At 67.0% G+C, this 229,872-nt stretch carries 192 protein-coding genes, 1 other RNA gene, 1 pseudogene and 3 riboswitches (1 of these 197 running past the window's edge); of the genes and pseudogenes, 122 read left to right on the forward strand and 72 right to left on the reverse strand.

Annotation, left to right across the window (positions count from 1 at the left end):
- A protein-coding gene (dinB, locus tag ACZK4H_RS02325) for a DNA polymerase IV (protein WP_099552600.1) crosses the window boundary here: on the forward strand, positions 1–890 show its 3' portion. Its footprint begins 199 nt before the window's first position; only the last 890 of its 1,089 coding nucleotides appear in the window; its start codon lies off the left edge, out of view; the stop codon is at positions 888–890.
- Between the two features lie 238 nt (positions 891–1,128).
- On the opposite strand, the gene ACZK4H_RS02330 is transcribed toward dinB, so the two are convergent.
- Together ACZK4H_RS02330 and ACZK4H_RS02335 are read right to left on the reverse strand one after the other, a co-directional pair.
- Positions 1,129–2,040 carry an MBL fold metallo-hydrolase gene (locus ACZK4H_RS02330; protein ID WP_478473045.1) on the reverse strand — a complete coding sequence of 304 codons (912 nt, stop codon included), beginning with the start codon at positions 2,038–2,040 and terminating at the stop codon, positions 1,129–1,131.
- 161 nt (positions 2,041–2,201) lie between these two features.
- Positions 2,202–2,840, reverse strand: a complete 639-nt coding sequence (locus ACZK4H_RS02335) for an NAD(P)-dependent oxidoreductase (RefSeq protein ID WP_012479034.1) — start codon at positions 2,838–2,840, stop codon at positions 2,202–2,204.
- Positions 2,841–2,948: 108 nt separating this feature from the next.
- Here ACZK4H_RS02335 and ACZK4H_RS02340 point away from each other — a divergent pair, with 108 nt between their 5' ends.
- The 3 genes from ACZK4H_RS02340 to gph all read left to right on the forward strand — a co-directional run bounded on the left by ACZK4H_RS02340 (position 2,949) and on the right by gph (position 5,399).
- The gene (locus ACZK4H_RS02340) at positions 2,949–3,878 is read left to right on the forward strand and encodes a LysR family transcriptional regulator (protein WP_099552580.1); all 930 of its coding nucleotides are present in this window, start codon (positions 2,949–2,951) and stop codon (positions 3,876–3,878) included.
- Complete coding sequence (locus tag ACZK4H_RS02345) at positions 3,875–4,666, forward strand: class I SAM-dependent methyltransferase (RefSeq protein ID WP_099552581.1); 792 nt, start codon at positions 3,875–3,877, stop codon at positions 4,664–4,666. The genes ACZK4H_RS02340 and ACZK4H_RS02345 overlap by 4 nt, the downstream gene beginning before the upstream one ends.
- Positions 4,667–4,730: 64 nt before the next feature.
- Positions 4,731–5,399, forward strand: coding sequence for a phosphoglycolate phosphatase (gph, locus tag ACZK4H_RS02350; protein ID WP_099552582.1), 669 nt, complete (start codon positions 4,731–4,733; stop codon positions 5,397–5,399).
- Between the two features lie 114 nt (positions 5,400–5,513).
- Here gph and btuB read toward each other — a convergent pair whose 3' ends face one another.
- The gene (gene btuB, locus ACZK4H_RS02355; protein ID WP_099552583.1) at positions 5,514–7,355 is read right to left on the reverse strand and encodes a TonB-dependent vitamin B12 receptor; all 1,842 of its coding nucleotides are present in this window, start codon (positions 7,353–7,355) and stop codon (positions 5,514–5,516) included.
- Positions 7,356–7,470: 115 nt separating this feature from the next.
- Positions 7,471–7,693: riboswitch (cobalamin riboswitch) on the reverse strand.
- Between the two features lie 143 nt (positions 7,694–7,836).
- Between btuB and ACZK4H_RS02360 the strand changes: the two genes are divergently transcribed.
- Positions 7,837–8,415 carry a histidine phosphatase family protein gene (locus tag ACZK4H_RS02360; RefSeq protein ID WP_099552584.1) on the forward strand — a complete coding sequence of 193 codons (579 nt, stop codon included), beginning with the start codon at positions 7,837–7,839 and terminating at the stop codon, positions 8,413–8,415.
- Positions 8,416–8,453: 38 nt separating this feature from the next.
- Here ACZK4H_RS02360 and ACZK4H_RS02365 read toward each other — a convergent pair whose 3' ends face one another.
- A complete protein-coding gene (locus ACZK4H_RS02365; protein ID WP_099552585.1) occupies positions 8,454–8,816 on the reverse strand; it encodes a TfoX/Sxy family protein in 363 nt (120 codons plus the stop codon).
- Positions 8,813–9,295, reverse strand: a complete 483-nt coding sequence (locus ACZK4H_RS02370) for a GAF domain-containing protein (protein ID WP_099552586.1) — start codon at positions 9,293–9,295, stop codon at positions 8,813–8,815. Before ACZK4H_RS02370 ends, ACZK4H_RS02365 begins: the two co-directional genes overlap by 4 nt.
- Positions 9,296–9,362: 67 nt before the next feature.
- Here ACZK4H_RS02370 and bioD point away from each other — a divergent pair, with 67 nt between their 5' ends.
- Positions 9,363–10,049 (forward strand): dethiobiotin synthase, encoded by a 687-nt coding sequence (bioD, locus tag ACZK4H_RS02375; RefSeq protein WP_099552587.1) that lies wholly within the window; start codon positions 9,363–9,365, stop codon positions 10,047–10,049.
- A 71-nt stretch (positions 10,050–10,120) separates the two neighbouring features.
- Here bioD and ACZK4H_RS02380 read toward each other — a convergent pair whose 3' ends face one another.
- The 4 genes from ACZK4H_RS02380 to msrB all read right to left on the reverse strand — a co-directional run bounded on the left by ACZK4H_RS02380 (position 10,121) and on the right by msrB (position 14,874).
- Entirely contained in the window at positions 10,121–11,569 is a 1,449-nt protein-coding gene (locus ACZK4H_RS02380) for an aminotransferase-like domain-containing protein (protein WP_099552588.1), read from the reverse strand.
- A 205-nt stretch (positions 11,570–11,774) separates the two neighbouring features.
- The gene (gene msrA / locus ACZK4H_RS02385; protein ID WP_099552601.1) at positions 11,775–12,512 is read right to left on the reverse strand and encodes a peptide-methionine (S)-S-oxide reductase MsrA; all 738 of its coding nucleotides are present in this window, start codon (positions 12,510–12,512) and stop codon (positions 11,775–11,777) included.
- A 14-nt stretch (positions 12,513–12,526) separates the two neighbouring features.
- Positions 12,527–14,296 carry a cytochrome c biogenesis protein DipZ gene (locus ACZK4H_RS02390; RefSeq protein ID WP_099552589.1) on the reverse strand — a complete coding sequence of 590 codons (1,770 nt, stop codon included), beginning with the start codon at positions 14,294–14,296 and terminating at the stop codon, positions 12,527–12,529.
- Positions 14,297–14,298: 2 nt separating this feature from the next.
- Positions 14,299–14,874: a peptide-methionine (R)-S-oxide reductase MsrB gene (msrB, locus tag ACZK4H_RS02395; RefSeq protein WP_099552590.1), complete on the reverse strand. Its 576-nt coding sequence runs from the start codon at positions 14,872–14,874 to the stop codon at positions 14,299–14,301.
- A gap of 144 nt (positions 14,875–15,018) precedes the next feature.
- On the opposite strand from msrB, the gene ACZK4H_RS02400 reads away from it, so the two are divergent.
- The gene (locus ACZK4H_RS02400) at positions 15,019–15,738 is read left to right on the forward strand and encodes a response regulator transcription factor (RefSeq protein ID WP_065186281.1); all 720 of its coding nucleotides are present in this window, start codon (positions 15,019–15,021) and stop codon (positions 15,736–15,738) included.
- Positions 15,735–17,204: a sensor histidine kinase gene (locus tag ACZK4H_RS02405; protein ID WP_099552591.1), complete on the forward strand. Its 1,470-nt coding sequence runs from the start codon at positions 15,735–15,737 to the stop codon at positions 17,202–17,204. Before ACZK4H_RS02400 ends, ACZK4H_RS02405 begins: the two co-directional genes overlap by 4 nt.
- Here ACZK4H_RS02405 and ACZK4H_RS02410 read toward each other — a convergent pair.
- The gene (locus ACZK4H_RS02410) at positions 17,201–18,547 is read right to left on the reverse strand and encodes an ATP-binding protein (RefSeq protein WP_099552592.1); all 1,347 of its coding nucleotides are present in this window, start codon (positions 18,545–18,547) and stop codon (positions 17,201–17,203) included. The genes ACZK4H_RS02405 and ACZK4H_RS02410 overlap by 4 nt on opposite strands.
- The gene (locus ACZK4H_RS02415; protein ID WP_478473047.1) at positions 18,544–19,233 is read right to left on the reverse strand and encodes a winged helix-turn-helix domain-containing protein; all 690 of its coding nucleotides are present in this window, start codon (positions 19,231–19,233) and stop codon (positions 18,544–18,546) included. Before ACZK4H_RS02415 ends, ACZK4H_RS02410 begins: the two co-directional genes overlap by 4 nt.
- A 350-nt stretch (positions 19,234–19,583) precedes the next feature.
- On the opposite strand from ACZK4H_RS02415, the gene asnB reads away from it, so the two are divergent.
- On the forward strand, positions 19,584–21,485 hold the full coding sequence (gene asnB / locus ACZK4H_RS02420) for an asparagine synthase (glutamine-hydrolyzing) (RefSeq protein ID WP_099552594.1): 1,902 nt from the start codon (positions 19,584–19,586) through the stop codon (positions 21,483–21,485).
- A 431-nt stretch (positions 21,486–21,916) separates the two neighbouring features.
- Here the strand turns inward: asnB and ACZK4H_RS02425 are convergent, their stop codons facing one another.
- Entirely contained in the window at positions 21,917–22,264 is a 348-nt protein-coding gene (locus tag ACZK4H_RS02425) for a phasin family protein (protein WP_099552595.1), read from the reverse strand.
- Between the two features lie 115 nt (positions 22,265–22,379).
- Complete coding sequence (gene queD, locus ACZK4H_RS02430) at positions 22,380–22,742, reverse strand: 6-carboxytetrahydropterin synthase QueD (RefSeq protein ID WP_049444904.1); 363 nt, start codon at positions 22,740–22,742, stop codon at positions 22,380–22,382.
- A 192-nt stretch (positions 22,743–22,934) separates the two neighbouring features.
- On the opposite strand from queD, the gene ACZK4H_RS02435 reads away from it, so the two are divergent.
- Both ACZK4H_RS02435 and ACZK4H_RS02440 read left to right on the forward strand, forming a co-directional pair.
- The gene (locus tag ACZK4H_RS02435; protein WP_099603978.1) at positions 22,935–25,574 is read left to right on the forward strand and encodes a TonB-dependent receptor; all 2,640 of its coding nucleotides are present in this window, start codon (positions 22,935–22,937) and stop codon (positions 25,572–25,574) included.
- Positions 25,575–25,648: 74 nt separating this feature from the next.
- Entirely contained in the window at positions 25,649–28,243 is a 2,595-nt protein-coding gene (locus ACZK4H_RS02440) for a M14 family zinc carboxypeptidase (protein WP_099552597.1), read from the forward strand.
- Positions 28,244–28,786: 543 nt separating this feature from the next.
- Here the strand turns inward: ACZK4H_RS02440 and ACZK4H_RS02445 are convergent.
- Entirely contained in the window at positions 28,787–30,208 is a 1,422-nt protein-coding gene (locus ACZK4H_RS02445) for a DEAD/DEAH box helicase (protein WP_099552598.1), read from the reverse strand.
- A gap of 861 nt (positions 30,209–31,069) precedes the next feature.
- Here ACZK4H_RS02445 and ACZK4H_RS02450 point away from each other — a divergent pair.
- Entirely contained in the window at positions 31,070–32,059 is a 990-nt protein-coding gene (locus ACZK4H_RS02450; protein ID WP_099490736.1) for a fumarylacetoacetate hydrolase family protein, read from the forward strand.
- Positions 32,060–32,073: 14 nt separating this feature from the next.
- On the forward strand, positions 32,074–32,757 hold the full coding sequence (gene maiA, locus ACZK4H_RS02455) for a maleylacetoacetate isomerase (RefSeq protein ID WP_099551438.1): 684 nt from the start codon (positions 32,074–32,076) through the stop codon (positions 32,755–32,757).
- A 76-nt stretch (positions 32,758–32,833) separates the two neighbouring features.
- On the opposite strand, the gene ACZK4H_RS02460 is transcribed toward maiA, so the two are convergent.
- Positions 32,834–33,961: a PilT/PilU family type 4a pilus ATPase gene (locus ACZK4H_RS02460; protein ID WP_099551436.1), complete on the reverse strand. Its 1,128-nt coding sequence runs from the start codon at positions 33,959–33,961 to the stop codon at positions 32,834–32,836.
- 121 nt (positions 33,962–34,082) lie between these two features.
- Here ACZK4H_RS02460 and ACZK4H_RS02465 point away from each other — a divergent pair, with 121 nt between their 5' ends.
- From ACZK4H_RS02465 to galE, 9 genes are all read left to right on the forward strand, one after another.
- Positions 34,083–34,448 (forward strand): DUF4398 domain-containing protein, encoded by a 366-nt coding sequence (locus ACZK4H_RS02465; protein WP_005407961.1) that lies wholly within the window; start codon positions 34,083–34,085, stop codon positions 34,446–34,448.
- Positions 34,445–35,329 carry an OmpA family protein gene (locus ACZK4H_RS02470; protein ID WP_005407962.1) on the forward strand — a complete coding sequence of 295 codons (885 nt, stop codon included), beginning with the start codon at positions 34,445–34,447 and terminating at the stop codon, positions 35,327–35,329. Before ACZK4H_RS02465 ends, ACZK4H_RS02470 begins: the two co-directional genes overlap by 4 nt.
- Before the next feature lie 324 nt (positions 35,330–35,653).
- The gene (locus ACZK4H_RS02475; RefSeq protein WP_005407964.1) at positions 35,654–35,890 is read left to right on the forward strand and encodes an HP1242/YdcH family protein; all 237 of its coding nucleotides are present in this window, start codon (positions 35,654–35,656) and stop codon (positions 35,888–35,890) included.
- A gap of 300 nt (positions 35,891–36,190) precedes the next feature.
- A complete protein-coding gene (locus ACZK4H_RS02480; RefSeq protein ID WP_099551435.1) occupies positions 36,191–37,561 on the forward strand; it encodes a pyridoxal-phosphate dependent enzyme in 1,371 nt (456 codons plus the stop codon).
- Between the two features lie 123 nt (positions 37,562–37,684).
- The gene (locus ACZK4H_RS02485) at positions 37,685–38,860 is read left to right on the forward strand and encodes a cystathionine gamma-synthase (RefSeq protein ID WP_099551434.1); all 1,176 of its coding nucleotides are present in this window, start codon (positions 37,685–37,687) and stop codon (positions 38,858–38,860) included.
- 31 nt (positions 38,861–38,891) lie between these two features.
- Complete coding sequence (locus tag ACZK4H_RS02490) at positions 38,892–39,755, forward strand: ABC transporter permease (protein WP_097048414.1); 864 nt, start codon at positions 38,892–38,894, stop codon at positions 39,753–39,755.
- A complete protein-coding gene (locus tag ACZK4H_RS02495; RefSeq protein WP_099551433.1) occupies positions 39,745–41,172 on the forward strand; it encodes an ABC transporter ATP-binding protein in 1,428 nt (475 codons plus the stop codon). Before ACZK4H_RS02490 ends, ACZK4H_RS02495 begins: the two co-directional genes overlap by 11 nt.
- Before the next feature lie 16 nt (positions 41,173–41,188).
- Positions 41,189–43,537 (forward strand): class I SAM-dependent methyltransferase, encoded by a 2,349-nt coding sequence (locus ACZK4H_RS02500; RefSeq protein WP_478473049.1) that lies wholly within the window; start codon positions 41,189–41,191, stop codon positions 43,535–43,537.
- Between the two features lie 42 nt (positions 43,538–43,579).
- Positions 43,580–44,593 (forward strand): UDP-glucose 4-epimerase GalE, encoded by a 1,014-nt coding sequence (gene galE / locus ACZK4H_RS02505; protein WP_099551431.1) that lies wholly within the window; start codon positions 43,580–43,582, stop codon positions 44,591–44,593.
- 25 nt (positions 44,594–44,618) lie between these two features.
- Here the strand turns inward: galE and ACZK4H_RS02510 are convergent, their stop codons facing one another.
- Both ACZK4H_RS02510 and ACZK4H_RS02515 read right to left on the reverse strand, forming a co-directional pair.
- Entirely contained in the window at positions 44,619–45,818 is a 1,200-nt protein-coding gene (locus ACZK4H_RS02510) for a glycosyltransferase family 4 protein (protein WP_099551430.1), read from the reverse strand.
- 16 nt (positions 45,819–45,834) lie between these two features.
- Complete coding sequence (locus tag ACZK4H_RS02515; protein ID WP_158230199.1) at positions 45,835–47,820, reverse strand: HAD family hydrolase; 1,986 nt, start codon at positions 47,818–47,820, stop codon at positions 45,835–45,837.
- Between the two features lie 295 nt (positions 47,821–48,115).
- Here ACZK4H_RS02515 and ACZK4H_RS02520 point away from each other — a divergent pair, with 295 nt between their 5' ends.
- The 4 genes from ACZK4H_RS02520 to ACZK4H_RS02535 are packed head-to-tail and all read left to right on the forward strand — an operon-like array spanning position 48,116 to position 52,982.
- Positions 48,116–49,039 carry a glycosyltransferase family 2 protein gene (locus ACZK4H_RS02520; RefSeq protein ID WP_241896736.1) on the forward strand — a complete coding sequence of 308 codons (924 nt, stop codon included), beginning with the start codon at positions 48,116–48,118 and terminating at the stop codon, positions 49,037–49,039.
- A complete protein-coding gene (locus ACZK4H_RS02525; protein WP_099551427.1) occupies positions 49,036–50,028 on the forward strand; it encodes a lysylphosphatidylglycerol synthase transmembrane domain-containing protein in 993 nt (330 codons plus the stop codon). Before ACZK4H_RS02520 ends, ACZK4H_RS02525 begins: the two co-directional genes overlap by 4 nt.
- On the forward strand, positions 50,025–51,329 hold the full coding sequence (locus tag ACZK4H_RS02530) for an NAD(P)/FAD-dependent oxidoreductase (RefSeq protein WP_099551426.1): 1,305 nt from the start codon (positions 50,025–50,027) through the stop codon (positions 51,327–51,329). The genes ACZK4H_RS02525 and ACZK4H_RS02530 overlap by 4 nt, the downstream gene beginning before the upstream one ends.
- Before the next feature lie 3 nt (positions 51,330–51,332).
- Entirely contained in the window at positions 51,333–52,982 is a 1,650-nt protein-coding gene (locus ACZK4H_RS02535; protein ID WP_099551425.1) for a hypothetical protein, read from the forward strand.
- A 53-nt stretch (positions 52,983–53,035) separates the two neighbouring features.
- Here ACZK4H_RS02535 and ACZK4H_RS02540 read toward each other — a convergent pair whose 3' ends face one another.
- Together ACZK4H_RS02540 and ACZK4H_RS02545 are read right to left on the reverse strand one after the other, a co-directional pair.
- Positions 53,036–53,974 carry an electron transfer flavoprotein subunit alpha/FixB family protein gene (locus ACZK4H_RS02540; protein ID WP_099551424.1) on the reverse strand — a complete coding sequence of 313 codons (939 nt, stop codon included), beginning with the start codon at positions 53,972–53,974 and terminating at the stop codon, positions 53,036–53,038.
- On the reverse strand, positions 53,974–54,720 hold the full coding sequence (locus ACZK4H_RS02545; RefSeq protein ID WP_057496707.1) for an electron transfer flavoprotein subunit beta/FixA family protein: 747 nt from the start codon (positions 54,718–54,720) through the stop codon (positions 53,974–53,976). The genes ACZK4H_RS02540 and ACZK4H_RS02545 overlap by 1 nt, the downstream gene beginning before the upstream one ends.
- A gap of 259 nt (positions 54,721–54,979) precedes the next feature.
- Between ACZK4H_RS02545 and rfbB the strand changes: the two genes are divergently transcribed.
- The 4 genes from rfbB to rfbD are packed head-to-tail and all read left to right on the forward strand — an operon-like array spanning position 54,980 to position 58,393.
- Complete coding sequence (gene rfbB, locus ACZK4H_RS02550; RefSeq protein ID WP_099551423.1) at positions 54,980–56,035, forward strand: dTDP-glucose 4,6-dehydratase; 1,056 nt, start codon at positions 54,980–54,982, stop codon at positions 56,033–56,035.
- A 14-nt stretch (positions 56,036–56,049) separates the two neighbouring features.
- Positions 56,050–56,937, forward strand: a complete 888-nt coding sequence (gene rfbA / locus ACZK4H_RS02555) for a glucose-1-phosphate thymidylyltransferase RfbA (RefSeq protein ID WP_099551422.1) — start codon at positions 56,050–56,052, stop codon at positions 56,935–56,937.
- On the forward strand, positions 56,934–57,491 hold the full coding sequence (rfbC, locus tag ACZK4H_RS02560; RefSeq protein WP_099551421.1) for a dTDP-4-dehydrorhamnose 3,5-epimerase: 558 nt from the start codon (positions 56,934–56,936) through the stop codon (positions 57,489–57,491). The genes rfbA and rfbC overlap by 4 nt, the downstream gene beginning before the upstream one ends.
- Entirely contained in the window at positions 57,488–58,393 is a 906-nt protein-coding gene (gene rfbD / locus ACZK4H_RS02565) for a dTDP-4-dehydrorhamnose reductase (protein WP_099551420.1), read from the forward strand. The genes rfbC and rfbD overlap by 4 nt, the downstream gene beginning before the upstream one ends.
- A gap of 3 nt (positions 58,394–58,396) precedes the next feature.
- On the opposite strand, the gene ACZK4H_RS02570 is transcribed toward rfbD, so the two are convergent.
- The 10 genes from ACZK4H_RS02570 to ACZK4H_RS02615 all read right to left on the reverse strand — a co-directional run bounded on the left by ACZK4H_RS02570 (position 58,397) and on the right by ACZK4H_RS02615 (position 68,833).
- Positions 58,397–59,836, reverse strand: a complete 1,440-nt coding sequence (locus tag ACZK4H_RS02570; RefSeq protein WP_143567567.1) for a hypothetical protein — start codon at positions 59,834–59,836, stop codon at positions 58,397–58,399.
- Positions 59,837–59,961: 125 nt separating this feature from the next.
- Positions 59,962–60,225: a hypothetical protein gene (locus ACZK4H_RS02575; RefSeq protein ID WP_143567565.1), complete on the reverse strand. Its 264-nt coding sequence runs from the start codon at positions 60,223–60,225 to the stop codon at positions 59,962–59,964.
- A 52-nt stretch (positions 60,226–60,277) separates the two neighbouring features.
- Complete coding sequence (locus tag ACZK4H_RS02580; RefSeq protein ID WP_099551417.1) at positions 60,278–60,655, reverse strand: DMT family transporter; 378 nt, start codon at positions 60,653–60,655, stop codon at positions 60,278–60,280.
- Positions 60,652–61,395, reverse strand: coding sequence for a class I SAM-dependent methyltransferase (locus ACZK4H_RS02585; RefSeq protein WP_099551416.1), 744 nt, complete (start codon positions 61,393–61,395; stop codon positions 60,652–60,654). Before ACZK4H_RS02585 ends, ACZK4H_RS02580 begins: the two co-directional genes overlap by 4 nt.
- Entirely contained in the window at positions 61,392–62,327 is a 936-nt protein-coding gene (locus tag ACZK4H_RS02590) for a class I SAM-dependent methyltransferase (RefSeq protein ID WP_099551415.1), read from the reverse strand. Before ACZK4H_RS02590 ends, ACZK4H_RS02585 begins: the two co-directional genes overlap by 4 nt.
- A complete protein-coding gene (locus tag ACZK4H_RS02595; protein WP_099551414.1) occupies positions 62,324–64,288 on the reverse strand; it encodes an NAD-dependent epimerase/dehydratase family protein in 1,965 nt (654 codons plus the stop codon). The genes ACZK4H_RS02590 and ACZK4H_RS02595 overlap by 4 nt, the downstream gene beginning before the upstream one ends.
- Positions 64,285–65,178: a transketolase family protein gene (locus ACZK4H_RS02600; RefSeq protein WP_099551413.1), complete on the reverse strand. Its 894-nt coding sequence runs from the start codon at positions 65,176–65,178 to the stop codon at positions 64,285–64,287. The genes ACZK4H_RS02595 and ACZK4H_RS02600 overlap by 4 nt, the downstream gene beginning before the upstream one ends.
- Positions 65,175–66,053 (reverse strand): 1-deoxy-D-xylulose-5-phosphate synthase N-terminal domain-containing protein, encoded by an 879-nt coding sequence (locus tag ACZK4H_RS02605; protein WP_099551412.1) that lies wholly within the window; start codon positions 66,051–66,053, stop codon positions 65,175–65,177. The genes ACZK4H_RS02600 and ACZK4H_RS02605 overlap by 4 nt, the downstream gene beginning before the upstream one ends.
- Before the next feature lie 12 nt (positions 66,054–66,065).
- Positions 66,066–67,475, reverse strand: a complete 1,410-nt coding sequence (locus ACZK4H_RS02610; protein WP_099551411.1) for a mannose-1-phosphate guanylyltransferase/mannose-6-phosphate isomerase — start codon at positions 67,473–67,475, stop codon at positions 66,066–66,068.
- An 11-nt stretch (positions 67,476–67,486) separates the two neighbouring features.
- Positions 67,487–68,833 (reverse strand): phosphohexomutase domain-containing protein, encoded by a 1,347-nt coding sequence (locus ACZK4H_RS02615; protein ID WP_099551410.1) that lies wholly within the window; start codon positions 68,831–68,833, stop codon positions 67,487–67,489.
- Between the two features lie 234 nt (positions 68,834–69,067).
- Between ACZK4H_RS02615 and ACZK4H_RS02620 the strand changes: the two genes are divergently transcribed.
- The 8 genes from ACZK4H_RS02620 to ACZK4H_RS02655 all read left to right on the forward strand — a co-directional run bounded on the left by ACZK4H_RS02620 (position 69,068) and on the right by ACZK4H_RS02655 (position 75,076).
- Positions 69,068–70,024: a UDP-glucuronic acid decarboxylase family protein gene (locus ACZK4H_RS02620; RefSeq protein ID WP_099527084.1), complete on the forward strand. Its 957-nt coding sequence runs from the start codon at positions 69,068–69,070 to the stop codon at positions 70,022–70,024.
- Positions 70,025–70,034: 10 nt separating this feature from the next.
- The gene (locus tag ACZK4H_RS02625) at positions 70,035–70,979 is read left to right on the forward strand and encodes a glycosyltransferase (protein ID WP_099551409.1); all 945 of its coding nucleotides are present in this window, start codon (positions 70,035–70,037) and stop codon (positions 70,977–70,979) included.
- Positions 70,957–71,361 carry a GtrA family protein gene (locus ACZK4H_RS02630; RefSeq protein WP_099551408.1) on the forward strand — a complete coding sequence of 135 codons (405 nt, stop codon included), beginning with the start codon at positions 70,957–70,959 and terminating at the stop codon, positions 71,359–71,361. Before ACZK4H_RS02625 ends, ACZK4H_RS02630 begins: the two co-directional genes overlap by 23 nt.
- On the forward strand, positions 71,358–71,957 hold the full coding sequence (locus ACZK4H_RS02635) for a hypothetical protein (RefSeq protein ID WP_099551407.1): 600 nt from the start codon (positions 71,358–71,360) through the stop codon (positions 71,955–71,957). The genes ACZK4H_RS02630 and ACZK4H_RS02635 overlap by 4 nt, the downstream gene beginning before the upstream one ends.
- A 51-nt stretch (positions 71,958–72,008) precedes the next feature.
- Positions 72,009–72,434: a hypothetical protein gene (locus ACZK4H_RS02640; RefSeq protein ID WP_099551406.1), complete on the forward strand. Its 426-nt coding sequence runs from the start codon at positions 72,009–72,011 to the stop codon at positions 72,432–72,434.
- Positions 72,409–73,614: a hypothetical protein gene (locus ACZK4H_RS02645; protein WP_099551405.1), complete on the forward strand. Its 1,206-nt coding sequence runs from the start codon at positions 72,409–72,411 to the stop codon at positions 73,612–73,614. The genes ACZK4H_RS02640 and ACZK4H_RS02645 overlap by 26 nt, the downstream gene beginning before the upstream one ends.
- Positions 73,615–73,710: 96 nt before the next feature.
- Positions 73,711–74,442: a CoA transferase subunit A gene (locus ACZK4H_RS02650; protein ID WP_099551404.1), complete on the forward strand. Its 732-nt coding sequence runs from the start codon at positions 73,711–73,713 to the stop codon at positions 74,440–74,442.
- 1 nt (position 74,443) lies between these two features.
- Positions 74,444–75,076: a CoA transferase subunit B gene (locus ACZK4H_RS02655; protein ID WP_099551403.1), complete on the forward strand. Its 633-nt coding sequence runs from the start codon at positions 74,444–74,446 to the stop codon at positions 75,074–75,076.
- Between the two features lie 10 nt (positions 75,077–75,086).
- On the opposite strand, the gene ACZK4H_RS02660 is transcribed toward ACZK4H_RS02655, so the two are convergent.
- Entirely contained in the window at positions 75,087–77,147 is a 2,061-nt protein-coding gene (locus tag ACZK4H_RS02660; RefSeq protein ID WP_099551402.1) for a glycoside hydrolase family 99-like domain-containing protein, read from the reverse strand.
- 116 nt (positions 77,148–77,263) lie between these two features.
- On the opposite strand from ACZK4H_RS02660, the gene ACZK4H_RS02665 reads away from it, so the two are divergent.
- Positions 77,264–77,851: an alpha-ketoglutarate-dependent dioxygenase AlkB family protein gene (locus tag ACZK4H_RS02665; RefSeq protein ID WP_099551401.1), complete on the forward strand. Its 588-nt coding sequence runs from the start codon at positions 77,264–77,266 to the stop codon at positions 77,849–77,851.
- 12 nt (positions 77,852–77,863) lie between these two features.
- Here ACZK4H_RS02665 and ACZK4H_RS02670 read toward each other — a convergent pair whose 3' ends face one another.
- The 4 genes from ACZK4H_RS02670 to ACZK4H_RS02685 are packed head-to-tail and all read right to left on the reverse strand — an operon-like array spanning position 77,864 to position 81,382.
- Positions 77,864–78,505 carry an ABC-type transport auxiliary lipoprotein family protein gene (locus ACZK4H_RS02670; protein WP_099551400.1) on the reverse strand — a complete coding sequence of 214 codons (642 nt, stop codon included), beginning with the start codon at positions 78,503–78,505 and terminating at the stop codon, positions 77,864–77,866.
- Entirely contained in the window at positions 78,502–79,428 is a 927-nt protein-coding gene (locus ACZK4H_RS02675; protein WP_033835489.1) for an MlaD family protein, read from the reverse strand. The genes ACZK4H_RS02670 and ACZK4H_RS02675 overlap by 4 nt, the downstream gene beginning before the upstream one ends.
- Before the next feature lie 3 nt (positions 79,429–79,431).
- Complete coding sequence (locus ACZK4H_RS02680) at positions 79,432–80,259, reverse strand: ABC transporter ATP-binding protein (protein WP_099551399.1); 828 nt, start codon at positions 80,257–80,259, stop codon at positions 79,432–79,434.
- A gap of 1 nt (position 80,260) precedes the next feature.
- Positions 80,261–81,382, reverse strand: a complete 1,122-nt coding sequence (locus ACZK4H_RS02685) for an ABC transporter permease (RefSeq protein WP_049427915.1) — start codon at positions 81,380–81,382, stop codon at positions 80,261–80,263.
- A 92-nt stretch (positions 81,383–81,474) separates the two neighbouring features.
- Here ACZK4H_RS02685 and ACZK4H_RS02690 point away from each other — a divergent pair, with 92 nt between their 5' ends.
- Positions 81,475–82,734: a threonine/serine exporter family protein gene (locus tag ACZK4H_RS02690; protein WP_005408003.1), complete on the forward strand. Its 1,260-nt coding sequence runs from the start codon at positions 81,475–81,477 to the stop codon at positions 82,732–82,734.
- A gap of 133 nt (positions 82,735–82,867) precedes the next feature.
- Here ACZK4H_RS02690 and ACZK4H_RS02695 read toward each other — a convergent pair whose 3' ends face one another.
- The 3 genes from ACZK4H_RS02695 to ACZK4H_RS02705 all read right to left on the reverse strand — a co-directional run bounded on the left by ACZK4H_RS02695 (position 82,868) and on the right by ACZK4H_RS02705 (position 86,114).
- Positions 82,868–83,251, reverse strand: coding sequence for an H-NS histone family protein (locus ACZK4H_RS02695; RefSeq protein ID WP_099551398.1), 384 nt, complete (start codon positions 83,249–83,251; stop codon positions 82,868–82,870).
- Positions 83,252–83,473: 222 nt separating this feature from the next.
- Positions 83,474–85,177: a proline--tRNA ligase gene (locus ACZK4H_RS02700; RefSeq protein ID WP_099551397.1), complete on the reverse strand. Its 1,704-nt coding sequence runs from the start codon at positions 85,175–85,177 to the stop codon at positions 83,474–83,476.
- A gap of 562 nt (positions 85,178–85,739) precedes the next feature.
- Complete coding sequence (locus ACZK4H_RS02705; protein ID WP_099551437.1) at positions 85,740–86,114, reverse strand: DUF4124 domain-containing protein; 375 nt, start codon at positions 86,112–86,114, stop codon at positions 85,740–85,742.
- Between the two features lie 80 nt (positions 86,115–86,194).
- Between ACZK4H_RS02705 and pssA the strand changes: the two genes are divergently transcribed.
- The 3 genes from pssA to rimI are packed head-to-tail and all read left to right on the forward strand — an operon-like array spanning position 86,195 to position 87,971.
- The gene (gene pssA, locus ACZK4H_RS02710; protein ID WP_099551396.1) at positions 86,195–86,971 is read left to right on the forward strand and encodes a CDP-diacylglycerol--serine O-phosphatidyltransferase; all 777 of its coding nucleotides are present in this window, start codon (positions 86,195–86,197) and stop codon (positions 86,969–86,971) included.
- Positions 86,968–87,477, forward strand: coding sequence for a hypothetical protein (locus ACZK4H_RS02715; protein ID WP_099551395.1), 510 nt, complete (start codon positions 86,968–86,970; stop codon positions 87,475–87,477). The genes pssA and ACZK4H_RS02715 overlap by 4 nt, the downstream gene beginning before the upstream one ends.
- On the forward strand, positions 87,474–87,971 hold the full coding sequence (rimI, locus tag ACZK4H_RS02720; protein ID WP_099551394.1) for a ribosomal protein S18-alanine N-acetyltransferase: 498 nt from the start codon (positions 87,474–87,476) through the stop codon (positions 87,969–87,971). Before ACZK4H_RS02715 ends, rimI begins: the two co-directional genes overlap by 4 nt.
- A 36-nt stretch (positions 87,972–88,007) precedes the next feature.
- Here the strand turns inward: rimI and ACZK4H_RS02725 are convergent, their stop codons facing one another.
- The 5 genes from ACZK4H_RS02725 to ACZK4H_RS02745 all read right to left on the reverse strand — a co-directional run bounded on the left by ACZK4H_RS02725 (position 88,008) and on the right by ACZK4H_RS02745 (position 94,022).
- A complete protein-coding gene (locus ACZK4H_RS02725) occupies positions 88,008–88,829 on the reverse strand; it encodes an EamA family transporter (protein ID WP_099551393.1) in 822 nt (273 codons plus the stop codon).
- A gap of 133 nt (positions 88,830–88,962) precedes the next feature.
- Positions 88,963–91,791, reverse strand: coding sequence for a valine--tRNA ligase (locus ACZK4H_RS02730; RefSeq protein ID WP_099551392.1), 2,829 nt, complete (start codon positions 91,789–91,791; stop codon positions 88,963–88,965).
- Positions 91,792–91,824: 33 nt separating this feature from the next.
- A complete protein-coding gene (locus ACZK4H_RS02735) occupies positions 91,825–92,016 on the reverse strand; it encodes a YqaE/Pmp3 family membrane protein (protein WP_014035920.1) in 192 nt (63 codons plus the stop codon).
- Positions 92,017–92,035: 19 nt separating this feature from the next.
- The gene (locus ACZK4H_RS02740) at positions 92,036–92,461 is read right to left on the reverse strand and encodes a DNA polymerase III subunit chi (protein ID WP_005415211.1); all 426 of its coding nucleotides are present in this window, start codon (positions 92,459–92,461) and stop codon (positions 92,036–92,038) included.
- Positions 92,462–92,543: 82 nt separating this feature from the next.
- Positions 92,544–94,022 (reverse strand): leucyl aminopeptidase, encoded by a 1,479-nt coding sequence (locus ACZK4H_RS02745; protein ID WP_099551391.1) that lies wholly within the window; start codon positions 94,020–94,022, stop codon positions 92,544–92,546.
- 104 nt (positions 94,023–94,126) lie between these two features.
- Here ACZK4H_RS02745 and lptF point away from each other — a divergent pair, with 104 nt between their 5' ends.
- Positions 94,127–95,209, forward strand: coding sequence for an LPS export ABC transporter permease LptF (gene lptF / locus ACZK4H_RS02750; protein ID WP_099551390.1), 1,083 nt, complete (start codon positions 94,127–94,129; stop codon positions 95,207–95,209).
- Positions 95,206–96,312: an LPS export ABC transporter permease LptG gene (lptG, locus tag ACZK4H_RS02755; protein WP_099551389.1), complete on the forward strand. Its 1,107-nt coding sequence runs from the start codon at positions 95,206–95,208 to the stop codon at positions 96,310–96,312. The genes lptF and lptG overlap by 4 nt, the downstream gene beginning before the upstream one ends.
- Before the next feature lie 88 nt (positions 96,313–96,400).
- Here the strand turns inward: lptG and ACZK4H_RS02760 are convergent, their stop codons facing one another.
- A complete protein-coding gene (locus ACZK4H_RS02760) occupies positions 96,401–96,892 on the reverse strand; it encodes an RDD family protein (protein ID WP_099551388.1) in 492 nt (163 codons plus the stop codon).
- Positions 96,893–96,948: 56 nt separating this feature from the next.
- On the opposite strand from ACZK4H_RS02760, the gene xerD reads away from it, so the two are divergent.
- Positions 96,949–97,926: a site-specific tyrosine recombinase XerD gene (gene xerD, locus ACZK4H_RS02765; RefSeq protein ID WP_099551387.1), complete on the forward strand. Its 978-nt coding sequence runs from the start codon at positions 96,949–96,951 to the stop codon at positions 97,924–97,926.
- A gap of 100 nt (positions 97,927–98,026) precedes the next feature.
- Complete coding sequence (locus tag ACZK4H_RS02770) at positions 98,027–98,812, forward strand: thioredoxin fold domain-containing protein (RefSeq protein WP_099551386.1); 786 nt, start codon at positions 98,027–98,029, stop codon at positions 98,810–98,812.
- Between the two features lie 114 nt (positions 98,813–98,926).
- On the opposite strand, the gene ACZK4H_RS02775 is transcribed toward ACZK4H_RS02770, so the two are convergent.
- A complete protein-coding gene (locus tag ACZK4H_RS02775) occupies positions 98,927–101,026 on the reverse strand; it encodes a glycosyl hydrolase family 18 protein (protein ID WP_099551385.1) in 2,100 nt (699 codons plus the stop codon).
- A gap of 822 nt (positions 101,027–101,848) precedes the next feature.
- Here ACZK4H_RS02775 and purL point away from each other — a divergent pair.
- The 17 genes from purL (at position 101,849) to pncB (ending at position 129,806) form a co-directional block, all read left to right on the forward strand.
- Positions 101,849–105,733 (forward strand): phosphoribosylformylglycinamidine synthase, encoded by a 3,885-nt coding sequence (gene purL / locus ACZK4H_RS02780; RefSeq protein WP_099553801.1) that lies wholly within the window; start codon positions 101,849–101,851, stop codon positions 105,731–105,733.
- 439 nt (positions 105,734–106,172) lie between these two features.
- Entirely contained in the window at positions 106,173–113,354 is a 7,182-nt protein-coding gene (locus ACZK4H_RS02785) for an ESPR-type extended signal peptide-containing protein (RefSeq protein ID WP_099553799.1), read from the forward strand.
- 157 nt (positions 113,355–113,511) lie between these two features.
- On the forward strand, positions 113,512–115,404 hold the full coding sequence (locus ACZK4H_RS02790) for a S8 family serine peptidase (RefSeq protein WP_099553797.1): 1,893 nt from the start codon (positions 113,512–113,514) through the stop codon (positions 115,402–115,404).
- Positions 115,405–115,540: 136 nt separating this feature from the next.
- On the forward strand, positions 115,541–117,262 hold the full coding sequence (gene gspE, locus ACZK4H_RS02795; protein WP_005408024.1) for a type II secretion system ATPase GspE: 1,722 nt from the start codon (positions 115,541–115,543) through the stop codon (positions 117,260–117,262).
- 24 nt (positions 117,263–117,286) lie between these two features.
- A complete protein-coding gene (gene xpsF / locus ACZK4H_RS02800) occupies positions 117,287–118,507 on the forward strand; it encodes a type II secretion system protein XpsF (protein WP_099553795.1) in 1,221 nt (406 codons plus the stop codon).
- Between the two features lie 49 nt (positions 118,508–118,556).
- Complete coding sequence (gene gspG, locus ACZK4H_RS02805; RefSeq protein ID WP_004142831.1) at positions 118,557–119,000, forward strand: type II secretion system major pseudopilin GspG; 444 nt, start codon at positions 118,557–118,559, stop codon at positions 118,998–119,000.
- Positions 119,001–119,006: 6 nt separating this feature from the next.
- A complete protein-coding gene (gene xpsH, locus ACZK4H_RS02810; RefSeq protein WP_099553793.1) occupies positions 119,007–119,501 on the forward strand; it encodes a type II secretion system protein XpsH in 495 nt (164 codons plus the stop codon).
- The gene (gene xpsI / locus ACZK4H_RS02815) at positions 119,498–119,923 is read left to right on the forward strand and encodes a type II secretion system protein XpsI (protein ID WP_099553791.1); all 426 of its coding nucleotides are present in this window, start codon (positions 119,498–119,500) and stop codon (positions 119,921–119,923) included. The genes xpsH and xpsI overlap by 4 nt, the downstream gene beginning before the upstream one ends.
- Entirely contained in the window at positions 119,920–120,552 is a 633-nt protein-coding gene (locus ACZK4H_RS02820; protein WP_099553789.1) for a type II secretion system protein J, read from the forward strand. Before xpsI ends, ACZK4H_RS02820 begins: the two co-directional genes overlap by 4 nt.
- Positions 120,549–121,412 (forward strand): type II secretion system minor pseudopilin, encoded by an 864-nt coding sequence (locus tag ACZK4H_RS02825; RefSeq protein ID WP_099553787.1) that lies wholly within the window; start codon positions 120,549–120,551, stop codon positions 121,410–121,412. The genes ACZK4H_RS02820 and ACZK4H_RS02825 overlap by 4 nt, the downstream gene beginning before the upstream one ends.
- On the forward strand, positions 121,409–122,554 hold the full coding sequence (locus ACZK4H_RS02830; protein ID WP_099553785.1) for a PilN domain-containing protein: 1,146 nt from the start codon (positions 121,409–121,411) through the stop codon (positions 122,552–122,554). Before ACZK4H_RS02825 ends, ACZK4H_RS02830 begins: the two co-directional genes overlap by 4 nt.
- Complete coding sequence (gene gspM / locus ACZK4H_RS02835; RefSeq protein ID WP_099553783.1) at positions 122,529–123,242, forward strand: type II secretion system protein GspM; 714 nt, start codon at positions 122,529–122,531, stop codon at positions 123,240–123,242. Before ACZK4H_RS02830 ends, gspM begins: the two co-directional genes overlap by 26 nt.
- Complete coding sequence (locus ACZK4H_RS02840; protein ID WP_099603986.1) at positions 123,232–124,026, forward strand: general secretion pathway protein GspN; 795 nt, start codon at positions 123,232–123,234, stop codon at positions 124,024–124,026. Before gspM ends, ACZK4H_RS02840 begins: the two co-directional genes overlap by 11 nt.
- A gap of 9 nt (positions 124,027–124,035) precedes the next feature.
- Positions 124,036–126,237, forward strand: a complete 2,202-nt coding sequence (gene gspD, locus ACZK4H_RS02845; protein WP_099553779.1) for a type II secretion system secretin GspD — start codon at positions 124,036–124,038, stop codon at positions 126,235–126,237.
- Positions 126,238–126,832: 595 nt separating this feature from the next.
- Positions 126,833–127,684 carry a glycosyltransferase family 2 protein gene (locus tag ACZK4H_RS02850; RefSeq protein ID WP_099553524.1) on the forward strand — a complete coding sequence of 284 codons (852 nt, stop codon included), beginning with the start codon at positions 126,833–126,835 and terminating at the stop codon, positions 127,682–127,684.
- Positions 127,681–128,520 carry a glycosyltransferase family 2 protein gene (locus tag ACZK4H_RS02855; protein ID WP_099553526.1) on the forward strand — a complete coding sequence of 280 codons (840 nt, stop codon included), beginning with the start codon at positions 127,681–127,683 and terminating at the stop codon, positions 128,518–128,520. The genes ACZK4H_RS02850 and ACZK4H_RS02855 overlap by 4 nt, the downstream gene beginning before the upstream one ends.
- A 104-nt stretch (positions 128,521–128,624) precedes the next feature.
- Positions 128,625–129,806 (forward strand): nicotinate phosphoribosyltransferase, encoded by a 1,182-nt coding sequence (gene pncB, locus ACZK4H_RS02860; protein WP_049402409.1) that lies wholly within the window; start codon positions 128,625–128,627, stop codon positions 129,804–129,806.
- A gap of 21 nt (positions 129,807–129,827) precedes the next feature.
- Here pncB and ACZK4H_RS02865 read toward each other — a convergent pair whose 3' ends face one another.
- Positions 129,828–130,193 (reverse strand): hypothetical protein, encoded by a 366-nt coding sequence (locus tag ACZK4H_RS02865; RefSeq protein WP_099553528.1) that lies wholly within the window; start codon positions 130,191–130,193, stop codon positions 129,828–129,830.
- A gap of 457 nt (positions 130,194–130,650) precedes the next feature.
- Between ACZK4H_RS02865 and ACZK4H_RS02870 the strand changes: the two genes are divergently transcribed.
- From ACZK4H_RS02870 to bcsZ, 13 genes are all read left to right on the forward strand, one after another.
- Positions 130,651–131,190 carry a fimbrial protein gene (locus ACZK4H_RS02870; RefSeq protein ID WP_099553529.1) on the forward strand — a complete coding sequence of 180 codons (540 nt, stop codon included), beginning with the start codon at positions 130,651–130,653 and terminating at the stop codon, positions 131,188–131,190.
- 85 nt (positions 131,191–131,275) lie between these two features.
- Positions 131,276–132,004: a fimbrial biogenesis chaperone gene (locus ACZK4H_RS02875; RefSeq protein ID WP_099553531.1), complete on the forward strand. Its 729-nt coding sequence runs from the start codon at positions 131,276–131,278 to the stop codon at positions 132,002–132,004.
- Positions 132,005–132,096: 92 nt separating this feature from the next.
- On the forward strand, positions 132,097–134,661 hold the full coding sequence (locus ACZK4H_RS02880) for a fimbria/pilus outer membrane usher protein (RefSeq protein ID WP_099553533.1): 2,565 nt from the start codon (positions 132,097–132,099) through the stop codon (positions 134,659–134,661).
- Positions 134,652–135,689 (forward strand): fimbrial protein, encoded by a 1,038-nt coding sequence (locus ACZK4H_RS02885; RefSeq protein WP_099553536.1) that lies wholly within the window; start codon positions 134,652–134,654, stop codon positions 135,687–135,689. Before ACZK4H_RS02880 ends, ACZK4H_RS02885 begins: the two co-directional genes overlap by 10 nt.
- Positions 135,690–135,887: 198 nt before the next feature.
- Positions 135,888–137,441 (forward strand): BcsE family c-di-GMP-binding protein, encoded by a 1,554-nt coding sequence (locus ACZK4H_RS02890; protein ID WP_099553538.1) that lies wholly within the window; start codon positions 135,888–135,890, stop codon positions 137,439–137,441.
- On the forward strand, positions 137,438–137,617 hold the full coding sequence (bcsF, locus tag ACZK4H_RS02895) for a cellulose biosynthesis protein BcsF (RefSeq protein WP_099553540.1): 180 nt from the start codon (positions 137,438–137,440) through the stop codon (positions 137,615–137,617). The genes ACZK4H_RS02890 and bcsF overlap by 4 nt, the downstream gene beginning before the upstream one ends.
- Entirely contained in the window at positions 137,614–139,245 is a 1,632-nt protein-coding gene (bcsG, locus tag ACZK4H_RS02900; RefSeq protein ID WP_099553542.1) for a cellulose biosynthesis protein BcsG, read from the forward strand. Before bcsF ends, bcsG begins: the two co-directional genes overlap by 4 nt.
- Positions 139,245–139,424 (forward strand): cellulose biosynthesis protein BcsR, encoded by a 180-nt coding sequence (gene bcsR, locus ACZK4H_RS02905; RefSeq protein WP_049451376.1) that lies wholly within the window; start codon positions 139,245–139,247, stop codon positions 139,422–139,424. The genes bcsG and bcsR overlap by 1 nt, the downstream gene beginning before the upstream one ends.
- The gene (gene bcsQ / locus ACZK4H_RS02910) at positions 139,421–140,176 is read left to right on the forward strand and encodes a cellulose biosynthesis protein BcsQ (protein ID WP_099553544.1); all 756 of its coding nucleotides are present in this window, start codon (positions 139,421–139,423) and stop codon (positions 140,174–140,176) included. Before bcsR ends, bcsQ begins: the two co-directional genes overlap by 4 nt.
- Complete coding sequence (gene bcsA / locus ACZK4H_RS02915) at positions 140,176–142,542, forward strand: UDP-forming cellulose synthase catalytic subunit (protein WP_478473051.1); 2,367 nt, start codon at positions 140,176–140,178, stop codon at positions 142,540–142,542. The genes bcsQ and bcsA overlap by 1 nt, the downstream gene beginning before the upstream one ends.
- A gap of 254 nt (positions 142,543–142,796) precedes the next feature.
- Positions 142,797–145,160 (forward strand): cellulose biosynthesis cyclic di-GMP-binding regulatory protein BcsB, encoded by a 2,364-nt coding sequence (gene bcsB, locus ACZK4H_RS02920; RefSeq protein WP_241896748.1) that lies wholly within the window; start codon positions 142,797–142,799, stop codon positions 145,158–145,160.
- Positions 145,160–148,741 (forward strand): cellulose synthase complex outer membrane protein BcsC, encoded by a 3,582-nt coding sequence (gene bcsC / locus ACZK4H_RS02925; RefSeq protein WP_099553546.1) that lies wholly within the window; start codon positions 145,160–145,162, stop codon positions 148,739–148,741. The genes bcsB and bcsC overlap by 1 nt, the downstream gene beginning before the upstream one ends.
- Entirely contained in the window at positions 148,725–149,858 is a 1,134-nt protein-coding gene (gene bcsZ, locus ACZK4H_RS02930) for a cellulose synthase complex periplasmic endoglucanase BcsZ (RefSeq protein WP_099553548.1), read from the forward strand. The genes bcsC and bcsZ overlap by 17 nt, the downstream gene beginning before the upstream one ends.
- Positions 149,859–149,944: 86 nt before the next feature.
- Here bcsZ and ACZK4H_RS02935 read toward each other — a convergent pair whose 3' ends face one another.
- Together ACZK4H_RS02935 and ettA are read right to left on the reverse strand one after the other, a co-directional pair.
- Positions 149,945–151,261 (reverse strand): NCS2 family permease, encoded by a 1,317-nt coding sequence (locus ACZK4H_RS02935; RefSeq protein ID WP_099553550.1) that lies wholly within the window; start codon positions 151,259–151,261, stop codon positions 149,945–149,947.
- A 144-nt stretch (positions 151,262–151,405) separates the two neighbouring features.
- Complete coding sequence (gene ettA, locus ACZK4H_RS02940; RefSeq protein ID WP_005412220.1) at positions 151,406–153,070, reverse strand: energy-dependent translational throttle protein EttA; 1,665 nt, start codon at positions 153,068–153,070, stop codon at positions 151,406–151,408.
- Positions 153,071–153,323: 253 nt separating this feature from the next.
- Here ettA and ACZK4H_RS02945 point away from each other — a divergent pair, with 253 nt between their 5' ends.
- From ACZK4H_RS02945 to ribD, 7 genes are all read left to right on the forward strand, one after another.
- Complete coding sequence (locus ACZK4H_RS02945) at positions 153,324–153,800, forward strand: RcnB family protein (RefSeq protein ID WP_099553552.1); 477 nt, start codon at positions 153,324–153,326, stop codon at positions 153,798–153,800.
- Between the two features lie 141 nt (positions 153,801–153,941).
- A complete protein-coding gene (gene glyA / locus ACZK4H_RS02950) occupies positions 153,942–155,195 on the forward strand; it encodes a serine hydroxymethyltransferase (RefSeq protein ID WP_099553554.1) in 1,254 nt (417 codons plus the stop codon).
- 66 nt (positions 155,196–155,261) lie between these two features.
- On the forward strand, positions 155,262–155,735 hold the full coding sequence (locus tag ACZK4H_RS02955; protein WP_099553557.1) for a hypothetical protein: 474 nt from the start codon (positions 155,262–155,264) through the stop codon (positions 155,733–155,735).
- A 6-nt stretch (positions 155,736–155,741) separates the two neighbouring features.
- Positions 155,742–156,158 (forward strand): hypothetical protein, encoded by a 417-nt coding sequence (locus ACZK4H_RS02960; protein ID WP_099553559.1) that lies wholly within the window; start codon positions 155,742–155,744, stop codon positions 156,156–156,158.
- 27 nt (positions 156,159–156,185) lie between these two features.
- Positions 156,186–156,635: a hypothetical protein gene (locus ACZK4H_RS02965; RefSeq protein WP_099553692.1), complete on the forward strand. Its 450-nt coding sequence runs from the start codon at positions 156,186–156,188 to the stop codon at positions 156,633–156,635.
- A 150-nt stretch (positions 156,636–156,785) separates the two neighbouring features.
- Positions 156,786–157,307 (forward strand): transcriptional regulator NrdR, encoded by a 522-nt coding sequence (nrdR, locus tag ACZK4H_RS02970; protein WP_004143350.1) that lies wholly within the window; start codon positions 156,786–156,788, stop codon positions 157,305–157,307.
- A 78-nt stretch (positions 157,308–157,385) separates the two neighbouring features.
- Positions 157,386–158,471 carry a bifunctional diaminohydroxyphosphoribosylaminopyrimidine deaminase/5-amino-6-(5-phosphoribosylamino)uracil reductase RibD gene (gene ribD, locus ACZK4H_RS02975; protein WP_099553561.1) on the forward strand — a complete coding sequence of 362 codons (1,086 nt, stop codon included), beginning with the start codon at positions 157,386–157,388 and terminating at the stop codon, positions 158,469–158,471.
- A gap of 39 nt (positions 158,472–158,510) precedes the next feature.
- On the opposite strand, the gene ACZK4H_RS02980 is transcribed toward ribD, so the two are convergent.
- The 4 genes from ACZK4H_RS02980 to ACZK4H_RS02995 form a co-directional block, all read right to left on the reverse strand.
- Positions 158,511–159,206, reverse strand: coding sequence for a hypothetical protein (locus ACZK4H_RS02980; protein ID WP_143567677.1), 696 nt, complete (start codon positions 159,204–159,206; stop codon positions 158,511–158,513).
- A gap of 435 nt (positions 159,207–159,641) precedes the next feature.
- Positions 159,642–160,535: a hypothetical protein gene (locus ACZK4H_RS02985; RefSeq protein ID WP_143567679.1), complete on the reverse strand. Its 894-nt coding sequence runs from the start codon at positions 160,533–160,535 to the stop codon at positions 159,642–159,644.
- A gap of 127 nt (positions 160,536–160,662) precedes the next feature.
- The gene (locus tag ACZK4H_RS02990) at positions 160,663–161,547 is read right to left on the reverse strand and encodes a hypothetical protein (RefSeq protein WP_099553567.1); all 885 of its coding nucleotides are present in this window, start codon (positions 161,545–161,547) and stop codon (positions 160,663–160,665) included.
- A gap of 152 nt (positions 161,548–161,699) precedes the next feature.
- Positions 161,700–162,320 carry an outer membrane beta-barrel protein gene (locus ACZK4H_RS02995; protein ID WP_099553569.1) on the reverse strand — a complete coding sequence of 207 codons (621 nt, stop codon included), beginning with the start codon at positions 162,318–162,320 and terminating at the stop codon, positions 161,700–161,702.
- 187 nt (positions 162,321–162,507) lie between these two features.
- A riboswitch (FMN riboswitch) is annotated at positions 162,508–162,653 on the forward strand.
- A 74-nt stretch (positions 162,654–162,727) separates the two neighbouring features.
- Between ACZK4H_RS02995 and ACZK4H_RS03000 the strand changes: the two genes are divergently transcribed.
- The 6 genes from ACZK4H_RS03000 (at position 162,728) to ACZK4H_RS03025 (ending at position 167,779) form a co-directional block, all read left to right on the forward strand.
- Positions 162,728–163,354, forward strand: a complete 627-nt coding sequence (locus ACZK4H_RS03000; protein WP_099553694.1) for a riboflavin synthase — start codon at positions 162,728–162,730, stop codon at positions 163,352–163,354.
- A complete protein-coding gene (gene ribB / locus ACZK4H_RS03005; protein WP_099553571.1) occupies positions 163,351–164,451 on the forward strand; it encodes a 3,4-dihydroxy-2-butanone-4-phosphate synthase in 1,101 nt (366 codons plus the stop codon). Before ACZK4H_RS03000 ends, ribB begins: the two co-directional genes overlap by 4 nt.
- A 182-nt stretch (positions 164,452–164,633) precedes the next feature.
- On the forward strand, positions 164,634–165,101 hold the full coding sequence (ribH, locus tag ACZK4H_RS03010) for a 6,7-dimethyl-8-ribityllumazine synthase (protein WP_010481977.1): 468 nt from the start codon (positions 164,634–164,636) through the stop codon (positions 165,099–165,101).
- Entirely contained in the window at positions 165,098–165,577 is a 480-nt protein-coding gene (nusB, locus tag ACZK4H_RS03015; protein WP_005408062.1) for a transcription antitermination factor NusB, read from the forward strand. The genes ribH and nusB overlap by 4 nt, the downstream gene beginning before the upstream one ends.
- Positions 165,578–165,703: 126 nt before the next feature.
- On the forward strand, positions 165,704–166,666 hold the full coding sequence (gene thiL / locus ACZK4H_RS03020) for a thiamine-phosphate kinase (RefSeq protein WP_099553574.1): 963 nt from the start codon (positions 165,704–165,706) through the stop codon (positions 166,664–166,666).
- Between the two features lie 111 nt (positions 166,667–166,777).
- A complete protein-coding gene (locus tag ACZK4H_RS03025) occupies positions 166,778–167,779 on the forward strand; it encodes a fimbrial protein (RefSeq protein WP_241898539.1) in 1,002 nt (333 codons plus the stop codon).
- Positions 167,780–167,826: 47 nt separating this feature from the next.
- Here the strand turns inward: ACZK4H_RS03025 and ACZK4H_RS03030 are convergent, their stop codons facing one another.
- Together ACZK4H_RS03030 and ACZK4H_RS03035 are read right to left on the reverse strand one after the other, a co-directional pair.
- Positions 167,827–168,549 carry a fimbrial biogenesis chaperone gene (locus ACZK4H_RS03030; protein WP_099553576.1) on the reverse strand — a complete coding sequence of 241 codons (723 nt, stop codon included), beginning with the start codon at positions 168,547–168,549 and terminating at the stop codon, positions 167,827–167,829.
- Positions 168,550–168,605: 56 nt separating this feature from the next.
- A complete protein-coding gene (locus ACZK4H_RS03035; RefSeq protein ID WP_099553578.1) occupies positions 168,606–169,121 on the reverse strand; it encodes a fimbrial protein in 516 nt (171 codons plus the stop codon).
- 277 nt (positions 169,122–169,398) lie between these two features.
- Here ACZK4H_RS03035 and ACZK4H_RS03040 point away from each other — a divergent pair, with 277 nt between their 5' ends.
- Positions 169,399–171,915 (forward strand): fimbria/pilus outer membrane usher protein, encoded by a 2,517-nt coding sequence (locus tag ACZK4H_RS03040; protein ID WP_239503805.1) that lies wholly within the window; start codon positions 169,399–169,401, stop codon positions 171,913–171,915.
- Positions 171,916–171,926: 11 nt separating this feature from the next.
- Positions 171,927–172,424: a fimbrial protein gene (locus ACZK4H_RS03045; protein ID WP_099553582.1), complete on the forward strand. Its 498-nt coding sequence runs from the start codon at positions 171,927–171,929 to the stop codon at positions 172,422–172,424.
- 8 nt (positions 172,425–172,432) lie between these two features.
- Here the strand turns inward: ACZK4H_RS03045 and ACZK4H_RS03050 are convergent, their stop codons facing one another.
- A complete protein-coding gene (locus tag ACZK4H_RS03050; RefSeq protein ID WP_099553584.1) occupies positions 172,433–175,351 on the reverse strand; it encodes an ATP-binding protein in 2,919 nt (972 codons plus the stop codon).
- 98 nt (positions 175,352–175,449) lie between these two features.
- Between ACZK4H_RS03050 and ACZK4H_RS03055 the strand changes: the two genes are divergently transcribed.
- Positions 175,450–175,692 carry a hypothetical protein gene (locus ACZK4H_RS03055; protein ID WP_143567681.1) on the forward strand — a complete coding sequence of 81 codons (243 nt, stop codon included), beginning with the start codon at positions 175,450–175,452 and terminating at the stop codon, positions 175,690–175,692.
- Positions 175,693–175,925: 233 nt separating this feature from the next.
- Here the strand turns inward: ACZK4H_RS03055 and ACZK4H_RS03060 are convergent, their stop codons facing one another.
- The 4 genes from ACZK4H_RS03060 to ACZK4H_RS03075 form a co-directional block, all read right to left on the reverse strand.
- Positions 175,926–177,311, reverse strand: a complete 1,386-nt coding sequence (locus tag ACZK4H_RS03060; RefSeq protein WP_099553586.1) for an FAD-binding oxidoreductase — start codon at positions 177,309–177,311, stop codon at positions 175,926–175,928.
- Positions 177,308–177,952, reverse strand: coding sequence for a metal-dependent hydrolase (locus ACZK4H_RS03065; protein ID WP_099553588.1), 645 nt, complete (start codon positions 177,950–177,952; stop codon positions 177,308–177,310). Before ACZK4H_RS03065 ends, ACZK4H_RS03060 begins: the two co-directional genes overlap by 4 nt.
- Before the next feature lie 110 nt (positions 177,953–178,062).
- Positions 178,063–178,431, reverse strand: coding sequence for a YraN family protein (locus tag ACZK4H_RS03070; RefSeq protein ID WP_185959181.1), 369 nt, complete (start codon positions 178,429–178,431; stop codon positions 178,063–178,065).
- A complete protein-coding gene (locus ACZK4H_RS03075) occupies positions 178,421–180,142 on the reverse strand; it encodes a penicillin-binding protein activator (protein WP_099553593.1) in 1,722 nt (573 codons plus the stop codon). Before ACZK4H_RS03075 ends, ACZK4H_RS03070 begins: the two co-directional genes overlap by 11 nt.
- 81 nt (positions 180,143–180,223) lie before the next feature.
- Here ACZK4H_RS03075 and rsmI point away from each other — a divergent pair, with 81 nt between their 5' ends.
- The gene (gene rsmI, locus ACZK4H_RS03080) at positions 180,224–181,042 is read left to right on the forward strand and encodes a 16S rRNA (cytidine(1402)-2'-O)-methyltransferase (RefSeq protein ID WP_099553595.1); all 819 of its coding nucleotides are present in this window, start codon (positions 180,224–180,226) and stop codon (positions 181,040–181,042) included.
- 171 nt (positions 181,043–181,213) lie between these two features.
- Positions 181,214–181,565: RNase P RNA component class A (gene rnpB, locus ACZK4H_RS03085), an RNA gene on the forward strand.
- Between the two features lie 123 nt (positions 181,566–181,688).
- Here rnpB and ACZK4H_RS03090 read toward each other — a convergent pair.
- Positions 181,689–182,168, reverse strand: a complete 480-nt coding sequence (locus ACZK4H_RS03090; protein WP_099553596.1) for a DM13 domain-containing protein — start codon at positions 182,166–182,168, stop codon at positions 181,689–181,691.
- A gap of 306 nt (positions 182,169–182,474) precedes the next feature.
- The gene (locus ACZK4H_RS03095) at positions 182,475–183,263 is read right to left on the reverse strand and encodes an NRDE family protein (protein ID WP_099553698.1); all 789 of its coding nucleotides are present in this window, start codon (positions 183,261–183,263) and stop codon (positions 182,475–182,477) included.
- 368 nt (positions 183,264–183,631) lie between these two features.
- Between ACZK4H_RS03095 and ACZK4H_RS03100 the strand changes: the two genes are divergently transcribed.
- The 15 genes and pseudogenes from ACZK4H_RS03100 to lpxC all read left to right on the forward strand — a co-directional run bounded on the left by ACZK4H_RS03100 (position 183,632) and on the right by lpxC (position 200,418).
- Positions 183,632–184,033, forward strand: coding sequence for a division/cell wall cluster transcriptional repressor MraZ (locus ACZK4H_RS03100; protein WP_008266948.1), 402 nt, complete (start codon positions 183,632–183,634; stop codon positions 184,031–184,033).
- A gap of 14 nt (positions 184,034–184,047) precedes the next feature.
- The gene (rsmH, locus tag ACZK4H_RS03105) at positions 184,048–185,016 is read left to right on the forward strand and encodes a 16S rRNA (cytosine(1402)-N(4))-methyltransferase RsmH (RefSeq protein ID WP_010481940.1); all 969 of its coding nucleotides are present in this window, start codon (positions 184,048–184,050) and stop codon (positions 185,014–185,016) included.
- A complete protein-coding gene (gene ftsL / locus ACZK4H_RS03110) occupies positions 185,013–185,276 on the forward strand; it encodes a cell division protein FtsL (protein ID WP_005412242.1) in 264 nt (87 codons plus the stop codon). The genes rsmH and ftsL overlap by 4 nt, the downstream gene beginning before the upstream one ends.
- On the forward strand, positions 185,273–187,117 hold the full coding sequence (locus tag ACZK4H_RS03115; RefSeq protein ID WP_099553598.1) for a peptidoglycan D,D-transpeptidase FtsI family protein: 1,845 nt from the start codon (positions 185,273–185,275) through the stop codon (positions 187,115–187,117). Before ftsL ends, ACZK4H_RS03115 begins: the two co-directional genes overlap by 4 nt.
- Positions 187,114–188,622 carry a UDP-N-acetylmuramoyl-L-alanyl-D-glutamate--2,6-diaminopimelate ligase gene (locus tag ACZK4H_RS03120; protein ID WP_099553600.1) on the forward strand — a complete coding sequence of 503 codons (1,509 nt, stop codon included), beginning with the start codon at positions 187,114–187,116 and terminating at the stop codon, positions 188,620–188,622. Before ACZK4H_RS03115 ends, ACZK4H_RS03120 begins: the two co-directional genes overlap by 4 nt.
- Positions 188,619–190,013 (forward strand): UDP-N-acetylmuramoyl-tripeptide--D-alanyl-D-alanine ligase, encoded by a 1,395-nt coding sequence (locus tag ACZK4H_RS03125; protein ID WP_099553602.1) that lies wholly within the window; start codon positions 188,619–188,621, stop codon positions 190,011–190,013. The genes ACZK4H_RS03120 and ACZK4H_RS03125 overlap by 4 nt, the downstream gene beginning before the upstream one ends.
- A complete protein-coding gene (gene mraY / locus ACZK4H_RS03130) occupies positions 190,003–191,088 on the forward strand; it encodes a phospho-N-acetylmuramoyl-pentapeptide-transferase (RefSeq protein WP_010481929.1) in 1,086 nt (361 codons plus the stop codon). Before ACZK4H_RS03125 ends, mraY begins: the two co-directional genes overlap by 11 nt.
- A gap of 1 nt (position 191,089) precedes the next feature.
- Positions 191,090–192,409, forward strand: coding sequence for a putative lipid II flippase FtsW (ftsW, locus tag ACZK4H_RS03135; protein ID WP_099553605.1), 1,320 nt, complete (start codon positions 191,090–191,092; stop codon positions 192,407–192,409).
- Complete coding sequence (gene murG, locus ACZK4H_RS03140) at positions 192,406–193,494, forward strand: undecaprenyldiphospho-muramoylpentapeptide beta-N-acetylglucosaminyltransferase (protein ID WP_099553607.1); 1,089 nt, start codon at positions 192,406–192,408, stop codon at positions 193,492–193,494. The genes ftsW and murG overlap by 4 nt, the downstream gene beginning before the upstream one ends.
- Positions 193,495–193,534: 40 nt before the next feature.
- The gene (murC, locus tag ACZK4H_RS03145; RefSeq protein ID WP_099553609.1) at positions 193,535–194,971 is read left to right on the forward strand and encodes a UDP-N-acetylmuramate--L-alanine ligase; all 1,437 of its coding nucleotides are present in this window, start codon (positions 193,535–193,537) and stop codon (positions 194,969–194,971) included.
- Complete coding sequence (locus ACZK4H_RS03150) at positions 194,968–195,930, forward strand: D-alanine--D-alanine ligase (RefSeq protein ID WP_099553611.1); 963 nt, start codon at positions 194,968–194,970, stop codon at positions 195,928–195,930. Before murC ends, ACZK4H_RS03150 begins: the two co-directional genes overlap by 4 nt.
- A pseudogene (locus ACZK4H_RS03155) lies at positions 195,927–196,604 on the forward strand (cell division protein FtsQ/DivIB); the annotation flags it as partial. The gene ACZK4H_RS03150 and the pseudogene ACZK4H_RS03155, both read left to right, overlap by 4 nt.
- 68 nt (positions 196,605–196,672) lie before the next feature.
- A complete protein-coding gene (gene ftsA / locus ACZK4H_RS03160) occupies positions 196,673–197,908 on the forward strand; it encodes a cell division protein FtsA (RefSeq protein WP_005408083.1) in 1,236 nt (411 codons plus the stop codon).
- A gap of 170 nt (positions 197,909–198,078) precedes the next feature.
- Positions 198,079–199,314 (forward strand): cell division protein FtsZ, encoded by a 1,236-nt coding sequence (gene ftsZ, locus ACZK4H_RS03165; protein WP_049428898.1) that lies wholly within the window; start codon positions 198,079–198,081, stop codon positions 199,312–199,314.
- A gap of 192 nt (positions 199,315–199,506) precedes the next feature.
- Positions 199,507–200,418 carry a UDP-3-O-acyl-N-acetylglucosamine deacetylase gene (gene lpxC, locus ACZK4H_RS03170; protein ID WP_004143722.1) on the forward strand — a complete coding sequence of 304 codons (912 nt, stop codon included), beginning with the start codon at positions 199,507–199,509 and terminating at the stop codon, positions 200,416–200,418.
- A 282-nt stretch (positions 200,419–200,700) separates the two neighbouring features.
- Here the strand turns inward: lpxC and ACZK4H_RS03175 are convergent, their stop codons facing one another.
- Positions 200,701–201,150, reverse strand: a complete 450-nt coding sequence (locus tag ACZK4H_RS03175) for a DciA family protein (RefSeq protein WP_005408086.1) — start codon at positions 201,148–201,150, stop codon at positions 200,701–200,703.
- A 12-nt stretch (positions 201,151–201,162) separates the two neighbouring features.
- On the opposite strand from ACZK4H_RS03175, the gene ACZK4H_RS03180 reads away from it, so the two are divergent.
- The 3 genes from ACZK4H_RS03180 to ACZK4H_RS03190 all read left to right on the forward strand — a co-directional run bounded on the left by ACZK4H_RS03180 (position 201,163) and on the right by ACZK4H_RS03190 (position 206,210).
- Entirely contained in the window at positions 201,163–202,119 is a 957-nt protein-coding gene (locus ACZK4H_RS03180) for a M23 family metallopeptidase (RefSeq protein WP_099553613.1), read from the forward strand.
- A gap of 300 nt (positions 202,120–202,419) precedes the next feature.
- Complete coding sequence (gene secA / locus ACZK4H_RS03185; protein ID WP_099553615.1) at positions 202,420–205,152, forward strand: preprotein translocase subunit SecA; 2,733 nt, start codon at positions 202,420–202,422, stop codon at positions 205,150–205,152.
- Between the two features lie 101 nt (positions 205,153–205,253).
- The gene (locus ACZK4H_RS03190; RefSeq protein ID WP_099553617.1) at positions 205,254–206,210 is read left to right on the forward strand and encodes a Nudix family hydrolase; all 957 of its coding nucleotides are present in this window, start codon (positions 205,254–205,256) and stop codon (positions 206,208–206,210) included.
- 51 nt (positions 206,211–206,261) lie between these two features.
- Here the strand turns inward: ACZK4H_RS03190 and ACZK4H_RS03195 are convergent, their stop codons facing one another.
- Both ACZK4H_RS03195 and metF read right to left on the reverse strand, forming a co-directional pair.
- The gene (locus ACZK4H_RS03195) at positions 206,262–206,846 is read right to left on the reverse strand and encodes a DUF4124 domain-containing protein (RefSeq protein ID WP_099553619.1); all 585 of its coding nucleotides are present in this window, start codon (positions 206,844–206,846) and stop codon (positions 206,262–206,264) included.
- A 40-nt stretch (positions 206,847–206,886) separates the two neighbouring features.
- Positions 206,887–207,714, reverse strand: coding sequence for a methylenetetrahydrofolate reductase [NAD(P)H] (metF, locus tag ACZK4H_RS03200; RefSeq protein ID WP_099553622.1), 828 nt, complete (start codon positions 207,712–207,714; stop codon positions 206,887–206,889).
- A 201-nt stretch (positions 207,715–207,915) separates the two neighbouring features.
- Between metF and ACZK4H_RS03205 the strand changes: the two genes are divergently transcribed.
- From ACZK4H_RS03205 to ACZK4H_RS03215, 3 genes are read left to right on the forward strand one after another with little or no spacing between them, the layout of a single operon-like run.
- The gene (locus tag ACZK4H_RS03205) at positions 207,916–208,842 is read left to right on the forward strand and encodes an alpha/beta fold hydrolase (protein WP_099553624.1); all 927 of its coding nucleotides are present in this window, start codon (positions 207,916–207,918) and stop codon (positions 208,840–208,842) included.
- Positions 208,843–208,878: 36 nt separating this feature from the next.
- Positions 208,879–209,928: a sensor histidine kinase gene (locus ACZK4H_RS03210; protein ID WP_099553626.1), complete on the forward strand. Its 1,050-nt coding sequence runs from the start codon at positions 208,879–208,881 to the stop codon at positions 209,926–209,928.
- Complete coding sequence (locus tag ACZK4H_RS03215; RefSeq protein WP_099553628.1) at positions 209,925–210,656, forward strand: LytR/AlgR family response regulator transcription factor; 732 nt, start codon at positions 209,925–209,927, stop codon at positions 210,654–210,656. Before ACZK4H_RS03210 ends, ACZK4H_RS03215 begins: the two co-directional genes overlap by 4 nt.
- A 6-nt stretch (positions 210,657–210,662) precedes the next feature.
- On the opposite strand, the gene ACZK4H_RS03220 is transcribed toward ACZK4H_RS03215, so the two are convergent.
- The 4 genes from ACZK4H_RS03220 to ACZK4H_RS03235 are packed head-to-tail and all read right to left on the reverse strand — an operon-like array spanning position 210,663 to position 215,252.
- Positions 210,663–212,144, reverse strand: coding sequence for an amidohydrolase family protein (locus ACZK4H_RS03220; RefSeq protein ID WP_099553630.1), 1,482 nt, complete (start codon positions 212,142–212,144; stop codon positions 210,663–210,665).
- Complete coding sequence (locus tag ACZK4H_RS03225) at positions 212,141–213,433, reverse strand: sensor histidine kinase (protein WP_099553632.1); 1,293 nt, start codon at positions 213,431–213,433, stop codon at positions 212,141–212,143. Before ACZK4H_RS03225 ends, ACZK4H_RS03220 begins: the two co-directional genes overlap by 4 nt.
- Positions 213,430–214,119, reverse strand: a complete 690-nt coding sequence (locus ACZK4H_RS03230; protein ID WP_099553635.1) for a response regulator transcription factor — start codon at positions 214,117–214,119, stop codon at positions 213,430–213,432. The genes ACZK4H_RS03225 and ACZK4H_RS03230 overlap by 4 nt, the downstream gene beginning before the upstream one ends.
- Before the next feature lie 2 nt (positions 214,120–214,121).
- Positions 214,122–215,252, reverse strand: a complete 1,131-nt coding sequence (locus ACZK4H_RS03235) for a type 1 glutamine amidotransferase domain-containing protein (protein ID WP_099553636.1) — start codon at positions 215,250–215,252, stop codon at positions 214,122–214,124.
- Between the two features lie 106 nt (positions 215,253–215,358).
- Here ACZK4H_RS03235 and ACZK4H_RS03240 point away from each other — a divergent pair, with 106 nt between their 5' ends.
- Positions 215,359–215,916: a DUF3228 family protein gene (locus ACZK4H_RS03240; RefSeq protein WP_099553638.1), complete on the forward strand. Its 558-nt coding sequence runs from the start codon at positions 215,359–215,361 to the stop codon at positions 215,914–215,916.
- A 120-nt stretch (positions 215,917–216,036) separates the two neighbouring features.
- Positions 216,037–216,654 carry an energy transducer TonB gene (locus ACZK4H_RS03245; RefSeq protein ID WP_099553640.1) on the forward strand — a complete coding sequence of 206 codons (618 nt, stop codon included), beginning with the start codon at positions 216,037–216,039 and terminating at the stop codon, positions 216,652–216,654.
- Positions 216,655–216,758: 104 nt separating this feature from the next.
- On the opposite strand, the gene ACZK4H_RS03250 is transcribed toward ACZK4H_RS03245, so the two are convergent.
- From ACZK4H_RS03250 to ahcY, 3 genes are all read right to left on the reverse strand, one after another.
- Entirely contained in the window at positions 216,759–217,244 is a 486-nt protein-coding gene (locus ACZK4H_RS03250) for a hypothetical protein (RefSeq protein ID WP_099553642.1), read from the reverse strand.
- The gene (gene ybaK / locus ACZK4H_RS03255; protein WP_099553644.1) at positions 217,244–217,717 is read right to left on the reverse strand and encodes a Cys-tRNA(Pro) deacylase; all 474 of its coding nucleotides are present in this window, start codon (positions 217,715–217,717) and stop codon (positions 217,244–217,246) included. The genes ACZK4H_RS03250 and ybaK overlap by 1 nt, the downstream gene beginning before the upstream one ends.
- 215 nt (positions 217,718–217,932) lie before the next feature.
- Positions 217,933–219,378: an adenosylhomocysteinase gene (gene ahcY, locus ACZK4H_RS03260; RefSeq protein ID WP_004154241.1), complete on the reverse strand. Its 1,446-nt coding sequence runs from the start codon at positions 219,376–219,378 to the stop codon at positions 217,933–217,935.
- 36 nt (positions 219,379–219,414) lie between these two features.
- Positions 219,415–219,498: riboswitch (S-adenosyl-L-homocysteine riboswitch) on the reverse strand.
- Between the two features lie 120 nt (positions 219,499–219,618).
- Between ahcY and ACZK4H_RS03265 the strand changes: the two genes are divergently transcribed.
- Both ACZK4H_RS03265 and ppc read left to right on the forward strand, forming a co-directional pair.
- Entirely contained in the window at positions 219,619–222,135 is a 2,517-nt protein-coding gene (locus ACZK4H_RS03265) for a S9 family peptidase (protein ID WP_099553646.1), read from the forward strand.
- A gap of 172 nt (positions 222,136–222,307) precedes the next feature.
- The gene (gene ppc / locus ACZK4H_RS03270) at positions 222,308–225,019 is read left to right on the forward strand and encodes a phosphoenolpyruvate carboxylase (protein ID WP_099553648.1); all 2,712 of its coding nucleotides are present in this window, start codon (positions 222,308–222,310) and stop codon (positions 225,017–225,019) included.
- A 116-nt stretch (positions 225,020–225,135) separates the two neighbouring features.
- Here the strand turns inward: ppc and ACZK4H_RS03275 are convergent, their stop codons facing one another.
- Positions 225,136–225,642 (reverse strand): acyl-CoA thioesterase, encoded by a 507-nt coding sequence (locus ACZK4H_RS03275; protein ID WP_099553699.1) that lies wholly within the window; start codon positions 225,640–225,642, stop codon positions 225,136–225,138.
- A gap of 145 nt (positions 225,643–225,787) precedes the next feature.
- Positions 225,788–226,999, reverse strand: coding sequence for a methionine adenosyltransferase (gene metK / locus ACZK4H_RS03280; protein WP_099553650.1), 1,212 nt, complete (start codon positions 226,997–226,999; stop codon positions 225,788–225,790).
- Between the two features lie 324 nt (positions 227,000–227,323).
- On the opposite strand from metK, the gene olsF reads away from it, so the two are divergent.
- Both olsF and ACZK4H_RS03290 read left to right on the forward strand, forming a co-directional pair.
- Positions 227,324–229,039, forward strand: coding sequence for a bifunctional ornithine lipid synthase OlsF (gene olsF, locus ACZK4H_RS03285; protein WP_099553651.1), 1,716 nt, complete (start codon positions 227,324–227,326; stop codon positions 229,037–229,039).
- Positions 229,036–229,836, forward strand: coding sequence for a UDP-2,3-diacylglucosamine diphosphatase (locus ACZK4H_RS03290; protein ID WP_099553653.1), 801 nt, complete (start codon positions 229,036–229,038; stop codon positions 229,834–229,836). Before olsF ends, ACZK4H_RS03290 begins: the two co-directional genes overlap by 4 nt.
- Positions 229,837–229,872: the final 36 nt, after the last annotated feature.

A 229,872-nucleotide genomic window follows, 5' to 3' on the forward strand; every position in this document is an offset into this window, starting at 1 on the left:
TGTGCCCGGACGCGGTCTTCGTGCCGCCGGACTTCGCGCGTTACAAGGCGGTGTCACAGCAGGTACGCGCGATCTTCCTGCGCCATACCGACCTGGTCGAGCCGCTGTCGCTGGACGAGGCCTACCTGGACGTGACCGAGCCGAAGAGTGGCATCGAACTGGCCACCGACATCGCCCGCACCATCCGCGCGCAGATCCGCGAAGAAACGAACCTGACCGCTTCAGCCGGGATCGCGCCGAACAAGTTCCTGGCCAAGATCGCCTCGGACTGGCGCAAGCCCGACGGCCAGTTCGTGATTCCGCCGCAGCGCGTGGATGCGTTCCTGGCGCCGCTGCCGGTCAACAGGGTGCCCGGCGTCGGCAAGGTCATGGAAGGCAAGCTGGCCGCGCGCGGCATCGTCACCTGCGGTGATCTGCGGCAGTGGGCGCTGATCGATCTGGAAGAAGCATTCGGCAGCTTCGGCCGCAGCCTGTACAACCGCGCACGTGGCATCGACGAGCGGCCGGTGGAACCGGACCAGCAGGTGCAGTCGATTTCCTCGGAGGACACCTTCGCCGAGGACCTGCTGCTGGAAGATCTGACCGAGGCCATCGTGCAGCTGGCTGGGAAGACCTGGAATGCCACGCGCAAGACCGAACGCGTTGGTCACACCGTGGTGCTGAAACTGAAGACCGCGCAGTTCCGCATTCTCACCCGCAGCTTCACCCCGGAGCGCCCGCCGGAATCGATGGAAGAACTGCGTGACATCGCACTGGCCCTGCGCGCCCGCGTCGACCTGCCGGCGGAGACCCGCTACCGCCTGGTCGGCGTCGGCCTTGGTGGCTTCCGCGAGAAGGAACCGGTGGTGCAGGGCGAATTGTTCGAGCACACCCAGACCGATCGCTCCTGATCGTTCATCCACGCACGGCGTGGATCTACGTGTCGACCAAGGTCGACACCCACCAAGAGCAGGGCATTCCATCCCGACAGGTTGCGCAGACATGCCATCCAGGCAGATCGCAGAGAGCTGTCGAAGGCGGGGTGGGTCCGGTTGCGGGGGCGTGAGCGCCATGGATGTTGCTGTTGCTTCGGCTGTTGCCGTGCATTGAGCAGGTGCAGGGCGCAGCCCTGCAAAAGCCCCCCCTACCTCATGGCCACTGCATCTCGCCCTTGGCCACCTTCGCACTCAGCTCCAGCGATGCCACGCCGTCCAGCTTCGGGTAGCGCGCCTGCATCGCTTTCACCAGCGCCGCACCGTCCTTGGCCTTGGCTGCCTCGGAATCGAACGCGCGGATGTAGTCCGCCGTGAACGCCAGTGCACTGGCATCCAGCGCCGCACCCGGCGCGTAGTGCCCCGGTACCACCACCTTCGGCTTCAGTGCCTGCAGCCGCTGCAGGGTCTGCAGCCAGTCGGTGTGCGACTTCGGCGTCTGCGTGTCGGCCATCCACACGTGTTCACCGGCCATCACCGTAATACCGCCGACGATCGCGCGCAGCGACGGCACCCACAGCACCGTGCGGTCCGGGGTCGGGCCATCGAGGCCGATCAGCGGCAGGCGCTGGCCTTCCAGCTGCAGGGCATCACCGTCCAGCACCTGCGGCACCACGATGCGTGCCGGCACGTCGGCGCCCATCTTCGGCCCCCAGTAGGCCAGCTTGCCGGCCTGGCTCTGCTGGATATGGGCGACGGTCTGCGCGGTGGCGACGATGCGTGCCCGCGGGAACGCGTCCTGCAGGGTAGCCAGGCCGAAGTAATAGTCCGGATCACCGTGGCTGATGTAGATCGTGGTCAGCTGCTTGCCGCTGGCACGGATCAGCTCGACCAGCTTGCGCGCGTCGCTGGCGCCGAACTGCGCATCGACCAGGATCGCGTCATGGCGGCCTTCGATCAGCACCGAAGACACCGAGAACATCGCCTGCGGGCCCGGATGGAAGGTCTGCAGGTGCAGCTGGGATGTGGTCGCCGTGGCCGGCGCCGGCGTGGCCGAAGCGGCCATCAGCGGAGCACTGGCGAAGGCGGCGGCCAGCGCGAGGGGAAGCAGCAGGGTAGCGGTGCGCATTGGGAATTCCTCGTGTCGGATGGGGAGCGGAGCGCGGGCTATGCCGGGCGTCCTTGCTCGGCCCGCTGCGGGCCGTCGCAAGCGACGTTGGCAACGGCTCCTGCCGTTGCCTTCGGCTCTACAGCTGGGTAGCGCCGGGCCATGCCCGGCGGACGCCATGATCAGTACGCGGCCGTGATGATCTGCTTCGGGTACTGCTGCGCTTCCAGCTCGGCGACGAACGCGGCGCCGTAGTCGGCGTAGCTGATGCGGCTGTGGCCGCTGGCATCAGCGAGGAAGGCCTTGGGCTGCACGCGGTACTGGCCGCGCTCTTCGCCCGGGCCGATTTCGGCGGCCGGCGAGAAGAAGGTCCAGTCCAGGTCGTCCACCGCCTGCAGGCGATTGAAGGCTTCACGATGGGCCAGCGCGTACGGCTTGTAGGCCTCCGGGAAGTTGGGGGTATCGACCAGCTGCACGCCCGGCGCGACTTCCAGGCTGCCGGCGCCACCGACCACCACCAGGCGCGGTACACCGGCCTTGCGCGCGGCGGCGGCCAGCTGCGCGGCCACTTCGCCGACGCGGCCGATGTCATCGCCCGGACGCGGGCCATAGGCGCTGGCCAGCACGTCGTGGCCGGCGATGGCGGCGACCAGGGCATCCTGGTCATCCAGCGAGGCGATCACCGGATGGGCACCGGCCAGTTCGGCCGGAAGATCCTGCGCGCTGCGCACGATGACGGTGAGTTCGTGGCCGTTGGCCAGCGCGTGGCGGGCGATCTGGCGGCCGATGTTGCCGGTGGAACCAACGAGGGCGATCTTCATGGCAGGACTCCGTGGGGTGGTATGGGGTGGGAATGGGGCCACTCTAGGCCGCTGCAGTCGCTCGAAAAACAGCGTATAACGCGCTTGTTTGTTGCATGGATCGAGCATATGGACCGATTGACCGCCATGACCGTGTTCGTCGAGGTGGCCGAGCGCGGCAGCCTCACCGCCGCCGCCGAGGTGCTGGACATGTCACGGGCGATGGTCACCCGCTACCTGGCCGAGGTCGAGGGTTGGCTGGGCGCGCGCCTGCTGCACCGGACCACGCGCCGGGTCAGCCTGACCGGCCCCGGCGAGGCGGCGCTGGTGCGCTTCCGGCAGATGCTGGCCATCGGCGAGGAACTGCACGGTGAGCTGGCCAGCGACGATCCCGAACCGCACGGCACGTTGCGGGTGACCGCCAGCGTGTCGTTCGGGCAGAGCCACCTGGCGCGGGCGGTGGCCGCTTTCGTCGCACGCCACCCGGCGGCGCGCATCGAACTGCTGCTGGTCGACCGCACCGTGAACCTGGTGGAGGAGCGCGTGGACCTTGCGGTGCGCATCGCCCGCCAGATCGATCCCAGCCTGATTGCACGACGGTTGGCCACCTGCCGCTCGGTGTTGTGCGCGACGCCGTCCTACCTGCAGGCACGCGGTACGCCTACCGCACCGGAACACCTGGCCGCGCACAACTGCCTGACCCATCACTACGTGGGCAAGAGCTTGTGGCAGCTGCACCGCGCTGGCCGTTCACTGTCGGTGGCGGTGGGCGGCAACATCAGCGCCAACGAAGCCTCGCTGTTGCTGGAAGCGGTGCGTGCCGGCGCCGGCATCGCCATGCTGCCGACCTACCAGGTGGCGCCGCTGCTGCGCAGTGGCGAGCTGATCGAACTGCTGCCCGAATTCAGTCTGGACGAACTCGGCATTCATGCCGTGTACGCATCACGGCGCCAGCAGCCCGCTATCATGCGGCGATTCCTGGATTTCCTGGGCGAGTGTTTCGCCAGCCCGGCCTTCCAGGATCTGGATTGGCGCCCACCGGGCAAGGAGAACACATGAACCATGGACAGGCCTTGATCGACCACAACCGTGCTGCCTGGGACCGCCAGGCCAGCGAAGTGCGCGAATGGTCGCGCCCGGTGGAAAGCTCAACGATTGCCGCCGCGCGCGATGGCCGCTGGCAGGTGCACCTGACCCCGCGCGCGCTGCCGCTGGACTGGCTGGGTGATGTGCGCGGCCGCCGCATCCTCTGCCTGGCCTCGGGCGGTGGCCAGCAGGCCCCGGTGCTGGCGGCGGCCGGGGCGGAGGTGACCGTGTTCGATCTGTCCGATGGCCAGCTCGAGCAGGATCGTCAGGTGGCGGCGCGTGATGGCCTGCAACTGCGCACGGTGCAGGGCGACATGCGCGATCTGCACGCCTTCGCCAACGACAGCTTCGATGTGGTGTTCCACCCGATCTCCAACCTGTACGTGCCCGACGTCCGGCCGGTGTGGACCGAATGCCGCCGCGTGCTGGCGCGCGATGGCATGCTGATGGCCAGCTTCTACAACCCGGTGCTGTTCGTCGGTGCGCGCGATCCGCAGCTGGATGCACAGGGCCTGATCCGGCCGCAGTACGCCATTCCCTATTCGGATCTGGAAGACCTGCCACCGGCCGAGCGCGAGGCGAAACTGGCACGGGGCGACGCACTGACCTTCGGCCACAGCCTGACCGAACTGATCGGTGGCCAGCTCGATGCCGGCTTCATCATCGATCGCTTCATGGAAGACTGGCAGCCGCAGCCGCGTTTCCTGATCGACCGTTACCTGCCCACCTTCCTGGCTACCCGCGCGCGCCGGATCGGCTGAGGCGGATCGGCGCAAAAAACAGCGGCGTACAATGGACGGCCCCACGTCATGCAGGTGCCGTCCCTTGTCGTATCCGTATCCGCTGGTCGTGTTCGACCTCGATGGCACGCTGGTCGACAGCGCTGCCGATATTGCCGAAGCGCTGAACCGCACGCTGGAGGACATCGGCGTGGCGCGTGTGCCGGAAGCCACCGTGCTGGGCTGGATCGGTGACGGTGTGCGTCGTCTGGTCGAACAGGCGGTGCAGGCCGCCGGCCGCGAGGTGGACCTGGCCGAGGTGATGCCGGTGTTCATGGTGCACTACCGTGAGTGCCTGCTGCGCAGCCCGCGGCTGTTCGATGGCGTGGGCGAAGCGCTGGCGCAACTGCGTGCGCGCAACGTGCCACTGGCGATCTGCACCAACAAGCCTGAAGCACTGGTGCCGCCGCTGCTGCAGCACCTGGGTATCGGTGATGTATTCGCGCTGGTACTGGGGGGAGATTCGCTGCCGCAGCGCAAGCCCAGCGGTGAGCCATTGCGGTACATCGCCGCGCACTTCGGGCTGTCGGTGGAGTCCTGCCTGATGGTGGGTGATTCGTTGACCGATTACCGCGCCGCCGAAGATGCCGGCATGCCGATCGCACTGGTGCGCTACGGCTATCCGCGCGGCCTGGACCTGGCCACCGCGCATGCGGTGGCGGTGATCGATGACCTGCGTGAACTGCCGGGGTTGGTCGCCGGTATCCCGGTGTAGAGCCGAGCCCGTGCTCGGCTGCTTGAATGCATGAGCCGAGCATGGCTCGGCTCTACAGTAGACGCCATGCGTCGATGGCATCAGGAGGCGCCGGGAGATGCCCGGCGCGCTCCTTCATTTCGGCTGGTAACGCACGCTCAACTGGTACTCACGGCCGGGCTGGTTGAACCACGCCACGGTCTCATACCTGCGGTCGAACACATTGGCGGCACGTGCCAGCAGCGACCACGACGGCGTCAGCGCGTACTCGGCGCGCAGATCCAGCGTGCCGTAACCTCCCACCTTCACCATGTTGGCGGCATCGTCGTAGCGCTTGCCGGCACCCTGTACGGTCAGGCCGGCGCGGAAGTTGCCGAAGCGACGGTCGATGTCCAGGCGCGCGGTCTGCTGCGCGCGGCGTGGCAGCCAGTTGTCGAACTGGGTGCTGCCGCCGGTGCGGTTGCGCGGGTCGGTGTAGCTGAGCTGTGCGTTGATGTCGAAGCCGGCCAGCAGCACGCCGCCGGTCAGTTCGGCACCGCGGATGCGGGACTTCTCCACCTGCTGCATCTTGAAGGTCGCCGCATCGTAGGTGATCAGATCATCGATGCGGGTTTCATACACATCCAGGCCCCAGTGCCAGCCCTGGCCCTGCTGCGAAACGCCCAGGTTGGCACTCTTGGATTTCTCCGGGTTCAACGTAGGCACGCCGCTCCACGGGTCGTACAGATCGCTGAAGGTCGGTGCCTTGAACGCTGTGCCATAGCTGGCGTTGACGCGCAGGCCGTGGCCCAGTTCCATGGCCCAGCCAACGCTGCCGGTAGCGTGGTTGCCGAACTGCTGGTTGTCGTCGTTGCGTGCGCTGGCCTGCAGCTGGTGGCGTCCGAAGCGGCCCTGGTACTGCACGAACACGCCGGTGTTGCGGCGACTGTCGACGAGGTAACCCGCGCTGCTGCCATCCAGGTTGTCTTCGCTCCAGTCCACGCCTGCGCTCAGCAGCTGGCCCTCGGCCACGCCGAAATCGCCCTGCAGCGAGGCGCTGTCGCGATGGGTCTGTGCGCTGCCACGTGCACCGAAGTCGCCGAAGTTGTCCGACTCGTTGTCACTGCGGCCGACGTTGGCGGTGAATGCCAAGCGCTCGGACGGGGTGTAGCGCACCTTGCCGGCCAGCACCTGCTGGCGGGTTTCCGAATGGTTGTAGTAACCGTCGTAGTGGTTCTTGCCGTCGGCGCGCAATGCGCTGCCTTCCACGTTCCACTGGTCGTTGAATGTGTAGCCACCGCGCAGGCTCTTGGACAGGTTGCGGTAGCCGTCGCGATCGGGCTCGTCGGCGAAACAGCCGGTGAACAGCGTGGCCGAGCCGCGGCAGGCATCGATGCCATCGGAATGCTGGTAGGCGATGTCGGCACCGAACCAGCCGCGTTCGCTGCCACCACCAATGCCGCCGCTGGCTTCGCGCAGCCCGTTGCTGCCGCCGCCGAGCTGGAAGTGCGGGGCGAAATCGCCCTGGTTGCGGCGGGTGAAGATCTGGATCACGCCACCGATGGCGTCGGCGCCGTACAGGCTCGACTGCGGGCCACGCACGATTTCCACGCGCTCGATCTGCGCCAGCGGCAGGTCCTGGTACATGGCCAGGCCGAGGTCGGCGCTGTTGATGCGCACGCCATCCACCAGCACCACGGTGTGGCCGGAATTGGTACCGCGCAGGAACAGCGAGCTCTGCTTGCCGAGGCCACCGGAGTTGGTCAGGTTGATGCCGGCGCGGCCACGCAGCAGTTCCTGCAGCGAAGTGGCCTGGCTGGATTCGATCTGCGCGCGGTCGATCACCTGTGCCGGCGCGATGCTGTCCTGCAGGGCGATCGGGGTGCGGGTGGCGGTGACCAGGATCTGGTCGAGCGCGGTGGTGGCCTCGCTGGCCTGGGCCAGCGCGGGCAGGGCGGCCAGCACGGCCAGGGACAGCATTCGGGACTGCAGCTTCATGGGGGACTCCAGGTGCCACGCACGCCCGCGTGGCGAAGGGGAGGAGCCGCGAAGGCAGGCACGCGCCGACGCCGCAGCGCGCGCCACGGTCATCCAGCGCCATGCCCACCGCATCGCGACCTGAGGCTTCCGGGCCGGTCTCCGGGCTCGCCGCCGGGTGGCGCGAGGCCACCGTCCAGGCGCCTTCCCATGCCTGTGGCACAGTGGCGTTGTTGCCTGGAACTGACGTGCTTACCGTTGCGGGGGCAGCGCCGGCCTGGCGTGGAATCACGCGTCACCGGCTTCCCGTTTCAACCTGCCGGCCGGGGCCGCAGGTCACCTGGAAGTGCGCGCAGTCTACGGCATCGCAGGCAGTGCCGTTGCGTCGCGCCTGCACGACTGCCTTTGCTGTGCCTTTAGAATGGTTGCTCGATCCCGTGGTGCCGTTGCCGATGTCCGCCCGTTTTCCGCTGTACCTGCGTTGCCCGTCCGGGACGCGCGCATGATCCTCGACCTGGTCCGCCATGCCGGCAACGGCCGTGATGAATACCTCGATGGCCGCAGCGACCCACCGCAGCTGGCCGGCCTGCCGAAGGAGCTGGTCGAGGCCTATGCCGGGCAGCGCTGGGAGCGGGTGGTCAGTTCGCCGCGGCTGCGTTCGCTGCATACGGCCATGGCGCTGGCCACCCCGCGCGGGCTGGACGTCGAAGCGGACGAGGAATGGGAAGAGCTGGATTTTGGCGACTGGGACGGGCAATCGCTGTTCGACCTGCCGGAAGATGCGCTGGCCGCCTTCCACGCCGATCCGCATGCGTTCCCACCGCCGAACGGCGAGAGCTGGGGGCATTTCGAGCGGCGCATCGCGCGCGCGCTGGATCGCCTGCTGGATGACGATGACCCGGTGCCGACGCTGGTAGTCAGCCACGGTGGCCCGTTGCGCATGGTGCTGTCGCAGGTCTGCGGCCTGCCGATGTCGCTCTGCTGGGCCCTGCGTATCGACCACGGCACGCGCCTGCGGGTGTGGCTGGAGCGTGGCGAGGTCGGGCTGGTGGGTGAGCTGCTGGAGCTGCAGCAGCCTTGATTGCACTCGCCGGGCATGGCCCGGCGCTACCGGTGCAGTCAATCCTCGTCCGCGTCCTCGGTCACGCTGTCCTCAGCGTCATCGTCGGCATCGAAGCGCTGCTCATGCACCGGGCCCGAGGCCGGGCCGGCTGCCTTCAGCGGATGCGCAGCGATGCGCGCTTCGTAATCCTGCACCAGTGCTTCACGCTGTGGCTCGCTCAGCTCCTGCCAATGGCAGTCCAGCAACGCGCCTTCCAGCGAGTACAGCAGGTTCAGGCTGGGCTTGAAGCCGGCGCGCTTGACCTTGACGAAAGCGCCGACGGCTCCGATCGCGACCAGGTCGTCGCGGCTGCGCAGGCCGACCTGGCGCAGCCACGCCGCACTCTTCGGGCCGATGTTGCGCAGCTTCGGTGCGCTCATCCCAACGCCTCGACGAACACGCGGGCGATGGCTTCCAGGCCGGCCTGATCTTCTGCGTCGAAGCGGCCGACCTTCGGGCTGTCGATATCGAACACGCCGATCAGTTCATCGCCGCGCAGCAGCGGCACCACCAGTTCCGAGCGCGAGGCCGAATCGCAGGCGATATGGCCGGGGAAGGCGTCGACGTCCTCCACGCGCTGGGTCACGCGCTGGCTGGCGGCGGCTCCGCACACGCCCTTGTCCAGCGGGATGCGCACGCAGGCCGGCAGGCCCTGGAACGGGCCGACCACCAGTTCCTTGCCGTCGTACAGATAGAAGCCCACCCAGTTCAGGTCGGGCAGGGCATGGTAGACCAGCGCAGAGAGGTTGGCCGCGTTGGCGATGCGGTCGGACTCGCCGTAGACCAGGCCACGGGCCTGTTCCAGCAGCTGGGCGTATTGTTCCGGCTTGCTGCCGGTGAGCGAGGCATTGGCGAACATGCCAGCAGTCTAGCAAGCGCGCCGGGCCGGTGATAATGCACGCACTGTTGCCCTGCTGGAGCCCTTGATGCCGTTGCCCACCCCGCTGCCGCCAGCCCTCTTCGTTACCGGCACCGATACCGAGATCGGCAAGACCGCGGCAAGCACCGCGCTGCTGCATGCGCTGCGCCGGCGTGGCCTGCGCGCGGTCGGCATGAAGCCGGTGGCCAGCGGCAGCGAGGATCTGGGACAGGGCCTGCGCAACGAGGACGCGCTGGCGCTGCAGGCAGCCAGCTGGCCGGTGCCGGACTACGCCGATCTGAATCCGTATGCACTGCGGCAGCCGCTGGCACCGGAGCTGGCCGCTGCCGAGGACGGCGTGCAGGTGGAGCTGGCGCCGATCGTGGCCGCGTTCGAACGCCTGCGCGCGCAGGCCGACATCGTGGTAGTGGAGGGCGTCGGTGGTTGGCTGGCGCCGGTCTCGGCCACGCTGGACCAGCTCGACCTGGTGCGCGCACTGCGGTTGCCGGTGCTGCTGGTGGTGGGCATGCGGCTGGGCTGCGTCAACCATGCGCGGCTGACCGCGCAGTCGCTGCAGGCCAGTGGCGTGGAGTGCCTGGGCTGGATCGGCAACCACATCGACCCGGCCATGCAGCGCCAGGACGAGAACTTCGCCACGCTGCAGCAGCGCCTGCCGATGCCGTGCCGGGGCCGGCTGCCACATCTGCCGGGTGCGGACGGTGCACAGCTCGCAGTGCACCTTGGCGATGGCTGAGGGTAGTGCCGGCCGCTGGCCGGCAACTGCTTCGATCCGGTGATCCCGATGTTGCCGGCCAGCGGCCGGCACTACCGTGCTGCAGACGCCAGCTCCCGCGCGATCGCGCCCAGCCGCTCCACCGCCCCAATGAAGCGCGCATCCAGCGTCTGGCAGCACGACAGCCGCAGGCAATGGCGATACCGCGCGCCACGTGAATACACCTGGCCGGGCATGAACACGATGTCCTCCTGCAGCGCACGCTCAAACAGTTCGCGCGTATCGATGCCCGGCAGTTCCAGCCACAGCAGGAAGCCGCCCTGCGGTTCAGTGGCGCGGGTGCCCGCCGGGAAGTGCTCGGCCACCAGCTGGCGCAGCCGTCCGACCTGTTCGCGATACAGGCGACGCATGCGATGCAGGTGGTGCTCGTAGCTGCCCGCTTCCAGATAGGCCGCCACCGCGTCACCCAGCAGCTGCGGCTCACCACCGGTGGACTGGAACTTCAGCAGTGCGATGCGTTCGGCGAAGCGGCCACCATCGAGCCAGCCGATGCGATAGTCCGGCGCCAGCGTCTTGGAAAAGCCGCCGACCACCATCACCCAGCCGTCGCGATCAAACGCCTTCAGCAGCGGCGCCGGCGGCTCGCAGAACTGCAGCTCGGCGTACACCGCATCCTCGATCAACGGCAGTTGGCGTGCATTGACCAGCTCGGCGAGGCGTTGCTTGGCGTCCATCGGCATGGTGCAGCCCAGCGGGTTGTGCACGGTCGGCATCACCACCAGCGCGGCCAGCGATGTGTGCTCCAGCAGCGTGTCCAGCGCATCGACATCCAGGCCCTGCTGCGGATGGGTGGGCAGTTCGATGGCCTGCAGGCCGAGGTTGGCCAGCAACGGGTACAGATTGAAGTAGGACGGTGCCTCGATGCCGACCGCGTCGCCGGGTTGGGTCACCGCACGCAATGCCAGCTGCAGCGCTTCCATTGCACCGTGGGTCAGCAGCAGGCGCCCGGCGTGGGTGTGCAGGCCCATGCGCGGACCGCGGCGCACGATCTGCGCCAGCAGCCGCGGCGAACCATTCGGGCGCGCGTAGGTTTCCACCGTCTGCTGGCCATGGCGTAGTACCTGCGCGGTGTGCTTGGCCAGCTGCGCGCCGGGATAGAACTGGCGACCGCGCGGGCCGGCGAAGGCCAGATCGATCACGCCCGGGCGGCGCTGCGCCTCAAGCACGCGCGCCATCAACACCTGCTGCAGCGGTGCAGTGGGTGCCGAGGGCACATCGCGCAACGAGCGTTCCGGCACCGACAGTCGTGGCGCGACCTCGAAGCCGGCCTTGGGCCGGGGAATCACCAGACCAGCGTCTTCCAGCTGGCGATAGGCGGCAATCACCGTGTTGAGGCTGAGCCTGCGTTGTGAGGCCATCTGCCGCAGCGAGGGCAGGCGGCTGCCAACCGGAAGGCGACCGCCGTGAATGGCCTCGGCCAGTTCGTCGGACAGCCGTTGGTAGCGGGGCGGGATCATCGCGCTCTGGTCATCTGTATCCATCGAATTTCCCGCCATCTGGTGCTGTACCCATGATGATGGCGAGCCTAGCATGTCGTTGTCGGCCGGGCCTGATCGGGGCGTGGCCGGTACTTTCCAAGCGCACGGCTGGATGGCCGTGCGTCTTTTTTGTGTAGAGCCGAGCCCACGCTCGGCTGCTGTTGGCGGAAGAGCAGCCGAGCGTGGGCTCGGCTCTACATGAGCGTCGTTACCGCATCGGCACCAGCGCCGCATCGCGCCGGTACAACGCCGGGAACTGCCTGCCCAGCGCGGCCAGCTTCGGTGCGTCGTAGTAGCGGATGTAGGCCGCCTGCGGGTAGTTCGTCATGTAGTTCTGGTGGTAGCTCTCGGCCGGGTAGAAGCGCTGGCCGCTGACCAGCTGGGTGACGATCGGCGCGCGGTAGCTGCCGGCCTGGCCGAGCTGGGCGATGTAGGCGCGGCTGGCCGCCTGCTGGCGGGCGTCGTCAGTGAAGATCGCCGACCGGTACTGGCTGCCGTGGTCCGGCCCCTGGCGGTTGAGCTGGGTCGGGTCGTGTGCCACCGAGAAGAACACCTGCAGCAACTGCCCGTAGCTGACCTGGCGCGGGTCATAGTCGATCTTCACCGCCTCGGCATGGCCGGTCTGGCCGCTGCTGACCCGTTCGTAACGCGCGTTGGCGGCGCTGCCGCCGATATAACCGGAGACGGCATTGCTCACGCCCTTGACGTGCTGGAACACGCCCTGCACCCCCCAGAAGCAGCCACCGGCAAACACCACGCTGGCGTGGGTGGCGTCATCGCGGAACGCGGCATCGCCGCTGGGGGCTGGCAGCGCGCCGGTCTGTGCGCTGGCTTCGACCGGTGCCGCGATGGCGCCGTGGTCAACCAGCAGCACACCGGCGATCAATGCCGTGGCCACCAGGCCTGCAACACCGGCAGCAACGCCCTGTTCAAAGGAGAGTTTCATCATGTCCTCCCGTTTCAACCAAAGGTGAAGGCATAGGCCTGCACGCCCGCATCGAGGAACTCGATCTCGAAGCGGTGGGGGCCGACCGTGCCGCGCTGGCGGATCAGCTGGTACAGGCGGTGCTCGTCGACCACGCCGCTGCCATCGGCTCCGACATCGCTGCCGGCATCGGCGGCGGGCAGCGGCTTGCCGTCCAGCCAGACCCGGAAACGCACCGGCGTGCCGTCGTGGGCCGGTGCCAGCACCAGGTGCAGGTCGCGCGCATGGAACTGGAAGGCGATGCGGCCACCGGCCTGCTGCAGTTGTGCCGCTTCATCGGTGACGGTCCAGTGCCCGGACAGCCCCCACTGGTTCAACGCCAGGGTGGCTGGCAACGTGTAGTCGAACGCAGCGTCGCTGCGCTGCCCGCCGGGCGAGGCGAACTGCTCGGCGCGGGCGTGGCCCAGATAGGTTTCCGGCGAGCGCAGATTGCCCATGTCGGCCTGCGCGGCCACGCCCTTCAGGTCGGCGGCAGCGGGATCGGCCGGTGGCGGCAGATGGGTCTGGCCGGCTTCGGTCAGCAGGCGGCGGATCATCTGTTCCGAGCGCGCATAGTTGCCTTCGCCGAACTGGTGGCCGCGGATGTTGCCCTGTGCATCGACGAAGTACTGCGCCGGCCAGTAGCGGTTGTTGAACGCTCGCCAGATCGTGTACTGGTTGTCGAGCGCCACCGGGTACTCGACCTTCAGCTGCTGCACCGCCTTCATGACGTTGCGCGGGTCACGCTCGAAGGCGAATTCCGGGGTGTGCACGCCGACCACCACCAGGCCGTGGTCGCGGTAGCGGCGTTCCCATTCGTGCACGAACGGCATCGCGCGCAGGCAGTTGATGCACGAGTACGTCCAGAAATCGACCAGTACCACCTTGCCGCGCAGCTGCTGGGCCGTCAGCGGCGGGCTGTTGAGCCAGCCGGTGGCGCCGTCCAGCGCGGGCAGGGTGCCTTCCACCGGCAGCGGTGCATCGGCAGCGGCGTTGGCACCGGCCATCATCATCATCGGCGGTGCCGCCGGCTGCGCGCCGGGCACCGCATCCAGCAGGCCCTGCTCGATGCGCGCGGTGCTGACCGTTGAAAGGCGGGTGAGCAGGCCGGTATCCCAGCCCATGCCGATCGCCACCACCGCCAGCAGCGCGGCCACGCCCAGCACCTTGCGCAGCACATCGCCGAGGCCAAGCCGCGCCCGCAGTGCACGGAACACGCGGCCGCCCACCCACACCGCCAGCGCCAGTGCGGTGATTGCACCCAGCGCATAGGCCAGCAGCAGCGCACTGGTACCGACGCTGGCGCCATGCAGGGCAGCACCGGTCAGCACCAGGCCGAGGATCGGCCCGGCGCAGGGTGCCCACAGCAGGCCGGTGGCGATGCCGATCAGCAGCGAGGTCCACGCACCTCCACGCCCCGCTGCGTCGGCGGCATCGGCGCGCGCACTCAATCGGGCGCCTACGCGCTGGAACGGCGCCAGCAGATGGTCGGCCAGTCGTGGCCATAGCAGTGCCACCGCGAACAGCGCCATCAGCAGCAGGGCGATCCAGCGTCCGACCTGGTTGGCCTGCGCCACCCATTGGCTGCCCACCGCGGCCAGGCTGGCGACCACGGTGAAAGTGAGCGCCATGCCCAGCAGCAGCGGCAGCGTGCTGCGCAGGAACGGACGGTCGGCACGCGCGAACACGAACGGCAGCACCGGCAGGATGCAGGGACTGAGCAGGGTCAGCGCGCCCCCGAGGTAGGCAAGCAGCAACAGCAGCATCGTCAGGCTCCGGAAGCAGGGGAAGAACCGACCGGCACCCGCCAGCCATCGGCAGTGCCGCCCTCGGCGGCACCGGGAACGAACACCATCGCCGCACCATTCATGCAGTAGCGCAGCCCGGTCGGGCGCGGGCCGTCGTTGAACACATGGCCGAGGTGGCCACCGCAGCGGCGGCAGTGCACCTCCACCCGCAGCATCCCGAAGGTGACATCGCGGTCTTCGCCGATGGCGTTGTGCAGCGGCGCCCAGAAGCTGGGCCAGCCGGTGCCGCTCTCGAACTTGGTGGAGGAGGAGAACAGCGGCAGCGCACAGCCGGCGCAGGCAAAGGTGCCCTGCCGGTGTTCCTGGTTGAGCGGGCTGCTGTACGGGCGCTCGGTGGCCTGCTGGCGCAGCACCGCGTACTGCGCCGGGGTCAGCTGCTGGCGCCACTGCGCATCGCTGTGCATGACCTCGAACTGTCGCGACGGGCGCGCTTCGGCGGCCGCCGGGGCGGCGCGGCTGCAGGCCCCCAGGCCGAACAGGCCGGCGGCGGTGGCAACACCGCCCAGGCCCAGCAGATGGCGGCGGGACAGGGACATGGCGGACTCCGGGAAGGGGCGACGGGGCCATGCTGCGCCCGCCCGGGTCAACGAATCCTCACGCAGGATTCAATTTTTCGTGAGGTATCGGCGGCAATCCCGCGCCACAATGCAGCCAGCCTCCCCACTGGCCCCGAGCTGCCGATGTCGACCAAACGCGTGCTGATCGTTGAAGACGATGCCCACATCGCCGACCTGCTGCGCATGCATCTGGGCGATGAGGGTTACGACGTCGCCCATGCCGCCAGTGGCGATGCCGGCCTGCGCCTGCTTGAGCAGGACGGCCCGTGGGATGCGCTGGTGCTGGACGTGATGCTGCCCGGCGTGGACGGCCTGCAGGTCTGCCAGCGTGCACGCGCGATGGCGCGCTATGTGCCGATCATCATCATCAGCGCGCGCGGCAGCGAAACCCAGCGCATCGTCGGCCTGGAACTGGGTGCGGATGACTACCTGGCCAAGCCCTTCTCGATGCCGGAACTGGTGGCACGGGTGCGCGCATTGCTGCGCCGCGCCGAGGCGATGGCGCAGAGCGCACGCATCGATGCCGGCGCGATCGAGCTGGGTGGGCTGCAGCTGGACCCGGTTGCACGCACCGCCTCGGTGGATGGCAACCCATTGGAGCTGACCCCGCGCGAGTTCGACCTGCTGCTGTTCTTCGCCCGCCATCCAGACCAGGTGTTCGCACGCATGGAACTGCTCAACCAGGTCTGGGGCTACCAGCACGACGGTTACGAGCACACAGTCAATACCCACATCAATCGGCTGCGCAGCAAGATCGAGCCGGACCCGGCCAACCCGCGGCGCCTGCTGACGGTGTGGGGACGCGGCTACAAGCTGGTCGATCCGGCCGGGGCGGCGGCATGATCAAGCCGAACCTGTGGCAGAAGCTGGCGGCGGTGATCGCCGCGCTGATGCTGATGTGCTGCATGGCGTTGCTGGCGCTGCAGATGCGTGCCAATACCCGCCACGAGCAGGAAGTGGTGCAGCGGTTGTCGCTGGGCCTGGCCGAGCACATCGCCCAGCGCAGCGAGCTGATGGATACCAGCGGCATGCGTGATGCCGCGGTGCGCGCGCTGTTCGGCCAGCTGATGGCGGTCAACCCCAGCGTCGAGGTCTACCTGCTGGACGACCAGGGTCGCATCCTTGGCCACGATGCACCCAGTGGGCATCTGGTGCGCAACCGGGTGGACGTGGCACCGCTGCGCCGGCTGCTGGCCGGTGCACCGTTGCCGATCCTCGGCGATGACCCGCGCAGCGCGGATGGCCGCAAGGTGTTCAGTGCCGCGCCGCTGATCGTGCAGGGTCGCCAGGCTGGCTATGTGTACGTGGTGCTGGTCGGCGAACACCGCCAGATGTTGTCCGACGACCTTGCCGCCGGCAGCCAGTGGAACACCACGCTGTGGTCGGTGATGCTGGTCGGCAGCCTGGGCCTGCTGGCCGGGCTGGTAGCGTTCTACTGGGTGACCCGTCCGCTGCGGCGGCTGACCCGGCGCATCCAGGCCTTCGACATGGATGCACCCACGCCGTTGCCGGCGCCGGAGCCGCTGCGCCCCGGTGAGCGCGACGAGCTGGTGATCCTGGAACACGCGCACGCGCAGATGGCACAGCGGCTGGGCGAGCAATGGCAGCAGCTGCGCCAGCAGGACCTGCAGCGGCGCGAGCTGGTCGCCAATATTTCGCACGACCTGCGCACGCCGCTGTCGTCGCTGCACGGCTACCTGGAAACGCTGGCGTTGAAGGATGCCACGCTGTCACCGGACGAGCGCCGCCGCTATCTTGGCATCGCCCTGGCGCAGAGTGCCAAGGTCGGTCGGCTGGCACGCGCGCTGTTCGAGCTGGCGCGGCTGGAGCACGGCGAAGTGCGGCTGGAGTGGGAAGTGTTCGCGCTGCCGGAGCTGCTGCAGGACGTGCTGCAGAAGTTCGAGCTGGCGGCGCAGGCGCGCAACCAGCGCCTGCTCGCGGAGTTCCCGCCAGGCCTGCCGCTGGTGCGCGCCGATCTGGGCCTGGTCGAGCGAGTGCTGACCAACCTGCTCGACAACGCGCTGCGGCATGCGCCCGACGGTGGCCGGATCGAGGTGCGTCTGCGCGCGACGCCGGACAGCGTGGAAGTGAGCGTGGCCGATGATGGTCCTGGTGTTGCCCCTGCACTGCGCACACAGCTGTTCCAGGCACCGGCCGCGCTGGGCGCGCGACGTGGCGAGAACGGCGGGTTGGGCCTGCTGATCGTGCAGCGCATCGTGCAGCTGCACGGCCGTCGCATCGAACTGCGTGACAGCGAGCGCGGCGCGCTGTTCGTGTTTGCGTTGCCGCGCGCGGAACCGGCGGCCTAGCAGGCCGCCTCGCACACCACCACGCCGCCGCTTTCCAGCGGCAGGTGCAGGCGGATGCAGGCACCACCCAGCTCCGAATCGGTCACTTCAACGTGGCCGCCATGCTTGTCGGCCACTACCTGCACCAGCGCCAGGCCGAGGCCGAACCCGGGGCTGCCCGGATCCAGCCGCACATAGGGTTGAAGCACCTGGCCGCGCAGTTCGGGTGCGATGCCGGGGCCGTCGTCCTCCACCTGCAGGCATAGCCAGCCGTCGTTGACGGTGCTGGCGATACGGATCTGCCGCCGTGCGTAGCGCAGGGCATTGCCGAGCAGGTTGCGCAATGCCAGTTCCAGCATGTGCCGGTTGACGTTGACCAGGCCGACCGGCGACAGCGCCTGCTGCACGGGCATCGGCAACGGCGCGAACTGGGCCACTACCCCGCGTACCAGTGCCGCCAGCTGCAGGCGCTGCCGGGTCAGCTGATGGCAGCGACCGAGTGCGGCGTACTCGACGCCGGCATCGGTGAGGTGCTGCAGTCGATCAACGTCGGTGCGCAGGCCGCCCAGTGCATCGCGCTGTATCTCGTCGAGCGCGGTGTCCTCCAGGTCGGCCAGGCCGAAACGCATCCGCGCCAGTGGGGTGCGCACTTCATGTGCCACTGCCTGCGCCAGAACGCGCTGGCTTTCCAGCAGCTGCTGCAGCTGCTCGGCCATATGGTTGAAGGCATTGGCCAGCGGCCGCACCAGCGCGGTGCCGGCGCGTGGCGCACGCGTGTCCAGCTGTCCGTCGCGCATCTGCCGGGCCGCCTGTGCCAACTGCGAGACGTCACGCCACAGGCGGTAGACCATCACGTACATCGGCAGTGCCACGGCCACCATCAGGATCAGCAGCAGGATGGCCACGCCGGACACTTCGCTGTCCTGCCAGCCCTCGTCGGGCAGCGCTTCGTCCAACGGCCCCAGCATCACCGCGTAGTCGCTGTCGCCGATCCGCTGAAGGCTGCGCATGTGCTCCAGGTCGATCTGCACGCGGCCGTTGTTGAAGGGGGGACGCTGGCTGGCCGGCAGCTCCTTCATCGCCTCGGCCAACGGCACCATGCGCAGGGCATAGGCGAAATCAGCGTCCAGTTGGCGCGCCAGCGTCGGCCACTGCTCGCGCGGGGTTTCGGCGAAGCGGTGCTGCAGCAGGGCATGGGTGCCACGCATTTCGGCCTGGAGCCCGGCTTCGGTGCGGTCTTCCAGCAGCGCGTCCCAGGCCCACAGGCCGAGCACGATCAGCAGCAGATGGGCGACCAGGAAGCCGATGCCGTAGCGCAGGAAGTGGAAGGCGTGGCCGCGCATCGCCGAGGGCGTGCGCTTCATCCCCATGCCGAGCGGCTGAACAGGTAGCCGCGTCCACGCACGGTCTTGATCCGCTCCGGTTGTTCAGGGTTGTCGCCCAGCTTGCGGCGCAGGCGTGAGATGCGTGCATCGATCGAACGGTCCAGGCCGTTAAAGGCGATGCCACGCAGGCCGCGCAGCAGCGCGTCGCGGTCGAGGATCTGCCCCGCGTTGCTGGCCAGCAGGAACAGCAGGTCGAACTCGGCGGTGGTCAGTTCCAGCAGGGCGCCCTGCAGGTGCACATTGCGGGTGGACGGGTCGATGTTCAGCTCGCCGAAGCGCAGGCTGCCGTCGCGTGGTTCGACCCGGCGATGGCGGCGCAGGTGCGCACGCAGGCGGGCCAGCAGCACCCGCGGTTCGATGGGTTTGCCGATGTAATCGTCGGCGCCCAGCTCCAGTCCCAGCACCTGGTCGATGTTGTCGGTGCGGGCGGTCAGCACGCAGATGATGCCGTCATAGTGGGGTCGGATCTGCCGACACACTTCGAAACCATCCTGATCGGGCAGGCCGACGTCGAGCAGGACCAGGGCCGGCTTCTCGGTCAGGATCCGGGTCACCGCACGCTCACCGCTGCGCTCGTGGGCCACCTGGTAGCCATGCCGCTGCAGATAGTCGCTGACCATCGTACCCAGGCGGGCATCGTCTTCGACCAGTACGATATCCAGCATTTTCAAGGCCTCCGTGGGCGCAAACGTACCGCCACGGCACGAGCGCGGCGATGCTATCCCAGCCTGCGGGCCGCCCGGGTCCCGGGGGCGGGCGCCATTCAGCCGGGGTTGCTGGCGCTCGGGCCGGGCCTCAGGCCTGGCAACAACTTGGCGTCCAGCATAGCGTGTTGCTGTTACAAAACGTTACCTTCGTGATACGTCTGGTGACCATCGCTGACAGCAAAGCGACTGACGCGGGGCAGGTGGGGCGCCGAGCATGGAGTCTCCTCCGCTCCGCGTGCCGTTCCCATGTCGCCCGCCGCCCTCTGTCTGCTGAACCCGTCCCGCCGCTGCCGCTGCGGAGGTGCCCGATGAGCGGCGTGGTCGGGGCCTGGCTGCCGCCCGCCGCGGACGAGCACCTGCTGCAGCAGCTGGCGCCGATGCTGCGCGCCCTGCAGCAGCGGGGCCGGGGCCGCATCGGCTACTGGACCGACGCCGAGGCCGGCCTGGCGCTGGGCCATTGCCGAGCACCAACCGATACGCCGTTGCAGCCCCTGAGTTCGGACTGTGGCCGCTACGTGCTGTGCCTGGATGGCCGGTTGTACAACCGGGCCGACCTGCAGTCGCAGCTGCGCGATCTGCCGCGCAGCTGCAGCGATGCGCGGCTGCTGCTGCAGGCGATCGTCGAATGGGGCGTGGAGCGGGCGCTGTCGCGTATCGAAGGCGCGTTCGGCTTCAGCGTCTGGGACCGTGAGTCGCGTGCGTTGTGGCTGGCCCGCGACCCGGTCGGCGAGCGGCCGCTGTACTACGGCTGGTACCAGGGCCAGTTCCTGTTTGCCTCGGAAATGAAGGCGCTTCAGGCCTTCGCCGGCTTTGCCCCGAGCATCGACCAGGATGCGCTGAGCCTGCTGCTGCGCCATGACTACGTGCCGGCACCACACACCATCTACCGCGGCATCCACAAGCTGGTGGCAGGCGCGATGCTGCGCATCGATCTGAATGACCATGCGGCTGGCGGTTCCAGCCAGGCCGCACAGGGCGGCTCACGCTACTGGTGCGCACGCGATGCGATGCAGAGTGCACTGCAGGAACCCCTGCAGCCGGCACCCAGCCTGGAGCAGGCCACCGACCAGCTGGAAGCGGTACTGCAGAAGGCCATTGCCGCACGCATGCACTCGCCGCTGGCCTGCGGCGCGTTCCTGTCCGGTGGCACCGATTCTTCATTGGTAACCGCAATGATGCAGGCGCAGTCGACCCTGCCGATCGAGGCGTGGACGGTCGGCTTCGACGATCCCGGCCATGACGAGAGCGACTGGGCCTCGCAGGTCGCGCGCCACCTGGGCGTGCAGCATCACCTGCACCGCATGGACGCGCGCCAGGGGCTGGACCTGCTGCAGCGCCTGCCGCAGGTCTGGTGCGAGCCGTTCGCCGACGCCTCGCAGTTGCCGACCCTGCTGGCCAGTGAACTGCTGGGCGCGCGCAAGCCGGTGGCGCTCACCGGCGACGGTGGCGATGAACTGTTCTTCGGCCACCCCAGCTATGGCCGCGCACTGCGCAATGCGCGCCTGTGCGGTGGCCTGCCGGACTGGGTGCGCGACCTGGCGCGGCGCAGTGGCAACCGCATGAACGTCGAGCGTGGCCGCCTGGGTGGCTGGCGTGCGCTGGTAGCCGAGGTTGCCGCCAACGACGTGGAAGGGCATTACCTGCAGCGTGTGACCCGCTGGCGGCAGCCGGCGCAGGTGGTGCTGGGCGCGCGCGAGCCGATGACGATCTTCCAGCAGCAGGACACCGCGCTGCCGGCCGAGGCGCGCATCCAGCTGCTGGATTTCCGCATGGACCTGGCTGAGGGCATCCTCGCCAAGGTCGATCGTGCGGGCATGGCGGCCGGTGTGGAAACGCGTGCACCGCTGCTGGACATGGAGGTGGTGCGGTTGGCCTGGCGCCTGCCCCAGCACCTGAAGTACCACGATGGCGAGCACAAGCTGATCCTGAAGCACCTGCTGGCGCGCTACCTGCCCGAACCGCTGGTGTATCGCCCCAAGCGCGGCTTCGGGCCGCCGATGGCGCGCTGGTTGGCCGGCCCGCTGCGCGATTGGGCGGAGGCGCTGCTGGACCCGCAGCTGCTGCGCAACCAGGGCTGCTTCGATGCGGCGCGCGTGCGCGGTATCTGGGAGGCGTTCCTGCGCGGTGAGCGCAAGTGGCACACGCACCTGTGGAACGTGTTGATGTTCCAGGCGTGGCACCAGCACTGGCACGTCAATCGCGGGCGTTGAGATTCCTTCGCGGTTTGTTCTGCGTGGCGCAGGGCGGATGCCCTTGCGTACGAATGTCCTCCGGCGCCGGCCGTTGGCCGTCACCTCCCCCTTTACTTCGTACGCAAGGGCATCCGCCCTGCGTTCGGAGTTCGTCGGCGCCTCATTGAAGGCAGATTGTTCGCAGCCTTACCCACCGCAAGCCGAGCCTCGTCGGGGCGGGCAGGGGTCTGGGCAAAGTAAAGGAGGAGGTGACGGCCAACGGCCGGCACCGGGGGACATTTGCCCAGGCCCCTGCCTGTCCCGGCGGGGCCCTTCAGTTTGCGGCGAATCCAGACGAGGGAGCGCTCTTCAATGCAGACGCCAGGCAAAAAAAGACCCGGCAGAGGGAGGGATCTGCCGGGTCCGGATTGCATGGGGGGAGGGACCCATGCAATGAGCGTTGCGTCGCGTCAGTGACTGTTCGCGTCCGCCGTTGATTGGTTGTAGCCCTGCACCAGTTCGGACCAGGCCTTGCTGGCCTGCAGGCCGAGGCCGACCATGTCCTGCTGGGCCTGGCCCAGCCGTTGCAGGTTGTCCTGCCACAGCTGCGTGCCCTTGTTGAGCGTCCCGGCCGCGTCTTCACCGCGGGCCAGTTCACCCAGCCAGCCGCCGGTCGCGGTCAGGTTGCGCTCCATCACCTTCAGCTGCACGCCGAACATGCTTTCCGCGTTCTCCAATGCCAACCGGTTCGCGCGCGTTGCCGCGGCGGCGAGCTGGCGGGTGGCATCACTGAAGCGATCGCTGAAGGCGGCGGCCATGGGCATCAGGAAGTGGCTTGATGCATTGCAGCATACGCCCTTGATGCCGCATTGCAACAAAAATAACAAAGGCGCCCAGGGCACCTTTGAAACACCTTTCAGATCAATGGGTTGATCAGGCCGCCGGGCCGCGGTAACGGCAGCCCGAGGTGCAGGTTTCATGCACGGTGATCTCGCTCAGCGCCGGCAGGCTGGGCTTGAGTTCGTTCCAGATCCACACCGCCAGGTTCTCGCTGGTCGGGTTCTCCAGGCCGGGGATGTCATTGAGGTAGTGATGGTCCAGGCGGTCGTAGATCGGCTGGAAGGCCGCCTTCACGTCGCCGAAGTCCATGATCCAGCCGGTCTGTGCACCCGGCTCGCCCTCGACCTTCAGTTCCACCCGGAACGAGTGGCCGTGCAGGCGCGCGCACTTGTGCCCCGGCGGCACGTTGGGGAGGCGGTGCGCCGCCTCGAGCATGAAGACTTTGAAGATTTCCATGGCGCAATTGTACGCCGCAGGTGGCCGGCCATCCTGAGCGGATGTTGGGCTTTCGTGAAGTAACTCTTTCCATCCGGATGAAGAGATGATAGCTTCTCTTATATCCGTATGAAGAGATGTTATTGGCCGGACCCCGGCCAGGCATGGATTACTGCGGAACTACGTCGCCCTTTCCACCTCCCCCACATCGTCATGCCCAAGCACACCCTGCTCGTGGCGGCCCTGGCCGTCGCTCTGGCCGCGCCTTTGTCCGCCGCCGCCGAAACCTCCGCCGACGCCAGTGGCGAAGCCAGCACCCTGGCCGCCGTGCGCGTCACCGGTTCCAACATCAAGCGCACCGATACCGAGGCCTCCAACCCGGTGCAGGTGATCGGCCGCCAGCAGCTGGAACAGACCGGCAAGGCCACCGTGGCCGATGTGCTGCGCTCGATCTCGGCCAACACCGGCAACGCCAGCAACGAAACCACCAACAACGGCTGGGCCTCCGGCTCGGCCGGCATCGGCCTGCGTGGCCTGTCGCAGAAAAACACGCTGGTGCTGCTCAACGGCCGCCGCCTGGCCAACTACGGATTCCCGGCCGGTGGCCTGTCCGACACCTTCGTCGACCTCAACGCGCTGCCGCTGGTCGCGGTCGAGCGCATTGAAGTGCTCAAGGACGGCGCCTCGGCGGTGTACGGCTCCGATGCCGTGGCCGGCGTGGTCAACATCATCACCCGGCAGAACTTCGAAGGCGCCGAGATCGGCGGCAGCTTCGGCGGTGCCGACCAGGGCGGCCTGCACGAGCAGAACCTGAAGTTCGTCGGCGGCCTCGGTGATCTCGACACCGATGGCTACAACATCCTCTTCAGCCTGCAGGGCTACAACCGCGAGCGCCTGGACCAGGACGAGCGCAACCTGACCAAGAGCGGCATCTACACCGATGCGCCGGGTGGCCGCTGGAACGGCTGGTCGGCCAAGGGCGCGCGCTACCTGGTCAACGGCGTGTCGGTGCCGATGCTCGATGCCAACGGCAACTGCCCGACCGGTACCACCCGCGTTGCCAGCGCACCGATCGACGGCCTCGCCGGTGACACCTGCGGTTTCAACCAGGCACCGTTCACCACGCTGATTCCTTCGACCAAGCGCTACCAGGCCTACGCCAACGGTACTTTCCGCCTGAACGACAACGTCGAAGCCTTCGGCGAAGTGCTGTACAGCCAGATCAAGAGCGCCGCGTGGTTCGGTAGCAGCCCGTTCTTCACCCTGGAGAGCGGCCGCTTCGCACTGAACGCGAACAGCGGCCTCGCCGAGCCGGTGTCGTCGCTGCTGCCGGCCAACAATCCGTACAACCCGTATGGCCGTGCGATTCCGATCGAATACACCTTCTTCGACCTCGGCGGCACGATCAAGACCAACCGCTCAACCGCCTATCGCGGTGTGTTCGGTCTGCGTGGCACCACCGCCAACTGGGACTGGGAAGTGGCTGCATTCGGTGCGCGCAGCAGCGAGCGCGAGAGCGTGTCCGGCGGCTTCGCCAATCGCTGGGCGCTGGCCGATGCGCTGGCCACCGGCAGCTACAACCTGCTGAACCCGGCGGCCACGCCGCAGTCGGTGCGCGATTCCATCAACATCGCCACGCTGCGCCCGGCCGAGTCCAAGCTGCAGGGGATCGACGCCAAGATCTCCGGCAGCCTGGGCCACACCTGGGCCGGCGAGATCGGCTTTGCTGCCGGTGCCGAATGGCGCCGCGAGAAGCTCGACTCCAACAACCCGTGGCAGATCGATGCCGGCCTGCAGGTGCGCCCGGCCATTGCCGAAGTGCATGGCCAGCGCCAGGTCAGTGCCGCCTACGCCGAAGTAAACGTGCCGCTGGCCTCGACGCTGGAGCTGTCCGCCGCCGCGCGCGCCGATCACTACGATGACTTCGGCGATGCGTTCTCGCCGAAGATCGGCCTGCGCTGGCAGCCGCTGGATTTCCTGCTGGTGCGTGCGTCGGCGTCGAAGGGCTTCCGTGCACCATCGCTGTCGGAGAACTCCAACAGCACCAGCATCGCCTACGGCAGCGTGGTCGATCCGCGTGATCCGGACGTGCCGGGCTCGCGCCAGAACCCGACCTTCTTCACCGTCGGCAACAACGAACTGAAGCCCGAGCGTACCAGGAGCGTGAACTTCGGCGTGGTGCTGTCGCCGTGGGCCAACACCAACCTGAGCGTGGACTACTACCGCATCCAGCTGGACAACCTGGTTGGCACCAACAACACCCAGACCCTGGTCAACGACAACGTGGCCGGCGCCGTGCAGCGCGATGAGCGTGGAAAGCTGCAGGCGGTCTACAACCGCTACCAGAACCTGAGCGAGCTGAAGACCTCGGGCATCGATGTCGAGCTGCGTCAGCGCATCCCGACCGCGGCACTGGGTGACTTCACCGTGTCCTCGGCCCACACCCACGTGCGCGACTACCGTCGCCCGACCGTGGTCGGTGGCCCGCTGGTGGACTACGCCGGCAGCAACCTGGGCGCGACCCTGCCCAAGGACAAGGCCACCACCACGCTGGACTGGAAGTACGGCGACTTCAACGCGGCGGTGACCTGGTACTACACCAGCAGCTATCGCCAGGAAGCGAGCACCGCCGCCAAGGCCGTGCAGCAGCAGGTCGGCAGCTACAGCCAGTACGACCTCTACCTGGCCTACACCGGCGTCGACAAGCTGACCGTGTACGCCAAGGTGCAGAACCTGGCCGACAAGACGCCGCCGTATGACGCCTCGTTCCCCGGCATCCGCGCGCCGTACGACTTCAGCCAGTACGACCTGCGCGGCCGCTACTTCACGCTGGGCTTCGATTACCGCTTCTGATCCATCCGCCGCGGCCGGTCACCTGAAGGGACCGGCCGCGCGACTGTCTGCCGTTGTGTTCCAGGGGAGTCACCGTGTCCTTGCATCGCCGTGCCGTTCTTCCGTTGCTGCTTGCCGTCGCAGCCGTACTGTCCTCGCCGCATCCGGCGCAGGCACAGAGCGCGTACTTCTTCCCGCAGGTCACCGACGCAGCGGCGTTCGATGCAGCGGTGCCCACGCCGGAGCAGTTCCTCGGCTACCCGATCGGCAGCCGTTACACCCGGCACGACCAGCTGGTGGCGTACTTCCAGGAACTGGCCAAGCGCTCGGACAAGATCAGCGTGCGCGAGATCGGCCGCAGTTATGAAGGCCGCCCGCTGTTGATCGCCACCGTCACCGCTGCAGGCAATCATGCGCGGCTGGAACAGATCCGCCAGCAGCACGCGACCCTGGCCGATCCGGCGCAGCCGCGCAGCGCCGCCGGTGACAGCCCGGTGGTGGTGTGGCTGGGCTACAGCGTGCATGGCAACGAGACCTCCAGTGCCGAGGCGGCGATGCTGACGGCGTACTACCTGGTGGCCAACCGCAGTGCCGAAACCCAGCAGTGGCTGCAGCAGGCGGTGGTGCTGTTCGATCCAGCGCAGAATCCGGACGGCCGTGACCGTGCCGCCAACTGGCACAACGCGTGGGCCTCCGATCCGGCCTCGGCCGACCCGGCCGACAAGGAGCACGTCGAGCCGTTCCCGCAGGGCCGCACCAACCACTATTTCACCGACCTCAACCGCGACTGGCTTGCCCTGACCCAGCAGGACTCGCGGCCGAAGGTGGAGGTGTTCCACCAGTGGTACCCGAACGTGCAGATCGACTTCCACGAAATGGGCAAGGACAGCACCTACTACTTCGAGCCCTCGCCGAAGAGCATGCACAGCCCGCTGATTCCGGCGGCGTCGTACGAGTTCAACAAGACCCTGGCCAAGTACCACGCGCAGGCGCTGGATGCGCTGGGGTCGCTGTACTACACCGGCGAGAACTTCGACAACTTCTCGCCGGTGTACGGCTCTACCTACCCGGACTTCCATGGCGCCGTCGGCGTTACCGTCGAGCAGGCCAGCTCGCGTGGCCGCGTACAGGAATCGGTGAATGGCCTGCTGACCTTCCCGTTCACCATCCGCAACCAGGTCGCTACCGGGCTGGGCACCGTGCGCGGTGCAGTGACCGAGCGCAGCGGCCTGTTCGACCTGCAGAAGCAGTTCTTCCAGAGCGCGCTGAAGCAGGCCGCACAGCAGCCGGTGAAGAGTTTCGTGTTCGGTGATGCGCATGACCCGGCGTTGACCCGTCGCCTGCTTGAACTGTTGTTGCTGCATCGCATCGAGGTGCGCGCGCTGGATCGTGCGGTGACCGTGGATGGGCAGCGCTTCGATGCCGGCAGCGCCTACGTGGTACCAGTGCAGCAGGCGCAGTTCCGCCTGGTGCATTCGATCTTTGCCGAGACGCCGCCGATCAAGGGTGATGTGTTCTACGGCAGCACCAGCTATGCAATCGCACCGGCCTACGGCGTGGCCTTCGCGGGCAGCCGCAGCCGTATCGAAGGCGGCGCACGCGTGGCCGCGCTGCCGGCGGACCAGGGCGCGGTGCTGGGCGGCCAGGCCGGGTTCGCGTACGCGATCGACTGGCGCGACTACAACGCCGGGCGTGCGCTGGCCGCGCTGCAGAGCAAGGGCGTGAGCGCACGTGCGGCGTTCCAGCCGTTCACCACCGCGACCGCGCAGGGCGATTTCAGCTTCGCCGCCGGCAGCCTGGTCATTCCGGTTGCCGGGCAGTCGCTGCAGGGTGCACCGCTGCTTGAGGCAGTGACGTCCGCCGCGCGCGAGGCAGGTGTGCAGGTGCATGCGCTGTCCAGCGGCCGCAGCCGCGAAGGCATCGACCTCGGCAGTGACGGTGTCAAAGCGCTGCGCAAGCCTGCGGTGGCACTGGTGATGGGCGAGGGCGTGGCCGCCACCGAAATCGGATCGGCGTGGTTCCTGCTCGACCAGCAGCTGCAACTGCCGGCCAGCAAACTGGACCCGCAGCAGCTGGGCAAGGTGCCGCTGGACCGCTACACCACGATCGTGTTGTCCGGTGGTACCTATACCGGCGTCGACGCCACGGCGGTGGCTGCACTGAAGCGCTGGGTGCAGACCGGTGGTTCACTGGTGACCTATGGCAGCGCCTCGAAGTGGGCGATCGAACAGAAGCTGGCCGACGGCGAAAAGCTCGGCAAGGAAGAAGACGCTGCTGACGAAAGCCGCCGCGCGTTCGGCGATCAGCGCGACATTGCCGCGATCGAGCGGGTGAGCGGCAACATCCTCAGTGCCGATGTCGATACCAGCCATCCGCTGGCATTCGGTGTGCCGCGCCGGCAGCTGGCGATCAACAAGGAGAACACGGTGACGCTGCAGCCGAGCACGAACCCGTTCTCGACGGTGGTACGCATCGACACCCCGCCGCGGGTGAATGGCTACCTGTCCGAGCGCAACCGCGCGAGGGTGGCAGGCAGCGCGTGGCTGCTGGTGTCGGCGCAGGGGCAGGGCAACGTGGTGCTGTTTGCCGATGATCCGGCGCACCGCAAGTACTGGCACGGGACGGATCGACTGCTGATCAACGCGATCTTCTTCGGGAATCTGGTGAATCCGAGTAAAGCGCGGGGTTGAGGCTGCACGCGCTTCAGTTGATATATGGGTAGGGAGGCCGGGCGGGCTGCGCAGGACACGCTGTAAATACGTCCATGTAAGCTCGATCGGCGCATCCATGCGCCTCACGGTCCTGCGCAGCCCGCCCGGCCTCCCCTCGACAGTTTCCTGCGGGCGCGGATGCATCGAACCCCAAGGCGGGAGCAAGGGCAAAAGCAAAAGCAAAGCCAGGAATTGCGACTTCGGCTTTTGCCTTTGAATTTGAATTTGAATTTGAATTTGATCTTTCTTCTCCCGGCTACCCGGCGGGAGAAGAAGGCGCAGGCAATGCTTGAAGCGGATGGGCATGGGGGCAGCGCAGAACCGTTGGCGCCATGGATGGCGCCATCGAGCTTACATGGACGTATTTACAGCGTGTTCTGCGCTGCCCCCATGCCCATTCGCCCTCGGTACTGCCACCGCGTGCTTTATCACCCGGTAGCCCGCAACAAAAAAGGACGGCGCGTCAGCGCCGTCCCCCGATAGCCCCCGCGCAGCGGGAAGCACCATCCATGTCAGCTGGGATCAGCCGGCGCGACCGCCGCCGTTGCCGCCCTGGCCACGACCACGGCCGCCACCATTGCCACCACCGCCACGACGCTGGCCCTGACCGGCGCCCGCACCGGCACGCTGCTGGCCATTGCCACCGCCCTCGCGACGGCCGCCACCGGCCTTCTTCGGGCCGGCATGTGCGTGGCGCGGCGCATCACCGTGCGGACGACGTGCGTGGCTCTTGCGCGGTGCGCGCTCGCCGGTATCGTGCTCGGCCTTGCCCGGTGCACTGTTGCCCCAGCGGATCGGCGTCTGCAGCTCGAAGCCCGGCACGTCGCGGATGTCCATGTCACGGCCAAGCAGGCGAGTGATCGCACGCAGCAGCTTCACTTCGTCCTGCGCCACCAGCGAAATCGCCTGGCCGGTGGCACCGTTGCGGCCGGTACGACCGATGCGGTGCACGTAGTCCTCGGCCACCATCGGCAGGTCGAAGTTGATCACCTTCGGCAGCTCGTTGATGTCGATGCCGCGCGCGGCGATATCGGTGGCCACCAGCACGGTCACGCGGCCGGCCTTGAAGTCACCCAGTGCACGCAGGCGCTGGCCCTGGCTCTTGTTGCCGTGGATCGCCGCGGTCTTGATGCCGGACTTTTCCAGGAACGTGGCCAGCTTGTCGCTGCCGTGCTTGGTGCGGGCGAAGACCAGGGTCTGCTCGCGGCTGTCCTGCGCCAGCAGGTGCAGCAGCAGGTCACGCTTGCGGCTGCCATCGACCGGGTGCACGCGGTGGGTGATGGTCTCGGCCACGGTGTTCTTTGGCGTCACCTGGATCTGTTCCGGGTTGCGCATGAACTCCAGCGCCAGTTGGCGGATGTTGTCCTCGAAGGTGGCCGAGAACAGCAGGGTCTGGCGGTTCTGCTTCGGCAACTTGGCCAGGATGCGCTTGATCGACGGCAGGAAGCCCATGTCGAGCATGCGGTCGGCTTCGTCCAGGACCAGCAGTTCAATGCCGGACAGGTCGATGCTGCGACGCTCCAGGTGGTCGATCAGGCGGCCCGGGCAGGCCACCAGCAGGTCCACGCCACGGCGCAGGATGTCCAGCTGGTTGCCCATGCCGACGCCACCGTAGATGCAGGCGCTGGGGATGCGCAGGTACTTGCTGTAGCCGCGCAGGCTGTCATGCACCTGGGTGGCCAGCTCGCGGGTCGGGGCCAGGATCAGCGCGCGCGGCTTGCGCGGGCCACTGCGGACTTCCTGCGAGGCGGTGCCCAGGTGCTGCAGCAGCGGCAGGCCGAAGGCGGCGGTCTTGCCGGTGCCGGTCTGTGCACCGGCCAGCAGGTCGCGACCGGCCAGTGCCAGCGGGATCGCCTGCTGCTGGATCGGGGTCGGGTTTTCGTAGCCCTGCTCGGCAAGCGCACGCAGCAGGAAGGGCGCCAGGCCCAGCGATTCAAAAGACATTGAGTTTGCTCCAAGTACAAGAAACGCCTGTCCGAACGGACAGACGGGGGCAGATCAAACTGATCGGCTGACTCGGAGCGTTCCCGTGAACCGCGCTGCGAGAATTGGGTGCAGCCGGCACGGAGCGCAGGCTGGAATGCGTGACGAACGGCGTCGGAGTGGGGGCGGGCGAAGAGGGCGGACCCTGGTCGCCGGCGATCCCGGAGGGAAACGGACGGCCGCTGCAGACTCCGCAAGTCTAAACGATGTTTGAGACTTCACGCAAAAAGGCCTGTTCAGGTAAGGGGTTCTCTCTGCAGGGCTGCGCCCTGCACCCGCAGAGGCCGAAGCAACGGCAAAGGCCGGATTCCTGTGGGTAGGCGGGGTGGGTCCGGTGGCAGGGGACGCTGCAAGTACGTCCATGTAAGCTCGGTCGCCGCATCCATGCGGCTCACGCCCCTGCCACCGGACCCACCCCGCCTTCGACAGTTTTCCGCGATCTGTCAGATCTCATCCGATTTATCTCGATATCTGATGGATTTCGACGATGAATGACGTGGATGTTCGATCCGTCATCGGGAAATTGTCTGGGGGTGGGGCGGTGTGGGTGGGCAGGACCGTTGGCGCCATGGATGGCGCCATCGAGCCCCCATGGATGGGTTCACGGCGTGTCCTGCCCACTCACACCGCCCCGCCCAACCAGCAGAAAACCAGAGCCGTTTTTGACGTTGCCGTTGCCGTTGCATTGAGCAGGTGCAGGGCTGCAAGCCCTGCCGAACCCCTCACTACGGTAGGGTGGGCCGATGCCGCGCTGCAGCTTGGCGTCGCCGCAGATTTGATTACACTTGAAACTTGTTTGCCCACGACTCCGGACACCCACCCATGAAGCTTGGTTCTTTGAAGGAAGGCGGCCGCGACGGCACCCTGATCGTCGTCTCGCGTGACCTGCGCCACGGCGTGCGCGCCACCGGCATTGCCGCCACCCTGCAGCAGGCCCTGGAAGACTGGAGCCATATCGCGCCGCGCCTGAACGCCTTGTACGAATCGCTCAACGCCGGCGACGCCGATGGCGTGTTCGACCTCGACCCGCAGGCACTGGCCGCGCCGATGCCGCGCGCCTATGAATTCGTCGATGGCAGCGCCTACCTGCCGCACGTCGAGCGTGTGCGCCGCGCGCGTGGCGCCGAGGTACCGGAGAGCTTCTACACCGATCCGCTGATGTACCAGGCCACCAGCGCAGGTTTCTACGGCCCGCGTGATGCGGTCAAGGTGGTCAGCGAGGAGTACGGCATCGACCTGGAAGCCGAGATCGTGGTCATCACCGACGACGTGCCGATGGCCGCCACCCCGGAACAGGCGGCGGGCCACATCCAGCTGGTCGGCCTGGTCAACGATGTCTCGCTGCGCAACCTGATCCCGGGCGAGCTGGCCAAGGGCTTCGGCTTCCTGCAGTCCAAGCCGCGTTCGGCGCTGTCGCCGGTGTTCGTCACCCCCGATGAGCTGGGCGCTGCGTGGCAGGACAGCAAGGTGCACCTGCCGCTGCTGACCCACATCAACGGCCAGTGGTTCGGCGCACCGGAAGCCGGCGTGGACATGCAGTTCAACTTCGCCCAGCTGGTCGCGCATGCGGCCAAGACCCGCCCGCTGGGTGCTGGCACCATCGTCGGCTCCGGCACCATCGCCAACGAAGACACCAGCAAGGGTGCGTCGTGCTTCGCCGAGCAGCGCGTGGTCGAAACCCTGCGTGACGGCAAGCCGAGCACGCCGTTCATGTCCTTCGGTGACGTAGTCCGCATCGAGATGCTCGATGCCGCCGGCAACAGCATCTTCGGTGCGATCGAGCAGCGCATCGAACAGGCGGCCAAGCCCTGAGCATGGAGGCGGCGATGGACATCCTGGTTGACGACGGCCCGGTCGACGACGGCATCGTGCTGTACACCTACTGGCGATCCAGCGCCGCCTACCGCGTGCGCATCGGCCTGGAGCTGAAGGGCCTGGCCTGGGAAGCGCGCCCGGTGCACCTGGTGCGCGAGGGCGGCGAGCAGCATCTGGACGCCTATCGCGCGCTCAATCCGCAGCAGCTGGTGCCCACCCTGCTGCACGACGGGCATACGCTGACCCAGTCATTGGCGATCGTCGAGTACCTGGAAGAGCGCTTCCCGCAGGTACCGCTGCTGCCGGCCGACGCTGCCGGCCGCGCGCGGGTGCGGGCGCTGGCTCAGCTGGTGGCCTGCGATATCCATCCGATCAACAACCTGCGGGTGATGCAGTACCTGGAACGCGACCTGGAGCTGCCGGCGGATGCCCGCACGCAGTGGACCCTGCACTGGATCGCCGAGGGCTTCCAGGCAATGGAAGCACTGCTGGCCAACAGCAGCGCTACGGGCACGTTCTGCCACGGCGACCGCCCCGGGCTGGCTGACCTCTGCCTGCTGCCGCAGCTGTACAACGCACACCGCTTCGGCCTGGACCTGGGGCCGTACCCGACCCTGCGCCGCATCGAGGCCGCCTGCCAGGCACTGGACGCCTTCGACCGCGCGCGCCCGGAAAACCAGGCCGACGCCGCCTGAACGAAAAAGGGGACGGAGGGGATTAAGTCGTTTGTGCACTTACGACTTAATCCCCTCCGTCCCCTTTTTCGTGCGGTCAGAAGCCGTGGGTGATGCTGGGGGCGCCGGCCGAGAAATCGGCGTAGGGGTCGTGCTCGCCGCTGCTGCCTTCGGACAGGCGGAACTTCAGCGCCAAGCCATCGCGTGAATCGGCCGCACGCAAGGCTTCCTCCTGCTCGATGGTGCCGGCCTTGGCCAGCCGGAACAGGCACTGGTCGAAACTCTCCATGCCTTCTTCCAGTGAGCCCTCCATCGCCGCCTTGATCTCGTGCACCTGGCCGCGGCGCAGCAGGTCGCGGATCATCGGCGTGTTGAGCAGCACCTCGGTGGCCGGCAGGCGACGGCCGTCCTTGTTCTTTACCAGGCGCTGGCTGATCACCGCACGCAGGTTCAGCGCCAGGTTCATCAGCACGTTCTTGTGCGCGCTTTCCGGGAAGAAGTTGAGGATGCGCTCGATGGTCTGGTCGGCGTTGTTGGAGTGCAGGGTGGCCAGGCACAGGTGGCCGGTCTCGGCGAAGGCGATCGCCGCCTCCATCGTTTCCGCGTCCAGGATCTCGCCGATCAGGATCACGTCCGGTGCTTCACGCATCGCGTTCTTCAGCGCGTTGTGGAAGGCATGGGTGTCCAGCCCGACCTCGCGCTGGTTGACGATCGACATCTTGTGCTTGTGCAGGTACTCGATCGGGTCCTCGATGGTGAGGATGTGACCGGTGGTGGTGCTGTTGCGGTGATCGATCATCGACGCCAGCGAGGTGGACTTGCCGGAGCCGGTGGACCCGACCACCAGCACCAGCCCGCGCGGGGTCATGATGACGTCCTTCAGCACCTGCGGCAGGTTCAGCTCTTCGATGCTCGGGATCCGGCTGCGGATGGCACGGATGACCATGCCGACTTCGCCGCGCTGCTTGAACACATTGACGCGGAAGCGACCGGCATCGGGCAGGGCGATGGCCATGTTGAGTTCCAGCTCGCGCTCGAACTGCGGTACCTGGCCTTCGTCCATCAGCGAGTAGGCGATCTTCTTGACCATGCCCGGCGGCAGGCCGGTATTGCCCAGCGGATAGAGCTTCCCCTCGATCTTGATGTAGACCGGTGCCCCGGTGGTCAGAAACATGTCCGAAGCGTTCTTTTCGGTCATCAGCTTCAGGAAGTAGCCGATATCCATTGCGAATTTTCCCCAACGAAACGGCCGACGCCCGTTGCCAGCACGGTGTCGGCTTGACGACAATGGCCGTGAACCGACAACCGGTACGGCCTCCCCAATGAAACGACTTAGCTTCGCACGAATGCGCCACAGCCTGTATGTGATGGCGTTTGCATTCGCACTGTCTGCCCCCGCCTGGGCGCAGGATGGCGCGATGGAACTGGCCCAGGCCCGGCAGGCGGTCGACAAGGCCACCCAGGCCGATGCCGACCAGTACGCCCCGGACCTGATCGGGCTGGCCCGGCAGGGGCTGGAGCAGGCCCAGCGCGCCGCCGGCGACCGCCGTGAGCGCAAGAACGCCCCGGCAATGGCCCTGCGTGCCGCCGCCGACGCCGACCTTGCCCGCGTGCGCAGCGAGGAAGCCACCGTGACCGCCCAGCTGCAGCTGCGCCGCAACGAGGTCAACCAGCTGCAACGCCAGCTGTCGACCGGGGAGGACCGCCGGTGAAGCCGATGACTGCCGCAACCCTGGCCGCGCTGCTGGCGCTGCCGACCCTGGCCGTGGCCGCCGACAACCCGATGGTGGCGCAGCTGAGCCAGCGCCTGATGGCCATCCAGGCCAACCCGGATACCGCTGAGCTGGGCGCCTTCGAGCGCATGCAGGCCCAGCAGGCCATCGCCACCCTGGACAAGGCCAAGCGCCGCGACCAGGAACTGGCCACCTACCTGGCCGAGCGCCGGGTGGAGATCGCCGAGACGGCCGTGCGTACCGCGCTGGCCGCCCGCGAGGTCGACCGCCTGGAGCGGACCCGCAGCGACCTGCTGATCGAGGCCAGCCGCCGCGACGCCGCGCGCGCCCGCCAGGAAGCCGAACAGCTGCGCATGCAGGCACAGATGCAGGCCGAGGAGGCTGAACGCCTGCGCCAGGCTGCCGAGGCCGAGACCCTGGCCCGCCAGGACGCCGAGAACGCCCTGACCAGCGTAGCCGGCAAGCAGCAGCAGCGCCTCAGCGCCGCCCAGCAGAACGCCGCCAAGCTGGCCCGCGAGGAAGCCGAGCTGGTGTCCGGTCAGAAGCTGCCGGGCTCGAAGTTCGATGGCCGCGGCGAGGTCTTCACCTTCCGTGGCGATGCGTTTGCCGCCGGCGCCTCCAGCCTGTCCGGCGGTGCCCGCAACCAGGCCAAGGCGTTGGCCGAATACCTGAACATCGGCAAGAAGGGCCGCCTGCGCATCGAGGCCTACGACAGTGCCAACGGCGTAGGCCAGAAGCGTGCCGAGGCCCTGCGTGACGCGCTGGTTGCTGCGGGTGTCGCGAGCAACCGGATCCAGCTCGCCGGCAAGAAGGCAGCCTCCACCCAGGCACGTTCGGCCGAGGTCATCATCGCCCCGTAATTGCTTGATATCGTTTGTTTTTCGTTGTGATGAGCATTCAGCCTGAACCCCGCCCCGGCGGGGTTCGGTCTTTTTGACGCAGGGGTCTTGTACCCCGCCTTGAGCAGGCGTAGGGTCAATCGTCCGGGACGCAATGCCGCGGACCGGACGATGGGAGGGCCGGGCCGATGCAAGCAGGGCGCGAACCGCAGCAGATCGACGTGCGCAGGCCAGTGCCGCAGGTCGTTGCAGGCGTCCAGGTGGCCATCGACCGGCGCTCCTCCATGAACAACGCCCCGTGCCTTGCGGCCGGGGCGTTCGTGTATCTGTCGAAGGAGGTCCATCATGTTTGAAGATCAGCCCCAGAGCGAGATCGACGCCCGTCGCGCGCGTGATCCGGAGTTCAGGGCACTCCATGACCAGCACCGCAAGTTGAACAAGAAGTGCATGGACGCGGAGTTGGGTGTACTCCCGATCGATGATGTCACCCTGGGTCGCATGAAGCGCGAGAAGCTGCTGGCCAAGCAACGACTTCTGCGAATGTACGAAACACCGCTCCCAACGACGTCCCCCACGCTTTGACGCACCCCGTCACGCCCGGAACGGCGTGACCCGGCCATCGATGGCCCCGCCGGGCGCTCCTGCCCCGGCATCGCGGCACCGCCGATGAGGCGGCCGCGCCAAGGCACCACAGGCGGTGGTGCCTTGGCCTGCAGGCAAAACTCACCGATGCGGGCGGTACCGGTCTCCTCGTCGATCCGGGGCCGTCCGCATCTCTTTTTGCGGGCTTGTGGGCCGTCGCCGCGCCGACCTGACATTCATCGCCATCCGACGGATAATCACCGGTCCGGCCCTCTGCGGCGCGAACCGAAAGTCCTCCGAATGCCCATTCATTCTTCCGTCCTCGAACTCATCGGCCAGACCCCGATCGTCAAGGCCCAGCGCCTGGACACCGGCGTCTGCGAGCTCTACCTGAAGCTCGAAAGCGCCAACCCGGGCGGATCGATCAAGGATCGCATCGGCCTGTCGATGATCGAGGCGGCGGAGCAGCGCGGCGACCTGAAGCCGGGTGCGACCCTGGTGGAAGGTACCGCCGGCAACACCGGCCTGGGCCTGGCCCTGGTCGCGCAGCAGAAGGGCTACAAGCTGATCCTGGTCGTTCCCGACAAGATGAGCCGCGAGAAGATCTTCAACCTGAAGGCGATGGGCGCCGAAGTACGCTTGACCCGCTCGGACGTGGCCAAGGGCCATCCGGAGTACTACCAGGACCTGGCCAAGACCATCGCCGAGCAGACCCCGGGCGCCTACTTCATCAACCAGTTCGGCAACCCGGACAACCCGGCCGCGCATGAATTCGGTACCGGCCCGGAAATCCTGGAGCAGATGGGCGGCGATCTGGACGCCATCGTGTTCGGCTGCGGCAGCTCCGGCACCATGACCGGCCTGTCGCGCGCGTTCGCCAAGCTGTCGCCGAAGACCGAGCTGGTGCTGGCCGATCCGGTCGGCTCGATCCTGGCCGAGTACATCAACGACGGCAATCTGAACGACAAGTCGGGCAGCTGGCTGGTGGAGGGCATCGGCGAGGACTTCCTGCCGTCGATCTCCGACTTCAGCCGCGTCAGGAAGGCCTATGCCATCAGCGACGCCGAGAGCTTCCACACCGCACGCGAGCTGCTCGGCAAGGAAGGCATCCTGGGTGGCTCGTCCACCGGCACCCTGCTGGCCGCCGGCCTGAAGTACTGCAAGGAGCAGACCACGCCAAAGAAGGTGCTGGTGCTGGTGCCGGATACCGGCAACAAGTACCTGTCGAAGATGTACAACGACTACTGGATGCTGGACAACGGCTTCCTGCAGCGCCCTCAGCACGGCGACCTGCGCGACCTGATCCTGCGCCCGTACGGCCAGCGCGACACCGTGGTGATCGGACCGAACGACCTGCTGACCACCGCCTACCAGCGCATGAAGCTGTACGACGTGTCGCAGCTGCCGGTGATGGACGGTGACCAGCTGGTCGGCATCGTCGACGAAAGCGACGTACTGCTGCACGTCTATGGTGACGAAGCACGCTTCCGCGACACCGTTGCCACGGCGATGGTCAGCAAGCTGGACCGGCTGGACGTGAAGTCGCCGATCGAGGCGCTGCTGCCGGTGTTCGACCGCGGCCAGGTGGCGATCGTGATGGACGGCAATGCCTTCCTGGGCCTGATCACCCGTATCGACCTGCTGAACTACCTGCGCCGTCGCGTGCAGTAAGCCGCTGATCGCAGACGTTCGCTACTGAATCCCGGTTTATCTGCGTCAAAGGTCGTTAAGGCCGCGCTGGTAGACTTCCGCACCTTCGACGGCGCCGAGCTTCGGCGCCCCTCAGGAAAGAACATGTCCAACGCTACTTCCCAGGATCGCGCCCTGGCCCTGGCCACGCTGGCCATCCACGGCGGCCAGTCGCCAGACCCCAGCACCGGCGCGGTGATGCCGCCGATCTACGCCACCTCGACCTATGCGCAGTCCAGCCCGGGCGAGCACCAGGGCTTCGAGTACTCGCGTACCCACAACCCGACCCGCTTCGCCTACGAGCGTTGCGTGGCGTCGCTGGAAGGCGGCACCCGCGGCTTCGCCTTCGCCTCGGGCATGGCGGCCAGCTCGACCGTGATCGAACTGCTGGACGCCGGCAGCCACGTGGTGGCGATGGATGACATCTACGGCGGCAGCTTCCGCCTGTTCGAGCGCGTGCGTCGCCGCACCGCCGGGCTGGATTTCAGCTTCGTCGACCTGACCGATCTGGCGGCCTTTGAAGCGTCCATCACGCCGAAGACGAAGATGGTGTGGATCGAGACCCCGACCAACCCGATGCTGAAGATCGTGGACATCGCCGCGGTCGCCGCCATCGCCAAGCGCCATGGGCTGATCGTGGTGGTCGACAACACCTTCGCCTCGCCGATGCTGCAGCGTCCGCTGGAGATGGGGGCGGACCTGGTGCTGCATTCGGCCACCAAGTACCTCAACGGCCACTCGGACATGGTCGGTGGCATGGTGGTGGTCGGCGACAACGCCGAACTGGCCGAGCAGATGGCCTTCCTGCAGAACTCGGTGGGTGGCGTGCAGGGTCCGTTCGACAGCTTCCTGGCCCTGCGTGGCCTGAAGACCCTGCCGCTGCGCATGAAGGCGCATTGCGCCAACGCGCTGGCCCTGGCCCAGTGGCTGGAAAAGCACCCGGCGGTGGAGAAGGTGATCTACCCGGGCCTGCCGTCGCACCCGCAGCATGAGCTGGCGGGCAGGCAGATGGCCGGCTACGGCGGCATCGTCTCGATCGTGCTGAAGGGCGGTTTCGAGGCGGCCAAGCGCTTCTGCGAGAAGACCGAGCTGTTCACCCTGGCCGAGTCGCTGGGCGGCGTGGAAAGCCTGGTCAACCACCCGGCGGTGATGACGCATGCGTCGATCCCGGTGGCGCGCCGCGAACAGCTGGGCATCAGCGATGCGCTGGTGCGGCTGAGCGTGGGCGTGGAGGATCTGGGGGATCTGCAGGTGGATCTGGAGAGGGCGCTGGGCGCGTGACACAGCGGCCAGCCCCGGAGTACACACATCGATGAAAGACGTTGTCGTCCATACACCGAACTCGATTTCCGAGCGTACCAACCTTTTCAATGCGCCCAGGAAGCTGGCGCGGAGCATCTGGATCCATCGCAGCCTGATCGTGCAGATGACCCGGCGTGAAGTGACCGGGCGTTACAAGGGGTCGTTGCTCGGCCTGGCGTGGTCGTTCTTCAACCCGTTGCTGATGCTGGTCATCTATACGTTCTTCTTCTCGGTGATCTTCAACGCCCGCTGGGGCACTGATGCCCCGGGCGGCAAGGCTGCATTCGCGATCATCCTGTTCTCCGGCCTGATCATGCATACCTTCCTGGCCGAATGCATCAACCGTGCTCCCGGTCTGATCGTGGGCAATGTGAACTATGTCAAGCGCGTCGTGTTTCCATTGGAGATTCTTACGCTGATCTCGATGGGCTCGGCGCTGTTCCACGCGGCGATCAGTCTCCTGGCGTTGTTTGCCGCGCAGCTGGCCTTCATGCAGGAGATGCACTGGACGGTGGTGTTCCTGCCGTTGGTGATGTTGCCCCTGGTCCTTGCGGCCATGGGCCTGTCATGGATCCTGGCCTCACTGGGCGTGTTCGTCCGTGACGTGGGGCAGATGACCGGTACGGTGATGACGATCCTGCTGTTCCTGTCACCGGTGTTCTATCCCATCAGTGCGCTTCCCGAGAAATACCGTGGCTGGCTGATGCTCAATCCGCTGACCTTCATCATCGAGAATGCGCGCAAGGTGATCGTGTTTGGAACCTATCCTGACTTCCGACAGCTGCTGGTGGGTACGGTGATCGCCGGTGTTGTTGCCATATTCGGCTTCTGGTGGTTCCAGAAGACCAGGAAGGGGTTTGCCGATGTCCTCTGATGAAGTAGCAATCAGTGTCCGTGGCGTCAGCAAGCGCTATGAGATGTATGACACTCCGCGTCAGCGGCTCAAGCAGTTCTTCGTGCCGGCACTTAACCGTGTCTCGCCGGGCCTTTGCCGCGACCAGTTCCGTGAGTTCTGGGCGCTGCGCGACATCGATTTCGAGGTCAAGCGCGGTGAGGCGGTTGGCATCGTTGGTCGCAACGGCAGCGGCAAGAGCACGCTGTTGCAGATCATCACAGGTACGTTGTCGCCGACCACTGGTGAAGTTCGCACCAGCGGGCGCATCGCGGCGCTGCTGGAGCTCGGGTCGGGCTTCAATCACGAGTACTCCGGACGTGAGAACGTTTATCTCAACGGCGCACTGCTGGGCCTGACACCGGCCGAGATCGACGAGAAGTTTGATGCCATCGCCGGGTTCGCCGATATCGGCGACCACCTGGAACAACCCGTCAAGACCTACTCCAGCGGCATGCTGGTGCGCCTGGCGTTCGCCGTGCAGGTGCAGCTGCGGCCGGACATCCTGATCGTTGACGAAGCCCTGGCCGTGGGTGACGCGCTGTTCCAGAAGCGCTGCTTCCAGCAGATCGAGCGCCTCGTCAGTGACGGCGTATCGTTGCTGTTCGTTTCCCACGATCAGGAATCGGTGCGCACCTTGACCAATCGGGCGCTGCTGTTGCGCGATGGCCGGCAGATCGGCTGGGGAACGTCTTCGGAAGTGATCGTGAGCTACCGGCGACTGCTGCATGAGGAGGAGTCGCGCTACTTCTCGTCATTGACCGAGAAGATCGCGGCGTCGGCAGCCCTCCACAAGCAGGAATCGGAGCCCTCGCTTCCCGTGCTGCCCCTCGACACGCAGGCCGATGCGGCTTCGTCGCCGCCGGTCAGAGAGGAAGAGGTGGCCCAGGGCGCACGCTCGGGCAACATGTCCTTCGGCGACCAGCAGGCCTTCGTGGTGAAGGTGGAGACGCTGGACGAGGCGGGTGACAACGTATCCGTGTACTACCCCTCGCAGCGCATCACCATTCGTGTCGAATGCGAGAGTCGTGTCGCGATCAGCAATTTGAATGTCGGAATCCGCATTCGAAACAAGGAAGGCTTCAAGATCTATTCGTGGGGCACCCTGAATCAGGACATGAAGCGCCTGGCAGGCCTGGCAGAGGGCGAGGTCTTCTGGAACCGCCAGTTCGCCGCGGGGGAGAGGTTCAGCGTCACGTTCACCTGCGATTGCGATCTCGGTGTCAATCTGTATGAAATCCAGGCCGCCGTGTCGTTTGAAGAGCGGCCGGACTACACCAGCCAGCGCATACTGCACTGGATGGATGAAGCGGCGTTCTTCCAGGTGCTGATGCGCAGGGACGAGCATTTCTTTGGCGGTGTCATCGACCTGAGGATGCAGGCCGATTGGGATCGTTAGCGATGGGTGTGTGGACATGGGTGAGAACGAGAGCGTAGCGGTCTACCAGCTGCGTTGGGACCGGTGCTGGAGTGCCGGAGTGGAGGATGACCATCCGGCAATTGCTGCGTTCGCGCAGACCATCCTGGCCACTGCCGGTGCAGGCAGGGTGCTGGATGTTGGCTGTGGCCGCGGCGGGCTGGTCACCGAGCTGCTCAAGCAGGGCCTGGACGCCCATGGTGTCGACGTATCACAGGTCGCGATCACTGCTGCGCAGCAACGTGCGCCGGATCGCTTCATCTGCGCCGCAGCAACGTCACTGCCCTATCCCGATGGTCATTTCGATTGTGTCGTGGCCAACGGCCTCATCGAGTATCTGGATGAAGTGGATGTGCCGAGCGTGCTCTCCGAGCTGCGGCGGATCTGCCGAGGGCCGCTGCTGGTGCGCGTGCAGGTGTCGGCGGTCGTGGCGGAGGGCGATGGCCGGCAGGTCATTCAGGGGCGCAGCTGGTGGGAGCAGAAGTGCTTCGACGCAGGCTTCCGCAAGCACCCCGGCTACTTCGACCTGATCAACTTCGAGTCGCTGAATTTCGACGATGGTGTGATTCTGCTGGCGCTGGAGGCGATGCCCACCGTGGTGGGCGATGCAATGCACGACTCCTGCTGCAGCACGGGTATCGCGGCAGACGCTGAACTCTACAAGTACCACTGGGCGGCCGGTTATGTACGGCCGGGTGACCGGGTGCTGGACCTGGCGGCAGCGACTGGAGCAGGCAGCTATCTGCTGTCGCGCCGCTCCGAAGCGGACACGCTGTACTGCGTGATCGATCCCGCCGCACGCATGTTCTTTGAAGCGGCCTACGCCGCGGTGGAGCCCCGTCTTCGCCCGACGCTGGCCGGCGCAGCGCCTGAAGTCGATTTTGTCGCGGCGCTTGGTGAACCGGTGACGCGCGGGACGCTGGAGGGCCTGCTGGGCTCCCTGCAGGATGGGGTCTCGCCTGGAGGTCGCGTACTGCTGTCGCTGCTGGCTGACGGAGGCGACGCTGCCGAGTCATGGCCCGAGCTGCAGGATCTGCTCCCGCCCGGCTGGTACCTGGAACAGGCCTTCAGCCTGCTCGGTGGCATTCCCCGGGGCAGGGGCGGTGCGGTCCGTGCATTTTCTCCCTGCGGGCTGGAGTCCGCGGTCACGGTGCCGAAGGATGCCGAGTTGTTGCTGGTCGTGATGCGGGATCCGCTGGCGACAGGGTTCATCTACCGCGAATCAGTGTATGGATCCAGTGACAGGCCGGCTGAAGTACTGGAATTCGCCCGCGACTATCGAAATCCCTGGCTGCTGCGTGCGCTGGTGGAGTTCCCGTTCCGCGCACGCAATCCGCAGGTACTCGCCGATATTGCCCGGCGCGTGCTGGGGGAGCCTGCGAACGAGGGTGCCCCGGACGTGGCGGCTGCATTGGCGGTGCTCGGCTACCAGATGCTTGAGCGTCAGGAGCTGGCAGCCACGGAGGTCAGTGCCCTCGTCACGCGGATGGCGGAGCACCTGGACCGCGCCATCCCGTCGCCACACGCGGTGCGCTGGTCGATCTCGCTGCGCTATCTGTGCGCGTCCCTGCTGCGTCGTATCGGTGACCTGGAGGGGGCGCTGGAAGCGCTTGATGTGGTTGTCGCCGTTGACTGGCGCTCGTTCAGCCCGACCATCGGTACCAAGATTGTCGATGCTGCCTACGAGGCCGGACAGCTGCTGGCCGCGGCCGGTAGGCTGGAGCAGGCCCGGGCCCGTTGGCGCATGGCCAGTGAAGTCGCGTTCGAGATGCTTGCGTGTGGGCATGAGGCCTACCTGGGTGATTCGCAGCAGCCACAGCAGTTCGCGTCGATCGTCGGCGTGGAACTTCTGGACTCGGCAACGCGCAGCATCAAGGCGCTGCGCTGGTCCTCTCCGGCGCGGCAAATGCCCCAGGAGCGGCTGCTCGAGCAGAGCCGGCAATGCTGGAAATGGATGATCCGCGAGCGTACCGACGCGATCGCATCCCAGGCGCGCCTGCTGGACCAGCGTTGGCAGATCCAGCAGTCGCTGGACCAGATGGTGTCCGAACGGGACGTTGCCATTCGGGCGCTGGAGCGGATGGTGTCCGAGCGGGATGAGGCCATCACCTCGCTCGACCGGATGGTTTCCGAACGTGACGAGGTGATTCAATCCCAGGGACACCTGATCGATGTCCGCGATGAATCGATCCGTTCGATGACTGCCTTGATCGACGCGCGCGATGAGGCCCTGCAGGGGCAGACCGACCTCCTGGAAGCGCGCTGGAAGGTGATGACCCATATGGATACCGAAATCGCGGCGCGTGACCAGATCATTGCGAGCCTCAACCAGAAGCTCGGCAAGTAGTCCATCCCAACGGCAAGTACGAAGAAATAAGGAAGAACAAGGATGAAGATCCTGGTAACTGGCGGCACCGGCTACATCGGCTCGCACACGTGCGTGAAGCTGGTCGAGCAGGGTTACGATGTCTGCCTGGTGGACAATCTCTGCAACTCGTCGGCACGTGTGGTAGACCAGCTGGCCAGGATCATCGGCTTCACTCCCGAATTCCATCAGATGGACATCCGCGAGCCGGCGTTCGCCGAGCTGCTGCGCAGCAGCGGTGCCGAGGCGGTGATCCATTTCGCCGCGCTCAAGTCGGTGGCCCAGTCGGTCGCCGATCCGCTTTCCTACTTCGACAACAACATCACCGGCACCCTGTGCCTGCTGCGGGCCATGAAGGACGCAGGTGTCGGCAAACTCGTGTTCAGTTCATCGGCCACGGTCTATGGCGATGGCAACACCTCGCCGATCACCGAGTCGGCTGGCCTTGGTGCGGTCAATCCCTATGGCCGTACCAAGCTGGTGATGGAACAGATGATCGGCGATCTGACCGCCTCCATGCCGGAGTTCGGGGCAGCGCTGCTGCGCTACTTCAACCCGGTCGGTGCCCACGAGAGCGGATTGATCGGCGAGGATCCCAACGGCCCGCCGAACAATCTGATGCCCTACATCTCGCAGGTTGCGATTGGCCGTCGTGCCGCATTGAACGTGTTCGGCAATGACTATCCCACCAGTGACGGTACGGGAGTGCGCGACTACGTGCATGTGGTCGACCTGGCCGAGGCCCATGTACGTGCCATCGATGCCCTGCAGAAACACCCGCGGGGCTTCACCGTGAACCTGGGAACGGGGCGCGGCTATAGCGTGCTTGAGGTGGTGCATGCATTCGAGCGGGCGTCGGGCCAGAGCATCGCGGTGGACTTCGCGCCGCGCCGGGAAGGTGACGTGGCCGAGTGCTTTGCTGATACGGGCCTGGCCGAGCAGTTGCTGGGCTGGAAGGCGCAGTTCGACCTGCAGCGCATGTGTGAGGACAGCTGGCGCTGGCAGACGCAGTATCCGAGAGGCTACCAGGACGCTTGATCAGCGTCCTGGGTGGTGGGCTGGTTCAGAACCAGCCCTCGCCGATGTAGCGGCACCACTGACGGAAGTCGTGGATGGCGCGGATGCGGTACAGGCGCGCGCCCACGCGCTTGCGCAGGCTGACATGTTGCGGGATGTGCTTGAGACGCTCGTTCTCGTCGGCAACATAGCGCGCCCAGAAGTGCTCGTTACGTTCGCGCAGTTCGATGCGGTCGACCGCGGGCATCGTGTGCATCTGGCGAAGCACTGCCTCGAACTGGGTCGAGGAGGTATCCCAATCGGGCCAGGCCTCGGCTGTGGCAATCGCGTTGTGCTTCAGTCGCTGGAGTTCGTCCGGAGAGTCCTTCAGCAGATTCAGCGCATTGACCACGCCGGCCTCGTCGTCACGCTGCAGGACCAGGGCGTTCTCGCCATTGCGGATGTACTCGTCGTGGCCGGTGACGTTGTAGACGATCGCGGTGCCGCCGCAGTGGAACATCTCCAGAGGCGGCCCGAACATGCCCTCGACATAGCTCAGCTTGACGATCACATCGCACGAGCGGTAGATCGCGGGAACCTGGTCAATCGGAACCCTTGAGAACAGGCGGTCGACTCCCGGGTACCAGCGCAACTGGCTGGACGTCAGCAGCCAGGTCTGATCGGCACGGCTGGTCCTGGCCAGTTTCAGGCTGCGGCCGACGTTCTTGAAGAACACGCCGAAGGGTCCTTCGACCAGCACGCGCAGATCGCGACCACGCGGTGCGTGGGTCGGGCCGTCCAGGCGGTAGAGGTCCTTGCGGATGCCATTGCGCACCAGGCGGGCATCGTTGCCGTGGCGTTCCTGCAGGTGCTCCTGGATCCAGGTCGCCTCGGTGACGACCGGCAGCCCCAGATCGTAGGTGCTGTCGACCAGCGACTGCAGCGGTCGTTCCGCGTCCGGGTAGAAGCGCGATTCGATGGACTGCACGAAGTAGGCATACTGGTCGGCATTGATCTTGTGCAGTTCGGTGGCGGTACGCCACCAGGTGGCGATCGCCAGGTCGAAGTGCTCTTCACCCAGGTCCCAGATCTGCACGATCCGCAGGACATCAAGCGCGGGGTGCCATTTGCGCTGGCTCGCGACATAGGGGTACTGCAGGACCAGGGTGACGTCATGCCCTTCCTGGATCGCATGCAGTGCATGCTGGAACACCACGTAAGTACCACCGCTGATGTCGGCAGAGCCGACAAAGAACGCAATTTTCATTCATGCTTCCTGGTGATCAATCTTCAATGCCGCGCAGTCGACCTGATGCGTAGCGCGAGGCAACCCAGCGGCCGCCGCGCTGCAGGCAGGTCAACAGGGGCCAGAAGCCAAGGTTGTCCACGCCATTGCGGCGCAATGACAGGTAGAAACGAAGCTTGTCGATGAACGAAGGTTGATGTGCGCCGACATCGAAGGTGGAATGATTGAACACGCCGAAATTCTCGACGTGGTAAACGTTCTCGAACCACTCGATTGCGGCCTGGTCCGGCTGCAGCAGCATGCGTGCATGCGCGTGCGTAGCCAGGCGTTCCAGCTCGCGGGCAGGGATGTTGTGGTGGCGGAAGACGCGGTCCAGCTCGACGAACAGGTCCCACAACTGGGCTTGCAACGGTGCGACCTTGCTGCGGAACAGCGATTCCTCGCTGAATTCCTGGTGGCTGACCACGGGCAGGCCGCTGGCATCGAAGCCGTAGCGCAATGCGGAGCCATGGTCGGCCGCGAGCACGACTTCAAACAGGGCTCGATTCTCGTTGAAGATGGCGAAGTTGCGGCTGGTGCCGCCGATGCAGGAGAACAGCAGACCATCCTTCCGGTTCCGGTCCGAAGCCGAGCCGCTGGCGACCAGGCCGATGTAGTGGCCCTGTACGGCTGTCAGGCCGGTATCCGCGCCGATCACGATGGCCGAAATGTTGTCCTGGATGGTGCCCTTCCAGCCCACATCGACCAGGTGCAGGGTCGGGGACGCGGGGGCGGCACCGAACGCGTCCAGATAGGCGAGGAACGCAGAGCGGCGCGCAAGGCGTTCCTGCTCATAGGTCTGCTCGAACAGCGCGTCGGTGCGCAGGCGGGCGAAGACTTCGCTGGACGGCAGGTCTTCCTGGATGGCATCGGCATCAACGCCAAGGCGCTCGGCCAGTTCGGCAGACATCGAATGCAGGCCAAGGCTGGACAGGAAGTCGTTGAGCGAGATGCGCCGGTACTGGCGGAACAGCGTCTCGAAGGTCTCCTGTGCCAGTGGCTGTAGTGACGGCAGCAGGGTGGCGCGGCGCGAGACCTCAAGATAATGGCTGCGGATGCGGACTGCGCCCTGAAGCTGCCGGGTGTTCTGGTAATGGTCGAACAGGCGCTTCAGGAACTGGCCTTCACGGGCCAGGAAAAACACATCGCGGGCGCCCTCGCGGACCAGGCGCGCATGCAGGCGGTCGATGAAAAGGTGGAGCGTGAGCGCAAGCTCGCGGAACACGCCGGGACCGCCGTCGAGCAGGCGATTGATGTCGGTACGGGTGCGGGCAAGGTCGGCGGCGCGCTCTGCCAGTACCTGGTAGTGGGCATGGCGTTGGCTGCGATCCAGGTGAATGGCGTGCAGGCCTGCGGCCCTGGCGTTGTTGAAATCTGCGTGTTCGTTGTCGCCGATCATCACCACCTGGCCGGGAGCGATGCCCGTTTCCGCCAGCACGCGGGCATACATTCCACTGCCGCGCTTGGTCGTGAACGAATCGCATGATACGAACATGCGCTTGAACGCCGAATCCAGCCCATGATGGGCAAGGAACTGCCGGAAGACGTCGGTTTCAAGATAGAAGTCGCTGACCAGCCAGCATTCGACGCCCTTCGCCGAAAGCTCCCGCACCAGGCCGACGACCTGCTCGTCCAGTTGCTGGGTAGACAATTCCAGCGACACTTCCAGATCCAGCGCCACCGTAGTGAACGCGGCACGAGGCATCGACCGCAGCCCTGCATTGGCGTCCCAGAGTTCGGCATAGACCTCGCTGGCGCGGAATTCGCTGTCCAGTCCGGGGCCACGATCAATGGCGCAGTGGGCGGCCTCGCGTGCGTTGCGCTGGCGATACAACTCGGGGCCGTCCGGGCCGCCGGGAAACACGCGGGCAATCCCCTCGGCCCACAGCCGCTTTACATCCTCCGGGTGGATGCCCCGGGATACCAGGGTATCGAAGTAGTCGAAGCAGACCACCGAAGGCTGAATGCGTTCAATTTCACTCATGACCCCCTTCGGGTCGATATCGGTGTAATGCTCTTGGGTCATGGACTGTCGTGAATGGCCGGTAACGGGGGGAACGGACTACATTAGAGGGAGCGGGATGGTATCAGCGTCGCTGGGGACCGCGGTAGCGCAAAGGGGACGCACGTCGAATATCATGACCAGTCGAATGCGACAAGGCCTGAACCGCCAATTTGTCGCCCATCCGAAGGATCTGGACGCGGGGCATTGAATGAGCATCAGCTGTTCGAGTGGCAGGTTGTTGTCTATCGTTGTGCCTTGTTACAACGAAGAAGCAGTGCTGGCCGAAACCTTTCGCAGGCTTTCCGGGACAGCACGGGCGCTTGAGGCCCGTGGCCTACAGGTAGAGCTGGTGTTTGTCGACGATGGCAGCCGTGACCGTACCCGCGAGCTGCTGCGGCATTATGCCACCGCCGACCGCCGGGTCCGCATGCTGGGCTTTGCACGCAATTTCGGCCATCAGCTGGCGGTAACCGCTGGCATTGACGCGGCGCGCGGCGATGCAGTGGTGCTGATCGACGCCGACCTGCAGGATCCGCCGGAAGTCATCGCGGAAATGGTCGATCGCTGGGAAGAGGGGTTCGACGTTGTCTATGGAACCCGCACGGACCGCCCGGGTGAATCGCGGTTCAAGCTGGCTACCGCGCGGGTCTTCTATCGCGTGCTCAACCGCCTGTCCGATGTGTCGATCCCGCTGGATACGGGTGACTTTCGCTTGATGAGCCGCAATGTCGTCGAGGTGCTGAAGTCGATGCCGGAGCAGGATCGCTTCGTTCGTGGGATGGTCAGCTGGGTGGGTTTCAACCAGATCGCGTTGCCCTATCGCCGCGACAAGCGCTTTGCCGGCGAAAGCAAATATCCGTTGCGGAAGATGGTGCGCTTCGCGACCGACGGAATCCTGTCTTTCTCGGCCAAACCACTGCAGCTTTCGGTGACGCTGGGCGTGCTGAGCTCGTTGCTCGCGATGCTGGTCATCATCTATTCGTTGGTCATGCGCCTGTTTACTCAGGAATGGGTGCCGGGTTGGACCGCACTGATGATCGCGGTGCTGTTCCTGGGGGGCGTGCAGCTGATCTGCGTTGGCATCCTGGGCGAGTACATCGGCCGCATCTACCGTGAGGTCAAGCGTCGCCCGTTGTACATCGTGCAGGAATCAAGGGATGGCACCACGCTCGTCAGGCAGGCGGAGGCTGGCGAATGAGCGGGACCCGAAAGGTCCTGCGACTGCTGGTCGGGGTGGGGGTGGCAGGCTTGTTCGGCTGGCTGGTGTTGCGCCAGGTCAGCTACGAGCAGCTGAGGAATGCATTTGCCAACGTCGGCTGGGGCTGGCTGGGACTGGCCCTGCTGTGTTTCCTGCTGGGCTATTCGGCACGCATCGAGCGCTGGCGCAGGATGCTGGCGCGCGACAATGCCGCCCTGCGCTGGCGCGACTGTGCGGGACCATTCATGGGCAGTTTCGCCATGAACAACGTATTGCCGATGCGCGCTGGCGACATCCTCCGTGCCTTTGCGTTCAATGACCGTCTTGGCGTTACCTCCGGTGTTGTGGTGGCGACCCTGTTCGTCGAGCGCCTGCTGGATCTGCTGATGGTCGTGCTGCTGCTTGGCATTGCGTTGTGGGTCAGTGGCGCCAGTGATTCGCTGGCCGGCGGTGTCGGGATCTGGACGCTGGCGGCGGCAGGGCTGGTGATTGCCCTGGTGTTGTTGTTCCCAGGCGCGTTCTCGCCGTTGCTGGCCTGGGGCGGTCGCCTGCTCTCGCGCATTTCGCCCCGCATCGGAGCCCGCGTGCAGGGTGAGCTGTTGAAGGGGGTCGATACCCTCGGCCATCTTTCCGGCAAGGGCACCATGGCCGGCCTGATGCTGTGGTCGGTGCTGGCCTGGACCGGTGAGGGGCTGGTGTTCTACCTGTGCGCCAAGGCGCTGGCCAGCCTCGCGGTTGCCGCAGCAGCCTGGCTGGCTTTGCCGCTGGGAACCCTGGCCACGCTGCTCCCCGGTACACCTGGTTACGTGGGTACTTTCGATTACTTCGTGGTCAGGGCGATGAAGGCGATGGGCAACGGTGTTGCCGAATCGACTGTCTATGCCCTGCTGGTCCATTTCATGTTGTGGCTGCCGCCGACAGTGATCGGCGGTCTGTTCCTGATGACCCGCTCGATGCGGGGCAAGCCGTCTTCCGAGGATAGGAAATGAAGAACAAGAGCGTTGCCATCATCGGTGGCGGATTCACCGGTCTTACCGCCGCCTATGAACTAGCGCGCAATGGCGTGCAGGTGACGGTGCTGGAGGCAGAAACCGATGTTGCCGGCCTGGCAGCGGCATTCGACGTCGGTGGGGAGAAACTGGATTGCTTCTATCACCACTGGTTCACCAACGACCTGGAGGTCATGCAGCTCATCGACGAGCTGGGCCTGAACGATCGGGTTGAAGTGAATCCGACGAATACCGGCATGTACTACGCCAACAACTTCTTCCGCCTGTCCACGCCCTGGGACCTGCTCAACTTCACACCGCTTTCGTTCGTCGATCGCATCCGCCTGGGCCTGCTCGCCCTGCGCGCGCGCAGGGTCAAGCATTGGATGGAGCTGGAGGGCCTGACCGCGTCCCAGTGGCTGAAGAGCCTGGGCGGCGAGAAGGTCTATGAGGTGGTGTGGGAGCCGCTGCTGAAGGGCAAGTTCGGCCCTTACGCCGACACGGTTTCCGCCGTATGGTTCTGGAACAAGCTGAAGTTGCGTGGCGGTAGCCGTGGCAAGGGCGGCGAAGAGCGCCTGGCCTATTTCCGCGGTGGCTTTGCGAGCCTTGCCGAGGCGTTGGCGGCCCGCATCGTGGCGTTGGGGGGCAAGGTCATCACCGGTACCCGTGTCGACAGCTTCGCCCCCAAGGGGGACGGCTGGCAGTTGCAGACGAGTGCCGGCCCGATCGATGCCGACAAGGTGCTGGCCACCACCGCGCTGCCGCTGGTGGCCGACATGGTCTCCGGCTGGGCGTCGCCGGAGTATGTGCAGTCGTTGCAGCGCATCCAGTACATCGGCAATGTCTGCCTGGTGCTGGAGATGGACCGCAAGCTGTCTGATACCTATTGGTTGAACGTCAACGATCCCAGTTTCCCGTTCGTCGGCGTCATCGAACACACCAATTTCGAGCGTGCCGAGACCTATGGTGGCAGCCATATCGTCTACCTGTCCAAGTACCTGCCGCATACGGATGCGCTGTACTCGATGGACTGTGATCAGTTCCTCGACTTCGCGTTGCCCTATCTGCAGAAGATGTTCCCTGCACTGCGCCGAGAGTGGATCACCAAGCACCACCTCTGGCGCGCGCGCTGGTCCCAGCCGGTTGTCGAGAAGTTCTACAGTCGCCTGATTCCGGAAGTGCGCGGGCCGGAACGGGGCTTCTACCTGTGTTCGATGGCACAGATCTACCCGGAAGACCGTGGTACCAACTATGCGATCCGCGAGGGGCGCAAGGTGGCCCGCCAGATGCTGGAGGCTTGAATCATGGCCATCGTGGCGCGGATTCTGTTGACGCTGCTGCTGGCATACCTGTGCCTGGTGAGCGCACGTGCGCTTCTGGCCTACCAGCACAATACCTGGGGCAAGAGCTATTACGTCCTGGTGGCCGATGCCGAAAGAAGGGTCGTCGATCAGCGCGCGCGTCATGTTTCCGAAGCGGCCCTGGATAGGCAGGGAGTGCGCTGGGAAGGTGATGTGCTGACCAGGAACGGACAGGCCTTGGCCTCCTACTCCGATGGCGAGGTCCGGGTATTCCGTGCGAGTGATGGTGGCCTGCTGCAGTCGACCACGATCCGCTGGTTCGGCCTTGCTGCGGTGCTGGCGGTGACGGCAATGATATGGCGACGGCGGGTTGCAGAGCGCTGGCTTGCCTGTGCACGAAGCTCTTTCCAATGGCTGCGGCCGCCCGATCTGCTGCTGGTCATTGCCCTGCTGATGTTCTCCGTGCTCAAGATCGGCATCATCGACATGGTGGCCTTGGGGAGTGCTGTCGAGGGTCTGCAGTTCGGCCTGAATTACTACGTTCATGACGTGTTGATCGGCGCCAGCGGAAAGCTGACGATCTATCCGTACAACCCGGCGAGCCTGATCTGGATGCAGGCACTGTCGGGTATGCACGGTGATCTGCAGTTGATCGGAGTGAATCTTCGCCCCTATGGGCTGGTCAGCCTGTCGATCGCAGCCGCTTACATCTGGCTGTGCCTGGAACTGACGGTGCTGCTCAATGAGCGTTGGCGTGGAAGCACGCGCATGCTGTTCTTCGTGTTGCTGCTCAATCCGTTCGGTCTCTACTATTCACTGTTCCTTGGACAAGTGGATGTGATCGTCGTGGCCCTGCTGGTAGCGGGCGCCCGACGGGTTTTCGTGCCGGGAAGGCTGTTCGTCGCTTTGGGCATGATCGTGCTGGGCCTGGTGTTCGCCAAGCCCCAGCATATGCTGGTGCTGCCGGCCCTGGCCATTGCAATGATGGCGGCTCGCACACAGGCGCTGAAGGGACGCGTCATTCTGATCACGATCACAGTGACCTTGATCAGCCTGGTGATCTACTGGCTCTACACGCGGGTTCCGGCGTTTGTTCTTTCCTTGGCGACGAACCCGCAGTCGCAGCGCATAGGTTGGGCGACCTGGTTCCAGTTGCTTGGAGATTCGCTGGTAGTCAACCGACCCTTGGCATTCCTGGCTATCACCTTCCTGGTACTCGCGTATCGGGTCAAGCATGTGGCGGATGGCATTGGCGTCTGGCAGGTCGCTGCCCTAGCAACTGCTGCGTTGACCGCCTGGTTCCAGGCGTCCTACGCACACACCTTCGGCATGGCCATGCTGATGTTCCCGGCCCTGATGCTGCTTGTGTTGGATACCCAAGACCGATGGCGTGCCGCAGGCGTCTGGCTGGCACCCATTCTGCTGCTGCTGGGCTGGGGAACCGGAGAGATGGGGGATGTGGCGGCCATTTTCGGGGGAACACTGTTCAGTCCTGAACGCGTCAATCACATCATGGTGCTGGGCATGAGCTATCCCTCGCTGCTGGCTACGCTTGAAGCTTCTGCCTATATGGCATTCGGGGTCATGCTAGTGATGCGCCTGCTGGGCGGACCTGAGCCGGAGCTCTCTGCCGGAGTCGGACCGGGACGATGAGTACGGCATGAAAAAGGCCGGCCCTGTCCGGGCCGGCCTTAAGTTGCTGCAGGTCAAAGCGCCTTTTCCAGCTCCGGCAGGATCGCGAACAGATCCCCCACCAGGCCGATATCGGCAATCTCGAAGATCGGCGCGTCGCCGTCCTTGTTGATCGCCACGATCGTGCCAGCGTCCTTGATGCCAGTCAGGTGCTGGATCGCACCGCTGATGCCGACCGCCACATACAGTTCCGGCGCGATGATCTTGCCGGTCTGGCCGACCTGCAGGTCGCTGGGCACGTAACCGGCGTCTACCGCGGCGCGCGAAGCACCGACGGCGGCACCGAGCTTGTCGGCCAGCTGGAAGATGACCTTGAAGTTCTCCTCCGAGCCGACGCCACGGCCACCGGAAACCACGCGCTTGGCGCTCTGCAGGTCCGGGCGGTCGCTGGCACCAGCGGCGAGGCCGATGAAGCGGGTGTGGGTCGGCAGGGCAGCATCGACGCTGGCCGTTTCGATGGCGGCACTACCGCCCTGGGCGGCTTCCGGCCACGAGGCGGCACGTACGGTGGCGACCACGATCTGGTCGGCCGGGGCTTCCACGGTGATGATCGCGTTGCCGGCGTAGATCGGGCGCTTGAAGGTGTGGCTGCCTTCGACGCTCATCAGGTCGGAGACCTGGTTGACGCCGAGGAGGGCGGCCACGCACGGCATCAGGTCCTTGCCGAAGGTGGTCGACGGACCGAACACGTGGGTGTAGCCCTTGGCCAGCTGCGCGATCTGCGGCGCCAGCACCTGGGCGATGGCCTGGGCGTTGGCGGCGTTGGCCACGGTCAGGACCTTGGCGACGCCAGCGATCTTCGCTGCTTCAGCAGCGACAGCGGCCGGGTCTGCGGCCAGCACCAGTACGTCGATGCTGGCACCGCTGATGGCGGCGGCGGCACTGACGGTCTTGGCGGTGGCGGCGTTGAGCTTGCCGTCGTGGTGCTCGGCGATGACGAGAATCTTGCTCATTACAGCAGCCCCTTCTGCTTGAGTGCGGCAACCAGTTCGGCCGCGTCCTTGACCATCACGCCCTTGCTGCGCTTGGACGGCGCGGCGTAGTGGGTGGTCTTGAAGGTGTCGGCAGCTTCAACGCCGAGGTCGGCCAGCTGCAGGGTTTCCAACGGCTTGGCCTTGGCCTTCATGATGTCCGGCAGCTTGATGAAGCGCGGTTCGTTCAGGCGCAGGTCGGTGGTGACCACCGCCGGCAGGTCCACTTCCAGCGTTTCCAGGCCGGCGTCGACTTCACGGGTGACCGTGGCCTTGCCGTCGGCGATCTCGAGCTTGCTGGCGAAGGTCGCCTGCGGGCGGCCCCACAGCGTGGCCAGCATCTGGCCGGTCTGGTTGGCGTCGTCGTCGATGGCCTGCTTGCCGAGGATCACCAGGTCCGGCTGTTCCTTCTCGATCAGCTTGAGCAGGGTGCGCGAAGCGGTGAGCGGCTGGATGGCCTGGTCGGTGACGACGTGGATGGCACGGTTGGCGCCCATCGCCAGGCCGTTGCGCAGGTGTGCCTGGGCGTCGGCCGGCGCGATGGTGGCGACCACCACTTCGCTGGCGATGCCCTTGTCGCGCAGGCGCAGGGCTTCTTCCAGGGCGATTTCATCGAAGGGATTGGGTGACAGCTTGACGCCATCGGTGACCACGCCGGAACCGTCCGGCTTGACCTGAATGCGGACGTTGTAGTCCACCACGCGCTTGTACGCGACGAGGATTTTCATCTGGTACGGGGTCCTTCACTAAACAGGGAGAACATCCGGTCCGGGAACAGCAACCGGTTCGGGGGTGGGACCCCGATTCTAGCTGGCTTGGGGTGACCATGCGAATGCGTATGGTTTTGCTGCGGCGCCGCAAAAATGCGCTTCGACATTGGGTTGTTCAGCTGATGAGGGCATCCTTGAGCGCAGCCCCGATGTATCCTGCAGAGCTGCATTCAGCCCTGCTGTGCGCTGATGCACCATGATCGACAGGAGAAAGGCTGTGCCCACTTGGCTCGTCACCGGCGGCGCCGGATTCATTGGCGGAAACTTCGTTCTCGAAGCCGTCGCCCGCGGCATCAAGGTCGTCAACCTCGATGTGCTCACCTATGCCGGCAACCTGAAGACCTTGTCCAGCGTGGAGGGGGATCCCAACCATCTGTTCGTGCAGGGCGATATCGGTGACCGGGCCCTGGTCAGCCGGCTACTGGCCGAGCACCAGCCGGACGCGGTGCTGAACTTCGCCGCCGAGAGCCATGTCGACCGCTCCATCGACGGCCCGGGGGCGTTCATCCAGACCAATGTGGTCGGCACCCTGGGCCTGCTGGAAGCCGTGCGCGATTACTGGAAGGCGCTGCCGGCCGAGCAGGGCGCGGCGTTCCGCTTCCTGCACGTGTCCACCGACGAGGTGTACGGCACCCTGGGCGAGACCGGCAAGTTCAGCGAAACCACGCCGTACGCCCCGAATTCGCCGTACTCGGCGTCCAAGGCTGCCTCGGACCACTTGGTGCGCGCGTTCCATCACACGTACGGGTTGCCGGTGCTGACCACCAACTGCTCGAACAATTACGGCCCGTACCACTTCCCCGAGAAGCTGATCCCGCTGGTGATCGCCAAGGCGCTGGCTGGCGAGCCGTTGCCCGTGTACGGCGATGGCAGGCAGGTGCGTGACTGGCTGTTCGTGTCCGACCACTGTGAAGCGATCCGCACCGTGCTGGCCAAGGGCCAGGTCGGCGAGACCTACAACGTGGGCGGCAACTCGGAAAAGCAGAACATCGAAGTGGTACAGGCCATCTGCGCACTGCTGGACCAGCGCCGCCCGCGCGCGGACGGCCAGCCGCGCAGCAGCCAGATCACCTACGTCACCGACCGCCCCGGCCATGACCGCCGCTATGCGATCGATGCCTCCAAGCTGAAGAACGACCTGGGCTGGGAACCGGCCTACACCTTCGAGCAGGGCATCACCTTTACCGTGGACTGGTACCTGGGCAACCAGGAATGGGTCAACGGTGTGCTCGACGGCAGCTACAGGCTGCAGCGCATCGGCACGGCGGCCTGAACCCAGGAGATCTTATGTCCCAGCGCAAGGGCATCATCCTCGCCGGCGGTTCCGGCACCCGGCTGTATCCGATCACCAAGGGCGTCAGCAAGCAGCTGCTGCCGGTATACGACAAGCCGATGATCTATTACCCGCTCAGCGTGCTGATGCTGTCGGGTATCCGTGAAGTGCTCATCATCAATACCCCGCACGAGCAGGCCCTGTTCCAGCAGCTGCTGGGCGACGGTTCGCAGTGGGGGATGGACATCCAGTACGCGGTGCAGCCGAGCCCGGATGGGCTGGCGCAGGCCTACCTGATCGGTCGCGATTTCGTGGCCGGCAAGCCGAGCTGCCTGGTGCTGGGTGACAACATCTTCCACGGTCATGGGCTGAGTGAAATGCTGCGGCGCGCTGATGCCCGGGATCAGGGCGCCACGGTGTTCGGCTATTGGGTCAACGATCCCGAGCGCTATGGCGTGGCCGAGTTCGACGGCGATGGCAAGGTCATTGACCTCGTCGAGAAACCGACCAATCCGCGTTCGAACTATGCGGTGACCGGCCTGTACTTCTATGACGGCAACGCCAGCGATTACGCTGCCGAGCTGAAGCCCTCCGCGCGGGGCGAGCTGGAAATCACCGATCTCAACCGCAGATACCTGCAGCAGGGCAGCCTGCACCTTGAACCCTTGGGGCGCGGCTACGCATGGCTGGATACCGGCACCCACCAATCGTTGCTGGAAGCCTCCAATTTCATCGAGACCATCCAGACCCGCCAGGGCCTGCAGGTCTGCTGTCCGGAAGAAATCGCCTTCGGCAAGGGCTGGATCACTGCCGAGCAGCTGGAAGCATTGGCCGCGCCGCTGATCAAGAATGGCTATGGCCAGTACCTGCACAAACTCGCGCTGCGTGGAGTTGTTCCGTGAAAGTGATTGAAACCAGGTTGCCCAGTTGCGTAGTGATCGAACCGGCCGTGTTCGGCGATGCCCGCGGTTACTTCTTCGAAACCTGGAACGCCGAGCGCTTCGCCGCGCTGGGCCTGCCGGACCGTTTCGTGCAGAGCAACGTGTCGACGTCCGCGCAGGCCGTGCTGCGTGGCCTGCATTACCAGTGGCCGCGTCCGCAGGGCAAGCTGGTGTCGGTGCTGGAGGGCGAGGTCTACGACGTCGCCGTGGACATTCGTCGCGGCTCGCCGACTTTCGGCCAGTGGGAAGCGGTGGTGCTGAGTGCGGAGAACAAGAAGCAGTTCTGGATTCCGGAAGGCTTTGCGCACGGCTTTGCGGTGTTGTCCGAGCGGGCGGTGTTCAGCTACCTGTGCACCGAGGTCTACCTGAAGGACTTCGACGCCGGCGTGCGCTGGAACGATGCCGACATTGCCGTGGACTGGCCGGTCAGTGCACCGACGCTGTCGGCCAAGGACGAGAACGCTCCTTTCCTGAAGGACATTGCCGAAGACCACCTGCCGGTCTACATGCCATGACGGTACTGGTGTTTGGCGGCAACGGCCAGGTCGGTCAGGAACTGCTGCGCGCGTTGACACCGCTGGGTACGGTGGTGGCGACTACGCGAAGTGGCCAGTTGCCTGACGGCAGCGCCTGCGAAGTGGCCGACTTCGGCCAGCCTGACAGCCTGCCGGCGCTGCTGGACCGGCTGCAGCCGTCGGTTGTGGTGAATGCTGCTGCCTACACTGCGGTCGACCGTGCCGAACAGGAGGTCGACGCGGCCTTTGCCGCCAATGCGCAGGCTCCGGGTGTGATCGCGCGCTGGTGCGCGGCACAAGGCGTGCCATTCGTGCATTACTCCACAGACTACGTGTTCGATGGCCAGGGCACCGCGCCCTACCGCGAGGACGAGCCGACCGCACCGCTGGGTGTATATGGCACCAGCAAGCGAGATGGCGAGGAGGCCGTACGCGCGGCCGGTGGTCGCCACCTGATCTTCCGCACGGCCTGGGTCTATGCCTCGCACGGCGCGAATTTCCTGCGCACCATGCTGCGCGTGGGTGCCGAGCGCGATGCGTTGCGGGTGGTGGCCGACCAGATCGGCACACCAACGCCGGCCGCGCTGATCGCGGACGTCACCGCAATGGCGCTGCAGCGATCACCGTCCTTGTCGGGCACTTGGCACCTGACGGCGAACGGCCAGACCAGTTGGTACGGATTCGCGGAAGCGATCTTTGCCGAAGCACTGGCGCTGGGCGTGCTGGAACGGGTGCCGGTTGTCGAGGAGATCACCTCTGCCGATTACCCCACGCCAGCCCGGCGACCGGCGTGGTCGGTGCTCGACAACCGTGGCCTGCAGGACGCGCTGGGGATCCGGCTGCCTGACTGGCGCCAGGGGTTGCACGCGGTGATGCGGCGACTGCGACCACTGCAGCGCTGAATCTCAATACACGCAGTGGTGGCCGCCGGGCTTGATCCGCCGGTACAGCGTGCCGCCAAAGATGCCGTAGTGCTTGGCCGGATCAGCTGGAAGAACGCCGATCCGCTCGTATAACGAAGACATCGCGACGGCCTGCTCGAGCTCCGGAGCCCCAGGCCAGTCTGTGCGCGTGGTGGTCAACACCAGGTCGGGAGAGCAGGTCACGAGCTCCTTCGCGAGCCGTACCGGATCCAGATCGAGCTGGATGATCCGCGCGCTGAGGTTGCTCAGTTCACCCGACGGTGGCAGGCGCCCGGACAGCGGATACACGCTGAACATGAAGCCGCTGATGCTGGCAGAGGCGCCAGGCGGTGCGGCATCACGCAGCATGCGTGCGGCCAGCAGGTAGTTGGACTGCTCGACCTGGTCGGCAGGCCAACTGTGCCGGACCAGTTGACGAACCTCGGCCACCGCTTGGCGGCTTTCCTTTACCTGCGCGATCACCGGTGGTCCCAACAGGATTGCTTCGCCGGCGGCAAGCACGCCGATGGTCAGCCAGGTGCGCTTCGGGCCGGCTGGCAGCAAGACCCGCCATGCCAGTGCGCAGAGCATCGCCATGGCCGGCAGCATCACTGCAAAGTGATAGGGGAAACCGGCCTTCGTGGCAGGTTCGATCAGCGGCAGCAGCGCGCATGCGAACCAGAACAGTGACCGTGACAACAGCTGGCGATCCCTGCGTGTGACCACCACAGCCAGCAGTACAACCGTAGCCATGACTGACAGTGCACATGGGACAGGCACCGCCGCGACGCTGCGGCGGGCTGCCAGCATGAACAGGTCCAGCGTCTGCGGCTGGGCCGAATAGACCGCGCCGGAGCCCCGATAAGCGTCCAGCAGGCTGGTCGGATCTCCACGTAGTGCGACGTCAAGCGCCAGCAGGGGGAGCGCCAATGCTGCGCCGCCGGCACACATGGCCCAGGCCTGGCGGTGGCCGTGACCGATCCAGGCCGCGGCGACTGCGAGCACGGCGAACGGCGCCAGCGTCTCGCGCAGCAGCACGCCCAGCGCGAGCAGCGTTCCCATCAGCAACCATCTGCGGGAGGACGCGGTGTCCATGCGCTGCCACAGCAATATGGCGGCGAACAGCGGTATGAAGGCGGCCTGATAGCTGTTCTTGAAACCATACTGGATGAACTCGGTATGGTTCATGCCGATCAGGAACGGCATGCCCAGCAGCAACGGTCCCCAGCCGCGGCTTCCGGATTCGCGGGCGATCATGGCCAGCAGCAACAGGCCGGCCACGCAGGCGACCAGCAGATCGGCCAGGCGGAGCATCAGCAATGATTCGCCCGGCAGGGCATTGATCCACGACAGCAGGATGGGATAGAGCATCAGCGGCCCATCTTCGGGAAGCTGCCCTGGGCCCCCCAGCAGCAGGTGCGCCTTCATCGCGAAATAGGCCATGTAGCCTTCGTCGGTGGCCGGTGGTGAACGCAGCAGCAGCAGACGCGGCAGGGCGATGGTCAGCGCCACGATCACCAGCCAGGACAGCCCGACAGGGAGGCGGAAGGAGGGACGTGCGTGTTCCATCAGTGCAGGCTCGCGAGGACGACACCGGCGCAGACCAGACTCGCGCCCAACCAGAAGCGCGGGGTCAAACGTTCGTTGAAGAGGGAGGCACACAGCACGGGAACCGTGAGGTAGGCCAGGGCGGCGAACACCACCAGCATCGATAGCGGCAGTGTACGCAGCAGTACGATCACCAGCAGGACAGAAGCCAGCTGCAATCCGACAGCGAACATCAGAAGCAGGCACTTTCCTCCTCGCCTGTGGGTGCGGGCAGCGGCCTTCATTGCCAGCTGTGACAGGGTGCTGGCGCAGACGGAGGTTAGTCCGAGGGAGAGCTCAGCGGGTGTCATGTTTGCCATTGACCCCGTTGATGATGAACAGGCCGATCACGATCAGTGCAACCCCGAGCAGGAAGCCTGGTGGCAGGACTTCGCCGAAAAGGCCAGCGGCGGCCAGTGGCGTAAGCAGGTAGATCAGCGCCGTCCACGGATAGGCGGCTGAAAGAGGCATCGCACGCAGCGTGATGAACCAGCAGACAAACCCCAGCGCAGAAGCAGCAAGACCAGCGTGCAGCCAGGGATTGAGCAGCGTATGCACGGTGATTCCGCTTTCGCCTGAGGAACGCAGGCCGGCGTACTTGAACGCGACCTGGGCGGCGGTCATGAACAGGATCATGGCCGCCAGGGCAGAGCGATTGCGTGCCGCATGGCTCATCGCTGCGCCAGCATCACGTTCTGGCCGCAGGCGATGTCACGGGCGAAAGGCAGGTGCTCGACCAGAGGCTCCAGGACGCGCAGGCCACGCGCGGCTGCGTCGGGGCAGAAGAAGGGTACGAGGTTGATCGTGGAGGTGCTGATCCTGTTGAAACCAGCGGCACGCAGCCAACCGCGGATCGCCCAGGGGGTGAACGAGCGCTCTTCATGCTCGATGTGATAGCGGGAGAAGCGTTCCAGCAGCTTCAGCACCGGATTGAGCCCGTTCGGCTCCACCACCACGATGCTTCCCTTGAAGCCCGCCAGGCCGGCGATGGCACCGGCGGGATCGGGGAGGTGATGCAGTACGCCCCGCAGCACGATGCAGTCGAAGCGTCCTTCCTCGAGCACTGCACCGATGTCATAGATGTTGCCGACGGCAAATTCGACCCGGGAGGCAAGTCCATGCGTGGCCGCGCGCGCCTGGGCAGCCTCGATCGCGACGGCAGCGGGATCGACTCCCAGTGCATGGGCTGCACCCATGCCCGGGAACTCCAGCGTATAGGAGCCATCGCCACATCCCAGGTCGAGTACACGCTTGCCCTGGAACGGGAAAGCGGCAGCAACCGCGCTGCTGATGCGCGCGTTGGCCAGGTTGGAGGACAGGCGATCGGTGGTATAGCGGTAGGAGCCGGTCGCACGGACGTCGTCATCGAACTGGGCGACGTTTTTCTTCACCCGCGGGTGTTGGGAGGATTTCATGCAGGAGTACTCGCAGGTTTGGTGCCGACAGCCATGATGTTGCCGACTCTGAGCGGAATCATCATCCCGGCCAGGCCGATACGCTCAAGGCACCTGAGCAGAAGTGACTTCACGCCACCGGGTAGCGGCGTCAGGCGGACCCAGTAACGCAGCGGATAGGCATTGCGGATCGAGTCCACGCGCACCAGCTGGAAGCCGTTGGATTCAAGCAGCGCGGCAACCGAGCGGTCGCTGAACAACTGCAGATGCTCGACATCGATGATGGGAGAACGCAGCCCCAGTAGACGGTTCAGCGGCGCGCGCCAGTTGTGGACGACCACCGCCAGTTTGCCGCCCGGTTGCAGGAGGGTGTGCGCCGAGCGAACCAAGTCCCCCGGTTCGGCGACATGCTCCAGGGTCATGAACGAACACACCAGCGAAATGGACTGGTCGGCCAGAAGGTCCGGATCGAACATGGCTTCGACCAGCATGGGCCTTACAGCTGCCGGTGCGGCATCAATTGCTGCACGTGACGGCTCGACGCCGATGACAGGAGAGAAGCCAGCGTGCTGGAGATAGGGCAGCAGCGGGCCGCTGCCGGCACCTACGTCAACCGCGCCGCGCCGGTGCGCAAGCTGTTGCAGGTGCGGCGCCAGGGCGCGCGCGTAACTGGCCGCCGCGGCTGCAGCTTCCGGAGTGGAATCGTAGGCGGCATCCGCATAGGCCTGCGACAGGAAGTCATGGCTGGGCGGGCGCGGAGCGAATACCAGGTCGCAGCGCAGGCAGCGCACCAGCCACAGGCACATGAACTCCGGATCCTTGCGCGATGCGTATGTGAAATCGTTGACCCGCGCCGGATCCAGTTTTTCGTCGGCGAAGGGAACCGCGTCGCGGGCGCCGCAGCCGGGGCACGGGCGGTCCCGTACGTGGTCGAAATCAATGGGTGTGCTCATGATTCATTTCCGGGGGTCAGCACCCTGACTTCACCATGGACGATCAGGTTGCGGCGGATGAAGGCCGGACGTGCCTTGGTTTCCTCGAAGATCTTGCCGATGTACTCGCCGAGCAGGCCGATGCCAAGGATGCTGGCCGAGCCGAAGAACATCACCAGCAATGCCACGAATGTCACCCCGCGCGGAGCCAGCTCCGGGTGCAGTACGCGTACGCCGATACTGAACACGGCAAGCAGTATGGTGAGCACGCAGGCGATGCCGCCGAACGCAGTCAGCAGGTGCAACGGAATGCGCGAGAACGAGAAGATGCCCTTCTTGGCCCAGCCGATATTACGGATCCAGTTGTTGGTGCTGGTGCCGAACATCCGGTCAGGGCGTACGTAGTCAACACCGACCTGGCGGAATCCGACGAAGGCGCGTAGGCCACGCAGGAATGCGTCACGCTCTTTGCACTGCAGCATCCAGTACACCACCGAACGGTCCAGCAGCGAGAAATCGCCGGCATCCTTCGGAATGGGGACCTCGCTCATCGCTGCGAACACGCGGTAGAACGCGCGGTAACAGGCTTCGAGCATCACCGGCATATCACGCTTCACGCGCCTGCCGTAGACAACTTCCGCACCGGCACGCCATTCGCGGACAAAGTCCTCGATCAGCTCCGGTGGGTCCTGCAGGTCGCCATCCAGCAGGACACATGATTCCTTGCTGGCATACTCCATGCCGCTGCGGAATGCAGCCTGCGAGCCGAAGTTGCGCGAATGGGTAATGCCGATGACATGGGGGTCCTCGGCACTGATGCGCCGGATGACGTCAGCCGAATCGTCCGGCGAGCAGTCATTGACGAAGATGATCTCGTAGTCGACGGCCAGGCGCTGGAAAACCTCGGTCAGTCGCTGGTGCATCACCGGAATGGCCTGGGCATCCCGGTAGCAGGCGATCACCGCCGATACCGAATTGCGTTCGGCCTGCCGGGGGGCCTTCTTGGTCAGTTCGCCAAAAATGCTGTGGCCCAGTTGATCACGCCACCAGTCCACGCTGCGGCGCAACCCATCTTCGAGGGTGATCCGGGCCTGCCAGCCGAGTATGCGGGCTGCCTTTGACGGGTTGGCATACCAATCGCTGAGATCCCAGGCTCGCCCTGCCGAAGTGCTGAACTCCGGCGTTGCGGCCAGGCCGAACTGGGAGACTGCCTGGGCGGCCAGCGCGTCCAGCCGAGTCGGGTTTCCAGTGCCGATGTTGAAGGACTCGCCGGCAATTGCTGGCGACATCCGGGCCGCCGCCGTCACGAAGGCGGCGACGACGTCGTCGACGTGGATGAAGTCGCGCGATACGTCGGGGCGGGCAAACATCGGCAGCTCGCCACGGGCGATGTGTGCGCACAGGTTGGGTATCAGACGCGAACTGTCTTCATAGGGGCCATAGACCGAATACAGTCGCAGGTTGACGATCGGTTGGTGAAGGACCTTGCCGTAGTAACTGACGGCCTGGCTGCAGGCGGCCTTGCTCACCGCATAGTGGCTGTTGGGCAGCAGGGGCGCGTCCTCGGCCGGACCGGATGCATTGAGTCCGTATTCCGAGGACGAGCCGGCGCGGATATAGGCCGCCAGTGGCAGGGACCTGGCTTGTTCCAGCAGACTGATGAAGCTGCTGTAGTTGGTAGCATGGATGCGCTGTGCATCATCCTCGAAGGCGTAGGCGCCGAACGAAGAGCAGTCGAAGATGGTTCGTGGCGCGACCTTGCGCAGCACCGTGGCGACCGAGGCTGGATCGTTGAGGTTGAGGAAAGCCAGGTTGGCTGCTGGTATGCCCTGCAGGCGCCAGGAGTCACCGGAAAACACGGTGCCCACCACGTCGCTGCGCTGCGCAAGGCAGCTGCGCAGCAGATTGGCACCGATGAATCCGCTGGCACCGATCACCAGGACCGGTCCTTCCAGCGCGGCGATCATTCTTTCCAGACTCATGCGGTCTGCTCCCTCACCATCGCGTGCAGCGATTCAGCATCCAGGCCACACTCGTGGCGATGGAACTGCTGTGAACCGAATCGGCCGGATGGATAGCGCAGGGCATGGCGATGGATGAACGGGCCGACGGCATGGCCGCCGGTCAGCACGGCAGCAGCCAGCGACATGCCGAGACCTCCCTCGCGCACGTGCTCTTCGACGACATACAGTGGCCCGCCGCGCAGCTGGGCGATCATCGCATCCGGCAGCTGCCGTACGTCTGGTTCGGCCACCGCCCATACCGCTGGCCGGGCGGCCATCGGCAGCTCCGCCAATGCCGACCAGGCAACCCCGGCCATCGGCCCAAGTGCAGCCATTACCCCGCGCTCGCCGGGCAGCAGCTGGCGCCATGGGGCGTAGGCAGGTACCGGGTGTCCCGAAGGACGGGCGTCATAGCCCAGCCGCAGGTAGGTAGGGCGGTGCAGGTCTTGCAGCAGGGCTGGTAGATCCTCGTCGAAAACGGGCACCTTGACGTCCATGCCCAGCGCCATCATCGCCGCGCAGTCCTCCAGTGCATGATGGGTCGGCCCCATGTGCCCATAGGCGAACCCACCGCCGTTGCCCACGAGGCAGACAGGCAGACCGGGCAGGCATACATCGTTGCGGATCTGCTCGAACGGCCGCGCGTAGCAGAAGGGGGCGATGCTGTAGGCGAAAACCGTGTTGCCTTCGCGGGCAAGACCGGCGGCAACACCGATCATGTTCTGCTCGGCAACGCCAGCATTGATGAAACGGTTGCCGAACACGGCCTGGACCTCTTCCAGTGCCATGAACCCGAGGTCACCGGTGAGGAAGAAATGCTGTGGGGTTGCGCAGTGGGCAATGACTGCGGCGGCAAAGGCCTTTCTCATCGTGCTGCATCGCTCCCGAATGCAATTGCCTGTTCGTACTCGGCTTCCGCCAACGGCAGGTAATGGGATTCCAGCAGGCCGGCATAATGGGTGCCAAGGCCCTTCACCGTATCCAGCACCAGCACAGTGGGGGCACCGGCGGCCGGTTGGTGGAGGATCTGTGCCAGGGCATCGGGATCATGGCCGTTGGCGCGCTGCACCTGGGCACCGAACGCCTGCAGACGGGGGCCCAGGTCCGGGCAGGAAACGACATCCTGCGTGCTGCCGAACCCCTGAAGGCCGTTCTGGTCAATCAGCAGGGTCAGGTTGTCCAGGCGATGGTGAACGGCGAACGACAGTGCTTCCCAGCAGCTGCCTTCCTGCCATTCCCCGTCCGAGCACAGGCAGTACACCCGCCGCGACGACCCCTGGTGGCGTGCAGCCAGGGCCAGGCCGGCCGCAAGCGAGGGGCCGTGGCCAAGCGAGCCCGTGGAGAACATCAGGCCGGGAATGCCACTACCGCTGGGGTGGCCAGGCAGCAGGCTGTCATCCTGGCTGAACGTGTCCAGATCCGCGTCGCTCAGTCGACCCAGGCTCCAAAGTGTGACGTACAGCGCGCCTGCGGAATGGCCCTTGGAAAGGACAAACCGATCATCTTCCTGCATCACGCCGTGATGCAGCGCGATCAGCGCATCCAGACAGGAAAGGTTGCCACCCACATGACCGGACCGGGTCTGGAAGTGCATCTTCAGCAGGCGTGCGCGAGCCTGGGCCGCAAGGGCAGGTAGCCTGTTCACTGTAGTCCCACATTGCTTCAATTGGGCAAGTATAGGGGCGGCAGCCCACACAGCGACCCTGTTGATCGTTCGTCGTGGCGGACCGGACGGGGCCGCCATGGAATTTCCAACTCAGTTCCCGGTGCGCCCGTACGTATCCTCGAACCGCACGATGTCATCCTCGCCCAGATAACTGCCTGACTGCACTTCAATCAGTTCCAGCGGCAGCTTGCCCGGGTTGCGCAGGCGATGGGTCACGCCCAGTGGAATGTAGGTGCTCTGGTTCTCGCTGAGCAGGATCACTTCATCGCCACGGGTCACCTCGGCGGTGCCGCTGACCACGATCCAGTGCTCGGCGCGATGGTGGTGCATCTGCAGGCTCAGCGTGCCGCCGGGCTTGACCGTGATCCGCTTGACCTGAAAGCGCTCGCCGTTGTCGATCGAATCGTAGGCACCCCACGGGCGATAGACCTTGCGATGCCAGGTGGCCTCGCTGCGGCCTTCGGCCTTGAGTTGCGCGACTACCGTCTTGACGTCCTGCATGCGGTCGGCCTTGCCGACCAGCACGGCATCGTCGGTTTCCACCACCACCACATCGTCCAGCCCGACCAGCGCCACCAGGCGTTGTGCATAGGCATAGGTGTTGCGGCAATCGATGGCGATCACATCACCCTGGTGGGCATTGCCGTCGCCGTCCTGCTGCGAGACATCGCGCAGTGCGGTCCACGAGCCGACATCGTTCCAGCCGGCATCGAGCGGGATCACCACTGCATCGGCGGTCTTTTCCATCACCGCGTAGTCGATCGAGTCCGAGGGCACGGCGGTGAAGGCGTCCTTGTCCAGGCGGGTGAAGTCGGCATCGCGGCGAGCCTGCTGCCAGGCCTGGCGGCTGCTGGCCAGCATTTCCGGCTGGAAACGTTCCAGCTCCTGCAGGTAGCGCGACGCCTTGAACAGGAACATGCCGCTGTTCCAGTAGTACTGGCCGCTGGCGACATAGCCCGAGGCCGTCTCCAGATCGGGCTTCTCGACGAAGCGCTCGACGGCGCGCAGGCCCTGCCCATCGGCCGCCTTGATGTAGCCGTATCCGGTTTCCGGGCCGGTCGGCACGATGCCGAAGGTCACCAGCTTGCCGGCCTCGGCGGCACCGGCAGCGGCCTGTACCGCACTGCGGAACGCCGCCTCGTCGGTGATTACATGGTCGGAGGGCAGCACCAGCAGCAGCGCGTCGGCACCGTCACGGGTGGCTTCCAACGCGGCTACGGCAATCGCCGGTGCAGTGTTGCGGCCCACCGGTTCCAGGATGATCGCGGCCGGCTCGGCCCCGACCTGCTGCAACTGCTCGGCAGCGACGAAACGGTGCTCTTCGTTGGCGATCACCAGCGGGCCACGCGCCGCAAGCGGGGCGACGCGCTGCCAGGTGGCCTGCAGCATCGTCAGCTCGCCCGCCAGCGGCAGGAACTGCTTCGGATACGCCTCGCGCGACAGCGGCCACAGGCGGGTTCCGGAGCCGCCGGAAAGGATGACGGGCTGGATGCTGCTCATGCGGGCCTCGGTTACGACTGGATCAGGCGGGAGATGTCGTCGGTGCGCGCCTGCATCAATGCAGCGTCACCACGCGATTCGACGTTCAGGCGCAGCAGCGGTTCGGTGTTGGAGCTGCGCAGGTTGAAGCGCCAGTTGCCGAAATCCGCGCTGATGCCATCGGTATGGTCCAGTGCCGGCGACTGTGCCGCGAAATGCTCCATCACCCGCGCCACTGCGGCCTTGGCATCGTCCACCTTGAAGTTGATCTCGCCGCTGCACGGATAGGCGGCCATCCGGTCTTCCACCCAGTCGGCCAGCGAACGGCCACTTTCGGAGACCAGCTGGGCGATCAGCAGCCACGGAATCATCCCGGAGTCGGCGTAGGCGAATTCGCGGAAGTAGTGATGGGCGCTCATCTCGCCGCCATACACGGCATCCTCGGCCCGCATCTTTTCCTTGATGAACGCATGCCCGCTCTTGCACTGCACCGCAACACCGCCGGCCTGCTCGACCATGTCCACCGTGTTCCAGACCAGGCGCGGGTCGTGCACGATCTTGCCGCCCGGATTGCGCGCCAGGATCGCCTTGGCCAGAAGGCCGACCAGGTAGTAGCCCTCGATGAAGCGGCCGGAATGATCGAAGAAGAAGCAGCGGTCGAAGTCGCCGTCCCATGCAATGCCGAAGTCGGCGCCATGCTCGCGCACCGCATCGGCCGTGGCGGCACGGTTCTCCGGCAGCAGCGGGTTGGGAATGCCGTTGGGGAAGCTGCCGTCCGGCGCGTGGCAGATGCGGATGAACTCGAACGGCAGGTGCGGCGCCAGCAGGTCGACGATAGCGCCTGCGCCGCCGTTGCCGGCATTGACCACCAGCTTCAGCGGCTTCAGCTTGCCGGCATCGACATAGCTCAGCAGGTGCTGGATGTAGGCGCTCTTGTCATGCCGGGCGACCTGGCCGGCACGCGGCGGCTGGGCCTTGGCGGTGTCGGCGGCGACCGCATCGGAGATCGCGAACAGGCCGGTGTCGGAACTGATCGGCCGTGCGTTCTCCTTGACCAGCTTCATGCCGTTGTAATCCATCGGGTTGTGGCTGGCGGTGACCATCACGCCGCCGGCCGCACCCAGGTGGTCGGTCTGGAAATAGACCTCCTCGGTGCCGCACAGGCCGATGTCGATCACTTCCCGGCCGGTGCCGCGCAGGCCTGCCGCCAGCGCGTCCTGCAGCGCCGGGCTGGTCAGGCGCACGTCATGGCCCAGCACCACCGGGCCCGGTGCGAGCTGGGCGGCCAGTGCCACACCGATGCGGCGGGCCAGGTCTTCGTTCAGTTCCTCGGGCACGCGGCCACGGATGTCATAGGCCTTGAAGGCGGGCAGGGGCATCGAACCAGTCCATCCGGATAGAGAAACCCGATTATAGCGGGAGGGTCTGCAAACGGCCGGTGAGCCAGGGGCGCCCGGCCAGTAGCGTTGGCATGGGAGTGGGGCCGGCCGATTCCCCGTCGATGGGCCATGGCCAGCAGGCAGTTCGCATACAATTGCGCGCTGACGACCGAGGACATGGCCCGAGTGGCCATCGCCGATTGGCCTGCTGTTCCAGAAGGATCGAGGTTTGCTTTGAAATTCACTCACGATCAGAAACGCGTGCTGGTGACCGGTGGCGCGGGCTTCCTCGGGTCGCATCTGTGCGATCGGCTCATCGCGGGCGGCCATGACGTCCTCTGCGTGGACAACTTCTACACCGGCAGCAAGGCGAACGTGGATGGGCTGCTGGGCCACCCACGGTTCGAGCTCATGCGCCATGACGTGACGTTCCCGCTCTATGTGGAAGTGGACCGGATCTTCAACCTGGCCTGCCCGGCGTCACCGATCCACTACCAGCAGGACCCGGTGCAGACCACCAAGACCAGCGTGCATGGCGCAATCAACATGCTCGGCCTGGCCAAGCGCCTGCGCGCGCGTATCCTGCAGGCCAGCACCAGCGAGGTGTATGGCGATCCGGAAATCCACCCGCAGGTGGAAGGCTACTGGGGCCGGGTCAACCCGATCGGCATCCGCAGCTGCTATGACGAGGGCAAGCGTTGCGCCGAAACGCTGTTCTTCGACTACTGGCGCCAGCACCAGCTGGAAATCAAGGTCATGCGCATCTTCAACACGTATGGCCCGCGCATGCATCCCAATGACGGCCGGGTGGTCAGCAACTTCATCGTGCAGGCGCTGAAGGGCGAGCCGATCACCATCTATGGCGATGGCAGCCAGACGCGCAGCTTCTGCTATGTCGATGACCTGATCGAAGGCATGTTGCGGCTGATGGACTCACCGGCTGATCTCACCGGTCCGATCAATATCGGCAATCCGTCCGAGTACACCATGCTGGAACTGGCCGAGACCGTGCTCCGCCTGGTCGGCGGCGCGTCGAAGATCGAGTACCGCCCGCTGCCCTCGGATGATCCACGCCAACGCCAGCCGGATATCAGCCTGGCCAAAGCGGATCTGGGCTGGGAGCCCAAGGTCGGCCTGGAGGACGGCCTGAAGGAGACCATCGCCTATTTCCGCCATCGCTTGCAGGCCTGAGGTGGCGACGATGCGCAAGATCGTGGTGATGCCGGTCTACGAGGACCTGGAAGCCTCCTCGAAGCTGTTCGTCGAGCTCGCCCGCACCCAGGGTCCGGACACCTATGTGGTGGCCGTGGACGACGGCTCGGTGCGGCAGCCATTGCCGATCAGCGCCATTGAGGCTTCGGGGCTGGAGGGCGTGGTGATCCGCCTGCGTCGCAATGTCGGGCATCAGCGTGCGATCGCCATCGGCCTGGGCTATGTGGCCGAGCACTTCGATGGCAATGACATTGTCGTGGTGATGGATTCCGATGGCGAGGATACGCCGGAGAGCATCACCGAGCTGGTGGCGGGCCTGGATTCGGCCGATGTCGACGTGGTGGTGGCCAGCCGTCGCAGCCGGGTCGAATCGCTGAAGTTCAAGTCGTTCTACATCGTCTACAAGCTGCTGTTCTCGCTGCTCAGCGGGCGCCAGATCAGCTTCGGCAACTTCATGGCGGCGAAGATGCCGGCGGTGCGCCGGTTGGCATCGATGCAGGAGCTGTGGATCCACGTTGCCGCCTGCGTGCTGGGCTCGAAGCTGCGCGTGCAGACCTGTGCGCTGGATCGTGGTCCGCGCTATGCCGGCCGCAGCAAGATGAACTTCGTCGGCCTGGCCCTGCACGGATTCCGTGCACTGATGGTGTTTGCCGAGGATGTGCTGGTACGCGTGGGCATCGCCTGCACCCTGGTGGCGGCACTGTCGATCATCGGCGGCATCGTCGCCACCGGGCTGAAGATGCTGGGCTTTGCATCACAGGGCTGGTTCTCGCTGGCATTCGGCATTCTGGTGCTGGTGTTCCTGCAGACTGCGGCACTGACGCTGATCATCCTGATGTTGTCGGGGATGATGCGCGGCGGTGGCGTCATGAGCGTGGGCAGCTATCGCGAATTCGTCGACGAGGTCCTGCATGCCGGCCGCCGCAGTGGCTAAGGATGCGCTGGGCGGACAGGCCGTCCGCTACGTGATCAATGGCCTGGTCGCCACCGCAGTGCACTATGGAGTGCTGCACTTCAACATCGAGGTGCTGCACGTCCCGCTGGCCGCGATGGCCAACGCGATTGCAGCGGTCTTCGGCATCACCGTGTCGTTCCTCGGCAGCCGCTACTTCGTTTTCCATGGCAGGCAGGGAAGCCTGGCACGGCAGGGTTCGCTGTTCCTGCTGATCTACGCCGCGATCGCCGTCCTGCATGCGCTGGTGATGTACGTCTGGGCCGATCGATTGGGCCTGGACTACCGCGCAGGGTTCGTGCTGGCGACCGGAATGCAGATGGCCGTCAGCTTCGTCGCCAACAAGTTCTTGGTGTTCAAATGAACAAATATCTGCGTGCCGCGCTGGCAACCCTTGCATTCATTGCCGCCCTGCTGCTGGTCTACTACGTCCACATGCGCCAGTTCCGCGTGAACGTGGTGCTGTATGCCAGCATCCTCGACGCGGTGATCGCAGCGGTGGTGGTGTTTGCTGGCCTGTACATGTTGAAGTGGTTCAGGGATTTCAGCCGCCTCGAGCTGATCCAGCTGGCCGCCATCTGGTTGCTGGGAGGCTATGTGTTCGCGATCTCGGTCCCGACCGTCATCGACCGCTCGCTGTCCTTCTACATCCTGGAGAAGCTGCAACAGCGTGGTGGTGGGATACGCGAAGACGCGTTCCGCCAGGTGTTCACTGAAGAGTACGTCCGCGAGCATCACCTGGTGGAAGTGCGCCTGACCGAGCAGCTGCAGTCCGGAACCGTGCAGATCCATGATGGTTGTGTGCGGTTGACCGCGCGCGGCGAGCGCCTCGCATCGTTCGGCCGCTTCTACCGGCAGAACCTGCTGCCGACCCACCGCCTGCTGATGGGGCAGTACACCGATGCGCTCACTGATCCTTTCCGCGACAGCCGGATGCCGTCCGACTACCGTTGCCAATAGCCCGGGTGCTGCTGGCGCATTGGTTTTTCCGTTGGTTCCCTGAAACGTTTCATGGATGACATGACCTCCACCTCTTCCCCCCTGCGCACTACGCGCCGGGACCTGGCGATTGCCGGGGTCCTGGTGCTGCTGTTGGCCGCTTCCCTCGTATCGGTCGCCAAGCGATCGGACTATCAGACGTCGCTGCTGCGCCAGGCCTTCGCTGAGGACGCGGGATTCGACGCATCCGTACCACGTGAGGTGGTGGATGCACGCGATCTGGTACGCGCGCAGCCGATCGCGCCTTCGCTGCTTTCGCTCGGGCAGGGGCTGAAGGACGATCCCTTGATCCAGCAACGCATGTGGGAGGCGCTGTATCCGGTCCGGTTCAGCGATACCGATACCCCGCAGCGCCTGCTTAGGGCCGGTGATCCGCTGGTTGACCAGTGCCACGTCCAGGGGAGGAGCGGAGATGTCGTTCTTGCTGACTGCCGCTGAACCAGGGCGCCGTGCGGCGCTGGCCATGCTGGTCTCCATTCTTTTCTGCTACGGCCTGGCCGCCGTGGGCCTGATGGGCTGGCCGGTACAGGTGGCATTCGGCGCGGTCGTGCTCAGCGCGCTGCTCGCCCTGCCAGCCGTGCGTGACCTGCGTACCGCACCTCTGGTCCTGGCCGTTCTGGTGCTGGTGTTGATCGCACTGGGAAGCCCCAGCGATGGCTGGGACCCGCGTTCAATCTGGCTCTTCCATGCCAAGCGGATCTACCTGGAGGGCACGTTGTACGCCCAGCTGGATGATTACGCGCCGTGGAGCCACAACGACTATCCCGCGCTGGTTCCGTTGTTGATGGCCTGTGCAGCAGGTTTGGCCGGGCACTGGAACGAACTGCTGCCCAAGGCGGTGGCACCGCTGCTGCTGCTGCCGGCGCTGCTGCTGATCGTCCCGAGTTTCCGATGGCGCTGGTGCGGAGTGCTGTTCGCAGTGCTGCTGCTGCGCCTGGGGCGCGACATGCTGATCAACGGCTACATGGATCCGCTGGTGGCGGTCTACGCCGTCGCTGCCGTGGCGACAGCGATGCGTCACCGCATGTCCGGGGAGCATGGTGGTGGTCGTGAGCTGGTCGCATTCACCTTGCTGGTGGCCGTGCTGTCGATGTTGAAGAACGAGGGCGCCGTGCTTGCGGCTCTGTTGACGGCCGTGGTGCTGGGCGAAGGCGTGCTGCGTGAGCGCCGTCTGGGCTGGCGCATCCTCCTGGCCGCGGTTGTGGCCCTGCTGCCATTGCCGGCATGGAAGCTGGCCGTCGGGCAGGCAGGGGTGGGCAATGACCTGGCGGGAAGTGACATGAAGGCGCAGCTGTTGGCGCGGCTTGGCAGCGAGGGCGGTACCCTGCCGATCGTCGGTCGCCTGCTGCTGGATGTGTGGGTGCTGGTGCCGTTGCTGGTGCTGGCGGTGCTCTGGCGCCCGGTGCTGCGGGTTCCGGCGGCATCGGCCGCCGCGCTGGTGGCGCTGGCGTACGCAGCGGTGCTGTTCCTGGTCTACCTCGGAACACCGCATGACCTGGACTGGCACCTGCGCACCAGTGTCGACCGTGTCCGCATGCCGGTAACACTGTTGCTCGGGTTTGCGGTGCTGCTGGCGCTGGAACATCGCGTCGCGGCGAAGATGCCGCGCACCCGCTGAGTCGGAACGCGCCGTGGCGCCATGCTGCGGCGCATCCCAGCGGTAGGCAGGTGTAGCGCTAGAATGCGCTCATTCTTCCCGTGTGGGGCTGTAGAAATGGAACACGTGACTTCCACCGGCAAGCGCAACAAGCGCTTCGCCAGCGCGGCGGAGGCCCTTCAGGGCGTCATCGCCGATGGCCAGACCCTGGCTGTCGGAGGCTTCGGCCTGTGCGGCATTCCCGAGGCGCTGATCGCCGCGCTGCGCGACAGCGGGGCAAAGGGCCTGACCGTGATCTCCAACAACGCGGGGGTCGATGGCTTCGGCCTGGGCCAGCTGCTGGAGACGCGGCAGATCAGGAAGATGATTTCGTCCTACGTGGGCGAGAACAAGGAGTTCGAGCGGCAGTTCCTGGCCGGCGAACTGGAACTCGAATTCAATCCGCAGGGCACCCTGGCCGAGCGCCTGCGCGCCGGTGGCGCAGGCATCCCGGCATTCTTCACCGCCACCGGCTACGGCACGGTGGTGGCCGAAGGCAAGGAAACCCGCGAGTTCGACGGCAAGCACTACGTGATGGAAACCGCACTGCGCGCCGACGTGGCGCTGGTCAAGGCGTGGAAGGCCGACGAAGCCGGCAACCTGGTGTTCCGCAAGACCGCGCGCAACTTCAACCCGGCCTGCGCGATGGCCGGCAAGGTCTGCATCGTGGAGGTGGAGGAGGTGGTGCCGGTCGGCGACATCGATCCGGACCAGGTGCACCTGCCGGGCATCTACGTGCACCGCATCGTGCACAACGCGAACCCTGAAAAACGCATCGAACAGCGCACCATCCGTGCGGAGGGCAACTGACATGGCGTGGACCCGTGACGAGATGGCAGCGCGCGCTGCTCTGGAACTGACTGACGGCGCCTACGTGAACTTGGGCATCGGCCTGCCGACCCTGGTCGCCAACCACATCCCCGAGGGCGTGGACGTGTGGCTGCAGTCGGAAAATGGCCTGCTTGGCATCGGCCCGTTCCCGACCGAAGCCGAAGTCGACGCGGACCTGATCAATGCCGGCAAGCAGACCGTCACCGCGCGTGCCGGTGCCAGCTATTTCGGCAGCCATGACAGCTTCGCGATGATCCGAGGCGGCCACGTCAACCTGGCCATCCTCGGCGCCATGCAGGTCACCGACAAGGGCGACCTGGCCAACTGGATGGTGCCCGGCAAGATGGTCAAGGGCATGGGCGGCGCGATGGACCTGGTGGCCGGCGTGCAGCGCGTGGTGGTGCTGATGGAACACACCGCGAAGAACGGCGAGCACAAGATCCTGGCCGAATGCACGCTGCCGCTGACCGGCGTCGGCGTGGTCGACCGCATCATCACCGACCTGGCCGTGTTCGACGTCACCGATGCCGGTCTGGTCCTGGTGGAAGCGGCGCCGGGTGTGGGCGACGAGGAGCTGAAGGAGAAGACCGGCGTGGCGTTTGCGCGCAGCTGAGGCCGCGGCCTCAGCGTCCTCGGGCGTAAGCATATTCCGAGGAGGAAGCACGCGGGGGAGCGCCTTCCACCTCGGAGGTGTCGGCCACGGTGAACCCGGCAGCGGACACGACGGCTCCGGTCGCACGTTCGATGGCATGCGCAAGCGTGCCATCGATCTGCCCGGCTTCGGTGTCGAACATGCTCGGCAGTAGATGGGCATCGAGCAGGGGGCGCAGCGCCGGGAGGCGTACCCAGAACATGCTGCCGGACGCGAACTGTCCATCGCCGGGTGCGCTGTCCAGGCCCAGCAATGCCCAGAGCCGCTCCATGCGCAGTGCATTGCCGCCGATGTAGTCGGCCACGTTCAGCAGGTGGCCTGCTGGAGCCATCAGGCCGATACGTGGATCGGCCTGCAGATGTGCCAGGTTCGCAGCAGCCTGGGCAGTGCCCAGCAGCGCTTGGACCATCTCGCGCCGCCACTGATCGCCGTTGTCGCGATGGCTGGAGCGCTTGGTATGCAGCTTCAGCACCAGTGATTCGTTCTGCTGCAGCAACCGGTCGGCTGCGTGCAGGAACGGCAGGATGTCACGGCCGTGGTTGTCGTAGACCCAGATTTCAGCGGTCAGGCCCTGCGCGTCGATGATCGACTGCACCTGCGCCTGGCGCTCCCCTGTGGTGGTGATGACCAGGCGTGCCTGTAGCCCGCTGTCCTTCACCGCCTGCAACAGCTCCGGCAGCGCATCCAGGTACCACGCGTGGATGACGATGCAGGGACGCGACGGAGCGGCCTGCGAGGGGACCAACGCGCGCCGGGTGGCCTGCAGCCAGGCATGGCCGAGACGGGCATCCGGTTCAAGAACCGCGCTTTCCGCCCATTCGTTCCAGGCATTGATGAACACCAGACGCCGAGCGGGCGCTACATCACGCAGGCGCTGGTGCACCGTGTCGTGCAACCAGTCGCTGTAGCCACGCGGCGAAGCATGCAGCAGCACGCGGCCGCGTCCCGGGCGGCGTGCTTCGTTGTCCCAGCCCGGGTTGACGCCTGGATACAACGGATAGTCCGCCAGTGGTGCACGGCGCATCTGTGCCGCCAGTTCACGCCAGTCGCGCACGTCGCCTTCGTACTCGGGATTGAGCAGGAACTGCGTGGTGCTCAGCTGGCGCGGGGCGGCAATGTTCGGTGGGAATTCCACCGCGGCATCGAAGCCGATATCGCGCGGATCCGGGCGTTCGAAACTCTGCACGTAGGCCAGATGAATCTCGCCGATGCCGTTGTCGCGGCACCAGCCACGCCAGCGCGCCGCCGTGGCCTTGGGATCGGGCAGCAACTGCGGCCGGTACAGCAACAGCACCGGTCGTCCCTCGACCTTCAATGCACGGGGGTCGCGCAGGTAATCGGCAACGTGGGCGATGAACGCCAGGTCATCCCCGGCACTGTGCTGTTGGCCGATCAGTACATCCTGGTTGCGCCCATCCCAGCGTCGGGTCCAGTTCTCGTTGGCCCAGCACAGGCAGAACGGCAGTTCAATCGTGCTGTCGGCCAGCCACTGGCGCAGGGGCTGCTCCATCAGCGTGTGGCCACTGAACCAGTAGAAATAGAAGCAGAATGCGCCGATGCCATGGTCGGCCGCCAACCGCGCCTGCGCGCGCAGCGTCTCGCCAACACGAAGGTCGTAGAAGCCCAGGTCACCGGGCAGGCGCGGCTGCACATGTCCCTCGAACTGCGGCAGGGCACGGCTGACGTTGCGCCATTCGGTGAAGCCCTTGCCCCACCAGGCATCGTTCTCTTCGAACGGATGGAACTGCGGCAGGTAGAAGGCCACCAATGTCGCCGGCAGTGCTGCCGGCAGGGGCGCCTCTTCCGCAGCGGCGTAGCCGATCGCACGTTCATCGGCGCGCTGCAGTGGACGGATGCCGTCGGCAGTGGCGCCGATGCGACCACGCGGCGGAGGCGGACTCCAGCTGCCAATACGGTCCAGGCCCCGGTTGCGCAGCCGATCACGCAGCGACGCCGGCATCGGCAGGGCGCGGAACAGTGTGCGCAGGACCGAGAAGGTGAGCTGCCGGACTCCGGACGCCGCACCGCTCATCGATGAAGCCTGGCAAGGGAAAGAGTGCGCATTGTTCGGGGCCAGCAGCGGGACTGTCCTCATTTTCCGGCAATCGCCGCTGCAACAGCAAATCCACCAGGTGCTACTGTGCCGCCATGCTGTTCCCCCACGACCTTCCCGATGCCGACGTCCAGCACCGCCAGGCCTGGCTGTGTCCCGCCGAGGCCGATGCCTTGCAGCGCGATCTGCAGGCCGGCGTGCCGTGGGAGGTGCATCGCATCCGCATGTTCGGCAACTGGGTGGATTCGCCACGGTTGAGCTGCTGGATTGGCGACCCGCAGGCGCGTTATCGCTACTCGGGGGCGGAATTCGTGCCGCAGCCGTGGCCGCGGTCACTGCTGGGCATGCGCGAGCGCCTGCAGGACGATGGCCTCGGCCGCTTCAACAGCGTGCTGCTGAACCGCTATCGCGGCGGCGGCGACTACATGGGCTGGCACAGTGACGACGAGCCCGAACTGGGGCCGGCCCCGGTGATCGCCTCGTTGAGCCTGGGCGCGCCGCGGCGTTTCCTGCTGCGCCGGCGCGATGATCCGGCGCGAAAGGCGGAGTATCTGCTTGGCCATGGCGACCTGCTGGTGATGGCGGGGCAGACCCAGCGCTTCTACCAGCACGCGCTGCCGAAGATGGCGCGCGTGAAGGGCGAGCGGATCAACCTGACGTTCCGCTGGATCACGCCGCGTTGATACGGACGGGGGTCAGCGCTTGGCCGCCGTGGTGTCGTTCTGCCCGCTGACCAGCGTCCAGCCCACCATGTCCTGCGCCAGCTGCTGCAGGCCGCGCTCGAACGCGGCGGTCACGGCCGGCACATCGGTGCTGCCGACCGGCTGTGCCTGGCGGAAGGTGCGGTCGGCCACCACGCGCTGGTCGGCGACGTGGATCAGCTTGGCGTTGACCTCGATCACCACCGTCGGCGTCGCCTGGCCCTGGTAGTCCGATTCGAAGCGGCGTACGTCGGTGGACAGCTTGTAGTCGGCGCGGATGCCGGCGGTACTGCGGGCCACGCCGCGGATGCGGCCGGAGTCCTCGAAGCCACGCAGCAGGGTGTCCTCGATCATGTCGGTGGCCGGCTGTGCCCAGCTGGCGCCCTTGTAGATCTCCAGCTGCGACGGGGTCGGCCGCACGTTGATGCGCGGGCTGTCGACCATGCGTGCGGCGCTGGGCTTGGCCAGTACCAGCTGCCAGCTTGCCTGCGGCCACGCCGGATCGGCCTTCACCTGCACGGCGGGCGAGTACAGCGTCACTGCGGTTTTCTCGCTGCTGCCAAGGATGGAGCAGCCGCCCAGCAGGGTGACCAGCGAAGCGGCCAGCAGCAGGCGCGGAAGGGGCATCGGGCTCATTTGGGTTCGAACTCCTTCGGTGCGTCGCGGCCCAGCAGATAGCGCGCGGGGTTGTTCTCGAGGCGGTCGCTGACCCGGCGCAGGTCGCGGATCAGGCCGCGCAGTTCGGTCAGCGTCGGGCCGAGCTGGCCGAGGCCATCGTTGGCGAAGCTGTTGATCGCGGCGCGGTTCTCGCCAAGGATCGAATCTGCATTGCCGGCGGCCGAGTCAAGCTTGGCCAGGGTGCCGTCCAGCTTGTCGATGATGCCCGGCAGCTGCTGCACCAGGTTCTTGTCCAGGCGCTCGATGGTGCCGTTGGTGGTCTTCAGCGTGGTGTCCAGGCTGCGTGCGGCATCGCGCGCGCTGAGCAGCAGCGCCTGGGTGCCCTGATCGCGGTCGGCCAGGCCGCCGCTGATGGTCTCCAGGTTGGCCAGCGTGGCGTTGATCGAGGCCACGTTGCGGTCGCTGAGGATCTGGTCCATGCGCTCGACGATGCGGTTGGCGACGTCGGTGATGTTCTGCAGCGCCGATGGCGTGGTCGGGATGATCGGGGCCGGATCCTTGTTGACCGTGGTCAGCGCCGGCGACTGCGGCGTGCCGCCGCTGAGCTGGATGATCGATGGCCCGGTCAGGCTGGTGATCGCCAGCTTGGCACGGGTATCGGTCTTGACCGGGGTGGTCGAGTTCAGGCGGATGCGCGCGACCACCTGGCGCGGGTCGTCCGGCACCAGGTTCAGTTCGATGATCGAACCGACCGCGATGCCGTTGTACTGCACCGGACTGCCCACCGACAGGCCGGTCACCGCCTCGCGGAACACCACGCGGTATTCCTGCCAGGTGCGGTCGGAGGAGTACTTGGCCGCCCACAGGCCGAAGGCCAGCAGGGCCAGGCCGGTGATCAGGGTGAACGCGCCGATCAGCACGTAGTTGGCTTTGGTTTCCATGGCTCAGGCACTCTCGATCTGTTCGCCGCGCGCGGCACGCGCACGCGGTCCGTGGAAGTATTCCTGGATCCACGGATGATCCAGTTTCTCGATGTCCGGCAGCGGCGCGTTGGCCACCACCCTGCGGTCGGCGATCACCGCCACCCGGTCGCAGATCGCATACAGCGTGTCCAGGTCGTGGGTGATCAGGAACACGGTCAGCCCCAGCGCTTCCTGCAGGGTCTTGATCAGGCGGTCAAATGCCGCCGCACCAATCGGGTCGAGGCCGGCAGTGGGTTCATCCAGGAACAGCAGGGGTGGGTCCAGCGCCAGCGCCCGGGCCAGGCCCGCACGCTTGCGCATGCCGCCGGACAGCTGCGAGGGCAGCTTGTTGATCGCATCGGCGGGCAGGCCGGCCAGCTTCACTTTCAGCAGCGCCAGTTCGTAGTGCCAGCGCTCGGGCAGTTCGCGGTGGTGTTCCTTCAGCGGCACCTGTACGTTCTCGCCCACGGTCAGCGACGAGAACAGGGCGCCGTCCTGGAACAGCACGCCGGTATTGCGCTCGATGTGCAGGCGGCTCTCGGCATCGTCGGCACGCGCATCGCGGCCGAGCACTTCGATCTGGCCGGCATCGGGCGTGCGCAGGCCGAGGATCGAACGCATCAGCACCGACTTGCCGGTGCCCGAGCCACCGACCACGCCCAGGATCTCGCCGCGGCGCACGTCCAGGTCCAGGTCTTCATGCACGGTCTGGCTGCCGAAGCGGTTGTCCAGCCCGCGCACGCGGATGGCCAGGTCGTGTCCTTCGCCGTCCTGCATGGGGATTTCTTCGGGAGTCGTATGCGTGCTCATGTCACCAGTCCATGTGCATGAACCACAACGCCGCGAAGGCGTCGATGATGATCACCAGCGAGATGGTCTGCACCACGCTGGAGGTGGTGCGTTCACCGACCGACTGCGCCGTGCCCTCCACCTTCAGGCCTTCCAGGCAGCCGATCAGGCCGATCACCAGTGCGAACACCGGCGCCTTCGACAGGCCGACCAGCATGTGCCGCACTTCCATGGTCTCGTGCATGCGCGCGATGTACATCTGCGGCGGGATGTCGAGGTCGAACGCGCCGACAGTGATACCGCCGGCCAGGCCAGCGACCATCGCGATGAAGGTCAGCAGGGGCAGGGTGACCAGCAGCGCCATCAAGCGTGGCAGCACCAGCAGGTCGATCGGGTCCAGGCCCAGCGTGCGCATCGCATCGATTTCCTCACGCGCCTTCATGGCGCCGATCTGCGCGGTGAAGGCACTGGCGGTGCGGCCGGCCAGCACGATCGCGGTCAGCAGCACGGCGAACTCGCGCAGGAAGGCGATGTTGACCAGCTCGACCACGTAGATCTCGGCGCCGAAGTCGCGCAGGATGGTCGAACCGAGGAAGGCGATCACAGCACCGACCAGGTACGACAGCAGCGCCACCAGTGGTACTGCGTCCAGCCCGACCTGCTCCATCTGGTGCACGGTCGCGGTCAGGCGGAAGCGACGGGGTTCCTTGACCAGCCGGGCCGCCTTGACCAGGTTTTCGCCGAGGAAACTGCACAGCGCCTTGATGTTGTGGCCAGTGGCATGGACGCTGACACCGAGCCGTTCCAGCGCGGCCAGCACGCCGAAATCGCGCTTGGGTCGGGGCCGGTCGTCGGCCACTTCCTCGATGGTGCACACCAGCGCCTGGTGATCCGGGCGGAACTGCAGTGCGTCCTCGCCAAGGTCGGCGCGATGGGCCACGCGCAGTACCTGCAGCACGCCGGCCGAATCCATCTTCTCGATGCCGGTGGCATCGATGCCGGTCAGCGTGTCGGGAACGCCGCGCAGGACTTCGGCCGCGGCCAGCGCGGTCTTCAAGGTCCAGGTGCCGGACAGGCGGATCAGGCCCGGGTCATGGGCATCCTGTTCGAGCTGGGGGGCGTGGTTCGGGGTCACTTGGGCCATTCGGGTCGCAGCATAACCGTTCTGTATCGGGCTTCGCGTCGAACTCGGATGAATTTCTCCGGTAAGGCCCAGCCTAGGTAATACTACGGCGCATGTCCGCAGACGCTCACACGATCCCCACGCCCCAGGCCACCTACGCGCAGCGCGTGGCCTTCGTTTCCGAGATCGCCGGACGCCTGCACAGCTATGGCACAACGGCCCAGCGCCTGGAAACGGCGGTGGTGGCACTGGCCCGCCAGCTCGATCTGGATTGTGAACCGTGGTCGAATCCCACCGGTATCATCCTCAGCTTCAGCGACCCGGCGCAGGCGATCGGCTCCAGCGACATCACCCGCGTGATCCGCCTGGCACCCGGTGAGAATGACCTGCACAAGCTCAGTGTCGCCGACCACATCGCCGAGGAAGTGGCCAACGGGCGGATGAGCATTGCCCAGGGCCACACCGCGCTGCGCCAGCTGGACAAGGATCCGGGCCGGCGCGGCAAGCTGCGCACCATTCTTTCGTTCACCCTCGGCGCGGCCGGCGTGGCCGGCATGTGGAAGCTGCCGTGGCTGGACATCGCGACCGCCGGAGTCATCGGCCTGATGATCGGCCTGCTCGGCATGGTCACCGACCGTCGCCCGGCCACCCGCGAAGCGGCCGAGGCGCTGGCGGCGCTGCTGGCCGGCATGGTCGCAACCCTGGTCGCGTCCTTTGTCGGCGCACTCAACCTCAACACGGTGATCATCGCCTCGCTGGTGGTGCTGCTGCCCGGCATGTCGCTGACCAATGCGGTCAATGAACTGGCCAGTCAGCACTGGGTATCGGGGACCGCGCGCTTCGCCGGTGCGCTGACCACCATCATGAAGCTCAGCGTCGGCGCGATGATCGCGGTGACCCTGGCCGATGTGCTCGGCCTTGATCCGGTGATTCGTGCCACGCGGCCGCAGGGGCCGTGGGTGGAGTGGGGTTCACTGCTGACCGCGGCGTTTGCCTTCGCGATGCTGTTCAAGGCCAACCGCCGCGATTATCCGTGGGTGATCGCGGCCTCGGTGGCTGGTTATGCGATCTCCAAGTTCGGTGGCCACGCCTGGGGGGCGCCGGCCGGCATCTTCCTGTCGGCGATGCTGCTGACCGCCGGTGGCAATCTGTTTGGCCGCCTCGTTGGCCGCCCGGGTGCGATCATCCGCCTGCCCGGCATCATCATGATGGTGCCCGGCAGCACCAGCCTGCGCGGCGTACTGACCCTGGTCCAGCAGCAGGACGTGGGTGCCGGCCAGAGCGTGTTCCTCACCGTACTCAACGTGGTGATGGCGCTGGTGGCCGGCCTGCTGTTCGGCAACCTGCTGATGCCGGCCCGCAAGACGTTGTGATCGAAGGACGGTAGCGCCGGGCCGTGCCCGGCGGATCGGGAAACCAACCGCTGCGCTCGCCGGGCATGGCCCGGCGCTATCCAAGGAAAACGCCGGCTTTCGCCGGCGTTTTTCATTCCAACCCGATCCGCCCTCAGGCCTTCTTGATCAGGAAATCTTCCGGCTTCTTGTTGCCCTTGGCGGTCAGCTCGGCCATCCAGCGCGGCTGCTTGCCACGGCCGGTCCAGGTTTCCTTCGGGTTGGCCGGGTTGCGGTACTTCGGTGCAACCTTGCCCAGCTTGCGGCCGGCGGTCTTGGACGGTGCCTTGGCTGCCGGGGCGGCCTTGCGCGCGCGCGGGGCCGGGGCGCCGCCGAACAGCTCTTCGATGGTGTAACCCTCGGTCTTGGCCAGCTTGGACAGCTGGGCCCGGACCTTGGTGATCGGCCGGCGCTTGGCGACGATGGTCTGCTGCTTCTTGGCGGTGCGGATCAGGGCGCCCAGTTCGCGTGCCGACAGGCCGGTCAGGTCAATGCTCATTTACGGTTACTCCGGAAACTAATGTGTGGACGGGACGAGCCAGTCCATGGCGTCGCAGCACAGAATAGAGATGAATTATTCCAAGCACAAATGCAGACGGGACAGGGCTTGGCGGCATGCCGGCTGCATCGCGTCGATTTTGACCGGATTATGTCCGCTGCAATATCGGTGACGTGGCGGGAATGCAAAAAAAGACCGGGGCATGCCCCGGTCTTTCTACGATCAGCCCTGCAGTCGCTGCAGCAGGGTGGCCTTGTCCAGGCTTTCCGCTTCGCTGGCGCGGCGCGAGCGGTACTCGTAGGTGCCGGCGGCCAGGCCGCGCTCGCTCACCACCACGCGGTGCGGGATGCCGATCAGTTCCATGTCGGCGAACATCGCGCCCGGGCGCAGGCCACGGTCGTCCAGCGCGGCGTCGAGGCCGGCGTCGCGAAGTTCCTGCAGCAGATTGGCAGCGGCGTCGGCCACGGCAGCGTCGCCCTTCGGGTTGATCACGCACACCACCACCTGCCACGGCGCCATCGCGTCCGGCCAGATGATGCCGGCATCGTCATGGTTCTGTTCGATCGCGGCAGCCACCACGCGCGAGATACCGATGCCATAGCAGCCCATCGCCATCACCGCGGCCTTGCCGTTCTCGTCCAGCACGGTGGCATCCAGCGCTTCGGCGTACTTGCGGCCGAGCTGGAATACGTGGCCGACTTCGATGCCGCGGGCGATCTTCAGTTCGCCGCCGTCCAGCGCGCGGTCACCGGCACGCACGTTGCGGATGTCCGCCACTTCCGGTTCCGGCAGGTCACGGCCCCAGTTGACGCCGGCCAGATGGAAACCGGCCTCGTTGGCGCCGACGACGAAGTCGGACATCGCTGCCACTTCGCGGTCGGCCACCACGCGGATGGCCTTGGCCGGTGCGACCGGGCCGAGGAAGCCCGGCACGCTGCCCAGGTGATCGGCGATCTCCGCTTCGCTGGCGAAGCGCTGCTCGTCCAGGCCAGCAACCTTGGCCAGCTTGATCTCGTTGACCTCGTGGTCGCCGCGCACCAGCACCAGCACGAACTGCTGTGCTTCGCCTTCGCCGGCGATCAGCGCCACCGACTTCACCGTGCGCTGCAGGTCGATGCCGAGCAGGGCGGCGACGTCCTCGCAGGTCTTCTGGGTGGGCGTGTCGACCTTGCGCATTGCTTCGCTGGCGGCCGCACGGGGAGCCGGATCGGCCGCAATCGCCGCCTCCATGTTTGCTGCGTAGTCCGAGCCGGTGGAGAACACCAGCGCGTCTTCACCGGAATCGGCGATCACGTGGAATTCCTGCGAAGCATCACCGCCGATCGCACCGGAGTCGGCCTGCACCATGCGGAAATCCAGGCCGAGGCGGGTGAAGATGCGGCTGTAGGCCGATTTCATGTTCTCGTACTCGCGCACCAGGCATTCATCGTGCAGGTGGAACGAATAGGCGTCCTTCATCAGGAACTCGCGCGAACGCATCACACCGAAGCGCGGGCGGATCTCGTCGCGGAACTTGGTCTGCACCTGGTAGAAGTTCACCGGCAGCTGCTTGTAGCTGGACAGCTCGCTGCGCGCGAAATCGCAGGCGGCTTCTTCGGCGGTCGGGCTGTAGCAGAACACCTGGTCCTTGCGGTCCTTGATCTTCAGCAGCTGCGGGCCAAACTTCTGCCAGCGACCGGTCTGCTCCCACAGTTCCTTCGGCTGGATGGTCGGGATCTGGAATTCCACGGCACCGGCACGGTCCATTTCCTCGCGCACGATGCGCTCGACCTTGCGCAGCACGCGCAGGCCCAGCGGCGACCAGGTGTAGAGGCCCGATGCCAGCTTGCGGATCATGCCCGCGCGCAGCATCAGCCGGTGGCTGGTGAGCTCGGCGTCGCTGGGGGTTTCCTTGGTGGTGTGCAGGTGGAACTGGGAGAGGCGCATCGTCGGCTTCGGATAACGGCAGAGACGCCTATTCTGCCAGCCCGGCCGGGGGGAGGGGTATCGGCAGGGCTGCGCCCTGGACCCGCCTCAAGCAACGTCAACAGCAACAGCAACAGCGGGCTTCCCGTGGGATGGCGGGGTGGGTCCGGTTGCGGGAGACGCCGTAAACCCATCCCTGGGGGCTTGGCCGCGGCATCCATGCCGCGGACACTCCCGCAACCGGACCCACCCCGCCTTCGACAGTTTCCTGCGAGCTATCGGAATGGCTCCGGGGGGTCAGATCCGTTTTCCGCAGGAAAACGGATCTGACCCCCCGGATTCAATTCGAGATCTGACAGATTTCATCCACGCATGGCGTGGATCTACTGGCCACCGGCCTACTGTCGAAGGCGGGGTACTGTGGGTTTGCGGGGTGTGAGCGGCATGGATGCCGCGACCAAGCCCCCATGGACGGGTTCACGGCGGCCCCGCAAACCCACAGTGCCCTGCCATCCCACGGAATGCCGCGTTTGACGTTGACGTTGCTTCGGCAGGTGCAGGGCTGCAAGCCCTGCCGATACCCTCACTCCGCCGGGCAGTACGCCTTGATGGCCGCTTCAGCCAATCCCTTCTGCGCGCTGCGCTGTTCCGGGGTCAACGCGGTATCGGCCTTGCCGTCGCCATTGGTGTCCTGCATCACCTGGCCGGAGCCTTCCAGCAGGGCCAGGTTGGCACGGGCGGTGCTGCACTGCTCCGGCACGGGTGTGGCCGGGGTCTCGGCACTGGCCGCGGCCTGCGGGCTGCGGGCCTGCTCGCGGGTCTCGAACTTCTTGCCGGCCGGCGGGGTCTCCGAGTACTGGGTCACGCCATTGGCGTCCTTCCATTTGTAGACCGGGCCGGCCACGGCGTTGGCACTGGCCAACAGCAGCAGGCATCCAAGGCAGGACAGGGCACGCATGGCAAACTCCATGGAATGGGCGTAGAACGCCGATTGCAGCATTGGCGCCGAGCACTGGCAAGTCGATTAAACTGGATTCCATGGACCCGATCACACCGCCGCCGCGTTCGCGCACGATTTACCTGCTGCCCAACCTGTTCACCACCGCTGGCCTGTTCGCCGGCTTCTACGCGATCATCGCCGCGGCCAACGGGGATTTCGTCAATGCCAGCATCGCCGTGTTCGTGGCGGCGGTGATGGACGGCCTGGACGGGCGCGTGGCGCGCCTGACCGGCACCAGCAGCGAATTCGGCGTGCAGTACGACTCCCTGGCCGACCTGGTCAGCTTCGGCATGGCCCCGGCACTGGTGATGTACCACTGGTCGCTGTCGTGGCTGAAGTTCGATGACCCGCTGCTCGGGCGGGTCGGCTGGGCGGTGGCGTTCCTGTATGCCGCCTGCGCGGCACTGCGCCTGGCCCGTTTCAACACCCAGGTGGCGGTGGTCGACAAGCGCTGGTTCGTCGGCCTGGCCAGCCCGGCTGCGGCAGGCCTGATGATGTCCTTCGTCTGGGCCTTTGCCGATGGCAACCTGGGCTGGGACGGCAACCAGCTGCGCTACGTGGCGCTGGCGGTGACGATCGTCGCGGCATTGCTGATGGTCAGCCGCATCCGCTTCTGGAGCTTCAAGGGCGGTGCCGCCAAGGGCAGCCGTTCCGACCGTGTGCCATTCCTGGTGCTGGCCCTGGTGCCGGTGGCGATCGCCATCGCGGTCATTGATCTGCCGCGTGTGCTGTTCGTGGTGGGCATCCTGTACGCCTTGTCCGGCCCGGTGATGTGGGCCGTGCAGCGCCTGCGCAAGAAGCCCGAGGCCGCGTGAGCCAGGACCTGCCCGTGCTGTGGTCACCGGCCCAGCAGGCCTGGCTGCAGGCCATGGGCTACACCGTGTATCACGACGGCCAGCTGGCCGCCGAACTGGACGCCGCGCTGCAATTGAGCGTGGCCGAAGCCGATGCGGCCGCAGCGGCTTCGGTGGAGCCGGTGCGGGCGGGTTCGGCCTCCATGCGGGAACACCCTGCCGAAGCCGCACCCGCTCCTCGCCAGGAACGCCCGGCACCGCCGCGTCGCGAGACCCCCGTCACCGCACCGGATACCGCGCCGGCACCGGTCCGTCCGCTGCCGGGAGGCAATGCACGGCAACCGGTGGTGCGGCTCCCGGATCGCCTGCAGATCGCACTGCTGCGTGCCTCCGGCTGCAATCCCAGCGATCCCGCCACGCAGGCGCTGATGGACAGTTGGCCGCTGGACCAGCTGCGCCGGGATCCGGCCGCCAAGCGTGCGTTGTGGCCGCAGTTGCGTGCCCTGCGCAAGCGGGGCAGTGCATGAGCGCGGTCAGCCAGCCCGGCCCGGTCAGCCTGCGCGCATTGCGCGAGAGCGACCTCAATGCGGTGATGGCGATCGAAGTGCGTGGCTATCCGTTTCCATGGACCCGCGGCATCTTCGTTGATTGCCTGCGTGCCGGTTATCCCGGCCTGGCGATGGAGCGCGATGGCCAGCTGATCGGCTACGGCGTGCTCAGCATTGCCGCCGACGAGGCACATGTGTTGAACATCTGCATCGATCCGCTGGCGCAGTCGCGTGGGCTGGGTCGCCAACTGCTGCGCGCACTGGTGCAGCTGGCGGGCAACCGGGGTGCCCACCGCGTGTTCCTGGAAGTGCGTCCGTCCAATACACCTGCGCTGGCCCTGTACCACAGCGAAGGTTTCAACGAGATCGGCCGCCGTCCACGCTACTACCCGGCGGCACAGGGCCGCGAGGATGCGGTGGTGATGGCGATCGAGCTGGTCGACGGCGACCTGCAGGCGATGCCGCCGTTGTAGTGGAGAAGGGTTGCCGGCCAGCGGCCGGCACAGCCTCTACGCCAGCCGCAAGGCCAATACGCCGCCGACGATGAGCGACGCCGCCAGCCAGCGCGCACGCGGGATCCGCTCGCCCAGCAGGAACACCGAGATCAGCAGCGCGAACAGGATCGACGATTCACGCAGTGCCGAGACCATCGCCACCGGGGCCTGGGTCATCGCCCACAAGGCCATCGCATAGGACGCCGTGGTGCCGATGCCGCCGGCCAGGCCCAGTGGCCAATGCTGGCGTGCATAGACCAACACCGCACCACGCCGGGTGTACAACGCCCACAGTGGCAGCGGAATGCCGGACAGCAGGAACAGCCACAGCGTGTAACTGAGCGCGCTGCCGGACTGGCGCGCACCCTGCGCATCGACCAGGGTGTAGGTGGCGATCATTGCCGCGGTCAGCAGTGGCAGGCGCAGCTGGCCGCCCCGTGCACCCAGTGCCATGCACAGGATGCCGGTGCTCACCAGTACCACGCCCAGCCACGCGGCAGGTGGCAGTTGCTCGCCCAGCAGAGTGCCGGCCAGCGCAACCAGGATCGGCGCGCTGCCACGCATCAGCGGATAGGCCAGGCTCATGTCGACCTGCTGGTAGCAGCGTGCCACCAGGCCGTAATAGGTCACCTGCAGCAGCACGGATGCAGCCAGCCAGGGCCAGCTGTGCGCGGCCGGGAACGGCAGGAAGGGCAGGGCGGCCGCCGACAGCAGCGCGGCGCTGCCGGTGACCAGCACGGTGCCGAGGAACTTGTCCGGCCCGCGTTTGACGATCGCATTCCAGCTGGCGTGCAGGGCCGCCGCCGCGAGGACCAGCAGGAAGATGGAAAGAGGCATCGGGCGATGATGCCATGCGGGGGAAATGGAAACGCCGGGCATTGCCCGGCGTTTCCGATTCCGCTTCGATGGGTGCCAACGTTTTCCACTGTGGTAGGTGCCAACCTTGGTTGGCACGCACCAGGGTGCGACGTTACAGCTTCGCGCGCTGCTCGCGCAGGCCGGCCAGCTGGGTGTTCCAGTCGGCCAGCCGCACGCGCTCCTGCTCGACCACGGCCGGCGGCACCTTGTCGGTGAACTTGGCCAGCTTGGTCTCGCTCTTTTCCTTTTCGGCTTCGACGCGGGCGATTTCCTTGTCCAGGCGCACGCGCTCTGCATCGAGATCGACCAGGCCTTCCAGCGGCACCAGCAGCTTCAGTTCACCGACGATCGCGGCGGCGGCCGGCGGTGCGCTTTCGCCTTCGGCCAGCCACTGGATGCTGTCCAGCTTGAGCAGGAACGACAGCGAGGCGCTGAAGCGTTCGATGCGCACGCGGTCCTGTTCCAGCCCGGCCTGCAGGCGCAGCGGCACCAGCTTGGACGGGGCGACGTTCAGTTCGCTGCGCACGCGGCGCACGGCACTGATCACCGCCTTCAGCCATTCCACGTCGGCCTCGGCCTGGGCGAAATCGCCTTCGAACTCGGCCGCGGTCGGGTACGGGCGCAGCGACAGCGTGGTTTCGGCCAGGCCCAGGCGCGGGGCCAGCTGCTGCCACAGCTGTTCGGTAATGAACGGGGTCAGCGGGTGCAGCAGGCGCAGCAGCGCTTCCAGTACGTACAGCAGGGTGTGGCGGGTGCTTTCGGCATCGGCGGCGTCGGCACCGTTCAGGGCCGGCTTGCTCAGTTCCAGGAACCAGTCGCAGAACGCGTTCCAGGCGAACTCGTACAGGCACTGCGCCAGCAGGTCGAAGCGGTAGTTGGCGTAGTGGCCCTGCGCTTCGGCGGTGGTGGCGGCCAGGCGCGAGAGGATCCAGCGCTCGGCATCGGTACGCGGCCTGGGAACGCCGGTGAACGCCGCGCCCTCGGTGTTCATCAGCGCGAAGCGGCTGGCGTTCCACAGCTTGTTGCAGAAGTTCTTGTAGCCTTCCGCGCGGTTCATGTCGAACTTGATGTCGCGGCCGTGGGTGGCCAGCGCAGCGATGGTGAAGCGCAGCGCATCGGCACCATGGGCAGCAATGCCGTCCGGGAATTCCTTGCGGGTGGCCTTCTCGATCTTCTCCACCATCTTCGGCTGCATCAGACCGCCGGTGCGCTTGGCGACCAGGTCGTCGATGGTGATGCCGTCGATGATGTCCAGCGGGTCGAGCACGTTGCCCTTGCTCTTGGACATCTTCTGGCCCTGGCCGTCGCGGATCAGGCCGGTGAAGTAGACGTCCTTGAACGGGATCTTCCCGACCAGGTTGTCGGTGGCCATGATCATGCGCGCCACCCAGAAGAAGATGATGTCGAAGCCGGTGATCAGCACCGACGACGGCAGGTAGCGATCAAAGCCACGCTCGGCCATGGCCTGCTCGTTCGGCCAGCCCAGGGTGGAGAACGGCCACAGCTGCGAGGAGAACCAGGTCTCCAGCACGTCGCTTTCCTGGTTCAGCACCACCTCGCTGCCCAGGTTGTGCTTTGCCCGCACTTCCTCTTCGCTGCGCCCGACGTAGCAGCTGCCGGTGGCTTCGTCGAACCACGCCGGGATGCGGTGGCCCCACCACAGCTGGCGGCTGATGCACCAGTCCTGGATGTTGTTCATCCAGTGGCGGTAGGTGTTGATCCAGTTCGGCGGCACGAACGAGATCGAACCGTCTTCGACCAGTTCCAGGCCACGCTTGGCCAGGTCGTCCATCTTCACGAACCACTGGTCGGTCAGGTAGGGCTCGATCACCTGGCCGGTACGGTCGCCACGCGGCACCTGCAGCTTGTGCGCCTTGGTCTCGACCAGGATGCCCAGGTCTTCCAGCTCGGCCAGCACGGCCTTGCGTGCTTCGTAGCGGTCCAGCCCCTGGAAGCGCTCAGGTGCGTTTTCGTTCAGCGCTGCCACCGGGGTGAACAGGTTGATCATCGGCAGGCTGTGGCGCACGCCCACTTCATAGTCGTTGAAATCGTGCGCCGGGGTGACCTTGACCACGCCGGTGCCGAACGCGCGGTCCACGTAGTCGTCGGCGATCACCGGCACGCGACGGCCGGTCAGCGGCAGCACCACGCTCTTGCCGATCAGGTGCGCGTAACGCTCGTCTTCCGGGTGCACCATCACCGCGGTATCGCCCAGCAGGGTTTCCGGGCGGGTGGTGGCAACGACCAGGTAGTCGCGGGTTTCGCGCAGGGTTTCCACGCCGTCGGCATCGCGCTCGACGTGCTCGTAGCTCAGGCCGTCATCCAGCGTGTAGGCGATCGACCACAGGAAGCCGTCTTCCTCGGCGCTCTCCACTTCCAGGTCGGAAATGGCGGTCTTCAGCACCGGGTCCCAGTTGACCAGGCGCTGGCCACGGTAGATCAGGCCCTGTTCGTACCAGCGCACGAAGGCTTCGTTCACTGCCGCCGACGGCTGCGGGTCCATGGTGAAGGTGCTGCGCGACCAGTCGGCCGACGTGCCCAGGCGGCGCATCTGGCGTTCGATGGTGTCGCCGGACTGCTGCTTCCACTCCCAGACCTTGCCGATGAAGCCTTCGCGGCCCAGCGAATCGCGGGTCTCGCCCTTGCCTTCCAGCGCCAGGTTGCGGCTGACCACCATTTCGGTGGCGATGCCGGCGTGGTCGGTACCGACCTGCCACAGCGTGTCGTAGCCGCGCATGCGGTGGTAGCGCACCAGCGCGTCCATCAGGGTCTGCTGGAAGGCGTGGCCCATGTGCAGGGTGCCGGTCACGTTCGGCGGCGGCAGCAGGATGGTGTACGGCTCGCCCGTGCCGGACGGCTTGAAGTGGCCGGCCTTCTCCCAGGCCTCGTAGAGGTCGGTCTCGAAGGACTTCGGGTCGTAGCTGGAGGCGAGTTGGGTCATGCGGGGGAACCGGTAATCAAGGCGGAAGGGAGATCAGCGCGACCCGAGGGCGCGCCGGATCTTCTGGTCGGTGTGGTACTGGCTGACCGCGTAGGCGGCCCAGATGGCGGCGGGCAACCAGCCGATCAGGGTGATCTGCAGGATCAGGCAGACGATCCCGGCCAGCGGCCGGCCGATGGTGAAAAAGGACAGCCAGGGAAGAATCAGGGCGATCAGCAGGCGCATCAAGGGGTCCTCGCGGGACTTACATGTCGTGCTTGTTCAGGTCGTAACCGGCGGCCTTGTACTGGCGCCAGCGCTCGCGCAGCGGTTCGCGCGCTTCCGGATCGGCCGGAACCACTTCCAGCACGCGCTCGCACTGGCCCAGCCAGGGCTCGTCGCGCAGGTTGATCACCAGCGGGCGCGCCGGTGCCTCGGTGCCGGGCACGGCGATCAGCACCAGGGCTTCTTCCTCGTCCATGTCCTCGCCGGCGATCTGGTGCGGGATGTAAGCGTCGTTGTCGAACGCCCACAACAGCTCGTCCAGCTCTTCGGCCTGGGCCTGGTCGCGGGCCAGCACCAGGGTGAACAGCCCGGCGTCGTTGGCCTTGCGTGCCAGCTCGCAGACCAGGCGCAACGGCTCGGTCAGGAAGCGGGGCTTGGCGATCAGATAGAAGTCGGCGCGGGGCATGGCAGGGTCCGGGTCAGGCAGGGTTCCGGCGGTGCCGGGCGAGGCCCCGGCCGGCGGGAGCCGGCCAGGGTCGGGTACGGCATCAGGCGCGGGCGGCCTGGTCCAGCAGCCACTGGCTCAGCAGGCCGACCGGGCGGCCGGTGGCCATGCCACGCTTGCCTTCATCGCTGGCCACGCCGGCGATGTCCAGGTGGGCCCAGCGCTGGCCTTCGGCGAAGCGCGACAGGAAGCAGCCAGCGGTGATCGCACCGGCCCAGCGGCCGCCGATGTTGTAGACGTCGGCGAAGGTCGAATCCAGCATCGGCTGGTACTCGTCCCACAGCGGCAGGCGCCAGGCGCGGTCGAACACGTGCTCGCCGGCGGCCAGCAGTTCGTTGGCCAGATCGTCGTGCTTGCTCATCAGGCCGGCGGTCTGGTGACCCAGGGCCACCATGCAGGCACCGGTCAGGGTGGCGACGTCGACCAGCGCGGCCGGTTCGAAGCGCTGCGCGTAGGTCAGTGCGTCGCACAGGATCAGGCGGCCTTCGGCGTCGGTGTTGCCGACTTCGATGGTCTTGCCCGACATCGAGGTGATCACGTCGGACGGGCGGTAGGCGTTGCCGTCGATGGCGTTTTCCACCGCCGGCACCACCACGACGAGGTTCAGCGGCAGCTTGGCCTTGACCGCGGCGACGAAGGTGCCGATGACGTTGGCGCCACCGCACATGTCGTACTTCATTTCCTCGATGCCGCCCTGGGTCTTCAGGTTGACGCCACCGGTATCGAAGGTGATGCCCTTGCCGACCAGCACATAGGGCTTGGCGTCGCCGGCACCGGTCCACTTCAGCACCACCAGGCGCGGGCGGTTGGCCGAACCACGGGCCACGGCCAGCAGCGAGCCCATGCCCAGTGCTTCCATCTGGTGCTCGTCGAGGATCTCGGCCTCGGCACCGTCGTGCTCGCCGGCGAACTTCACGCCCACTTCGGCCAGGTAGGCCGGGGTGCAGTAGTTCGGCGGCAGGTTGCCCAGCTCGCGGGCGAACTCGACACCGGCGGCGATGGCCTGGCCCTGGGCCAGGGCCTGGGCGTCGTCACCGGCGATGGCCAGCTGGGCCAGGCCGGCGTCGTCGGCCTTCTTCTTGCCCAGGGTGGCGGTGTAGCGGTAGGCGGCATGATCGGCGGCGATCACCGCCTGGCGGATCGCCCAGGCCGCGTCGCGGTCCTTGATGGCCACTTCGGACAGGGTGAACAGTGCGCTGCGGGCAGCGCCGGCCTTCAGCGCGCGCACGGCGTCGCCAACGGCCTTCAGGTACTGCGGCACACCGAAGCGGGCGGCGTCGCCGAGGCCGACCACCAGCACGCGCGGGGCGGACACGCCCGGCAGGTCGTGCAGCAGGGTGGTGGCGCCGGTCTTGCCGGACAGGTCGCCGCGCTGGGCCAGCGAGGCCAGTCGGCCGCCGCTGGCAGCGTCCAGGGCCTGTGCGGCCGGGGTCAGGGTATGGTCGGCATACGCGCCGACCACCAGGCAATCAACGGTGGCGGCGGCCGGAGCAACGTGGTTCAGGGTGAATTCGAGGGCCATTGAGCAGATTCCATTGGCAAGTCCGTACAATCGCGGACCGTTTACGCCCAGACAGTAGACTGGGCGGCACCGCGAACGAACCCCAGAGTTTAAACCACCGCCCCATGTTGAAGCTCGACCGATACCTGCTGGGCGATTTCGTCCAGAGTTTCCTGGCTACCCTGATCGTCCTGCTGGTGGTCAGCGTGGGCGGCGTGCTGGTGGACATCCTCGGCAACATCGCCGACGGGCGCCTGCCGGCCAAGCTGCTGTTTTCGCAGCTGGGCCTGCAGTTCATCGCCTACCTGCCACTGATCCTGCCGCTGGCGCTGATGCTGGGCCTGCTGCTGGCGGTGGCCCGCCTCTACCGCGACTCGGAAATGGCCGTCATCACTGCCATTGGCGTGGGTCCCAGGCGCCTGCTGCGGCCGCTGCTGATGCTGGTGGTGCCGGTGGTGCTGCTGGTCGGCGCCTGCTCCTTGTGGCTGGGCCCATGGGCCGGCCGGGTGGCCGAGCAGATGATCATCGAGGCCAATCGAAGCGTGCTGATGGCGGGCCTGGAGCCGGGCCGATTCACCCAGCTGCCCAATGGCGGCGTGGTCTACCTGTCTTCGATCTCGCCCGATGGTACCCAGCTGGGTCGGGTCTTCCTGCAGCGGCAGAAGGACGACCGCCTGGAAGTGGTGTCCGCCGCAGGGGGGCGCATGTTCTTCGAAGGCGCGCGCCAGCGCTTCCTGGAGCTGGATGATGGCCACCAGGTGGAAGGCCCGGTGGCCGGGGGGCTGGATTACCGTCTGGCCACCTTCGCCCGCAACGATGTGGCCCTGCCCGACGGTGCGCAGACCCGTACCGGGGATGATCCGGAACTGATGCCGACCACGCAGCTGTTCGGCGATGACCGGCCCGAGGCGCAGGCACAGCTGCATCGCCGCCTTGCTCCGCCGTTGATCGCACTGGCATTTGCGCTGCTGACCGTGCCGCTGGGCCGCAGTTCGCCGCGCCAGCAGCGCTACGGGCGGATGATGCTGGCGCTGATGGCCTACATGGTCGGTACCAACCTGATGTTCATCGGCAGTGGCTGGATCGCCAACGGCAAGATTCCGCCTGCGCTCGGCCTCTGGTGGCTGACCCTGCCGCTGCTGGCGCTGGCGATCTGGATGTATGCACGTGATGGCCGCCTGGGCCGCCCGAAGGGAGCCCGCGCATGAGGCTGCGCCCGATGCGTTTCGACCTGTATCTTGGCCAGTCGGTGTTCACCACGGTGCTGCTGACCTGGGCCGTGCTGGTGGGCCTGGACGTAGTGATGGCGTTCTCCGGCGAGTTCAAGGACATCGGCAAGAACGGCTACACCCTGGGGCATGCTGCCGCCTGGGTGCTGTACACGGTGCCACGCCGTGCCTACACCATGTTCCCCACCGCTGCGGTGATTGGTGCGCTGATGGGGCTGGGCCAGCTGGCCGCGACCTCTGAGCTGACCGCGCTGCGTGCGCTGGGCCTGTCGCGCAAGCGCCTGAGCGTATCGGTGGCCATCGCCCTGTCGCTGCTGACCGCCGTGATGGTGCTCAGCGCCGAGACGCTGGGCCCCTGGGGCCAGGACCGGGCCGACGCGCTGAAGTCCAGTGCCAAGTGGGGGCGCGACATCTCCACCACCCGCTATTCCGGCCTGTGGGCGCGCGAGGGCGATACCTTCCTCAGCGCTGCCGGTGGCGAAGAGCAGCTGGTGGGAGACAAGGGCACGCGGCTGATCCTGCGTGACGTGCGCCTGTATCGCATCGCCGAGGATGGTCGGATCGCCTCGCTGACCCATGCGGACACGGCCGAGCATGACCGTGACGGCTGGGTGCTGACCGGCGTGCGCCGCGATACCTTCGGTGAACGTTCGGCCACGCGCGAGGAAGTGGCGCGCGAGCCATGGAACTCCAAGCTGGACGCCGGGGCGCTGGCGACCGGCATCGCCAAGCCGCGCAACCTCAGCGTGGCCGAACTGCGCACCAGCATCGAATACCGCGAGCGCAACGGTCTGGATGCGCGCGACTACGAGGATGTGTACTGGAGCCGCTGGTTCTACCCGGTGAACGTGCTGGCGCTGTGCCTGGCCGCGGTGCCGTTCGCGTTCGGCTCGCTGCGCAGTGGTGGCATGGGCAAGCGCCTGTTCCTCGGCATCCTGTTCGCGCTGGGCTTCTGGCTGCTGCAGCTGTTCTTCGGCCGCATGGCCGGCGCGTTGAAGTTCGATTACCGCATCGCCTACGCGTTGCCACCGATCGTGATGCTGGCAGTATCGGGATTGCTGTTCCGGCGGAAATCAGGCTGATTCTGGTTGTTGTAGAGCCGAGCCTGTGCTCGGCTGTCGCGTACAGTGCGGAAAGCAGCCGAGCATGGGCTCGGCTACAGACAGTGCATCAACGCTTCGGCATCCGCACCAGCCGCGTACCGCTGGCGCGGTCGTGCCAGGTCAGATGCTGGCGATCGACCCACGCCCACCAGAATCCCAGTCCGCCCAGCAGCAGCGACAGCGTGCCGACGGCGAAACGCAGCCAAAGCTGTGCGCGGCGCAGGGGCGCGCCATCGCTCGATTCCAGCTTCAGCCGCCACGGCCGCATGCCGAGCGTCTGCCCGCCGCGGCGCCAGCTGGCCGTGGCATACCACCCCGTGATCAGCCAGCACACCGCCCACAGCAGCCACTGCCAGGCACTGAACGGTGCGATGTTCTCGCGCTGGGCGTGGCCGCTGAGGGTGTAGGCAAGGGTGAACAGGGTGCCGGCTAGCATCCACAGCGCCAGCACCGGCAGCGCGTCGTAGACCATCGCCAGCACGCGCCACAGCAGCAATGCGCGCGGGCGGGGCAGCTCGGTCGCGGCCGCAGGGGCCGAATCAATGGCAGGGCGGGACATGCGCCGAGCATACGCAATGCTGGCCGCATCCGCAGTCGCCCTCGTATCCTGCACGCATGGCCTCTGTTTCCACCCCCGCCGAACGCCGCCAGCTGGTGCAGCAACTGCCGGAACTGCGCGCCGATGACAGCGTGCGCATCCAGCGTTTCCTCGATGCGATCTGGGCCGAGAATGGTCTGGCCCGCGCCACCCTCGACAGCTACCGGCGCGATCTGGAAGGCCTGGCACGCTGGATGGACGGGCGCGATGGCGGCCTGGCCGGCATCGAACGTCCGGGATTGTTCGACTACCTGGCCTGGCGTACCCGTCATGGCTGGTCGCCGCGCAGCAATGCCCGCCTGTTGTCGGCGTTGCGCGCGTTCTTCGCCGATGGCGTGCGCCGGGGTGACCGCAGTGAAGACCCCAGCGCGCTGCTGGATCCCCCCAAGCTGCCTCGGCTGCTACCCAAGGCGCTGGCTGAGAGCCAGATCGACGCGCTGCTGGCGGCGCCGGATGTCGAGAGCCCGCTGGGCCTGCGCGATCGCGCCATGCTGGAGCTGATGTACGCCGCAGGCCTGCGCGTGAGCGAACTGGTGCTGCTGCCGGCCACCGCCGTCAACCTGCGCCAGGGTGTGCTGCGGGTCACCGGCAAGGGCAGCAAGGAACGGCTGGTGCCGCTGGGCGAGGAATCGCAGCACTGGCTGGAGCGCTACCTGCAGCAGTCGCGGCCGCAACTGGTCGGCAAGGGCAGGGTGCAGGCATTGGCGGATGGGCAGACGCCACTGTTCGTCGAGCCGACGCTGCATGCGCTGACCCGGCAGGCGTTCTGGCACCTGGTCAAGCGCCATGCGCAGGTGGCCGGCATCGACCCGGTGCGGATCAGCCCGCATGGCCTGCGCCACAGCTTCGCCACCCACCTGCTCAATCGTGGCGCCGATCTGCGCGCGCTGCAGATGCTGCTTGGCCACAGCTCGTTGTCGACCACCCAGATCTACACCCTGGTGGCGCGCGAGCACCTGCAGAAACTGCACGCCCGGCATCATCCGCGCGGTTGAGCCGCGGCCTGAACCCTGGCCCCGGGCGGTGCGCGGCGTCGCGGCCCGGTGCCGGTGGCTGTGTCAGAATCCGGGGTCTTCTTCTGTCGCGGACTGCTCCATGCTCCGATTTGCCATCGCCGCCGTGTTCGGTGCGCTCAGCCTGACCGCCTGCGCCCAGCCGGCCCCGCCGGCCGCCAAGGCACCCGCCGCTGCTGCGGCCAAGGCCAGCCCGGCCGCGAATGCGCCCGCCGACCAGGCGGTACGCGCCGCGCTGACCGCGCTGAACCCCGGTTTCCAGGTGGATTACATCGGCGCCGCGCCGTTCCCCGGCTTCCGCGAGGTCGTCGTTTCCGGTCAGCTGCTGTACGTCTCCGACGACGGCCGCTACCTGTTCCAGTCGCAGCCGTACGACACCCGTGCCAAGGGCCCGGCCAACAGCGAAGGCCTGCTCGGCTACCGCCGTGATCTGCTGGCCAAGGCCAACCATGGCGACCGCATCGTGTTCGCCGCGCCGAACGCCAAGTACACCATCAGCGTGTTCACCGATATCGAGTGCGGTTACTGCCGCAAGCTGCACCAGGACATCGCCGAGCTCAACCGCAACGGCATCACCGTCGAGTACCTGGCGTTTCCGCGCATGGGGCTGGGCAGCAAGGACTACACCGACATGATCTCGGTCTGGTGTGCGGCCGATCGTCGCCAGGCACTGACCAACGCCAAGCGCGGTGGCAGCGTGCCGGCCAAGAACTGCACCAACCCGGTGGCGATGCAGTACGCACTGGGCCAGCAGCTGGGCGTGAACGGCACGCCGGCGATCTTCGCGCCGGATGGCACCCAGCTGGGTGGTTACCTGCCGCCAGCGCAGCTGCGCGCGGCGCTGGACAAGCTGTCCGGGAAGCGCTGACGCGGAACGGCAGCGTCGAGCCACGCTCGACTGCGGTTCCACATGTGGCAGCCGAGCAGGGCTCGGCTCCACGGATTCGAGGCCGGGGATGCGTGTCGCATCCCCGGCTTTTTTTTACTTCAGGCCATCACTGACCGCCTTGGTCAGCGTGCCCTGTGCATCGTCACCACTGAACTCCCAGACGAACGCGCCGCCCAGGCCCTGGGTCTTCACGTAGCCCATCTTGCGGGTGATGTTGGCCGGGGTGTCGAAGCTCCACAGCGTGCTGCCGTTGTAGATCCACGTGGCGCCGGCGGTGTTGTCGGTGTAACCCGGCCACGCCAGGTTCTTCAGCACCTTCCAGTCTTCGATGCCGGCCTCGTAGGTGCCCGGCGCGGCGCCGGTCGCGGTCTGGTACAGGCCGTTGTTGGCGTTGGCCACACCGGTCCAGCCGCGCCCGTAGTAGCCGATTCCCAGGTTGAGCTTGGCCGCAGGCACGCCTCGGCTGATGAAGGCCTCGATGGCGTCGTTGCTGTTGTACAGCTTCTGGTCGCCGGTGGACGGATCATTCGGCGAATCAAACAACGCCGACTGGTGATTGGTCTTCGCATCCCACGCGCCGTGGAAGTCGTAGGTCATCACGTTGATGTAGTCCAGGTACGGGTGATACGCGGCCGGATCGGTGACGCGGATCTTGTCGATGCCGGCACCCACCGCCACCGTCAGCAACAGGCCTGGACGCACCGCATCGAGCTGGCGGCGGAACTCGGCCATCAGCGCGGTGAAGTTGGCGTTGTCTTCCGGCTTGCCGCATTCGATGCCGCACGCCACCGGGTATTCCCAGTCGACGTCGATGCCGTCGAACACACCCAGTGCGGCACCGGCACCACCGGCACCGTCGGTTACCGGCAGGTTGCCCTTGATGTAGGCGTCGATGCACGAGGCGACGAAGGCCTGGCGGTTTTCCGGGCGCGCCGCGCTGGAGAAGCCACGCGACCAGGTCCAGCCGCCCAGCGAGATCAGCACCTTCATGCCCGGGTATTTGGCCTTGAGCTGCTTGAGCTGGTTCCAGTTGCCGCGCAGCGGCTGGTCCCAGGTATCGGCGCTGCCGCTGACACTCTCGGCGGCACTGAAGGCCTTGGTGTAATCGGCGAAGGCATCGCCACCGGCACCGCTGTTCGGATCCGACGGCTGGGTGATGCCCACTTCGCAGCGATTGTTGCGAACGTTGCCGAACGCATAGTTGATGTGGGTCAGGCGCGCGGCCGAACCGCTGCTGTCGATGTTCTTGACCCGGTAGTTGCGGCCGTAGATGCCCCACTGGGTGAAGTAGCCGATGACCCGCTTGCCGGTGGTGCCGCCGTCGCCGGCCAGCGTGGTGGCGCTGATCTCGGTGCCCTGGGCGGACGCGTTGCCGGCGTTGTCGCGGGCACGCACACGGTAGCGGTAGGTGGTGGATGCAGTCAGCCCGCCATCGACGTAGCTGGCACTGGACGGCGAGCCGACCAGGCTGCCGTTGCGGTACACGTCGTAGCCGGCCACGCCGCTGCCCCCGGTGTTGTCGGTGGACGGGCTCCAGCTGAGCGCGATGCTGTTTGCGGTGCGGGTGCCGACCGCCAGCCCGCCCGGCACGCTCGGTGCGGTGGTATCGCCGCCGGCGGCGTTGACGGTGATGGTGATGGTCGCGGTGCTGCTGGTGGCGTTGTTGTTGTCGGTGGCTACCGCGCGCAGGGTGTGGCTGCCGGCGCTGGCATTGGCCCAGCTGGCCGCATACGGCGCACTGGTGGCCACGCCCAGCGTGCTGCCATCGCGGAAGAACTCGACCTTGGCGACGCTGCCGTCCGGATCACTGGCGGTGGCGGTCACGTTGACCGTGCTGCCGGCACTGAAGGTGGCGCCGTTGGCCGGCGAGGTCAGGCTGACCACCGGCGGCTGGTTGGCGCCGCTGCCATCACAGGCGCCGAGGTTGGTGTAGTAGGGCGCACCGGCCGGATGGTCCGGCGGCGCGTTCCAGATGTCCTGGTTCGCCCGATAGAGGACGCCTCCTTTCTGCAGGGTATCGCCGGCCCGGTAGATCTTGGCCTGGTCCCACTGGGCCACCCCGGCACAGCTGGCGGCCTGCGCCAGGCCGGGCAGGGCGGCGGTACCGGCGGCCAGGGCAAGCAGCCAGGCCAGGCGGCGGGGACGACAGCATCGGGTCGAACGTTCGGCACTGCGCACAATCGGGTCGTACATGGGTAAGTCTCCGATCAAAGGGCGCGCGGGCCCCGATGGCGCCGCGCGTGACGCAGGTCCGGGCGTCGCCCGGGAAGGCGACGGAGGGGGGCGGACGGAGGTACCTGGGAGGCCGGGGAGAGAGTCCGGCACCAGGTGGGGACAACGTTGTCATCAATCGTGTGGTCAATCCGTGAGCAAGCGCATGGTTCCGGGATTCGGGCGGAGAGCGGCGCTGCGCGCGGTCGGCGGCCATCGGCGGAGCCCCCTCGTGGCTGGGATGGGTCGCTTACAGCGGGGTTCTGGGGGTGGCCGGGCGGGTGGGCTGCGCAGGGGACGCTGCAAGTACGTCCATGTAAGCTCGGTCGCCGCATCCATGCGGCTCACGCCCCTGCGCAGCCCACCCGCCCGGCCACGGACAGGTTCCTGCGCGGCCAGCCACGAAAGACAGAACAAAAAATCAAAAGCAGAAGCCGGTCGCTTCGCTCTCCAATGCCTGACTTCTGAGATTTCCCTGGTTGCCGGCCAGCGGCCGGCACAACCGGGGAGCATCCACACATGGTGTGGATCTACCGCAGATCGCGGAAATCTGTCGAAGGCGGGGTGGGTCCGGTTGCGGGGGTGTCAGCCGCATGGATGCGGCTGCCAAGCCCCCAGGGACGGGTTTACGGCGTCCCCCGCAACCGGACCCACCCCGCCATCCCACGGGAACCCAGCTTTTGCTTTGGCCGTTGCCGTTGCCGTTGCCTTGGCCTCGGCGGGTGCCGGGCGCCGCCCGGCCAAAGCCCATCCCCCGCTTCCGGTACAATGTCGGGCCCGTTTCCCAACTACGGTTCCCCGGACATGATGGTCCTCGAGGGCGCGCCCGCCCTGTCGCCGTTCCGCCGCGAACGTCTTGAATCCCGCCTGCAGTCCATCGCTCCCTCCCTGCGCATCAGTGGTGCCTGGCACGTCTACTTCGTGCAGCCCGAAGGCAGCGCCACTCCCGACCTCGCCACCCTGTGCCGCATCCTCGAAGCTGCGCCGCAGGCCGAGGCCGTGGCCGAAGGCGCGGTCAGCCGAATCGTGGTGCCGCGCCTGGGTACGCTGTCGCCGTGGTCGAGCAAGGCCACCGAACTGGTCCGCGGTGCCGGCCAGCCGGTGAGCCGGGTCGAGCGAGGCCTGCGCATCGACGTGCAGGGCTGGCCGGCCGATGCCGACGTGCAGCAGGCGCTGGTCAAGGCGCTGCACGACCCGATGACGCAGTCGGTGCTGGAGACCGTGCAGCAGGGCCAGGCGCTGTTCTCGGCGCCCGCCCGTGGCGAACTGGAACGCGTGCCGGTGGACCAGCTGGAGGCCGCCAACGAGCGCCTCGGCCTGGCCATGGCCCAGGACGAGATCGATTACCTGCGCGAACGCTTCACCGCGCTGGGCCGCTCGCCGTCGGACGTCGAACTGATGATGTTCGCGCAGGCCAATTCCGAGCACTGCCGCCACAAGATCTTCAACGCCAGCTGGACCATCGACGGCCAGGAGCAGGACCGCTCGCTGTTCCGGATGATCAAGAACACCCACCAGCAGACCCCGCAGCACACGCTCAGCGCGTACAGCGACAACGCCGCGGTGATCGAAGGCCATCCGGCCTCGCGCTACCGCCCGGATCCGGCCAGCGGCGAGTACCGTCGTGAACCGCAGGTGCCCAGCGCGTTCCAGATCAAGGTGGAGACCCACAACCACCCGACCGCCATCGCACCGTTCCCGGGCGCCTCGACCGGCGCCGGCGGTGAAATCCGCGATGAAGGCGCGACCGGCCGCGGCGGCAAGCCGAAGGCGGGCCTGACCGGGTTCTCGGTCTCGCACCTGCGCATTCCCGAGCTGCCGCAGCCGTGGGAGGCGCCGCGCGCGCTGAACCCGCGCATGGCGCCGGCGCTGGAAATCATGACCGATGGCCCGCTCGGCGGCGCCGCGTTCAACAACGAGTTCGGTCGCCCGAACCTGCTCGGCTACTTCCGCAGCTTCGAGCTGCCTGAAGGCGCCGACCTGGTCCGCGCCTACGACAAGCCGATCATGCTGGCCGGTGGCCTCGGCGCCATCGACCGCGTGCAGGTCGACAAGATCCAGCTGCAGGCCGGTGATGCGGTGATCGTGCTGGGTGGCCCGGCGATGCTGATCGGCTTGGGCGGCGGTGCCGCCAGTTCGGTGGCCTCCGGCGAGAGCGCCGAGGACCTGGACTTCGCCAGCGTGCAGCGCGACAACCCGGAAATGGAACGCCGCTGCCAGGAGGTCATCGACCGCTGCGTGGCGATGGGCGCCAACAACCCGATCAAGTTCTTCCACGACGTCGGTGCCGGTGGCCTGTCCAATGCCATCCCCGAACTGCTGCACGACTCCAAGGTCGGCGGCGTGATCGATCTGGGCAAGGTGCCCACCGATGATCCGTCGCTGTCGCCGATGCAGCTGTGGTGCAACGAATCGCAGGAACGCTACGTGCTGGGCGTGGCCCAGGAGCGCCTGGCCGAGTTCGCCGCGCTGTGCGCCCGCGAGCGCTGCCCGTTCGCTGCGGTCGGCGTGGCCACCGCCGAGGAACACCTGGTGGTGGCTTACGGTGCCGTGCCGGGCCACACGCCGGCCGATGCGCCGATTGACCTGCCGATGGACGTGCTGTTCGGCAAGCCGCCGAAGATGCACCGCGACACCGCACACCCGCCGGCACCGCGCTGGCCGGCGCTGAAGACCGGCGGCCTGGATCTGCAGGAAGCCGGCCTGCGCGTGCTCGCGCACCCGACGGTCGCCTCGAAGAACTTCCTGGTCACCATCGGTGACCGCAGCGTCGGTGGCCTGACCGCACGCGAACAGATGGTCGGCCCGTGGCAGCTGCCGGTGGCCGACGTGGCGATCACCCTGGCCGACTTCGACGGCGTTGCCGGCGAAGCGATGTCGATCGGCGAGCGCACCCCGCTGGCCCTGCTCGATGCGGCAGCGTCGGCACGCATGGCGGTGGGTGAAGCGCTGACCAACCTGTGCGCGGCCCCGGTCGATGCGCTGGATGAGATCAAGCTGTCGGCGAACTGGATGGCCGCTGCCGGCCACCCGGGCGAAGACGCGCTGCTGTACGACGCGGTGAAGGCGGTGGGCATGGAACTGTGCCCGCAGCTGGACATCAGCATCCCGGTGGGCAAGGACTCGCTGTCGATGCAGGCGCAGTGGCACGACCAGGGCGAAGCGCACAAGAGCGTGTCGCCGGTGTCGCTGGTGATCTCCGCGTTCGCGCCGGTGGCCGACGTGCGCCAGCAGCTGACCCCGCTGCTCGACCGCGACGTCGAAAGCGAGCTGTGGCTGATCGGCCTCGGCGCTGGCAAGCAGCGCCTGGGCGGTTCGATCCTGGCCCAGGTGCATGCCGACCACGGTGACCTGCCGGCGTTCGCCGGTGCTGCCCCGGATCTGGACGACCCGCAGCGCCTGCGCGGTTTCTTCGAACTGATCCGCGATGCGCGCCAGGCCGGCCTGCTGCTGGCCTACCACGACCGCAGCGACGGCGGTGCCTTCGCCGCGCTGTGCGAAATGGCCTTCACTTCACGCCTGGGGCTGGATATCACCCTCGACGCCTGGGGCGACGATCCGTTCCGCAGCCTGTTCAACGAAGAACTGGGCGCGGTGGTGCAGATCGCGCGCGAAGACCGCGCGGCATTTGCCGACCTGGTCGAGCGCCATGCACTGACCGAGTGCGCGCAGCGCATCGCCAAGCCGACCACCGCACCGGTGGTGCGCGTGTCGCTGGCTGGCGAGAACCTGGCCGAATGGCGCTGGGAAACGCTGTTCGACGCCTGGTGGTCGGTCACCCACGCCATGCAGAAGCGCCGCGACAACCCGGCCAACGCCGATGCCGAGCGTGAGATCGCCCGTGCCTTCAACGCACCGGGCCTGAAGCCCAGGCTCAGCTTCGACATCAATGAAGACGTGGCCGCCCCGTTCATCAGCACCGGTGCGCGTCCGCGCGTGGCCGTGCTGCGCGAGCAGGGCGTCAACGGCCAGATCGAAATGGCGAACATCTTCGAACGTGCCGGCTTCCGCCCCTTCGATGTGCACATGAGCGACCTGATCGAAGGCCGCGTCGCCCTGCAGGACTTCACCGGCCTGGTCGCCTGCGGCGGCTTCAGTTACGGCGACGTGCTTGGCGCTGGCCGTGGCTGGGCCACTTCGATCCTGGAGCGCAGTGCGCTGCGTGATGCCTTCGCCGCGTTCTTCGCGCGCGAGGACAGCTTTGCCCTGGGCGTGTGCAACGGCTGCCAGATGATGAGCCAGCTGAAGGACATCATTCCCGGTGCCGAACACTGGCCGCAGTTCCGCCGCAACGCCAGCGAGCAGTTCGAAGCCCGTACCGCGCTGCTGGAAGTGGTGGAATCTCCATCGATCCTGCTGCGTGGCATGGCCGGTTCGCGCCTGCAGGTGGCAGTGGCGCATGGTGAAGGCCAGGCGGTGTTCGACAACGCGGTCGACCAGGCCGCGGCCCGTGTTTCGCTGCGCTACATCGATGGCCACGGCAACGTTGCCAGCCAGTACCCGCTGAATCCGAACGGTTCGCCGGACGGCATCACCGGCCTGACCAGCAGCGACGGCCGCGTGACCATCATGATGCCGCACCCGGAACGCACTCCGCGCGCGCTCAACATGAGCTGGGCCCCGGCCGAGTGGCAGGGTGATTCGCCGTGGATGCGCATGTTCCGCAACGCGCGGGTGTGGTGCGGCTGATCGCACCACATCGCGCAGGCATCAATGCCGCCGCGTATGGAAAAGCCCGCCGTTGATCGGCGGGTTTTTTCTTTGCGCGCGTGAAAATCCTGATGTGCCCGCTAGTTACATGGATTTTCAGGCGACAAAGTATCGTCACGCGTCGCTAACAAAATCATTTTATAAACAGGCGAAAGAGTGAACTGCTTCACGGCAATAGGATTTGTCGTGTCAAAGTCTTGACGATCTGCAAAGTTGCCGTTAACACTTGAACCCCGTTTCAGAATCATTCATTTCGCAGTAACCGGTTGGCGCACGCGCTCGGTTTTCTGTCGCTGCGCGCCGTTCGGCAATACCCCGCAGTAAATCACGCGAATAAACGCCCCCAGGGGACGTTGGGCCGGAAAGCCCAGCGGTGGCGTTGCTTTGCCCAAAACCAGTCCAATCAGGAGCCGTACCGATGAATCGGATTTATCGCAAGGTCTGGAACAAAGCATTGGGTCAGTTGGTGGTGGCCTCGGAACTGGCTTCCTCCGACAGCAGCAGCGGTGGGGTCGTCGACCAGCGCCGCGATGCGACACAGGCCACGCCCGCACTGCTGGCGGTGGCACTGGGCCTGGTATTGGGATTGGGCATGAGTGGCTCTGCCACCGCACAGTCGGTGCAGATCGGCGGTAGCGCCACCTGCGTGGCATTCAGCGGCAAGCTGCTCGAAAAGTGCCTGATCGAAGGTTCGGCCACGGCCAAGGGCAGCAACGCGGTGGCGATCGGCAGCAACAGCAGTGCCAGTGCGGCCAACAGCGTGGCTCTGGGCGCGGGATCCAAGGCCACGCGCGCCAACACCGTCTCCGTCGGTGATGCCGGCAAGGAACGGCAAGTCACCAATGTCGCCGCAGGCACGCAGGCGACCGACGCAGTGAACAAGGCGCAGCTGGATGCGCAGGCGCGCGCCACGCAGGCCGCGCTGGCCAACGTTGCCGCAGACGGCAACCGCTATTTCAAGGCCGACGGCGCAGGCGATGACAGCGACGCGGCGAAGATCCAGGGCGAGGGCGCACTGGCCGCCGGTGCCGGTGCGCAGTCGCTGGCCAACGCCACCACCGCCATCGGTATCCAGGCCATTGCCGCAGGCATCGGCGCCAGCGCGTTCGGCCAGGGCGCGTTGGCGATCGGTGATGCCAGCGTAGTGGTCGGGCAGAGCGCAGCAGCCTTCGGCCTTGGCGATACCGCCGTCGGTGCCAGCGCGTATGCCGCCAGCGAAAACGGTGCAGCAACGGCACTGGGTGCACTGTCCGAAGCCACCGCTGATGGTGCGACCGCCGTCGGTGGCGGTGCTGTGGCGATGGGCCCCGGCAGTACCGCATTGGGCCGCGGCGCCACCGCGGCCAACGAAGCCTCGATTGCAGTCGGTGCGTTCAGCACGGCCGTCGGTGAATACAGCACCGCGCTGGGCTCCAATTCGGCCGCGGTGGCCACCGGCAGCGTGGCGCTGGGCGCCGGGTCGCTGGCCGACCGTGTCGATACCGTGTCCGTCGGTGCCGCCGAATACGGCCTGACCCGCCAGATCACCAGCGTTGCCGCCGGCACCGAGGATACCGATGCGGTCAATGTTGGTCAGTTGAAGGGCGTTGCAGCGGTGGCCGATGCCACCGCCAAGCGCTTCCAGGCCACCGGCAGCAGCAACAGCGATGCCGGTGCCCTGGCAGAGGGTGATGACGCATTGGCGGCCGGCGAGGCCGCCAACGCCATCGGCACCGGCACCACGGCGGTCGGTGCCGGTGCCACCGCCGTTGCGCAGAACGCGACCGCGGTGGGCAACAACGCGCTGGCCTCGGGCCAGAACAGCGCAGCGTTCGGCAACAACGCGCAGGCCAATGGCCCGGGTAGCGTGGCCGTCGGTGGCGCTGCGGTGGACGCCAACGGCAACCCGCTGATCACCAGTGGTGGCGTGCCGGTGGTCACCGGCGCCACCAGCGCCGGCGTGGGTGGCACGGCGGTCGGCGCAAGTGCCGATGCCAGCGGCTTTGCCGCATCGTCCTATGGCGTGGGGGCCTATGCGTCCGGCGCGCAGGCGTCGGCGTTCGGCGCGGTCTCCAATGCCATCGGCGATTACTCCACGGCACTGGGTACGCAGAGCAATGCCACGGGCACCAGCAGCGTCGCCATCGGTGGCCCGGCCGATCTGGTTCCGGGCATGGGCTTCTTCGTGCAGACCCAGGCCAGCGGCGAAGCCGCGATTGCGGTGGGTGCCGGCGCCATCGCCAGCGGCGACCGCGCGGTGGCCAACGGCACCCTCAGCGAAGCCTCCGGCATCGAAGCCACCGCGGTGGGCTACTTCGCCTATGCACCGGGCGAGAACGCCAGCGCGCTGGGTGCGCAGACCTGGGCTGTCGGCAAGGACAGCACCGCCATCGGCTACTACGCTACCGCTGGCGCCGAGAACAGTGTTGCACTGGGTGCCTACTCCGGGTCCAACCGCGCCAACACGGTTGCCGTGGGTACCAATGGCAACGAGCGGCAGATCGTCAGCGTGGCCGCGGGCACCCAGGCCACCGATGCGGTGAACAAGGCGCAGCTGGATGCGGTGGCCAGCACCGCCGACAGCACCGCGCGCTTCTTCCAGGCCCAGCCGGAAGCCGGCAGCGATGCCGGTGCGCTGGCCGAGGGCGAGGGTGCCATCGCCGCTGGTTCGTCGAGCAATGCGATCGGTGCCGGTGCGGTCGCGCATGGCGCGGCCGCCTCGGCAATCGGCGATGACAGCGTGGCGGTGGGCCGCAACAGCACGGCCACCGGCAATGGCGGTGTCGCCATTGGTGGCCTGGGCCAGGCCTACGACGAGTTCAACCAGCCCATCATCGGTGCCGATGGCAAGGCGCAGCAGGTGGGCACCACGGCCGTGGCCGATGCCACGGCGGTCGGCAGCGCTGCGCAGGCCACCGGCGCTGCCAGCAGCGCCTTCGGCAATGCGGCCAAGGCCAGCGGTGACAACAGCTTCGCCGCCGGCGGCAAGTCACGCGCGACCGGCGCGTATGCGGTGGCGGTGGGTGACAGTGCGTTCGCCAGCAGCGATGACAGCACCGCAGTAGGCGGCTACAGCTGGGCCACCGCCAGCGGCGCCAGCGCCTTTGGTTCCGGTGCGTGGGCCACCGCCACCAACGCCTCGGCGTTCGGCAACGCGGCGTGGGCCAGCGGGGCTGGCGCCACGTCGATCGGCTACAACAGCTGGGCCAACGGAACCAGCGCCACCGCAGTTGGCCGCGGCGCCTTCGGCTATGGCGACAACAGCGTGGCGCTCGGCTTCCAGGCGCTGGGCAACAGCATCAACAGCATCGCCATCGGCACCAACACGGTGGCCGGCGGCGAAAGTGCGATCGCGCTGGGTGCGGGCAGCAATGCCAGTGCCAGCAATGCCGTCGCACTCGGCGCGGGCTCGGTCGCCAACCGCGCACGCACGGTGTCGGTGGGCAGCAGCGGCAACGAGCGCCAGGTCACCAACGTCGCCGCCGGTACCCAGGCCAACGATGCGGTGAACAAGGCACAGCTGGATGCGGTGGCAAGCACCGCCACAACCACCAGCCGCTTCTTCCAGGCCAGCGGCAACGGCGACGATGTGGCGGGTGCGCTGGTGGAGGGCGACAACGCGCTGGCCGCCGGTGATGCGGCCAACGCCATCGGCGATGGCGCCACCGCGCTCGGCAGCGGTGCCAATGCGCTGGCCGGAAACGCGCAGGCGATCGGCTTCAACGCGCTGGCGACCGCCGCCAATGCCAGTGCCGTAGGCGCCAACGCACAGGCCACCGCCGAGTACGCCACCGCGCAGGGTGCGGAAAGCGAAGCCAGCGGTGAGCAGAGTGCGGCATTCGGCGCGGCCAGCATCGCCAGCGGCGCGGGCAGCACCGCCAGCGGTGCCCTGTCCGAAGCGTCCGGCGAAGAAGCCGTAGCCGTGGGCTACTTCAGCAACGCCAGTGGCAGCGGCGCCACCGCGGTCGGCAGCGAGAGCGTGGCCAGCGGCACGGCCGCGGCAGCGTTCGGTATCGGTGCCGAAGCCACCGGTGGCTACAGCACCGCCATCGGCGGCTATGCACAGGCCTCGGCCTTCAATGCCACCGCCTTTGGCAACTTCGCCAACGCCTCGGGTTCCAACAGCGTGGCGCTGGGCGGTGATTCGCAAGCGTCCGGTGCTTACAGTACTGCCACCGGCCAGGGCAGCCTGGCCACCGGCACCAACAGCGTCGCCGTCGGTGGTTCGCTGTTCGGCACCCTGGCCACCGAGGCCTCGGGCAACTACTCCACGGCGGTGGGTGGTGGCGCCTGGTCGGGAGGTATCAACAGCACCGCGCTGGGCAACGCGGCGGAATCGCGCGCGGCCAACAGCGTGGCGCTCGGTGCGGATTCGATTGCGGACCGCGACAATACCGTGTCGGTGGGCGGCGGCGGCAACACCCGCCAGATCACCAACGTGGCCGATGGTACGCAGGGCAACGACGCGGTCAACAAGAACCAGCTCGATGCCGTAGCCGCCGCCGCGGAAAAGACCAGCAGGCAGTTCCAGGCCAGCGGCAATGCCGATGGTGAAACCGGAGCGCTGGTGGAGGGCGACAATGCGCTGGCCGCCGGTGATGCGGCCAACGCGATCGGCAACGGTGCCACCGCGCTGGGCAGTGGTGCCAATGCGCTGGCCGCGAACGCCACCGCAGTCGGCATCGATGCGCTGGCGACCGGTAACAACGCGGCGGCACTGGGCAGCACAGCACAGGCCACCGGCGAGGACAGCCTGGCCCTGGGCAGCGGCGCCAGCGCCAGCGAAGTGGGGACAAGCGCGGTGGGCGCGCGCGCACAGGCAAGCGGTGTCTACAGCACCGCCAACGGTACTGAATCCAACGCCAGTGGCGCACAGTCCGTTGCCAGCGGCTTCCGCAGCGCGGCCTCCGCCGATGGCACCACCGCGGTGGGTGGCTATGCCGAAGCGACCGGTCGCCTCGGCACCGCACTGGGCTACGGCTCGGCTGCCAGCGGCGCCAACACCACGGCGGTGGGCTTCGGGGCAGCAGCGGCGGGCACCGGCGCGGTTGCGGTGGGTCAGTCGAGTGAAGCCAGCGGCGCGGAAAGCGTAGCGATCGGCGGCAGCACCTTCTTCGGCCTGATCCCGTCGCGCGCCAGTGGCACCGGTGCGGCAGCATTCGGTGCCGGTGCGTGGGCCACCGAGGACTACGCGACGGCCATCGGCTGGAATGCCTGGTCGGCAGGTACCAACGCCACGGCGCTGGGTGCCAACGCCACCGCCAATGGCAGCAACAGCGTTGCGCTCGGTGCCGGTTCCAAGGCGGACCGCGACAACACGGTGGCCGTTGGCAAGGCCGGCAGCGAACGCCAGGTCACGAACGTTGCCGCCGGTACCGAAGCCACCGATGCGGTGAACAAGGGCCAGCTCGACGCCGTTGCCAGTGTCGCCGACAAGACCAGCCGCCAGTTCCAGGCCAGCGGCAATGCCGATGGCGAGGCCGGTGCACTGGTCGATGGTGAAAATGCGCTGGCGGCGGGCAATGCGGCCAATGCGATCGGCAACGGTGCGACCGCGCTGGGCAGCGGCGCCAACGCCATGGCCGCCAATGCCACGGCGGTCGGCTTCGATGCGCTGGCCACCGGCAGCAACGCTGCCGCACTGGGCAATGCTGCGCAGGCCAGTGGTGTCGACAGCGTGGCGCTGGGCAGCGGTGCCAGCGCCAGCGAAACCGGCGCCAGCGCCACCGGTGCCGGGGCCCAGGCGAAGGGCCCCTACAGCACCGCCAACGGTGCGCAGGCCACGGCCACCGGCACGCAGGCGCAGGCCAGTGGTTTCCGCGCCAGTGCTTCGGCTGACGGCGCTTCGGCCATCGGCAGCTACGCCGATGCCAGCGGTCGCCTCGGCACTGCGGTGGGCTACGGCAGCAAGGCTACCGCCGCCAACGCCACGGCAGTGGGTGTCAGTGCCACCGCCAGTGCTGCGGGCAGCGTGGCATTGGGTTCGGGCTCGGTGGCTGATCGTGCCAACACCGTCTCGGTGGGCAGCACCACCAGCGATCGCCAGATCACCCGTGTCGCCGCCGGTACCGAGCGCACCGATGCGGTCAACCGCGGCCAGCTTGACGCGGTGGCTGCAACCGCCGATGGCACGGCGCGCTACGTCAAGGCCAGCGGTACCGGCACCGCCAGTGCCAGCGGCAGTGACGCGGCAGCGCTGGGTTCGGGAGCCAGCGCCAGTGGTGCACGCAGCAACGCACTGGGTGCCAATGCGGCAGCCATCGGCAACGGTGCGCTGGCACTGGGCAGCAGCGCCGGTGCGTCCGGTGCCAACTCGGTGGCACTGGGTGCAGGTTCGCGCGCACTCGATGCCAACGTGGTGTCGGTCGGCGGTGGCAACGGCAGCGATGGCCCGGCCACGCGCCGCATCGTCAACGTGGCTGATGGCCGCATCGCGGCCGGCAGCAGTGACGCGGTCACCGGTTCCCAGCTCAATGTCACCAACCAGCGCGTGGGCGCAGTGGAAACCCGCGTCGGTGATTTCGATTCGCGCATCGCCACGGTGGAGACCACGGCGGCCAGTGCGGTCGGCTACGACGACGCCAGCCGTGACCGCTTGACCCTGTCCGGCTTCCAGGGCACCACCATCGACAACGTCGGTGCCGGCAGCATCGCCGCCGGCAGCCGCCAGGCGATCAATGGCGGCCAGCTGTTCCAGTCGCTCAGCGATGCGGCCAGTTTCCTGGGTGGCGGCGCCAGCGTCGGCATGCAGGGCGTGTTCGTGGCGCCGAACTACGTGATCCAGGGTGCCACCTACAGCAACGTCGGTGATGCGCTGGGTGCGTTGGACCGCAAGGTCAGCGAGATCGACCGCCGCACCGCCGGTGGTACGCGTTCGGGAACGGCCAGCCTGCGCTCGATGAGTGCCTCGCTGGATGAAAGCGCACTGGCCAGCGTTGCCGAAGCACCGACGGCGGCCGATGCAGCACCGGCCAGCACCGCGCGCGTGCAGGGCACGCCGACCGCGGCGGCGGCGGGTGCGGGCATCCCGGTGGGCACCCCGGCATCGGGGCTCAACGCGGTCGCCATGGGTGACGGCGCAGTGGCCAGCGGTGCCGCGTCCACCGCCGTCGGCCAGGGCGCAAGTGCCACCGCTGCCAACGCTGTGGCACTGGGCCAGGGCTCGGTTGCCGATCGTGCCAATACGGTGTCGGTGGGCAGCGAAGGCAACGAGCGCCAGGTCACCAACGTGGCAGCCGGTACCACTGCCACCGATGCGGTCAACAAGGGCCAGCTCGATCGTGGCATGGCCACCGCCAACAGCTACACCGACAGCCGCGTCCAGGCCGTCGCCGACAGCTTCGATGTGTTCAAGGGCGAGGTCGACGGGCGCCTGCGGCACATGGATCGCCGCATCGACCGCCAGGGCGCGATGAGCGCGGCGATGCTCAACATGGCCACCAGTGCTGCCGGCATCCGTACCCAGAACCGGGTCGGCGTCGGCATCGGTTTCCAGGGCGGTGAATCGGCACTGTCGCTGGGTTACCAGCGTGCGATCAGCGACCGCGCCACGGTGACGGTCGGCGGTGCCTTCAGCAGCGACGACAGCTCGGTCGGCGTCGGTGCCGGCTTCGGCTGGTAAGCCACTCCATCGCGCCGGCGGCCACCCACGCCGGCGCAGCACCTGCAACGAGGGCCTGGGGGGAGGTCACGGCAATCCCGGCTGGGCCGGCCGGGAGTCGTCAAGGAATGATGGCCGCAGTGTTGGTTCGATCCATGACCCAGAAGAGGAATTCGACGTGATCAAGAAGCAGAACCTTCGCATCAATGTGTTGGCAGCCGCCGTGCTGTCGCTGACCGGTGTTGGCCTGGCACAGGCCGCCGACCTGAAAGCAAATGCGCCGTTGTCCGGCCCGAAGACGCAGCAGGTTGATGGCATCATCGTGAAGTACCGCGCTGGCAGCGCCGCAGCTGCCGATGCAAACGCCAAGCTGGCGGTGGTCAACTCGGCCATCGCGCGCGCCGTGCCGGCAGGCACCAACGCGGCTGCGCGCAGTGCCGCGTTGCGCCCGCAGGTGGCCCGCAAGCTCGGCATCGGCGCCGACCTGATCCGCCTGCAGGGCGGCATCGCGCGCGCTGATCTGGACAAGGTGCTGGGCGAACTGAAGGCTGACCCGACCGTCGAATATGCGGTGGCCGACGCCGTCATGTATCCGATCGATGCCGCGTCGTCGCCGCGCGCGGCCGCTGTCGCGAAGTCCGATGCGTCGCCCAGCTTCGTGCCCAACGATCCGTACTACCAGAGCCACAACTGGCACTTCCACAACCCGGTCGGCGGCGTCAACGCACCGGCCGCATGGGACGTCTCGCAGGGCGAGGGCATCGTGGTGGCGGTGCTCGATACCGGCATCCTGCCCGAGCACCCGGATTTCGCCGCCGGCACCCTGCTGGAGGGCTACGACTTCATCAGCCAGGCCAGCCGCTCGCGTCGTGCCGCCGATGGCCGCGTGCCGGGTGCACTCGACTACGGTGACTGGATGCCCACCGCCAATGCCTGCTACGACGGTTCGCCGGTACGTGACAGCAGCTGGCACGGTACCCATGTGACCGGCACCATCGCCGAGGCCACCAACAACGGCCTGCATACCGCCGGCCTGGCCTACAAGGCCAAGGTGCTGCCGGTGCGCGTGCTCGGCTACTGCGGTGGCACCCTGTCGGACATCACCGACGCCATCACCTGGGCCTCGGGCGGTACCGTGGCCGGCATCCCTGCCAACCAGAATCCGGCCGAGATCATCAATATGAGCCTGGGCGGCTCCGGCAGCTGTGATCCGGCCTACCAGGCGGCCATCACCGGTGCCACCAACCGCGGTACCCTGGTGGTGGTGGCAGCCGGCAACGACTCGATGAATGTCGCCAACGCCCGCCCGGCCAACTGCGATGGCGTGGTCTCGGTCGGCGCGACCGGCATCACCGGCGCCATGGCCTACTACTCCAACTTCGGTACCCGCATCGATCTGTCCGGCCCGGGCGGTGGCGTCACCGACGGCAATCCGAACGGCTATGTCTGGCAGGCGGTGTCCAGCAGCAAGACGTCGCCGCCGGCAGCCGGTTCCACCGAGGGGTACACCCTTGGCGGCAAGGCCGGCACCTCGATGGCGGCACCGCATGTGGCGGCCGTCGCCGCGCTGGTGCAGAGCGCACTGATCGCCGCCAACCGCGACCCGCTCGCACCGGCAGGCATGCGTACCCTGCTGAAGGAAACGGCACGCCCGTTCCCGGTCAGCATTCCGTCCGCCACGCCGATCGGTACCGGCATCGTCGACGCCAAGGCCGCGCTGGACAAGGCCCTGGAAGAGCCATGCACCGAGAACTGCGGGCCGGTGGCCAAGCCGCTGACCAACAAGGTGGCCATCGGCGGGTTGAGTGGTGCCGCCGGCAGCAGCGTGCTTTACAGCTTCGAGGCTGCGGCAGGCAAGCAGCTCAGCGTCATCACCTACGGTGGCACCGGCAACGTCTCGGTCTACCTGGCCAAGGGCCGCGAGCCGAGTGCCACCGACAACGATGCGCGCTCGACCCGCCCGGGCACCTCGGAAACGGTGCGCGTGACTGCAGCAACCGCCGGCACCTACTACATCAAGGTGGTGGGTGAGGCGGCTTACAGCGGTGTGAGCATTCTCGCCACGCAGTAAGCGCGCAGTGCGGTAGTTGAATGGCCGAAGCCCGTCACCTGATGTGACGGGCTTCGTCTTTTTACGAAAGCGGGCGGCAGGGCGACGGAAATCACGGCGTAACTGCTAAAGTCGAGCCGATTGACAGGAGAGTCACGTGAACGCGCTTGCTGCAACCGCCGCCGACGACGCCGAAGGTCGCATCCTGGATGCGTTGCTGGCGCGTGGCCGCCTCAAGGAGAGCGATCTTGCACGGGCACGGCCGCTGCACGCGGAGGCGGGCGGCAGCCTGCTTGGCCTGCTGGTGCGGCTGGGGCTGGTGTCCGAACGTGACCAGGCGCAGGCCAGCGCCGAGGTGCTGGGTCTGCCGCTGCTGGATGGCAAGCAGCTGCCGGATTCACCGCCCCAGGGCCTGGCCGAGGGCCTGCCGCTGTCCCTGCGTTTCCTCAAGCAGTTCCATGTATGCCCGCTGGCGCTGGATGAACAGGGTGTACGGCTGTGGCTGGCTGACGCCCACGATCCCTATCCGCAGCAGGCGGTGCAGCTGGCGCTGGGCGTACCGGTGACGCCGGTGCTGGGCATGCGTGCGGAGATCGATGACCTGGTCGAGCGCTGGTTCGGCCAGGGCCGCAGCGCGATGGGCGCGATCGTTGAAACCGCAGACGGCGAGGGCGGCGCGGTCGACGATATCGAGCACCTGCGCGACCTGGCCTCGGAAGCGCCGGTGATCCGCCTGGTCAACCTGGTGATCCAGCGTGCGGTGGAACTGCGCGCTTCGGACATCCATGTCGAGCCGTTCGAGAGCCGGTTGAAGGTGCGTTACCGCGTCGATGGCGTGCTGGTGGAGGGCGAAAGCCCGCCGGCCAACCTCACCGCAGCGGTGATCAGCCGCATCAAGATCATGGCCCGCCTCAACATCGCCGAGCGCCGCCTGCCGCAGGATGGCCGCATCATGCTGCGCGTGCAGGGCAAGGAGCTGGACCTGCGCGTGAGCACGGTGCCGACCGCGCACGGCGAGAGCGTGGTGATGCGCCTGCTCGACCGCGAAACGGTGGTGTTCGATTTCCATCGGCTCGGCTTTACCGATGCGTTCCTGCCGCAGTTCCGCAAAGTGCTGGAACAACCGCATGGCATCCTGCTGGTCACTGGCCCGACCGGTTCGGGCAAGACCACCACGCTGTACACCGCGCTGAGCCAGCTCAACACCGCCGACGTCAAGATCATCACGGTGGAAGATCCGGTCGAGTACCAGATCGAAGGCATCAACCAGATCCAGGCCAAGCCGCAGATCGGGCTGGACTTCGCCAACGCACTGCGCAGCATCGTCCGCCAGGACCCGGACATCATCATGATCGGCGAAATGCGCGACCTGGAAACCGCGCGCATCGCGATCCAGTCGGCGCTGACCGGCCACCTGGTGCTGTCCACCCTGCACACCAACAATGCGGCCGGCGGCATCACCCGCCTGCTCGACATGGGCGTGGAGGACTATCTGCTCACGTCCACCATCAACGGCATCCTGGCCCAGCGCCTGGTGCGCCGGCTGGAGCCGACCCACGCCGAGCGCTATGAAGCCTCGCCGGAGGAGATCGAGCGCTTCGAGCTGCGCCGTCTGCAACCGGAAGGGCCGATCCATCTATACCGCCCGAAGCCTTCGGCACTGGCGCCGACCGGTTACCTGGGCCGCACCACCATCATGGAATTCCTGGTGATGAACGACGCGCTGCGCCGCGCGGTGATGCGCCGCGATGGCATGGGCGAGATCGAACGCATCGCCCGTGAAGCCGGTATGCGCACCATGTACGAGGATGGCCTGGCCAAAGCGCTCAGTGGGCAGACCACCATCGAGGAAGTGCTGCGCGTGACCGAGGAAAGCTGATGCGCGCAGGACGCCGGGGCTGACATGCCGAACTACCGCTACAAGGCGCTCAATCCGCACGGCGAGATCTTCGACGGGCAGATGGAAGCAGCCAGCGAGGCCGAACTGGTCGCGCGCCTGCAGGATCAGGGCCACCTGCCGATGGAGACCCAGCTGGCTGATGGCGGCGCGGTTGGCGGCAGCAGCTGGCGCACGCTGCTGCGCCAGCGCCCGTTGCAGGGCGCGGCGCTGCTGCAGTTCACCCAGCAGCTGGCGACCCTGCTTGGCGCCGGCCAGCCGCTGGACCGTGCACTGTCGATCCTGCTCGGTCTGCCGGAAGACGAACGCTCGCGGCGTGCGATCACCGACATCCGCGACGTGGTGCGCGGCGGTGCACCGCTGTCGACCGCGCTGGAACGCCAGCACGGCCTGTTCTCGCGCCTGTACGTGAACATGGTGCGTGCCGGCGAGGCGGGTGGCAGCCTGCACGAGACCCTGCAGCGGCTGGCCGACTACCTCGAACGCAGCCGCGCGCTGCAGGGCAAGGTGATCAACGCACTGGTCTATCCGGCCATCCTGCTGGTGGTGGTGGGCGGTGCACTGCTGTTCCTGCTCGGTTACGTGGTGCCACAGTTCGCGCAGATGTACGAAAGCCTGGACGTGGCGCTGCCCTGGTTCACCAACGCGGTGCTGCAGCTGGGCCTGTTCGTGCGGGACTGGTGGGTGCTGCTGCTGGTGGTGCCCGCAGTGCTGGCACTGTTCTTCGAACGCAAGGTACGGCAGCCGGCGTTCCGGCTGGCGCTGGATGGATGGCTGCTGCAGCGTCGCGGCATCGGCCGCCTGCTGGGTGAGCTGGAAACCGCACGGCTGGCGCGCACGCTGGGCACCCTGCTGCGCAATGGCGTACCGCTGCTTGGGGCGCTGGGCATCGCACGCAACGTGCTGGGCAACCGCGCCTTGGCCGCCGACGTGGAAGCGGCCGCCGATGAAGTGAAGAATGGTGCCGGCCTGTCGCTGGCACTGTCACGTGGCAAGCGATTCCCGCGGCTGGCGCTGCAGATGATCCAGGTCGGCGAGGAGTCCGGCGCGCTCGATACCATGCTGCTGAAAGCTGCCGACACGTTTGAACAGGACAGCGCGCGTCGCATCGACCGTCTGTTGGCGGCGATGGTGCCGGCGATCACCCTGGTGCTGGCCTCGGTGGTCGGTGCGGTGATCGTGGCCGTGCTGGTGCCGCTGTACGACCTGACCAATGCCATCGGCTGATGATGGCTCCCTACGCAACCCCGACACTCCGCAACTGAAAGGACCGACCATGATTGCTTCCCGTCGACCGATCCGCCTTTCCTTCACCGCCGCGCGCAACCAGTCGGGCATGAGCCTGCTGGAGATCATCATCGTCATCGTGCTGATCGGTGCGGTGCTGACCCTGGTCGCCAGCCGCGTGCTGGGTGGTGCCGATCGTGGCAAGGCGAACATCGCCAAGGCCCAGGTGCAGACCGTTGCATCCAAGGTCGACAACTACCAGATCGATACCGGCAAGCTGCCGGGCTCGCTCAACGATCTGGTGACCGCACCGGCCGGTGTCGGCGGCTGGCTGGGCCCGTACGCCAAGCCGGCCGACCTGAATGACCCGTGGGGCCACGCACTGGAGTACCGCGCGCCGGGCGAAGGCCAGCCGTATGAACTGATCAGCCTGGGCAAGGACGGCAAGGCCGGTGGCAGCAGCGTCGACGCCGACATCCGCTACCAGCCGTAACCGGGCATGACGCATTTCCTGCCGCGCCGGCTGCCTCGCCCGCGCCTGCACGGCAGGCGCGCGGTGGGCCTGTCGCTGCTGGAAATGCTGCTGGTGATCGCGCTGATCGCGGCGATCGGCCTGATCACCGCCGCGGGTCTGTCGCGCGGCTTTGCCGGCATGCAGCTGCGCAGCGCCGGCAAGGACATCGCCAACCAGCTGCGCATGGTGCGCGCGCAGGCCATCGCCCGCGGTGAACCGCAGCGCTTTGTCATTGAGCCGGCAAAGCGGCGCTGGGAAGGCGCCAACCGGCGCCAGGGTGATGTGCCGGCACAGCTGCAGGTGCAGTTCGAAGGCGCCGCGCAGCTGGCCACCGCGCCAGGGCAGGGCGTGATCGAGTTCCATCCCGACGGCGGCTCCAGCGGCGGCCGCATCCGGCTGCAGCGTGATGATGCCGAATGGCGCATCGACGTGGGCTGGCTGACCGGTGAGGTCCGCTCCGGCCCCTGGCGGGCGCAATGAAGCGGCGCGCCCGCGGCTTCACCCTGCTGGAAGTGATCATCGCCTTCGCCTTGCTGGGCCTGGCGCTGACACTGCTGCTGGGCAGCCTGTCAGGTGGCGCGAAACAGGTCCGCGAAGCCGAGCTGCGCACGCGTGCGGTGCTGCATGCGCAGTCGTTGCTGGCCGAAGCCGGTGTCGCCTCGCCATTGCAGGTCGGCAGCCAGCAGGGCGACTGGGAACAGGGCCGATACCATTGGGAGCTGCAGGTGCAGCCATGGGTGGAGCCGCGTGCCGGCAACGCGGCACAGGTGCAGGCGCAATCGCCGGGGGCTCCCTGGCTGGCCGAGCTGCAGCTGCAGGTGCGCTGGGGTGACAGCGAACGCGAACAACTGCGCTGGCGCAGCCTGCGCCTGCTGCCGCCGGACCTGGAGAGCGCGCGATGAAGCGACGCGCCGCAGGCTTTACCCTGGTGGAAGTGATGCTGGCCACGGTGCTGTTGGCCGGTGGCCTGGCGTTGGCGTTCGCCAGCGTGCGCTCGGCGATGGCGGTCAGCCAGCGTGGCGAGCAGATTGCCACCGAGAGTGAGCGCATGCGTGCGGTCGAAGCCCTGCTGCGGCGACAACTGGCCGGTGCGCTGCGCACGCCGCTGGAAGTACCCGATCCCACCCGCGAACCGATCTTCTTCCAGGGCGAAGAGCAGCGCATGCTGTTCGCCGCCGATCTGCCGGGCTACCTCGGCCGTGGCGGAGCCTACCTGCACGCGCTGCAGGTGGACGGACGCGATGGCCAGCAGCGCCTGCTGCTGGACCTGGTGCTGCTGCAGGAAGGTGAGCGCATCGCCGAGAACCCGCCGCGCCCGCCGGAAGTGCTGGTGGAGAACCTGAAGTCGGTACAGCTGCGCTATCGCGGCATCGATGCCAGTACCGGCCAGATGAGCGACTGGATGCCGCGCTGGGACGATACCCGTCGCCTGCCGATGCTGGTGGAGATCCAGATCGTGCCTGCCAAGGGTGCCCCCTGGCCTGCACTGGTGGTCGCTCCACGCGCCGGCGGCAGTGGAGGTGCGCGATGAGCCGGGTGCGAGGGGCAGCGCTGGTACTGGTGCTGTGGCTGATCGCCCTGATGACGGCGCTGGTGGGGGCGTTCGCGTTGAGCGCGCGGGTCGAGCATCTGCAGCAGCGGGTGCTGGGTGATGATGCGCGTGGCCAGGAGCGTGCACGAGCGGGACTGGAGTACGCGTTGACGCGCCTGTCCGCCGATCCGCAGCGGGCGCCCTGGCGCGCCGACGGCCGTGTCTACCGCTGGCAGTTCGATGACGCCAGCATCGAGATCAAGGTGCTGGACGAGAACGGCAAGATCAACCTGAACCTGGCCGACGTGGCCCTGCTGAGCGCCTTCCTCAAGGCACTGGGTGAAGACGAAACCCAGGCCCGCCAGCTGGCCGGCGCGATCGTCGACTGGCGTGACGAGGACAGCCTGCTGCAGCCCGGCGGTGGTGCCGAAGCGCCCGACTATGCCGCAGCAGGCCTGCCCTATGGCCCCCGCAACAAGCGTTTCGAGACGCTGGGCGAGCTGCAGCGGGTACTCGGCATGCGCGGGCCGCTGTACCAGGCCATGCTGCCGCACCTGACCCTGTACAGCCGCCAGGCGCGACCGGATCCGCAGTTCGCCAGCGCACCGGTGCTGACCGCACTGGGCATGGATGCGGACACCGTGCTGGCGCAGCGCGCCCAGCAGGAGCGTGATGCAGATGCCGCTGGCGGTACGACAACGCTTGCCAGCAGCAGTGGCACCTATAGTATCGAGTCTCGTGCAACGGACGGCAGTGGACGCCGGTCGGTAGTGCAGGCAGTGGTACGCAATGGCTCGGGCGGGGTTCCCGGGCGGTCCTACACAGTGCTTCGCTGGGAGCAGGGAATGACAGCAAGATGACGGCTTGGCAGGACAGTGTGCGGCAGGTGCAGGGCCGGATCGGCCCCGGTGCCGGCCGTTTCCTGCGCTGGTGGCGGCAATCGCTGCTGGCGTGGGTGCCGGCCCGTTGGCAGTGGGCGCTGGGCTGGGCGCAGGCCCGCCTGCTGCTGCAGCGCGAAGGCGACCACCTTCAGGTCTGGCGTGAGGCGGGGGAGCGCCGCGAACCGGTGGTACGGCTGCCGTGGCCGCTGTCCCCGGCCGAACTGGATCGCGTGCTGGAAGCCCGCCTGCGCAGCTTGCCGCGGGTGTGGCTGCTGCCTGCCGGCGATGTGCTGCGCCGGCAGCTGCGCCTGCCAGCGGCGGCGGCTGACCGCCTGCGTGCGGTGGTCGGTTTCGAGATCGACCGGCAGACGCCGTTCGAATCCAGCCAGGTCAGCTATGACGTGCGCGAACGTGGTGCGGCGGGCGAGGGCCAGCTGCAGGTCGAACTGGTGGCCTGGCCGTTGCGGCAGCTTGAGGCCTGGCGCAGCACTGTGGGCCAATGGGCCGATGCACTGTCCGGTGTCGATGCCATTGATGCGCAGGGCAACATCCTGCAGGTGAACCTGCTGCCGCCCGTGCAGCGTCAGCTGCAGGCCGACCCGATGCGGCGCTGGAACCTCCTGCTGGCGGTGGCCGCGGTGGTGATGCTGGTTCTGGCTGGCCTGCAGCTGCTCGACAACCGCCGCGCGGCAGCGGATGAACTGCGTGCCCAGGTGGAGCGCAGCGCGCGCAGTGCGCGTGGCGTGGCCAGCGAACGTGCCCAGCTGCAGGCGCTCATCGACGGTGCTGCGTTCCTGGAAAAGCAGCGCGGCCAGCGCGCGGGTACGGTGGAGATCTGGAACGAACTGACCCGGCGCCTGCCGGAGGGAACGTACCTGGAAAAACTGGCCATCGAGAACAACAACCTGCAGCTGATCGGGCTCAGCCGCGAGGCATCGCAGCTGGTGCAGCTGCTGCAGGATGCGCCACAGTGGCGCAAAGTGAATCTGACCGGCGTGCTGCAGGCCGATGGTGCCGCCAGCGGCCGCGATCGCTTCACCATGACCGCTGAACTGCAGCCGTTGCCGGCGGCAGCCCCGAACCGGGAGGCGGCCGATGCCGATGCCAAGCGCACGCCGTGACCGCTGGCTGGCGCTGGCACTGCTGCTGGCAGTGCTGGGCCTGGCCTATCTGCTGTTGGTGCACCCGTGGTTCACCCAGCCGCTGCGCGAGATCGATGCCGATGTTGCGACGCTGCGTGAGCGCGAATCGCGCGTGCAGGCACAGTTGCAGCAGAAGCCGCAGATCGAGCAGCGCCTGCGAGCCACCCGCGAAGCCCTGCAGCAACGGCCGGGCTTCCTGCGTGAGGGCACAGCCGAGGCCGCCGCCGCCGCACTGGGCGCGAAGCTGCAGGATGCAGTGGCGATGGCCAGCCCGGGCAACCGCAGCTGCACCATCAGCAACCGCACGCCGCTCACCGACAACCGCCGGGACGCCGAGTTCGTGCGCGTGGCCATGCAGGTGCGCCTGCGCTGTGGCGTGGCCGAGCTGGCCACGGTGCTGCACAGCCTGGAAACCGGCAGCCCGCGCTTGTTCGTCGACAACCTCAACCTGATCGCGCAGCGCTTCCAGCAATCGCCGAATGAATCCGGGCTTGGTCTGGATGTGTCGTTCGAGCTGGCCGGCTACCTGCTGCCGGGCGCTGCTGCCGATGGCAGTGCCCCGACACCTGCCGCCGAACCGGTGTCCGCGCCGCAGTCGCCTTCAGCTGCGCCAGCCCCCGCACCGGCTGCGCCGGTCGAGGGACAGGAGGTGGCCGATGAAACTTGAGCAGATCAGCCTGCGTACCGGTTTCCTGCTGGCCCTGGCCGGTTGGGCCGCGGCGGTCTGGTTGGCCACCGGTTTTGGCCTGGGCAGCCAGCTACCCGGTGCCGACGGTGATGCCGATGCGGCGCCTTCGCTGCCGGTGCTGCCGCCGTTGGCCGCAGAACGCATGCCCAGCGCCGACAGCTACAGCGTGATCGGCGAGCGACCGCTGTTCGCCGAGGACCGCAGGCCGAAGCCCTACCTGCTCGGTGGCAGCGAGCCTGCCGCCAGCGCCGCGCTGCGCTTGACCGGCGTACTGCTGACCGGCGACTTCGGCATGGCTACCTTCACCACCGAACAGAATCGTTCGCTGCGCCTGCGCCTCAATGGCGAAGCGGTGGACGGCTGGCAACTGGTGGGGCTGGCGCCGCGCCAGGCCACGGTGATCGGCCCAAGTGGCAGCCAGGTGCTGGAACTGGCCGTGTTCAACGGCCAGGGTGGCGAGCCACCCACCGTACTGCGGGGTGCCAATGGCGCGCCACCGGCGGGCGCGGTCGTTGTGCCGCCGCCGGCGGGCGCAGCGCCGATGCCACCCCCACCTCCGGCTGCTGCAACCGCAACCGCGCAGCCGCAGCCCGCCAGCAGCGTGCCATCAGCCGCCGCCGCGGCACCTCCTGCCAACAACAACGGCCCCAGCGAAGCGCAGATGCAGGCCATCCGCGAACGCATCCAGGCCCGTCGCCGCCAGCTGCAGCAACAACAGCAGCAACAACCGTCGCCGCCCCCGGGCGATGGCACCAACCGATAGAGTGAATGCATGAGCCTGCGTTTTCTTCCCTGGTCCTTTGCCCTCGCGCTGCTGGTCGGCTGCAGCACCGTGTCCGCGCCGCATGTGCAACGCAAGGGCAACCTGTCGCCCACTGCCGAGGCCGGCCAGGCAGCCGAGGTCGCTGCCGATGCCGCCCGTGACGCCCAGGGGGCTCCGCAGGCCGTGATCCGCCGCGGTACCGGCACCATGATCAACCGCGAAGCCGCACGCGCGCCGGCACCGGCGCTGCATGGCGCCAGCACCGGCGAGGCGACCTTCAACTTCGAAGGCGAGTCCGTGCATGCGGTGGTCAAGGCCATCCTTGGTGACATGCTGGGCCAGAACTACGTGATCGCACCGGGCGTGCAGGGCACGGTCACCCTGGCCACGCCCAAGCCGGTGTCGCCGGCACAGGCGTTGAACCTGCTGGAAATGGTGCTGGGCTGGAACAACGCCCGCATGGTCTACAGCGGTGGCCGCTACAACATCGTCGCCGCCGACCAGGCCCTGGCCGGCACCGTCGCGCCGAGTACCGCACCGGCGGCCAGCGCACGTGGTTTCGAAGTGCGGGTGATCCCGCTGCAGTTCATCTCCGCCACGGAGATGAAGAAGGTGCTGGAGCCGTATGCGCGGCCCAACGCCATCGTCAACGTCGACAGCGGCCGCAATGTGATCACCCTCGGGGGCACCCGCGCCGAGCTGGAAAACTACATGCGCACCGTCGAGATCTTCGATGTCGACTGGCTGTCGGGCATGTCGGTGGGCGTGTTCCCGATCCAGTCGGGCAAGGCCGAGCAGGTCGCTGCCGATCTGGAGAAGGTGTTCGGCGAGGAGAGCAAGACCCCCAGCGCCGGCATGTTCCGTTTCCTGCCGCTGGAAAACGCCAACGCGGTGCTGGTGATCACCCCGCAGGTGCGTTACCTGGACCAGATCCAGCAATGGCTGGACCGCATCGATACCGCCGGTGGCAGCGCCCGCCTGTTCTCCTACGAGCTGCGTTACATCAAGGCGCGCGACCTGGCCGAGCGCCTCAGTGAAGCATTCGCCAGCAGCGGCAATCGTGGCGGTTCCAGCCCCGCATCGCTGGCACCGGGCGCGATTCCATCGCAGCTGGGCAGCGACGGCGAGCGCGGCATGGACAGCAACAACAGCAGCAGCTTCGGTTCGACCCCGGGCAGCAGCTCCGGCAGCGGCAACAGCGGAAGCATGAACCTGCCGCAGCGTCAGTCCGGCAACGTCAGCGTCAGCCTGGAAGTGGAGGGCGATCGCGTGGGCGTGTCGGCGGTGGAGGAAACCAACACCCTGCTGGTGCGCTCGACCCCGCAGGCCTGGCGCTCGATCCGGGAAGTGATCGAGAAGCTGGATGTGATGCCGTTGCAGGTGCACATTGAAGCGCAGGTGGCCGAAGTCGCGCTGACCGGAGACCTGAAGTACGGCGTCAACTGGTTCTTCGACAATGCTGTGCTCGGGCAGAAGCTGACCGGCGCCCTGGGCGGCGTGACCCTGCCTGCCGCCGCTGGCGGTTCCTGGAGCAGCTTCGCCGGTGCCGTAACCGGTGGCGAAGGCCTTGGCTGGGCGTTCACCGGGCACAACGGCGCGGCGGTGGTGAGTGCGCTGGACAAGGTCACAGACGTACGCCTGCTGCAGACGCCTTCGGTATTCGTGCGCAACAACGCCGAGGCCACGCTCAACGTGGGTGACAAGGTGCCGATCAACACCACCACGGTGAACACCGGCATTGGCACCAGCAGCTACAGCTCGGTGCAGTACATCGACACTGGCGTGATCCTGAAGGTGCGCCCGCGCGTGACCCGCGATGGCACGGTGTTCCTGGATATCGTGCAGGAAGTGAGCAGTGCCTCGGACGTTCCGGAGAACTGCAACCCGACCGAGCGCAACTGCAACCCGCGCATCTCCACCAAGAAGCTGTCGACCGAAGCGGCGGTGCAGAGCGGCGACACCATCATGCTGGCCGGCCTGATCACCGATTCGGCGACCGATGGCAGCAGCGGCATTCCCGGCCTGAGCCGGATTCCGGTGGTGGGCGCCCTGTTCGGGCAGAAGACGCGCACCAGCCGTCGTTCGGAAGTGATCGTGCTGCTGACCCCGAGCATCGTGCGCAACGGCCAGGAAGCACGCACGCTGACCGACGAGTACAGCCAGCGCTTCCGAGCGATGGAACCGCTGAACCAGCCGCGCGCAAAGAAGTAAGGGGTTTACGGCCGGGCTGCGCCCGGCACCCGCAGAGGCCAGAGCCAGAGCCGGAGCAACAGCAACAGCAACAGCAACAGCGGGTCTTCTGAGGGATGGCGGGGCACTGTGGGTTTGCGGGGACGCCGTAAACCCATCCATGGGGGCTTGGTCGCCGCATCCATGCGGCTCACACCCCGCAAACCCACAGTGCCCCGCCTTCGACAGTTTCCTGCGGCTGTTGGTAGGTGTCGACCTTGGTCGACACGGTAGATCCACGCCATGCGTGGATGCTTTTCGATTCCAATTCGAAATATTCGATTCCAATGGAGATTCATCCACGCATGGCGTGGATCTACCGCAGCTCGCAGAAATCTGTCGAAGGCGGGGTGGGTCCGGTTGCGGGGGTGTCAGCCGCATGGATGCGGCTGCCAAGCCCCCAAGGACGGGTTTACGGCGTCCCCCGCAACCGGACCCACCCCGCCAACCCCAGGAACCCAGCTTCTGCTTCGGCTGTTGCTGTTGCTCCGGCCCTGGCCTGAAGCGGGTGCCGGGTGCAACCCGGCCGATACCCTCCCAGTGCTAGGCTGTGACCACCGACAACCACGGAGGCGGGATGGGGGCGATCGTGTTGTTGCCGCTGTGCGTGGACGATGCTGCGCTCGATCGCTGCCTGGCCGCACTGGATGCCGGCACCGCGCCGGGCACCGCGGTCTGGCTGGCCGACGACGCACAGACCGGTCCGCGTGCGCAGGCGGTGGTCGAACACTGGCTGGCGCATACGCCACTGCAGGCCGAGTACACCCGCCGCGCGCGGCCGTTGGGCGAGGTGGCCCACCTGGACGAGATGCTGCGCGCCTGCGACGGCCTGGACGTGGCCGTGCTGGCGCCGGACAGCGTGCCGGCACCCGGTTGGCTGCAGCAGCTGCAGGACGCCTTCGCCCGCGATGCCGCCATCGCGACCGCAACCCCGTGGTGCAATGCCGGCGAAACCGCTGCGTGGCCACGGCTGGGCGAGATCAATCCGGAACCGGACGATGCGGCGCTGCTGGCACAGACCTGCGCCGCTTTGCCGGCGCTGCACCCGGAGCTGCCATCGGCGGTCACCCATGCGGTGCTGGTGCGTGGCAACGCGCGCCGTCGCGCCGGTGGCCTGGACGTGGACAGCTACGCCGGCTGGAACGCGGCCCTGGTCGACCTCAGCCTGCGCATGGCTGGTCTGGGCTGGCGCAACGTGCTGTGCGAGACCGCCTTCGTCAGCCGGGCGGGCGAAGCGGTCAGCCGCGATGGCGACCTCGAGGCGCTGGCTGCGCGCTGGCCTGGCTGGGTGCCGCGCCTGGCCGATTTCCTGATGCACGATCCATTGCACGGTCTGCGCGCCGATCTGCAGCAGCGCATGCGGCAGGCGATAATGCCGAAGGAACAGGGCGACCTGTTCGTTCCTTCCGCGCCGGAGCCACCCGCTTGAATGTTGCCATCGCCGCCATCGTCGTCACCTACCAGAGTGGCAGCACCATCGATGCCTGCCTCTCGCGCCTGCGCCAGGCGCAGGACGTGGCCGAGATCCGGGTGATCGACAACGGCTCGCTGGATGGCACGCTGGACATCGTGCAACGGCATGCCAGCCACGATCCCCGTGTGCGTTTTGTCGGCAATCCTGACAATCCCGGCTTTGCCGCTGCCAACAACCAGGGGGTGGCCGATTCGCACAGCCCGTGGCTGGCCTTCATCAACCCGGACCTGATGGTCGAGCCCGATACCCTGGTCGAGCTGCGTAGCCGTGCCGAAGGGTTGGGTGATTGCCTGCTGGGTGTCGAGCAGTTGGACGAGCATGGCCATGCCGACGAGGCGGTGCGCCGTCGTGATCCGGATTTCCTGTTGATGCTGCGTTCGCCCGGCAAAGGCTCGAAGCTGGCGGTCCCGCGCGACCCTCAGCAGTCGCTGCAGCGGGTGCCGGCACTGTCCGGTGCGCTGCTGATGATGCCGCGTGCGCTGTTCGACCGCATCGGTGGCTGGGACGCTGGCTATCGCCTGCACGCCGAAGACCTGGACCTGTGCCGGCGCGCACGTGAGGCTGGCGCGGTGGTGGCGATCGCCAACGACCTGCAGGTCACCCATGTGCGCGGCGTCTCCAGCCGCTCACGACCGTTCTTCGTTGAATGGCACAAGCACAAGGGCCTGTGGCGCTATTTCCAGAAGTTCGAAGCGAAGCAGCGTTCGCTGCCGGTGCGGGTGGCGGTATGGGGCGCGATCTGGGCCCATGCGCTGATGCTGGTGCCGCGCCTGCTGCGACGGTCGCTGTAGCGCCGGGTCCACGCTCGGCTTTACCGTTCGGGCCACCCATCCACGCATGGCGTGGATCGACTGGCGGCGCCCCGGTTCACCTCTCCGGGCGCATAATCCGCCCCATGCCTATCATCCAGTCCCTGCTCGACACCGACCTGTACAAGTTCACCATGATGCAGGCGGTGCTGCACCAGCACCCCGGCGCCCAGGTGCAGTACCGGTTCAAGTGCCGCACCCCCGGCATCGACCTGGCCCGCTACATCGACCAGATCGACGAAGAGATCGACCATCTGTGCAGCCTGCGTTTCAGCAGCGCGGAACTGGACTACATGCGTGGGCTGCGCTTCGTGAAGCCCGACTTCGCCGATTTCCTCGGCCTGTTCCACCTGGACCGCAAGTACATCCAGCTGCGTGCGTCGAAAACCGTGCCCGGCGAGATCGAACTGGACATCACCGGTCCCTGGCTGCACACCATCCTGTTCGAAGTGCCGCTGCTGGCGATCATCAACGAAGTCTGGTTCCGCAACACCACCACGCCTGACTTCGCCGAAGGCGAGCGCCGCCTGCAGGCCAAGGCCGCGCTGCTGCGCGATACACCCGGTTTCGAACAGTGCCGCATCGCCGACTACGGCAGCCGCCGCCGCTACTCGCGCGACTGGCATGCGCGCCTGCTGCCGCTGCTGCGCGATGCGCTGGGCCCGCAGCTGGTGGGAACCAGCAACGTGCACTTCGCGCGCCTGTACGGCATGACCCCGCACGGCACGATGGCGCATGAGTACCTGCAGGCGTTCCAGGCACTGGGCCCGCGACTGCGCGATTCGCAGGTGGCGGCACTGGAATCGTGGGCGCGCGAGTACCGCGGCGACCTGGGTATCGCGCTGTCCGACGTGGTCGGCCTGGACGCGTTCCTGCGCGATTTCGACATGTACTTCTGCAAGCTGTTCGACGGCGTCCGGCATGACTCCGGCGATCCGTTCGACTGGGGCGACCGCATGCTGGCGCACTTCCAGCAGCGTCGGGTCGACCCGCGCAGCAAGGTGCTGGTCTTCAGCGACGGCCTGGACATCGCCAAGGTCATGCGCCTGTACGACTACTTCCGTGGTCGCTGCCAGGTCGCGTTCGGCGTCGGCACCCACCTGACCAATGATCTGGGTCCGACGCCGCTCAACATCGTCATCAAGATGGTCCGCTGCAACGGCCAGCCGGTGGCCAAGCTCAGCGATTCGCCGGGCAAGAGCATGTGCGACGACCCTGGTTACCTGGCCTACCTGCGCCAGGTCTTCGAGCTGCCGCAGCCGGCATAACCCGCCGGCCTTCAGTGCTGCTTACAGGTAGTCGACCACGACCAGGTAGGCGCCCTGCAACGGCTGCTGCTTCGAGGCCTGCACGCTGTAGCGCTCGGAGAAGGCGATATCGCCGGCGCGCATCGCGCTGGCCGACACCGACAGCTTCTGCCCCTGGCGCTTGCCATCGCGCAGCGTTGCGGCCTGGCCATCGGCCAGCGCCGTCACAGCCACCGTCGAGCCCTTGGCCGACGGCGGGCAGGCCGCCAGGCTCAGCTCGCCCTGGGACAGGTTGGTCGTGCAGCCCGGTTCGACGATGCGGCCGCTGAAGCGGATGCTGCCGCTGCTGGCCTGGGCCACGGCACTGAGGGACATCAGGGCCACGCACAGCAGAAGGGAGGTTCTCATGACACGTTCTCTGGTTCGGTGTGTCCTAGTTAGCGACAGCTTCGACCAGCCTTTAATAGGACGATTCCGAATCTGCTAGGCCCATCACCAAGAAAGAGTGATGCGCATCAAAGAAGCCAATTTCGACCTGAAAAAGGCCTGTTTCCGTGCATGCCGAAAGCGCCACCCGAAGCGTCATCCAAGGTCGTTTCCGACCTGATCCGGCGACCGTCAAATTCCCGCACCTGCAAGGCCAACATTTCGCGTAACACGTCACATTTGCTGCGTCAATGAATTGGCGTTCAGAAAAATAATGAGACTTTCATCACAGTTGTGCCTATACTTGCGTCACGGATTCAGGGGAACGTATGTCCGAATCCGGCCACAGGTGAGACGCAAGGATGGGTCTTGTTCGCCCGGCAGTGCTCCTTGCTTCCTCCTCTACTTCCATCTCTTCAGTAGGGTTAGGTAAAAGCGAATGCACAAGATCAACCTCATTGCCGCTCTGATGCTGGCCGCCGCTCCGCTGGCCGCCAACGCCGCCGACGGCACCATCACCTTCAACGGCAAGGTGACCGACAAGACCTGCACCATCTCGACCCCGGGCGGCAAGGACTTCGCCGTCAACCTGCCGACCGTGTCCAAGAACACCCTGGCCGCCGCCGGTAACGTTGCCGGTCGTACCCCGTTCGCCATCAACCTGACCAAGTGCAGCGCCGGCAACGTCGCGACCTACTTCGAGCCGGGTTCGACCGTTGACTTCAACACCGGCCGCCTGCTGAACCAGGCTTCGGCCAACGCTGCCACCAACGTGCAGCTGCAGCTGCTGGGCTCGAACAACCAGGTCCTGCCGATCAAGGCTGCAGGCGCTGGCCAGGCCCAGACCAACTCGCAGTGGGTCACCGTCGGCACCGACGGCTCGGCCGACCTGAACTACTACGCTGAGTACTACGCCACTGCCGCCGCCACCCCGGGCGACGTCACCAGCAGCGTCAAGTACACGATCATCTACAACTGATCGTAGCCGTACCCGCACTGGCCGGCGTACGCGCCGGCCAGTGCCTCGCGGCCTTTGGCCCCATACCTCGAGCGTAGTACTTCCGATGAAAGCACTCTTTCCCCGGGCGCTGCTGCTGGCAGCGTTCACGCTGCCCTTCTGCCAGGACGCACTGGCCGGCGTGGTGGTCAATGGCACGCGGGTGATCTATCCGGCGCAGGCGCGCGAAGTCACCGTGCAGGTCGACAACGTGGGCGATTCACCGGCGCTGGTGCAGGCCTGGATCGACAGCGGCGACGCCAACCAGACCGCCGATACCAGCGATGCCCCGTTCGTGCTGACGCCGCCGATCGCGCGTGTCGAGCCGGGCCGCAGCCAGGCGCTGCGACTGATCTTCTCCGGCGCGCAGCTGCCGACCGACCGTGAGTCGGTGTTCTGGCTCAACGTGCTGGATGTTCCGCCGTCCCCGGACAACGCCGACAGCGGCGAACAGAATTACCTGCAGGTCGCGTTCCGTTCGCGCCTGAAGCTTTTCTACCGGCCGCAGGGCCTGAAGGGCGTCGCCAACGACGCGCCGGCAGCGCTGCGCTGGACCCGTACGGGCGACCGTCTGCGGGTGGAAAACCCGAGCCCCTTCCACGTCACTCTGGCCGAAGTACATGCCGTGACCGGCAGCAGTGAAAAGGCCGTCGAGGACAAGGGCGCGATGGTCGCGCCGAAGCAGAGCCTGGAGTTCGCCGCACCGGCGGGCACCGACCAGGTCCGCTTCATCACCATCAACGACTACGGCGGCCGGGTGGAACACACCATCCGCCTCGGCAGCACCGGGGGCTGAACGCGCCGCGCTGGCCCCTGGCCTGCGCATCCCGCCACCGCCGCTGTGCGGCGAATTGAAGGAATGTCAGTGTGATCGGAAACAGATTGACATTGTCGATCCATCAGGCGCTTTGCCTGCTGGTTGCTGGCGTGGCCTGCCCAGGATGGGCGCTGGCTGCCCCGGCCAATCTCGGCGAACAGGCGCTGATGGCGCAGAGTGGTGCGGCCAACGCGCGTGCACCGGAATCGGCCCAGTTCAACTCCAGCTTCCTGTCCGGCCAGGCCAAGCAGGTCGACCTGGCGGCCTTCAGCAACGGCAATCCGATGGTGGCCGGCAACTACCGTGTCGACGTGTACGTCAACGGTGCCTGGCAGGGCCGCCGCGACCTGCAGTTCAAGGCCGATGCGCAGGGCCGTGTCGACGCCTGCCTGCCGCTGCCGATGCTGGAAGAAATGGGCGTGGACAGCGAGGCCGTGCTGCTGCAGCAGGATCCGTCCGTGCCTGCCGACAAGACCAGCTGCGTGCCGGTCCAGCAGCGCATGGCCAATGCCTATGGCGTCTATGACAGCGGCAACCTGCGCTACGACCTCAGCATCCCGCAGGTGTTCCTGCGCCGCGAGGCGCGTGGCTACGTCAACCCGGCACTGTGGGACCGTGGCATCAATGCCGGCTTCGTCGGCTACAGCTTCAATGCCATCGACAGCGACAGCCGTGTCGAAGGCGGCCAGCGCAACCGCAGCGCCTACCTGGGCCTCAACGCCGGCCTCAACCTGGGCGGCTGGCAGTTCCGCCACGACTCGAACCTGACCTGGTCCGAGGGTGACGGCCGCCATTGGCAAAGCATCGCGACCTACGCCCAGCGCGGCATCCCGCAGGTGCGTGGCATGCTCACCATCGGTGAGGCCTACACCACCGGCGAGCTGTTCGATTCGATCGGTTACCGCGGTGCCAGCCTGGCCAGCGACGACCGCATGCTGCCCGATTCGCTGCGCGGTTACGCGCCGGTCGTGCGCGGTATCGCCGAGACCAACGCGCGCATCGAAGTGCGCCAGAACCAGCAGCTGATCTACTCCTCCACCGTATCGCCGGGCAGCTTCGTCATCGACGACCTGTACCCGACCGGCTACGGCGGCGACCTGGAAGTGAGCGTGATCGAGGCCGATGGCCGCCGCCGCGAATTCAAGGTGCCGTTCGGTTCGGTGCCGCAGATGCTGCGCGAAGGCGTGTCGCGTTACTCGCTGACGGCCGGCCAGGTGCGCAACAAGCTGCTGGCCGATGAGCCGTGGCTGGTGCAGGGCACCTACCAGCGCGGCATCGGCAACCAGCTGACCCTGTACGGCGGCAGCGCACTGAGCGATGGCTACCTGTCGCTGCTGTACGGCGTCGGCCTGTCCACGCCGGTTGGCGCGTTCGCCGCCGACGTCACCCACGCCCGTACGACGTTCGACCACTACGGCAACCACACCGGTGCCAGTGTGCGCCTGAGCTACAGCAACATGATCGGCGAGACCGGGACCAACCTGACCCTGGCCGCCTACCGCTATTCGACCGAAGGCTTCTACAGCCTGCAGGACGCGCTGTACGGTCGTGATTCGGACAAGCGTGGCATCGATCCGACCACCCGCGGCCGCCAGCGCAGCCAGTTCCAGGTGACGCTGAACCAGCCGCTGGGTCGTCGTGGCGGCGCGCTGTACCTGACCGGTTCGGTGCGTGACTTCTACGATCGCCCCGGCACCTCCAAGCAGTACCAGGTCGGCTACAACAACGCCTGGCGCTCGGTGAACTATGGCTTCTCCGCGCTGCGCACCGAAGAGGGCGTGCTGGGCCGTTCCGACACCCAGTACCTGCTGTCGATGAGCGTGCCGCTGGGCCGTGGCACCCACCCGGTGTCGTTCAGCGCCGATCTCGGCGTGCGCGACCGCGGTGGCTACGACAACAGCCGCGTCGGCATCACCGGTTCGGCCGGCGTCGACAACAACTTCAGCTATGGCGCAGCCCTGTCCGACTCGCGCGAGGGTGGCACCACCGCGGTCGGCAACGTCGAGTACCGCAGCCGCTACTCCGCGTTGAACGCCACCTACAGCCATTCGCGTGATTTCCGCCAGGCCTCGGTCGGTGCCAACGGCAGCGTGGTCGTGCATCCGGGCGGCTTCACTTTCACCCCGCAGCGCGGCGACACGATGGTGCTGGTGGAAGCGCCGGGCGCACGCGATGCCATCGTCAGCAACGCCCCGGGCCTGCGCGTGGACGGCCGCGGCTACGCCGTGGTTCCGTATGTCTCGCCGTACCGCCTCAACACCGTCACCCTCGACCCGCAGGGCATGGCCCACGACGTCGAACTGGAGAGCACCAGCCAGGCGATCGCGCCGTTCGCCGGTGCCATCAGCTACCTGCGCTTCGATACCCGCAAGGGCAACGCGCTGCTGATCCAGGTGCGCAACACCGATGGCCGCACCATGCCGTTCGGTGCGCAGGTCAAGGATGAGCAGGGCCAGCCGGTGGGCATGGTCAGCCAGGGCGGCCGCCTGTACGTGCGCAGTGAAAAGAATCAGGGCCGCCTGCTGGTGGAGTGGGGCGCCGGCGCCGACCAGCGCTGCACCGTCGATTACCAGGTTCCGGCGGGCGCTGATGCGTCCAAGACCGGCTTCATCCCGCTGGAGGCAGCATGCCGATGATCTCTTCCCGTGGCCGCAAGGCGCTGAGTGCCCTTGCATTGCTGGGCGGCGTGCTGCTGGCTCAGCAGGCCAGCGCCGCGTGCCGTATCCAGATCAATGGATTTGTTGCGCAGGACGTGCAGATGGACATGGGTCAGATCGTCATTCTGCCCAGCACACCGGTCGGCGGCGTGATCAAGGAAATCAGCGTGCCGATCAACCAGCAGAACAGCGTCGCCCGCTGCGACTACTGGTATGGCGGCAGCTCGACCGGCGAGTATGTCAATGCGCCGCAGAAGCGGCCGGTGGCCGGCTTTGCCAACGTCTACGAGACCGGTGTTTCTGGCGTGGGTATCCGACTGTTCCGCGACTCCGGCTCGATCCAGACCTACTACCCGCATTCCATCAACTTCGGCGCCAACTCCACCATCTCGCTGATCGGTGGCCAGTTCCGCATCCAGCTGATCAAGACCGCCGCGCAGACCGGTTCGGGCGTGATCGCACCCAATGGCCGCTTCACCACCTATTACTTCGACGGGGATGGCCCCAGCCGCCCGGTACTGACCTCGACCTTCAGGGGCTCGGGCACCACCGTGGTCAGCCCGACCTGTGAAGTGCAGGCCGGCAGCCGCAACATCGCGGTCGATTTCGGCAGCGTGGCCAATACGACCTTTACCGGTGTTGGTTCCAAGGCCGTCGACCGTGACTTCGAGATCCGCCTGAACTGCCAGGGCAGCAATGTGGCCGCATACCAGAGCAAGATCGGCATCCGCCTGGATGCCGACCAGGACAGTTCGAACATGCCCGGCGTGCTGAAGCTGAGCGCAGCCACCAACAGCGCCACCCGCATCGGCATCCAGATGGTCCAGCGCGACGGCAGCACCGAACGCGAAGTGCGCTTCGGCCAGACCATCAGTGTCGGCACCACCACCACCGGTACCAGTGTCATGAGCCTGCCGCTGCGGGCCCGCTACGTGCAGACCCAGGCCGGTACCGTCGGTGCGGGCACCGCCAACGGGCAGGCGACGTTCACGATCCAGTACGAGTAGTACGCGCTTTCCATTGCTGAGTTTCGAGCCTCACGTCGCCCGTTCTGCGGGCGGCGTTGACTGCGTCTTGATCCCGCAAACGTGAAGATCGGGGCTATCATTGCCGTACAGAAACATGAATGTGATGTACGTCATGGAAATGACCTCCTTTTCACCGCAATGCCTCCACTGCCGGGCTTCCCGCCCGGATGAGGGGCAATGAAAGGATCCGGCGTGCCAGCGACCCACCTTGCCATTGCCGGATTGCCCGCCGAGTTCGTCGAGATGCGCAGCGGAGGCCTGTACTGGGTGGTGGCTGCCGGCAGCGCGCCGACGGACCTGCTTGGTGCCGGCGTGCTGGCCACGGCCGACGCACTGGACGAGGCCGTGCTGGTCACGCTGGGGCGGGGGGCCGAAGCGATGCTGGCGCTGCTGCCTGCCGACCAGGGACCGTCCCGCCTGCGCCTGTTCCAGCGCTCGCACCACGGCATGCAGCAGGCGTTGCGCGGGCTGATCGGCGATCTGCCGCGCACCGCCTCGGCGCGTACCCGGCTCAGCCTGGTGCAGTTCCCGGTGGCGGCGCTGGACGGCTGGGATGATGCCCGCCTGGCGCGCTGGTGCCAGCAGCTGCAGGAATGGGCCGTGCAGGCGCAGCAGGTGCTGCTGTTGCTGTGCCATGGCGAAGTGGCGACGCTTGCGCCACGTCTGCTGGCGTTGAACCGCAGCTGCGCCGGCGTGGCCCAGCTGCATCCGCATCGCGGCGCCCTGCAGCTGCTGCTGCATTACTGGTCCAACAGTCATGGTGTGGTGGCCCAGCGAGCGTTCGGCGTCGAGCAGGAAAGCCGAGGGCTGCGCCATCTGGCCGAGGCCGATGCCGCCGGGACGGCGATCGGTTCGGCCAGCGGCAGTGACCGCGATGTCTACCTGGCCCAGACCGAAGTACTGGAAGGTGCGCCGCCACTATCGGCGGCCTGGCGCCTGTATGACGGCTGGGGTGGATTGCTGCCCGCCGCGCTGCAGGCGCGCGAGGCCACCGTGGTGCTGGCCATCGACGAGAATGCCCAGGTGGATGCACTGGCCCGCCTGCTGCACCGCCTGCGCCGCGAACGTGGCAACGCATTGAAACTGGTGGTGCGCGAGCTGCAGCCCTGCCTGCGCTATGCCGATGAGCGCCTGCTGATGCAGTGCGGCTGCAGCCTGGTGGTGCCCGCCGACACCCCGTTGCCGCGTCTGTTGACCCTGCTGGAAACCGTGCAGCGTCAGCGTTGGCAGGGGCAGCTGGCTGAAGATCCAGAGCCGCTGATCCGTGCGCATCGACCGCCTTCGGTGAGTGGCCTGGTCAACGCCGCACGATTCCGTCAGGTCGCAGGTGAACGCATCGATCAGGATGGCAGCGCGGTGGAAAGCGCTGTGCTGGCGCTGCAGCCGGTGGCCGGCCTGCGTGCCGAGCAGACCCTGCAGCAGCTGCGCATCCGCCGCCAGGGCGATCTGGCCTGCGTCTATCGCGGGCAGGTACGGCTGTTCCTGTTTGGCTGCCGGCGTGATGCGGTCGAGCAGGCCCTGGGCAATCTGTTCCGCCTGCCCTGGCGCGAACTGTTCGATGGCTACCAGCGTCTGGCCGAGTACGACATTGCAGCGATGAATGCCCGCAGCAGCGATCCGGAGGCCGAGGTACTGCCTGAAGCCCCTGCGGTCCTGCCGGCCGTGGCCCCGGCGCTCGAGGCGCCGGTTCTCACCGCCCCGAAGCCGCTGCGACTGGGAGATCGCGCATGACTACCGACCAGCAACTCTGGACCCTGATCGTCGCCTGCGCACTGGTGATGATTCCCTTCGGTGCCATGCTCGGTACGCTGTGGCGCGGGCTGCGCCGCCGTGTCGCGCGCTGGCTGCCGCCCCGCCACCTGCGCCGTGCCGGTGTGCGCCAGCGCGCACCGCTGAGGGTGGCATGAGTCCGCAGGCAGTTCCCGCATCTCCCTTTGCCTGGGCCGACCTGCGCGGCTGGAACCTGTATTTCCTGTCCAAGGTGGTACTGGCCTGGATGGGCGCGCTGGATCTGAAGATCCTGCCCAACCTGCTGTTCCTGGGCGCGCTGCTGATTCCACTGCGCTGGCGCTGGGCACGCATCGCGCGCACTGTCGTCGCGGTACCGGTAGGCGTGGCCCTGTACTACCAGGACACCTGGTGGCCGCCGTTCCGGCGCCTGTTGGTGCAGCCTGGCGTGCTGGACTTCTCGGCGGACTACTGGCTTGAGCTGGCCCAGCGCTTCATCAACTGGCAGATGGTGGCGGTGCTGGCGATGCTGGTGCTGGCCTACGTACTGCTGAAGCCGTGGCTGCGCATCACCACCCTGAGCGTGCTGGGCATGCTTGGCCTGGCAGTGATGGCGGTACCGGTGCCGGCGGGCTGGAACTGGGGGCAGGGTACCGCCACCGCGGCTACCGCCAGCGCCGGCGGCACCCCAGGTGGCGGCCTGCCGCCGGCCAACAACGAGACGCTCAATGCATGGCTGGCCAGCTTCTACCAGCAGCAGGCCAGCCTGAAGACCAGTTTCCCGGCACCGGGCAGCGGCGCGCCCTTCGACGTCATCATCCTCAACATCTGCTCGCTGGCATGGAGCGATCTGGATGAAGTGGGGCTGCGCCAGAACAACCTGCTCGATCACATGGACGTGGTGTTCGACGACTTCAACTCGGCGACGGCCTACAGCGGTCCGGCGGCGATCCGCCTGCTGCGCGCCAGCTGTGGCCAGACCTCGCATACCGGGCTGTTCGATCCGGTGCCGGCCGAGTGCCAGCTGTTCTCGAACCTGCAGCATCTGGGCTTCCAGAGCGAGCTGGCGATGAACCATGACGGCCACTTCGACGATTTCATCGGTGAACTGCACCAGTATGGCGGGCTGCAGGCGCAGCCGATGGATATCAGCGCATTTCCGACCGCGCTGGTGGCCTTCGACAAGTCGCCGTTGCGCCGCGATGGCGATGTGCTGATGGCCTGGTGGAAGCAGAGGATGGCCGGTTCCAGCCAGCAGGTGGCGCTGTTCTACAACACGATCTCGCTGCACGATGGCAACCGTATCGTTGGTGCCGATGGCCGCTCCAACGCCGCCGACTACAAGGCACGTGCGGAAATGGTGCTGGGCGACATGGCCGGATTCGTCGACGCGGTGGAAAAGAGTGGCCGCCGCGCGATGATCGTGGTGGTGCCCGAGCATGGCGCGGCCCTGCATGGCGACCGCATGCAGATTCCGGGCATGCGTGAGATCCCCAGCCCGTCGATCACCCACGTGCCGGTGGGCGTGAAGCTGATCGGCATGGGCGCACCGGCGGCCGGCGGCCCGCGTCATGTCCCCGAACCGAGCAGTTACCTGGCGGTGTCCGAGCTGGTGTCGCGCGTGTACGCGTTGAACGCCCAGTCGCCGCCGAGCGAGCGCAACTGGGACAGCCTGCTGAAGGGGCTGCCGCAGACGCCGTCGGTATCGGAGAACGAAGGCGCCAAGGTCATCGAGTACGCCGGCAAGCCCTGGCTGCAGCTGCAGGGCAGCCAGACCTGGAGCCCCTACCCGGAGGAGGCCCGCTGATGCCTGCCGACATTCTTGCCGTGCCGGTCACGCTGTCCGTGGAAGAGGACGACATCGACCTGCTGCGCCGCAGCCTGGACATGCCGGGGCTGCCCTATGTGGACTTCTCGGCCCAGCGGGAACGCGCACGGGCACTGGCGCGCTGGCCGTTGCTGGCCGAGCTGGAGCCGCGCCGATGAACACCTTGCTGTCGCTGCAGGGCATCCATGGCGGAACCGGCGTCACCACGGTGCTGGCCGCGCTGGGCCAGGGCCTGCATGCCCAGGGGCAGCGTGTGCTGCTGGTCGAATGCAGCCCGGACCAGATGCTCGGCCTGCACCTCGGCCTGCCTGTCGACGTGGACACCGGCTGGGCGCGCGCACAGCTGGACGGTACGGACTGGCGTGATGCCGCCTACGCCGTCGCAGCAGGACTCGCGGTGCTGCCTTATGGTCGTGTCGACGCCGAGGCCGCGATGCGCATCGAACAGCAGCTGCAGCAGGCACCGGCCACCTGGGCCGAGCGCATTCCGCTGCTGGAGACCCAGTTCGACTGGATCCTGTTCGACCTGCCGCAGCGCCTGCCGGCGCACGCTGCGGCCGTCAACCAGCACGCGCGCTGCACGCTGCCGCTGCGCCTGGCCTGTGTCGATCCGGTCAGCCATGTGTTCCTGCAACGGCAGCCGGATGACACCCGCCTGCTGCTGGCCAACCGCTACGATCCGGTCATTCCGGTGCAGCGCGACCTGATGCAGCTGTGGCTGCACGCGCACGGCGCGCGGCTGGTGCCGCAGCCGCTGCACGAGGATGCGCGGGTGCCCTCCGCACTGGCCAGCAAGCAGCCACTGGGGCGCTATGCGACCGATTCGCTGGCCGCTGCCGATGTCGATGGCCTGGTGCTGTGGTGCCTGGCCGAGGCCGCACGGCGCCAGGCCGCGATGGGGGCACGCTGATGGGCGCCCGCGTCTACTACCTGGGCTGGGGGCGCCTGCGCGAACGCGTGCATGCGTCCTGGCCGACCCGGTCGCTGCTGTGGTTGCTGCAATGCGTGGGCTGGGCATTCCTGCGCCTGGAAGGGCCAGCGTGGCAGGCACAGGCCCCGCGCCTGCGCAACGCCTTCCCGCAGATCCAGGGCGACCGTCGCTGGCGCCCTGGCGATCCACTGCGGTTGCTGATCCAGGCCATGTGGCTGTCGGTGGTGCGGTTGGTACCGCAGCCTTCGCTGAGGCGGCAACGGTTGGCCCAGGCCCGTCGCGAACGCATTGCCGAACTGCGTGGCGCGGCCGGTCGCGGCCGCCTGCGCTATCTGCGCGCGATGCGCGATGCGCCCAGTGAATTCTGGAACAGCCGTGTGGCGGCCTGGTTCGGCCGCAAGGTGGGCAGCCTGTCGCCACGTTCGCGGCATGTGCTGACCCTGCTGGTCGGGTTGGCCACGCTGGGACTGGCGGCGCTGTGCATCACCCAGCCGTTCACCTATCTCGCGCAGTTCGTGTTCGTCTTGCTGCTGTGGGTCATCGCGCTGCTGGTACGGCGCATGCAGGGGCGCTATGCGACGCTGGTGCTGGTGGTGCTGTCGATCACCGTGTCCTGTCGCTACCTGTGGTGGCGCTATACCGCCACGCTGAACTGGAACAGCACCTTCGACCTGGTCTGTGGCGTGGTGCTGCTGGCGGCGGAAACCTATTCGTGGCTGGTGCTGATGCTGGGCTACGTGCAGGTGGCCTGGCCGCTGCGTCGCCGCCCGGCGCCGCTGCCGGCCGATATCCACCAGTGGCCGACGGTGGATGTGCTGATTCCCACCTACAACGAAGACCTGGCGCTGGTGCGGCACACCGTGTACGCAGCGATGGGCCTGGACTGGCCGGCCGACAAGCTGCGCATCCATATCCTCGATGATGGCAAGCGTGAGGACTTCCGCGAGTTCGCCGAGCGCGCCGGGGTCAACTACATCACCCGCTCGAACAACCATCACGCCAAGGCCGGCAACCTCAACCATGCGTTGACCCTGATCGATGGTGAGCTGGTGGCCATCTTCGACAGCGATCACCTGCCGGTGCGTTCGTTCCTGCAGATCACCTGCGGCTGGTTCCTGCGCGACCCGAAACTGGCACTGGTGCAGACCCCGCACCACTTCTTCTCGGCCGATCCGTTCGAACGCAACCTGCAGGTGTTCCGCAGCGACCCCAACGAAGGCGAGCTGTTCTACGGACTGGTGCAGGACGGCAACGACCTGTGGAACGCGGCGTTCTTCTGCGGCTCCTGCGCAGTACTGCGGCGTAAGGCCATCGATGCCATCGGCGGGTTTGCCACCGAAACCGTCACCGAAGATGCACACACCGCGCTGCGCCTGCATCGCAAGGGCTGGAACTCGGCCTACCTGCGCATTCCGCAGGCGGCCGGCCTGGCCACCGACAGCCTCGGCGCGCACGTCAACCAGCGCATCCGCTGGGCGCGCGGCATGGTGCAGATCTTCCGCATCGACAACCCGCTGCTGGGCAAAGGCCTGAGCCTGTTCCAGCGCTTCTGCTACGCCAACGCGATGCTGCATTTCCTGGCCGGCATTCCACGCCTGGTGTTCCTCACCGCGCCGCTGGCGTTCCTGCTGCTGCACGTCTACATCATCTATGCGCCGGCGCTGGCCATCCTGCTGTTCGTGGTGCCGCACATGGCCCACGCCAGCCTCACCAACGCACGCATCCAGGGCAAGTACCGGCGGCCGTTCTGGGGCGAGGTGTACGAGACGGTGCTGGCCTGGTACATCGCGCGTCCCACCACCGTGGCACTGTTCAGCCCGGGCCGTGGCAAATTCAACGTCACCGACAAGGGCGGCACCCAGGCCGGCGACCGATTCGACTGGCGCGTGGCGCAGCCCTACCTGGTGCTGGCGCTGCTGAACGTGCTTGGCCTGTGCTTTGCCGTGTGGCGCTTCATGCACGGGCCGCTCGATGAACGCGGCACGGTGGTCGTCAGCTCGCTGTGGGTGCTGTACAACCTGCTGATCATCGGCGGTGCGCTGGCGGTGGCCGCAGAAGTACAGCAGGTGCGGCGCACGCATCGCGTCACCACCCACCTGCCGATGGCGCTGCAGGTGCCTGATGGCCGCCGCCTGCGCGGCGTGTTGCAGGACTATTCCAACGATGGCGTAGGCGTTGAACTCGGCGAAGACGCACAGCTGGCCGAGGGCCAGCGCGTGCAGGTGCTGCTGGGGCGGGGCCGCCGCGAATTCGCGTTCCCGGCGCGGGTGCAGCGCACCGTCGGCCAGCGACTGGGCCTGCTGCTGCTGTTCGAGGACGAACGCCAGCGCGTGGAGTTCGCCTAGTGCACGTTTGCCCGCGCCGATGCCTGGCTCGACTGGCACGCCGGTTACCAACCCAAGAGCCTGCCGCGCAGCCTGTGGAGCGTGCTGGTCCTGGGCTGGCGCGGCTATCGGCGGATGGGTGATTTCGCACCGTTCGACCTTGACCGCCCGGCACACTGGAACCGTCGCCTGCTGCGATGGCTGGCCAGTTTTGCTCCGCAACGTCCGCTTCCTTCCCACCCGGCTGACCCAGCCGCTGATCCAGGGCTTCGTCCATGACCCTTCCGTCCTCTCTGCGCTGGCTGCTGCTGCCCCTGCTGGCCCTGCCCGTGGCGTCAGGCAACGGCGCGCCTGCTCCGGCACCGGTCGCCCCTCCCACCACAGCGCCTGCCGCGCCGCCGGTGCCGAGCGTGCCGGCCGCGCCAGCCACCCCTCCCGCCGCCGGTGCCGAGCCCGCGCTGGCGCAGACCTGGACGGGCAGCGCCTGGCCCTGGCAGCGGCAGAACACCTTCGCGCAGCTGGGGCGTCGCCAGGACACGCTGTTGTCGGGGGTGCGCAACGCCACCACCTTAGAGTTCCAGGTCCGCCGTGACCGCCTGGTCCGCGATGCCGAGCTGGATCTGAGCTTCACGCCGTCACCGTCGCTGTTGCCGACCCTGTCGCACCTGCGGGTCTACCTCAACGACGCGATGATGGGCGTGGTGCCGATCAGCAACGACCAGCTGGGCCGCCCGGTGCAGGCCAAGCTGCCGCTGGACGCGCGCCTGATCGCCGATTTCAACCAGGTCCGGCTGGAGTTCGTCGGCCACTACACCGACATCTGCGAAGAGCCGACGCACAGCTCGCTGTGGGTCAACCTGTCCAGCAACAGCACGCTGCGCCTGGGCGGCCAGCCGCTGGCGATGCAGGACGACCTGGCCAACTTCCCGCTGCCGTTCTTCGATCCGCGCGATACCGCACGGCTGGAACTGCCGGTGGTGTTCGCTGCCGCACCGAGCCTGGCGCAGCAGCGTGCGGCAGCGGTGATGTCCTCGTACTTCGGCAGCCTGTCCGGCTGGTGGCGCCAGGCGCGCTTCCCGGTCAGCTTCGGCACGCTGCCGGACAAGGGCCACGCGGTGGTGCTGGCGGTCAACGGCAGGTTCCCGCCAGTGATCGCCAACCATGCCCCGGTCAAGGGCCCGGTGATCGAACTGATGTCGCTGCCGGAAGACCCGCAGCGCAAGCTGCTGCTGGTGCTGGGCCGCAACGATGACGACCTGCTGAAGGCAGTGGCCGCGATGGCGGCCGGCAACGTGCTGTTCCGTGGTCGCCAGGTCAGCGTCGACGAGATCAAGCCGCTGGCCCCGCGCAAGCCGTACGACGCACCGAACTGGGTGCGTACCGACCGCGCCGTCCGCTTGGCCGAACTGCTCGATTACCCGCGGCAGCTGCACGCCAACGGCGTGTCGCCGCAGCCGATCACGGTCAACCTCAACCTGCCGCCAGATCTGTTCATCTGGCGCAACCAGGGCATTCCGCTGAACCTGCGCTACCGCTACACGCCGCCGTTCGGCAGCGATGAATCGCGGCTGGGCGTGGCGATCAACGATCAGTTCATCTCCAGCTTCCCGCTGGTGCGTCGCAACGGCAAGCAGGGCCTGGAGGAAATCCGCCTGCCGGTGCTGGCCGGCGATGCCGGTGCCGACGACGGGCGTCTGCTGATTCCGGCGCTCAAACTGGGCGACCGCAACCAGCTGCGGTTCGATTTCAACTTCGCCAGCGTGATGGGCAGTGCACAACGCGACCACTGCCAGACCGTGCTGCCGCCCAACCTGCAGGCAGCGATCGAAGAAGACTCGACCATCGACTTCTCCGGCTTCCATCACTACATGGGCCTGCCGGACCTGTCCGCATTCGCGCTCAGTGGTTTCCCCTTCACCCGCATGGCCGATCTGTCCGAGACCGTCGTGCTGGTGCCCTCCAGCGCCAGCGAAGCACAGGTCAGCCTGCTGTTGAACCTCATCGGTGGGCTGGGCGTGCAGAGTGGCTACCCAGCCTATGGCCTGCGCCTGTCCGATGACTGGAAGCAGGCCAGCGCGCTCGATGCGGACCTGCTGATGCTGGGCGCCCTGCCGGCCGAACTGCGCGGCAGCCAGCAGCTGTCGCTGCTGATCGATGACCAGCGCACGCGCCTGCTCAACGGCCAGTCGCCGTCGCCGCAGCAGGCGATGGAACAGGCCCGCCGTGGCAGCCGCGATGGCGACCCGGCGGTGACCGAAGTGGCAGTGAGCGCGCAGGCACCGTTTGCCGCGATCATCGGCATGCAGTCGCCGAAGCATGCGCAGCGCAGCATCGTTTCGCTGGCCGCCAGCAATGCCGCCGACTACGGCCTGCTCGACGATGCACTCAGCGATACCGGCAAGCGCGAAGCCATTGCCGGTTCGGTGGCGATCCTGCGTACCTCGGGCATCCACAGCCAGTTCGTCGGCGATCATTACTACGTTGGCGCGCTGCCGTGGTGGCTGCTGCTGTGGTACCACCTGGCCGATCACCCGGCGCTGCTGGCGGTGCTGGCCACGGTGGTGGTGCTGATGGTCGCCTTCCTGCTGTGGCGCACGCTGCGCTGGGTCGCGGCCAAGCGCCTGGACCCGGGGCACTGATGGTACGTACGCGGCATCCGCTGATCACCGCTTCCGGCCTGGTCCTGTTGGGACTGGCCGGTGCCGGGCCCTGCGCGGCGCAGGCCTTGCCCGATACACCGGGCGGAACCGTCGCCGAGCAGCGCCAGTGGCTGCTGCAGCAGGTGCGCATTGGCGAGGCCACCGGCCGCCAGAGCCTGATCGAAGACGCGCTGGCGCGGCTGCGCATGCTGGCACCGGATGATCGCGGCACGCTGGTGGCGATCCTGGAAGTGCAGCTGTCGCAGCAGAAGCTGCAGGATGCCGAGGCGACCCTGAAGCGCCTGCGCGAGATCGGCACGGGTACCCGTGAACTGGCCGCCGGCGAGCGCCTCTGGCAGGCTTATCGCGGTGACCTGCAGCAGGATCTGCAGCAGGCGCGTCTGTTCGCTGCCGGTGGTCGCAGCGCCGAAGCGCTGGCGATCTACCGGCGCCTGTTCAACGATGATCCGCCCGGCCTGCAGCTGGGCCTGGAGTACTGGCGCCTGCGCGGCGCCCAGGCGGATGGGCGTGCACAGGCGATCCGCGCGCTGAGCGAACTGGACCGCAGTTATCCGGGCAATGTGCCATTGCTGCAGGCGCTGTCGCAGATGCTGTTCGCTGCCGGCCGCGATGCCGAGGCGCTGGCCGCGCTGCAGCGCATGGGGCGCAATCCGGAAGCCCGCGGCATGGCGGCGGATGCCGAGTGGGCCTACCTGAAGGATCAGCCGGCCGATGACCGCAGTGTGCGCAGGCTGCAGGACTTCATCACCCGCAACCCGACGTTTGCCGACATCGCGTTGGTGCGCGAGCGCTACACCGACCAGCACAAGCGGGTCAGCGACCCGGCGTGGCGCGCCGGCCTGCGCGGCCAGCAGTTGCTCGATGCCGGCCGCAATGAAGAAGCCGAGCGCGCTTTCCTGCAGGCGCTGCGCGGCTATCCGCGCGAGCCCGACCTGCTGGGTGGGCTGGGCATGGCGCTGATGCGACAGGGCCGCCGCGAGCAGGCCATCAACTATTTCCAGCGTGCGGTCCAGGCCACCCCGGCCGGTGACAGCAACGATAAATGGCGTGACCTGATTGCCAGCACCCGCTACTGGCTGCAGCTGGACCAGGCCGATGCGGCGCTGGCGGCCGGCCGGCTGGACGAGGCCGAGCGACTGTATGCGCAGGCGCGTCGCCAGCAGCCCCGCGACGTCACTGCTGCACTGGGCTTGGTCGACGTGGCCGTGGCCCGCGGCGATGACGCTGCAGCGGAACGCCAGTTGCAGGTTGCCCGTCGGGTGGCGCCCAACGACGCCAACGTGATCCGCAAGCTGGTGCAGCTCTACGGCCGCACCGACCCGCAGCGGTTGGAAGCCTTCATCAACGCGTTGCCTGCCGCCCAGCGCAGGTTGTATGCCGAAGACCTGCGCCAGCTGCAGATCAGTCGACTGCGTGAACGCCGCGAGCAGGCGTTGGCTGCCGGTGATGCAAGCACCGCGATCACGCTGGGACAGCAGCTGCGCGGCGAACTGCCGGGCGATGCATGGCTGGCCTATGCGCTCGGCAACGAGCTGCGCGCCGCCGGCCGGCAGGAGGAGGCCGACGTGGTGGTGGCCGACATGGCCACGCACAACGACAGTGCCGAGGCGCGCTACGCGCAGGCGCTCTATCTGTCGGGATCCGATCGGCTGCCGCAGGCGCTGGCGGTGCTCGATGGGCTGCCGCAGGCGCAGTGGGACGACGACATCCGCGCGCTGTCGGCGCGCCTGCAGCGGCAGCAGCTGGTCGATCATCTGTGGGATCTGCGTGCGCAGGGCAGGGAGGCCGAAGCCATCGCGCTGCTGCAGCAGCAACCGTCCAGCACCGACAATGATCTGCTGATGGCCGAGTGGGCGCGCCTGCGCGGCGATCATGCGCAGGCACTGCACTACTACCAGCGCGTGCTTGTTGCACAGCCGGACAATGTGGATGCGCAGCTGGGCCAGGTACAGGCCTGGATCGGCACCGGCGATCTGGCCAGCGCACGCCGCCAGATGCACGACGCACCGCCGGCAGTGGACGATGCCGGGATCGGCCAGCAGCGCCAGCTCGCCACCATCTGGACCGACCTGCGCGAGGACACGAAGGCCCTGGCGATCCTGCGCGCGCTGCTGGCGCGCAAGGCCGGGCCCGATGCACAGTCCTGGCGTGACGCGGCACGACTGGTGCGCCGCGATGATCCACAGCAGGCGCTGGACATGTACGCGCAGGCGATGGCCGACAACGGCCTGTTGGCTTCCAGCCAGGCCACGCCGCGCGACAACCGCGCGCTGACCCTGGCCAGCCGCGAGACCGCAGGCGACGACTGGTTGCGGCGCAGCCTGCGCAGCGACGTGGAAACCCTGTACCAGCAGGAGAACCCCACCCTGACGGTGATGCAGGATACGGGCCGCCGCAGCGACGGCACGCCCGGCATCTCGCGGCTGTCGCGTGATACCCGCATCGCGCATCTCGACGCACCGTTTGCCGGTGGCCTGGGCTGGGCGCGCATCGAACAGGTGAGCTTCGACGCCGGCCGCTTCCAGACCGACGGGAACGGCGCCTACGACGAGGATTTCGGCAGCTGCGACCTGGATCTGCTGCAGGCCGACAACAGCCGCCTGCGCGCACCAGGGTGCACCCGTTTCGTCCATCAGCGGCGCACCTCCGGCGCTGGCTTCGCCGTCGGCTGGCGCACCCTGGACGACCGCTGGAACCTGGATATCGGCCACACCCCATCCAACTACGTGGTCGGCAACTGGCTCGGCGGTGTCACCCTCAATGGCGACCTCGGGCGCTTCGGCTGGGGTGCCACGGTGTCGCGGCGGCCGATGACCAATTCGCTGCTGTCGCAGGCCGGCGCGGTTGATCCGCGCAGTGGCATCAGCTGGGGCGGCGTCACCGCCAACGGCGTGACCTTCAGCCTCGGCTACGACCAGGGCGGCCGTGATGGGGTGTGGTCGAACTGGAGCTGGCATCGGCTGACCGGCCACAACGTGGCCGACAACACCCGCGCACGCGCGATGGTGGGCTGGTATCACAAGCTGATCCAGCGCCCCGACATGCGGCTGGACGTGGGCACCACCGCGATGTACTGGCGCTACCAGAAGGACCTGGGCGGCTACTCGCTGGGCCAGGGCGGTTACTACAGTCCTCAGCGCTATGCGTCGCTGAGCCTGCCGGTCAGCTTCGCCTGGCGCAACGACGTGTGGTCGGTGCGCGTGGATGGCTCGGTCAGCGTGTCCAGCGCGCGCACGTCCTCGATCAGCCGCTTCCCCGACCAGGCCTTGATCGATCGCGTGATCGAGCAGCTGGAGCCGCAGTATGGCCCGCTGCGGCTGGACGAGGCCGGCCTGTATACCGGCGACAGCCAGAGCACCGGCACCGGCTACCGTCTGTACGGCGCGGTCGAGCGCCGCCTGGGCGACCACTTCGTGCTTGGCGCCGCCGGCACCCTGCAGCGCAGCCGCGATTTCTCACCAAACTCGTTCCAGCTCTACCTGCGCTACACCTTCAAGCCCTGGCAGGGAAACCTGCCGTTGCCCGTATCGCCACTGGTGCCATATGGCGAGTTCCGCTGACCTGCAGCGACGGCGCCTGCTGCAGGCGGCCGCCACGCTGCCGCTGCTTGGCTGGCGCCATGCGCAGGCCGCACCCGCAGCGCGCTGGCCGGCCTGGCAGGTACTGGTCGACAGCAGCCTGAGCCGCGACGGACGCATGATCGATCGCAGCCAGGACGATCAGCGCAGCACTTCCGAAGGCCAGTCCTATGCGTTGTTCTTCGCCCTGGCCGACAACGACCAGGCGCTGTTCGACCGCATCCTGGGCTGGACCCAGAACAACCTCGCCGGTGGCGACATGCGCCAGCATCTGCCCGCCTGGTTGTGGGGGCGGGATGACAAGGGAAGCTGGCGGGTACTGGACGGCAACCCGGCCTCGGACTCCGATCTCTGGCTGGCCTACGCGCTGCTGGAAGGCGCGCGGCTGTGGCGGCGTCCCGCGTTGAAGGCCATCGCCGAGGGCATGCTCGCGCAGGTGCGGGCACGCGAGATCGTGGACCTGCCCGGGCTCGGCCCGATGTTGCTGCCGGGCCCACAGGGATTCACCGAAGGGGACGCCACGCGGGTCAACCCCAGCTATCTGCCACTGCCGCTGCTGCGCCGCTTTGCAGTGGAGGATCGTAGCGGGCCGTGGCAGGCGCTGGCGCGCAACAGCGTGCAGCTGTTGCAGCAGACCAGCCCACACGGGTTCGCACCGGACTGGGCGGCGTGGAAAGGCGATCGCTTCGTCGTCGATCCGGTGCGTGGCGCGGTCGGCAGCTACGATGCCATCCGCTGCTACACCTGGGCAGGCATGACCGCACCGCGCGATCCGTTGTTCCGTGCGCAGCTGGCGGCCCTGTCCGGGCCGCTGCAGCGCCTGCGCAGTGGTGCACCGATGTGGGAGAAGATCGACACCCGCAGTGGCCAGGGGCAGGGTGAAGGCAACTACGGATTCCGCGCTGCACTGCTGCCGTATCTGATCGCGCAGGGCGAAGCGGAGCGTGCCGATGCATTGTTGGCCAGTCTGCCCAGTACGGAGCAGCAGCGTGCTGACGCACCGGCCTATTACTCGCAGATGCTGGCGCTGTTCGGTCGTGGCTGGGCCGAAGGACGATGGCGTTTCGCCGCCGACGGCCGCCTGCAGCCCAAGCGCTGAGCGTGCTATCCGCCGGGCATGGCCCGGCACTACCGATGGGATCGGATCCCATTGCGCAGCAATGGGCTCTGACCCTCAGCCAGGCATCACTCCAACGCGTAGCGCAGGGTAAACAGCACCGCCACCAGCCACACCGCCGGATGCACTTCGCGCCAGCGCCCGGTACCGGCCTTCAGCGCGGCATAGGCGATGAAGCCGAACGCCAGGCCGTTGGCAATCGAGTAGGTGAACGGCATCGCCAGCGCACACAGCGCCGCCGGCACCGATTCGGTCAGGTCGCTCCAGTCCACTTCCACCAGTTCGCGCAGCATCAGGCCGGCCACGAACAGCAGCGCCGGCGCGGTGGCATAGCTGGGCACCATCGCTGCCAGCGGCGAGAACAGCAGCGCGGCCAGGAACAGCGCCGACACCACCAGCGCGGTCAGGCCGGTGCGGCCGCCCACCTGCACGCCCGAAGCGCTTTCGGCAAAGGCGGTGGTACTGCTGGTGCCCAGCATCGAGCCTGCAACAATCGCGGTGCTATCGGCCAGCAACGCACGGCCGAAGCGCTTCTGCGCGCCCGGCAGCTTCAGCAGGCCGGCGCGGCCGACCACGCCATACAGGGTGCCGGTGGCATCGAACACTTCCACCAGCACGAACACCAGCACCACCTGCAGCAGCACCGCCAGCGGCGCGCCGCCGTCATGGTGCAGCAGGCCCGGCAGGTCCAGCTGCAGGAAGGTGGGTGCAAGGCTCGGCGGCAGCGAGACCAGGCCCTGGTACTGCACGTCGCCCAGCGCCCAGCCCGCGCCGGTCACAGCCAGGATGCCGATCAGGATCGCACCACGGATGCGCCGTGCTTCCAGCACCGCGATCAGCAGGAAACCGGCCAGGGCCAGCAGCGGCGGTGCCGTGTTCAACGGGCCCAGTGCCACCAGCGTGTCTTCATTGCCGATGATCACGCCGGACTTCTGCAGCGCGATGATCGCCAGGAACAGGCCGATACCGGCCACGATGGCCGAGCGCAGCGATGAGGGAATGCCCGACACCAGCCATGCGCGCACACCGGTCAGCGACAGCACCAGGAACACCAAGCCGGAAATGAACACCGCACCCAGCGCCTGCTGCCACGGCAGGCCGGCCGCGCCCACCACCGTAAAGGCGAAGAACGCGTTCAGGCCCATGCCCGGCGCCATGCCCACCGGGAAATTGGCCGCCAGTGCCATCACTGCCGAACCCAGCGCAGCGGCCAGGCAGGTGGCAACGAACACCGCACCGGCATCCATGCCTGTGGTCCCCAGGATTTCCGGGTTGACGAAGACGATGTAGGACATCGTCAGGAAGGTGGTGACACCGGCCAGCAGCTCGGTGCGCACGGTGGTGCCGTGCTGCTGCAGCTGGAACAGGCGCTCGAACAGGGACATGGGGAAATCTCAACCCGTTGGTCGTGGGTACCGACCGTTGATGGTGGGTACCGATCGTTGGTCGGTACGCCTTCCGTCACCACCAACGGTGGTGACCTACCAGAATGCAGAACGGCCGCGCAGAGCGCGGCCGTTCTTTCTTTCTTATTTCAGCGCCTTGAAGCGCAGGCGCTTCGGCGCAGCGTCGTCGCCCATGCGGCGGCGCTTGTCCTCTTCGTATTCGCGGTAGTTGCCCTGGAAGAACTCCACGTGCGAATCACCTTCGAAGGCCAGGATGTGGGTCGCGATGCGATCCAGGAACCAGCGGTCATGCGAAATGACGAAGGTGTTGCCCGGGAACTCCAGCAGCGCATCTTCCAGCGCACGCAGGGTTTCGATGTCCAGGTCGTTGGACGGTTCGTCGAGCAGCAGCACGTTGCCACCCTGCAGCAGGGTCTTGGCCATGTGCAGGCGGCCGCGCTCACCACCGGACAGCGAACCGACCATCTTCTGCTGGTCCTGGCCCTTGAAGTTGAAGCGGCCGATGTAGGCGCGCGACTGGATCTCGATGCCGTTGATGTTGAGGATGTCCAGGCCGCCAGCGATTTCCTGGAAGACGTTGTGGTTGCCTTCCAGCGCGTCACGGCTCTGGTCCACGTAGGACAGCTTCACGGTCGGGCCGACCACGATCTCGCCGGTATCCGGCTTTTCCTGGCCGGTGATCATCTTGAACAGGGTCGACTTGCCGGCACCGTTCGGGCCGATGATGCCGACGATGGCGCCGGCCGGCACCAGGAAGCTCAGGTTGTCGAACAGCAGGCGGTCGCCGAACTTCTTGGAGACATTCTTGAACTCCATCACCGCATTGCCCAGGCGCTCGCCCGGCGGGATGAAGATTTCGTTGGTCTCGTTGCGCTTCTGGTAATCGACCGACTGCAGCTCTTCCAGGCGGGCCAGACGGGCCTTGCCCTTGGTGCGGCCGCCCTTGGCGTTCTGGCGCGACCACTCCAGTTCCTTCTGGATCGCCTTCTGGCGAGCCTTTTCCTGGTTGTCTTCCTGCTTCAGGCGCTCGTCCTTCTGGGTCAGCCAGTCGGTGTAGTTGCCCTTCCACGGAATGCCGCGGCCGCGGTCCAGTTCCAGGATCCACTCGGCGGCGTTGTCCAGGAAGTAGCGATCGTGGGTAACGGCCACCACGGTGCCGGTGTAGCGCGCCAGGAACTGTTCCAGCCATTCCACCGACTCGGCGTCGAGGTGGTTGGTCGGTTCGTCGAGCAGCAGCATGTCCGGCTTCTGCAGCAGCAGGCGGCACAGTGCCACGCGGCGCTTTTCACCACCGGACAGCTTGCCGACCACGGCATCCCACGGCGGCAGGCGCAGCGCATCGGCGGCCACGTCCAGCTGGTTTTCCAGCGTGTGTGCATCGCCGGCGGCGAGGATCGCCTCCAGGCGCTCCTGTTCCTTGGCCAGCGCGTCGAAGTCGGCGCCTTCCTCGGCGTAGGCCAGGTACACCGCGTCCAGCGCGGCCTGTGCCTGCAGCACTTCGCCCACGCCTTCCTCGACCGCTTCACGCACGGTCTTGGTCGGGTCCAGCTCCGGTTCCTGTGCCAGGTAGCCGACCTTGATGCCCGGCTGCGGGCGGGCTTCGCCCTCGAAATCGGTGTCCACGCCGGCCATGATCTTCAGCACGGTGGACTTGCCGGCGCCGTTCAGGCCCAGCAGGCCGATCTTCGCGCCCGGGAAGAAGGACAGCGAGATGTCCTTGATGATCTGCCGCTTGGGCGGGACCACCTTGGACACGCGGTTCATGGTGTAGATGTATTGCGAGGACATGCGGTCTCCGTAGGCGCGGCCCTGCGCCCGACCCGTCACGGGAACATCCCGTTACGGCAGCGGGCACAGACTGGAATGGAATACCGCCAATTATAGCCGGAACCGGTTCCGGGCCGCGCCCGGGAGGGGCCCCCGGGCTGGCCGTGGCCTGAATACTTCGTCACAGTCCTGCAGCGGGAAGCGTTTCCAGCCGGAAACGGTTCAGATCGGGTGCGCAATATGGGTTCACCACCCACCCGAGCAGAGGTCTGACATGCGCATCAATCGAGTAATGGCCGGCGCCGTGGCCTCTGTGCTGGCGCTGGGCGCCGTGGCCCCGGCATTCGCCGACAACGACCACCGTGACCGCCGTGAGTGGCGGGAGGACCGCCGTGAGTGGCGCCAGGATCGCCGTGACTGGGAGCGCGACCGCCGCGAGGCCCGGCGCGACTGGGAACGCGACCGCCGCGACTGGCACCGCGACCATGACCGCTACTACCGCCCGGCACCGCCGCGTGTGGTCTATCGCCCGGCACCGCCGCCGCCGCGCTATGGCGGCTACGGTTGGCGGGTCGGTTCGCCCTACCGCGATTACTACCGTGGCCCGGTCTACGTGGTGAATGACTACCCGCGCTACCACCTGCGCCGTCCGCCGTACGGGCACCACTGGATCCGCGATGACCGCGGCAACATGCTGCTGGTGGCCATCGCTACCGGCGTGATCGCCCAGTACGTGCTCAGCGGGCGCTGACCCCGCAACGCCAATCGAAACCATACGGGGCCGGATTCCTTCGGGGATGCCGGCCCCGTCCATTTCGGCCCCAGTGGCGCGGTGCGGGGCTACAATCGGGGGCTGAGCCGTACCCCTTTTCCCTGCCTGCTGGAGTACCCGATGTTCCCGCGTGACGTCCGCATCGAATCCTACGATCCCGAACTGGCCAAGGCCATCGCCGCTGAGACCCAGCGCCAGGAAGACCACGTCGAGCTGATCGCCAGCGAGAACTACACCAGCCCGGCGGTGATGGAAGCCCAGGGCAGCCAGCTGACCAACAAGTACGCCGAAGGCTACCCGGGCAAGCGCTACTACGGCGGCTGCGAATACGTCGACATCGCCGAGCAGCTGGCGATCGACCGCCTGAAGCAGCTGTTCGGTGCGGACTATGCCAACGTGCAGCCGCACAGCGGCTCGCAGGCCAATCAGGCCGTGTACTTCGCCCTGCTGCAGCCGGGTGACACCATCCTCGGCATGAGCCTGGCCCACGGCGGCCACCTCACCCACGGCGCCAAGGTGAACGCCTCGGGCAAGCTGTTCAACGCCGTGCAGTACGGTGTGAACGACCAGGGCCTGATCGATTACGACGAAGTCGAGCGCCTGGCCCTGGAGCACAAGCCGAAGATGGTCGTGGCTGGCTTCTCGGCCTACTCCCAGGTGATCGACTGGGCGCGCTTCCGCGCAATCGCTGACAAGGTCGGTGCGTACCTGTTCGTCGACATGGCCCACGTTGCTGGCCTGGTCGCCGCTGGCGTCTACCCGAGCCCGCTGGAGCACGCGCATGTGGTCACCTCGACCACCCACAAGACCCTGCGCGGCCCGCGTGGCGGCATCATCGTCGCCAAGGGCGCCGACGAAGACCTGGTCAAGAAGCTGCAGTCGATCGTGTTCCCGGGCATCCAGGGCGGTCCGCTGATGCACGTCATCGCCGGCAAGGCCGTGGCCTTCAAGGAAGCACTGGAACCGGGCTTCAAGGCCTACCAGCAGCAGGTGGTGAAGAACGCCCAGGCGATGGCCAACACGCTGATCGCGCGCGGCTACAAGATCGTCTCCGGCGGCACCCAGAATCACCTGATGCTGGTCGACATGATCGGCAAGGACGTGTCCGGCAAGGACGCGGAGGCCGCGCTGGGCAAGGCCCACATCACCGTCAACAAGAACTCGGTGCCGAACGACCCGCGTTCGCCGTTCGTGACCTCGGGCCTGCGCCTGGGCACCCCGGCGGTGACCACCCGTGGCTACGTCGAACAGGACTGCGTGAACCTGGCCAACTGGATCGCCGACGTGCTTGATGCACCGAACGACGACGCTGTCATCGCCCGCGTGCGCGACGCCGTCAGCGCGCAGTGCCGCAAGTACCCGGTCTACGGCTGATCGAAACAGGGGTCGGATCCCTTCCCGCAGGGAAGGGCTCTGACCCCAGCACCGGAGTGTTCGCGCATGGATGAGCGCCGCCTCAAATATGTGTACGCCGTGCTGGCCGTGCTGTTCGGCCTGCCCAGCCTTTTCATGGGCGGCGTCGGCGCCTGCATCGCCCTGGTCATGGGGGTGATCGGCCTGGTCTCGCTGGATGCTGACAAGCTGTGGTTCGCTGCCGTCATGTGTGTCTGGGGAACGGCCGCGCTTGCCGGCCTGGTGGCCTGGGCCGCGCTCAGCGTCATCTGGTTGCGTGATGGACTGCAGGGCCTGCGCACGGCCTCGCCACGCTGGTGGTGGTTGCTGGGCATGGGCGTGCTGGCGGGCCTGCCGTTGCTGGGATTGGCGATATATACCTTCTCCGGGCTGGGCCCGGCGGTGGTGAGCGGTCTCTTCGCTGGGCCGTCGCTGCTGGTGCCCACCGGCATGCTGATGCTCCTGCGTGCGCGTGCCGATGCCGTGGATGTGCCGCCCGTGCGAGCACGGGTATCGGAGTAACCGCGCATGGATGAGCGTCGCCTCAAATACCTGTACGCCGCGTTGGCGGTACTGCTCGGCCTGCCCAGCCTGGCGATGGGCGGCGCGGTCGCGGTGATGTTCCTGGTTGTTGGCCTGCAATCCTTCGGCGGCAACCGCTCCCCCGATCTGGTGCCACTGCTGTGGGGCCTGGCCGGCGTGGCGGGTTGCCTGGCCTGGCTGTGGATCAGCGCCGGCTACCTGCTGCAGGGCCGGGCCGGCCTGCAGGTGCGCGCGATCTGGTGGTGGCTGCTGCTGGCCGGTGGGCTGGCCGCGCTGCCGGTTCTCTGGATGACCGCATGGTTCGGCTTCCAGCAGGGGGGCGCCGCGTTGGAACTATTGCTGCTGGGGCCGTCGATGCTGGTACCGGCCGCCATGCTGGTGTGGCTCAAGCGCCGCGCCTGACGCGGCCAATCAAAGGGAATGGAACGCATGGATGAGCAGCAGCACAAACGATGGATGGGGATAGCAGGCCTGCTGGTAGGCCTGCCCACCGCGGCGGCAGGAGGCACCGTGGCGGTGCTGGGCCTGATATACGTGGTGGACGGCAAGTACCTGGCCGGCAACGAGTCTACGGTGATCGCGCTGTGGTCGTTGGCCGGACTTCTCGGTCTGTTGTCATGGATGTGGCTGACCGGGCTCTTCCTGTGGCGCGGCCGCGATGGTCTGCGCCAATCCCCGCTTGTCGCTTGGATTGGGCTGCTGCTGGGGACCCTCGCCGCGCTGGGCGTGGTCGCCGCCACGCTGTATTTCACCTTCAAGCATGGTGAGATAACGACGCTGGGCTTCCTCGGGCTTGGCCCGCCGTTGCTGGTGATGGCAGGGCATCTGGTGTGGTTGCGTTGGGCACGCGCGGCCGCGGCGCCGCCGGCACCCGGTTGAGCGCACAGCCCTGGCCACGCTGAGGGCTCTGTTCGGCTGAAATGCAGGCACTTCCGCGCAGACAGCATTTGCTGCGGGGGCCTTTCTCAGGTACCTTTGCGACGCCGCCATGACCGTGGCATTTAGGTTGCCCCCTGAGCCAGGCGTTCCATGCATTGCCCCTTCTGCCAACATGCCGATACCCGGGTCATCGACTCGCGCGTCTCTGAAGACGGCGCGACGATCCGTCGTCGGCGTGAGTGCGAGGCTTGCGGCGAGCGCTTCAGCACCATGGAAACGGTTGAATTGAAGCTGCCGGCCATCGTCAAGAGCGATGGCACCCGCGAGGCGTTCGACCAGCGCAAGGTCCGCGCTGGCTTCGACCGCGCGCTGCAGAAGCGTGCGGTGGCCGAAGACAAGATCGAAGCAGCGGTGCGCGCGGTGGTTCACCAGCTGCGCATCAGCGGCGAGCGCGAAGTGCCCTCGATCAAGGTCGGCGAGTTCGTGATGAACGAACTGCGCAAGCTCGATCATGTGGGCTATGTGCGCTTCGCATCGGTGTACCGCAGCTTCGAGGACGTTGCCGATTTCCGCGAGGAGATCGAGAAGCTGGAACGCGACCTGCCGTCCAGTACCGAACAGCTGCAGCTGCTGGGCGACGTGATTGCCCTGACCAAGAAGAAGAAGGGCTGACCACCTCTGCCCTGGTGGGTGCCAACCTTGGTTGGCACTGATGGCATGGATCAACACCGGCGGCGTTACCATGGCCGCATGAGCACCCCGTTCTCCGTCCTCGACCACCTGCACATGGCCAGCGCGCTGCGCCTGGCCGAGCGTGCTGCCTACACCACCCGCCCGAACCCGATGGTCGGCTGTGTCATCGCCCATGGCGAACGTGTGGTCGGGCAGGGCTGGCACCAGCGTGCCGGTGGACCGCACGCCGAAGTGTTCGCGCTGCGCGAGGCCGGCAACGAGGCCCGCGGTGCCACCGCCTATGTCACGCTGGAACCCTGCGCACACTACGGTCGCACGCCACCGTGTGCGCTGGCACTGATCGAGGCGGGCGTGTCGCGCGTGGTTGCCGCGATGCGCGATCCGTTCCCGAAGGTCGATGGCGGCGGCTTCGATCTGCTGCGCAACGCCGGCATCGAGGTCGCCGAAGGACTGATGGCGACACAGGCGCGCGAGATCAACAAGGGCTTCCTGTCGCGTGTGGAGCGCAACCGCCCGTGGCTGCGGGTGAAGCTGGCCGCCAGCCTCGATGGCCGTACCGCGATGGCCGATGGCAGCTCCAAGTGGATCACCGGTCCAGCCGCGCGCGAAGATGTGCAGCATTGGCGCGCGCGTGCGGGCGCGATCCTGACCGGCGCCGATACCGTGCTGGCCGACGACCCGATGCTGACCGTGCGCCTGGCCGACACCGAGGTGATGCCGCCGCTGCGCGTCGTGCTCGATTCGCGCCTGCGTTCGCTTGAATGCAGCCGCGTGCGCGAGGGCGGGGCACCGACGCTGTACCTGCACGATGCAGCGGTGAGCGCCCCGGATGCGGCCGACGCCGAATTCGCCAGCGTGCCCTGCATTGATGGGCGGCTGGACCTGGGCGCGGTGCTGGCGCTGCTGGCCGAGCGTGGCATCAACGAAGTGCATACCGAAGCCGGCGCCACCCTGGCGGGCGCGCTGCTGCGCGGCGGCTGGGTGGACGAACTGCTGCTGTATCAGGCGCCCACGCTGCTGGGCGACAGCGGTCGTCCGCTGCTGGCCGGCCTTGGCATCGAGGCGATGGACCAGCAGCGCCGCCTGCGCGTGGTCGACCAGCGCCAGGTGGGGGATGACCTGCGGTTGCTGCTGCGCCGGTAGTCGAATCCGGTCGTGCCGGGCCATGCCCGGCGGAAGCCATCAGGGATCGCAGGTCTCTTCGGCGCCTTCCGACAGAGGTGCACCCAACCACGAATCGAATGGAAGCAGTCGCCCCAGAATGGTCTGGTACAACTGCTGCGCGCGCTGGGCGTGTTCAGATCCGGACCGCGCCTGGTACCTGCTGATCACCGGAGTGCAGCGCGCCACGTCCGGCGCATTGCGAAGCAGCGACGCCCAGCGCAGGAAGAATGCATCGACGCGCGCCAGCCGCTCACTGTCCGGGGCCGCATGCATCGCCAGATAGTCGCTCCGCAGCGGCTCGATGTCCGGAAGCTGGCACACCAGACGGTACAGGCCGATTTCCGGTGATCCCAATGGGGTGAAGTCCAGCGCAGTACAGCGAACCCTGGTGAGGCGGGCGGCCAATGCTTCCGCAAAGGTCACGGTAGTAGTCACTGCAGGCGTGGGGAAGGCTTGGCGCGAAAGCCATGCAGGCACATCTTCGATGATGGGCTGCCAGTCGATGGCCTGGGAGGGCTCGGCGTGTCCATGCTGCGTCCTGAGCACCTGCCGGGCTTCGGCATCATCCTGCAGGAGCACGTGTGCTTGGAGGGTGTACTCCTGTTCGGGTGACAATGATGCGCCCGAAGCACCGCAAGATATGACGCTCAGGATAAGTGATGCGACCTGCATCCGTGTTGTCGTCCAGCGAGCCGTTGCCCTTGAAATCATCATTGCCACCCTTCCGGTGCCTCTTCACAATGCAGGGACTGAACGGGCACTCTGAAGAGCCACGCTTCGATGGCGGCTCCGACATCGCGCCGCGGTGGGAGTGAATCTCGCATTTGCCTTCTATTGGTGCTGACGGCGCTCGAGCTGCCGGTGCACGAAGGATGCGACGGGGATGTTGCGGTAGTCGACAAGCTGGTCCTCGTCCATGGCGAGAGCAGCCGGACGTTGGCGATCACGATCTTTTCCGAGGCAGGGTCGGTTGCGGACGCCAGTTGAGCGTGAAGTCCGGGGGCCAGGGGTGTCAACGTCAGTATCAGGAAATGACGCGGCCGCACGAACGGGTCCGCGCGTGGACCGCAGCAGAGCATGCAACGATTCAACTCCGGCTGCCATGCAGAACATCCGAAAGCCTGTCAGGTGACAGATGCCGGGGGCTGCTCATCTGCAATCCCGGTTCCACAATGCCTCCACTCTGGGGCGAAGGGCTATGCACTGCTGTACCAGCTCGGTCTCGGAAACCTCCTTGTGCTTTGTGCTCAGTGCCCGGGCCAGTTCGTGGGCGCCGGCCAGTTCCTGCGGCGCGATGCGGGCCATGCAGCGACGATGCCGATCGACAAGGTTGTCGCATTCGTCCAGGCCGGTGGCGTGCATGATGGCGGTGCGCATGGTCTCGTTGGACTGGTCACGAAGTTGCATGATCAGCGCTTCAATCAGCACCTCTCCCACATCGCGTTCGATGCGGCCGTAACGCAGTCGTTCACCCCGGTATCCATCCTGTGCGCTTTGCCAGCCGTGATCGACTGCAGAAGATACAAGCCGGGTGGAGCCGCTGATGGTGCGGTAGGGGCCATCGCGCAATATCGTCATGTACGCCTTCCAGAGTCGTTCCTGGCCTTGATCGGTTCCGCCGAACAGGGCGGCATCAGACAAGGGGCGGAGGCGCTCCACGTCACCCACGCGGCAGGTGAAGTGGACATCGGCCACCCGCGTGCCGGCAATCACGTCGTGCCAGATCTCGCTGCGCTCGGCCCTACATCGGGAGCCGGCCACAACGTCTGACGCCCAGGTCTGGTGTGCCGAAGCGTCGGCAGCGTCTGGGCCGGTGTTCCGCTTGAGGCTCTCCAGGCGTGTGACCAACAGGCCTGGCAGCGTGAACGTGTCGGTGTCCGCATCGGCTGGCGGCCCGCCCAGCGCCTGCACGGCGCCGGTGTCGTTCTCGTACATTGCCTTGATCAGGAGATCGAACGTCTGCTCGGGCGTCGGCTCCCGCGCTGCTGCCAGGCGCAGGGGCATGGCCAGAACAATGAGAAAGCACAGGGCGTAGCGGCGCATGGTGGCACCATCAAGGCAGGGGCGGAAAGACTGCTGCCCCTGCTCTTGGCGGTCCATGCAATTTATTGCAGATGTCGATGCCGTTGCCGTCAGCGATGTGCATCGCTGACGTTGCCATCGCGTCAGCTTACGCGCACGCGTCGGTCCACATCATCTCGGCGATCGGGCGCAGCGCCTTGCACTCCTGCGTCATCTCGTCGGCCGACTTCACCTGGGCCTTGGCCTTCAGTTCCTCGGCCATCGCGTCCACGCCGCCGATCTGGTCCGGTGCGATCTTCGCCACGCAGCTGCGGTGCTGCTGCAGCAACAGGTCGCAGCCCGGTACGCCGGTTACCTTCGGCGCGTTGGCCGCCTGCGCGTCCTGCATCCAGTCTTCGAACGGTGCCAGCGCGCCGGCCACGGTGCCCACCAGGTCATCGAAGTTTCCGCTGTACCAGTAGCCGTTGTCCTTGGCCGGGTACAGGGTGAAGGTGCCGCTGACCGGCACGCGCGCGCCACTCTGCAGTGCCTGGGTGTAGGCATCGGTGAACTGCTTGCGCGCGGCCGGGCTGGCATCGGCGGCCAGGCTGGCGGCGAACAGCGGGCGCACCTTGCCCAGGTCGGGCACCTGGCAGCTGAAACTGATGCGCGCCAGCTTCTGGTCTTCAACGTATTCGTTGTCTTCGATCACGCTCTTGGTCGCGCGGCACTTCGAATCACGCAGCGCCTTGGCATACAGCGCTTCGGTGGCCGCTGCGTCGGCCTGGGCACCGGTGCTGGCAAGTACGGTCTGCCAGGGTTCGGCCAATGCCTTGGCCAGCGCGCCCGGGGTCGGTGTCACCGCGTCCTGGCCTTCAAAGGCGGGTTTCAGCGCGTCGTTGAGCGTGCGGGTAGCAGCAGCGTCGTCTTCCAGCAGGGTACGCGCGTACAGGTCGAAGGCCTGCTCGGGGGGCAGTTGGGCCGATGCAGCGCCGGCCATCAGCGGGGCGCACAGCAGGGCGCTGGCCAGCAGGGTACGGGTGAAGGTCTTCATGACGGTGTTTTCCTGTTCCAGAGGCGCGCAAGCCTAGCGCATCCAGCGGTACTTTCGATGGCGGCCCGAGGTCACATGGCGGTTTACTCCGGCCAAAAAAACGGGCCCCTTGCGGGGCCCGTTCGATCGCACGACGAGGAGCGATCGTTGGATCAGAAGCTGGCGCGCACGCCGACCGAGTACTGGGTGACGTCGCGGTAGCCGGAGATCTCGCCCACCAGGCCCCAGGTCCGGGTGAAGTTGACCTGGCCGCCGACGGTGCCGACCCAGGTGCCCTTGAAGTTGTTGCCGCCATCCATGTAGCCGGCCTTGGCCCAGGCTTCGGTCATGCGCGACGGCTTGCCGCGGATACCCATGGTGATGCGGCCCAGATTGGTGTGGTCCTTGCCGTGGTAACGCACGCCGTCATAGCGCAGGGTCGATTCGGCGTTCTGGCGCACCCAGGCGGCATCGGCGGTGAAGTCCACGCGGTCGCTCCACGGCATGTGGTAGCCAATGCCCAGCTCCGGCTGGTTCAGCTCCAGCTTCAGCGAATCTTCGCCGTAATGGCGGGTCTTGCTGGTGCGCGACCAGCCACCGAACACGTAGACCTGTTCGGCGATGGCCACCGAGCCACGCAGGTAGCCGCCGTCGACCTTGGGGTCGTCCAGTGCGTTGTCGTCAACCTTGACCTGCGTCCAGCCGCCTTCAACGTAGGTGTAGCTCAGGGCGTCGGCCGAAGCCGAGAACGGGGCGGCGGCCAGCAGGGCGGCCACGATCAGCATCTTGCGCATGGGAATTCCTGTGAGTTTCAGTCCTTTGGCGGGCCTGCCCAGTGGGCTGCCCGTGGCGACCTCATGTCGTCCGGGGCAGAATTTTAATGAAAGTTTTACAAATTGCGAGCGACGGCCGTCACAGCTGTGGCATCCGACCCCGTTCAGCCCGGGCTGGTACACTGGCCACGCCGGTTCGCCGGTACACAAACGTCTTCAGGGCGGGGTGCAATTCCCCACCGGCGGTAGGTGCGCAAGCACGAGCCCGCGAGCGCCCCGGCCCACGGCCGGGGGTCAGCAGATCCGGTCCAATGCCGGAGCCGACGGTCATAGTCCGGATGAAAGAAGACGGTGCCACAGGGCTCATGCCCTGTGTGCGCCTGTTTGCCTTGCGGCGTTTTTCGCTCACATTCCGCGGAGAACGTTACTTGTTTACTGGAATCATCGAAGGCGTCGGCCGTCTGGCCGCACGCGAACCCATCGGCGGCGATGTCCGCTTCACCTTCAACGTCGGGAATCTGCCGTTCGACAACGTGCAGATGGGCGAGAGCATCGCCATCAACGGCGTCTGCCTCACCGTCATCGCATTCGACGCCAGCAGCTTCCAGGCCGATGCCTCCACCGAGACCCTGGGCCTGACCACGCTGGGCCAGCTGGGCGAGGGCGCGGTCATCAACCTGGAGCGCGCCATGCGCCCGACCGACCGCCTTGGCGGTCATCTGGTCAGCGGCCACGTCGACGGCCTCGGCCAGGTGCTGTCCATCCACGAAGATGCGCGCGCCCAGCGCTGGCGTTTCGCCGCACCGGCCTCGCTGCGCCGCTACATCGCCAGGAAGGGCTCGATCTGCGTGGATGGCGTCAGCCTCACCGTCAACGAAGTGGACGATGAAGGCTTCGAAGTCGCCCTCATTCCGCACACCGTCGCCAACACTGCGTTCTCCGCCACCGGCGTGGGCAGCGCGGTCAACCTTGAAATCGATCTGGTCGCCCGTTATGTGGAGCGGCTGATCAGTGTGCCGACCAACGGTCAGCACCCACAGGGAGATGTCGCATGAATTTCGCCCCGATTCCGGAAATCCTGGAAGACATCCGCCAGGGCCGCATGGTGGTCATCGTCGATGACGAGGACCGCGAGAACGAAGGCGACCTGATCATGGCCGCCGAGCTGGTCAAGGCCAGTGACATCAATTTCATGGTCACCCATGGCCGGGGCCTGGTGTGCCTGCCGCTGAACCGTACCCGCGCCGCCGATCTCGGCCTGGCGCCGATGGTGCAGGCCAATACCGCCCAGTTCCAGACCAACTTCACGGTCAGCATCGAGGCCGCCGAGGGCGTCACCACCGGCATTTCGGCGCATGACCGCGCCCACACCATCCGCACCGCGGTGAAGCCCAATGCCAAGCCGTCGGACCTGCACCAGCCGGGCCACATCTTCCCGCTGATTGCCCAGCCGGGCGGCGTGCTGACCCGCGCCGGCCACACTGAAGCCGCCGTGGACATGGCCATGCTGGCCGGGCTGGAACCGGCCGGCGTGCTGGTGGAGATCCTGAACCCGGATGGCAGCATGGCGCGCCGCCCGGAGCTGGAAGTGTTCGCCCGCGAGCACGGCCTGAAGATGGGCTCCATCGCCGATCTGATCGCCTACCGCCTGGCCACCGAAAAGACCGTCGAGCGCGTGGACGAGCGCGAGATCGATACCGAATTCGGCCCGTTCAAGCTGGTCACCTACCGCGACCGCATCGCCCACGACCTGCATTTCGCCCTGGTCCGCGGCACCCCGGATGCGGAAACCCCGACCCTGGTGCGCGTGCAGGTGGAAAACCCACTGGCAGACCTGCTGCACTGGCGCCGTGACGACTTCGGCGTGGCCGCCACCGATGCCCTGCGCGCAATCGATGCCGAAGGCGCCGGCGTGATGGTGGTGCTGCAGGCCCCGCGCGATGGTGAGTCTCTGCTGGCCCGCCTGCGCCAGCAGCCGGCGCCGGTGGTGCCGGGCAAGGACAAGGATGTGAGCCAGTGGCGCCGCAACGGTGCCGGTGCGCAGATCCTGTCCGACCTGGGCCTGGGCAAGCTGCGCGTGCTGGGCACCCCGCGCCGCCAGATCGGCCTGGCCGGCTATGGCCTGGAAGTGGTGGAGACGGTGACCCTGTAATGGGTAGTGCCGGCCGCTGGCCGGCAACCGCATCCCCGGGATTGCCGGCCAGCGGCCGGCATTACCACACCTCCGCCAACGGTGGGTGCCGACCCTTGGTCGGCACGCCCTGGGCCCCGCCGATCACGGCCGGGGCCCATCCACGCTAGAATTACCCCCTTATCGAGTCCCCCAAGCCGCATATGAGCCACTACGAAGGCGATCTTCGCACTCCCGAGTCGGCGCGCTTCGCCATCCTGGCCAGCCGCTGGAACGCCCGCATCACCGATACGCTGGTCGCTGGCGCCCGCCAGAGCCTGGCCGGCAATGGCATCACCGAAGCCAATATCGACGTGATCCGCGTGCCGGGTGCCTGGGAACTGCCGCTGGTCGCCGCGCGCCTGGCCGCCGCCCACGAACATGCCGCCATCCTCACACTGGGCTGCGTGATCCGTGGCGATACCCGCCACTACGAACACGTGGCCGACCGCTGCGCCGAAGGCCTGATGCGCGTACAGCTGGACTTCGGCGTGCCGGTGCTGAACGGCGTGCTGGCGGTGGAACGCGTTGAAGACGCCGAGGCCCGCGCAGGCGGCAGCCACGGCAACAAGGGCGAGGAAGTCGCACTCGCCGCATTGGAAATGGTCAATCTTCTGGAGCAGCTGCCATGAACAAGAACACCCAGGGCAAGCCCTCCGGTAAACCCGTCCGCCGCGATGGCGTCGATCCGGTGCTGCGCTCGCGCGCCCGCCGTCGTGCCGTGCAGGCCATCTACGCTTGGCAGATCTCCGGCGGCAACGCACAGTCGCTGATCGCCCAGTTCGCCCACGAGCAGGCCCGCGAAATCGCCGACCTGGCGTACTTCGAGGCGCTGCTGCACGGCGTGCTCGACAACCGTCGCGACATCGACGAAGCGCTCGGCCCGTACCTGGACCGTGGCATCGAAGAAGTGGACGCCATCGAACGCGCGGTGCTGCGCCTGGCCGCCTACGAACTGCGCTACCGCCTGGACGTGCCGTACCGCGTGGTCATCAACGAAGCCATCGAATCGGCCAAGCGCTTTGGTTCCGAACATGGCCACACCTACGTCAACGGCGTGCTGGATCGTGCCGCCGTGGAATGGCGCAAGGTCGAATCGGGTCACTGACCCGATTTCTGTAGAGCCGAGCCATGCTCGGCTCACCGTGCAGCGCACGGTTGCGTCCGGCAGTGCGGCGCGTGATCGAACTGCAGCCGAGCATGGCTCGGCTCTACATGAAAGCAGAACGCCCCCATGTCCCTGGCCGAATTCGCCCTCATCGACCGTATCCGCGCCCGTACCACCGAGCGCGACGACATCCTGCTCGGCATCGGCGATGACGCCGCGCTGCTGCAGCCGCGTGCGAACGAACAGCTGGTGGTCACCGCCGACACGCTCAACAGCGGCGTGCATTTCCCAGCTGAAACCCCGGCTTTCGACATCGGCTGGAAGACCCTGGCGGTCAATCTTTCCGATCTGGCCGCGATGGGCGCGCGCCCGGCGTGGTGCACGCTGGCGCTGTCATTGCCGGAAGCATCCGAAGACTGGATCGATGCCTTCGCCGATGGCTTCTTCGCCCTGGCCGACCAGCACGACATCGCGCTGATCGGTGGCGATACCACGCGTGGCCCGCTATCGCTGACCGTCACCGCGATGGGCCAGGTCGGCCGTGGCCAGGCGTTGCGCCGCGACCGCGCGCAGGTGGGTGACGATATCTGGGTCAGTGGCACCCTGGGCGATGCCGCCGGTGCACTGCGCCTGTGGCAGCAGGGCGCATTGAACGTGGCCACCGCCACCCTGCTTGCCGATTACGAAAGCCTGCGCCAGCGCCTGCTGCGGCCTACGCCGCGGGTGACCCTGGGCCTGCGCCTGCGTGCCTTCGCCCATGCGGCGGTGGATGTGTCCGACGGCCTGCTGGCCGACCTGGGCCACATCGCCGCGCGCAGCAGTGTCGCTGCAGAGGTCGATGCCGACCTGCTGCCCATCTCGCACGCGCTGCGCGAACTGCTGGGCCGTGACGACGCCCGCGACTGCGCACTGCGCGGCGGCGATGATTACGAACTGTGCTTCACCGCCGCCGCCAGCCAGCGCGACGCGCTGCACTACCTGGCCGAATCGCTGGAGATTCCGCTCACCCGCATCGGCCGCATTGCCGAAGGGCAGGGCGTGCAGGTGGATGGCGAACCCAGCGACGGCGGCTACCAGCACTTCCGCTGAGGCATGCGGATTGCATGCGTTTGCAATTAGTTGAATGGGTTTTCTGTTGTGGCGGGCCTAGCCTGAGCAGTACGCACGTTTCCGTGCCTGTGAATGCTGTCGAGGCCCCAGATGCTTTTCTTCAAACCCAAGCCGTTGGCGGCGGTCGTCTCACTCATCCTGGCCGCCGGCATGCTGCCCTGCGCCCAAGCCTGTCCGGTAGCGGTGCCGGTGGGTGTGCTCGATGAAGTGTACTCGGTCCAGTACACCGATCTTCCTGATATCCTGCTCGCCTCACATTCAGGGGCTGCCTACGTCGCACTGGATCAGTGCACGGGAACGGTCGATCTGGATTTCGCTCCGCTGCTGACTGGCCTGCGTTACGTGCGGACCATCAATGGCGAGCCTGCCCATGAGATTGCCGGCGTACCGGGCTCGCCGCTGGTGACGCTGTCGATGCGGATGAGCAGCACGCCGCCACCGCCGGACGATCCCGACGACGAGTGGGAGGAAGGCGTGGAGTATCAGGCTGCCCTGCAGGCCGGGCGCCCTTCCAGCTACCGCTGGTCGGGCGGGTTTGGCGAGATCCAGTTCCGCCTGGACGTAAAACTCTACTCCCCGGGAGGCCCGGTCCGGGCCGTGCCACATTCCGCGCTGGGTACGATCACCACGACCATCCGCCAGCAACCTGCCAGCCAGCTGCGTCAGCACCTCATGGTGGGAGTGGACGTGCAGGGGCCCACCTGCAGCCTGTCCGATACCAGCGTCACGCTCGATCCGGTCTCTGCCGATGAACTGCAGGGTGGCGGCAGCACCGCCGGTGCCAAGCCCTTCGATGTGCTGATGAACTGCCCCTTCGCCGGCACGCCGGTCAAGCTGACCCTGACCGATGTGAACCAGCCGGGCAACCGCACGACGGGGCTGCTGCCCGCACCCGGCAGTACTTCCGGGGGCGTACGTGTGCAGCTGCGCCGGGGCGGCACGCCCATCACGGTTGGGCAGCAATGGGATCACGGGGTCTCCGAGGCCGGAACCAACCGGATTCCGCTGGAAGCGCGCTACCTGCGCACCACCGGCACGCTTACCCCGGGTGAGCTGACGGTGCAGGGCGTGTTGACCGCGGACTACCGCTGACACATGAAAAGGCCGGGAAACCCACAGGTTCCCGGCCGCATCATGCTTCAGTGAACGATGGTTGCCTGCGCATCGCGTGCGGTGCCGTAATCGTCCAGCCATTGGAACGACAGGGTCGCCGGGGCAGGATCGCCCGCAGGCATCGGCAGTTGCAGCACGGCGCCGGGCGCGACCATGTCTGCGTCCAGCGTGCGGCCATCGGCCAGGGTCACCTTGCCCAGCGTCACGTGGTAAGCCGTCGGATTGTAGGCGTGCAGCGCGCCCGCCTGCAGGCGCCACTGCAACTGCGCGGCGGCCTCGTCGGGCCGGCCCGGCAGGCCCGCGGGCCGGTGGAACAGCTTCACGCGGGTGCGCACGGCAAATTGCAGCAGGTTGCTGCCGTCGCTGCCGACAGGCTTGGGTGGCACATCCAGCAGATTGAAATAGAAGACCGACTCACGGCTCGAAGGCAGCGCCGGATCCGAGGGGCGCGGCGCATGGGTGATGCGGTAGGCCTGGCTTTGCTGCGCCTGAAGCAGACGTGGCTCGGCCGGCGTCAGCCGGAAGGGCGTACGCACGTCTTCAGGCCGTGCATGGCTGTCGCCGGCATCGATCCAGACCTGGGTCAGTGCAGGTGACGTGCCGACATTGGTGGCCTTCACCGTGACATCCCGGCCTTTGCCGGCATCGTGGACGATGCGGGTACCTTGCAGCGTTACTGCCGCAGCGGTGGAAAAAGAAAGCGCGGCGGCCAGCGGTGCGACCAGCCACGCGGTGGCGCGACGATTCATGGGCATTCCTGGAAGAGGGCGGGAAGCCGTTGTGCACGGGCTTCCCGCCGGTGGCCTTACTTGTAGATCACCACGAAATCGCCGGATGCATTGGCGGTACCGGCCGTGGCGTCCTGCGCCGGCGATGCATACCAGGCGCTGTAATCCAGCTGGCTGCTGCCGCCGGCCGGGATGGTGACGGTATAGGTCGGGTCATCACCGATCTTCTGGTGGTTGCCCGCGGCGTCGTACAGCGCGACACCCACATTGGTGGCCGCCGACGCTGCGGTCAGTGCCAGGTTGCCGGTGCTGCCGTGCGGGGTGCCGCCGAAGCGCACACCGACTTCCTGCGCTGCACCCGAACCGGTGCAGTCCAGCTGGATGCTGAAGTTCTTCTGGCCCGCTCGGGTATTGGCGTTGACCGACACCAGGTCGACCTTGCCCATGGGCACGGTCACGGTGCCGCCGGTGGACTGCACTGTGCAGGTGGAGGTCATCAGTTCGCCGGTGATCTCCAGCTTTTCAGCCATTGCCGACGGCGATGCAGCGGCGGCGACAAGGCCAACCAGCAGGACGGAATGCGTGATTTTCATTTTGTTTTCTCGATGGATGAATGGAACTCGATGCACGCCGGGCCGATACCCGACCGCAACGATGCGCAAGTTTCCGTTCGGCTGCCTCCAGCGGGAATGCAACTAATTGCAATTGAGGGATTGGGCGCTGGGTCGTGCGCCCTGCCGTGGTGGGAGCGCTGCTTCTGCAACTTATTGCATGGTCGGCCGCCGGGCGCCTTCCTAGACTTCCGCCTCCGGACGCTCCCTGCCGTGCTCCTGCAGACCCATGATTTCCTCCAAGCCCCGTCTCCCGTGCATGGTGCGCCTTGCATCGGCCATCGCAGCTTCGCTTGCACTCACTTCCACCCACGCGGCCCCGGTTGCGGATGTGGAGTTCAGTGACGGCTTCCTGCTGGGCGGTAGTGCCATCGATGTCTCGCGGTACGCGCAGGGCAATCCCATCGCGGCTGGCGAATACGCCGTGGACGTGCTGCTCAATGATGCATTCCTGCAGCAGGCCGACATTGCCTTCATTGCAGGCGATGACCCACTCAATGCGCAGGCCTGCCTGCCTGCATCGCTGCTGCCGCTGCTGGGCCTGGGCGCGCGGTATCTTGAAGCGGGTGCCGAAGAGCAGGGCCCCTGCGTGGACCTGCCCACCCGCGTGCCGGGTGCCACGGTCACCTTCGACAGCAGCACCCTGCAGCTGCGCCTGACCGTGCCGCAGGCGGCGCAGGAGCGCCTGCCGCGCGGGCATGTACCCGCAGCGCACCGCGATGCGGGTGTCAGCGCGGCCTTTGTCGATTACGCCGCCAACCACTACAGCAGCCAGGGGCGGCAGCATGGCCATCTGGGCCTGCGTGCCGGCGTCAATCTGGGCCATTGGCGGCTGCGCCACCGCGCCTCCATCACCCAGGGCGCCGCTGGACTACGTTCCCGCACCCTGGGCAGCGACCTGCAGCGCGATCTTCCCGGCTGGAACAGCCAGCTGCTGCTCGGCCAGGGCAGCACCGGGGGCGAACTGTTTGAAAGCCTGCGCTTCACCGGCGTGCGCGTGGCCACCGACGAACGCATGCTGCCCGATTCGCTGCGCGGCTTCGCACCGGTCGTGCAGGGCATCGCCGAAGGCAACGCAGTCGTCAGCATCCGCCAGAACGGCACCGTCATCCACGAAAGCACGGTGGCTCCGGGCCCGTTCGTCATTGACGATCTGTATCCCACCAGCTTCGGCGGCGATCTGCAGGTGACCGTCACCGAAGCCGATGGCCGCAGCCAGCACTACACGGTCAACTTTTCAGCGGTTCCGCAGGCACTGCGCGCCGGTTCATCGCGCTTCAGCGCCACCGCCGGCCACCTGCGTGATGACGGCGCGCGCCTGCGCAGGCTGCCGTTCGCCGAAGGCACCTACGCCCATGGCATCAGCAATCACCTGACGCTGCTGGGCGGCGCCCAGGTGGCGCAGCACTATCAGGCCGCCCTGCTGGGCGCGGCGGTGAATACGCCAGTGGGTGCGTTCGGCGCGGACATCACCCACTCGCGTGCGCGGCCTGGCACGGGCGAGCAGGTGTACGGCAACAGCTACCGGCTGAATTACCAACGCTACCTGGCCAGCAGCGGCACCCATGTCGGCCTGGCCGCCTACCGCTTCAGCACGCGCGGGTTCCGCACCTTGAACGACACCGCTACGCGGGCGGATGACGCGTGGGTCGATACCGGGCGCACGCGCCAGCGCTACCAGATGAATCTCTCCCAGCGGCTGGGCGAACGCACCTCGCTGCAGTTGAGCGGTGGCCACGTGGCCTACTGGGACAGCGGACAGCGCCGCAACGACGTGCAGCTGGCGCTGCAGACATCCTGGCGGCGTGCGAATGTGGGCGTGTCGGTGCAGCGCTACCGTTCCGAACGCGGCGACCAGGACACGCGCTATGCCTTGAATGTCAGCGTGCCACTGGGTACTGCACCGCAATCGCCGCGCCTGAGTACCCAGCTGAGCCATTCACCACGCACGGACCAGGCCCAGCTGTCGTTGAATGGCACGCTGGGCGCACAGCGCAACACCCACTACAGCCTGTCGGCCGGCCACGGCAGTGATGGCGTCCGCAACCAGAGCGCCTATGTGGGGCACCAGGGCGCACATGGACACTTCAACGCCGGCTACAGCCATGCCGCAGGCCAGCGCAGCCAGACCCTGGGTGCCAGCGGCAGCGTGGTGCTGCACCGGGGCGGGGTGAACTTCGGCCCGCCGCTGGGCAATGGCTTCGCGCTGGTGCAGGCCAAGGGCGCCGAAGGCGCGCGTATCGGCGCCGGCCACAGCGTGCGTGTTGGCCGCAACGGCTATGCGCTGCTGCCGCACATCACGCCGTACCGATGGAACCAGATCGACCTGGACCCGGCAGGCCTGCCGCTGGATGTGGACGTGCTGCAGACCTCGCACCGCACTGCGCCCACCGCGGGCGGCATCGTGCGTGTTGCGTTCGAGGTGCGCCGCGAACGCACGCTGTTCATCGATGCCACCGATGCGCTGGGCCAGCCCTTGCCTTTCGCCGCGCGCATCGTCGATGACGCCGGCCAGCCGCGCGGTGCCGTGGGGCAGGGCAGCGTCATCCAGTTGCGCGGTGCGCAGGAGGCCGGTGCGCTGATTGTCGACCCGGAAGGCCCCGCGCGCTGCCGCCTCGATTACCAGCTGCTGGACGCCCCCGACGCCTACGGCCTGTCGTGGACCCAGGCGCAGTGCCTGCCGCACCCGCCGCTGCCCGCCGCGCTGCAGGTCAATGCCCGGCAACTGCACGCCGAACCCACCGACCACGATGGCCAAGCGGCCACCCCCCGATGACTGGAGCCCGAATGAAACACGTCCTGCTTGCACTGTTGCTGCTGACCCCCGCTGCGGCCTTTGCCGATACCGCCACCCTGACCATCAGCGGGCGGGTGCTGCCCGGCACCTGCACGCTGTCCGCCCCGACCATCACCCTGGACCCGGTGAAGGCGGATGAGATGACCGCGGCCACGCCCAGCAAGCTGAAGACCGGCGCGCTCAACTTCACCGGTTGCGTGGGTGTTTCGCGCGCACGCCTGTCGTTCGACGGTACGGCTGCCGACGGTGATGCGCAGCGCTGGAAGAATACCGCCACCGCCACACCCGCCACCGGGGTATCCATCGCGCTTTTGTCCGGTACCAGCGGCAACACCTATCTGAAGAAAGGTGATGCCGATATCCCCGTGGCCGTCACCGGTGCAACTGCCAGCTTCGCGCTGCGTGCGGGCTATTACATCACCACCACCAGCGGGATCAATGCCGGCAACATTTCGACCGAGATCGTGGTCACCGCCGCCTACGACTGAGGCCAGTGTCAGCGCAGGGCCTCAATCGCGTCCACGCTGGCCGTGGTCAGTGCGATGGCCTCGGCAACGCATGCCATTGCCGCCGCATCGGCGGTACCGCAGGTGCGTAGTGCCTGCTCGGCCTGCTGGCAACGCTGCGCGGCCTGCGCCTGCCCCAGGAAGACCAGTGCGCCGCTGAAGCTGTGCAGCAGATCGATCATCGCCGTGCCATCGCCCGCTTCCAGCGCCCGGCGCAGTGCAGCCAGATCCGTGCGTGCCGTTTTCAGGAACGCTGCGCGCATCTGCGCCTGTACTGCCTCGCTCATCAGCGGTGCAGCTGCCGCCGCCGTGGCCGGATCCGGTTCAAGGGAATGCAGCACGCGCTGCAGTGCGCCCAGGTCCAGCGGCTTCAACAGCAGCTGGGTCATGCCGGCCGCCCGTACCCGCTCTGCGTCGTTGGGCAACGCACTGGCGGTCAGTGCCACGATGGGCACGCGGGCGTTGTCCGCGCGCAGCCTGCGAGCAAGCGCATGGCCATCCATGCGCGGCATGTTCAGGTCGGTCAGGACGATGTCGAATCGGCCCTGGCACCAGCGCTCCCACGCCTCATTGCCGTCTGCGGCGGTGGTCACCTGCCAGCCCAGCGCCTGCAGCTGCGCCAGCGTCACATCGCGGCTGATCACGCTGTCATCCACCAGCAGAGCATGGCCGCCCGGCGGTGGCCTGCTTGCAGCAGTATCCCCACCGGGCACATCCGCATCCACGACAGTGGCACGTTCTACAGGAACGTCCACGTGGAAGCGGCTGCCCGCCCCAGGTGTGCTGTGCACGCCCACCGTGCCACCCATCAGTTCGGCAAAGCGCCGGCACAGCGCCAGGCCCAGCCCGCTGCCTCCCTGTTCGCGGCCGGCATGGGCCTGCACGAAGGGTGAGAACAGCGTGGCCTGGTCTTCGGCAGCGATGCCAGGCCCGGTGTCGCAGACCTCGAAGTACAGGTGTTCGGTTCCTTCGGGTCGAACACGGGCATCCACGCGGATCGTGATCGTTCCCGCAGTGGTGAACTTCACTGCGTTGCCGACGAAGTTGTGGAGGATCTGCGCCAGCCGGCGTGCGTCGGCTGTATAGGCCGGTGCCATCGCATCGCCTGCCTGTACCACCAGCTGCAGGCCTTTGTCGGCGGCCTGCGGCCCGAACAGCGTCGCGGTCTGCTGCAGCAGCGCGCGTGGATCAAACGCCACCGGCTGCAGCTGCATCAGGCCGGCCTCCATGCGCGACAGGTCCAGGGTATCGTCCACCAGCCCCTGCAGCACCCCGGCGGCGCTGCGCGCGCGTGCCGTGTGCGTCTGTGCCGACGCCGACATGGGCTGCCGTGCCAGCAGTTCCAGATGACCCAGCACGCCGCTCAGTGGCGTGCGGATTTCATGGCTGATCATCGCCACGAAGGCGCTCTTGGCCTGGTCGGCCGCTTCTGCCGCATGGCGCGCGTCCAGCAGCCGTTGCCGGGTTTCTTCCTGTGCGGTCACATCGGTCACCGCGCACACCCAGATCGCTCGCCGCTGGTAGCGCGAAGGTGCCACGATGGCGCGCAGGAAGCGCGGCGGGGTGGTGCCATCGGCGGCGGCAACCGCGAAGGGTTGGCCGGGCTCTGGCGCGCCCACATCCTGCACCAGCCGCTGCACCACGGATGCCAGGCCGGGCACCGTGCCACCGGCCAGCTGTTCCAGTGCCTGGTTGTGCAGGATCAGCTGCCCGCTCTGCTGGTCCAGCAGGCACAGGCCCACCGGCGAGGTTTCGATCAGGGTGCGGCTCAACGCCTCGCTTTCATGCACGCGTGCGGCCTGTTCCAGCGCCGGCCGCAACACGCGCCGGTCCACCCGCAGCAGCACCACCCACAGCGCGCCCAGCAGCACCGCCAGCATCAGCATGCCCGCCAGCAGGTAGGCCCGTTGCGTGGCCCAGACATCGGCCCAGTGGTAGGGGCGCACCAGCACCCAGTCCACACCGCGCAGCGGCGCTGATACCTCGAAGCGGTGGTTGCCGTTCAACAGTTGGGGGGCCGGTGGTGCCTCTGTGGCCGTGGCATGCAGTACTTCGCGGCCCTGCCGGTCCACCACCTGCCATGTCCCGGCAGCCGCCTCGGTCAGCCGTTCGTGCAGGGCATCCAGCGGCTCGAACGTGAGGCGGTGGGCAAAGGGCGTGCCTTCGCTGCACAGGCGCATCTGGGTCACCAGCGCGTCCTGTCCGGTAAATGGATTGCGGCCGTAGTACACACGCAGGTGCCCGCTGGGCAGAGCGATGTCGGTCCCTGTTCCCGCGCCCTGCCAGCCTTCATCGGCGGTACGGCGCAGTGCGGCCAGGGCCTGTTCGCGGGTCTGCATGCCCATGGCGCGCAGCAGCTGGGTTTCGTCCTGCAGCCCGGCCACCGCGAACAGCTGCCCTTCCGGTTCGTAGGTGTAGGAGATAAGCGAGGTGGGCGAATCCTGCGCCGCTACCGTGGCGGCCATGTAGGCCGAATAGGTTTCCACCATGCCCAGGAAAGCAGCCTGGGTCTGCGGGGCAAGGCGGGGCTGCGGTGGCGACACCGCCAGCCAGGGAACCGACAGCGCGCCGGGCGCCAGCACCTGTACCTGGCCCCGCTGGGCCGCCAGGCGTTCGGCAAGGGGCATGCCACGGGCCGCCAGCAGCGGCTGCTGCGTGGCCCACAGGGTGGCGTTGGTGTTCAGGCTGGCGACGTAGGCGCGTCGGCGTTCGCCGATGTAGCGGTCCATGGTCTGCAGCCCACGGCGCAGGGCGTCACGTTCTTCCTGGTGCACGGTTTCCAGCCGCAGCCACAGGGCCGCAGCGCCGGCAGCCAGCAGCAGCACGGTCAGTACTGCGCCGCCGCCAAACAGGACCCGTCGTTGCAGGTGCCGCAGGGTGGCAAGCACGGAGTCGGTGGGTGACGCCATGGCACAACCCTGCAGATCGGGGCCCGCACACAGAGTGCCGGGCACGACACGCCCGTGCAAGCGCAGGCCTGGCCTGCTGGCCGTGGCCGTGCCCCGGCTTGCGACAGGCGCTCGCGGGCATCGTCGCCCAGCTGCTGGTCATCGCCCGCCCTATAGGCATTTACGGAAAGCGTGCCGACGCCGTCCAGGTACAGGGGAAGAAGGCGGCGCCAACAGGCAAGCGCAAACACCATCGATCAAACGTGATTGCAAGCCCGTGCCATCCGCCGTCGCTGGTGATCCATGATTCGCATGCAACGCAGGTGATTCCAATGAGGGACGTTTCAGATTTCGAAGATTGATATCCCCCATCATGCGTATCGCGTGATGCACAGCACCGTGCCAAAAGCGTCATCCTTGTAGAGTCGAGCCTTGCTCGACTCACCGCGCCCAGCGCGGCTTCCTGGCGACCTGACCGAAAAGCAGCCGAGCGTGGGCTCGGCTCTACAGTGCGCTGGGCGCAATTGCCGGGGCAGAGCACATCACCGTTGGGATGGGATCTGTTCCCGGGCAATCGGTAGCGCCGGGCCGGGCATCACACCGGCGGCAACACCTTGCCAGGGTTGAGGATGCCATCCGGATCCAGCGCGGCCTTGATCGCGCGCATGGTGGCCAGCGTGGCCGGGGTGAAGGCGCGGGCCATGAAATCGCGCTTGGCCAGGCCGATGCCATGTTCACCGGACAGCGTGCCGCCCAGCGCCAGGGTCAGTTCGAAGATCTTCGGCAGCGCGGCATGCGCACGTGCGTTCTCGTCGGCGTCATCCGGGTGGTAGAGGATGTTGACGTGCAGGTTGCCGTTGCCGGCATGGCCGAAGGTGACGATGGTGAGCGTGTAGTCGCGGGCCAGTGCCTGCACGCCGGCCACCAGATCGGGAATGCGCGACACCGGTACAACTACATCCTCATTGATCTTGCCCGGGGCCACGCTGCGCAGTGCAGGTGAGAGCGCCTTGCGTGCGGCCCACAGCTGGTCACGTGCGCGGCCTTCCATCGCCACATCCAGTTCGATCATGCCGTCGCCTTCAGCGGCGGTGGCCAGTGCCTGCAGCAGGTAGGGCAGGGTGTCGTGGTCACCATCGGCTTCGACCAGCAGCATGGCGCCGGCCTGCGGCACTTCGGCACCATTGAGCCGCAGCAGTTCCAGGCTGCGTGCATCCATGAATTCCAGGCGCGTGGGCACCACCGGCTGCGACATCAGGCGCGATACCGCCGCAGCGGCCGCATCGGCATCGCGGTACAGCACGCGCAGCCCGGCCTGGCTGACCGGCAGCGGGGTCAGCTTCAACGTGGCTTCCACGATCAACGCCAGCGTGCCTTCGCTGCCCACCAGCAGGTGGGTCAGGTCGTAGCCGGTGGCGTCCTTGGTGTAGGCGCCGCCGCAGCGGATCACCTCGCCGGTGCCGGTGACCGCCACCAGGCCCAGCACGTTGTCGCGGCTGGTGCCGTACTTCACCGCGCGCGGGCCGCCAGCGTTGCAGGCCAGGTTGCCGCCGATGCTGCAGACTTCGGCGCTGGACGGGTCCGGCGCCCAGAACAGGCCGTGTGGAGCCAGCGCCTGCTGCAGGGCGCCGTTCAACACGCCGGGCTGCACCACGGCGCAGCGGTCGCCGGCACGGATCTCCACGATGCGGTCCATGCGGGTGAACGACAGCACGATGCTGCCCGGCAACGGCACGGCCGCGCCGGTGGTACCGGTGCCTGCGCCGCGTGCAACCAGCGCTACGTGGTGTGCACGGCAGGCGCGGACCAGTGCCTGCACCTGTTCGATATCGGCGGGCAACGCAACAGCGGCGGGGCGTTGGTGGCGCCATGAGTTGTCCTGCGCGTTCGCCTCCAGCGCGCCGTCATCCATGCGCCAGCCCTCCGCGCCCAGCAGGGCGGACAGTTCGGCAACCAGGGCAGCGGGCAGGGCAGTACTCATGACGGATCTCGTGGGGCAACGGGAGCGGGTTGGATCAGTTTCCAGGCGACAACGGCGCCGGCCAGCGGCAGCCAGACCCAGCGCAGTTCGGACAACAGCGTGGCGAGGCCACGTGCGCTGAAGAACTGCGCGGCAAACGGTGAAACGCGGATCGGTCGCCACGGCGCGAAGAAGCGTTGTTCGCTCCACGGCCAGGCGAGGGCAACGCCGAGGCCGCCGGAGGTCATCGCATCCAGCAGCGGGTGGCTGGCCGCGCAGATGAAGACGAATACAGCGGCTTGCACGGTAGATGCCACCGTTGGCCGCGCCCTGGTGGGTGCCAACCTTGGTTGGCACGAAACCGCCGACCAAGGTCGGCGACTACCGGAGCTGTGTGGTGCCGACCAAGGTCGGCGACCAGCAAAGAACGCCAACACCGCCGCCATCGCCGCCAGCACGCAGGCAAACAGCAGCGAATGGCTGGCCCCACGATGGCCGAACGCATCGGCATAGGGAATGTGCAGGGCGAACGCCAGCACATCGGCATCGGGAAGCATGGCGGCGATCACGCCGGCAACCAGCAGGCGCGGCGGGATGCGGCCGCGATCCGCCGCGCACCACAGCGCCAGCGGTACGGCGGCATGGGTGATGATCGACGGCATCAGTCACGCACCGTGGTCGTGCCGGCCAGGCCGCGCTCTGGTAGGTGCCAACCTTGGTTGGCACAGAAGCGCCGACCAAGGTCGGCCTCTACCAGAGCGGACGGTATCCATCAGCAATCATCCAGCCGGAACGCATCACGCAGCCACCGCAGCTGCGGCGGCTCGCCCGTGGCGTCAACCACGTCAAAACGGCAGGGTGCATCGGCCAGAGCGGGATTGTCCTGCAGGTACAACTGTGCGGCATGCGCCAAGCGCCGGCGTTTGCGTGCATCCACCGAAGCGGCGCCACCGCCGAAGTCAGAACGTGCGCGATAGCGCACTTCCACGAACACCACGGTGCCAGCGTCATCCATCACCAGGTCCAGTTCGCCGCCACGGTAGCGCACGTTGCGCGCGCGTGGCTGCAGGCCGGCCTGTTGCAGATGCTGCTCGGCGGCGACTTCCACCGCCGAGCCACGTTGGCTGCGCTCAGCGACCACCGACGATCGGCATCGGCCGGCCGCCATTGAAGGTGGACCATGCCGGCTGGCGCAGGATGTTGCCGTTGCTGTCCAGGAACAGGGTGCCGGTAGCGCCGTCCAGGCCGCCTTCATTCGACAGCTTGTCCAGGTAGGCGGTGATCTTCCAGGCATCGGCGCCGAAGGCGAACAGGCGACCGGCCGCACCGCGGGCGCTGGGCAGCGCGCTGGCAACCTGGCTGGCCGACGGCAGGCCGGACACGCTGCGCACGTTCCAGGCTTCGTTCGGGTAGACGATGCCATCCAGCGCCACGTCTTCTTCCATCTTGCCGCTGCCGACAGTCAGCTGCGAGGTGCCGACGCGGGTCGCGCCACCGGCACCGGCCAGCGCCAGCTGCGGCGCCAGCAGGCGCGCCTGCGGCGCGCGCACGGCCAGGAACACGGCATCGACCTGGCCGGCATTGCGCACCTGTGCGCCAACGTCGCCCACCGCATCGCTGACGCCGATCGAGGCCACCACCTGGCCACCACGCTGGGCAAAGCGCTGGGCGAAGGCGGCGGCGGCACGGCGGCCGGTGTCGTCGGCGCTGTTGATCACCAGCGCCTTGCCACGCTCGCGGCCACGCAGGTATTCGGCGGCGACGATGCCGTCGTCTTCCGGCGCCAGCGAGAAACCGGCGCTGCCGGCCGGCGGTGCATCCTTGCCGCGGTTCAGGGCCAGCACCGGCACCTGCAGCTGCTGGCGGCCATACACTGCGTCCACTTCGTCGCGGCCCAGCGGGCCGACCACGAAGTCGGCACCGGAGGCAACGGCCTTGTCGTAGGCGGCCAGGGCGCCGGCCGGGGTGCCGGCGGTGTCGAAGAAGTTGATGTCCGGGCGGCGGCGGCTTTCACCGTAGTAGGCACTCAGCAGGCCATCGCGCACCGGCTGTGCGGCGGTGGCCAGGCGGCCGCTGAGCGGCAGCAGCACGGCCAGCTTGGCCGGCGGCCGGTAACCGTCGCTCATCGCCGGCGGGCGCTTGCTGGTATCGAACTGGGCGGCGCCATCGCGGTCGAACGGACGCGGCAACGGCAGGCCGCGTGCGATCAGCGCACGGCCAGCGAAGTTGTACAGCGGGTCGTTGGCCGGCAGGGCGGCGGCACGGCTGCGCAGGGTGGCGTCGTCGAGGGTACCGAGCAGGCCGGAGATGGCGGCCTGGTTCTCGCTGCGCGCACTGCCGGTCAGGCTGGCATGGGCGCGGGCGCGCTCGGTGGCGGCGCCGAACGCGTCGCCGGTGCCCTGCAGCGCGTTGGCGCGGGCCACGTACCAGCGCGTGCGCAGCGCGGGGAAGACGTTGTCGCCATGTTCCTTCAGCAGGGCCAGGGCCTGCGCCGGCTGCTTGTCGGCCAGTGCCAGCTCGGCGCCGGTCAGCTGGTAGCGCTGCAGGCTGGGGCCGGACAGCTGGCGGGCGGTGAGCTGGCCGAGCAGGCTGCGCGCGCGGGCACTGTCGCCGGCCAGGTGCCAAGCCCAGGCCGCGTCGGCCAGCGCATTGCTGCGGGCACCACCGCGCAGGGTGGCGGCCAGGCCTTCCAGTTGCAGCGCGGCATCGCGCGGCTTGCCCTGTTCGATCAGCGCCAGCGCCTGGCTCTGCGCCGGCGATTCGGGCGCGCTGGTCAGGCTGGTGGTGGCACAGCCGGCCAGCAGCATCAGCGACAACGACAGGGCGGAGATCCGTGCGGCGGGCTTGTTCATGATCGGGTCCATGCGATGAGGGCAGCGGCCTTGGCCGGGTACACGCTACGATTCTACCCTTGCCCCGTGAGTACCGCTGAAATGAGTGTCCCAACCCTGTACGTCGTCGCCACCCCGATCGGCAACCTGGCCGATCTGAGCCCGCGCGCGCAGGAGGTGCTGCGGTCGGTGGCGGCCATCTGTGCCGAGGACACCCGCCGCAGCGGTCAGCTGTTGTCGCATTTCGGCATCCAGCAACCGCTGGTGGCCCTGCATGAACACAACGAAGAAGCCCTGGCTCAGCGCCTGGTGTCGCGCCTGCAGGCTGGCGAATCGCTGGCGCTGGTCAGCGATGCCGGCACCCCGCTGGTCAGTGACCCCGGTTTCCGCCTGGTGCGCGCCGCGCGCGCGGCCGGCATCAAGGTCAGCCCGATTCCTGGCGCCTGTGCCGCCATCGCCGCGTTGAGCGTGGCCGGCCTGCCCAGTGACCGCTTCAGCTTCGAGGGTTTCCTGCCGGCCAAGGCCAGCGGCCGCCGCGACCGTCTGCAGGCGCTGGCCGGTGAAGTACGCACGATGGTGTTCTATGAATCCTCGCATCGCATCGCCGAGTCGCTGGCGGACATGGCGGCGATCTTCGGCGGCGAGCGCCCGGCAGTACTGGCGCGCGAACTGACCAAGCTGTTCGAGACCGTGCTCGATGGCGACCTGGCCGGCCTGCTGGCCAAGGTGGAAGCCGACGAGAACCAGCGCAAGGGCGAGTTCGTGGTGATGGTGCAGGGCGCCGGCGACGATGAGCAAGCGCAGCTGGCGCATGGCCGCCGTGTGTATGCCAAGCTGAGCGAACACCTGCCGCCGTCGACCGCGGCCAAGCTGGCGGCCGAGCTGACCGGCGCACCGCGCAAGGCGTTGTACGGCAGTTGATGGATCGTGCGGACCAAGGTCCGCACTCACCAAAGCGGCGGAATCGGTAGATCCACGCCATGCGTGGATGGGTTAGACCTCCAGTAGATCCACGCCCTGCGTGGATGGATGAACCGGACGCCGCGATCAGCACGGCAGGACGAGCGTGCGTAGGCTAGAATGTGCGCTGGCGGAGCCGGCCAGACAGTCGCGTCATCCCTTCGGGGGTGCCGAGGAAAGTCCGGGCTCCATAGGGCAAGGTGCCAGGTAACGCCTGGGCGGCGCAAGCCGACGGAAAGTGCAACAGAAAGATACCGCCTACGTCTTCTTCGGAAGGCCGGTAAGGGTGAAATGGTGCGGTAAGAGCGCACCGCGAGTCTGGCAACAGACCGGCACGGCAAACCCCACCTGGAGCAAGACCAAATAGGGATCCTTTGGCGCGGCCCGCGTTGGATCCGGGTAGGTTGCTTGAGCGTTGCGGTGACGTAACGCCTAGAGGAATGACTGTCCACGACAGAACCCGGCTTATCGGCCGGCTCCGCCTCCTTCTTCCATATGCATGAACCGCGCATCGGTAGTGCCGGCCGCTGGCCGGCAACCTCCTCACCAGCAGACGCATCGTGCTGTTGCCGGCCAGCGGCCGGCACTACCGGGATGATGTCCGGCCTCAGCCCGGCGTGCGGTACTGCCCGGCGGAAATGAACTGCTCGAAGCGTTCGCACCACACCACGACGGTGCTGTAGTCGTCCACGTTGACGCTTTCAGGCACGTCCACCAGGAAACGGTTGAAGGTCTTCACCTCGCCGATGCGCTGGGCCTGCGCCTTGATCTTCAGGAAATCGGCCTTGTTGTCGACGAAGTCGCGGACCAGGTAGACCTTGTAGTCCGGCCCCGGTCCCATCTTTCCGTCGAACGCGACCTGGCGTGCGCTGACGCTGACCTTGCCGTCGGCCCAGTGCACCGCGTCGCTGCCTTTGAGGTCACGGCGGAAGGTGGCGTGGTAGGTGGCGTCGTTCATCGCGGCCTGCACCTGCGCCACCGGCGGGTCATCGGGAGCGATCAGGATTGGCAGCAGGTAGATGCCCAGGCCGAAGCCCAGGCCGAGGGTGAGCAGGTGGGTGGCGAGCAGGATGAGGGTGCGGCGCATGGGGCCTCCATGTGGATGTGGATCGCGCGGCCTGGTGCCGGGCACGACCACTTTGGGAGGTTGGGGGCGGCATTTATAGACACAGTGCCAGACGCAAAAAGGGCACAGTGGGGTGGCCGCAGCAGCGCAGGCCCTGTGGTGCGGGCGGAAAGGCGCTGCGTCGGGAAGCTGAATGACGCCGTTGGCAGTCCTGGAGCGGGTAGTGCCGGCCGCTGCGTGGCTTGCCCGAAGATCCGGAAGTTGCCGGACAGCGGCCGGCACTACCCCGCTGGAAAGGGATTCCGGGCAGCGGCCAGCATGACCGGGTCAGAAAATGACGTGGCTCTGTCCGTTGGCTGCGCCCTGCGGGCCAAAGCGGCGCTCGTGGATTTCGCCGTGGCCATCGGCGTCGATCAACAGCACGGTGCTGGCGCGGGTGCCGTAGTCGTCGCCGCGGATGAAGGCCGGGCTCAGCCAGCGCTCGCGTTCCAGGCCGATGCCGGTGTCGGGTAGGTCGCTGTCGGCGGGGCGATGTTCGTCGGCGAGGGCGTTCCAGAGCGGGGTCAGGTCTGGGGTCAGATCCCTTTCGCTTTGCGAAAGGGATCTGACCCCATCTTCCTGCAGCCAGGTTTCAAGGGCAGCCATCAGCCGCCGGGTCTTCGGCCACGGCGCGTCCAGTGCGCCGTTGGACATGCCATGCACGCCGGGGCCCAGGCTCTGCCGCTCGGCGGGGTGGTTGCCCAGGAACTCCAGGCTGTGGCCGTCGGCCAGCAGCAGGTTGAAGGGCGCATACGCGCCCGCCACGGTCGCCAGCCGGTCGATATGCACGGCGGCCGGGTCGCGGCCGCGCAGGAAGTCGGCCACCAGCGCCCCCCGGGACGGGCCGGTCTGTGCGGCCAGCGGATCGCGGACATTGGTGACCACGGCCATGCGGCCGCCGGCACCGACACCGGCCCAGCCACCGCCGGAGCGCAGGTCGCGTCCCCCGATGACGGAGGTCTCATCTTGCCAGGGGGCCAGCGCCGCCGTCGGGCGGGCGTGGAACTCATCACGGTTGCCGGTCATCACCAGCCGCCAGCGCGGGTGGTGCATCCAGCCAAGAGCGAGCAGGCACATGGCCTCATTGTGCATGGTTTGCGCAGTCCGGCGGTGTTTCCGGCCGGTTCCGGATGAATGCGCGGGCGATGTTTCACGCCCTGTCTACAGCCCTGAACTTCCGTTCAATCTCAAAAATTGAGACGGATCAGCAACTTGTGGATAAGCCTTGAACAATTCTCTAAAGGTTGTTGCAAGCCATTGATGCGGCTGGCGATTTCCCCGCTGAAAAGTTGTTGACAACCCTTCGGCCGCTGCTAAGGTGGGCATCAGAGGGAAATCCGGGTGTTTTGTGGGTTTTCGTGGTTCAATGTTTCACCGGGCGAAGGATAGGTGCACGCGTCGTGTTCCAGGGCGAGACGGCCATCACAGTTGACGATAAAGGGCGCATGGCGGTTCCCACCGCTTACCGCGACCTCGTCGCGCGCGCCAGCAACAACCGTCTCGTATTGACCTACAACCCGTTCGAAGCCGGCTGCCTGTGGCTGTATGCAGAGTCGGAATGGGAGCGGGTCCGCGACGACGTCATGTCCAAGCCCAACACCCAGCGCGTCGTGCGCCTGTTGCAGCAGAAGCTGGTCGGCTCGGCCGCCCATCTGGAACTGGACGGCAACGGTCGCATCAGCATCCCCGCCAGCCACCGCGGTGCGGTGGGCATTGAAAAGAAGGCGGTATTGCTCGGTATGGGCGACAAGTTCGAATTGTGGAGCGAGCAGGCGCATCGGGCCCTGATCCAGCAGACGTTGTCTGACGAGGATCTGGGTGATGGGTTGCTCGACCTGAAGTTGTGAGCCGGGGTGCCCGGATGCGCCCAGAAGCGCAGGCCGGTCACCTTCCGGTGTCGCAGTCGCCGGCGGTGCACCTGCCGGTCCTGTACACCCAGGTCATTGAAGGCCTGAGGGTGATCGAAAACGGACGTTATCTGGATGGCACGTTCGGTCGTGGCGGTCATGCACGTGGCGTGCTCACCCAGCTCGGTCCCGAGGGGCGCCTGCTGGTCATGGACAAGGATCCGGAAGCCATCGCCGTTGCCGAGCGCGATTTCGCGCCGGACCCGCGCGTGTCCATCTTCCGTGGCAGCTTCGCCCAGCTGCTGCAGTGGGATGCGACGGCTGAAGGCCTGGACGGCGTGCTGTTCGACCTGGGCGTGTCTTCGCCGCAGCTGGACGTGGCCGAGCGGGGTTTCAGCTTCGGCAAGGACGGCCCGCTGGACATGCGCATGGACCCGGACAGCGGTGAAAGCGCCGCGCAGTGGATCAACCGCGTCGAAGACCGCGAGATCGCCGATGTGCTGTGGACCTATGGCGAAGAGCGCCAGAGCCGCCGCATCGCCCGTGCCATCGTGGCCCGCCGCGAGAAGCAGCCGTTCACCCGCACCGCCGAACTGGCCGAGCTGATCGCCTCGGTGATGCCGCGTGGAAAGGACAAGATCCACCCGGCCACGCGCAGCTTCCAGGCCATCCGCATCCACATCAACCGCGAGCTGGCCGATCTGGAAGCCGGGCTCGACGCGGCGGTAGAGCGGCTCAAGCCCGGTGGCCGGCTGGCGGTGATCAGCTTCCATTCGCTGGAAGACCGCATCGTCAAGCAGTACATGAACCGCCTGGCCAAGGCGCCGCCGGCCAACCGCCGCCTGCCCGAGGCGGTCGCGTTCGTGCCGACGCTGGACCTGATCGGTGGCGCCATCAAGGCCACCGACGAAGAGCTGGCGGCCAACCCGCGCGCCCGCAGCGCCGTGCTGCGCGTGGCCCAGAAGCGGGAGGCCGATGCATGAGCCGGCTGCTGCTGATCATCCTGTTGGCCTCCACCGTGGCCTCGGCGATCGGCGTCGTGTTCGTGCGTCACCGTCACCGGCAGACGTTCATCGAGCTGTCGCGCGCCGAGCGCAAGCGCGATGACATCAACCTCGAATTCGGCCGCCTGCAGCTCGAGCAGGCGACCCTGGCCGAAGCCAACCGTGTCGATCGCATCGCCCGCGAAAAGCTCGGCATGAAGTTCCCCGAGGCTGCTGACATCGTGGTGGTGCGGCCATGAGCAAGACCGGCCGCAACCGCCCGCGCAACGCCTTCAACCTGCGCCAGCGCCTGCGCTGGGTCGCGCTGGCGCTTGGCCTGTGCTCGGTGTCGCTGGTCGGTCGCGCCGCCTACGTGCAGATCATCAACAGCGATTTCTACCAGCGCCAGGGCGAGGCCCGTTACCTGCGCGAACTGCCGATCAAGACCTCGCGCGGCATGATCACCGACCGCAACGGCGAACCGCTGGCGGTGTCCACGCCGGTCGCCTCGATCTGGGTCAACCCGCAGGACCTGCTGCGTTCGCCCGAGCGCATCCCGGAGCTGGCCCAGGCGGTCGGCATGTCGGTGGACGAGCTGAGCAGCCGCCTGTCGCAGAAGTCGGACAAGGAATTCATGTACCTGCGTCGCCGGATCAATCCGGACGAGGCAGAGAAGGTGGTCGCGCTGAAGATTCCGGGCGTGGCCGCGCAGCGCGAGTTCCGCCGCTTCTACCCGCAGGGTGAGGCGATGGCGCACGTGCTGGGCTTCACCAACATCGACGACCGTGGCCAGGAAGGCCTGGAACTGGCGTTCGACGAATGGCTGCGCGGCAAGGCCGGTGCCAAGCGGGTGATCCGCAACCGCAAGGGCGAAACCGTCGAAAGCGATCTGCTGCGCGCCGCCGAACCGGGCAAGGACCTGACCCTCAGCATCGACCGCCGCATCCAGTACCTGGCGTTCAAGGAACTGCGCAACGCGCTGGTGGCCAACAAGGCGGCCGGCGGTTCGATGGTGATCATGGACGTGACCACCGGCGAGATCCTGGCCATGGTCAACCTGCCGACCTACAACCCGAATTCGCTGACCGGCGCGCTGCCCGATGCGCGCCGCAACCGTGCGGTGACCGATCTGGTCGAGCCGGGTTCGACGATGAAGCCGTTGACCATCGCTACCGCGCTGCAGGCCGGTGCGGTGACCAAGGACACCATCATCGACACCAACCCGGGCTACATGCAGGTGGCCCGCTTCACCATCCGCGACGTGCCGCGCAACAACGGCGTGTTGAACGTGACCGGTGTGATCACCCGCAGTTCCAACATCGGCGCGGCCAAGGTTGCGGCAAAGATGCCGGACCAGGTGTTCTACGATGGGGTGCGCCGCTTCGGCTACGGCTCGGTGCCGCATAGCGGCTTCCCGGGTGAATCCGGTGGCGTGGTGCGGCGCCCGGCCAACTGGGACGGCGCCACCAAGACCACCATGTCCTACGGCTACGGCCTGAACGTGACGCCGCTGCAGATCGCCACCGCCTACTCGGCGCTAGCCAATGGCGGCAAGCTGATCGCGCCGACCTTCGTCAAAGGCCAGCGCAACGAAGCGCATCAGATCATCGATGAGAGCGTCGCCAGGCAGGTGGTGGCGATGATGGAAACGGTGGTGACCCAGGGCGGCGCCAAGCAGGCAGCGGTGCTGGGTTACCGCGTGGCCGGCAAGACCGGTACCGCGCGCAAGACCGGCCCCGGCGGTTACGAGCGCGGCCATTACAACGCGCTGTTCGCCGGCGTAGTGCCGGCCACCAACCCGCGCTTCGCCACCGTCATCGTCATCAACGACCCGCAGGCCGGCAAGTTCTACGGCGGCCTGGTGTCGGCGCCGGTCTACCACAACGTGATGGAAGGCACCCTGCGCCTGATGGACGTGCCGCTGGACGACCTGCAGTCGTGGCTGGCCGCACAACAGTCCGGCAAGGTCGGCCACTCGGCCTCGATCCTGCCCGCGCCCCCGGCCGAGGCCGCGCTGCCGGCCGATGCCGCCGCTGAATTCGATGCTGCGCTGCCCAGCGCGCACGCCCAGACGCCGCCCGCTATGGGAGGCACGCAATGAGTCCTTCGATGTTGCTTTCGCAGTTGCTTCCGGACGTCGCTCTTGCAGGGCACGACCCCGTTCTGACCGGCCTGGTGCTGGACAGCCGCGCCGTGCGCCCCGGCAATGCCTTCGTCGCCATTGCCGGTTTCGGCGCGCATGGCCTGGGGTTTGTCGAGCAGGCCCGTGCGGCCGGCGCCGGCGTCATCCTGTTCGAACCGCCGGCACCTGCCGAGCTGCCGGCCCCGACCGATGCGATCGCCGTGCCGGGCCTGCGCGCGCGCATGGGTGCGATGGCCGACCAGTTCCATGGCGCACCGTCGCGGGCGATGGCGATGGTCGGTGTCACCGGTACCAACGGCAAGACCTCCACCGTGCAGCTGCTGGCCCAGGCCTGGCACCTGCTCGGAACGCCCAGTGGCAGTATCGGCACGTTGGGCGCCGGACTTTATGGTGCGGTTGAACCGACCGGTTTCACCACGCCGCTGGTGCTGCAGATGCATGCGCTGCTGGCGCAGCTGCGCGACGCCGGTGCGCGCGCGGTGGCGATGGAAGTCAGCTCGCACGCGCTGGACCAGGGCCGTGTGGATGCCGTGCACTACGACGTGGCGGTGTTCACCAATCTCACCCGCGACCATCTGGACTACCACGGTGACATGGCCAGCTACGGCGCGGCCAAGGCGCGGCTGTTCCATCGTCCGGGCCTGAAGTCCGCGGTGATCAATCTTGACGACGCCTTCGGCCGCCAGCTGTTCGCCGGCCTGCCGGCGGGCGTGCAGCCGATCGGCCTGAGCTCGCGCGGTGCCACCGATGCCAGTGTGCGCGCCGAAGCGCTGCAGCTGGACGGCCGTGGTATTGCGTTCGACCTGGTCATCGACGGCCAGCGCGCGGCGGTGCAGTCGCCGCTGCTGGGCCGCTTCAACGTGGACAACCTGCTGGCCGTGGCCGGCACCCTGCATGCGCAGGGCCAGCCGCTGCCGCGCATCGCCGAGGTGCTGTCGGCGCTGCAGCCGATCCGTGGCCGCATGAACCGCCTCGGTGGCGAAGACGGCCTGCCGACCGTGGTGGTCGACTACGCACACACCCCGGACGCGCTGGAACAGGCGCTGGACAGCCTGCACGGCCATCTGCAGGGCACGCTGTTCTGCGTGTTCGGCTGCGGTGGCGAACGTGATACCGGCAAGCGCCCGCAGATGGCCGCCATCGCCGAGCGTCTGGCCAACCAGGTCATCGTCACCGACGACAACCCGCGTGGCGAGGATGGCGATGTGATCGTGGCCGACATCCTGGCCGGCTTCACCGATGCCTCCGCCGTGACCGTGCAGCGCAGCCGCGCGCGTGCGATCGGCCTGGCGGTGAAGCGTGCCGCTGCCGGCGACATCATCCTGATCGCTGGCAAGGGCCACGAGCCGTACCAGGAAGTGAACGGCGTGCGCCATGACTTCGACGACACCGAAGTGGCTGCCGCTGCACTGGCAGCCAAGGCCGGTGTTCTAGCGGCCCAGGCTGGGGAGGGCGCCGCATGAAGCGCACCCTGCTTTCGCTGATCGCACACTGGGCCGGCGGCGAGATCCACGGCGATGACGTGGCCATCGATGCGGTCAGCAATGACACCCGCAGCCTCGGCCCGGGCAGCCTGTACGTGGCGCTGCGTGGCGAGCGTTTCGATGGCCATGATTTCGCCGCAGATGCGCTGGCGCGCGGTGCCAGTGCGCTGCTGGTCGAGCGCCTGCTGCCGATCGAACTGCCGCAGGTGCTGGTGGCTGACAGCGAACTGGCGCTGGCGAAGGTCGCCACCGGCATGCAGCGCGACCGCGGCACCGAGGTGTTTGCGATCACCGGCAGCAACGGCAAGACCAGCGTGAAGAGCCTGCTGCTGTCGATCCTGCAGCAGGTGGCACGGCACGCGCACAAGGTGGTCTACGCCAACCCGGGCAACCGCAACAACGAGATCGGCCTGCCGCTGGCGGTGATCGATGCGCCGGAAGATGCCGACTACGCCGTCTACGAGATGGGCGCCGGCAAGCCCGGTGACATTGCCTACCTGACCGACATCGCCCGCCCGCGCTATGCGCTGGTCAACAACATCGCCCCGGCACACCTGGAACGCATGGGTAGCCTGCTCGGCGTGGCAGTGACCAAGGGCGCGATCTATGCCGCGCTGCCGGCCGATGGCGTGGCGGTGATCAATGTCGACGATGCCTACGGCCGCTGGTTCGAACAGCACTTCGTCGGCACCCCGCCGCGTTGCCGCGTGCTGCGCTACGGCCTGGAACATACCGCCGACGTGACCGCGCGCGACATCCGCGCCGGCGCGCAGGGCACCCAGTTCACCCTGGTTTCGCCAGCCGGCGAAGCACGCGTGGTGCTCGGCCTGCCGGGTCGCCACAACGTCAGCAATGCGCTGGCCGCAGCCAGCCTGGCGCTGGCCGCGGGCGTCGACCTGGCGCTGATCGCTGCCGGCCTGGCCGAAGCGCAGCCGGTGCCGGGCCGCCAGATCGCCCATCAGCTGCGCAACGGCGCGGTGCTGGTGGATGACAGCTACAACGCCAATCCCGGCTCGCTGGCGGCGGCCATCGACGCCCTGGCCGCAGCGCCGGAAGAGGGCTGGCTGGTGCTGGGCGACATGCGCGAACTGGGCCCGGACGCCGAAGCGCTGCATGCGCAGGCCGGCATCCGCGCACGTGCTGCCGGCCTGAAGCGGCTGTATGCGCTGGGTCCGCTCAGTGCCGCCGCTGCGGCCGCCTTCGGCGAAGGCGGTCGCCATTTCGCTACCCATGGTGCGCTGTCACAGGCGCTGCAGGATGAGTTGCACGCTGGTGTGCGCTGCCTGGTCAAGGGTTCCCGTGGCAGTGCCATGGACCTGATCGTCAAAGCGCTGCTGGCGCAAGGAGAGGAATCCCCGCATGTTGTATGAACTGGCTCGATGGTTGCAGCAGTTGGAGAGCCTGTTCGGGCTGTTCAACTACCAGACGTTCCGCGCCATCCTTGCCGCGCTGACGGCCCTGTTCCTGTCGCTGTGGCTCGGCCCGGCGATGATCCGCAAGCTTGCCCAGTTCAAGGGCGGCCAGCCGATCCGCAAGGACGGTCCGCAGACCCATTTCTCCAAGGCCGGTACGCCGACCATGGGCGGTTCGCTGATCCTGCTCACCATCACCCTGTCGGTGCTGATGTGGGCCGACCTGCGCAACCGCTACGTGTGGCTGGTGCTGGCGGTGATGCTGTGCTTCGGCGCCATCGGCTGGTATGACGACTGGATCAAGATCGTCCGCCGCGACCCGAACGGCCTGAAGTCGCGCTGGAAGTACCTGCTGCAGTCGATCTTCGGCCTGGCCGCGGGCCTGTTCCTGTTCTACACGGCCGACGTGCCGGCCGCGCTGACCTTCTACATCCCGATGTTCAAGTCGATCGCGCTGCCGCTGGCCGGCATCGGTTTCGTGGCCATCGCCTACTTCTGGATCGTCGGCTTCTCCAACGCGGTGAACCTGACCGACGGCCTGGACGGCCTGGCGATCATGCCGACCGTGCTGGTGGCCTGCGCGCTGGGTGTGTTCGCTTACGCCTCGGGCAACGTGGTGTTCGCCAACTACCTGCAGATCCCGCAGATTCCGGGCGCCGGCGAGCTGGTCATCATCTGTGCGGCCATCGCCGGCGCGGGCCTCGGCTTCCTGTGGTTCAACACCTATCCGGCCATGGTGTTCATGGGCGACATCGGTGCGCTGGCGCTGGGCGCGGTGCTGGGCACGATCGCGGTGATTACCCGCCAGGAACTGGTGCTGGTGATCATGGGCGGCGTGTTCGTCATCGAAACGCTGTCGGTGATGATCCAGGTCGCCTCGTTCAAGCTGACCGGCAAGCGCGTGTTCCGCATGGCGCCGATCCACCACCATTTCGAACTGAAGGGCTGGCCCGAGCCGCGCGTGATCGTGCGCTTCTGGATCATCTCCGTCGTGCTCGTGCTGATCGGCCTGGCCACGTTGAAGGTGCGCTGAGATGAACGACCTGTCCCGCCAGGCAACACGCCTTGAAGCCATCGAAGGCAGCTACGACAAGTGGCTGCTGGGCGCGATCATCGCGCTCACCGGCGTGGGCGTGGTGATGGTGGCGTCCAGCTCGATCGCACTGATGAGCAGTCCGTTCTACTACCTCAACCGCCACCTGATCTTCCTGGCGGTCGGCATCGTGCTGGCGGTGATTGCCGCGCGCACCGAGCTGAAGTCGATCGAGCAGTACAACCAGATGCTGCTGCTGGGCTGCTTCGTGCTGCTGCTGGCGGTGTTCACGCCGGGCCTGGGCAGCACCGTCAACGGCGCGCGCCGCTGGATCAACCTGGGCATCTCCAAGTTCCAGACGGTCGAAGCGGTAAAGGTGCTCTACATCGTGTGGCTGTCCAGCTACCTGGTGCGTTTCCGCGACGAGGTCAACGCGACCTGGCCGGCGATGCTCAAGCCGCTGGGCGTGGCCGGTGCGCTGGTGGTGCTGCTGCTGCTGCAGCCGGACTTCGGTTCGTCCACCCTGCTGCTGGCGATCACCGCCGGCATGCTGGTGCTGGGCGGGGTGAACATGCCGCGCATGTCGATGCCGGTGATCATCGGCCTGGTCGGCATGAGCGCGCTGGCGATCATCGAGCCGTACCGCATGCGCCGCATCACCTCGTTCCTGGACCCGTGGGCCGACCAGCAGGGCGACGGCTACCAGCTGTCCAACGCGCTGATGGCGGTGGGCCGTGGCGAGTGGACCGGTGTCGGCCTGGGCAATTCGGTGCAGAAGCTGTACTACCTGCCCGAAGCGCACACCGACTTCATCTTCTCGGTGACCGCCGAGGAGTTCGGCTTCCTGGGCACCTGCGTGATCGTGGCCCTGTACGCGCTGCTGGTCGGCCGCACCTTCTGGCTGGGCATGCGCTGCGTGGAAATGAAGCGCCACTTCTCCGGCTACATCGCTTTCGGCATCGGCCTGTGGATCAGCATGCAGACCTTCGTCTCGATCGGCGTCAACCTGGGCATCCTGCCGACCAAGGGCCTGACGCTGCCGCTGATCTCCTCCGGCGGTTCGTCGGTGCTGATGACCTGCGTGGCGATGGGCCTGCTGCTGCGCGTGTCCTATGAACTCAAGCGCGCCGAGCGCCGCCAGGCCGTGCGTATCGGTGGCGCCGAAGACGTTGCTGCCGAGTCGAGCGACGAGCCGGCCGCGCCGGTGGCCGCCAGCGTACCGATGAGCGCCGAGCCGGTGGCTGCCACTGTGCCGAACGCTGCGCGTGGCACCAGCCGCCTGCAGTCGCGCATCGAACCGACCTTCGGGAGGCTGTCATGAGCGCAGCCCATGACACTGCACGCCCGGTGATGATCCTGGCCGGTGGTACCGGCGGTCATATCTTCCCCGGCCTGGCCGTGGCCCGCGTGCTGCGCGAGCGTGGCGTGCCGGTGACCTGGATGGGCGCCGAAGGTGCGATGGAAACCCGCCTGGTGCCGCAGCACGACATCGCGATCGACACGCTGGCCATCACCGGCCTGCGCGGCAAGGGCAAGCTGGCGTTGCTGGCTGCGCCGTGGCGACTGATGCGCGCGCTGCGTGCGGCCGGCATGATCATCCGCAAGCGCCAGCCGCGTGCGGTCGTGGCCTTCGGTGGATTCGCCTCCGGCCCGGGTGGCATGGCCACGCGCCTGCATGGCCTGCCGCTGATCGTGCATGAGCAGAACCGCGCACCGGGCCTGACCAATCGCATCCTGTCGCGCTATGCGCGCCGCCTGCTGACCGGGTTCCCGGGCACCTTCGCCGCGCGCGAGGAGTTCGTCGGCAATCCGGTGCGTGCGGAGATCGCCGCCATCGCACCGCCGGAACAGCGCTTCGCCGACCGCCACGGCCCGCTGCGGGTGCTGGTGGTCGGTGGCAGCCAGGGCGCACGCGCGCTCAACACCGGCGTGCCGCAGGCCATCGCTGCGCTGGGCGCTGCAGTGCCGGTGCAGGTGCGCCACCAGAGCGGCGAAAAACTGCACGCCGAAGCGGTCGAGGCGTATGCCAAGGCCGGCGTGCAGGCGGAGATCACCCCGTTCATCGCCGACATGGCCGAGGCGTTCGCCTGGGCCGATCTGGTGGTGTGCCGTGCCGGTGCGTCGACCCTGGCCGAGCTGTGCGCGGTCGGTGTCGGCAGCGTGCTGGTGCCATTCCCCGCTGCCGTCGACGATCACCAGACCCGCAATGCGGAGTATCTGGTCGAGCGCGGCGCGGCGGTTTTGCTGAAGCAGGACGGAACGCTGGCCGACGGCATTGCCGCACTGCTGCGCGATCTGTTCGAAAATCCCGCCCGCCGCATGCAGATGGCGCAAGCCGCGCGTGCCCTGGCCAAGGTCGATGCCGCCGAGCGCATCGCCGATATCATTCTCGAGGAAGCTGTATGAAGAAGGCATGCCACCGCGCCTGCCCTGCGCGAGGCCGCGCATGATCCGTCGCCTGCACGACACCAACGACCTGGTGCGCGCGTTCCCGCGCGTGCATTTCGTCGGCATCGGCGGCACCGGCATGAGCGGTATCGCCGAAGTGATGCTGACGCTGGGCTATGAAGTGTCCGGTTCGGACAACGCCGACAACGGCGCGACCCGCCGGCTGGCCAGCCTGGGTGCGCGCATCATGCGCGGCCACTCGGCGGCCAACGTGCTGGGCACCGACTGCGTGGTGGTCTCCAGCGCCATCCGCGAAGACAACCCGGAGCTGATGGAAGCGCGCAGCCAGCGCATTCCGATCATGCCGCGTGCGGCGATGCTGGCCGAACTGATGCGCTTCCGCCGCGGCATTGCGGTGGCCGGCACCCATGGCAAGACCACCACCACCAGCCTGACCGCCGCCGTGCTGAGCGAAGGCGGCCTGGACCCGACCTTCGTGATCGGCGGCCAGCTGCTGGCCGCCGGTGCCAACGCCAAGCTGGGTGGTGGCCAGTGGCTGGTGGCCGAGGCTGACGAAAGCGATGGCAGCTTCCTGCGCCTGAACCCGTTGATGTCGATCATCACCAACATCGACGCCGATCATCTGGAGAACTACGGCAACGATTTTGCCCGCGTGCAGGCGGCGTTCGCCGAGTTCCTGCAGCGCCTGCCGTTCTACGGCCTGGCGGTGCTGTGCATCGACGACCCGGAAGTGGCTGCGCTGGCTGCCAAGACCCCGCGCCACGTGATGAGCTACGGCATGAGCCCGCAGGCCGACGTGCGGGCCGAGAACGTGGTGCAGGAAGGTTCGCGCATGCGCTTCACCCTGCGCCTGCCGCAGGGCACCAGCCAGGAAGTGGTACTGGCACTGCCGGGCAAGCACAACGTGCTGAACGCACTGGCCGCCGCCGCAGTGGGCTGGCAGCTGGGCGTGGCCCCTGACGCCATCGCACGCGCGCTGGAAGCATTTGCCGGTGTCGGCCGTCGCTTCAACGATCTGGGCGAGGTGACCACCGCCAGTGGTGCCAAGGTCCGCATCATCGATGACTATGGTCATCACCCGAGCGAGCTGGAAGCAGTGTTCGCCGCCGCCCGTGGTGGCTGGGCCGACAAGCGCCTGGTGGTGGCCTTCCAGCCGCACCGCTACAGCCGTACCCGCGACCAGTTCGACAAGTTTGCCGCCGTGCTGTCCAGCGTCGATGCGCTGGTGCTGAGCGAGGTCTACCCGGCCGGTGAGGAACCGATTGCCGGTGCCGACTCGCATGCGCTGGCCCGCGCCATCCGTGCGCGTGGCCGTAGCGAGCCGGTGGTGGTGGGCAAGGCTGCCGAACTGGCCAGCGTGCTGCCGGATGTGCTGCAGGACGGTGACCTGCTGCTGATGATGGGGGCGGGCGACATCGGCGCCGTGGCCACCCATATCGCAGTGGAAGGCTTCAAGGGGGAGGGCGAGGCGTGAGCACGCTGACCTTCCCGCCGCTGCGCGTGACCGACCCGGCCGGGTTCGGCCGCGTCGCCGTGCTGCTCGGCGGCAGTTCCAGCGAACGCGAAGTGTCGCTGGATTCGGGCCGCAACGTGCTGGCAGCCCTGCAGTCGCGCGGCGTCGATGCGTTCGCGGTGGACGGCATTCCGGCGCTGGCCAAGGCGCTGGCCGCCGGTGGCATCGATCGCGTGTTCAACATCCTGCACGGCCACAACGGTGGTGGTGAGGACGGCATCGTGCAGGGCCTGATGGACGCCTTCGGCGTGCCGTACACCGGCTCGGACGTGCTGGGCTCGGCGCTGAGCATGGACAAGATCCGCACCAAGCAGGTGTGGCTGTCGCTGGGCCTGCCGACCCCGCAGTACCGGAAGGTCGACGCTTCGAACGTACATGCGCTGGCGGCCGAACTGGGCCTGCCGGTGGTGGTGAAGCCGGCCAACGAAGGCTCCAGCGTGGGCATCAGCCGGGTCACCGATGACGCCGGCCTCGACGAGGCGGTGGCGCTGGCCGCGCGCTACGACGGCCAGCTGCTGATGGAGCAGATGGTGGTCGGCGACGAACTGACCGTGGCCATCCTCGGCGACGTTGCGCTGCCGTCGATCCGCATCGTGCCCAAGGGCCAGTGGTACGACTACAACGCCAAGTACATTGCCGAAGACACCCAGTACCTGTGCCCGGGCCTGGACGGTGACGACGAAGAAGAAATCCGGCGCATCGCGCTGGCCGCGTTCCGTGCCGCCGGTTGCCGTGGCTGGGGCCGCGTGGATGTCATGCGTGATCGCAGGAGCGGCCGATTCTTCCTGCTGGAAGTGAACACCGCACCGGGCATGACCAGCCATTCGCTGGTACCCAAGGCGGCCGGCCAGGCCGGCATCAGCTTCGAAGAGCTGGTGTGGCGTGTGCTGGAACAGACCCTGGAGGCCCCGCACGCATGAACGCGGTGCTGCGCATCTTCGTCTGGCTGTTGGCGCTGTCGGTGGTTGCACTGCCGGTCGTTGCGGTGGTCAATGGCTGGGTCGGCGCCGAGCGCTGGCCGCTGGCGAAGCTGCGCGTGCATGGTGAGTTCAAGCGGGTGCCGGCCGAGCAGCTGCAGCAGGTGCTGCTGCCGTATGCGCACGCGGGCTTCTTCGCGGTCAAGCTGCAGGACGCGCAGGACGCACTGGAACAGCTGCCCTGGGTGGAAAGCGCGCAGGTGCGCAAGCAGTGGCCGGACGTGCTGGAAGTGACCCTGGTCGAGCACAAGCCGTTCGCGCGCTGGGGCAACGACCGCCTGGTCTCCGAGCAGGGCAAGCTGTTCCCCACGCCGAAGAAGCTGGCCGACCTGGCGCTGCCCGAACTGGACGGCCCGGACAGCCAGACCGAAGAAGTGATGAAGCTGTACAGCGACTCGCGTGCATTGTTCGCACCGGCTGGCGTCGATGTACGCCGGGTGACGATGGATGCACGCGGCAGCTGGTCGCTGGTGCTGAGCAACGGCACCGAAGTGGTGGTGGGCCGTGACGACGCGCGCTCGCGCATGCAGCGCTTCGTCAAGGTACTTCCGCAGCTGAACCGCCAGGACGCGCCGATCGAGCGCGCCGACCTCCGTTACACCAATGGTTTCACGCTGAGCTGGGGTACCCCGGCCACGCCGGCGAAAACGCCGGCGACCCCGGCCAGCAGGACGCAGGAAAGGACATGAATCGCAAGGGTGACAAATCGCTGATCGTTGGCCTGGACATCGGCACCTCCAAGGTGGTGGCGCTGGTGGGCGAGTATTCGCCTGGCAACCCGATCGAAGTGATCGGCATCGGCTCGCACGAGTCGCGCGGTTTGAAGCGCGGCGTGGTGGTGGACATCGAATCGACCGTGCAGTCGATCCAGCGCGCGGTGGAAGAAGCCGAGCTGATGGCCGGCTGCGAGATCCGCTCGGTGTACGCCTCCATTTCCGGCAACCACGTGCAGTGCAAGAACTCGCCGGGCATCGTGCCGATCCGCGACGGGGAAGTGACCTGGGGTGACCTGGATCGCGTGCTCGATGCGGCCAAGGCGGTGGCGATTCCGGCCGACCAGAAGATCCTGCATGCGATTCCGCGCGAGTACGTGCTGGACGATTCGCAGGAAGGCATCCGCAACCCGGTCGGCATGACCGGCGTGCGCCTGGAGGTGCATGCGCACCTGGTGGTGTGCGCGCAGTCTGCCGCGGCCAACATCAGCAAGTGCGTGCAGCGCTGCGGCCTGCAGGTGGACGACCTGGTGCTGTCCTCGCTGGCCTCCAGCGTGGCGGTGCTGACCGCCGACGAGCGCGAGCTGGGCGTGGTGCTGGTCGACATGGGCGCCGGCACCACCGATATCGCGGTGTTCGTGCAGGGCGCGATCTGCCACACCGCCTCGCTGCCGATCGCGGGCGACCACGTGACCAACGACATCGCGCACATGCTGCGCACGCCGACCCCGGAAGCCGAGCAGATCAAGGTGCGCTACGCCTGCGCCCTGGCCCAGCTGGCCACCGCCGAGGAAAGCATCCAGGTGCCGTCGGTGGGCGACCGCCCGCCGCGCCGCATGCCGCGCCATTCGCTGGCGCAGGCGGTGCAGGGCCGTTACGAGGAGATCTTCGAGATGGTGCAGGCCGAACTGCGCCGCTCCGGCTTCGAGGAACTGGTGCGCGCCGGCATGGTGCTGACCGGTGGCGCTTCGAAGATGGAAGGCGTGGTCGAGCTGGCCGAGGAAATGCTGCAGATGCCGGTGCGCGTGGGCATTCCGCAGCACGTCACCGGGCTGGGCGAAGTAGTGGGCAACCCGGTGCACGCCACCGGCGTGGGCCTGCTGCTGATGGGCAGCCAGATCGAGCACCCGCGGCGGCCGTCGCTGCCGACCGGGCGCGCCGGAAGCATGTTCAAGAAACTCAAGACCTGGTTCCGCGGCGAGTTCTGACGCGGAACCCGTAATGCCGGGCCTGGCCCGGTCGCAGTACCCGCAGTACCCGCATCACAACGCAACACCGGCAACACACAACCCACACAGCCGCAACGTCGGCATGCAGCAGGACGGCAGGACGCCCGAATGCCCATGCCAGCCAAAGCGGATACAACGAGGACACGGACATGGCGCATTTTGAACTGATCGAAAAGATGGCACCCAATGCGGTGATCAAGGTGGTTGGCGTGGGCGGCGGCGGCGGCAATGCCGTGGCGCACATGGTCAACTCGGCAGTGGATGGCGTGGAATTCATCACCGCCAACACCGACTCGCAGGCCATCAAGAATTGCGGTGCCAAGCTGCAGCTGCAGCTGGGTACCAACGTGACCAAGGGCCTGGGCGCAGGCGCGAACCCGGAAGTCGGCCGCCAGGCCGCGCTGGAAGACCGTGAGCGCATCATGGACGCCCTGCAGGGCGCGGACATGGTGTTCATCACCGCCGGCATGGGCGGTGGCACCGGCACCGGCGCTGCACCGGTGGTGGCGCAGCTGGCCAAGGAAATGGGCATCCTGACCGTGGCCGTGGTCACCAAGCCGTTCCCGTTCGAAGGCCGTCGCCGCATGCAGGTGGCGCTGAAGGGCATCGAGGAACTGAGCCAGCACTGCGACTCGCTGATCACCATTCCGAACGAGAAGCTGATCACCGTGCTGGGCCGCAATGCGACCATGATCCAGGCCTTCCGTGCCGCCAACGACGTGCTGCAGGGCGCCGTGCAGGGCATCGCCGACCTGATCGTGCGTCCGGGCCTGATCAACGTCGACTTCGCCGACGTGCGCACCGTCATGTCCGAAATGGGCCTGGCAATGATGGGTACCGGCACCGCCCGTGGCGATGACCGCGCCCAGGCCGCTGCCGAATCGGCCATCCAGAACCCGCTGCTGGACGACGTGAACCTGGCCGGTGCCAACGGCATCCTGGTCAACATCACCGCCGGTGCGGACTTCACCATGGCCGAGTTCGACGAGATCGGCCGCACCATCGACGGCTTCGCTTCGGAAGACGCCACCGTGGTGGTCGGCACCGTGCTCGACCCGGACATGCAGGACGAAGTGCGCGTGACCGTGGTTGCCACCGGCCTGAACCGCGTGTCGGCCAGCAAGACCCAGCGTCCGGGCGAGCGTGCGCCGATCAAGCTGGTCCGCAACGCCACCACCGGCCAGCCGGAGTTCGGCGACTTCGACAACGGCGGCGACGCCGTGTCCAAGGCCGTGGGCGGCATGGGCCTGGGCCTGCGTCGTGCCAGCAGCGATACCGCTTCCGCTTCTGCGCCGTCGGCTCCGGCCGCTTCGGCTCCGGCGGCAGCTGAACTGCCCAACGATTACCTGGACATCCCGGCGTTCCTGCGCCGCCAGGCGGACTAAGCGGGCCTTCCCGGGGTTGTCCTCCCCGGGGTGCGCCACCATGTCCTGAAAACGCGGGCGCCGGGCCAGGATGGGCCCGGCCGCCCTGCTTCATGTGCGTCCCATTGGCGCGCCGGTGTGTCCTGCCTGCCTTTCAGCCGGGGTAGGGGACCGTGCGTGTTAATCTAATGTGTCACTTCCGGTCCATCCCCCATGATCCAGCAACGCACCCTCAAGAACACGATCCGCGCCACCGGCGTTGGCCTGCACAGCGGTGACAAGGTCTACATGACCCTGCGCCCGGCACCGGTCAACCATGGCATCGTGTTCCGCCGCGTGGACCTGGACCCAGTCGTGGAAGTGCCGGCCAAGGCCGAGCTGGTCACCGAAGTGACCCTGTGCACCGGCCTGACCTGCAACGACGCCAAGATCCAGACCGTCGAACACCTGATGTCGGCGCTGGCCGGCCTGGGCGTTGACAACATCATCGTCGAACTGTCCTCGGCCGAGCTGCCGATCATGGACGGTTCGGCCGGCCCGTTCGTGTTCCTGCTGCAGTCGGCGGGCATCGTGGAGCAGGATGCGCCCAAGCGCTTCATCCGCGTGCTGAAGACCGTGGAAGTGACCGAGGGCGACAAGGTGGCCCGCTTCACCCCCTATGAGGGCTACAAGCTGGGCTTCACCATCCAGTTCGACCACCCGATGATCCCGGCCAAGCAGTCGCGCCAGGAAATCGAGTTCTCGACGCTGGCCTACACCAAGGAAATCTCCCGCGCGCGTACCTTTGGCTTCATGCGCGACCTGGAATACATGCGCGAGCGCAACCTCGGCCTGGGCGGTTCGATGGACAACGCCATCGTGCTGGACGAGTTCCGCGTGCTCAACGAAGACGGCCTGCGCTACGCCGACGAATTCGTGCGCCACAAGATCCTCGACGCGATCGGCGACCTCTATCTGGCCGGTGGCCAGGTGCTGGGCGCCTACGAGGGCTTCAAGTCCGGCCACGCGCTCAACAACAAGCTGGTACGCGCACTGATGGCCGACGCCACCGCCTGGGAATGGGTCAGCTTCGACTCGCCGGCCACGCCAGATCCGGTCGAATACGCCACCCCGGCGTACGCCTGATTTCTGTAGATCGTTGAATTTAAAGACAAAAGCGCCGCCTGAAAGGGCGGCGTTGTCGTTTCCGCAACGCGCATCGCATTCAGCACGCTTGACGCGCGTCAAGGCCGGTTGGAGGTCACGGTTTTGTGAACCTGTTGGATCGGAAGCCTGAATTTAACGCGGTTTTAACAACAATCTAACGACAGGCCCCCGGATGGCAGCTAGGATGCGACCCGGCCCCCGAAATGTTTCACGCCGTGGTGACACGTGCGACGGGGAGCGGAGCCGGATGCTCCGTTGTCGTCAGGACCGCTTCTTCGGCTTCGAAGGAACGTCCTGCAGGCAAGCCAAGGCGTCGCGTAGCCCTTTGTGCGTGGCGGCTGAAACTGCGTGGGGTCCATTCCGGTTGTCGAGCGCTGGGGAGCGCGTGGGAGTGGGAGACGCAGTCTTGATGGTCACCCTGGTGGCCTTCAGCCCGATGGAACGGGCCGCGTCGAGCAACTGGGCTTCGGCAAGCCGCAACTTGGCATGCCAGACCGGGGATTCGACGAGAAAAACGAGGTGTTCCCCGTCCACATTGGCCAGCCGGCAACGGCTGCGCAGAGGTGGCGGCAACTGGGGGCGCAACTGACGGTCCAGCGCGTCGAGCCACAAGGCACGCCGCAGCGGGTTCCCGCTTTTGTCCGCCATCACCGCATCCAGCGCCGGTTTCGGCACTGACGCGGGGCGAACGCTGGATTTCGGCTCAGACATGAAAACTCACTGATGGCATTCAAAAAGATCGTAATCAAAACGCGTGAAGGACAGGCCAAGTCGTCGCCGATCGCGCGTTTGCGGTTCTATTTCGAGGACCGCCCCCGTGCCCTGCTGGGCAGCGTACTCGGGGTAGGCTGCATTATCGGCCTTGCTGGCGGCATTGGCGCCAGCGCGCTGAATGATTCCCGGCTGCAGGCCAAGGTCGAGCGCCAGGATGCGGAGCTGGCCAAGGTCAAGCGCGATGCGCAGACCCAGGTCAACGCACTGGCGGCCCGCCTCGGCGAGCTGCAGGCGCAGGCCACCCGCCTGAACGCCCTTGGCGAACGGCTGACCCAGATGGGCAAGCTGGAAGACGGCGAATTCGACTTCAACGAGACCCCTGGCCTCGGTGATGGCGATGCCGGCGGCCCGACCAGCGACATCCCAGTCAAGGACGTCAACGCCGACTTACAGGTGCTGGAGCAGCGCTTCGCTGCTTCAGGCCGCCAGCTGTCGGTGATGGAATCGCTGATGTTCGACCACCAGCTGCAGCAGAACGCCGTGCCCTCGCGCATGCCGATCCGCAACAGCTACGTGACCTCCGGTTTCGGCACCCGTGCCGACCCGTTCGGCCGCGGTGCCGCCACCCACAAGGGCATGGACTTCCACGCCAGGGTCGGTGACCCGGTGATGGCCGTGGCCGAAGGCGTGGTCAGCTTCTCCGGCGTGAAGGGCGGCTACGGCAACGTGGTCGACGTCGACCACGGTAACGGCTACGTCACCCGCTACGCGCACAATTCGCGCCTGGTGGTGAAGGTCGGCGACCTGGTCCGTGCGGGCCAGGAAGTGGCCAAGGCCGGTTCCACCGGCCGTTCGACCGGCGCCCACGTGCACTTCGAGGTGTGGGAGAACGGCAACGTGGTCAACCCGCGCAAGTTCCTCGGCGACGGCGGCAACACGCCGGTCGGGCGCATCAGCCGCGGCTGAATCCCGGGTTGGACTCCTTCCGCGCCGCGGAAGGGCTCTGACCTGATCTGGTTGAGGGCTGGTGTCGAGGGCAGGGGGCAGAGCCCTTTCGCCATGGCGAAAGGGATCCGACCCCGCATTCGTGTTTCTTTGCCGAATCCGGGGCGATCGCGACCGGATCGGCGCTTGAAACCTCAGCCGCCCGTCCCAAGCTACAATGGGTGTTGCCATCGACAGGGCGCCAGGCGCCCTGTTTCGTTTGCGGCGGACGGATCCCAAGGGGGAGGCCGGGCGTCGTGTCCATCCAACCCGGTTCCTTCAATGATCAACAGCCTGCTTACCCGCGTATTTGGCAGTCGTAACGAACGACAGCTGCGCCAGCTCAACCGCATCGTCGCCAAGATCAATGCGCTGGAGCCGGAGATCGAGAAGCTTTCCGACGAGCAGCTTCAGGCCAAGACGCCGGAGTTCAAGCAGCGCATCGCTGACGGTGAAGCCCTGGACAAGGTGCTGCCGGAAGCCTTCGCGGTCTGCCGCGAAGCCGGCCGCCGCGTGCTGGGCATGCGCCACTACGACGTGCAGCTGATCGGCGGCATGGTGCTTCACCTGGGCAAGATCGCAGAAATGCGCACCGGTGAAGGCAAGACCCTGGTGGCGACCCTGCCGGTGTACCTCAACGCGCTGGAAGGCAAGGGCGTGCACGTGGTCACCGTGAACGACTACCTGGCCCGCCGCGACGCCGCGCAGATGGGCAAGCTGTACAACTGGCTGGGCCTGAGCGTGGGCGTGGTCTACCCGGGCATGCCGCACAGCGACAAGCGCGAAGCCTACGCCGCCGACATCACCTACGGCACCAACAACGAATTCGGTTTCGATTACCTGCGCGACAACATGGCGCTGTCCAAGGCCGACCGCTACCAGCGCGGCCTGCACTACGCCATCGTCGACGAAGTCGACTCCATCCTGATCGACGAAGCGCGTACCCCGCTGATCATCTCCGGCCCGGCCGATGATTCCCCGGAGCTGTACATCCGCGTCAACCGCGTCGTGCCGAACCTGGTCAAGCAGGAAGTGGAAGACGGCGAAGGCGACTTCTGGGTCGACGAGAAGGGCAAGCAGGTGCACCTGTCCGAAGCGGGCATGGAGCACGCCGAGCAGCTGCTGGTCGAAGCCGGCATCCTCGATGGCGAGACCGAAGGCCTGTACGCGGCACAGAACCTGACCGTCGTGCACCACCTCAATGCCGCGCTGCGTGCGCACGCCATCTACCAGCGTGACGTGGACTACATCGTGCGCGATGGCGAAGTGGTCATCGTCGACGAATTCACCGGCCGTACCCTGGCCGGCCGCCGCTGGTCCGACGGCCTGCACCAGGCGGTGGAAGCGAAGGAAGGCGTGCCGGTCCAGCGCGAGAACCAGACGCTGGCCAGCATCACCTTCCAGAACCTGTTCCGTATGTACAAGAAGCTGTCCGGCATGACCGGTACGGCCGATACCGAAGCGTTCGAATTCCAGAGCATCTACGGCCTGGAAGTGGTGGTGATCCCGACCAACCGCCCGACCATCCGCAAGGACAGCCCGGACCAGGTGTTCCTCAACCGCAAGGGCAAGTTCAATGCGGTGCTGGCCGACATCGAAGAGTGCGCCAAGCGCGGCCAGCCGGTGCTGGTGGGTACCACCTCGATCGAAACTTCGGAAATGCTGTCCGAGCACCTGAGCAAGGCCGGCGTGAAGCACGAAGTGCTCAACGCCAAGCAGCATGACCGCGAAGCGACCATCGTCGCCAATGCCGGCCGTCCGGCCGCCGTGACCATCGCCACGAACATGGCCGGTCGCGGTACCGACATCGTGCTGGGCGGTTCGCTGGAAGCCGAGATCCACGCCCTGGGCGAGGACGCGACCGACGAGCAGAAGGCCGCGGTCAAGGCCGAATGGCAGAAGCGCCACGATGCGGTGAAGGCTGCCGGCGGCCTGCACATCGTCGGCACCGAGCGCCACGAATCGCGCCGTATCGACAACCAGCTGCGTGGCCGTTCGGGCCGCCAGGGTGACCCGGGTTCGTCCCGCTTCTACCTGTCGCTGGAAGACAACCTGATGCGCATCTTCGCCTCCGACTGGGTGCAGAAGGCCATGCGCATGATGGGCATGAAGGAAGACGACGTCATCGAGGACCGCCTGGTCAGCCGCCAGATCGAGAAGGCGCAGCGCAAGGTCGAGGCCCACAACTTCGACATCCGCAAGAACCTGCTGGACTTCGACGACGTCAACAACGACCAGCGCAAGGTGATCTACGCCCAGCGCGACGAGCTGCTGGACGCCGAGTCGGTGAAGGGCAACGTCGACGGCATCCGCGACGACGTGATCTTCGATGTGGTGGCCCGCTTCGTGCCGCCGAACTCGATCGACGAGCAGTGGGACCTGCGTGGCCTGGAGGCGACCCTCGAGTCGGACTTCGGCCTGCAGATGTCGCTGACCGGCCTGGTCAAGGAACACGAGGAACTGGACGCCGAAGCAATTGCCGCCAAGGTGCAGGAACGCGTGAACCAGCACTTCGCCGAGAAGGAAGCCGGCGTGGGCGAAGAGACCATGCGCGCGCTGGAGAAGCACGTGATGCTGACCGTGCTGGACCAGAGCTGGAAGGAACACCTGGCGCGCATGGACTACCTGCGCCAGGGCATCTACCTGCGTGGTTACGCGCAGAAGCAGCCGAAGCAGGAGTACAAGAAGGAAGCCTTCGAGCTGTTCTCGGACATGCTGGAGAACGTCAAGCGCGAAGTGGTGACCCTGCTGTCGCGCGTGCGCGTGCGCAGCGACGAGGAAGTGCAGGCGCTGGAAGCGGCCGAGCGCCAGCAGGTGGAAGCCCGCCTGCGCCAGTCGCAGTTCCAGCACCAGGACGTGGGTGGCTACAGCGCCGACGAGGAAGCCGCACAGGTGCAGGCCGCCCAGCAGGGCGTGGCGCAGCTGCAGCGCGACGAGCCGAAGATCGGCCGCAATGATCCGTGCCCGTGCGGAAGTGGCAAGAAGTACAAGCACTGCCACGGCCAGCTGAGCTGATCCCGAAGAGCCCCGCGAAAGCGGGGCTCTTCTTTTGTGGTGCATGATCCTGGCCAGATCCGCGATTGCGCGGGCCGCCCTGTTCTGGGCATGCTTCCCCCATGCCTTCCCCCACCCGATCGATCCATGTCGTGGCCGCCGTCATCACCGACGCCCGTGGCCGCGTGCTGCTCAACCGCCGAACCGAGAACCGCGACATGGCCGGCCTGTGGGAGTTCCCGGGCGGCAAGCGCGAATCCGGCGAGACCTCCGAACAGGCGCTGGTGCGCGAACTGCGCGAAGAGCTGGGCATCGAGGCCGATATCGGCGAGTGGCTGATGGACGTGCCGCAGCGCTACCCGGACAAGCACCTGACCCTGGAAGTGCGCCATGTGCGCAGCTGGAAGGGCACGCCACGCGGGCGCGAGGGCCAGGCGATCACCTGGGTGGCGCCGGACAAGCTGGGCCGCTATTCGATGCCGCCGGCCGATCTGCCGGTGGTGGCCGCCCTGCGCCAGCCCGACCGCTACCTGATCACCCCGGCGCCGGCCGATGATGATGGCGGCGTACAGCAGTGGCATGAGCAGCTGCAGCGTGCGGTAGCAGGTGGCCAGCAGCGTATCCAGCTGCGCCTGCCGCCGGCGCATCCGCAGCGGCAGGCGATGGTCGAGCAGGCCGTGCGTGCGCATCGCCGCAGCGGCGTGCAATGGCTGCTCAATCGCGATATCGAACTGGCGCGTGCGTTGGGCGTGGGCGTACACCTGGGCAGCGAGCAGTTGCAGGAACTGTCGCAGCGTCCACTTCCCGAAGGCCAGCTGGTGGCCGCATCCTGCCACGACCTGCAGCAGCTGCAGGCCGCACAACAGCTGGGCTGCGACTTCGCGGTGCTTGGCCCGGTGCAGGCCACCGCCAGCCATCCCGATGCCTCGCCGCTGGGCTGGGATGCCTTTGCCGAACTGCGAGCGCAGGTATCGCTGCCGATCTACGCCCTGGGCGGCATGGGCCGCGGCCACATCATCGAAGCGCGCCGCCACGGCGGGCAGGGCATCGCCGCCATTCGTGGGCTGTGGCCGGAGTGAGCCGGCACGCGGGGTCAGATCCCTGCGCAGCAGGGATCCGACCCCTCCCGATCACAGCGTGATCCAGAAGCACCCATACTGCCGCCGCAATCCCAGCACCGTCGAGGCGCGCGCCACGCTGCCCGGCAACGTCTGCTCCAGGCGCAGGCCGACCGGATGCCGCACGGCCGGCGGCTCAGGGTCGGATTCCTGCGCAGCAGGGCTCTGCCCCTCCTCCGGCACTGCGACCTGGTCCTGCCTGGAATAGACCGGCACCACGTCCACCAGCGACCGCCGCGCCAGCGATTCCAGCTGACCGAGAATGCGCTGCGCGCCCGCGTCGGACACCGCACCCCACAGGTACAGTGAAGACAGCCGATTGACGTCGTTGCCGAGGATGCCGTTGCGCAATGCATCCACGAGCTCGCTCAGCCGGCGTGGGCAGCGTGCACCCAGCGTGTCGCGCGGTGCGGTGTTGCCGGTAGGGGCGGGCGGCGGCAGCCGTGACCGTGCGCCCACGCTGTCACAGGGACGGTCGGTGTAGACACTCTGGCCCTGCGCATCGGTGCAACGGTTCAGGCGCGTGGACTGCGCGTGGGCAACGTGGGCCATCGCGCACAGCGGCAACAGCACCAGCAGGAGGGAAAGGCGGATCATCAGCGAAGGGTAGCGCTGATCAGGTCCGCATGGCGTGCTTTCAGCCTCGCAGCAGTTTCAGCACTGAAGTGGTCGGCCTGGCCAGGTTCAAGGTGTAGAAGTGCAGGCCGGGCGCGCCGCCTTCGATCAAGCGCTGGCACAGCCTGGCTACCACTTCGGTGCCGAATGCACGCACCGACTCGGCGTCATCGCCGTAGGCCTGCATCTTGCGGCCGATCCAGCGCGGAATTTCCGCACCACACTGTTCGGAGAAGCGGCGCAGCTGGCTGAAGTTGGCGATCGGCATGATGCCGGGCGTGATCGGTACCTGCACGCCGAGCCGGCGCACTTCATCGACGAAGTGGAAGTAGGCATCCGGGTTGAAGAAGTACTGGGTGATTGCCGCATCGGCACCGGCGTCGATCTTCGCCTTGAAGTGCTTCAGGTCGGCCAGCGCATCGGTCGCCTGCGGATGCGTTTCCGGATACGCACCCACTTCGATGTGGAACGCATCACCGTGCTCGGCGCGGATGAAGTCGATCAGCTCGGCGGCATAGCGCATGTCGCCGGGGAAACCCATGCCCGAGGGCAGGTCACCGCGCAGTGCGACCAGGCGACGGCAGCCGATGGCACGGTACAGCTTGAGCAGTTCGCGGATCTCCTGGCGGGTGCCGCCGACGCAGGACAGGTGCGGTGCGGCGTCGAACCCGTGGTGCTGGCTGAGGTGGCGCACGGTCTCGGAGGTATAGCTCAGGGTCGAGCCACCGGCGCCGAAGGTACACGACACGTATTCGGGGGCGTAGTCCTTCAGCTTGGCCGCGGCACGGTCCAGCTGGCTGCGCTGTTCGTCGGTCTTGGGCGGATAGAACTCGAAGCTGATGGCGGTCATGGCGCGGGGCGGCGGCGGGTTTGAGTAAGTATATCGCTTCATCAAGATGGATGTGCGAATGGCGCGTGAGCAAATGCCGTCCGGCGCCTGCGACCGTTCGCCCCACCGTGCGGCCGCTGCTCCGAAATCGCAACCTGTATGCCTCGGCCCGGCCCACGCTGCTCCCATCCCGGCAACATCCACCCGATGAAGGAGCAGACGATGAAGATCTTCCTGGCACTCTGGTACGCAATGAAGGCGCTGGCCCGGCTGGCGATGATCGGCATGGCGATGGCCGTGCTGGGCTCCGGTTCGGCCCATGCGACGGCCGCCACCGGCACCGGCAAGGTGCAGGTCGAGGTGGTCGGCAAGGGCCGCCCGCTGCTGCTGATCCCCGGCCTCAACAGCAGTGCCGAGGTCTGGCGCGAGACGTGCCTGGCGCTGAAGGACGTGCAGTGCCATCTGGTGCAGCTGCCGGGCTTTGCCGGCGCGGCTCCTGCCGATCCGCGCCCGGCTGGATTCCTGCCGGCGATGCGCGGCCAGTTGCTGGCCTACCTGCATGACCAGCAGCTGGGCCCGGTGGTGGTGGTCGGCCACAGCCTCGGCGGCCTGCTGGGCCTGCAGATGGCACAGGCCGAGCCGAAGGCGGTCAGCGCGCTGGTGGTGGTTGATGCATTGCCGTTCCTGCCGGCGGCGCGTGACCCGAACGCCACCGCAGACAGCGTGCGGCCGATGGCCGACCAGCTGCGCAAGGGCATGCTCGCCGCCGATGCCGCGCAGTGGCAAGCGCAGCTGAAGGCCGGCCTGCCAGGCATGACCCGCGATCCGCAGCGCCAGGCCGAACTGGGTCGCTGGGGCGAAGCCAGCGACCGCCAGACCACGGCTGACGCCATGCACGCGGTGATGACCACCGACCTGCGTAACAGCATCGCCTCGATCAGCGTGCCGACGCTGGTGCTGGGCAGCTGGGCCGGTTACCAGCCGATGGGTGGCACCGAGGAAAGCACCCGCGCGGTGTTCCAGGCCCAGTACGCGAAACTGCAGGACGTGCAGATCGAGATGAGCGCGCAGGGATTCCACTTCCTGATGTGGGATGATCCGCGCTGGTTGCAGGAACAGGTGCAGCGTTTCCTCGCCGCGCATCCCTGACCGCTGTCCGCCCTCCTGCCATCGCCGAGAGCCCGCATGGACGCCACCACGTCATCCCGCCGCTTCTGGACGCTCAATGCACTGGCATGGGCTGGCTATGCGATGTACGGGCTGTGGGTCGGGATGCGGATCGGTGGCGGCGTGGTGTTCAGCGGCATCGTGCTGATCACCGTCAGCGTGGCCGCCTGCCTGTGGTTGTGCAGCGGCACGCTGCGCGCGGTTGCACTACGCCAGCACTGGTGGGAGGGCAGCCTGGGAAGCCTGGTGTTGAAACTGGCTGCCGGTGTGGTGCTCGGCGCCAGCGTCGCGCAGGCGGTGACTGCCGCGCTGCTGCTGCCGGCACTGGCGCTGGGCTGGGTGCAGCTGCCTGGCGGCCACGCGGATTACCAGTGGTCGTCGTTGCTGGTGTACTGGATGAACACCGCACTGTTCCTGCTGATGTGGACGGGCCTGTGGGCAGGCCTGCACGGTTTGCGCCGGGCCCGCCACAGTGAGCTGGCCCGCCTGCGCGCCGAGGCCGAGCGCAGCACGTTGGAGCGCGATGCTCTTCGCGCACGGCTCAACCCGCATTTCATGTTCAATGCGCTGAACAACCTGCGCGCGCTGATCCTGGAAGATCCCGAGCGTGCGCGCGACATGGTCACCCGCCTGTCGCGCACGCTGCGCCAGGCGCTGGCGCACAACCGCAGCGAGCAGGTCACGCTGGCCGAGGAACTGGCGGTAGTGGACGATTACCTGGCCATCGAGGCGATCCACTTCGAGCAGCGCCTGCAGGTAAACCAGCACATCGATGCCGGCGCACTGCAGGCACAATTGCCGGCGATGGCACTGCAGCTGCTGGTGGAAAATGCGATCAAGCATGGCATAGCCAGTCGCCCCGGCGGTGGCGGGATAGAGATCCGGGCCACGTTGGACGACCACGTGTTGCGCCTGCAGGTGGACAACCCGCTGGGCAGCGCCGGCGAGCCCACCCACGGGCATGGCGTCGGCCTGGCCTATCTGCGTGCGCAGCTCGGTTCGCGCGGGCGTTTCAACCTGCAGCCGGTCGGCGATCGCATGCAGGCCCTGCTGGAGATTCCGCAATGAGTGGCGTACTTCGTGTACTGATCGTCGATGACGCACGGCTGGCGCGCCAGGAGCTTCGCACGCTGCTGTCGGCGCTGCCCTGGGTGCAGTGCGTGGGCGAAGCCGACGACGTGCCCGCCGCACGCGAGGCGATCGCCACGCTGGCGCCGGACCTGGTGCTGCTGGACGTGCAGATGCCTTCCGGCAGTGGTTTCGATGTGCTGGACGGCCTGGAGACGGTGCCGGCGGTGGTATTCGTCACCGCCTACGACACCTATGCCGTGCGCGCCTTCCAGGCCAATGCGCTGGACTATCTGGTGAAGCCGGTGGAAGCGCCGCGGCTGCTGGAGGCGCTGGAGCGGGCACGTCAGCGCGAAGTGGTTTCGGCCGGAGCATCGGATTCGCGCAGCACGCTGGCTGCGCAGGACCAGGTGTTCGTGCGCGAGGGCGAACGCTGCTGGTTCGTGGCGGTGTCCGAGATCCGCCGGCTGGTGGTGGATGGCAACTACACGCGGCTGTGGTTCCGCGACCAGAATGCCCTGCTGACCCGCAGCCTGAGTGCGCTGGAAGCACGCCTGCCGGCAGAGCTGTTCTTCCGCGCCAACCGCAATACGCTGGTCAACCTGCGCCGCATTCGTGGCGTAACGCCAAGTATTGCCGATGGCTACGATCTGACGCTGGACGACGGCAGTGAAGTGGACGTGTCGCGGCGGCAGGCGCGCGAACTGCGCGAGCGCATGGCGTTGTAGCTGCGGCTACAGCTCGGCGCTGACCGGGCTGGTGAGGAAGCCCCACAGCAGGCGCGCCATCACCGCTGGTGAGCGTGCCTGTGAACGCGCATACGCCAGCAGGGCATCCAGCCGCGGGCGATCGTACAGGTGGCCGGCCAGCAGCACCGCGTGGATGCGACGGGTGTTTGCGGTGTCCTGCAGCGGGTCGCCATCGAGGAGCACCAGATCGGCGGCCTTGCCGACCTCGACGCTGCCATGTGATGCCTGCAGCTGCAGATGACGCGCGGCCTGCAGCGTGGCCGCACGCAGTACGTCGGCCCGGCTCATGCCGGCGTGCCGCAGCCATTGCAGTTCATCGTGGTAGCGGAAGCCGCCCAACCCGGTATCGGTACCGACCAGCACGGGGACGCCTGCGCGATGCGCGGCGCCGGTGAGCACCAGGCCATGCTCAAAGTAGGCCTTCAATGCAGTTTCACCGCGCGGGCCGGGGTAGCGCGCCACGGTGGCCTGCAGGTCATCACGCCACGCCCAGCGTGAGAGCGGATCCAGATAGGCCAGGCGCGGGTCGTCGGCGAAGGCGGGGTCGCGTGCGCGCACGTCCTCTTCGCGGGTGACATGGGTCGGTACGAACGCGGCACCGCTGGCCTGCATCAAACCGAACGCCTTGTTGCAGAGCGCGGGCTGGTGACTGGCCACCATACGTTCGGCCAGTTTGGTCGGGTCTTCGCCGTCGAGCGCGCCGCCACGCCAGGCGGCTGCGTTTTCGAAGCAATGCCGCACGAACAGATGGGCGTGTTCGAAGCTGCGCTGGCCTGCCTGCATCGCGTCTTCCAGAGGCACGGCCCTGGGCAGGTGGCCGACCAGCGGACGGCGCAGCTGCTGCGCCTCGGTGGCCAGCCGCTGGTAGGTATCCGCACGCAGCCGGTTGTAGACCTTCAGCGCGTCGACACCGCGTGCGCTGTACGTGCGTGCACGCGCAGCCGCGGCATCCGGCGCGAGTGACGGATCTTCGAAGTAGAAACTGGCGATCTGCACGAAGCGCGGTGCAACCTGCTGCCCGGCAATGGCCTGTGCGGTCCAGCGGCGCTTGTCGGCCACGCAGGCGATCAGCGGATCGGTAGCCTGCGGGCAGTCCATCATGTCGCGGGTACCAGTGATGCCGTTGGCCAGCATCAGCGGGAACTGCAACTGCGGTGACAGTTGCAGCGCATGGGTGTGCATGTCCCAGAAGCCCGGCAACAGCCAGCGGCCACCGCCATCAAGCACGGGCAATGCCGCGTCATGTGCGTCTTCGCCGATGGCGGTGATGAGGCCGTTGCGCACAGTCACCGTGGTGGGTTCGCTGGCCTGCCCGCGCGCGATGTCCACCACCCGCACGTTGGCGATCACGCGGCTGTTGCCCGCCTCCGGCAGCGGTGCTCCGCGCAGGGGCCAGAGCAGCGCCGCCACGAAGGCCAAGGGCAGCACCGGCAGGGCCGCCAGCAGTGCGCGCAGCAGGCGCCTCATGGGCCGCTGGCCTGGCCGCGCAGGCGTGCACTGACACCATCGCGTTCGACCCGGATGTCCAGGTGCAGACCATAGTGACTGCACAGCCGCCGCATGATTTCCAGGCCCAATCCGCTGCCCCTGCTTCCCGCGCGCTTGTCGAACGGGCGTGGTTCGGGCCAATTGCCCAGCGATGGTGTGGTGTCTGTGGTGTTATGCACCAGCAGGTGTCCTGCGTCCAACGCGATCAGCACCTGCCCATGGGCGGTGTGTGCGAAGGCATTGCCGATCAGGTTGGCCAGTACCACGTGCAGCGCCGCCTCGGGAGCACGCAGCGTGGCGTCGTCGGGTACCACAAGCTGTACCTGCACCGGCCGCGACGCCAGCAAGGGCGACTGTTCGACAATCACACGTTCCAGCAGCGGAACCAGCCTGACCGGCCCGGCGCAGTGACCTGCGGGTTCCTCGCGCGCCAGGGCCAGCAGCGCGGTCACAGCCCGTTGCAGCTGCAGTGCAGACAGGCGGATGTGCTGCACGTGCTGCCGGCCGCGCTCCGACAACCCGGGTTCGCCGAGCAGTTGGCCCGCCGCGCTGGAGATGACGGTCAGCGGAGTGCGCAGTTCATGGCTGGCATCACGGGTGAACGCATGCTCGCGCGCGACGAAGGCGGCGACCCGTGCCGACAGTCCGTCCAGCGCACGTGCCAGCACGCCGATCTCGTCGCCATCGAAGCGTGCGGCAAGTTCCGTGCCGTGGCCGGTCATCGGCTGCAGTATCTCGACCTCTTCGACCAGCGCATACAGCCGGCGTGTGACGCGATGGGCCAGCCACCTGCCGAGCAGGATCGCCAACAGCACCATCACCAGCGCAGTGCCGGCAAGCAGCATCACCACGTTGTCGCGGATCGGCCGTACCACCAGTTGGCTGCTGACTTCAGACACCAGCCACGCCGGTGGGGCCGATGCCGCTGGCGTGAGCCGCAAGAGATGGTAATGGCGCCCGTCATCGCCAGCGAATTCCGAGCGCCAGGGTTCATCGGCGAACACCCGGTGCAGGTCGGCGGGAAATGTCGACGGTGAGGCATGCAGCTGGACGGCGGCGTCGGCCGGCGTGCGCCAGCGACCATCGCGCGCATGGTGGGCAAGCTGTGCCTGAGCTTCGCGCGCCAGCTGGGCATTGAACAGGCTGTCCTCGACGGCATACATGAAAACCAGCGAGTACAGCCCGAACACCGTGGCGATGAGCAGGGCGAACGCAGTAAAGGCGACGGCGAGGCGGCGGCGCAGGTGCTGGACCGGGCGTGCTTTCATGGCGCTGCCTCCAAGCGGAAGCCGACGCCGTGAACGGTGCGCAGCATCTCGCCTTCGAACGGCTTGTCCAGCGCCTGGCGCAGCAGGTAGAGATGCGAGCGCAGTGGATCGGAGGGCGGCGCTTCATCGCCCCACAACCGCTGCACCAGCTCGCTGCGGGTGACGGTGCGTGGCCACGCCTCGGCCAGAATGAGCAGGATGCGTTGCGCCACCTGTGGCAACTCCAGCGGCGTGCCCGCACGCGATGCCTGGCCGCTGCGGCGATCGATGCTCAGCGGGCCCACCTGCAGCAGGTTCGCCTGGCCAACGCGGTGGCGACGGGCGAGGGCGAGGCAGCGGGCAAGCAGCTCCGCGTCATCGAACGGCTTGACCAGATAGTCGTCTGCGCCGGCCGCGAAGCCCTGCAACTTGTCACCAATCGCGTCGCGTGCGGTCAGCATCAGGACGGGGATGTGCCGGTCGCTGCATTCACGCAGTCTCTGGCAGATGGTGACGCCGTCGATGCCGGGCAGCCCGATATCCAGCAGCAGTACATCCGGCGGTGACGCCAGCGCCAGACGCAGGCCAGCCTGGCCGTCGGCGGCGAAATCGACCAGATGGCCGTGCGACTGCAGCATGTCGACGATGGTCGATGCCAACGGCAGGTTGTCTTCAATCAACTGCAGGCGCAGGCGCTCGGCGTCCATGGTCAGGGCTGCATGCGGGCCAGGAGAGCGCTAGCTTCGTCCAGACCGGGCTGCTTTTCCAGCACAGCCAGTACCTGCGAACGGGCCAGATCGGTCCGGCCCAGGCGCCAGTGTGCTTCTGCCATCGCGACCTGCAGCCTTGGCTCGTCCATATGCGGGCTGGCCAGCTGCATGATGGCCAGCGCGTCGGTGGTTGCAGTGGCGTCCTTTGCCGCTTTCAGCTGGTAGAAGCCCAGCATGCCGATCAGCTCGACGTGATGGTCGGACGGGCGCTGTGCCAGTATTCGCGCCGCCTGCCCATCGCGCTGCTGCAGGTGCTGCTCCACCAGCGCCATGCTGCGTTCATCGCGCCATGCCTGGCGTGCCAGTGGCACACGCCCGCTGGCGCGCACGAAGGCGTCAGCCAGTGCAGCGGTCGAGAACGGGTTCTGACCGGTCAGCAGGCGTCCATCGACTACGACCTTGGGCATCATCAGCGGTGCCTCCTGCCAGTGTGCGCCCAGCTCCCGCATGCGCGGTTCAAGCTGGAAGGTGAACTCCTTCGCCCAGCGCTTGCCGAACAACGACTCTTCCTCTTCCGTGAAGCCGGTCATGGCGCGGCCGTCCACCAGAGAGCGTCCATCGGCCAGGCGTACCCCTGCCAGCGCCGCCGGACCATGGCAGACCGCCGCCACCAGCCCGCCCGATTCCCATATGGCGGCAATCGTGTCGCGCAGCGCGGGATCGGCGGGAAGATCGAACATCGCGCCCTTGCCGCCAATCACCAGTACGCCCTCATAGTCGTTCGCGCGCAGCTGCGCGGTGGGCAGGGTTGCCGCCAGCTTGGCCATGGCCTGCGAATCGGCAATGACAGCGGCATTGAAGGCCTCATCGGGGTTGTACTTGTCTGCTTCGACAGCGCCCCCTTTGGGGCTCGCCACGTCGATCTCGAATCCGTTCTGCCTGAGGATCAGCCAGGCCTGGGCGAACTCGTCCATCTCGAAGCCCGGACGGGACTTGCCCTGATCACGTCCTTCGCTGCTGACCACCAACAGGACGCGTGGCGATGCATCAGGCGGTGAAGGCGCGCCCAGAGCGGGCAGGGGCAGAGCGGCAAGGAGCGAAGACAGCAGGGCGTGGCGGAAGCGGCGCATGCAGGGTTCTCCAGGGGATGTGCCAGCAGGGTGGCTGGTCGATGTGAAGCAGACTTCAAGCCCTGCGGGCGCTACCCTGAGTGCCTGTTTCCGTACGCGGCATGCCATGTCCATCGTCCTCACCGAATTCGCCCGTCCCCGCCTGTTCCCGCGCGTGCCGCGCGGCAACACCATCCAGGACTGCACTGCCGAGCAGTTTGAAGCCCACCTCAACGCACACGCGCCGATGAAGGTGCTCGAGGGCTACGCGCCATTCTGCAAGCTGTTCGTCTACGAGAACTGGACCAGCACACGCTGCCTGACGGTGCCGATTACCGATGCCAACCGTCACCTGCTGCGCAGCGGCTACGAGGCGCGCAATCGTGAAGAGCTGCCGGTGCTGGTGCGTTGGTTCGAAGGCGTGGAATCGCCGCGTGCGAACTACCTGGTGGTGATCCTGTACAGCGCCGAACAGCTGGCCAGGGAAGGTTCACCGATCGAGGCCGACTGGGGCATCGTCGGCTGCATCTACACCGCCGAGCCGGAAGAGGTGCCGATGGCGCCGATCACGATGATGCGCAATGCGCTGGGGGTGGAGGAGGGTGGCTCCGGCGTGTCGCTGGATCGCGAGGCCTATCAGCGCTCGGTCGCCTTCTGGGAAAGCAACGCCAACTGGCGGCCGTAACCGGCCTGGGTCGGACCCCCTGCACCGCTGGGCTCTGGCCCGGTCATCCGGCCCCATGCGCCCGCTATGATCGGGGCAGGCAGACCCCCCAAAGGGCAGGGCATGGATATCTGGGCAAGGATGATTCCGGTGTTGCTGGTTGGCGTGTTGCCCGCCGCCACGGTGCTGGCGGCCAAGCCCGCTGCCGACACCGCGTGCGCGCCATTGGCGGCCCTGCCTGGGCTGCGCGATGCCGGGGTGACCGCGCTGTCGATGCAGCCCAGCGACGGTCGTTGCCTTGTCGAGGTGACGGCCAGCGACAGCCAAGGGCTGCTTCGGCAGCGGCAGATGTTGGAAGTGCTCACGCAGCATGCCTGCGAGGCGCCCGCGGAGGTGACGGTAGACAACCTGCGGCCATCACTGTTGCTGCGCACACCGAAGCGATGTGCTGCGCGTAGCAGCCAGGATCTGTTCGCCGGCGAAGGTGTTCCCTGGATGCAACCGCGCGGAAAGCTGCCGCGCTATCCACGCGAAGCCATGGAGCAGGGGCTTTCCGGGCGCAGCCTGCTCAAGGCACTGATCGATTCGCACGGCGTAGTGGCTGCGGTGATCGTGGAGACCTCCAGTGGCCATGCGGTGCTGGACGAGGCGGCCGTGGAAGAGCTGCGTGGTTGGCATTTCGTGCGTGGCGATGCCCAAAGCACGGTGCCGGCGCTGACCATCGTTCGCGTGCCGATGCGGTATGAGTTCGTGGATTGAACGGGATCCACGCATGGCGTGGATCAACGCGAGGCTATGCCGTCCACGTGTGGCGTGGATGTACGGACCGCAGTAGAGCCACGCCATGCGTGGCTGCTTGGCCTTCAGACGGCGTTCCATTCCCACCACGGGTAGTGGTACTCGCGGTCGATGGCCTGCCAATGCCGGCTGCAGTGCGTGCAGGCAACGGTATGGCAATCGCCCCAACCATCTTCGGCCTCCTGCAACGAGAGCCGCCGCATCTGCCCTTGTTCGATCAGGCGACGCGGATCGAAGAACGGGTAGCGGGGATTGAGTGCGCACAGGCATCCTTCGCGCGCCTGCCAGTAGCGCAATCGTTGCAGCGCGGCCTTGAGGTGGGCCTGGTTGCTGATCAGCATGCCGCCGAGCGCGACGCCCTGGCAGCGCTGTTCGATCAGGTCTGCATGCGCGGCCAATGCATCCAGCGAGGACGCGGTGAACAGCCGTGCAACCGTGCGCGCGGCGTCGGTGATGCGTTTGCCGTCACGCGACAGCAGGTCCTGCAGCAGGGCGTCGGCCTGAGCATCCTCAAGCCGGGGCGACGGCGTTGCGGACCACGGCCAGCGCATCAACGTGCCTTGCCGATCGCGGCGTAGTGGCCGGCGGTCAGCCGCAGCAGATCGGTGGGTGCCAGTTCCACTTCCAGGCCACGGCGTCCGGCGCTGACATGCAGGTTGGGCAATGCCTGCGCGCTGGCGTCCAGGAAGGTGCGCAGGCGCTTCTTCTGCCCGAGCGGGCTGATGCCACCGACCAGATAACCGGTCGCGCGCTGTGCGGCGTCAGCAGCAGCCATCTCGCACTTCTTGCAGCCGGCCGCTTCGGCCAATGCCTTCAGGTCCAGCTGGCCGGCCACCGGCACGATTGCAACGAGCAATTCATGGGTTTCGGTGCTGGCCAGCAGGGTCTTGAACACCTGGGCCGGATCGAGGCCGAGCTTGTCGACGGCTTCGCCGCCATACGATTCGGCGTGGGCGTCGTGCACGTAGCTGCGCACGGTGTGGGCGATCTTCTCGCGCTTGAGGAGGTTGATGGCCGGGGTCATGGGCGCATCGTAGCGCGGGGTGAAGGCCTTGCCTTGACCGAGGCTGTTGTCCCCGCTCTGGTGGGGAACATCCACGCATGGCGTGGATCTACTGTGGGTTGGGTGGATACGTGGTGTATGACCACACGCGAACGCAGAACGGGCGCCCGAAGGCGCCCGTTCCGTGTGTTGCATGCACCGGTAGTGCCGGCCGCTGGCGGGCACCGCGCAGGGCATCAGTAGCGGTAGTGGTCCGGCTTGAACGGGCCTTCCACCGGTACGCCGATGTAGTCGGCCTGTTCCTGGCTCAGGGTGGTCAGCTTCACGCCGATCTTTTCCAGGTGCAGGCGAGCCACTTCTTCGTCCAGCTTCTTCGGCAGCAGGTAGACCTTCTTCTCGTAGCTGTCCTTGTTCGCCCACAGGTCGATCTGTGCCAGGGTCTGGTTGGCGAAGCTGTTGGACATCACGAAGCTCGGGTGGCCGGTGGCGCAGCCCAGGTTCACCAGGCGGCCTTCGGCCAGCAGGAAGATCGCGTTGCCGTTCGGGAAGATGTACTTGTCCACCTGCGGCTTGATGTTGACGTGCTTGATGCCGGCGAACGACACCAGCGCATCGACCTGGATCTCGTTGTCGAAGTGGCCGATGTTGCAGACGATGGCCTGGTCCTTCATCGCGCTGAGGTGCTCGATGCGGATGATGTCCTTGTTGCCGGTGGTGGTGACGTACAGGTCGGCACGGCCCAGGGTCGATTCGATGGTGTTGACTTCATAGCCTTCCATCGCCGCCTGCAGGGCGCAGATCGGGTCGATCTCGGTGACGATCACGCGCGCGCCGTAAGCACGCAGCGAGGCGGCGCAGCCCTTGCCGACGTCGCCGTAGCCGCAGACCACGGCCACCTTGCCGGCCAGCATCACGTCCATCGCGCGCTTCAGGCCATCGGCCAGCGACTCGCGGCAGCCGTACAGGTTGTCGAACTTGCTCTTGGTGACCGAGTCGTTGACGTTGATCGCCGGGATCAGCAGGGTGCCGGCCTGGGCCAGCTGGTACAGGCGGTGCACGCCGGTGGTGGTCTCTTCGGAGACGCCCTTCCAGTCCTTGACCACGCGGCCCCAGTAACCCGGGCGCTCCTTGGCGACGCGCTTGAGCAGGTTCTTGATGACCTGTTCTTCGTGCGAGGACGAGGCGGTGTTGACCCAGTCACTGCCGTTTTCCAGTTCGTAGCCCTTGTGGATCAGCAGGGTCACGTCACCGCCGTCGTCCACCACCAGCTCCGGGCCGGTCAGGGTGCCGTCGGCCAGGGTGAAGGTCAGCGCGTCCAGGGTGCAGTCCCAGTACTCTTCCAGGGTCTCGCCCTTCCAGGCGAACACCGGGGTGCCGGTGGCGGCGATGGCCGCGGCAGCGTGGTCCTGGGTCGAGAAGATGTTGCACGAGGCCCAGCGCACGTCGGCGCCGATGTCCTTCAGGGTCTCGATCAGCACCGCGGTCTGGATGGTCATGTGCAGCGAGCCGGTCACGCGCACGCCCTTCAGCGGCAGCTCGGCCTGGTACTTGCGGCGGATCGACATCAGGCCCGGCATTTCGTGCTCGGCGATGTCCAGTTCCTTGCGGCCCCAGTCGGCCAGCGTGATATCGCGGATCTTGTAATCACCTTCGGTGGAGAAGGTCTTGGCAACAGCGTTCATTCGTGTGCTCCGGTTGTGGGCGAGCGGGTGCTCGCATCTAGCCGGGCGCCGTTGTTACAAAGCCACCTTACCGAGCCTGGCCGGGCCTCATGGGATCCGGTCGCAGCGCCCCTCGGCAGGGGAGAACCCCCATTATATCGCGGCCCCGGCATGACATCGGGATGACCCAACCATCGGCAGGTGGGATCGCGTGCACGGCCTGTTAAGGTCGGTGTTTTCACGCATCACACAGGTGGAACGATGAACATGCACGCGCGCCGCAACCGGCGCTGGACCGGCCTGGTCCTGTCGATGGGACTGCTGGCGGTGGCCCCGCTGGCCTGGGCGGCATCGCCGCAGCCCGCGGCCGCACAGGCCCAGGGCGTCAACGGCTACGAACTGCCGTCGGCCGCGCTGCAGGCGGTGGTGGATGCGCCCCGTGCGCCCTCGTTGTACCTGTCGCCGCGCCGCGACGTGGCCGCGATGATGCAGATGCCGTCGTTGCCTTCGATCCAGGTGGTGGCGCAGCCGGAACTGAAGCTGGCCGGCCTGCGCATCAACCCGCGCACGTTCTCCGACAGCCGCTTCAGCTTCGGCGAGAAGCTGTGGCTGATGAACGTGGCCGACGGCAAGGAGCGGCAGATCAGCGGCCTGCCGGCCAAGCTGTCGATTGCCAGTGTGATGTGGTCGCCGGACCAGAAGTGGCTGGCCTTCAACCAGATCGACGCCGCCAGTGGCGCCAATGAACTGTGGCTGGTGGACGTGGCCGGTGGCAGTGCCCGCCGCCTGGTTGCCGGCCTGAACACGGTGATCGGCAGCGGCTACCAGTGGCTTCCGGACAGCCGCGGCCTGGTGGTGTTCACCCGCCCGGCCAACCTCGGTGCGGCCCCGGCCGCCGACGGCATTCCGACCGGCCCGGCCGTGCAGCAGACCAGCCAGGGCGGCGGCGTGGTGTCGATCCGTACCTACCAGGACCTGCTGAAGAACGAGGCCGACGCGCGCCAGTTCGATTACTACGCCACCACCCAGCCGATGGAAGTCAGCCTGGATGGCAGCACCCGCGCGATCGGCGCGGCCGGCATCTTCATGGGCTTTGCAGTGTCGCCGGATGGCCGCTTCGTGCTGCGCCAGCCGGTGCAGCGCCCGTATTCCTACGTGGTGCCGGTGGACAGCTTCCCGCGACGCATTGAAGTGATCGACCGTGCCAGCGGCAAGCTGGTGCACACCGTGGCCGTGCGCCCGCTGGTGGAAGGTTTGCCGACCGGCAACGACGCCGAAGTGACCGGCGTGCGTGACATCCGCTGGCGCGGCGATGCCGATGCCACCCTGGTCTGGGCCGAAGCGCAGGACGGCGGCGACCCGAACAGGGAGGCCAAGGTGCGCGATGCGGTGCTGATGCAGGCCGCCCCGTTCGACAAACCGCCGGTCACCCTGGCCCAGCTTGGCAGCCGCCTGGCCAGCATCAGCTGGGGCCGCGGTGACCTGGCCCTGCTGACCGAGTCGTGGTGGAAGACCCGCAGGACCAAGACCTGGCTGATCGCCCCGGACAACGCCGGTGCCGAGCCTCGCCTGCTGTGGGATCGTGACGCGCAGGACCGCTATTCCGATCCGGGCCGTCCGCAGTTGTCCAGCGACGATCGTGGTCGCTCGCTGCTGCAGACCAGCGCCGATGGCAGCAGCCTGTATCTGGCCGGTGCCGGTGCATCGCCGGAAGGTGACCGTCCGTTCGTGGACCGCTTCGACATCGCCAGTGGCAAGGCCACCCGCCTGTTCCACTCGCAGGCGCCGAGCTACTCGCTGCCGGTGGCATTGCTGGACAACCAGGGCAGCTCGCTGCTGCTGAGCCGCGAGAGCCCGGACGAGCCGGCCAACTTCTACGTGCAGTCGCTGGCCGATGCGGCCACCCAGCCGCGCGCATTGACCCACTTCGCCCATCCGCTGCCGCAGCTGAAGGGCGTGCAGAAGGAGCAGATCCGCTACAAGCGCAAGGACGGCGTCGACCTGACCGCGACCCTGCTGCTGCCGCCGGGCTACGACCCGAAGCGCGACGGCCCGCGACCGTTGCTGATGTGGGCCTACCCGGGCGAGTTCAAGAGCGCGGCTGCGGCCAGCCAGGTGACCGATTCGCCGTACCGCTTCAATGCGGTCAGCTACTGGGGCCCGCAGGCGTTCTTGGCCAAGGGTTATGTGGTTCTGGCCAGCCCGTCGATGCCGATCATCGGTGAGGGCGACAAGGAGCCGAACGACACCTACATCGAACAGCTGGTGGCCAACGCGCAGGCAGCGGTGGATGAAGTGGTGCGTCGTGGCGTGACCGATCGCGATCACATCGCCATCGGCGGCCATTCCTACGGTGCGTTCATGACCGCCAACCTGCTGGCGCACACCCGCCTGTTCAAGGCCGGCATCGCCCGCAGCGGCGCCTACAACCGCACACTCACGCCGTTCGGTTTCCAGGCCGAGGAACGCAATTACTGGCAGGCGCAGGACGTCTACCAGAAGATGGCGCCGTTCAACTACGCCGACAAGATCAAGGATCCGATCCTCTTCATCCACGGCGTGGACGACAACAACTCCGGCACGTTCCCGATGCAGAGCGAGCGCATGTTCGCGGCGGTGAAGGGCCTGGGTGGCACCGCGCGGCTGGTGATGCTGCCGAACGAATCGCATGCCTATCGCGCACGCGAATCGATCATGACCATGCTGGCTGAGAGCGAGCGCTGGCTGGAGCATACCATCGGCCCGGCCGAGCAGGGCAAGGCGAAGAAGAAGCGCTGACGTGACCCGGTAGTGCCGGCCGCTGGCCGGCAACCTCATGGAGCCATGCAACCTGAGGTTGCCGGCCAGCGGCCGGCACTACCAGATGAAACCATTTTTGCATCGCAGCACGACGCCCGATCTGGGATAGGCTTGGGGCCTGGATCCGTTGACCGAGGCCTGTGCGTCGCCGATGAACGAGTACCGCAGCAGCATCGAATTTGCTTCTCCCGATCTTCCGCTCCGCGATGACGTGCGCCGGCTTGGCGCACTGGTCGGCGACCTGCTGGTTGAGCAGGTCTCCGCCGCCTTCCTCGACGATGTCGAAGACGTGCGCACCCGTGCCATCGCCCGCCGCGAAAACCAGGCGCCGCTGTCGGAGCTGGCCGATGGCCTGGCCGGGCGCACGCCGCAGCAGGCCGAGACCATGGTGCGGGCCTTCAGCACCTACTTCCAGGTGGTCAACATCGCTGAGCGCGTGCATCGCATCCGCCGCCGCCGTGACTACCAGCGCGCCGGTACCGCTGGGGCGCAGCCCGACGGCCTGCAGGATGCGCTGCAGCACCTGAAGGCGCAGGGCGTGGGCCTGGATGAGCTGGCGCAGTGGCTGCCGCGCATCGACATCGAACCGGTGTTCACCGCGCACCCGACCGAAGCCGTGCGCCGTGCGCTGCTGGAGAAAGAGCAGCTGATGGTGGCCAGCCTGGTCGACAACCTCGACGGCCAGCGCACGCCGGGGGAAGCGGCCGCCGATGCTGCGCGCTTCCGCATGGCGCTGACCGCTTCGTGGCAGACCACCGATTCCTCGCCGGTGCGGCCTACCGTCGATGACGAGCGCGAGCACGTCGGCTTCTATCTGGTGCAGGTGCTGTACCGGGTGATTCCGGTGCTGTACGAATCGCTGCAGCAGGCACTGCGCGATACCTACGGCGAAGAACTGCCGCTGCCGCGCCTGCTGCGCTTCGGTACGTGGGTGGGCGGCGACATGGACGGCAACCCGAACGTGGATGCCCACACCATCCGCAATACGCTGGATGCGCAGCGGCAGGCGGTGCTCGGGCGCTACCAGAAGGAACTGCTGCAGCTGGCCAGCCTGCTCAGCCAGTCCACCGAGCGGGTGGGCGTGAACGATGCGCTGCAGGCGCGCGTGGTGCAGTACCAGCAGCTGCTGCCGCAGGTGCAGTCGCGCCCGCGCCACGCCGACATGCCGTACCGCCTGCTCAACGACCGCATGCGCGCACGCCTGCAGGCGACGCTGGACGATGGCGAGGGTGCCTACGCTGGCCCCGCCGAAGTGATCGACGACCTGCAGCTGATCCTCGACAGCCTGCGCGCCAATCGCGGCGAACATGCCGGCGGCTTTGCCGTGCAGCGCCTGCTGTGGCGGGTGAAGACGTTCGGTTTCCATCTGGCGCGGCTGGATGTGCGCCAGGAGTCGAGCGTGCATGCGCGCGCACTGGCCGCCGTGCTGGGCGGCGAGGAGGCCTGGCAGGCGCTGGATGCGGTGGGCCGTGCGCGGCTGCTGAGCCCGCATGCCAGCGGTGAAACGGCATTGCCCAACGGCGACGACGAGGGCAACCAGCGGCTGGATGCGGTGTTCGCCGCGCTGGCCGATGCGCGTGCGCGGCATGGCAGCGATGCGCTGGGCAGCTACATCATCTCGATGGCGCACGACCGCAGCGACGTGCTGGCGGTGCTGGCGCTGGCACGCCGTGGCGGCCTGGTAGACGAGGGCGGTGCAGTGCCGCTGGACATCGCCCCTCTGTTCGAGACGGTGGATGATCTCAAGCGCGGCACCGCGACCCTGCGTGACCTGCTGGCCGACCCCATCTATCGCGCGCACCTGCAAGCACGCGACGACGTGCAGATGGTGATGCTCGGCTATTCGGACAGCAGCAAGGACGGCGGTATCGCGGCCTCGCGCTGGGGCCTGCAGCGTGCACAGGTGGAACTGCTGGAAGTGGCGGCCGAGGCCGACATCCGGCTGACCTTCTTCCATGGCCGTGGCGGCTCGATCAGCCGTGGCGGTGGCAAGACCACGCACGCGGTCGATGCGTCGCCGCGCGGCAGCATTGATGGCCGCCTGCGGGTGACCGAGCAGGGCGAGGTGATCCATCGCAAGTACGGCATCCGTGCGCTGGCCCTGCGCTCGCTGGAGCAGGCCACCGGTGCGGTGCTGCGCGCCAGCCTGCGCCCGCGCGCCGCCGAGCCGCGCGAGGGTGACTGGCGACCGGTGATGGACGCGGTGGCTGCGGCCAGCAGCGAGGTCTACCGTGGCTTCGTCGGCCAGGCCGGTTTCATGGACTACTTCCGCACCGCCACGCCGATCGACGTGATCGAACGCATGACGCTGGGCTCGCGGCCATCGCGCCGGCTCGGCCAGGACGCCGGGCTGGGCAACCTCCGTGCGATTCCCTGGGTGTTTGCCTGGAGCCAGGCGCGGGCGGTGATTCCCGGCTGGTACGGCGTGGGCAGTGGCCTGCAGGCGGCGGTTGATGCCGGCCACGAACAGACCCTGCGCGAAATGGCGCGTGACTGGCCGTTCTTCCGCACCTTCCTGGACGACATCGCGATGGTGCTGTCCAAGGGCGATATCACCATCGCCGAGCAGTTCTCGCTGTTGTCGGGCGACCTGCACGGGCGCTTCTTCCCGCAGGTGCAGCGCGAACTGGAACTCACCCGGCACTGGCTGCTGGCATTGATGGACCAGAAGACACTGCTGGACCACGATGCGCGGCTGGCGCTGTCGATCCGCCTGCGTAATCCCTACGTCGATCCGATCAGCGTGCTGCAGGTGGATCTGCTGCAGCGCTGGCGGGCCAGCGGTCGCGAGGATGACGATCTGCTGCGTGCGCTGGTGGCGTGCGTGAACGGTGTTTCGCAGGGCGTGCAGAACACCGGTTGATCCGCATCCGCCGGGCATGGCCCGGCGAGTTCGAAATGGTAGTGCCGGCCGCTGGCCGGCAACCTCATGATGTCTGGCAGCGCGCGCGAGGTTGCCGGCCAGCGGCCGGCACTACCTCATTCCTCCGGCGACGGCGGATTCGATGCCAGCAGTTCCAGATGGCGCTGTTCCATTTCCTGACGCAGCTGGCGGCGGATCTGCGCCGCGGCCTGGCGGCGCTTCTCGTCCGACGTCGCCGGCTGCAAGGGCGGGACCGGCGTCGGCCGGCCTTCCTCGTCCACTGCCACCATGGTGAAGAAGCAGCTGTTGGCGTGGCGCACGCTGCGCTTGAGGATGTCCTCGGCCACCACCTTGATGCCGATCTCCATCGACGAGGTGCCGGTGTAGTTCACCGAGGCCAGGAAGGTGACCAGTTCGCCCACTGCGATCGGCTGGCGGAACATCACCTGGTCCACCGACAGGGTGACCACGTAGCTGCCGGCATAGCGGCTGGCACAGGCGTAGGCCACCTGGTCGAGCAGGCGCAGGACGGCGCCGCCGTGGACCTTGCCGGAGAAATTGGCCATCTCCGGCGACATCAGCACGGTCATGGACAGCTGGTGGGTTTTGAGTTCGGTCGACATGCGGCGATTGTATCGGGCGCGCATCGCCCTTGTAGAGTCGAGCCATGCTCGACTGCATTGGCCTGGCCCGGAGGCAAAAAGAAAGCCGAGCATGGCTCGGCTCTACAGAAAGCGGAAGGGCCGCTTGCGCGGCCCTTCGTGTTTCTTACTTCAGCTTCGCATCGGCGCGCAGGGCGGCGGCGCGGTCGGTCTTCTCCCAGGAGAAGGCCGTGGCGCTGACGGTCTCGCCTTCGCCGTTGAGGTAGCTGAACTCCTTCGGCTTGCGGCCGAAGTGGCCATAGGCCGCGGTCTGCTGGTACATCGGGTGCACCAGGTCCAGCATCTTGATGATGCCGTACGGGCGCAGGTCGAAGTGCTTGCGGATCAGCTTCTCGATCTTGTCGTCGCTGATCTTGCCGGTGCCGAAGGTGGTGACCGAGATCGAGGTCGGCTCAGCCACGCCGATGGCGTAGGAGACCTGCACTTCGCAGCGGTCGGCCAGGCCGGCGGCAACCACGTTCTTGGCGACGTAGCGGGCCGCGTAGGCTGCCGAACGGTCGACCTTGGACGGGTCCTTGCCGGAGAAGGCGCCACCACCGTGACGGGCCCAGCCGCCGTAGGTGTCGACGATGATCTTGCGGCCGGTCAGGCCGCAGTCGCCCACCGGGCCGCCGATCTCGAACTTGCCGGTCGGGTTGATGTGGAACTTGGTGCCCTTGTGCAGCCACTTGGCCGGCAGCACCGGCTTGATGATCTCTTCGCGGACGGCCTCGATGAGGTCCTTCTGCTTGATGCCCGGGGCGTGCTGGGTCGACAGGACCACGGCGTCGATGGCCGAGACCACGCCGTTTTCATAGCGCAGGGTGACCTGGCTCTTGGCGTCCGGGCGCAGCCACGACAGCGGCGAGTTCTTCTTCTTGCGGATCTTGGCCTGCTGCTCGACCAGGCGGTGCGACAGGTGGATCGCGGCCGGCATGTAGCTGTCGGTCTCGTTGGTGGCATAGCCGAACATCAGGCCCTGGTCGCCAGCGCCCATTTCTTCCGGCTTCTTGCGATCCACGCCCTGGGCGATGTGCGGCGACTGCTTGCCGATCAGGTTCAGCACGCCGCAGGTGGCGCCGTCGAAGCCGACGTCGGAGCTGTCGTAGCCGATGTCCGTGATGACCTTGCGGGTCAGCGCTTCCAGGTCGATCCAGGCGCTGGTGGTGATTTCACCGGCGACAATGGCAACACCGGTCTTGACCATGGTCTCGCAGGCCACGCGGGCGCGCTGGTCCTGGGTCAGGATCGCGTCCAGCACCGCATCGGAGATCTGGTCGGCAACCTTGTCCGGATGGCCTTCGGAGACCGACTCGGAGGTGAAGAGATAGCTGGACATCAGGCGTAATATCCCTTGATTCGGATGGAAAGATGGGCGCGCATGATACACGGGGTGCGCCGCCTGTGCATTGTGAACCTGTACCGGTTGCCGGTGGTTAAGCCCGCGTAGGCCCGGCAAGGGCCGTCCTGACGGGATTGGGCCCCAGCCTCGAGGCCCAGTGTTCCACCAGCGTGACAACGGGCCGGGTGGCCAGGGGGTCGGTTGCGGCCCCGCTCCGGCAGGGTCGACCGTCATCGTTCTGCCCCAGAACCGCCATCTGGCTGCCGTCTGCCGGGCGCAGGCTGTCGGCCAATCCGGCCGCCGGGCATGAGTGGATCCGCCATGCAGGAACTTGAACAGCGTCTCCAGCAACGCTTTCCCGATTGGTTCCATGGCCGTCGTGGCCAGCTGGCGCGGCCGTTGCTGCGCAGCGTCGGGCGCTGGTCGCGGCTGGACCAGATCGAAGCTTTCCTGCAGCGCAGTGCAGGATTGCGCGGCTTCGGCTTCGTCGCCGCCGGGCTGGAGTTCATCGATGGCCAGTACCAGGTGGACCCGGCCGCGCTGGCGAAGATCCCGGCCACGGGCCGCCTGCTGATTGTTGCCAATCATCCGTCCGGGGCGCTGGATGCGCTGGCGCTGCTGGATGCGGTTGGCCGCATCCGCCGCGATGTGCGGATCGTGGCCAATGACCTGCTGGGAGCCATCGCGCCGCTGCAGGACCTGCTGCTGCCGGTGCGCATCCTCGGCGGCAAGGCACAGCGTGGCAGCCTGCACGCCGTAGAGGAAGCGCTGGCCGCCGAGCAGTGCGTGATCGTGTTCCCGGCCGGCGAGGTCTCGCGCCTCTCGCTGCGCGGTATCCGCGACGGTCGCTGGCAGCGGGGGTTCGTGCGTTTCGCCCGTGCCGCGGGCGCGCCAGTGCTGCCGGTGCGGGTGGAAGCACGCAATTCGGCGCTGTTCTACGGCGCCTCGACCCTGTTCAAGCCGGCCGGCACCGCGCTGCTGGCGCGTGAGATGTTCACCCGACATGGCCGTCCGCTGCGCCTGTGCATCGGTGAGCCGATGCAGCTGGGCAAGGGCGGCGACCCGGGCGCGCAGCTGTTGGCTGTGCGCCGCGCGCTGTATGCGCTGGGCCGCAATGGCGCGGCGGGCGGTGCCGCTGCCGTTGCAGGCCCCGAGCCGCTGGCCTCCCCGGTGCCACCGTCGCGGGTTGCCGCTGGCATTGCTGCAGCCACCCAGCTGGGCCAGACCGCCGACGGCAAGCAGATCCTGCTGGCCACCTGCAGCGCCGATTCACCGCTGCTGCTGGAACTGGGCCGGCTGCGCGAACTGACCTTCCGCCAGGTAGGCGAGGGCACCGGTCGCAGCCGCGACCTGGACGACTACGACCCGCAGTACGAGCACATCGTGATCTGGGACGCGGCCGCACAGCGCATCGCCGGCGCCTACCGCATCATGCGCGGTGCGCAGGCGCTGGCCCGGCACGGCCTGTCCGGGCTCTACAGCGCATCGTTGTTCCGTTATTCCGACGATGCGATCACCCACATCGCCGAAGGTCTGGAACTGGGCCGCAGCTTCGTGGTGCCCGATTACTGGGGCAGCCGCAGCCTGGACTACCTGTGGCAGGGCATCGGCGCCTACCTGCAGTGCCGGCCCGGCATCCGTTACCTGTTCGGCGCGGTGTCGATCAGCGCGGCGCTGCCGCGCGATGCGCGCGAGCAGCTGGTGGCGTACTACCAGCGCTACTACAGCGGTACCGCTGGCCTGGCTGAATCGAACCGCCCGTTCCAGTACTTCGCCGCACCGCCGAGTTTCGGCGAGCTGGATGCAGGCGCCGCGTTCGATGTGCTGAAAGCCAACCTGGCTGCACTCGGCACCGGCGTGCCCACGCTTTATCGCCAGTACACCGATCTGTGCGAACCGGGGGGAGCGCGCTTCCTCGCCTTCGGCGTGGATCCGGACTTCAGCGATTCGATCGATGGCCTGATCGAAGTGGACCTGTGCGCGATCCGGCCGAACAAGCGCAAGCGCTACCTGCGCGACGCGGGGACGCCGGCATGAGCGCGCTGGCGAACCTGTCGCCACACCGGCGCGCAGTGTTCGTCTCCGATGTGCACCTGGGGTCACGTCACTGCCATGCCACCGAGCTGGCGCGGTTTCTCTCGCAGCTGCGCTGCGAACGGCTGTACCTGGTGGGCGACATCATCGACCTGTGGTGGATGGCCCATCGCCGTGCCAACTGGCGGCAGTCGCACAGCGAAGTCATCCAGGCCCTGCACGCGCTGCGCCGTGCAGGCACCGAGATCATCTACATCCCCGGCAACCACGATGCCTCGCTGCGCCAGGTGTGCGGGCTGATGCTGCCGGCGATGCAGGTGCGCCGCCGCGCCATCCACGTGACTGCCGATGGCCGCCGGTTGCTGGTCGCGCACGGCGACGACTACGACGGCGTGACCCACTTCGGCGGCCTGCAGGAAAAGTTCGGCGACTGGCTGTACTACCGCATCCTCACCGGCAACCAGGCGCTGAATGCAGTGCGGCGCCGGCTGGGCATGCGCTACTGGTCGCTGTCGGAATTCCTGAAGAAGCGCAGCGGCGCGGCCGAACGCTACATCGAGCGCTTCGTGCAGGCCGGGCTGGACGACGTGCGCCGGCGCGGACTGGATGGCATCGTCTGTGGCCACATTCACCGCGCTGCGTTGATCGAACGCGATGGCCTGGTCTATGCCAACGACGGCGACTGGGTGGAGAGCCTGACCGCATTGGCCGAAGACCATGATGGCGCGCTGCGCCTGCTGGACCACAACGGCCAGACTCTGGTGGAGCTACCGGGCGCGCGCATGTCGCAGGCGGCGTAACCTGCCTTTTGTAGAGCCGAGCCCACGCTCGGCTTG

It is taken from the genome of Stenotrophomonas sp. 78350_Sma (assembly GCF_056482105.1).

Coding starts and splice junctions, on each gene's coding strand:
- ACZK4H_RS02330 (WP_478473045.1), bottom strand. CDS start 2,040: ATGCGCACCGCTACCCTGCTGCTTCCCCTCGCGCTGGCCGCCGCCTTC.
- ACZK4H_RS02335 (WP_012479034.1), bottom strand. CDS start 2,840: ATGAAGATCGCCCTCGTTGGTTCCACCGGCAACATCGGCCGCCAGATC.
- ACZK4H_RS02340 (WP_099552580.1), top strand. CDS start 2,949: ATGGACCGATTGACCGCCATGACCGTGTTCGTCGAGGTGGCCGAGCGC.
- ACZK4H_RS02345 (WP_099552581.1), top strand. CDS start 3,875: ATGAACCATGGACAGGCCTTGATCGACCACAACCGTGCTGCCTGGGAC.
- btuB (WP_099552583.1), bottom strand. CDS start 7,355: ATGAAGCTGCAGTCCCGAATGCTGTCCCTGGCCGTGCTGGCCGCCCTG.
- ACZK4H_RS02360 (WP_099552584.1), top strand. CDS start 7,837: ATGATCCTCGACCTGGTCCGCCATGCCGGCAACGGCCGTGATGAATAC.
- ACZK4H_RS02365 (WP_099552585.1), bottom strand. CDS start 8,816: ATGAGCGCACCGAAGCTGCGCAACATCGGCCCGAAGAGTGCGGCGTGG.
- ACZK4H_RS02370 (WP_099552586.1), bottom strand. CDS start 9,295: ATGTTCGCCAATGCCTCGCTCACCGGCAGCAAGCCGGAACAATACGCC.
- bioD (WP_099552587.1), top strand. CDS start 9,363: ATGCCGTTGCCCACCCCGCTGCCGCCAGCCCTCTTCGTTACCGGCACC.
- ACZK4H_RS02380 (WP_099552588.1), bottom strand. CDS start 11,569: ATGGATACAGATGACCAGAGCGCGATGATCCCGCCCCGCTACCAACGG.
- msrA (WP_099552601.1), bottom strand. CDS start 12,512: ATGAAACTCTCCTTTGAACAGGGCGTTGCTGCCGGTGTTGCAGGCCTG.
- ACZK4H_RS02390 (WP_099552589.1), bottom strand. CDS start 14,296: ATGCTGCTGTTGCTGCTTGCCTACCTCGGGGGCGCGCTGACCCTGCTC.
- msrB (WP_099552590.1), bottom strand. CDS start 14,874: ATGTCCCTGTCCCGCCGCCATCTGCTGGGCCTGGGCGGTGTTGCCACC.
- ACZK4H_RS02400 (WP_065186281.1), top strand. CDS start 15,019: ATGTCGACCAAACGCGTGCTGATCGTTGAAGACGATGCCCACATCGCC.
- ACZK4H_RS02405 (WP_099552591.1), top strand. CDS start 15,735: ATGATCAAGCCGAACCTGTGGCAGAAGCTGGCGGCGGTGATCGCCGCG.
- ACZK4H_RS02410 (WP_099552592.1), bottom strand. CDS start 18,547: ATGAAGCGCACGCCCTCGGCGATGCGCGGCCACGCCTTCCACTTCCTG.
- ACZK4H_RS02415 (WP_478473047.1), bottom strand. CDS start 19,233: ATGCTGGATATCGTACTGGTCGAAGACGATGCCCGCCTGGGTACGATG.
- asnB (WP_099552594.1), top strand. CDS start 19,584: ATGAGCGGCGTGGTCGGGGCCTGGCTGCCGCCCGCCGCGGACGAGCAC.
- ACZK4H_RS02425 (WP_099552595.1), bottom strand. CDS start 22,264: ATGGCCGCCGCCTTCAGCGATCGCTTCAGTGATGCCACCCGCCAGCTC.
- queD (WP_049444904.1), bottom strand. CDS start 22,742: ATGGAAATCTTCAAAGTCTTCATGCTCGAGGCGGCGCACCGCCTCCCC.
- ACZK4H_RS02435 (WP_099603978.1), top strand. CDS start 22,935: ATGCCCAAGCACACCCTGCTCGTGGCGGCCCTGGCCGTCGCTCTGGCC.
- ACZK4H_RS02445 (WP_099552598.1), bottom strand. CDS start 30,208: ATGTCTTTTGAATCGCTGGGCCTGGCGCCCTTCCTGCTGCGTGCGCTT.
- ACZK4H_RS02450 (WP_099490736.1), top strand. CDS start 31,070: ATGAAGCTTGGTTCTTTGAAGGAAGGCGGCCGCGACGGCACCCTGATC.
- maiA (WP_099551438.1), top strand. CDS start 32,074: ATGGACATCCTGGTTGACGACGGCCCGGTCGACGACGGCATCGTGCTG.
- ACZK4H_RS02460 (WP_099551436.1), bottom strand. CDS start 33,961: ATGGATATCGGCTACTTCCTGAAGCTGATGACCGAAAAGAACGCTTCG.
- ACZK4H_RS02465 (WP_005407961.1), top strand. CDS start 34,083: ATGCGCCACAGCCTGTATGTGATGGCGTTTGCATTCGCACTGTCTGCC.
- ACZK4H_RS02475 (WP_005407964.1), top strand. CDS start 35,654: ATGTTTGAAGATCAGCCCCAGAGCGAGATCGACGCCCGTCGCGCGCGT.
- ACZK4H_RS02480 (WP_099551435.1), top strand. CDS start 36,191: ATGCCCATTCATTCTTCCGTCCTCGAACTCATCGGCCAGACCCCGATC.
- ACZK4H_RS02485 (WP_099551434.1), top strand. CDS start 37,685: ATGTCCAACGCTACTTCCCAGGATCGCGCCCTGGCCCTGGCCACGCTG.
- ACZK4H_RS02490 (WP_097048414.1), top strand. CDS start 38,892: ATGAAAGACGTTGTCGTCCATACACCGAACTCGATTTCCGAGCGTACC.
- ACZK4H_RS02495 (WP_099551433.1), top strand. CDS start 39,745: ATGTCCTCTGATGAAGTAGCAATCAGTGTCCGTGGCGTCAGCAAGCGC.
- ACZK4H_RS02500 (WP_478473049.1), top strand. CDS start 41,189: ATGGGTGAGAACGAGAGCGTAGCGGTCTACCAGCTGCGTTGGGACCGG.
- galE (WP_099551431.1), top strand. CDS start 43,580: ATGAAGATCCTGGTAACTGGCGGCACCGGCTACATCGGCTCGCACACG.
- ACZK4H_RS02510 (WP_099551430.1), bottom strand. CDS start 45,818: ATGAAAATTGCGTTCTTTGTCGGCTCTGCCGACATCAGCGGTGGTACT.
- ACZK4H_RS02515 (WP_158230199.1), bottom strand. CDS start 47,820: ATGAGTGAAATTGAACGCATTCAGCCTTCGGTGGTCTGCTTCGACTAC.
- ACZK4H_RS02525 (WP_099551427.1), top strand. CDS start 49,036: ATGAGCGGGACCCGAAAGGTCCTGCGACTGCTGGTCGGGGTGGGGGTG.
- ACZK4H_RS02530 (WP_099551426.1), top strand. CDS start 50,025: ATGAAGAACAAGAGCGTTGCCATCATCGGTGGCGGATTCACCGGTCTT.
- ACZK4H_RS02535 (WP_099551425.1), top strand. CDS start 51,333: ATGGCCATCGTGGCGCGGATTCTGTTGACGCTGCTGCTGGCATACCTG.
- ACZK4H_RS02540 (WP_099551424.1), bottom strand. CDS start 53,974: ATGAGCAAGATTCTCGTCATCGCCGAGCACCACGACGGCAAGCTCAAC.
- ACZK4H_RS02545 (WP_057496707.1), bottom strand. CDS start 54,720: ATGAAAATCCTCGTCGCGTACAAGCGCGTGGTGGACTACAACGTCCGC.
- rfbA (WP_099551422.1), top strand. CDS start 56,050: ATGTCCCAGCGCAAGGGCATCATCCTCGCCGGCGGTTCCGGCACCCGG.
- rfbD (WP_099551420.1), top strand. CDS start 57,488: ATGACGGTACTGGTGTTTGGCGGCAACGGCCAGGTCGGTCAGGAACTG.
- ACZK4H_RS02570 (WP_143567567.1), bottom strand. CDS start 59,836: ATGGCCTATTTCGCGATGAAGGCGCACCTGCTGCTGGGGGGCCCAGGG.
- ACZK4H_RS02575 (WP_143567565.1), bottom strand. CDS start 60,225: ATGAAGGCCGCTGCCCGCACCCACAGGCGAGGAGGAAAGTGCCTGCTT.
- ACZK4H_RS02580 (WP_099551417.1), bottom strand. CDS start 60,655: ATGAGCCATGCGGCACGCAATCGCTCTGCCCTGGCGGCCATGATCCTG.
- ACZK4H_RS02585 (WP_099551416.1), bottom strand. CDS start 61,395: ATGAAATCCTCCCAACACCCGCGGGTGAAGAAAAACGTCGCCCAGTTC.
- ACZK4H_RS02590 (WP_099551415.1), bottom strand. CDS start 62,327: ATGAGCACACCCATTGATTTCGACCACGTACGGGACCGCCCGTGCCCC.
- ACZK4H_RS02595 (WP_099551414.1), bottom strand. CDS start 64,288: ATGAGTCTGGAAAGAATGATCGCCGCGCTGGAAGGACCGGTCCTGGTG.
- ACZK4H_RS02600 (WP_099551413.1), bottom strand. CDS start 65,178: ATGAGAAAGGCCTTTGCCGCCGCAGTCATTGCCCACTGCGCAACCCCA.
- ACZK4H_RS02605 (WP_099551412.1), bottom strand. CDS start 66,053: ATGGCGGCCCCGTCCGGTCCGCCACGACGAACGATCAACAGGGTCGCT.
- ACZK4H_RS02610 (WP_099551411.1), bottom strand. CDS start 67,475: ATGAGCAGCATCCAGCCCGTCATCCTTTCCGGCGGCTCCGGAACCCGC.
- ACZK4H_RS02615 (WP_099551410.1), bottom strand. CDS start 68,833: ATGCCCCTGCCCGCCTTCAAGGCCTATGACATCCGTGGCCGCGTGCCC.
- ACZK4H_RS02625 (WP_099551409.1), top strand. CDS start 70,035: ATGCGCAAGATCGTGGTGATGCCGGTCTACGAGGACCTGGAAGCCTCC.
- ACZK4H_RS02630 (WP_099551408.1), top strand. CDS start 70,957: ATGCCGGCCGCCGCAGTGGCTAAGGATGCGCTGGGCGGACAGGCCGTC.
- ACZK4H_RS02635 (WP_099551407.1), top strand. CDS start 71,358: ATGAACAAATATCTGCGTGCCGCGCTGGCAACCCTTGCATTCATTGCC.
- ACZK4H_RS02640 (WP_099551406.1), top strand. CDS start 72,009: ATGGATGACATGACCTCCACCTCTTCCCCCCTGCGCACTACGCGCCGG.
- ACZK4H_RS02645 (WP_099551405.1), top strand. CDS start 72,409: ATGTCGTTCTTGCTGACTGCCGCTGAACCAGGGCGCCGTGCGGCGCTG.
- ACZK4H_RS02650 (WP_099551404.1), top strand. CDS start 73,711: ATGGAACACGTGACTTCCACCGGCAAGCGCAACAAGCGCTTCGCCAGC.
- ACZK4H_RS02655 (WP_099551403.1), top strand. CDS start 74,444: ATGGCGTGGACCCGTGACGAGATGGCAGCGCGCGCTGCTCTGGAACTG.
- ACZK4H_RS02660 (WP_099551402.1), bottom strand. CDS start 77,147: ATGAGCGGTGCGGCGTCCGGAGTCCGGCAGCTCACCTTCTCGGTCCTG.
- ACZK4H_RS02665 (WP_099551401.1), top strand. CDS start 77,264: ATGCTGTTCCCCCACGACCTTCCCGATGCCGACGTCCAGCACCGCCAG.
- ACZK4H_RS02670 (WP_099551400.1), bottom strand. CDS start 78,505: ATGAGCCCGATGCCCCTTCCGCGCCTGCTGCTGGCCGCTTCGCTGGTC.
- ACZK4H_RS02675 (WP_033835489.1), bottom strand. CDS start 79,428: ATGGAAACCAAAGCCAACTACGTGCTGATCGGCGCGTTCACCCTGATC.
- ACZK4H_RS02680 (WP_099551399.1), bottom strand. CDS start 80,259: ATGAGCACGCATACGACTCCCGAAGAAATCCCCATGCAGGACGGCGAA.
- ACZK4H_RS02685 (WP_049427915.1), bottom strand. CDS start 81,382: ATGGCCCAAGTGACCCCGAACCACGCCCCCCAGCTCGAACAGGATGCC.
- ACZK4H_RS02690 (WP_005408003.1), top strand. CDS start 81,475: ATGTCCGCAGACGCTCACACGATCCCCACGCCCCAGGCCACCTACGCG.
- ACZK4H_RS02695 (WP_099551398.1), bottom strand. CDS start 83,251: ATGAGCATTGACCTGACCGGCCTGTCGGCACGCGAACTGGGCGCCCTG.
- ACZK4H_RS02700 (WP_099551397.1), bottom strand. CDS start 85,177: ATGCGCCTCTCCCAGTTCCACCTGCACACCACCAAGGAAACCCCCAGC.
- ACZK4H_RS02705 (WP_099551437.1), bottom strand. CDS start 86,114: ATGCGTGCCCTGTCCTGCCTTGGATGCCTGCTGCTGTTGGCCAGTGCC.
- pssA (WP_099551396.1), top strand. CDS start 86,195: ATGGACCCGATCACACCGCCGCCGCGTTCGCGCACGATTTACCTGCTG.
- rimI (WP_099551394.1), top strand. CDS start 87,474: ATGAGCGCGGTCAGCCAGCCCGGCCCGGTCAGCCTGCGCGCATTGCGC.
- ACZK4H_RS02725 (WP_099551393.1), bottom strand. CDS start 88,829: ATGCCTCTTTCCATCTTCCTGCTGGTCCTCGCGGCGGCGGCCCTGCAC.
- ACZK4H_RS02730 (WP_099551392.1), bottom strand. CDS start 91,791: ATGACCCAACTCGCCTCCAGCTACGACCCGAAGTCCTTCGAGACCGAC.
- ACZK4H_RS02735 (WP_014035920.1), bottom strand. CDS start 92,016: ATGCGCCTGCTGATCGCCCTGATTCTTCCCTGGCTGTCCTTTTTCACC.
- ACZK4H_RS02740 (WP_005415211.1), bottom strand. CDS start 92,461: ATGCCCCGCGCCGACTTCTATCTGATCGCCAAGCCCCGCTTCCTGACC.
- ACZK4H_RS02745 (WP_099551391.1), bottom strand. CDS start 94,022: ATGGCCCTCGAATTCACCCTGAACCACGTTGCTCCGGCCGCCGCCACC.
- lptF (WP_099551390.1), top strand. CDS start 94,127: ATGTTGAAGCTCGACCGATACCTGCTGGGCGATTTCGTCCAGAGTTTC.
- lptG (WP_099551389.1), top strand. CDS start 95,206: ATGAGGCTGCGCCCGATGCGTTTCGACCTGTATCTTGGCCAGTCGGTG.
- ACZK4H_RS02760 (WP_099551388.1), bottom strand. CDS start 96,892: ATGTCCCGCCCTGCCATTGATTCGGCCCCTGCGGCCGCGACCGAGCTG.
- xerD (WP_099551387.1), top strand. CDS start 96,949: ATGGCCTCTGTTTCCACCCCCGCCGAACGCCGCCAGCTGGTGCAGCAA.
- ACZK4H_RS02770 (WP_099551386.1), top strand. CDS start 98,027: ATGCTCCGATTTGCCATCGCCGCCGTGTTCGGTGCGCTCAGCCTGACC.
- ACZK4H_RS02775 (WP_099551385.1), bottom strand. CDS start 101,026: ATGTACGACCCGATTGTGCGCAGTGCCGAACGTTCGACCCGATGCTGT.
- purL (WP_099553801.1), top strand. CDS start 101,849: ATGATGGTCCTCGAGGGCGCGCCCGCCCTGTCGCCGTTCCGCCGCGAA.
- ACZK4H_RS02785 (WP_099553799.1), top strand. CDS start 106,173: ATGAATCGGATTTATCGCAAGGTCTGGAACAAAGCATTGGGTCAGTTG.
- xpsF (WP_099553795.1), top strand. CDS start 117,287: ATGCCGAACTACCGCTACAAGGCGCTCAATCCGCACGGCGAGATCTTC.
- gspG (WP_004142831.1), top strand. CDS start 118,557: ATGATTGCTTCCCGTCGACCGATCCGCCTTTCCTTCACCGCCGCGCGC.
- xpsH (WP_099553793.1), top strand. CDS start 119,007: ATGACGCATTTCCTGCCGCGCCGGCTGCCTCGCCCGCGCCTGCACGGC.
- xpsI (WP_099553791.1), top strand. CDS start 119,498: ATGAAGCGGCGCGCCCGCGGCTTCACCCTGCTGGAAGTGATCATCGCC.
- ACZK4H_RS02820 (WP_099553789.1), top strand. CDS start 119,920: ATGAAGCGACGCGCCGCAGGCTTTACCCTGGTGGAAGTGATGCTGGCC.
- ACZK4H_RS02825 (WP_099553787.1), top strand. CDS start 120,549: ATGAGCCGGGTGCGAGGGGCAGCGCTGGTACTGGTGCTGTGGCTGATC.
- ACZK4H_RS02830 (WP_099553785.1), top strand. CDS start 121,409: ATGACGGCTTGGCAGGACAGTGTGCGGCAGGTGCAGGGCCGGATCGGC.
- gspM (WP_099553783.1), top strand. CDS start 122,529: ATGCCGATGCCAAGCGCACGCCGTGACCGCTGGCTGGCGCTGGCACTG.
- ACZK4H_RS02840 (WP_099603986.1), top strand. CDS start 123,232: ATGAAACTTGAGCAGATCAGCCTGCGTACCGGTTTCCTGCTGGCCCTG.
- gspD (WP_099553779.1), top strand. CDS start 124,036: ATGAGCCTGCGTTTTCTTCCCTGGTCCTTTGCCCTCGCGCTGCTGGTC.
- ACZK4H_RS02850 (WP_099553524.1), top strand. CDS start 126,833: ATGGGGGCGATCGTGTTGTTGCCGCTGTGCGTGGACGATGCTGCGCTC.
- pncB (WP_049402409.1), top strand. CDS start 128,625: ATGCCTATCATCCAGTCCCTGCTCGACACCGACCTGTACAAGTTCACC.
- ACZK4H_RS02865 (WP_099553528.1), bottom strand. CDS start 130,193: ATGAGAACCTCCCTTCTGCTGTGCGTGGCCCTGATGTCCCTCAGTGCC.
- ACZK4H_RS02870 (WP_099553529.1), top strand. CDS start 130,651: ATGCACAAGATCAACCTCATTGCCGCTCTGATGCTGGCCGCCGCTCCG.
- ACZK4H_RS02875 (WP_099553531.1), top strand. CDS start 131,276: ATGAAAGCACTCTTTCCCCGGGCGCTGCTGCTGGCAGCGTTCACGCTG.
- ACZK4H_RS02885 (WP_099553536.1), top strand. CDS start 134,652: ATGCCGATGATCTCTTCCCGTGGCCGCAAGGCGCTGAGTGCCCTTGCA.
- ACZK4H_RS02890 (WP_099553538.1), top strand. CDS start 135,888: ATGAAAGGATCCGGCGTGCCAGCGACCCACCTTGCCATTGCCGGATTG.
- bcsF (WP_099553540.1), top strand. CDS start 137,438: ATGACTACCGACCAGCAACTCTGGACCCTGATCGTCGCCTGCGCACTG.
- bcsG (WP_099553542.1), top strand. CDS start 137,614: ATGAGTCCGCAGGCAGTTCCCGCATCTCCCTTTGCCTGGGCCGACCTG.
- bcsR (WP_049451376.1), top strand. CDS start 139,245: ATGCCTGCCGACATTCTTGCCGTGCCGGTCACGCTGTCCGTGGAAGAG.
- bcsQ (WP_099553544.1), top strand. CDS start 139,421: ATGAACACCTTGCTGTCGCTGCAGGGCATCCATGGCGGAACCGGCGTC.
- bcsA (WP_478473051.1), top strand. CDS start 140,176: ATGGGCGCCCGCGTCTACTACCTGGGCTGGGGGCGCCTGCGCGAACGC.
- bcsB (WP_241896748.1), top strand. CDS start 142,797: ATGACCCTTCCGTCCTCTCTGCGCTGGCTGCTGCTGCCCCTGCTGGCC.
- bcsC (WP_099553546.1), top strand. CDS start 145,160: ATGGTACGTACGCGGCATCCGCTGATCACCGCTTCCGGCCTGGTCCTG.
- bcsZ (WP_099553548.1), top strand. CDS start 148,725: ATGGCGAGTTCCGCTGACCTGCAGCGACGGCGCCTGCTGCAGGCGGCC.
- ACZK4H_RS02935 (WP_099553550.1), bottom strand. CDS start 151,261: ATGTCCCTGTTCGAGCGCCTGTTCCAGCTGCAGCAGCACGGCACCACC.
- ettA (WP_005412220.1), bottom strand. CDS start 153,070: ATGTCCTCGCAATACATCTACACCATGAACCGCGTGTCCAAGGTGGTC.
- ACZK4H_RS02945 (WP_099553552.1), top strand. CDS start 153,324: ATGCGCATCAATCGAGTAATGGCCGGCGCCGTGGCCTCTGTGCTGGCG.
- glyA (WP_099553554.1), top strand. CDS start 153,942: ATGTTCCCGCGTGACGTCCGCATCGAATCCTACGATCCCGAACTGGCC.
- ACZK4H_RS02955 (WP_099553557.1), top strand. CDS start 155,262: ATGGATGAGCGCCGCCTCAAATATGTGTACGCCGTGCTGGCCGTGCTG.
- ACZK4H_RS02960 (WP_099553559.1), top strand. CDS start 155,742: ATGGATGAGCGTCGCCTCAAATACCTGTACGCCGCGTTGGCGGTACTG.
- ACZK4H_RS02965 (WP_099553692.1), top strand. CDS start 156,186: ATGGATGAGCAGCAGCACAAACGATGGATGGGGATAGCAGGCCTGCTG.
- nrdR (WP_004143350.1), top strand. CDS start 156,786: ATGCATTGCCCCTTCTGCCAACATGCCGATACCCGGGTCATCGACTCG.
- ribD (WP_099553561.1), top strand. CDS start 157,386: ATGAGCACCCCGTTCTCCGTCCTCGACCACCTGCACATGGCCAGCGCG.
- ACZK4H_RS02980 (WP_143567677.1), bottom strand. CDS start 159,206: ATGATGATTTCAAGGGCAACGGCTCGCTGGACGACAACACGGATGCAG.
- ACZK4H_RS02985 (WP_143567679.1), bottom strand. CDS start 160,535: ATGCGCCGCTACGCCCTGTGCTTTCTCATTGTTCTGGCCATGCCCCTG.
- ACZK4H_RS02990 (WP_099553567.1), bottom strand. CDS start 161,547: ATGAAGACCTTCACCCGTACCCTGCTGGCCAGCGCCCTGCTGTGCGCC.
- ACZK4H_RS02995 (WP_099553569.1), bottom strand. CDS start 162,320: ATGCGCAAGATGCTGATCGTGGCCGCCCTGCTGGCCGCCGCCCCGTTC.
- ribB (WP_099553571.1), top strand. CDS start 163,351: ATGAATTTCGCCCCGATTCCGGAAATCCTGGAAGACATCCGCCAGGGC.
- ribH (WP_010481977.1), top strand. CDS start 164,634: ATGAGCCACTACGAAGGCGATCTTCGCACTCCCGAGTCGGCGCGCTTC.
- nusB (WP_005408062.1), top strand. CDS start 165,098: ATGAACAAGAACACCCAGGGCAAGCCCTCCGGTAAACCCGTCCGCCGC.
- thiL (WP_099553574.1), top strand. CDS start 165,704: ATGTCCCTGGCCGAATTCGCCCTCATCGACCGTATCCGCGCCCGTACC.
- ACZK4H_RS03025 (WP_241898539.1), top strand. CDS start 166,778: ATGCTTTTCTTCAAACCCAAGCCGTTGGCGGCGGTCGTCTCACTCATC.
- ACZK4H_RS03030 (WP_099553576.1), bottom strand. CDS start 168,549: ATGAATCGTCGCGCCACCGCGTGGCTGGTCGCACCGCTGGCCGCCGCG.
- ACZK4H_RS03035 (WP_099553578.1), bottom strand. CDS start 169,121: ATGAAAATCACGCATTCCGTCCTGCTGGTTGGCCTTGTCGCCGCCGCT.
- ACZK4H_RS03040 (WP_239503805.1), top strand. CDS start 169,399: ATGGTGCGCCTTGCATCGGCCATCGCAGCTTCGCTTGCACTCACTTCC.
- ACZK4H_RS03045 (WP_099553582.1), top strand. CDS start 171,927: ATGAAACACGTCCTGCTTGCACTGTTGCTGCTGACCCCCGCTGCGGCC.
- ACZK4H_RS03050 (WP_099553584.1), bottom strand. CDS start 175,351: ATGGCGTCACCCACCGACTCCGTGCTTGCCACCCTGCGGCACCTGCAA.
- ACZK4H_RS03060 (WP_099553586.1), bottom strand. CDS start 177,311: ATGAGTACTGCCCTGCCCGCTGCCCTGGTTGCCGAACTGTCCGCCCTG.
- ACZK4H_RS03065 (WP_099553588.1), bottom strand. CDS start 177,952: ATGCCGTCGATCATCACCCATGCCGCCGTACCGCTGGCGCTGTGGTGC.
- ACZK4H_RS03075 (WP_099553593.1), bottom strand. CDS start 180,142: ATGAACAAGCCCGCCGCACGGATCTCCGCCCTGTCGTTGTCGCTGATG.
- rsmI (WP_099553595.1), top strand. CDS start 180,224: ATGAGTGTCCCAACCCTGTACGTCGTCGCCACCCCGATCGGCAACCTG.
- ACZK4H_RS03090 (WP_099553596.1), bottom strand. CDS start 182,168: ATGCGCCGCACCCTCATCCTGCTCGCCACCCACCTGCTCACCCTCGGC.
- ACZK4H_RS03095 (WP_099553698.1), bottom strand. CDS start 183,263: ATGTGCCTGCTCGCTCTTGGCTGGATGCACCACCCGCGCTGGCGGCTG.
- ACZK4H_RS03100 (WP_008266948.1), top strand. CDS start 183,632: ATGGCGGTTCCCACCGCTTACCGCGACCTCGTCGCGCGCGCCAGCAAC.
- rsmH (WP_010481940.1), top strand. CDS start 184,048: ATGCGCCCAGAAGCGCAGGCCGGTCACCTTCCGGTGTCGCAGTCGCCG.
- ftsL (WP_005412242.1), top strand. CDS start 185,013: ATGAGCCGGCTGCTGCTGATCATCCTGTTGGCCTCCACCGTGGCCTCG.
- ACZK4H_RS03115 (WP_099553598.1), top strand. CDS start 185,273: ATGAGCAAGACCGGCCGCAACCGCCCGCGCAACGCCTTCAACCTGCGC.
- ACZK4H_RS03120 (WP_099553600.1), top strand. CDS start 187,114: ATGAGTCCTTCGATGTTGCTTTCGCAGTTGCTTCCGGACGTCGCTCTT.
- ACZK4H_RS03125 (WP_099553602.1), top strand. CDS start 188,619: ATGAAGCGCACCCTGCTTTCGCTGATCGCACACTGGGCCGGCGGCGAG.
- mraY (WP_010481929.1), top strand. CDS start 190,003: ATGTTGTATGAACTGGCTCGATGGTTGCAGCAGTTGGAGAGCCTGTTC.
- ftsW (WP_099553605.1), top strand. CDS start 191,090: ATGAACGACCTGTCCCGCCAGGCAACACGCCTTGAAGCCATCGAAGGC.
- murG (WP_099553607.1), top strand. CDS start 192,406: ATGAGCGCAGCCCATGACACTGCACGCCCGGTGATGATCCTGGCCGGT.
- murC (WP_099553609.1), top strand. CDS start 193,535: ATGATCCGTCGCCTGCACGACACCAACGACCTGGTGCGCGCGTTCCCG.
- ftsA (WP_005408083.1), top strand. CDS start 196,673: ATGAATCGCAAGGGTGACAAATCGCTGATCGTTGGCCTGGACATCGGC.
- ftsZ (WP_049428898.1), top strand. CDS start 198,079: ATGGCGCATTTTGAACTGATCGAAAAGATGGCACCCAATGCGGTGATC.
- lpxC (WP_004143722.1), top strand. CDS start 199,507: ATGATCCAGCAACGCACCCTCAAGAACACGATCCGCGCCACCGGCGTT.
- ACZK4H_RS03175 (WP_005408086.1), bottom strand. CDS start 201,150: ATGTCTGAGCCGAAATCCAGCGTTCGCCCCGCGTCAGTGCCGAAACCG.
- ACZK4H_RS03180 (WP_099553613.1), top strand. CDS start 201,163: ATGGCATTCAAAAAGATCGTAATCAAAACGCGTGAAGGACAGGCCAAG.
- secA (WP_099553615.1), top strand. CDS start 202,420: ATGATCAACAGCCTGCTTACCCGCGTATTTGGCAGTCGTAACGAACGA.
- ACZK4H_RS03190 (WP_099553617.1), top strand. CDS start 205,254: ATGCCTTCCCCCACCCGATCGATCCATGTCGTGGCCGCCGTCATCACC.
- ACZK4H_RS03195 (WP_099553619.1), bottom strand. CDS start 206,846: ATGATCCGCCTTTCCCTCCTGCTGGTGCTGTTGCCGCTGTGCGCGATG.
- metF (WP_099553622.1), bottom strand. CDS start 207,714: ATGACCGCCATCAGCTTCGAGTTCTATCCGCCCAAGACCGACGAACAG.
- ACZK4H_RS03205 (WP_099553624.1), top strand. CDS start 207,916: ATGAAGATCTTCCTGGCACTCTGGTACGCAATGAAGGCGCTGGCCCGG.
- ACZK4H_RS03210 (WP_099553626.1), top strand. CDS start 208,879: ATGGACGCCACCACGTCATCCCGCCGCTTCTGGACGCTCAATGCACTG.
- ACZK4H_RS03215 (WP_099553628.1), top strand. CDS start 209,925: ATGAGTGGCGTACTTCGTGTACTGATCGTCGATGACGCACGGCTGGCG.
- ACZK4H_RS03220 (WP_099553630.1), bottom strand. CDS start 212,144: ATGAGGCGCCTGCTGCGCGCACTGCTGGCGGCCCTGCCGGTGCTGCCC.
- ACZK4H_RS03225 (WP_099553632.1), bottom strand. CDS start 213,433: ATGAAAGCACGCCCGGTCCAGCACCTGCGCCGCCGCCTCGCCGTCGCC.
- ACZK4H_RS03230 (WP_099553635.1), bottom strand. CDS start 214,119: ATGGACGCCGAGCGCCTGCGCCTGCAGTTGATTGAAGACAACCTGCCG.
- ACZK4H_RS03235 (WP_099553636.1), bottom strand. CDS start 215,252: ATGCGCCGCTTCCGCCACGCCCTGCTGTCTTCGCTCCTTGCCGCTCTG.
- ACZK4H_RS03240 (WP_099553638.1), top strand. CDS start 215,359: ATGTCCATCGTCCTCACCGAATTCGCCCGTCCCCGCCTGTTCCCGCGC.
- ACZK4H_RS03245 (WP_099553640.1), top strand. CDS start 216,037: ATGATTCCGGTGTTGCTGGTTGGCGTGTTGCCCGCCGCCACGGTGCTG.
- ACZK4H_RS03250 (WP_099553642.1), bottom strand. CDS start 217,244: ATGCGCTGGCCGTGGTCCGCAACGCCGTCGCCCCGGCTTGAGGATGCT.
- ybaK (WP_099553644.1), bottom strand. CDS start 217,717: ATGACCCCGGCCATCAACCTCCTCAAGCGCGAGAAGATCGCCCACACC.
- ahcY (WP_004154241.1), bottom strand. CDS start 219,378: ATGAACGCTGTTGCCAAGACCTTCTCCACCGAAGGTGATTACAAGATC.
- ACZK4H_RS03265 (WP_099553646.1), top strand. CDS start 219,619: ATGAACATGCACGCGCGCCGCAACCGGCGCTGGACCGGCCTGGTCCTG.
- ppc (WP_099553648.1), top strand. CDS start 222,308: ATGAACGAGTACCGCAGCAGCATCGAATTTGCTTCTCCCGATCTTCCG.
- ACZK4H_RS03275 (WP_099553699.1), bottom strand. CDS start 225,642: ATGTCGACCGAACTCAAAACCCACCAGCTGTCCATGACCGTGCTGATG.
- metK (WP_099553650.1), bottom strand. CDS start 226,999: ATGTCCAGCTATCTCTTCACCTCCGAGTCGGTCTCCGAAGGCCATCCG.
- olsF (WP_099553651.1), top strand. CDS start 227,324: ATGCAGGAACTTGAACAGCGTCTCCAGCAACGCTTTCCCGATTGGTTC.
- ACZK4H_RS03290 (WP_099553653.1), top strand. CDS start 229,036: ATGAGCGCGCTGGCGAACCTGTCGCCACACCGGCGCGCAGTGTTCGTC.